Source organism: Mycobacterium sp. 852014-52144_SCH5372336, from assembly GCF_001665615.1.
Taxonomy (GTDB): domain Bacteria; phylum Actinomycetota; class Actinomycetes; order Mycobacteriales; family Mycobacteriaceae; genus Mycobacterium; species Mycobacterium neumannii_A.
In genome coordinates this window covers 115,343-346,028 of sequence record NZ_LZSW01000059.1, presented here as the reverse complement: position 1 = coordinate 346,028, position 230,686 = coordinate 115,343, and the positions used below count along the sequence as shown (strand labels likewise).

The window sequence follows — 230,686 nt, the reverse complement described above, 5'->3', positions numbered from 1 at the left end:
CTACGGCTGCGCGCGAAGGCATTCCGCGCATGTCGACATAACCCATTTCCGAATCCGTCGGCGCCGTGGTGTCCTCGGGCCAGCTCTGCACCATCCAGCCCAGATCCAGCTTCGGGTCCCCGACGGTGCCCATCTCCCAGTCGACGATCGCCGCGAGCCGCGCGGGAGCGCCGTGCCGATACATCACGTTGGCGAACTGGTAGTCGCCGTGCATGAGCCCGGGGACGTAGTCCAGCGGGCGGTGCGTGCGCAGCCAGTCGGTGGCGACGTCGAGGCCGTCGATCTCACGGCCCTTGATGCGCTCGAAGAACGCGGTCCAGCGGTCGACCTGGCGTTCGTGAAAGCCGTCGGGCCGACCCAGATCGTGCAGACCCTTTGCCTTCCAGTCAACTTGGGACAACAGCGCGATGCCCTCGGCGAGTTGATACGCCAGGTCCCCGCGCGCAGACAAGTCGGAGTCGAACGGTTCGGGCCACTTCCGATCGTCGAGATCCATCGGCGACCACCCGTCAACGAAACCCATCAAATAGAACGGGCGGCCGAGCACCGCGGCATCCTCACACACCGCGACGGCCTCGGTATGGGGAACGTCGGTGCCGTCGAGCGCCTCGATGATGCGCCACTCCCGCAGGATTCCCTTGTCGCGGTCGGGCGGGGCACCCGGCGGCGGCATCCTCAGCACACAGCTGTGTTCCCCGCGGCACAACTCGTAGATGACGTTCTGGGTGCCGCCCGACAAGAAGCGGGTCTGCAGTGGCTCACCCTTGCCGGGCAGTTCGGCCGCGTCCATCCAGTCGGTCAGCCGCGCAACGTCGATCGCGGTGTCGCTCACAGGTTCCCCACTTCATGGTCCAGATACTCGGCGAACTTCGCCCTGGCCTTCTCCCGCTTGGCCGGGATCCATTCGCTGGGCCATGTGTCACTGCTCGGCGCATAGTCGCGCAGCACCTGCTTGGCCACCGTCGTCTTGTGCACCTCGGTCGGCCCGTCGGCCAGTCCCATCACCGCGGCGCCGGTGACCATGCCCAGGAACGGCATCTCGTTGGTGACGCCCAGCGCTCCGTGGACCTGCATTGCGCGCCAGGCGATATCGTGCAGCACCGTCGGCATCACGACCTTGACCGCGGCGATGTCCTTGCGGACCTTCTTGTAGTCGTTGTACTTGTCGATCTCCCATGCGGTGTAGAGCACCATCAGCCGGAACTGCAGTAGCTGTGCGTACGAGTCCGCGATGTAGCCCTGCACGAACTGCTTCTCAGACAGCCTGCTGCCCTGAGTCTCCCGGCTCAGAGCGCGTTCGCACATCATGTCCAGCGCTTTGCGGGACAGTCCGATCGTGCGCATCGCGTGGTGGATACGGCCGCCGCCGAGGCGGGTCTGGGCGATGACGAAAGCCTGGCCTTCGCCGCCCAGCAGCGCGTCCGCGGGCACCCGCACGTTGTCGTAGTGGATCAGCGCGTGCGAACCTTCGTCGTCACGCTCGCCGTGCAGTCCGACGTTGCGGACGATGTTCACGCCGGGGGTGTCGGTGGGCACCAGGAACATCGACATGCCCTGGTAAGCGCTCACGTCGGGGTTGGTGACGACCATGACGATCAGGAACGAGGCGGTCCTGGCGTTGGAGGAGAAGAACTTCTGACCGTTGATCACCCAATCGTCGCCGTCACGGACGGCGGTGGTGTTGAACAGCGTCGGATCTGCACCGGCGTGTGGTTCGGTCATCGAGTAACAGGAGAAGATCTCACCCGCCAGCAGCGGATGCAGATAGCGCTCCTTCTGGGCGTCGGTGCCGTAGTGGGCGATGATCTCGGCGTTGCCGGTGTCGGGTGCCTGACAGCCGAACACGATCGGTGCCCACTGGGAACGGCCGAGGATTTCGTTGAGCAGCGCGAGCTTGAGCTGGCCGTGACCCTGTCCGCCGAGTTCGCGGCCGAGGTGGGTGGCCCACAGCCCTCGTCGACGCACTTCGTCCTTGAGTGGGTCGATGACCTTGCGGCGGTTGGCGTCCAAGGGCACGAACTGCTGGTCGGGAAACGCCAGGTCGAGCGGTTCGACCTCCTCCCTGACGAATTCGTCGGCCCAGTCGAGAATCTTCTGGTACTCGGGGTCGGTCTCGAAATCCCACGCCATCGTGGTCTCCTTTCGCGCTGAATCAATCTTGAGCTGAGTGCGGCGTCGGTGTTCTGGTGTTGAACCCGGCGATCAGCGCCGCGATGTCGTCGGTGACGACGTCGGCGAACGAGCGATCGCCGAAAGTGCCGCTCGCCCAATGTCGGACGCCTTCGCTGACGTGCATTCCCGCCACACGGGAGAGGTGCTCGACGTCGACATGCGCGCCGATCTTTCCGTCCCGCTGCGCCCGGGTGAACAGTTCGCCGAACATGTCGGCGTCGGCGGTCCCGTCGACGGCCTCACCCGCGAGGATCCGGTGTTCATGCCGGTAGCCCTCGAGGATCGTCTGGATGATCAGCTCGCGCGGATTGCGCGCCATCGACCGTTCGAGGCTGCGCAGTGCCTCGCCGATGACGGCCTCGACGTCGTAGTCGGCGCGCAACAGCGTGCGCACCTTCTTCTGCGCCGACCGGGTCGACAGCAGACCGACCTCGAAGAGGATGTCCTCTTTGCCCGGAAAGTAGAAGTAGAACAGGCCCCTTGACACGCCCGCGGCCCGGCAGATGTCGGCGACGGTCGTCTTGGCATACCCGTTCGTGCGCCACAACGCCATAGCCGCCTGTACGAGCGCGCGCTTCGTCTCATGCGAACGAGCCCGCTGAAATGACGCGCGCCGTTGACCAGCGTCAGCCATGACTTCGCCGCTGGCCTTGGACACTCCGGCACTGTAACAGGGCAATTGAGGCTTGCAAATAGTTGACGTTTGTCCAACTATCTAGTGATGGTCGCGACACTGGACGGCAGGCGCATCTTGGTGACCGGCGGCGCCACGGGCATCGGCGCGGCCGCGGTGCGCGTGCTGACCGAGGCCGGCGCACGCGTAGTGGCCACCCGCCACACCACGGCGCCACCCGACGTGCCCGGCGTGTCCTGGGTGCACTGCGACGTGCGTGACGCCGAAGCGGTCGACCGGACCGTGCAGGCCGTCGCCGACGAGATGGGTGGACTCGACGTACTGCTCAACGCGGCCGGACTGTGGCAACCGGGCATCCCCGGTCAGATCACCACCGACGACATCGAGATCCTCTTCGACACCAACGTCAAGGCCACGATCCTGACCAATCAGTCGGCGTATGCGGTGATGCGGGAGAACGGCGGCGGGCGCATCATCAACTTCGGATCCGCCGAGGCGGTGATGGGCAGTCCGCTCTCGGCGGTATATGCGGCGACGAAGGGGGCGGTGGCCGCGTGGACACGCTCGGCGGCCAGGGCATGGGCCGCCGAGAAGGTATCGGTGATCGCGCTGGCGCCCGCGGTACAGACACCGGGCGCCGACCGGCTGCGCGAATTCCTCGGACCGGCAGCCGAGTTCATGGATGAGCAGCTGAAGACCTCGATCCCGCTCGGCGGAGCGCTTGGTGACCCCGTTCGTGATCTCGGCCCCGCGCTGGTGTTCTTCTGCAGCGAGGGGTCACATTTCATGACAGGACAACTCGTCGCCGTCGACGGCGGCCTGATCATGCTGGGGTCGTAGACCCACGAAAGGCGAGACATGCCCAACCTGCACCACGTCGTCATGCGCAGCCATTCCGCGCACACCTTCACCGCGTTCCTGACCGAGGTGATGGGGATGGCGGTGCAGTTTCGGATGCACGTCCCCGGTGAGGTGCTGCAGAAGACGCTTGGATGGCCGGCGTCGGACGGTGCGGAGGTCACCATGCTCGGCACCGGCGACACGGGGCTCATCGAGGTGCTCGACGTTCCCGAGCACCTTCGTGAACTCGTGCCCGAGGGGTTGGCAGCACTGTCGTTCATGGCACCCGACTTCGCCGAAACACGCGCGAAGGCCGGCGCCTTCGTTGACGACGTCACGATGCTGGACACCGGTGTGCCTGGCGTGGACCTGTTTTTCTGCACGATGGGCGGGGTGCCCATCGAGTTCATGGGAAGCTATGTCCCTGAGGCGAACTCCGAAGCCAGCGACGCGACGAACTCCTGAGTGCGCCTGCGCGACGCCTGACGCTGGGCGGCATCCTGTCCGAGCGGAACCACGCGCGCTGCCAGATCGGTGACGCCGGCGTCGCGGTAGCTGCGCAGCCGCGCCTCAACGGTCGCCTCGTCGCCCGCCGCCATGGTGTCGCCGACGTCCTCTGCGTCACCCTGTTCGAGCAGGCGGACGTAGTTGGGGGAGAAGTCGGCGTGCCCCAGCACCTCGCTCGCGTACGCCCGGGCATCGTCGACTTCACCGTCGGCGCACAGCGCGACGGGGACACCGGCAACGATGCGGACACCTTCTCGGCCCGCCTCTTTCGCCGCTGCGGTGATGCGCGGCGCCACGTAGTCGCCGATCGCGCGTTCGTCGGCCATCCACAGGATGGTTCCACCGGTGCGTTCGCCGGCGATCCGGAGCATCGTCGGGCCGAGCGCCGCCACCAACACCGGCACGGTGAAGGCATCGGTGACGTCAACGGGGCTGTGTACGTGGTAGGTGTCGTTGTCGACGGCGATCGCGCCAGGTCCACTGAACGCCGCGTCGAGCACCTCGAGGTAGTCGCGCACCAGCCGCGCGGGTTTGTCGTACGGCAGTCCGAGCTGGTCGGCGATGATCCAGTGGTGCGACGGGCCGATCCCCAGTGTGAACCGTCCTTCGCAGGTGATCTGAGTGGTCAGTGCCTGCTGGGCCATGATGAGCGGATGGCGGGTCTGGATCGGCACCACGGCCGTTCCGATCTCGATGCGGTCGGTGGCGTTTCCGAGTAACGCCACGGCCGTCATCGCGTCGAGATAACCGGGCACCTGCGGCATCCAGAAGGTCGCGAAACCCTGCTTCTCGGCGGCTCTTCCGTCGTCGATCAGTCCACTAAGCCGATCGCTGCGCGGGCGCTCCTTATCGGAGCCGACCATCAAACCGATGCGCATTCATACCTCCGCTCACGGCACATAGCGGTCCCATTCGTAGGGGACGACGGTGTGAAACGGTGCGGCGAAAAGCGGTTCGACGCCATCGCCGTCCCATCGGACCTGCAGCACCGGTCGGAGCCGCTCCGCGACCGCCACGGGGCCGTCGTCGAGGAAGCAGTACGTAATCGTCTGCCCGGCAGGGGCACTGGCCAGACGGCCCTCGACGGGCAGCGACGTCGCCGTCCACGCGCCTGCCACCCCGTCGACATCCACCAGTTCGTCCGGAGAAGCTGCGCCTCGTTCCAGCAGTAGATACACGCCTCGACTCGGCCACCACGGCAGCACGTCGGCGCCGGCCTTGATCCGTGGCGCTGCGGCGCGCCGCCGGACGTCGTACACACCGCGTTCGACGGGCGCCAGCAGCGGCAGTTTGCGGCCCGCATCACCGAGCGCCTTGGACAGCGCGAGGAACGGTTCCATGCCCTCGACCCCGGTGAAGAAGTACGTCATCACGTGATCGATCTGGTCGTAGGGAGTTTCACCGGTTGCGCGTGCGGCGCGGCATTGCGACGTGGACACCAGGCGCAGGGATGCGCGCACCGCCGGCATCCGGTGCTGTTCGGGCCGATGGTCCAGGGTGTGCCAGCGCAGATAGTCCGCGTCCGCGCCGTCGGGGTGGCGTCGCGCCATCGAGACGAACACGGTGGTGATGTCCCCGTCTCCGTTGGCGAGCACCTCGGGAACCTCGTCCGACGGTCTGCCCGGCAGTTGCATCGACGTCTCCTCTACACCGAATCCGGCTGTGGCAGCGGGATTTCGGGGTGGCGGGCCTCGATCATCCGGCGGAAACCGTCGCGCCAGCCGACCGTCGTGCGCCCCAGCACCTCGTGCATGCGGTTGACGTCGGGCCACAGCGGCGTGTGGGCCTCGGACGTGTACTCGAAAATCGGATCGACGCCGACCAGTTCTCCCATGTACGCGCAGTACTCCTCGACGCTGACCGTCTCGCTGCCGGCCCAGTTCACCACGACCGGCGGCGTGTCGGCTGCCTCCATCGCTCTGATCCCCAGCGCGACGTAGTCGTCCTCGTAGATCGGGTTGTAGTTGTTCGGCCGGTCCGGGTGCAGTTTTATCGGTCGCCGAGCCAGCATCGCGTCGAGACGGTCGGCGGGGGCGCCGCCTTCGGGCCCGTAGGTGGAACAGATCCTGATGATGGTCAACGGAATCTCGTACTGTCGGGCGACCCACGTGCAGACCGCCTCGGCGGCGACCTTGGAGAAGCTGTAGTTCGCCCGCAACGGCACCCCGGGCGGATCGGATTCGGTCAGCGGCCGCTGACCCTGGTACGCGTAGATCGAGCCGGTCGAACACAGTACGAAGCCTTTTGCGGCGCGGTACCGGTGCAGCAGGTCGCCCGAACGCTGAGCGTTCGTCTCCAGGCAGCGCGTCCAGTCCTCGGCTCCGGGATCGACCGCGGCGTGGAAGACATAGGTGAAATCGTCGGGCAGGGCGGAGAAGTCGCCGTCGCCGATGTCGAGGGCGACCGGAATGACACCGGCGGCGCTCAGCCTGTCGCGGCCGGCCGGCTCGCGCAGACGGGCTGCACCCCATACCTCGTTCTTGCGTGCCAGCTCCCGCGCCAAGGGGAACGCGATCTTGCCGGTGGCACCGGTGATCAGGATCTTCTCGCCGTCGAGCATCCCTTAAGTCTTAGCGCACCGCGCGTCAAATGTTAAGTACTTGATATGTTGGCGGGATGCAGCTCACCTTCGATGCCGAGGTGGAGGCGTTCCGCGCGGAGTTCGTCGCCTTCCTCGACGAGCATCTGCCGCCGCAGGCCGAGGCGGCGGAGCGGTCCCGATCGACGGCCCATGTGCCGCAGTGGGCACGCCGTTGGCAGCGGCTGCTGTTCGATCACGGATGGTTGCTGCCGGGAAACCCGCCGCAATTCGGTGGCCGCAACGCGGGCGTGCTCGAACAGTTCGTCCACCGCGAGGAGCTGGCGCGGCGTCGGATCTACCATGCGTTCAATCCGCAGGGCGTCGGGATCATCGCCGCGTCGCTGCTGTCCTTCGGCACCGAGGAGCAGAAGCAGCGGTGGGCGGTGCCGATTCTGCGTGCCGAGATGACCGCATCGCTGGGCATGAGCGAACCCGGGGCCGGTTCGGACCTGGCGGGCCTAGCGACGCGAGCGGTGCGCGACGGTGAGGATTTCGTCGTCGACGGGCAGAAGGTCTGGACTTCGGGCGCACACGACGCCGATGTCATCCTCGCGTTCGTGCGCACCGACCCGGATGCGCCCAAGCACAAGGGGATCAGCGCGCTGTTGATCCCCACCGACCTACCCGGAGTCGAGCGCAGGCCGTTCGCTTCGGTGTACAGCCGTGAGGACCTGGACTTCAACGAGGTGTTCTTCTCCGGCGTTCGGGTGCCCGCCGAGAATCTCGTCGGTCCTCTGCATGAGGGTTGGCGCGTGGCCAACGGATCGCTGGGCCACGAACGCACCATGATGTGGATGGCGTTCGCCAACCGGCTGGATCAACTACTGCAGGACTTCCGCCCGGCGGGAGCGGTGAACCAGGACCGCTACGCGACCATTGCGATGGACTATCAGGCGCTGCGCCTGCTCGGATCCGTCGCACTGGGACAGGCGGCGCGGGGTGAACGCGACATCCCCGGCGTCTCGGTGTTGAAACTGTTCGGATCGGAGGCCGAGCAGAAGGCGCTCGGGTATGCGCTCGACGCCGCCGGCGCAGAAGGCTTACGCAGTCCGGGGCTCACCGCGCCGTACAACCCCTACAGCCCAGGCCTTTTCACGGCCGACTGGGTCACCCGTTACATCAGCACCTATGCCGGGACCATTTCGGGCGGGGCGTCGGAAATCCAGCGCAACATCATCGCGCAGCGGGTGCTGGGGTTGCCTGCCCGCTGACGTTTCCCGGAGGAAAACCGGCGCTCAGCGCGGTGCGGGGGCCGCCAGCTCCCGCAGTGACGCCATGAACAACTCGTCCATCCGCGGGCTGAGCTCCGCCAACGAGGCGGCACCGGCATGGCCGACGGAACCGAAGACGCGGTCCAGCGCATCGGCACTCGCTGAGGAACCGATCGAAAGGCACAGGCATGCAACGCCGTCGGCGCGCAGTTCCTCGAGGGCCTTGTGCGCGTCGGCCTCCGCATAGCGGCCTTCGTAACCGTCGTCGTAGGGGTGTCCGTCGGACAAGACGAGCAACAGCTTGTTGGGGGTGCCCGCCTCTTCCTTGAGGATCTCGGCCGCGCCGCGGATCGCCGCGCCGAGGCGGGTGTAGCTCGACGGTTGCAGTTGGTTGAGACGAGCGCGTCCGACCGCCCCGAAGCGCTGATCGAACTTCTTGATCGCCGGAAGGTGGACCGCATGGCGGCCCCGGGACCGGAACGCGTAGACCGCGACCCGATCGCCGAGGTCCTCGAGCGTGGCCGCCAGTGTGGCGGCCGCTCGCCGCTGGTGCTCGTGTACGGCCAGGCCGTCCGGGTCGGCGTCGGTTACCGAACCGGACGCGTCGAGCAGGATCAGCACCCCGAGGTTCCTGGCGACCTTGCGGTGCTCGGTGAAGATGTGCTCAGGCGGGGAGAATCCGGAACGCAGGTCGACGGACAGGTCGACGAGGGCTTCGATGTCGAGTTCGTCGCCGTCGGGTCGGCGCCGCAACACCCTGGGGCCCAACCCGATCCGGGAAAGCCGGCGGCGCAGGACGTCGTCGCGGGCGACGGCGGCAGCGGTGACGTCGGCGGGCGTGGTCAGGGGGTAGTCGATCACCCGGCACCAGTCCGGCCGGTACCGGCGGCGGAAGACGTCCCACTCGGGATGCAGCGCTCCGCCCACCCCGACGGCGGCACCTGGGCGTTCGTCGTCGGTGAAGTGGATCCGGTGGGGCAGCGGCCTGGCGTGCGGGCCGCCCGCGCGGACCCGCCGCACGGCTTCGGCCTGCGGATCCCCGCCGGCACTGTTGCCGGACGATCCCGATGTGCCGAGCAGTTTGCGCAGGAAATCCCCGACCGTTTTCGAGTTGAACAGCGGGTTGTCGAACATCTTGAGGATCTTGCTTTCCTCAGACGGTCCCTCGTCGTCGTCATCGTCTCCGTCGTCCACCGGTATGGCGGCCGGATCGGGTGTGAACCGCAGGTCGGCGTCGGAGGCGCGGGCGCCCGGTTCAGCGGCCGTGCTCAGCAGTGCCGACGGTTTGAGGAGGCCGAACCAGTCGGGCGCTTCGCTGACTCGTGTTCGGCTACGCGCGATTTCGAGGGACTCGGCGGCCGATGTGGAGCCATGCGGATCCTCGGGTTCCAGGGCCGCGGCCAGCGGCAGCCGCCGGGCCAGGTCGACGAGCACCCGGCGTCCCTCGACCGCCAGGTAGCGACGCGCGAGGGCCGGACGCGCACGCAACGGACGGACCAACGGCTCCTGCAGGCTGCCCGCCCCGATGAGCGCGCTGTGCAACAGCACTTCCCGCCGAATCTGCTCGTCTGAACCGCTGCCGGTGACGAAGATGGCCGTGCCGTTGGTGTGGGCGGGTTGGCCCTCCGGCGCAGGCGCGATGTCGATCGACCGACCGGCGATGAACGTCGCCAGAAAGCGGAACCGATCGAGTTCGGCTGCGCCCGAGGCACTCACGGGCTCGGTAGCAGCGCATCGACGAGTTCGCCGAGCGCGCGCACGACGTCTCTGTCGTCGGACAGCGCCTCCACGATCGCGGCCTGCACGGCGCGCCGCAGACCGAGCCCCTCGGCAGCCAGGCCGCCGGCCAGGATGAGCATCCGCGTCGAGGACGCCTCGCGTAGCGGTGAGCCGTCGATGCCGCGGATCGCGTTGCCGATCGCCACCAGGGTCTGTGCCGTGTCGGCGTCGATTCCGGCCTCGTGCGCGACGATCTCGGCTTCCACCTCGGGCGGCGGGAAGTCGAGTTCGATCGCGATGAACCGTTGGCGCGTCGACTCCTTGATGTTCTTCAGCACGCTCTGGTAGCCGGGGTTGTACGAGATCACCAGTTGAAACCCGGGCGCCGCCGACAGGGTGGTACCGAGCCGGTCGACCGGCAGTTCGCAGCGGTGGTCGGCCAGTGGGTGGATCACGACGGTGGTGTCCTGGCGTGCCTCGACGATCTCGTCGAGGTAGCAGATCGCCCCTGTCCGAACTGCTCTGGTCAACGGTCCGTCGACCCAGACCGTCTCGCCGCCCTTGAGCAGGAACCGACCCACCAGATCGGCCGACGTCATGTCCTCGTGGCCGGCGACGGTGATCAACTCGCGGCCCAGTTCGTGCGCCATCGCCTCGACGAACCGAGTCTTACCGCATCCGGTGGGACCCTTGAGCAGCACCGGCGAACCTCGCCGCGCCGCGGCACGAAACACCTCGACCTCATCGCCGATGGGCCAGTAAAACGGTGCCCGCGAACGGTCTTCGAGCGTCGGAGCGTGGTTGTTCGCCGACACCTCATTCGCTCCGCTCGTGCGGTATGACGGCGGGCATCTCCACGCCCTCCGGCAGCACGAATTCGCCGTCGGTGTTGATGTAACCCGAGTGTCTGGTCGGGATCGGCAGCGACGGGTCGGGGCACGGCCGGTCAGTACCTTCGCCGCACAAACCTGAGGTGAAATAGGAACGCTTCTGCACATCCTCGGGCCACGGGTCGGCATGGGTCGCCATGAATTGCGCGGGGATGATGTAGAAGACGAAGAACGATGCGCTGATGGCGGCGAAGATCGCGAGGAAACGCACGAACTGCTGTTTGGCGAATCCGCCCCGGACGTTGTCCAGGCCGCGCTCGACGACCGTGCGGCCGCGGTCGTCGGTGAAGAACCGCAGGCAGCACAGCGCGGCCTGCACGCCGCCCCACATCAGGCCCTCATAGATCGGCCACTGGTAGTAGGTGCCCGCGTTGATCGACAGCGCCTGGATGGCACCGGGGAACGTGTACATCCCCAGCGGCATCAGGACCAGGCCCTCCATGACGAAGTCGAACACGAAACCCCACGCGAAGGCGACGCCGATCAGACCCTTGGTGCCGAGATTCGGCCACCGCTGCTGGGCCTTTCGCATGACCCAGCAGCCCAGGATCGTGCACAGCAGTACGCCGTACGCGTATCCGGAGACGTTGATGCCCAACGGTTCTGCCACCTGGGCGCCCGGCCTCTCGGGTGAGAGCCATCCCGGGACGTGCGGAGCCCACGACCCCATGTTGAACGCCCACGCGTTGTAGGTGCACCACGTGTTGATGTAGTTCAGCAGCGGGTCCTGGAAGAAGAACAGGCCCGTGGACACCATGATCATGCCGTCCAACGTGATGCGACGTTCGCGTCGCCAGGGCCGGATGATGAACCACCAGATGGCGACCGGGAAGAGCACCGGTGAACCGATCTGCCACATCATCAGTGCGACCTTCATGAAGGTCGGCGGCTCCGTCGGACCGGGATCGACCGGCGTGAAGTACGGGCCGGTGATCCACCGGATCCAGACGTAGATCTGGAGGACCAGGATCACGCCGCCCAGGGTCGCCCAGATCTTGACCCGGTTCGACGGCCGTGGTGACGCCTCTTCGAGTCGTCCCACTGTGCTGAGCGACTCAGTGGATGGCTTGTTCGACAGTTCGCTCACGACGCCTCCTCGATCGCGCCTCGTCATCGCGATCTCGAGAAATATACCGGTCGGTATCTGGAGAACTCAATGGGATCTTAGATTCTTGTGGCAGAATTCCGGCATGGCGGAGCGGTGGACCCGGGAGCGGCGGCTCGAGCACACCCGGTCCCTGCTGCTGGACGCGGCCGAGAACGTGTTCGCCGAAAAGGGTTTCACGGCAGCCACTGTCGACGACATCGCCTTTGAGGCCGGTTATACGAAGGGCGCCATATACAAGCATTTCGCCACCAAAGAAGAGCTGTTCTTGGCCGTCAGCGACCGCTACTGGCGGCGCTACTTCGACAACTTCGCCGAGGTGATGTCGTCGTCGAAGCAGGTGGGAGCCCGCGAGCGCGACGACATCGCGCAACGGTGGCGTCAGCTGAGCCAGGACCGGGGTGCCGAGCATGCTGCCCTCGGCCACGAGTTCACGTTGTACCTGCTGCGCAATCCGGATGCGCGAGAACGCGTGGTCGGCAAGCGCGCGGAGGTGGTCGAGGCGTTGGCGAAATTCATCGTCGACGGCATCGATCGGCTCGGCGCAACCCTGGTGATCCCGCCGTTGACGTTCGCCCAGGTGCTGATCGCCACCAGTGACGCCATCGTGCTCGGCAGTGAACTCGACGACGTCGACCTGTACCGGCCGATCATCGACATGTACGTCTCGGCGATCAAATTCCCATGACGTGAGCCGCCGAACGGACCGAAACCTAGGCTGTGGCAATCGATATGGATTTGGTGTCGGTGTACCCGTCGATGCCCTCGCGTCCGAGTTCGCGACCGTATCCGCTGTCCTTGACGCCGCCGAACGGGGCGAACGGATCCATCGTGTAACCCTGGTTGACGCCGAACGTCCCGGTGCGGATGCGCTCGGCGACGGCGACTCCGCGCTCGGTGTCGGTCGTCCACACTGATCCGGCCAAGCCGTAGTCGGAGTCGTTGGCCACCGCCACCGCTTCGTCCTCGTCGGCATAGGCGATGACGGTCAGGACGGGCCCGAAGATCTCTTCGCGTGCGATGGTCATGTCGTTGTCGGCGTCGGCGAACAGCGTCGGCTTCACATACCAGCCACGGTCGAGCCCGTCGGGCATGTCGGCGCCCCCGACGACGAGGCGCGCGCCTTCGGACCGGCCGGTCTGGATATAGCCCCGCACGCGCTCCTGCTGACGTTGTGCGACGAGCGGTCCGACCTGTGTGGCCGGATCCGTCGGATCCCCCACGATGAGCGACGTCATCTCGGCGGCCAGGGCATCGGTGAACTCAGCCGAACGTGCCGCAGGCACCAGAATCCTGGTGAGCGCGTTGCAGATCTGACCGCTGTTGGACAGGCTTGCCGAGCGGACGCCTGCGGCGACGGCCGCGGGATCGGCATCGGAGAGCACGACGGCCGCCGACTTGCCGCCGAGTTCGAGGCTGACGCGGCGCAGATCGACGGCGCACGCGGCGGCCACCGCCTTGCCCGCCGCGGTCGACCCGGTGAACGAGACCTTGTCAACCCCGCGATGTTTCACGAGGTACTCGCCCGCGGACCGGTCACCCGGCAGCACGCTGACCACGCCGTCGGGCAGCCCGGTCTCGGCGATCATGTCGGCGAGCAGCAGTGCGTCCAGCGGTGATTCGGCCGCAGGCTTGAGCACGACCGTGCAGCCGGCGAGCAGCGCGGGGATCAGCTTGGTGACGATCAGGAACTGCGGCATGTTCCACGGCACGATGGCGGCGACGACGCCTACGGGCTCGCGGCGGATACGGATATCGGTTCCATACATCCCCGGGCGGGATTCCTCCCACGGGTACGTGTCGGCCAGATCGCAGAACGCCGACATCATCATCGTGGGCAGTCCGACCTGCGCGCGCTGGGCGAAGCTGATGGGCGCCCCGATCTCGGCGGTGATGGTCTCGGCCATCTCGCCGCGCCGTTCGCCGTACCGCTCGGCCAGGCGGCGCACGGCGGCGATGCGTTCGGTAGGGGCCAGGCGCGGCCACGGACCGGAGTCGAACGCGGAGCGTGCGGCGGCGACGGCCCTGTCGATGTCCGCGGGCCCGGCGGCGGCGACACGCGCGACGGGTTCCTCGGTGTGAGGGGAGACGACCTCGATGTGGTCTCCGGCGCTCGCTGGCGACCATTGGCCGCCGATGAACAACTCGTCCGATCGCATTGTCTGCTCACCCTTCCGCGCCGATGTCTGCACCACGGTTGTGGTCCGAATGGGAGCCCGACCGCGGTCCGGAAATCGGTGACGCTGCCCGGCCCAGCCGGTCTGTATCAACTACTTGCGATTGTGACATGGAGCATATACCGTCGGCGCTGCAGCTCCCGGCACGGTCCAGGCCGGGCGGACAGGAGTAGGCAATGGCTCGCTTTCCCAAACCGCCAGAAGGAAGTTGGACGGAGCACTATCCCGAACTGGGCACCGATCCGGTCTCCTACGAGGACTCCATCAGCCCGGAGTTCTACGAGACGGAACGCCACGCGATCTTCAAGCGCGCGTGGCTGAATGTCGGTCGGACCGAACAGGTTCCGCGCAAAGGCAGCTACTTCACCAAGGAGTTGAAGGTCGCAGGCACGTCGATCATCGTGGTGCGGACCACCTCCGGTGAGGTCAAGGCGTATCACAACATCTGTCGGCACCGCGGCAACAAACTGGTGTGGAACGACATGCCGCTCGAAGAGACCAGCGGGGTGTGCAGGCAGTTCACCTGCAAGTACCACGCCTGGCGCTACGACCTCGACGGCAACCTCACCTTCGTGCAGCAGGAGGGGGAGTTCTTCAACCTCGACAAGAGCCGCTACGGGCTGGTGCCGGTGCACTGTGAGGTCTGGGAGGGGTTCATCTTCGTCAACTTCGCCAAGGAACCCGAACAGTCGCTGCGCGAGTTCCTCGGTCCGATGATCACCGACCTGGAGGGCTATCCGTTCGACAAGATGACGTCGCGGTTCCACTACCGGTCCGAGGTCAAGGCGAACTGGAAGCTCTACATGGACGCCTTCCAGGAGTTCTACCACGCACCGGTACTGCACGCGAACCAGTCGCCGACCGCCTACTCGAAGGCCGCCGCCGAGGCCGGCTTCGAGGCGCCGCACTACCGCATCGAGGGCCCGCACCGACTGGTCAGCACCTCGGGTGTGCGCGCCTGGGAGATGGCCGACGAGATGCGCAAGCCGATCGAGGACATCTGCCAGAGTGGATTGTTCGGGCCATGGGACAAGCCGGATCTGGGGGAGATGCCCGCCGGCCTGAACCCGGCGAAATGCGATCCGTGGGGCCTTGATTCGTTCCAGTTGTTCCCGAACTTCGTGATCTTGTTCTGGGGGCAGGGTTGGTACCTGACCTACCACTACTGGCCGACGTCGTACAACACACACCTGTTCGAGGGCACCGTGTATTTCCCGCAGCCGCGCACTCCCCGGGAGCGCATCGCGCAGGAACTGGCCGCGGTGTCGTTCAAGGAATACGGGTTGCAGGACGCCAACACGCTGGAGGCCACCCAGTCGATGATCGAGTCGCGGGTGCTCGACGACTTCCTGCTCTGCGATCAGGAGGTGCTGATCCGCCACCTGCACAAGGAGACCGCGGCGTGGGTGGAGAACTATGAACGCAAGACGGCGGGTGTGTGAGATGACGACCGCGACGGCCAAGTTGCCACCCGAATTCGCCGATCTGGAACAGTTTTCGGACTGGTGCCTGGGGTCGGAGGCCGAACGCTATGCCAAGCGGCTGTCCTCGACGATGACCGAGATGCAGGCCTTCTACGACGCCATTACCGCGCGCGCCGAAGAGGCCATCGCCTACTGCGACAAGTTCTCCCTGGACGATCTGCCCGAAGATGTGCTCAACCTGATGCACCTGCTGTACTCGATGATTCAGGTGTCCTTCCCGGTCGAGTGCTGGAAGCAGCCGAAGGTGCCCGATTCGGGTGCCACGACGCTCGACTGCGTTTCCGAACCGGTTCCGTGACGGATCGAATCGTCCTGCGCGCTGCGCGCTGGGGCGACGTCGAGGCCGGTGAGGTGCGCTCGCCGGCCGTGGTGGTCGTCGAAGGCAACCGCATAGTCGCGGTCAATCCACCGGAAACACAGGACGATTCGGTGACCGAGATCGACCTCGGAGATGTCACGCTGTTGCCGGGCCTGATGGACATGGAGCTCAACCTCCTGATCGGAGGGCCCGGCGGGCCGGAGGGCTTGCCCAGCCCGATGCACGGTGTGCAGGACGATCCCGTCTATCGCACGCTGCGCGGGGCGGTCAACGCGCGCAAGACGCTGGAGGCGGGCTTCACCAGCGTGCGCAACCTCGGCCTCATGGTTAAGACGGGCGGCTACCTGCTCGACGTCGCGTTGCAGCGGGCGATAGACCAGGGGTGGCACGTCGGCCCACGGATCTACCCCGCCGGGCACGCGGTCACCCCGTACGGCGGCCATCTCGATCCGACGGTGTTCCAGCGGCTGGCTCCGGGGATCATGCCGTTGTCGGTGGCCGAGGGCATCGCCAACGGCGTCGACGACGTGCGCGCGTGCGTGCGCTACCAGGTCCGCCACGGCGCCAAGCTGATCAAGGTGTCGGCCTCCGGCGGGGTGATGTCGCACAGCACCGCTCCCGGCGCGCAGCAGTACTCCGACGCGGAACTCGCCGCCATCGCCGACGAGGCACACCGTGCCGGCGTCCGCGTCGCCGCACATGCGATAGGGGACAGCGCGATCCGTGCGTGCATCAAGGCAGGCATCGATTGCATCGAGCACGGATTCCTCGCCAGCGACGACACGATCCAACTGATGGCCGACACCGGAACCTTCCTCGTCTCGACCACCTACTTGACCCAGGCGATGGCCATCGACCGCATCGCGCCCGAGCTGCGCAAGAAGGCCGAGGAGGTGTTCCCCCGGGCACAGGCCATGCTGCCCAAGGCCATTGCGGCCGGTGTGCGCATCGCCTGCGGCACCGATGCCCCGGCGATCCCGCACGGACAGAACGCCAAAGAACTGTGTGCGCTCGTCGAACGGGGCATGACGCCGATTCAGGCGATCCGCGCCGCCACCGTGACCAGCGCCGAGCTGATCGAGGCCGACGACGAGCTGGGCCGCTTGGCGCCCGGCTACCTCGCCGACATCATCGCGGTGCCCGGGGATCTGACCGACATCGCCGCCACCCTCGATGTGTGCTTCGTGATGAAGGACGGTCACGTCTACAAGCACGAAGAGGGGTGACGGCGGTGGCTGGGGAAACAGACGCAGAACTGGGCATGGAACTCGGTGACAACACCCTGTGGCATCTGAAGCAGGCCTGGTACTTCGCGCTGACCGCCGTCAACGACGCGGTCGGCCAGCACGGCGTCAGCACCGCCCAGATCGGTGTGCTGCGTCAACTGGCCAATGAGCCGGGCCTGTCCGGAGCCGAACTCGCGCGTCGCCTGCTGATCACCCCGCAGGGGGTGCAACTGGCGGTCAAGTCTCTGGAGCAGCGGGGGCTGGTCGAACGTAAACCCGATCCCCAACACGCGCGAATCTTGAAGGCGTACCTGACCTCTGAGGGACGCAAGGTCGCGGGCGCGGTCGTCAGCGATGCCATCGCCGCCCACGAAGCCGTCTTCGGCGTCCTTACCGAAGAAGAGCAGCAGACGCTGCGTGACCTGCTGGCCCGGGTGGTCGTGAAGGGTACCGGGCACACGATGGCCGATGACCACATCGGCGACTGATCGACTCAGCCGTTGCCGAAACCGATATGGCTGCGAATCAACGGAAGATCCGCCATCGTCGCGAAGCCCGCGGGCGCGGCGACGATCGCCGGCACCGCGTTGAGCACCTGCATCGCCGTCGCCACATTCGCCGACCGCACGTGCTCGGCCATGCCCGCATCACGGCTGAAGCTGGCGAGGGAGAAGAAGTGGGTGCGCATCGAGGGATCACCCTCGATGGTCAGCGTCCAGCCGTGTTGTGGCTTCGGCCAATGCGTGGGGTATTCGTTGCCGACCGTCCACAGTGTCTCGATCTCGACCAACGTCTCACCGTCGCGTCGGCCCGACCAGGTCCACCGTTGGCCCGCCGTCGTTCCCGCGGCCAGGACGCGGTCGAAGATCTGATGGTCGGACGTGGCGGCGACGGCGTCGACCGAGGCGGTCACCTCGTCGATGCCCGCGTTGAGCGCGTCGGCGATGAGCCAGACCTGCTCGCTGAAGATCGCGCTGTTGAACGCGAGGAAGTCGGTGCCCGTGGGGCTGATGGTCTCGACGGGTTCTCCGAAGCACATGTTGTCGAACGTGATCGCCGTGCTGTCGTAGACCGACCAGTCGGCGCGCTCCTGCAGGGTGATCCTGTCGATGGTGCGGCTCATCCCCGACAACGCCAACGGCAGCACGCCGGACAGGTTGCCCGGATTCAGACCGCTTCCGTGCACGGTGCTGTTGCCGGTCTTGCACGCGTCGAGCAACCGATCGCGGTCCGCAGGCCGGGTGCGACGCGGGTGGAACAAGAATGCGGTCGTGGCCACGTTCTTGCCGCTGGCCAGGATCGCGCACACCTCGTCGACATCGGTGTTGCGGGGCGTGTACAGCACGCAATCGGCGTCGAGGGCGAGGATCCGGTCCACGTCGGTGGTGGCGGCGACGCCGATCGGGTCGCGGCCGGCCAGCGTGCCGACGTCGACACCGTCCTTCGCCGCGGAATACACACGCGCCCCGACCAGATCGAACGCCGACCGGTTGTCCAGCACCGCGGTGATCATCTCGACGCCCACGGCGCCGGTGCCCCATGCGATGACGCGATGCCGTTGCATCCGGTCACGCTACGTCACCCGCACACGGCGCCGCATCAAGCGCTTGAGATCAATCGCAAGTACTTGATACTGTGGTGACGATGTCCGAGGACGAGTTCGCCCCACTGCGCATCAAACGCGTGGTGCACGAAACCAGCGACGCCGTGTCGCTGGTTCTCGATGTTCCGGCGGACTGCTCCGATCGCTTCGTCTATAAGGCGGGTCAGTTCCTGACGCTGCAGGTCAGGGTGGACGGAGACGACCACCGGCGCTGCTACTCGATGTCATCGTGCCCGCACAACGGCAACGACCTGCAGATCACCGTCAAGCGCGACCCGGGTGGGCTGGTCTCGAACTGGCTCAACGACACCGCGCAGGTGGGCGTCGAGATTCACGCTTCGCCACCCGACGGTCGATTCCTGCTCGGCGACACCGAGCGCGACATCGTCGCGTTCGCCGGCGGCAGCGGTATCACCCCGATCTTTTCGCTGATCGGCTCGGCGTTGGTGAGCACCCGCAGGCGGGTTAGGCTGTTCTACGCCAACAGAAGCCGCGATTCGGTGATCTTCGGCGAGCCGCTCACAGCGCTGGCCGCCGCCAACGCCGAGCGCCTGTCGGTGACCAACCACTTCGACGACGAAGCCGGCGTCGTGCAGGCCGCGGCGGTCGAGGCATTCGCATCGGCGAGCGGTGACGTCGACTATTACATCTGTGGTCCTGGGCCGTTCATGGACACCGTGGAGAACACGCTGTTGGGCATGGGCGTGCCGCGCGAGCGGCTTCACCTCGAACGGTTCACGGTGGCACCGGTTTCCGACGAGGTCGCCGCCACCTCGGAGCAGACCGAGGAGGTGGTCATCGAACTCGATCGCAAGACCACCACCGCGCCCTACCGGTCGGGTAACACGCTGCTGCAGACCGCGCGCATGGCGGGGTTGCGTGCGCCCTCGTCCTGTGAGACGGGTTCATGCGGAACGTGTATGGCGCGGATCGTGTCCGGAAGCGCCCGCATGCTGAACAACGATGCGCTCGATGACGACGAAGTGGCCGAAGGTTGGGTGCTGACATGCCAGTCGCTGCCGACGAGCCGAACGGTCCACATGGTCTATGAGTAGAAGACGAGGTCAACTGATGGGACGGACGCGATGACCCGGGTCGCGGTGGTGACCGGGGGCGCCTCGGGCATGGGGGAGGCGACGTGCCACGAGCTCGGCCGTCGTGGGCACAAGGTGGCCGTACTCGACGTCAACGGTGAAGCGGCGCAACGGGTCGCCGAGAAACTGCGGGCGGACGGCGTGACGGCTCTGGGGGTGGCCGCCGACGTGAGCGATCGTTCGGCGGTCGAGGAGGCGTTCGCGAAAGTGCGGAGCGAGCTGGGGCCGGTGCACATCCTGGTCACCAGCGCCGGTGCCGTGGACTGGGCGCCTTTCACCGACATCACGCCGGAGGCGTGGCAGCGGCTCATCGACGTCAACCTCACCGGAACGTTCCACTGCTGTCAGGTGGCCGTGCCCGACATGCTCGACGCGGGCTGGGGTCGCATCGTGATGATCTCGTCGTCCAGTGCGCAGCGCGGCTCTCCCCGGATGGCGCACTATGCCGCGTCCAAGGGCGCACTGCTCTCGCTGACCAAATCGCTTGCGCGCGAGTACGGACCGGCCGGGATCACGGTCAACAACATCCCGCCGTCGGCCATCGAGACACCGATGCAGCATGCCGGTCAGCAGTCCGGACACCTGCCGTCGAACGAGCAGATGGCCGCGACGGTCCCGCTCGGCCACCTCGGCACCGGCGACGACATCGCCGCGGCCGTGGGCTTCCTGTGCTCTGAGGAGGCCGGTTTCATCACCGGTCAGATTCTCGGCGTCAACGGCGGGTCGGTGCTGTGATGGCCGCCCGCTTTCCGCATACCAAACACGACACGGAGGTTTCCATGGCTAAGTGGCCCAAGCCGGCCGAGGGCAGCTGGACTGAGCATTATCCGCAGCTGGGGACCGGACCGATCTCGTTCCGCGACTCGACCTCGCCGGAGTTCTACGAGCTCGAACGCGAAGCGGTCTTCAAACGCGCCTGGCTCAACGTCGCGCGTGTCGAGGAGCTGCCGCGCGTCGGAAGCTACCTGACCAAGGAGATCGACGCCGCCAAGACGTCGGTGATCGTGGTGCGGGGCAAGGATCAGCAGATCCGCGCCTTCTACAACATCTGCCGTCACCGCGGAAACAAGTTGGTGTGGAACGACTTTCCCCACGAAGAGGTCAAGGGCACCTGTCGACAGTTCACCTGCAAGTATCACGGGTGGCGCTATGACCTCAAGGGCGATCTGACCTTCGTGCAGCAGGAGGGCGAGTTCTTCGGCCTGGACCACCAGCGGCACGGGTTGAAGCCGGTGCAGTGCGATGTCTGGAACGGGTTCATCTTCATCAACTTCGATCCCGAACCGCGGTGGACGCTGCGCGAGTTCCTCGGCCCGATGATCACCGCGCTCGACGACTATCCGTTCGAATTGATGACCGAGCGTTACGAATTCGAGGCGCGCAACAACAGCAACTGGAAGATCTTCGCCGACGCGTTCCAGGAGTACTACCACGTGCCCTCGCTGCACTCGCAGCAGGTGCCCAGCGCGGTGCGCCAGCCGAACGCGACGTTCGAATGCGGTCATTTCCAGATCGACGGACCACACCGCCTGGTGTCGACGGCGGGCACCCGGCGCTGGCTGCTCGATCCGGAGTACATGTATCCGGTCGAACGGGTCACGCGCTCTGGGCTTGTCGGGCCGTGGCGCACCCCCGAGACGCATCAGTCGGCCGGCCTGAACCCCGGTGGCATCGAACCCTGGGGTATCACCAACTTCCAGATCTTCCCGAATCTGGAGATTCTCATCTATCACGGCTGGTATCTGCTGTACCGATACTGGCCGACGTCGCACAACACCCATAAGTTCGAGGCGTACAACGCATTCCATCCCGCCCGCACCGTGCGCGAGCGCATCGAACACGAGGTCGCTTCGGTGGTGCTCAAGGAGTTCGCGCTGCAGGACGCCGGAATGCTCGGCGGCACCCAGGCGGCGCTGGAGTACGGCCTGGGGGAGCCGATCGTCGACGACTATCCGCTCAGCGATCAGGAGATCCTGGTGCGCCACCTGCACCACGAGGCCGTCAAGTGGGTCGAGGAGTACAAGGCCGAACGCTCACCGGTGGGGGTGTGACCATGACGCGTCTGCCCAGTGCGTTCGCGGAGTTCGAATCGTTCGCCGAGACGTGGTGCCTGCCAACTGAAGCCGAGAGGTGGGCCACCCGGATGGCCACCCCGATGTCGCAGATCCGGGAGTTCTACGACGCGTTCACGCCGCGCTTCGAGGAAGCGATCGACTACTGCGACAAGTTCCCGCTCGACGACCTGCCCGAAGACGTGCTGAACCTGCTGCATCTCATCTACTCGATGATCATGGTGTCGATGGCCGTCGAGGTGTTCGGTACCCAGAAACCCGCCGACTCCGCCGACGCGGTGATGAACCGCGTCAGCGCGCCGGTGCCATGACGAAGGAGACACCATGAGCCTGCTCACCATCAACAAGCTGACTGCATCGGTCGGCGCGGAGGTGACCGACGTCGACTCCGACGCGCTGGCCCACGACGACGCGCTGGGCGCCACGATTCTGGATGCGTTGGAGGACAACGGTGTGCTGGTGTTCCCCGGGCTCGGGCTGACGCCGGAGGCTCAGGTGGCGTTCTGCCGGCGCCTCGGCGAGATCGACCACTCGTCGGACGGCCACCATCCGGTCGCCGGCATCTACCCCGTGACGCTCGACAAGTCGAAGAACGCCTCGGCGGACTATCTGCGGGCCACGTTCGACTGGCACATCGACGGATGCACGCCCACCAACGACGAGTGCCCGCAGAAGGCGACCGTGCTCTCCGCCAAGCAGGTCGCCGAGACCGGCGGCGAGACCGAGTTCGCGAACTCGTACGCCGCCTACGAGGCGTTCACCGACGAAGAGAAGGAGCGTTTCGGGGCGTTGCGGGTGGTGCATTCCCTCGAGGCCTCCCAACGCCGGGTCACGCCGGACCCGTCGCCCGAGCTGGTGGCCAAGTGGCGGTCGCGACCCACCCATGAGCACCCGTTGGTGTGGACTCACCGCAGCGGTCGCAAGTCGCTGGTGCTGGGTGCGTCGGCGGATTACGTCGTCGGTATGGACGTCGACGAGGGTCGGGCGCTTCTCGCCGAACTCCTCGACCGCGCCACGCAGCCGCAGCTGGTGTACAGCCACCGCTGGTCCGTCGGCGACACGGTGATCTGGGACAACAACGGGGTTCTGCACCGCGCCGCGCCGTACGACCCGAACTCGCCCCGCGAGATGCTGCGCACCACGGTGCTGGGTGACGAGCCCATCCAGTGAATGGCGTCGGGGCATAGCCGCTGGGCGCCCCGGACTCGCACGCCCGCGCGTTGACGCAGGGCGTGCCGCTATGGAAATCTGATACCCAGATATGAGAATCACGTTCTCGTACGTTGAGATCGTCGAAATGGAGGGCGCATGACCGAGGACCTCACCACGGTCGACTTCTTCCGGGACGGGCGCCTGACGGATGACCCGTACCCGTTCTACGAGGCGCTGCGCAACAAGTGCCCGGTCGCCCGTGAGGACCACTACGGCGTGACGATGGTGACCGGCTGGCAAGAGGCCGTGGACGTCTACAACGACGCCGAGACGTTCTCGTCGTGCATCTCCGTGACCGGTCCGTTCCCGGGCTTTCCCGTTCCGCTCGAAGGGGACGACGTCACCGACCTGATCGTCGAACACCGCGACGAGATCCCGTTCAGCGACCAGCTGCCCACGCTCGACCCGCCGACGCACACCAACCACCGCGCCCTGCTGATGCGGCTGATCACGCCGAAGCGCCTCAAGGAGAACGAGGACGCGATGTGGCAGCTCGCCGACGACATCCTCGACGATTTCCTCGCATCCGGTGAGGGCGAATTCATCAGCGGTTTCGCCGCTCCGTTCACCCTGCGGGTGATCGCCGATCTGCTCGGGGTGCCCGACGAGGATCGGCCCGAGTTGCTCGAGCGGTTGGCCCGCGGCACGCACGGCGGCGGGCTGGGCAACGCCGACAAGACCCTGACGAAGACACCGCTGGAGTACCTCTACGAGGTGTTCGCCGAGTACATCGAAGACCGTCGTCGCGAACCGCGCGACGACGTGCTGACGGGGTTGGCGACCGCGGCGTTCCCCGACGGCACGGTGCCGGAGGTGGCCGACGTGGTCCGCGTCGCCACCAACGTGTTCTCCGCCGGCCAGGAGACGACGGTGCGGCTGCTCTCGACCGCGCTGAAGGTGCTCGGCGACCGGCCCGACATTCAGCGCAAGCTGCGCGACGATCGCAGCCTGCTGCCGAACTTCATCGAGGAGTGCCTGCGCATCGAGAGTCCGGTCAAGGGCGACTTCCGGTTGTCGCGGGTGCCGACGACGGTGGGCGACCAGGCCCTCGGCGCCGGATGCACCGTAATGGTGATCAACGGTGCGGCCAACCGCGATCCGCGCCGCTTCGAGGATCCGGACAGCTTCGATCCGGAGCGCAAGAACGCCCGCCAGCACCTGGCGTTCGGCCGCGGCATCCACAGCTGTCCGGGCGCGCCGCTGGCCCGGGCCGAGACCCGGGTGGGGCTCGAGCGACTGTTGGACCGCACCACTGACATTCGGATCAGCGAAGCCCATCACGGACCCGCGGGGGAGCGTCGCTACAACTACATCCCGACCTACATCCTGCGCGGGTTGACCGAACTTCATCTGGAGTTCGACGTGGTCTCGGGTGATGCCGAATGAAGGTCACCGTCGACGAGGATCGCTGCGCAGGACACGGCATGTGCCTGACGCTGTGCCCCGAGGTGTTCGAGCTCAACGACGACGGTTGGGCGGTCGCGAACCCGGAAGAGGTTCCCGCCGAACTGGAATCCGCGGCGCGCGAAGCGATCGACAACTGCCCGGAACGCGCGATCCGCGAGATCGACTGACAAGCGACGTCGGCGCGGTGCCGGCATCCAACACGAAGGAGCTCGAATGGCGAAGGCGTACATCCTCATCACCGAGGACGTCAAGGACCCCGACGGTATGGCGGAGTACGGCAAGGTGGCCAGCCAGACGATGGCCAGCGCAACGCTGCTGGCGTTCGATCAAAAGGCCGAGGTGATCGAGGGCAACTGGCACGGCACGCAGACCGTGCTGCTCGAGTTCGAGTCCGAGGAAGCGGCCAAGGCGTGGTACTACTCCGACGAGTACCAGGCCGCCGCGAAGCTGCGTCAGGCCGCCGCCGACTGCAACGGCGTCATCCTGCACGGGCTGGGCTGATATCGCTGTCGCCCAAACCGACGTCTTGGCGGGAAAATTCGAGCAAAAGCCGCCAAAACGTCGGTCTCGGCGCAACTTCAGGCGGAAACCAGCGGGCCGGCCGGTGTCGTCGTGGTGGCGTGGACCAGTAACTCGGCCAGTTCTCGCGGTCGGCTCAGGAACGGCGAGTGCGAGGCGTCGATGGTCAACTGCTCGACGCCGAGGCGACGGGTCACCGTGTCGGCCAGCCAGCGCGGCATCGACCGGTCCTGCAGACAACGAATGAAGCTGCGGGGAAGATCGGCCTCCCAGAACCGCGGCACGGATACCGGCGTCACCGTCGTGTCGCCGAAGCGTTCGGGACCGAGGCGCTCGAACGCCCAGCGCGCGGTGGCCTCGTCGCAATCGTGGTAAAAGTACCGCCGCGCGCCTTCGAAGTCGGCGAACCTCATCGCGCCATCGTCGTCGAACTTCAGGTAGCCCAACATCTCTCCGACGTCGGCGTCGAAATCCTCGCCAAGTTCGTCGCCGTCGTCGCGCATCGCCATCGCTTCGGGATAGGTGCGACCCTCTCGCGGCAGGGCCGCGGCGAGGTAGGTGATGTGGCTGACCAATTCGGGCGCAGCGTCGGCCGCCAGCGTTGCGTCGAAGCCGCCGCCCGAGTGTCCGACGAGAACGCTGTCAGCCGAACCTGCTGCCCGCAACGCTTCCACGATCGCGTCGCGCCGGTTGGCCAGTGTCGACTCCTCGTCGACGCGTGCACCGTGTCCCGGGAGGTCCACCGCGACCGCGTCGTGGCCCATCGCCGTCAGCTCGTCGATCACGCGCTCCCAGCACCAGGCGGCGTGAAAGCCCCCGTGGACGAAGACGAATCGCATCAACTCAGGGCGCGCACCGGAACGTGTGACCAGCCCGCGACGTTCTGCATCGCCACCCGACGGCAGTCATCCCACAGCACTTCATATCGGGGGATCAGGTCGAGCAGCCGCTCGAGTGCGATCGCCGTCTCCATCCGGGCCAACGCCGCACCGAGGCAGCTGTGAATGCCGTAGCCGAAGCCCAGGTTCTGCGCCTCGGTGCGGTTGCGGTCGATGTCGAAAGTGTCGGCGTCGGTGAATGCCTCGGGATCGCGGTGTGCCGAGGCCTGCAGGAGGAACACCGGCTTGCCCTCGGGGATCGTCACGCCGTGCAGTTCCACATCGCGCATCGAGCGCCGCACGTTGTAGTGCACCGGCGGTTCGTAGCGCAGCAGTTCCTCGACTGCGGCGGGAATCTTGCTGCGGTCATCGAGAAGCTTCTGCCACTGGTCGGGGTGACGGGCGAACGTGACCGCCGCGTTGCCGACCAGCTTGGTGACGGTCTCCGCGCCAGCACCACCGAGAAGCGTTGCGAATCCGGCGATCTCGAAGTCGTCGAGTGATTCCTTCTCACCATCCTCGCGGGTGATCTCGGCGGCCACCAGGCGGCTGAACATGTCGTCCGTCGGGTTAGCGCGCCGCTCCTGGATCAGTTGGAAGTACAGCCCCATGGCTTCGCCGATGGCCTGCATACCCTCTTCGGACATGTCGACCTGGCCGGGCTCGCGATGCAGCGACGCGTCGACCCATTCGCGGACCTGCTGCCGGTGTTCCTCTGGCACGCCCAGCATCTGGGTGATGACTTCGACCGGGAAGAATGCGGAGAAGTCGCTGACGACGTCGAAGTGGGAGGGATCGGCCTTGGCGATGTACCTGTCGATGGTCTCGGTCACCATCGGCCGCATCGCCTCGATCGCCCGGGGGGTGAAGACCTTGTTCACCAGGCTGCGCATGTGGCGATGTTCGGGCGGATCCATCAGGATGATCATCTTGGCCGGCATCGGCTCGTCAGAGCGAATGGTCGCCAGATCCAGACCGTATGCCGACGAGTAGGTGGCGAAGTCCTTGTAAGCCGCGGATACGTCTTCATGCCGCGACAAGGCGTAGAAGTCGAGTTCCTCGTTGTAGTAGACCGGTGCTTCTTCGCGCAGACGCCGGTAGATCTCCCACGGTCCGTCGAAGTACTCCTGCGAGAACGGGTCGAAGACGATTTTCGACGTCGTCATGCGTCTTCGATCGAGATCGCCTGGCGCGGGCACTGTCGCACCGCTTCCCTGACTTGCTCCTCGTTCTCGGGCGTCACTTCTTCCTGAAGCACGTGTAGGTAGTCCTCCTCGTCGAGATCGAACACCTCGGGGATGATGCCCATGCACACTCCGTTGCTCTCACAGAGCCCGAAGTCGACGATGATCTTTTGAGTCACTTCAACACCTTCACCGGGACGTGGTGGTATCCGGCCACATTCTGCATGTGCACGCGTTCGAGGCCGTCGAAGTTCACCTCGTAACGCGGCATGAAATCGAGCAGGTGCTCGAGCGCGATCGTGGTTTCCAGGCGGGCAAGCGCAGCGCCAAGGCAGCTGTGAATGCCGTAGCCCAGTCCGAGGTTCGGCGACTGTGTGCGATCCCGGGTGATGTCGAACGTCTCGGCGTTGTCGAATGCGCGGGAATCGCGGTTGGCCGCCGCCTTCATCAGGAACACCGGCTTGTGCGCGGGAATGGTGCCGCTGGGCACCTCGGCTTCCTTCAGCGTGTAGCGCACGTTGTACTGAACCGGCCCGACGTAGCGCAGCAATTCCTCGACGGCGGCCGGCACCAGGCTCCGGTCGTCGAGCAGCATCTGCCATTGTTCGGGATGGCGGGCGAACTCGACCACCGCGCTGCCGACGAGCTTGGTGACCGTCTCCGCGCCCGCGCCGCCGAGAAGTGCTAGGAATCCGGTGATCTCGAGATCGTCGAGCTGACGCATCTCACCGTTCTCAGCGGGAATCTCCGCGCGGATGAGCCGGCCGATCATGTCGTCCAGTGGGTTCTGCCGCCGCTCCTGAACGAGGCCGTAGTAGTACATGCCCGAGTCGATGTTGGCCTGCATGTTCTCTTCGGACAGCTCGAGCTGGCCGGGCTTGCGTTGGAGGCTGATGTCGATCCAGCGCCGGACCTGTTGACGAAACTCCTCAGGCACCCCCGCCATCCGGGTGATCACTTCCACCGGGAACGGACCCGAGAAATCCTGCACCACATCGAAGTTGTCGGGATCGACCTTCGAGAGGTACTGCTCGACGAGTTCGGTGATGTTCTCGCGCTGCGATTGGATGGCCCGGGGGGTGAAGGCCTTGTTGAGCAGGCTGCGCATGTGCCGGTGCTCGGGCGGGTCCATGAAGATGATCGACTTGTGCGGGCCTTCCTCCGAGCGCACCATCGCCAGGTCGCAACCACGAGATGAGGAGAACGACTCGTGGTCCTTGAGTGCTGCGGCCACGTCGGCGTGCCGCGTCAGCGCGTAGAAGTCCTGCTCCTCGTCGTAGTAGAGGGGCGCTTCGTCGCGCATCCGTTGGTAGATCTCGTACGGGTTGTCGAAGAACTCCTGCGACACCGGGTCGAACACGAGTTTGGGCTTGGTCATGGTCTCCTCTTTCGCGGCGGGCTGTCGACCGCTTCCGTTACGCGAGGCCGCAATAATGTAACGCCTCTAGTATGCCTCACCGGATGCCTCCTGGTAAGGGGAATCGCCGCTGTTTATGGCCAGGATCCCGGCGTCGATGACCTCGTCGAGCAGGCCAAGGTCACTGCCCAGTTCGCCCGCCGTCCGGCGAACCACCGCGACGTCCTTGCCGATGAACTCGCCGACGTCGGTGACGAACCCCTGAACCGAGCCGCGCGCGGCGATGAACTCGCCGACCCGGCTGGTCCCGCTGCCGTGGGTGAGCGAGGTGAGCAGCTCGGCCTCCTGGACGCCGAGGCGGGCGCCGAGGTCGACGGCGGTGCGCAGCAGACCGATCTGGGCGGCGAACAGGCTGTTGTTGACGAGCTTGACGGCCTGGCCCGCTCCGATCTCGCCGACGTGCAGGATCGGGTCGCCGTAGCTGGCCAGCACCGGTCGGACCTTGTCGACCGCGGCGTGCGCGCCGCCGACGAACAGGGTCACCTCGCCGGCCGCGATGTTGTGCGGGCCGCCGCTGACCGGCGCGTCGACGACGTCGATGTCGGTGAACTCGGCCGCCAGCCTTCGCGTGGTGGCCGGGCTGCCCGTCGTGTGAATGATCAGCGCACCGCCCGGTTGCATGGCCGCGGCCAGGCCGTCGTCCAGGCACACCTGGCTGACCTGCTCGTCGGTGAACACGCAGATCGCCACGGCGTCGGCCCCGTCGGCGACGTCGGCCGCACGGGTCACGGGCTGCGCGCCGATATCGCGTAGCGCGGCGCATTTCTCGTCGGTCCTGCCGAGTGCGCGGACCTCGTGACCGGCTTCGATAAGGCGGCGCACCATCGGCGCGCCCATGCGCCCCGCCCCGACGAAACCGACCCGCGTCACCGCGGGTGGTCCATGTTCTGCAGCGCCGTGTCGGCCACGGTGAACACCGATCCCTCCGGTGCCGATGCGGTGGCCGCGATGCTGGCCGCGTGCCGAACGTCCTTCTGCAGCAACGCGCCTGCGATGGGCGCCAGTGCCTCGACCGTGCCGCCGAACATCGCGATGCTGCCCAACGCCTTGCTGGTTGCCGATCCACCGTTGAGCACCTCGGCAAGGCGCACGCGCGGAATACCCAGGGACTCACCGAGATCGAGAGTGCTCAGCGCGCTGCCGAGATTGGCGGTGAACAGCAGGTTGTTCAGGATCTTGGTGACCTGTCCACTGCCCAGCGGGCCGAGATGCACGATTGGGTCGGCATAGGTCGCGAACACCGGGCGGCAGCGTTCGACGACGTCCTCCTCGCCGCCGACCATCACCAGCAGCTTGCCCTCTTCGACGGCGGGCCCACCGCCGCTCACCGGCGCGTCGATGACCGAAACACCCTGTTTGGCAGCGGCTTCGGCGATCTCCCTGCAGGTGTCGGGATGTACGGTGCTGTGGATGGCAATGGTTGCGCCGGAGGCCAGGCCGGCGAGCACACCGCTCTCACCGTTGAGGACTTCGCGCACGTCGTCGTCGCCGACCACGCACAGGCAGACCAGATCGCTGGCCGCGGCCAACTCCGCAGGCGTGCTCGCGGACTTGGCTGCCGTGCCGGCATACGGTTCGAGGCTGGCCGCCCGACGCGCCCACAGCGTCGTCTCGAACCCGCCCTCGACGATCTTGCGGGCCATGGGGCCGCCCTGGCTGCCCAGTCCGATGAATCCGACGCGCATCAATCCGCCTCCACTTTCTGCTCGGCCTTGTCCTCGGCGCCTCTTCGGGCCGCGACGCATTCCTCGACGAACGACAACACTTTGTCGTGGTAGTCCGCGGCCGCGTAGGACAGCGAAATGTTGTGACCTGCGCCGGCCTGTTCGTTGAGGACGAAGCGGGGCGCGGCGGTGAACACCGCGGCGATGTCGGCCAGCGACTCGGGGTCGGTGCGCCACACCCGCTCGTGTTCGGCGACGGTGAACTGCACGGGCACCTCGACCCGCGCAGCCATCGCCGGAAAGTCCCGCCGCGGCCAGTTTTTCGTCATGTCCGCCTCGTACGGCGCGCCCGTCGACGAGTTCGTGATACCCGAGAGCACCTCGGGCGGATACAGGTCGGCGGGTTCCCACAGCAGGTCGCGAAGCCCCACCGGCCGCCGGGTGGCCGTCGTCGTCTTCAGGATCTGGGCCGCGGAGTCCGCATACCGCAACCCGGTACCGGCCAGGCCGAGTCCGAGCACCCCCGCCTGAGCGGCACGGTCGTCGGCGGCCATGCGCACCGCCAGTTCACAGCCTGCCGAGTGGCCGAGCAGGAACAGGCCTTCGCCGCGCGGGTTCTGGCCCAACACCTTGTCGACGGCACCATAGGCGAGCGCGACCCGCTGGTCGGGTTGGTGCATCGCCTCGGGATAGGGCGCCGAGCTGCCGTAGCCGGGTCGGTCCAACGCCACCACCGTGATTCCTCGGGCCGGACCGGCGCGCAGCAGCGACAGCTGAGGATGGCCGGGACAGTCGAAATACGCTGCGGTGCTGGCACCTCCGTGGAGGGCGACGATGACGGCGGCCGGGTTGTCGGCATGTGCGACAAGGCCCGACATGGGAACGCCGTCGACGAGGACGACGCGGGGGCGCGGGCTCACCCGTCGGTCCGCATCAGGATCGCCCCGCTTGGCGTGAGCCCGCCACTGCTGACCACCGCGACCTTGGCGTCCTTCACCTGGCGCTCGCCCGCGTCGCCGCGAAGTTGCGTGACGGCTTCGTGGATCAGGCCCATTCCGTGTGTCCGGCCGTGCGACAGCTGACCGCCGTGGGTGTTCAACGGGATCACCCCGTCGCGGGCGATGGCCTTGCCGCCGTCGAGGAAGTCCTTGGCCTCGCCGATACCGCAGAAGCCGAGAGCCTCCAGCCACGACAGGCAGTTGAACGAGAAGCCGTCATACAGCTCTGCGACGTCGACATCCTTGGGCCGCAACGAGGTTCGAGTCCACAGATGGGCGGCCTGACCGAGTACCTGAGGTTCGTGGGTCAGCGTGCTCTGGTCCCAGTCGGTGCGTTCGACGATCTGCGTGCCGACCGCCTCGAACAACACCGGCTTGTGGGGCATGTCTTCTGCGGTTTCGACGGCCGAGACGATGACCGCGACGGCGCCGTCACAGGGAACGTCGCAGTCGTACAACCCGAACGGGGTCGTGATCATCCGCGCGTTGAGGTAGTCGTCCATCGTCATGGGGTCGCGGTAGATGGCGGTCGGTTTCAGCGCCGCGTTCGCGCGCTGGTTGAGCGCGATCCAACCGAGCGTCTCGCGCGTGGTGCCGTAGCGCTCGAAGTGGCGCTGGGCGTTGAGCGCCAGCGTGTGCGCGGCCGACATCGCACCGAAGGGCATCTGCCAGCTCGAGGTTCGGGCGCCGCCCGGCGGTGACGCCTTGCCCTCCTTCATCAACTGCTGGAACGTCGCCTCCCACAATGTGCGGAAGCACAGCACGTGCCGGGCCATACCCGTGGCCACCGCCATCATCGCCGCGATGACCGAGCCGCCGGGTCCGAAGGTATCCATGCCGCCGTTGATCCACGCCGGGCGTAGACCGAGAGCGCCCTCCAGCGCGGCGACGCCGCCTTCGCCCATGCCCGCGATGTCCAACCCGGGATAGGTCGACAGGCCGTCGATGTCGTCGAACGTCAGACCCGCGTCGGCGACGGCGGCCTCGCACGCTTCGATCGTCAGCGACAGCGGCGGCACCATCAATCGCCGACCGAGCCGCGACGCACCGATTCCGGTGATCGCCGAATGCTCTTCGAACCGTTGGCGAGTCAGCGGCTGGCTCACGTGACGGGCGAAGTCCTGTGGTGCGATCTCGTCCTCGGCGACCGGGCCACTCTGTTCGTCGGCGCCGGGTGTGAAGACGGGCAGCCAGACAGTTCCGGCCCCATCGCCGAGCTGTTGAAACGTCACCTCGACGACTTGACCGAGTTTCAGGTCGTCGGGGTCGCAGTCGACGATGTTGGTGGTCAGTCGAACTCGCGGATCCTCGACGATCGCCACCTGGGCCACCACGTAGGGCGGCGGCAGGTCCGGGAAGCCGAACCGGTGGTTGACGGTGAACGCCGACAGCGTGGCCTTGCCGGAGACGTCGCGAATGCCCATGTTGTGGCTCCGGCAGTACCGGCACACGGGTTGCGGCGGATGGATCAGCGCCGTGCAGTCACGACACTCCTGGATACGCAGGACACCGTCGGCGCCGGCGGTCCAGAAAAACTCGTTGAGTACCGTCAGCTCGGGTAGTGGTCTTGTCACCGCACGAATCCCGAGATCGCCTCGTTGTCATCGGTTTTGGGTTCGGGTTCGGGCACCTCGTGTGCCTCCTGATGCACGGCGGTGTCGTCGGACGGCCGGTGTTCGCCCATGTAGATGATCGCGTGCACCGGGCAGTCCAATAGTGCGCGCATCACCGCGTCCCTGTCCTTCTCCGGCACCGTGCCGTCGCCGATGAGGGAGGCGTACCCCCAGTCGTCCAGGGAGAAGTACCCCGGGGCGTGCTTGGCGCATATCCCGAAGCCGTCGCACAGCGTCCGGTCGAGCCGAATCCGCAAGCCCTCACTCATGATTGAGCCACCGCCTCCACTTCGTAAGGCCGCACGGCGGCGAACGCGTCGGCGCGACAGGCCGTGCAGTCGTCGGTGAGGTGGCGAGCCACCACTTGTGGGAACTGTCGCAGCAGGCTCGCGGCGACGTTGGTGGCGCCGTCGAGAGTGCCACAGGCGCCACGCCCGCGAAGCACCACCGACCAACGCTCCAGGCGGGTGACGTCCTCCTGGGTGGCTACGCCGTCGCGCAGCGCCGACGTGACCGCGGCCATGGCGGCGGTGCCGTTGAAGCAGGATCCGCACTGGCCCGCGTTCTCCCGGTCGAAGTACGACATCACCGCGGCCGCGACGGCGACGGGGCAGTCGTCGGTGAGGATCGAGATGGCCCCGCATCCCAGACCGCTGCCGAGCCGGCGAACCGACTCGTGGTCGAGCGTCGCGTCGAGGATGTCGGTGTTGACCAGGCCGGCGAAGTAGCCGCCCATCAAGACGCCGGTGACCGCGTCGCTGGTGACCCCGTGCAGGTGCAGCAGATCGGAGAACGATGCACCGTGCGGGATTTCGTACAGCGCGGCTGGTCGTCCGCCGCCGGTGATGGTCGCGAGAAACGTCCCGGGAGACATCGGCGTGCCGACCGAACGGAACTTCTCGGCGCCGTGCTCATGGATGTAGGGCAGGTTGGCCAGCGTCTCGACATTGCTGACCATGGTGGGGACGCCGGCCACGCCTTCCTCGAAGGGCCGTGGCGGTTTGTCGGTCGGCTTGGCGGGTCCGCCGTTGATGCGCCGGACCGCGGCGGTCTCTTCTCCGGCCACGTACCCGGGTTCGACTGTGACGACGGTGATCTCGGTCGCGCCGAACGTTTCTGGTGGCACTTCGCTGAGCGCGGCGGTGACGGCGTTCGCGGCGGGGGAGTCGGAGACGTAGACGTATGCCCGGCGGGCGCCTGCGACGGCCGTCGCCAAGCGCAGACCGTCGAGCACGAGATGGGGCCGGTTACGCAGGAGCCAGCGGTCTTTGACCGACGCGGGTTCACCTTCTTCGCCGTTGGCCACGACGACGGTCTCCGAGCCGCGCTGGTGGGCATTGTGCACCGTGCGCAGTTTGGTGCCGATCGGGAACGCGGCGCCGCCGCGGCCCAGCAGCCCCGACAGGTCGACCTGCGTCAGCAGCGCATCGGCATCGATCAGCGGCCGGTATCCGCCCGCCCGGGTGTACTCGGCGTAGTCCTCCGTGCCCGCCTCCGACGGGCGCAACAGCCGCGGCGCGCAATCCGGCCAGGCGGCGACGGCGAGATCGGTGGCAGTAGAGGTCATGGCTGGTCCTTCCGGCCCGCGGATAGGCTGACGGACATGAGGACTGCGGTCGTGCGCGTCGGTGTCGACACGGCGGGCGAACTCGGCCCGGCCCAACTCGACGACGGCCTTGCTCGGCTGAGGGATTCGGCGGCTGCGCACGGTATCGAGGTGGTGGCCAACGATCTGGCCGGGTTGCCGCCGAAACGCCGTGAGGTCGAGTTGTTGATCGCCGGCGACGACCAGGACGAACTCCGTCGGCTCGCGGTCGACCTGTGCGACAAGGCATTCGGCACCACACCGGTGCCCGGCGTGGTGACGTTCATCAGCCGCGGCACCGACGACGATGCGCACGGCGTCCTTGCCGGGCTCGGGCTGTCCGGGGAGATCGAACGGGTACCCGGCGACGACGGCTGGGACGTCATATATGTGACGTTGCGCAGGGCCGACCTCGAACGCGTTCCGGAGAGTCGGGTGCACACCGCGCTGGAGGCCTCACTCAACTGCGAGGTCCACATCCGTACGACGTAGTGCTTCCGGGCGAGCGCGCAGTCTCGAACACGAAGCGCCGTAGCCGGCGTACGAGGATGTGCCCTCACGGTTGTGGTGGATCCGCTCATCAACTGTCCAGGAACTTCAGAATTGCCGGCGCCGCCTGCACCCACGTGTCGAACAGGCAGAAGTCCTTTCCGCCGCTGGCCGCGAACTTCTCACCGGCACGCTCCCAGGCATCCTCGGGCCAGGGCGGGTCGATCAGCGTTGAGCCCTTGATCAGGCAGCTGACCTCGAGCGACGTGCGCTTCGGATGATCCCAGTCGTTCTCGCCGCCGCGGACGATCAATGTCGGCACCGTGATGTTGTCGAACATCTCGTCTTCGACACCGGGGATCGTTTGACCGGGCTTGGGCACGAAGGCGTTGAGCCAACGCAACATCACCTTCAGAAACTCGTCGACGTCGAGGGCTCTGAACCGCTCCTCGTTGCGAGGATTCTCGCCGATGCGCTCCTTCCACTCGGCGACGTGCAGCAGTCCGTCGATGCCCGCACCGCGGGCGGCCAGGATGCTCGGCACCACGTAGTGTCCGCCCAGTACGAAGGACCCGTATACGCCGCCGACGATGTTCCAGACCACCAGCTTTCGGACGATTTCGGGGTAGAGCATCGTCGTCAGCATCGAGTCCCGCGCCCCACCGGAACCGCCCGCGATGATGCACTGCTCGATGCCGAGACCGGTGATCAGCGCGTGCAGCGTTTCGGCGCGCATATGAGATTCGCTCTTACCGTAGAACTGCACGTCCGACTTGCCACAGTTCGGCCGATCCCACAGCAGCACGCGGTAACCGCCCGATGCCAGCGCCTCCGCCAGTGGCCGTAGGCCGGGAATCTCCTTGCTGAATCGGCCGCCCGGCGTCAGTGCGATGAATTCGCCTTCGTTGCCTAGGATTTCGTAGACGACGTGGCCGCCGTTGATCTCGACGGTCTCTTCGCCCGGTTTGAGAGTGGGGCCCGCGGCCTCCGTGGTGGTCATGCTGAGCCTCCGCGAACGTGCGCAAACTGCTGAATTTTCGCGGCGTGTCGTGTGCAAACACGCACGCTCACGCCAACAAGGGGACCTGTGATCATGCCTGGACCAACACCTCGTTGCCGACCACCCGCACGGGGTAGGTCCGGATGCTCCACTCCGGCTTGACCGCCGTGGTGCCGGTGGCCAGTTCGAAACCCCACTGGTGCCACGGGCAGTAGATGTACTCCAGATCGCGCACCATCACCGCATCGCCGGGCACGCTGTCGTCGACCACGGTGCGGCCGCGGGCACGTCCGGAACACAGCGGTCCACCCTCATGCGGGCAGTAGTTGGCGATCGCGTAGAACGTGCCGTTGACGTTGTAGACGCCCACGCCGTGGCGTCCGATCGGCACCAGTTTGTGCTTGCCCGGCGGGATCTCGTCGACCGTGGCGACGACGTGCTCACGCCCCTGGGCCAGCCGGGGCGTCTTCTCTTGTTCGCTCAACTCAGAACACCCGCACCTGGCCCTCGAGGGCCGGAACCGTGTCGGGAAGGTGATACGTCGCGATGCCGTTCTTGAACATCACCGCTTCCCGGGCATGCTCGGGCAGGTGCTTGACCAGCCAGCGTGGGTCGTCGAACGTCCAGTGCGGGTAGTCCGACGAGTAGAGCAGGATCTTCTCGCACTCCATCCACTCGAACGCGCGCGACAGCTCGGTCTTGTCCTCGGGGTAGTCCAGCGGCTGGGTGGTGAACTTGATGTGGTCCTTGACGTATTCGGACGGTTTGCGCTTGATGTCCAACCACGACTTACGGGCCTCGTAGATGGCGTCCATCCGCCACATCAGCGGCAGAATCCAGGTGAAAGCGTGTTCCACCAACACGATTCGCAGCGTCGGGAACCGGTCGAAGAGCCCGTCGAAGACCATGCTCATCACCTGGTTCGCGGCCAGCAGCGAGTAGGTGACCATGAAATCGTGGTTGTAGCTGGGGAATCCGACCGGCGGGATCGGCAGCTCCTCGTGATGGCTGCGGGACAGGTGGCAGCTCACCGTGATGTCGTTGCGGGTCGCGGCCTCCCAGATCGGGTTGTACTTGGGATCACCCCACGCCGGGCGGGGTTCGGCCTTGATCAGGATCTGGCCCATGTACGGGTGGCCGGCCCAGCGCTCGATCTCGCGGGCCGAATCCTCGGGCGCCTCGATCGCCACACAGATCGATCCGCGCCACCGCTCGTGCCAGTTGTTCTTGCTGTCGAGCCAGTGATTGGCCTGCCAGTCGTTGAGCGCGACGCTCATCGCGTGGTTGACCTCGGGGAAGCGCGCCGGGTAGGCGGCGGGTTCCAGGATCGCGATGTCGGCGCCCGCCTCCATGATCAGCTGCTTGAACGCCAGTTCGGGGTCGCTGCCCGCGAAGTTCCCGTCCGAGGGGAAGGTGTCGACCCGCATCGCGTACGCGTGGGCGTAGTCGGGTGCGTCGTAGTAGATCTGGTCGCCGATCCGCCGCGTCAGGAAGTACTTGCTGCGCCACGGCTCCGGGATGTACGGCGTCAGCTCACCCGCCCTCGGCGTGGGGTGAACGTCGGAGTCGACGCAGCGCACCGCGACGCGCTCCGCGGCGGGCTTGCGCTCTGTCACTGTCACCGTCATCGTGGCTCCCTGCCTTTCAACTGCGTCTCACGCCCTATCACTGTGCGCCCACTGCGGCACCGACGTCTATGCCGTAGAGCTCGGCGGCATTGCGCCAGCACAGCTTGTCGCGCTGCTCGTCGGTGTAAGCGGAGGGCACCGTCAGCTCGTTGAGCTGCCAGTGTGGATAGCTCGACCCGTACATCACCATGTCGTCCTTGCCGGTGAAGCTCAACCACTCGCCGGCGTAGTCCACATCGCCGGGCCCGTCCATCGCGCCCTGCACGAAGTAGGTGTGGCCGGGCAGGTAGTCGCTGGGCATCCGCGGCGCCCACGGGGTCTGCTCCAGATGTGGGCGCCCGAAACAGTCCATCCGCCAGATGAACGGCGTCAACAGGTCCGCCGCCCCATCGGCCCAGACGAACTTCAGCGTCGGCATCCTTTCGAATACCCCTTCGACGATGAGATTCATCAGGTGGTACAGGTAGTTCAGCGCCATGAAGCTGACGTAGTTCTCGTAGGTCCTCGGCACGCCCGACGGCGTCGGCGCGTACTGGACACCCGCCCCCACTTCGATGTGCACCGCGACCGGCAGGTTGGCCTCGTTGGCGGCCTCCCACAGCGGCCAGTACTGCGGCTTGCCGTACAACTCGCGGGACTGCAGGGGCACACCGATCTGCACGACCCGGGGATGGTCGGCGTATTTGGCGATCTCTCGCAGCGAACCGGAGATGTCGTCGGGGTTGACCCGGATGGTGCCGCGGAACTTCTCGGCGTACGGGTTGTCCTCGAGCCAGCGGCTGACCAGCATCTCGTTGTGGCCCGCCGCGATCGCGGTGCCCAGATGCCGGTCCGGCATGATGCCGCGGGTCATCGGATGCAGGATTGCGACGTCGACGCCGCGCTCGTCGAACAGATGCCCGCCGACGAACTCGGGGTCCGAGCCGGGGTAGCGGCGGTCATCCTCGGTGCCGGGGGCGTACTCGCCGCCGGGAGCGCCGTACCAGTCCATCTCGTAGTCGGGGAACCCGCGGCTCTTGAAGGGCTCGCGAAGGAAGCTGCGGAAGTCCTTGTTCGACTTGCTGAAGATGTGCACGCTGGCATCGATGACGGGGGTTTCGTAACCAGGCGGGGTCCCGTCCTGAATATGCATCACCAAGGCTGTCCTCCGATGTCATCCGGCCGTCGGCAGGCGCAGAAGAGCGCTGCGCGAGCGCCGAACACCTCCCAGTGTAAAGCGTTGTTCTTCAATCGCAAGAATCTAGTTCTCGACAAAACGCTTACTTTTGCGCAGGTCAGGGTGTCTGCTGGTCAGCTGCATGACACACGTTATGCGAAACGTGGTAGTCACGTCGTGAGAACGGTTACGCCGCGATTGGAGAATGTTATTCTCGCTGCGACGCGTTGCCCATCTTCGAGGCCCCGGGAGGCTTGGTGTTACTGGAGTTCGACGCCGATCAGCGGCTCTGGCAGGGGACCGTGCGCGACGCGGTGAGCAAGCAGTGCCCGGCCTCGCTGATCCGCGGCATCGCCGAGAACGGGGTGGACCCGGCGCCACTCTGGAAGACCTACGTCGACGCCGGGTGGACCGAGTTGGCCGACGCTGAGAACGCGGTCGAACTCGCGATCGTGCTCGAGGAGCTGGGCCGGGCCACCGACCCCACGCCGTTTCTGGCGACGCTGACCCAGTTCGCGCCGTTGGCCGGCGACCGTTTCGATGCGCAACAGGCCGGCACGGCGGTGTACGACGGCGTGTCCGCCCACCGGGTCGCCGACGGGTGGGTACTCGACGGCACCGCTCACCACGTGCTCGACGGTGACCGTGCCGAGCGCTTCGCCGTGGTCACCGATGCCGGCGTCTTCATTGTCGACGCCGACCAGGTCACGTCGCGGCGCAGCCCGGTCTTCGATCCGGTCCTGCACGTCGCCGAGGTGTCGTTCGACGATGTTCGGGTGCCCGACACGGTGCGGGTCCGCGCCGACTCCGAACGCGCCCGCCATGTCGCGCTGACCGGTATGGCCGTCAGCACCGTCGGCGCCTGCCAGCGCATCCTGGATCTGGTGCTCGAGCACGTCAAGCAGCGCCAGCAGTTCGGGGTCGCGATCGGTTCCTTCCAGGCCGTGCAGCACAAGGCCGTCGACATGCATGTCGCCATCGAACGCGCCAGGGCGCTGGCCTATTTCGCCGCGCTGACCATCGCCGAAGACGATCCGCGCCGACGGTTGGCGGCCGCCATGGCCAAGGCGTCGGCGGGGGAGGCGCAGGCGATCGTGTTCCGGCACGGGCTGCAACTGTTCGGCGCCATGGGATTCACGTGGGAGAACGACCTTCAATTCGCGCTGAAGCGGGCGAAGGCCGGCGAGCTGCTCCTCGGTGGCGCCGCCGAGCATCGCGCGATGATCGCGGAGGAATACAGGAGTAACAGTGCAGCTGTCCTTTGACACGGACGTCGAGGAGTTCCGCGCCGAGTTCGCCGCCTTCCTCGACGAGCTTCTGCCCTCGGAGGCGCAGACGCTGGATCGGCCGAAGTCGGTGTCGCACATGCCGCAGTGGGCGCGCGACTGGCAGCGGCTGCTGTTCGACAACGGCTGGCTGCTGCCCGCTCAGCCGCCGGAGTTCGGTGGCCGCAACGCGACCGTGCTGCAACAGTTCGTGCATCTCGACGAGCTGTGCCGGCGACGGATCTACCACAGCTTCAACCCGCAGGGCGTCAACATCATTGCCGCGTCGCTGATTTCGTTCGGGTCCGACGAGCAGAAGCACCGCTGGGCGGTGCCGGTGCTGCGCGCCGAGAAGACGGCGTCGCTGGGGATGAGCGAGCCGAGCGCGGGTTCGGACCTGGCGTCGCTACGGACTCGCGCTGAGTTTGTCGACGGCCCGGACGGGCCCTACTTCGTCGTCAACGGCCAGAAGGTGTGGACCTCGGGTGCGCATGACGCCGACTTCCTGCTGGCCTTCGTGCGCACCGACCCGGATGCGCCCAAGCACAAGGGCATCAGCGCGCTGATCATCCCGACGGACACCCCCGGTGTGGTGTGCCGGCCCTTCGCCGACATGACCGGCCAGGAGAACCTCGACTTCAACGAGGTCTTCTTCACCGACGCCCGCGTCCCGGCCGAGAATCTCGTCGGCCCGCTCAACGGCGGCTGGGGCGTGGCCAACGGCTCACTCGGACACGAGCGCACGATGATGTGGCTAGGCTTCGCCGACCGGATCGACAACATGATCGCCGACTTCCGGCCCCGTACCGCGCTCGAACGCGACCAGTACGCCACGACGATCATGGACTACCAGGCGCTGCGGGCGATGGGTTCGGCGGCGCTGGCCCGCGCATCACGCGGAGAGGCGGACACCGCGTCGGTGTCGGTGCTGAAACTGTTCGGGTCGGAGGCCGAGCGGCAGGCGATGGAGAACGCGCTGACGGCCGCCGGGGCCGACGGGCTCACCCATCCCTCGCTGAGCGGGCCGTATGCCCACATGAACCTCGACCACTACTTCGCCAGCTGGTTCGAGCGCTACGCCCGAAGCTTCGGCGGGACGATCGCCGGGGGCACCTCGGAGATCCAGCGCAACATCATCGCCACCCAGGTGCTCGGCTTGCCGCGGCGCTGACCATCGTGCCCGAGACGCTCGACATCGACCGGGGCCACCCCGGAATCGTTGTGCTGCAATTGAGCCGGCCCCCGCAGCTCAACGCGATCAACGCGGTCATGCGCGACGAGTTGAGGCGGACCTTCGCCGAGATCGCCGCAGACACGACGGTCAACGCCGTCGTGCTCACCGGCGCGGGCCGGGGGTTCTGCTCGGGCATCGACATGCGCAACTTCGGTCCCGACGCCGTGGACGAGTCCGCGCCCGCGATCGAGCGGCTGCGATTCCAAGAGGCCATGGCTGCTCTGCCACAGGCGATCTGGGACCTGCCACAGCCCGTGGTAGCCGCGGTCAACGGGCCGTGCGTGGGTGCGGGACTCGCGCTGCTGTTGGCCTCCGACATCCGGATCTGTTCGGATGTCGCCACATTCGGCAACGCCGCGATCCTGCTGGGACTGTCCGGTGCGGAGATGGGCATGAGCTACCACCTGCCGCGGATCGTCGGAACCAGCGTCGCGGCCGACTGGATGCTGACCGGCCGTACCGTATCGGCCGAGGAGGCCGACCGCCGCGGCCTGGTCAGCGAGATCGTCGAAGCCGACGGCCTGGTCGACCGTGCGGTGCAGATCGCCTCGACCATCGCCGAACACGCACCCCTGGGGGTCCAACTGACCAAGCGGGCGCTGCAGGCCAACACCGATGCGCCCGGACCGGCCGCCGCGATGGAATTGGAAAACCGCAACCAGGTGCTCAGCCATGCCACCGACGACGCGGCGCAGCGCCGCCGCAAGTGGTCCGGCGGCTGAGCCTCACACGGAAGGACGAGCAGTGGCCTGGGATTTCTCGACCGACCCGGACTGGGCCGACCAACTCGAGTGGGTCGAAGATTTCGTGCGCAACGAGTGCGAGCCGATCGACTATATCGTCAAGGAGTCGCACGACCTGCGCGATCCGGTGCGCCAGGCGCTGATCCCGCCATTGCAGGAAATCGTCAAGGAACGCGGACTGTGGGCGACTCACCTCGGCCCCCATCTCGGCGGCCCCGGCTACGGCCAGGTCAAGCTCGCGTTGCTCAACGAGATACTCGGCCGGTCGGAAAGCGCGCCGATCGTCTTCGGTTCGCAGGCACCGGATTCCGGTAACAGCGAGATCCTCGCCCATTACGGCACACCCGAACTCAAGGAGCGCTATCTCGAGCCCTTGCTGGACAACCGGATCGTGTCCTGCTTCTCGATGACCGAACCGCACGGCGGCGCGGACCCGAAGGTGTTCACCACCACCGCGACGCAGGACGGTGACCACTGGGTGATCAACGGCGAGAAGTGGTACTCCTCCTTCGCCTCGATGGCGTCGTTCATCATCGTCATGGCGATGACCGACCCGGATGCCCCGCCCTACCAACGGTATTCGATGTTCGTGGTGCCGGGCGACACGCCGGGCATCAACGTGCTGCGTGACGTCGGGCTGGGATACCAGCCGCTCGGCGGCGGGGGACGTGAGGGCTACGTCCGCTACGAGAACGTCCGGGTGCCCGCCGACCACATGCTCGGCCCCCGGGGCGGGGCGTTCGTGGTGGCTCAGACGCGCCTCGGTGGCGGTCGCATCCACCACGCCATGCGCACCGTCGGCCTGGTCCGGCGGATCTTCGACATGCTCACCGAGCGGGCGGTCTCGCGCTACAGCCAGGGCGAGGTGCTGGCCAACAAGCAGATGGTGCAGGAGATGGTCGCCGACTCGTGGATGGAGATTGAGGCGTTCCGGCTTCTGACACTTCAGACCGCGTGGAAGATCGACAAGTTCAACGACTACAAGGCCGTCCGGGCCGACATCTCAGCGGTCAAGGCGATGATGCAGAAGGTGCTGCACGACGTGTCGGCGCGGGCACTGCAACTCCACGGCTCGCTGGGCACGTCGCACGAGATGCCGTTCGTGCAGTACCTGACCGAGTCCTTCGTCCTGGGTCTGGCCGACGGGCCGACCGAGGTGCACAAGGTAACGCTGGCGCGGCTTCTGCTCAAAAACGTCGAGCCGGCGCCGGACGTGTTCCCATCCGAGCACCTGCTGCGCAAGCGGGCCGCAGCGGAAGCCAAGTTCGCCGACAAACTCGCGGGCATACCGCGCACCTGAGGAGGTCGATCGATGTCGTGTGACGGCAAGGTCGCGTTGGTGACCGGCTGCAGCCGGGGGCTGGGCAAGGCGATCGCGCAGCGCCTGGCGCAGGAGGGGGCGACCGTCGCGCTGACCGCGCGCACCATGGAGCCCGACCCGAAGTACCAAGGCTCGCTGCGTGAGACGCTCAAGGAGATCCAGGCCGGCGGTTGCACGGCGATCGCGGTGCCCGCCGACCTGTCCGACAGCGCAGAGCGGGAGAGTCTCTTCGCCGAGGTCGTCGACCACGTCGGCGCCCCAGACATTCTGGTCAACAACGCGGCCGTCACGTTCCTGCGTCCACTCGACCAGTTTCCCGAGCGTCGGGTGAAGCTGATGATCGAGATGCATGTGATGGCGCCGTTGCATCTGACTCAGTTGGCCATTCCCGCCATGCGCGAGCGTGGTCGCGGGTGGGTGCTCAACGTGACGTCGGTGTGCGGTGACCTGCCGGAGGGGCCGCCGTTCTCCGACTTCGACCGCAGCGCGGGGTTCGGCGTGTACGGGACCGTGAAGGCAGCGCTGAACAGGTTGACGAAAAGCCTTGCGGCCGAATTGTACGACGACGGCATCGCGGTCAACGCCGCGGCGCCGACGAATCCCGTCGCCACGCCCGGCGCGGGGACCCTCGACCTCGCCAAGACCGACACCGAGGACATCTCGCTGATCACCGAGACCGCGTACCTGTTGTGCACAGGCGAGCCGAGAACGTTGACCGGCCACATCGCGCACACGCAGACCTTCCTGCGCGAGGTGGGGAAGCTGCCGTGACGCACCGGACCTGCCCCGCGAGTGTGGGATTGATCGACGCTTTTCGCCAGGAAGCGTGCGTTAAGCCCACACTCGGGCCAGAAAAGTGAAGGTCCAGCCCGCAGCGTATCTGCGCACCACGTTGCCGCTGGATCTGTCGGTGCTCGACACTCTCGACAGCGGTCGCTACCACTCGATCTGGATGCCGGATCACATGGTCAGCTTCTGGCCCGACTCGATCTGGACCCCCGAATTCACCGATCTGGCAACCGTTTCGCCGTCCCCGCACCGCCACCTGGACGCGATGGCGGTCGCGGCGGCCGCCGCAGTGTTGACCGATAGCGTCCCGCTGGTGACCAGCGTGATCGACACCGTGCGCAGGCATCCGGTGATGCTGGCGCAGAGTGCGCTCACCATCGACCACCTCGCCAATGGCCGCTTCATCCTGGGTCTCGGCAGCGGTGAGACCGAGAACACCGTGCCCTACGGGTTCGACTTCGACCGGCCCGTCAGCCGTTTCGAGGAGGCGCTGGAGGTAATCCGGTTGCTGTGGGACAGCGAGGGGCCCGTCGATTACGACGGCCGGTTCTACCGGCTGCACCACGCGCGGCTCGACACCGAGCCATTCGAGGGTTGGCCGCCGCGGATCTGGATCGGCGGCAGCGGCCCGCGGACGCTGGACATCGTCGGTCGCTACGCCGACGGCTGGTGGCCGACGGGCGCGTGGACTCCCGAGGACTATGCCGACAAGCTCACCGCCGTACGGCGTTCGGCCGAACGGGCGGGCCGCGACCCGGCGGCGATCACGCCGTGCTACATCCAGATCTGCGTGATGGGTCGCGACGAGGCCGCAGTCGAGGAGATCCTCGCTGCGCCTCTGGTGAAGTCCTTCCTGCTGCAGGTGTCGGCGGAGTTCTTGCGCGGCTTGGGTTTCGAGCACCCGATGGGCCGGGACTGGCGCGGCTATCAGGACATCGACCCCGCCGTGCTGACGCGCGAGCGGATCGTCGAGTTCCTCGACGCGGTACGGCCGGAGATGATCCTGGCCGTCATCCCGCACGGCACCCCGGCACAGGTCGCCCGCACCATCAAGGACTACGTCGACGCCGGGCTGCGGGTGCCAAAGATCCTCGACTATGGGGGAATGGCCGGCATTCAATACGCCGCCACGTCGGCGCAGAATGTGCGCGACGCGGAGGACGAACTGATGCGCTTGTGTGGAGACGTCGAGTGACCGGCCTGTTGAACGCCGCGGAATTGCTGGCGCATGCCGAGGCCGCGACCGGCCTGCACGATTACGGGGACCCGACGCTGCCGGAGCGGTTCGCTCTGGTGGTGCAGCATCTGAACGAGGTCGGCATGGACGCCGACGGCAGGCGGCGCGCCGCGGAGGTGTGTCACTGGCTGCTGGCGTCGCGGCTGGAGTTCTTCGAGGACCGCCGCCGGTTCCCGGTCGCCGACGAGGTGATCGAGCGGCCGATGTTCGTCACCGGTGAACCCCGGTCGGGCACCACGCTGATGCACGCGCTGATGTCGGTCGACCCGGCCGCGCGCGCACTGCGGTTCTGGGAGGTGATGTATCCGTCGCCGCCGCCGGGCACTGCAGCCGGAGACGATGCCCGCCGCGCACGCGCCGATGCCGACTGGCGGGAGATCAACGCCAAGTTGCCGAAGTGGTTGCACAGCCACCCCTACAACGACATGTTGGGTGACGGCCTGCCCGAGGACGAGCGGACGTGGGCGTTCGACTTCCGGGTGCTGACACCGACGGCGTGGTGGCGGGTGCCGATGCAGACCGTGGTCGGGGGACTGCCCACCGATGCCGCTGCCCAGTACGCGATCCACAAGGCGATGCTGCAGCAGTTCCAGTTCCGGCGGCCCAAAAAACAGTGGGTGCTCAAGGGTTTTCACGGGTTTCGCCTCAAGGAGCTCTTCAACGCCTATCCCGATGCCACGCTGATGTGGCTGCACCGCGATCCGGTACAGGTCGCGGCGTCGCGCACGATGATGATGGCCGACATTCTCGAGGGCATCGTCGGACCGGTCGACCTGCGCGCCGCGGCCAAGATGCATTTGCAGCTGACCCGCGAGAGCATCGCGAACACGATGAGCAACCCGCTGGTGGACGACCCGCGAATCCTGCACGTGCGCTACACCGCCTTCATCGCCGACCAGGTGGGCACCGTGCGCCGGTACTACGAGTTCCGCGGCTCGACGCTCAGCGGGGAGGCCGAGGCCGCGATGCGCGCTTACCTCGCCGACAACCCCGGCGACCGGCACGGCAAGTTCCGCTATTCAACGAGCCTGCTCACCGACATCGGTGAGGACATCGGTGCACTGCACGACGAGTTCCGGCCCTTCCGTGAGCGTTTCGGCGTCCAGATCGAGAATCGGAACTAAAGGTGCGCGAGCGGCTGTCGGTCCACAGTGTGACGTTCTACGGCGCGCCGCTGCCGCAGCTGGACGATCACTGGCAGGCGCTCGGGGTCACCCGGCTCAGCCTGATCGACTCTCAGCTGAGCGAAGACGGCCTTCCTGAACTTATTGAGCGACAGGGGTATTCGGTGGACACCGTCTACCACCTGTTCACCACGCCAGAGGAGTTGTGTCGCGTCATCGACGCCGCGGCCGCGGTCGGCACCCGCGTCGTCTACATGCTGACCGGTGGACGAGGCGCGCTGACGTGGGATCAAGCAGCCGAACGCTTCTGCTCCGCTGTCGCTCCCGGCGTCGAACAGGCCGCCCGGGCCGGGGTCGGGTTGGCCGTCGAGAACGCGTCCGCGCTGTACGCAGACATTCACATCGCACACACGTTGCGCGACACCGTCACGCTGGCGGAGATGGCGGGTCTCGACGTGTGCATCGATCTCTTCCACTGCTGGGCCGAGGCCGGCTTTCCCGAGCTCGTCGAGCGCGCGCTGCCGCGCACCCAACAGATCCAGGTCAGCGATTACGTCTTGGGGGACCGAGCGCTGCCGGCACGCGCCGTCCCCGGCGACGGCGCCATTCCGATCGAGCCGTTCCTCGCGCAGGCTCTCGCGGCGGGCTATCCGCACGGCTTCGACCTCGAACTTATCGGGCCACGCATCCAACAGGAAGGTCCGCTTGCCGCCGCGAACCGGGCCTGCGACGCGATCTCGACGATGCTGGACCGACTCGAGTCCTAGGAGGGGCGATGGCGTTCGGAGATGGCGCGGACGACGCCACGCTGAAGGCGGCGTGGGACGAGTTCTGCGATCGGCTGAAGACGGCCGGCGAGCGCGTCTTCAAGGACCACAACCCCGCGTCGGCGGCACATCGTGTCGACGGGTTCCGGTTCCTCACCCAAAACCTCGGGCAGGCCTTCGATCTCGCGCTGGAAACCCGCGACACGCGTTACCCGCTGCTGCACACCTTCTGTCACCCGACGCGGAAGCTGGGTGGTGACTGCGCGGACTTCACCTATCAGCAAGCCTGGATCGACGGGCAATCGACGTACCGGATCACCGGAGAGCGCGGCACGGCCCGGTTCTTCAACATCACGGTGCAGGGGCCGCGGCCGGACCGTCCTGGGGTGTTACACGAACCCTTCGGTGATGTACCGGAGGTGAATCTGCTTGACCATCAACTGGAGACGGCCTCCGACGGCACCTTCGAAATCCACATCGGCGGCCCGCCACGCGACCGCAACTGGCTGCCCACCACACCCGGTTCGCGCAAACTGTTCATCCGTCAAGGCTTCGACTCGTGGGATGAGAGGCCGGCGCGGATGTGGATCGAACGCGTCGACATGAACGCGCCCAAGCCACTGCCGGGCACTGCGGTGATGACCGCAGCGATCGACTGGGCGGGTCAATTCCTCACCGCGATGATGGACGACTGGCCCGAGTTCCCGTTCGCCCATGGCGGTGTCGATGCCGATCGGTCGAACCGGTTCCCGGACATCGACGCGACGGGCGCCGACGCGAAACGCGGCCGTGCCGCAGTCAACATGCATTGGGAGCTGGCTGCCGACGATGCGCTGATCCTCGAGTTCGACGCGCATGAGGGGCTGTGGATGCTGACCAACATGGGCGCCTTTTTCACCAGCATGGATTTCCTGTACCGGCCGGTGAGCTACACGCCGAGTCGAACGGCCGTCGACGCCGACGGCAAGATCCGCATCGTGCTGTGCCATGACGATCCGGGCTACCACAACTGGATGGACACCCAGGGGTTCGAGCGCGGCAACGTGACGTACCGGCACATGCTAGAGGGTGCACCGGTGCAACTGCACACCCGATTGGTCAAGCGCACCGAGCTCGCGACGGTGCTGCCGCCGGACACCGCGACGGTCACGCCGGCCGAGCGCACCGCGCGGATGTGGGAGCGTTTCCGGGGAGTACGACAGCGCTACGGCTGCTGAAGCCACTACCGTTGGAATACGACGGCTGACGGCGCGCTGTGGCTGGCACATCGGCTGGCGGGGCTATCCGTCGTCGTGACTTCTCCAATCGCGAACTGCTGGACCTGTATCTGGACCGCATCGCGCGGCTGAACCCACCGCTGAAGGCCGTCGTGACGCTCGACGTCGACGGTGCCCGCCACTCGGCCGACGCCGCAGATGCGGCAGTCGCCTGCGACGAGGCGGTCGGGCCGCTGCACGAATCCCTGTGACGGTCAAGGATTCATTCGAGACAGCAGGTATCCACGACCTGCGGCGTGCCGCCCCGCGGGGGTGCAGAACTCGCCGCCGACGCGGTCGGCGGCCTATGCGCCGCGGGCGCAATCATTATTGGTAAGGCATGGCGACCGATTGGCAGATTGACAATCCGATCTTCGGCTCATCAACAACCCGTCGACACTTCGCGGTCGACCGGGGTCGCCGGGTGGGGCGGCCGCTGCCCTGGCTGGCGGCCTCACGGCCTCGAACTCGGTAGCGGTATTGCGGGATGGATTCCTGCCGGATCCTGGGGCTGCGTTAACCGCGAGGCGCCGGGGCGAATCACTCAGTCAGCAGACGCATATGGCCCCGACACGCCTTGAAAGAGGGGCTTTTGCGTCTACTCGCGCAGAAAGTCAGAGTCGCTGCAGCGCGAACGTCCAGAACTGAACGCCCGGCGGGCCGTTGAAACACCCCACGTCGTAGCGTGACTCGATGGTGCCGGCTAGCGACACCTCGTCCCAAGTCCACGTCTCATGCGTCGGCATGGCGTAACCGGGCAGGCACTGCAGTCCGTCTGGAACGTCGACCGTCAACGTATACCGACCGTTGTTGAGGTGTGCATCACCGTCGTAATAGGCATAGAACTTCAGCCGCGGTATGGCGCTGATGTCCAGACAGTTGTCGTCCGGAGGTTGGCAATTCGAAATGAACCACACCCACGAGGCCCGCTCGTACCTGTTAGACAGCACGTCATAGTTCCCGACGAGCATTTTGGCTTGGGCCGGCGGCGGTGCGACGAAACTCGCGACGACCATCAGGCCGGCGGCAGCAATTAGAAGATTGAAGCGCTTCAACGTCGGTCCTCCCAGTACCCCGTACCCGCTGCACATCCAATCACCTCTGCGGTCGTCGGATATGCTAATCAGTCGATGACGGCAGCCTCTTTGCGCTCGGTGATCGGCCTCGCTAGCTCCTGCTCGTCGCAGATTCGCTGCAACTTCTCCAGCGTCTGGTCCAGTCCCGGACCGAGCGGCTTGCTCGGGGTGAAGGTCGCCGGCAGGTGTTTCATGCCCTGGATGACCCCGATGGTCTCGTAGTGTTCGGTGCCTTCGGGATCGCAGACGTAGTCGGGCATCCGGTCGAGAACGGCGGTGACCATCGACTTGAAAACGGTGCGCGCGACGTTTGAACCCACGCAGCGATGCACGCCGATACCGAAGCTGAAGTGCCGGTTGCCTTTTCGATCGAGCACCACCTCGTTGGGCTTCTCGAACACCGACGGGTCGCGGTTGGCCATGGCCCAGGAGATCCAGAGCCGCTCGCCCTCCTTGAACCGGATGCCCTCGACCACTACGTCGTCTGAGAAGGTGCGACCGTCTCCGGGAGCCGGAGTGAAGTAGCGCAGGAACTCTTCGGTGGCGGCATCGAGCAGGGTGGCCCGCTCGCGGCTGAGCAGTTCGCGCTGGTCGGGATGGTCGGAGAGCCACTCGAGCGAGTGCGCGGTCAGCGCCGTCGTGGTGTCGAACCCGCCGCCGATGATCAGCCCGAGGTTGCCCAGGATCTCCAGATCGGGTGCCGGTTCGCCGTCGATGCGAAGTTGCAGCAGCGCGTTCACCAGTCCCGGCCGCGGGCTCTCCCGCACCTCCATCATGGTGTTGATCATGTCGATACCCATCTGCCGGTTCATCTCGGCGACGCGGGCGGCGTCGGGTGAGTGCTCCGGGGTGGACACCGACAGGTGCGCCGGCTCGCTGTAGACCGGCCACTTCTTGAGCTCTATGCCCATCATCGCCAGCGTGAGGACCGCGGGCACGATGTTGGCCAGGTCGTCGACGAAGTCGATGCGGCCCGACTCGATCTTCTCATCGAGCGCCGCGCGTACGATCTCGTCGACGAACGGTTTCCAGCGCTTGACCGCCGCGGGGGAGAGATAGGGGTTCAGCACTCCGCGGTAAATGCTGTGTTCAGGCTCGTCCATCTCCAAGATGCCGCCGCGGACCACCGTGGCCCTTTGCGCCTTCGGGATTGTGATGCCCTGATATGGTGTCTCGCCGGTCAGGTCGTGATGATTGGAGACCGCCGGACAGCGCGCGAGTTCGAACACGTGCTTGCTGTCGGCGGCCACCCAGTGCCCGTTGTAGGTGTCCGTCCACGCTATCGGGCACCGGGACTGCATCTCCTCGGTGATCTTCTCGAACTGCAGCCGGTATTCCGGTGTGTGCCGGTCGAAGTGGTACCTGTTCTTCTTGCGGTCGTCGTCGGTCGCGACACTCTCATCGGCTCTTCGCGCGAGCGGCTCATCGCTTTCGATAGGCAACGCATGTCTCCTATTGCTTCCTTGTCGGCCTGGGTGCCGACGTCATTCGATGACGATGGCCTGTTCCGGACACGAGTGGGCGGCTTCTTTGACCAGCTCCTCCTGGTCGGCCGGCACCTCTTCGGTGACCGGTGAGGCATGGCCGTCGACGTCGTCGAGCACGAACATGTCGGGCGCGATCATCGAGCACAGGGTGTGGCCCTGGCAGCGTGTGCCATCTACTGAAACCCTCACTGGCAAGTCTCCTTTCGGCTCAGTTGTGGTAGTCGTACCACTTGAGGTAGCCGCCGGCGTCGACGCGCAGCTGCGCACCGGTGACGAAGCGCGCCTCGTCGGAGGCCAGCCACAGCACCGCGTTGCTGATGTCCTCGGGTTCGACCCACGGCACCTTCATGGCCTGCTGGACGTAGAACACCGGCTCGGCGTCCTTGAGTTCGGGCTTCTCCAGATCGGGCCGGAACGACTTGTACATCGGCTCGCTCTGCAGCATGTTGGTGTTGCAGTTGGTGGGATGCACCACGTTGGCCCGGATCCCGCGTGGCGCAAGCTCGGTGGCAAGGTCGTGGACGTAGGCCGACAGCGCGCGCTTGGAGTGCACATAGGCCATGCCGCCGGGATCGTTGCCGGGGTCGTTCTTTTGGTGGGTGTCCATCAGCGCCGCGGTGGAGCCCGTCGCGATGATTGAGGCGCCCTCCTTGAGGTGCAGCAGCGAGACCTGGATGGCGTTGATGGTCCCGATCAGGTTGGTGTTGATGACGTCGATCCAGGCCTGCAGCGGCGGCTGGCCTTTCATACCGGCCACCCCCGCCTGCGCAACGACGATGTCCAGTCCGCCGAGCTGGGCGATACCGTCCTCCAACGCGGTCTTGAGCTGGGTCGCTTCCCGCACATCCGCCTTCGCGGTTACGGCCCGCCGACCGGTCTTCTCGATCAGTGCGGCGGTTTCCTCGAGGTCCTCCGGAGTGGCCATCGGGTAGCCGATCGTCGAGATGTCCTCGCAAAAGTCGACGGCGATGACGTCGGCGCCTTCTTCGGCCAGCCGAACCGCGTGGCTGCGACCCTGCCCCCGTGCCGCGCCTGTGACGAATGCGACCTTTCCCTGTACGCGTCCCACTGGAGATCCCTTTCCTCTATACCTGGCTCTGTTACGTGTTCCGGCCGCCGTTGACGCCCAAGATCTGTCCGGTGATGTAACCGGCCTCCTCGGACACCAAGAACGCGCACGCGGCCGCGATGTCCTCGGGCCTGCCGATCCTGCGCACCGGTGTCGAGTCGATGTTCTTCTGCACCACCAGATAGCCGCGCTCCTCGGATTTACGCAGCATCGGGGTGTCGATGAACCCCGGAGGAACGGCGTTGACGGTGATACCGCTCGGGCCGTACTCCAGAGCAAGGGACTTGGTCAGCCCGTTGACAGCCGACTTCGCGGCGACGTACGCCGACATGAACGGCTGGCCGGAATGCGTACTCGACGACGAGATGTTCACGATGCGGCCCCAACCCGCCTCGACCATGTCAGGCAGCACCGCCTGAACGCAGTGGAAGACGCCGTTGAGGTTGACGTCGATGACGCGCTGCCAGTCCTCGAACTTCAAGTCGGTGAACCGCTTGAACTTCTCCAGACCGGCCGCGTTCACCAGAACCGTCACCGGACCGAGTTGAGCGCGGATCGCGTTCAGCGCATCCTCGACCTGAGCCCGGTCGGTCACGTCGGCGGTGAAGGCGAACTCGGCGTCCGACGGGTTGATGTCGAGTGTGGCCACATGAATGCCGTCGGCGCGCAAGCGGTGCGCGACGGCCAATCCGATGCCGGAACCACCCCCGGTCACGACGGCGTTCTTCATGCCCTCGCGTTGGCCTTCGTCATGTCGCTCCTCGCTGGCGCGGCGCTATCAAGAATCGTCCTTCCGATTATGAGAACCGTACTCTCGCGTACTGCACTCTAGCAAGACGCAAAGGCTCCGCTGTTCGCAGTGGTGAGACGTTCGACGGATGAGTGTCGCACCGCAATCCCCAGGCAGTCGAAGTCCTCACCATTTTCTTGAGTTCTCCCTTGGCGAATGTATGATTCGCCGGTGATGAGAATGAAGTTTCCATCACTAGCGACCACGGCAACCATTGCTGAGGAGGATGATGCAGGAAGCGACCACCATCTCGGAGCCAGCCGCAACCGAAACTCCGACACACGGTGTGCAGCGGCGGTTGCTGATCGGCGGCGAGCTGCTCGAGACCTCTCGTTCGTTTCCTTCCGTCAATCCAGCGACCGGCGACGTGCTCGGTTATGCGCCGGATGCCACGGTCGCCGATGCCGAAGCGGCGGTCGCGGCCGCGCGCCGGGCGTTCGACCAGACCACCTGGTCGACCAACACCGAGTTGCGCATCCGCTGCCTCGAACAATTCCACCGCGCACTGGTCGACCACCGCGATGAGCTGGCCGCGCTGACCATCGCCGAGGTCGGCGCCACCGAGGCCTTGTGCCAAGGGGCGCAGCTCGACCAGCCGATCGAGATCGTCCGTTATTACGCCGAGCTGCTGAAGACCTATCCGATGACCGAGGATCTCGGGAACATCGAGGCCCGGGGGAAGCAGCACCACCGCTGGGTGGAGAAGGAGGCCGGCGGGGTGGTCGCGGCCATCATCGCCTACAACTACCCGAACCAGTTGGCGCTGGCGAAGCTCGCGCCGGCGCTGGCCGCCGGGTGCACGGTGGTCCTCAAGTCGGCACCGGACACCCCGCTGGTCACGCTCGCACTCGGTGAGTTGATCGCGCTGCACACCGATATCCCGGCCGGGGTCGTCAACGTGCTCAGCGGAGCCGATCCCGAGGTTGGCGCCGCGATGACCACCAGTTCCGACGTCGACATGGTGACCTTCACCGGTTCGACCCCCACGGGACGGCGGATCATGGCTGCCGCCAGCGACACGTTGAAGAAGGTTTTCCTAGAGTTGGGCGGTAAGTCGGCGGCGATCGTCGTCGACGACGCCGACTTCGGTACCGCGGCACTGTTCAGTGCGTTCAGCATGGTCACGCACGCCGGCCAGGGGTGTGCGCTGACGTCGCGGCTGCTGGTGCCCCGCGCACACCACGACGAGATCGTCGAGATGGTCAAGAACAACTTCGGCCTGGTGCGGTACGGCGACCCCGCCGATCCCGGCACGTACATGGGACCGCTGATCAGCGAGAGGCAGCGCGACAAGGTCGACGGCATGGTGAAGCGCGCCGTTGAGGCCGGCGCCACGCTGGTCACCGGCGGCGAGAAGGTAGACCCCGGCTACTTCTATACGCCGACGCTGTTGACCGGCGTTGACCCAGACAGCGAGATCGCCCAGGAGGAGGTGTTCGGCCCGGTGCTCGTGGTGATCGCCTACGACGACGATGACGATGCGGTGAGGATCGCCAACAACTCCATCTACGGGCTCTCCGGGGCGGTGTTCGGAAGCCAGGAGCGCGCCCTGGCCGTCGCCCGGCGAATCCGCACGGGCACGTTCTCCATCAACGGCGGCAACTACTTCAGCCCGGACAGCCCGTTCGGCGGATACAAGCAGTCGGGCATCGGTCGTGAGATGGGCACCGCCGGTCTCGAGGAGTTCCTCGAGTCGAAGACCTACGCGACGGTTGTCACGGAGGAGTCAGCATGAGCAGGCCGCTGGACGGTATCCGGGTCCTCGAGGTCGCGATGTACGGGTTCGTTCCCTCGGCGGGTGCCGTGCTGCGCGAGTGGGGCGCCGATGTGATCAAGGTCGAGCACGCGGTCACCGGTGATCCGCAGCGTGGGCTGCGTCAAACGGGCTTGTTGCGCGTCGAGGGCGACCCCAACCCGAACATCGAGCACGCGAACCGCGGCAAACGCAGCATCGGCCTGGACATGTCGGTCCCCGAGGGCAAAGAGGTGCTGCTGGAACTGGCCCGCCGCGCCGACGTCTTCCTGACCAGTTTCCTGCCGGGCCACCGCCAGAAATTCGGCATCGATGTCGACGACATCCGTGCGGTGAACCCGAACATCGTCTACGCCCGGGGCAGTGCGTTGGGGCCGCGGGGCGAGGAGTCGGTCAAGGGCGGCTATGACATGACCGCGTTCTGGTGCCGCGCGGGGACCGCAGCCACCATCACCCCGCCCGGTACGCCCGGGATGGTCGGACCGCCCGGGCCGGCCTACGGCGACACCATCTCCGGCACGAACCTGGCAGGCGGGATCGCCGCGGCGCTGCTCAAGCGCGAGCGCACCGGCGAGGCACCGGTGGTCGACGTGTCGCTGCTCGGCAGTGGTCTGTGGTCGTTGGGCCACACCGTCGCGCTGACCAGACACCTCGGCCAGCGGATGGAGGCGTTTCCGCCCGGCGTGCACGGCTCACCGATCAATCCGCTCGTCGGGCTGTATCCGACGGCCGACGATCGCTACATCTCGTTCGTGATGATGCAACCGACCAAGTTCTGGGCGGACGTCTGCAAGCACATGGACCTTGACGACCTCGCCGACGATCCCCGGTTCGCGACCGTGGAGTCGATCGCCGAGAACACCGAGGCCGCCGCGGAAATTCTCAAGGAAGCGATGTCCAAGCGACCGCTCGCCGAATGGAATGAGCGGTTCTCGACGCTGTTGGGTCCATGGGCGCCGGTGCAGGACACCCTTCAGGCCGCTGAGGACGCGCAGATCCGCGCCAACGAGTACATGGTGCAGGCCGGGGAACTCGAGTTGGTCGCGAACCCGGTGCAATTCGATGTCACGGCACCCCAAACCGGTCCCGCTCCGGGCTTCGCTGAGCAAACTGACGAGATATTGCTGGAAATCGGCTTGGATTGGGACCGCATCATCGAGCTCAAGACGGCCGGCGCCGCCACCTAGGTTCGGAAGAGAGTCCCGATGCCCTACGTCGCGTCCATCGGTACGTACCTGCCGTGCTGGGGGGACCCCCAGCACCGCGTGCCCGGCGATGACGAGGACGCCGTCACCCTTGCCGTGGAGGCGGGCCGCGCGGCACTGATCGCCAGCGGCGCGGTGGAACGCGTCGTGCTGGTCAGTCGGGACCTGCCGCTGCTCGACAGTAGTAACGCCGCGGTGCTGCTCGCCGGTCTCGGGCTCGATCCGGAACTCGAGGTCGACGAGCGGCTCGGCGGGGCACCCGCGACACTCGACGCGGTCAGCTCGGCCAGGCCGCGAACGCTGATCATCGGGACCGATCTGGAACCCGCGGGCGCGGCCGCGATCCTGACCGCCGAACGTGGACTGCAGGTCCGGACGGCGGCGCGGGTGGCGCGGAGCCTGCCGGTGCGCACGCGCAAGGCCACCGGCGACGTGCACGACTACGGCGATCCCCGGCTGCTGCACGAGCGAGGACTGATCGCCTCGTTGGAAGCGGCGTGGCTCGATACCCCGGCCGCCGTGGCCGGGGTGGATCACGCTCGCGCAAGCGAACTCACCCTCGGCGACCCGCTCCCGTTGCCGACCATCGGCGCAAGCTCGGGGTTGTTCGCACTGGCCGGGATGGCCGGGCGGGCAACCACCGGACCCCTGGTAGCCGTCGAGCAGGCCAGCCTGTCGGGTATCACGGTCATCGGCGGTGTCGCCGAGCTGCACCGGCGCGAGCCGGCGCCCCGTCCACTACCCGAGGGGACGGTCGTCGGCGATGCCGAGATTCCCATCTCCCTGGCGGCCTACGAACGTGCCTTCGAAGCCAAAGTGCGTTGGGAGGCAGGCCGTTTCACCGATTCCGACGAACTGGACTTCCCGCCCCGATACCGGGTGGCCGAGGACGGCACGCTGTCGACCGGATATGAACTCATTCCGTTGCCGCGCACCGCAACGGTGTACACCGAGACGACGGTGAACATTCCGGTGCCGGGCCTGCGTTCGCCGTACTCGCTGGTGATCGTCGAGCTCGACGGCGTCGGGGTGCGCGCACTGGTGAAGGTCACCGGTGCCGAGCCGGGATCGGTGGACATCGGCACCCGCGGGCGGCTGGCGCTGCGCAGGGTCGCGGTGCGGTCCGGTGTCCCGGACTACGGCTACATGTTCGAGCCGGAAGCGGTGGCGGCATGAGACGTGTGGCCATCGTCGGCGCCGGAATGACCGCGTTCGGCGAACATTTCGCGCTGGGGTTGAAAGACCTGCTGCCGATGGCGTTCTCCGAGTGCGCGGCCAGCGTGGACAAGGGGTTGAAGAAGTCGGATCTGCAGGGTGCCTGGTTCGGCGCGATGGGTACCGCCGACGGGTTCCCGGCGGGCATCCTGGCCGACAGCCTCGGGCTGCCGGACCTGCCCGTCACTCGCATCGAGAACTCCTGTGCCACAGGCAACGATGCGATACGCAACGCGTTGTTTGGCATCGCCTCGGGGGCCTTCGACGTCGCGTTGGTGATGGGCGCCGACAAGCTGCGCGACACCACGTCGCGCGACATGCTGTGGAAATGGGAGGCGATGGCCCGCGACATGGCGTGGGATTACCCGCTCGGGGTGGTCTCGCCCGCCGGGTTCGCGCTGCACGTCCGTCGGTACCTGCACGAGTCGCCCGCGACCCGCGAACACCTGGCGATGGTGGCGGTGAAAAATCACCGCCACGGCGTCAAAAACCCCAAGGCTCGACTGCGGTTCGAGATCACGATGGAGCAGGCACTGGAAGCGCCGATCGTTGTCACGCCATTCGGTGTCTACGACTGTGCGCCGCAGAGTGATGGCGCGGCCGCCCTCGTACTCGCGGCAGAAGACGTCGTCGACCGGTTCACGAACCGTCCGGTCTGGGTCCGCGGCGTCGGCCTCGGCCTCGACTCAGTGATGCACCAACACAAGGGCGACATGACAACATTCCCCGCGACGACGCGTGCCGCCAAACAGGCTTTTGGGATGGCCGGTCTTGTTTCTAGCGATGTGGATGTTGCTGAAGTTCACGATTTCTTCACGGGAATCGAGCTGATCAGCTATGAAGATCTAGGATTCGCCGAACGGCGCGGGGGCCACAAACTCGTCGAAGCGGAGGTTACGACTATCGGCGGAGGTTTGCCGGTGAACCCCAGTGGGGGGCTCAAGGCCAAGGGTCACCCGCCCGGCGCAACGGGTGTGGCACAGTGTGTGGAACTGTTCGACCAGCTTCGCGGTGAAGCCGTCAATCAGGTTGACGGTGCTCGGATCGGACTAGCCCACAATATCGGTGGACCGACGGCGGTTTCCGCCGTCACGATCCTGGAGGGATCAGTCAATGGCGCGCGGTAGCGGAGCGGAACGATGGTCGACCGGCATATCGCTAGGGCGGGGTTCCAAGCCGATGGAGGCCGTCGGCGGATTGTTCGCAATGGCGAAGGACGCGGTACGAAACGTCTTTCGGCGGCCGTTTCAGTGGCGCGAGTTCCTGGAGCAGTCGTGGTTTGTGGTGAAGGTATCGTTGGCACCGACGTTGTTGGTGGCGATACCGTTCACCGTTCTTGTGTCTTTCACCCTCAATATCTTGCTTCGCGAATTGGGTGCAGCCGACTTGAGCGGTGCCGGTGCGGCATTCGGCGCCGTGACCCAGGTCGGTCCGCTGGTGACCGTGCTCATCGTGGCAGGCGCGGGTGCCACGGCCATGTGTGCGGATCTGGGTTCGCGCACAATCCGTGAAGAGATCGATGCCATGGAAGTGCTGGGCATAGACCCAGTGCAACGTCTCGTGACTCCTCGGATGCTCGCCTCGGGACTGGTGGCGCTCCTGCTGAACAGTCTGGTAGTCATCATCGGGATTCTCGGCGGCTATACGTTTTCGGTGTTCATTCAGGACGTGAATCCGGGCGCGTTCGCTGCGGGCATCACCCTGCTGACCGGTGTGCCCGAGGTGATCATCTCCTGTGTGAAGGCCTTGCTGTTCGGGTTGATAGCGGGATTGGTGGCCTGCTACCGCGGACTCAACGTTTCCGGTGGTGGCGCGAAAGCGGTGGGCAACGCCGTCAACGAGACTGTGGTGTATGCGTTCATGGCACTGTTCGTGATCAATGTGGTCGTGACGGCCATTGGTATCCAGATGACGCAGGACTGAGCGATGGGGACACGAACAGCACTTCAGAATAACTTCCCGCGGCTGACCCGGGCGATCCAGAAGCCGATCGACGTGCTGGGCAACATCGGCGATCACTTGTTGTTCTATCTGCGGGCCCTAGCCGGTGTGCCCCATGCGACCGTGCACTTCCGCCGGGAGATCGTCCGGCTGATCGCCGAGATCTCTATGGGCGCAGGGACATTGGCAATGATCGGCGGCACGGTGGCCATCGTCGGATTCTTGACCCTGGCGGCCGGTGGAACGCTCGCTGTTCAGGGGTACAGCTCTCTGGGGGACATCGGCATAGAAGCCCTGACCGGATTTTTGGCGGCGTTCATCAACGTCCGCATCTCTGCCCCGGTGGTGGCCGGCATCGGGTTGGCCGCCACCTTCGGGGCCGGTGTGACAGCGCAGCTGGGCGCGATGCGCATCAACGAGGAAATCGACGCGCTCGAGTCCATGGCGATCCGTCCGGTGGAATACCTAGTTTCCACCCGGATCGTCGCCGGCATGATCGCAATCACCCCGCTGTACTCGATCGCCGTGGTGTTGTCGTTCCTGGCTTCCCAATTCACGACGGTGGTGTTGTTCGGACAGTCGGGCGGCCTATACGACCACTATTTCGACACCTTTCTCAATCCGATAGACCTACTCTGGTCGTTCCTCCAGGCGATCCTGATGGCGATCACGATCTTGTTGGTGCATACGTATTTCGGATACTTCGCATCCGGGGGACCGTCAGGCGTGGGCGTCGCTGTTGGCAACGCGGTGCGCACCTCCTTGGTCGTGGTCGTCTCGGTCACCCTGTTGGTGTCGCTGTCCATTTATGGTTCCAACGGCAACTTCAACTTGTCGGGATAGGTGGCGCTGATGAAGAGTAGTGCGGTTCGCCCGCTTACAGGCCTGGCGCTGATAGTCGCCCTCGGTTTGATCATCGCCCTGGCCATCGGTCTTTTTCAGGGCAGCTTCACCAAGACCGAACCCCTGACGGTCATCTCGAATCGGGCCGGTTTGGTGATGAACAACGATGCCAAGGTCAAGATGCGTGGCGTGCAGGTCGGCAAGGTCGAATCGATCGAGTACCGGTCCGACGGCACGGCAGCGCTCCACCTCGCGATGGATCCGTCGCAGCTGCATCTCATCCCGTCGAACGTAAAGGTCGACATCGCATCGTCAACCGTGTTCGGCGCCAAGTCTGTCGACATGGTTTCCCCGGACAACCCTTCACCGCAGCCGCTGCGTCCGGGACAGGTGATTCAGAGCGAGCACGTCATGGTCGAGATCAACACCGTGTTCCAGCAGTTGGTGCAGGTGCTGGACAAGATTGACCCCGCCAAGCTCAATCAGACCCTGGGAGCGATCGCCAAGGCGTTCAACGGCAGGGGTGATAAATTCGGCAAGACGCTGACCGACTTCAACGCATTTCTCGCCAAGATCGAACCGAGCCTGCCGAATCTCAGCCGAGACCTCGAAGTCGCGGCACCGATGTTCAGTGCGTATGCCGACGCGGCGCCCGACCTCGTCAGCACCGTCCGCAGCGCCACGCAGATCAGCAATACCATCGTCGACCAGCAGCAGGAACTCGACCAGTTCCTGGTCAGCTCCATCGGTCTGGCGGACATCGGAAACGAGGTGATCGGCGGCAACGAACCGGCGCTGGCCGAAACATTGCGTCTGCTCGTGCCCACCACCGACGTGTTGAACCGGTATCACGAGTCGCTGACGTGCTCTATCGGCGGGCTTGCCGTGCAGGCGAATTCGCCGCCACTTCCGGGTAACAACAGCGCCGTGGTGGTATCTGCCGGCCTTACGCTCGGTACCGAACGATACCGTTATCCGCAGGACCTGCCGAAAGTCGCCGCCAAGGGCCGGCCTTACTGCAAGGAATTGGGTCTGCCAAATGTTCCCCCTGAGTTCCGGGTGCCTGCGGTCGTCGCTGATGTCGGCGCTAACCCATTCCAGTACGGCAATCAGGGCATCCTGCTAAACTCCGCGGGACTCAAGGACTGGCTCTTCGGGCCGATTCCTGGCCCACCGCGGAACTCTGCACAGATCGGAATGCCAGGATGACCCGCCCGACAGGCACACTCATCAAATTCACCGCGTTCGCGCTCGTGATGGCCGTCCTGACTGCTTTCCTGTTCCTGATCTTCAGCAATATGAGGACCGGGTCGACGAACGGATACTCGGCGATCTTCACGGACGCTTCGCGACTCAAGACTGGTGACACCGTGCGTGTTGCGGGCATCCGGGTCGGGACGGTGAAAGCGGTGTCGCTGCAGTCGGACCGCAATGTGCTCGTCGAATTCGACGCAGATCGCGACATCGTGCTGACCACGGCGACCAAGGCTCAAATTCGCTACCTCAACCTGACCGGCGATCGCTTCCTCGAACTCGCCGACAGCCCGGGATCGACGAAAATACTGGCTGCCGGCTCGCAGATACCCGCGGATCGCACGGCACCCGCCTTGGACCTCGATCTCCTACTCGGCGGGCTCAAACCTGTGATTCAAGGCCTCAATCCGCAAGACGTGAACGCTCTCACCTCTTCGCTGATCCAGATCCTGCAGGGCCAGGGAGGAACCCTCGAATCGCTGTTCTCGAAGACATCGTCCTTCTCAAACTCGTTGGCCGACAACAGCCAGGTCATCGAGGAGTTGATCGATGACCTGCGTACGCTGCTGGATACGCTGTCCAAAGACGGCGATGAATTCTCCGGTGCGATCGACCGCCTCGAGCGACTTGTCAGTGGCCTGTCGGCCGACCGCGATCCGATCGGGGAGGCCATCACATCCCTCGACAACGGCACCGCCTCGCTGGCCGACTTGCTCGGTCGGGCGCGCCCACCGCTGGCCGGCTCCGTCGACCAGTTGACGAGGCTGGCGCCACTGCTGGACGGCAAGTATAGGGATTATTTCGACGCTACCCTGCAGCGCCTGCCCGAGCTCTACCGAAAACTGGCGCGGATCGGTGCCTACGGTTCGTTCTTCCCCTACTACATCTGCGGTATCACCTTCCGAGCCACCGACCTGACCGGCCGCACCGTGGTGTTCCCCTGGGTCAAGCAAGAGACGGGGAGGTGTGCGGAGAACTAATGGCACTCATGGACAGATACCGCGGTTCGCAACTCATCAAAGCGGGCGTCATCGGCGTCACCCTGATGATTCTGGTCATCGTCGCAGGCCTTCAGCCGGAACGACTGCTGCAGTACGCGACCGCCATCAAGTATCAGGCCCTGTTCCTTGAGGCGGGCGGTCTCGCCGTGGGCAACGACGTCACGGTGTCGGGTATCAAGGTCGGCTCGGTGTCCTCGGTCGAACTCGAAAACGGGGACGCACTCGTCGGTTTCACCATCGCGGGCACGGCGGCGCTCGGCTCGGAAACCACCGCGCACATTCGCACGGGGACGCTGCTCGGCGAGCGTGTGCTGGCCCTGGAGTCTTCGGGAAGTGGCACGCTGGACCATCATCAGGTGATTCCGGTAACGCGCACGTCGTCGCCGTACTCCCTGACCGACGCCGTCAGTGAACTCACCGCGAATACCGCTGCGACCGATACCGACACACTGAACCAGTCACTGGATACTCTGGCGACGACGCTCGACCAGATTTCACCGGAGCTGGGCCCGACATTCGACGGCCTGTCCCGGCTGTCGCGCTCGCTCAATGACCGCAACGAGAGTCTGGCCGAGTTGCTGAGAACCGCCGGCGACGTGACCGGCATCCTGTCCGAACGCAGCCAGCAGGTCAACACGCTCATCCTCAATGCCAACGATCTGCTCGCAGTACTCAACGAGCGGCGACAGGCCATCGTCAGCTTGCTCGCGAACACGTCAGCGGTGTCGCAGCAGCTGACCGGTGTGGTAGCCGACAACGAGCAGGAGCTGGCGCCGACGCTGGAGAAGCTCAACAGGGTCAACGCGATGTTGGTCAAGAACCGGGACAACATTTCGAAGGCTCTGCCCGGCCTGGCCAAGTACGAATTGACGCAGGGCGAACTTGTGGCTAGCGGCGCTTATTACAACGCATTCATACCCAACATCTCACCGGCACAAATCCTGCAGCCGTTCCTGGACTACGCCTTCGGGTTCCGCCGCGGAGTCGATGCGGGCCAGCCGCCAGACAATGCCGGGCCACGCGCCGAGCTGCCTTTCCCGGTGAACGGCATCCCGCAACCAGGAGATCTGCCCAATGATGGCAACCCGTAAGCGACTCGCGGTCACCACCGCTGTGCTGCTGGCCGTCGTGCTGGTTGTCGGCGCGGTAGTGCTGGTCCGTCAGATCTTCTTCGGGCCCAACACGATCACCGCGTACTTCCCGACTGCCACAGCGATCTACCCTGGCGATGAGGTTCGCGTATCGGGTGTCAAGGTTGGCAAGATCGACTCCATCCAGGCCGAAGGCACGCAGACCAAGCTGATCTTGAAGGTCGATCACGACGTGCCCGTTCCAGCCGACGCCAAGGCGGTGATCGTCGCCCAGAATCTGGTCGCGGCGCGTTACGTCCAGCTCACGCCGGCGTACCGGAAGGGCGACGGACCGGTCATGGACGACGGCGCGGTGATCCCCAGCGACCGAACCGCAGTCCCCGTCGAGTGGGATGAGGTGAAAGATCAATTGATGCGCCTGGCGACCGAGTTGGGCCCGCAGACTGGAGTGTCGGGTACGTCCATCTCCAGGGCAATCGACAGCGCCGCCAACGCACTGGACGGCAACGGCGACAAGCTCCGGCAGACGCTAGCTCAATTGTCCGGCGCGGCACGCATTTTCGCCGAAGGTGGCGGCAACATCGTCGATATCATCAAGAACCTGCAGACCTTCGTCACCGCGCTTCGCGACAGCAAAGACCAGATCGTGATGTTCGAGGACCGTCTCGCCAGTCTGACCAGCGTCGTGAACGACAGCCGATCGGATCTCGACGCGGCGTTGTCCGACCTGTCGGTTGCACTCGGCGAGGTGCAGCGCTTCGTCGCGGGCAGCCGCGAGCAGGTGTCGGAACAAGTCAAGAGCTTGGCCGATGTTACCCAGGTCTTGGTCGACAATCACATGTCTATCGAAAACGTCCTCCATATCACGCCGAACGCGATCGCCAATTACGGGAACATCTACTACCCCCCCTCCGGGGGGGTGAGTGGCGCGTTCAATTTGTCCAACTTCGCGAATCCGGTGTACTTCATTTGCGGCCTCATCGGCGCCATCGAGAACACCAGTGCCCCCGAAACAGCGAAACTCTGCGCGCAATATCTTGGGCCGGTTCTGCGATTGCTCAACTTCAACAACCTGCCTTTCCCCATAAACGCCTACCTCAGGCCTGCCCCCAAACCAGAAAACATCATCTACACCGACCCGAAGCTTGCGCCGGGAGGCGCCGGGCCGGGCGACCCGCCCGAGCCCTTCCCATCGGTGTCGGCCTACCTCGGCGCCGGCGATATCCCACCGCCCCCGGGTTGGGGTCAGCCGCCCGGCCCACCGGGGTTGTATTCTCCGGGCGGAGAAGTACCCGCGATTCCGTCCCCGGCGTTGTATCCGGGTGCCCCGATTCCAGGGCCGCCCACCGTTCTTCCGGGACCGCCTCCCACGGTGGATGGGATGCTCCTCCCGCAGTCCCCTGCGGTGCCCGCGGATCAGGCGCCGCCGCCCGTGCCACCTGGTACGCCGCTGCTGCCCGCAGAAGGGGGGACACAACCATGACTGGTATGAGGAAGGTCAAGTCGTTGGCCATCGGCGGCGCATGTCTGGTGGTGGCGATGACGGGCTGCTCCTTTCAGGGGTTGAACTCGCTGCCGTTGCCGGGAGCGGTGGGGCGTGGGCCAAATGCCGTTACCTACCACGTCGAGATTCCCAATGTTTCGACGATGGAGTCGAATTCGCCGGTCATGATCAACGACGTGGTCGTCGGCAGCGTTGGCAAGATGACCGTCGACAACTGGCATGCGAATGTGGAGATCTCGGTCAAAGAGGACGTTGTCGTGCCCGCCAATGCGGTGGCCAGGGTTGGGCAGACCAGCCTGCTGGGGTCGATGCACCTGGCTCTCGACCCGCCGCTGGGCCAAGAGCCGAGCGGCAGACTGCGGCCGGGCGCCACTATCGGCTTGAACCGCTCGTCCACCTATCCGACTACCGAACAGACACTTTCATCGCTGTCCGTGATCGCCAACGGAGGCGGTCTGGGACAAATCGGTGACATCATCCACAACTCCAGAATCGCGCTGTCCGGACGTGAGCCGCAGATTCGCGAGCTACTCACCCGCCTCGACAACGTCGTCGGCGTGCTCGACCAGCAGCGTGACAACATCGTCACCACCATCCAGCAATTGAGGCGAGTTGCCGGCACATTCGCAGCTCAACGCGATGTGATCGACCGCGCGCTAACCGACATTCCGCCGGCGCTGGATGTGCTGGTCAGGGAGCGGCCCCGGCTGACCACCGCCCTGCAGAAGCTGGGGCAGTTGAGCGATACCGCGACCCGTTTGGTCAACGACGCCGGGGACGACCTGGTCACCGATCTCAAGAACCTCGAGCCGACTATCAAGGCGCTCGCCGACGTCGGACCGGACCTCACGATCGGACTTCGGTTTGCCACCTCCTTCCCGTACGGTCCGACCTTCGCCGACCGAGTCGCCAAGGGCGATTACATAAACCTGTTCGCCGTGTTCGACATCACCTATCCGCGGCTGAAGCGGACGTTGTTCCTCGGTACTCGGTGGGGCGACCAGGACGCCAAACTCATTCCAGCGCCCGGAGATCCCTACTATCTGAATTACTCATATAACCCGCTCGGTATCGGTGTCACGCCGCCTCCGCCGGAGGATGAGGCCGTCACGCAGGGGCTGCCGCCAGCACAAGCTGGGCCGAGCGGGCCGATGCCGCCGGTGAGCGGGCCGGTGGTTCCGGTGGTGCCACCGGCGAACACTGCCGAGGTGAGCACGTCCGTGCAAGTATTCGCCGGACCATATGAACCCGCAGGGACGGCGCCCGCTATGCCCGTGCCACCGATGCCGGGAGGCGGCGGCTGATGCTCCTCACGCGGTTCGTCCGAAATCAGTTGATCATCTTCACCATCGCGTCGATCGTCGGTGTGACGGTAATGGTGTTCACCTACATGCAACTGCCGGCCCTGCTCGGAATCGGCCACATCCAGGTGACGCTGGAATTGCCGGCCGCCGGTGGTCTGTACCGCTTCTCCAATGTCACTTACCGGGGTGTGCAGGTCGGTGAGGTGCGGGAGGTGAAGCTCACCGAGAACGGAGCGGAAGCGACGCTGACGCTGGGCACCTCGCCGAAGATTCCCGCAGACCTGCAGGCCGAGGTCCGTAGCGTATCGGCTGTGGGTGAGCAGTACGTCGATCTGCGTCCACGAACCGATTCCGGCCCGTTCCTGGAGGATGGGTCGGTTATCCCGATGGCGAATTCCACTGTGCCGCAGCAGGTGGGTCCGATGTTGGATCAGGTCAGCAAACTGGTAGAGAGCCTTCCCGGAGACAGGCTCAGTGACTTGCTCGATGAGTCGTTCAAGGGGTTGAACGGCGCCGGTGAGGACTTTCAATCGCTGCTCGACTCGTCGTCGAACATCACCGAGTACCTCAATGACGTATCCGACCAGAGTCGAGCGCTTATCGACGACAGTGGGCCACTTCTCGAGTCGCAGGCCGAAAGTGCGGAGGCGATCCGGACGTGGGCGCGCAGTTTAGCGGGTATCACCGAGCAGGTCGAGCAGGATGACCCGAAACTGCGGACCATACTGCAGCGCGGACCGGCCTTCGCGCAGGAAGTGTCACAGCTTCTCGCCCAAGTGAAGCCCACGTTGCCGGTTCTGTTGGCGAACCTGACCACACTGGGTCAGATTCTCGTCACCTACAATCCGTCGCTCGAACAAATTCTCGTGCTTCTGCCGGGAGTAATCGCAGCCCAATCGGAATTCGGGCTACCGAAAAACAACCCGACGGGCCTGCCCCTCAGCGACTTCACGTTGACCATCGCTGATCCGAACTCGTGCACGGTCGGCTACCTGCCACCGTCACAGTGGCGCAACCCCGCAGACCTCACCAGCGTTGACACGCCGAACGGGTTGTACTGCAAACTCCCGCAGGATTCGCCCCTCGCAGTGCGGGGCGCTCGCAATTACCCTTGCATGGGACATCCTGGAAAGCGTGCTCCCACAGTGGAACTCTGCAACGACCCCAAGGGGTTCGTGCCCTTGGCCGTGCGCCAACACACACTTGGGCCGTCTCCGTTCGACCCTAATCTGATCGCCCAAGGTGTGCCGGTCGACGACCGCGTCGACTTCAACGACCGGATCCATGCGCCGCTAGAGGGAACACCCCTGCCGCCAGGGGGGCCACCGGTCGGGACCCAGCCCGGGCCGCCGAACCCTCTGACGGCTCCGCTACCGCCGACGCCCTCGTCACCGCCGCCGCCGGTCGGCAATTCCCTCAACGGTGTGCCGATACCGCCGGAGGCAGCGCCGGTCGCCCCGGCCGCCGGCCAGCTACCGCAGGGGCCGCCGCCAGGACCCGTTCCCGTGGTGCCGCCGGACGGCGGCGCGGTTCCGGCAGCACCAAGTGCGTTCGGCAGCAACGGTTCTGGACGCGCCGGCGGACCGTCGGTCGCCGTCGCGGAGTATGACCCACGCACGGGGCGCTATCTCGCACCCAATGGTCAGGTACAGCGGGTTACGACGGAGGCTGCCGGGCCACACCTCAAGACGTGGAAGGACTTATTACCGATCTGAGCAGCTGACGATCTGATCGGACCTGAGGCGCGACTATGACATCCGTTCCAGCCGCACCGGCAATTGGGTGACAACCGACTTGTTGTAACCGCAGGCGCCGCTCGGACTCTGCGTCCTTTCATAACCCACGATCAGATCGCGGTTTTTATTCTTCTCACTTGTGTCGGGAGTCCACCCCCATAAGGCGAAGTGCTGGTGACCGGGGGCTGCGGTGCCGTCGGGGCACGGCTGCCAGTTCGGGATGTCGCGGTCCATCCTCCAGGAGTCGCCGTTCCAGTTGAGCACGCCGGTCCAGCCGGCGTCGCTTCTGACCTCGCCGTAGCATTCGATCGGACTGACGCAGTCCGAGGTCACAGTCCAGGTCTCCAGCTTCGACGGCTGGTCTATGTAGACCATGGCTCCACCCGCGCCGTGCGGACCCGCGCTGGTTTGCGCCCAGTCGCCGTTCGAAAAAGCTCGATACGTGCCATTGAGTGCAACTCCGTAATCGGTGGCATGCGCCGACGGCGCGGATACCAAACCTCCGATCACGACGATTGACGCTACGGCGCCAGCGGCCAACTCAACTCCGCGCATGCTTCCTAGACTATCGCTGCCGGCAGCCATCCTCTGCGAAAGTGAGAATTTGGTTTCCCCGTGTGCGAAAATGGGGGCGTGCGATCCGTCGTCGCAGTGCTTGCCGCCATCGTGACCGCAGGTTCGGTGGCGGCCGCCCCGCCCGCCGCGGGACAACCCGAGTGCAACTATTCCAGCTGCACCCCAGGCATCGTCCCCAACATCGTGCTGGGTTCCTATTGCAGTAATCCCACCTACTACGCGTTCGGTGTGACGTCGTGGGGCCGACTGGTCTTCTGTGGTTCACCTAGGCGTTACGAACCCCGCTGGTTCCGCTCGCCTGAGATGCACGGCGTCAAGAATGAGGGCGACTTGTGCCCCGCCTTGGACGGCGAGGTGGCTCAGGCGCCGGATGGGCTGTTCTTGACGTGCGTGGGCAACAATGGCGCCAGTCGCTGGGTTCGCGGCGACCTGTAGATCTCAGGGGAAGTGCACCCACCGCGTCGCACCGTTGATGTGCGCGCATTTGAGCGGGACACCGGGGGTACGCGGCTGCAAGTCATTGCCGGCTAGGGGTTCCTGCGCGGTATCACCCGGCCTTTCGCAGGGCAGCGCCAATTCGCGTGTGCCGATCAACGGTCCGACACGGACCCACGCGCCATGCGCGGCGCAGATGAGAGTCCCGCGGTTGGCGTCCAAGCCGAAGACGAAGGAAGGGCGAGGTTGACAGGGCGTGCCCTCGACGACGTTATGAGCGACGTTCGGGACGCAGTCCGCCGAGTCACAAGCTGCCGACACCTCATCGGCGAGAATCGTTGTGGCGGCCATCAATCCACAAGCGATGACCGGTGCCGCGAGGATCTTAAGCACCTTTGGCCCCCTTTGGAAATCGAGTCGCTCCTCGGATGTCCAGCCTAGCGCTGTCACCAAAGCTTCGGGCCATGTTCTGAGTCGATGAACCGTACGACGGCGACCCGCCGGGCTGGCTACCCCGTGGGAGTGAACTCGATGTTGATCTCGGTCAGCCCGCGCAGAATGAACGTCGGCTCGTACACATACCGGCGGGCCTCGATCGGGCCGTGCTTATCCTCGCTGACCCTGATGTCACTCAGTCGGTCCAGTAGGCGCTCGACCGAGACGCGGCCCTCCACCCGCGCCAGGGGGGCGCCAGGGCACGAGTGGATACCCCGGCTGAACGCGATGTGCTCGCGGACGTTCTTGCGGTCGAGCGAGAACTCGTGAGGGTTGTCGAACCGCTTGGGGTCGCGGTTGGCGGCGCCCGGGCTCACCATCACCGTGGTGCCCGCGGGCACCGGGGTCTCACCCAAACTGGTTGTCTTCCGCGCCATCCGGAACACGCTCTTCACCGGACTGTCCATGCGCAAGCACTCCTCGATGAAGACCGGGATGAGGCTGCGGTCGTTGCGGAGCCGCTGTTGGATGTCCGGGCGGTCGCTGAGCACCCGCATCGCCGCGCCGAGCAGTTTGGCCGTCGTCTCCTGACCCGCCGCGAACAGGAACGTCGCGGTGCGGACCACGTCGACCACCTCGGGCGTCGAACCATCCGGGTACTTCGCCGTGGCGATCGAGGTCAGCACATCGTCGCGTGGGTTCTCGCGACGCTCCTCGATGTAGCGGGAGAACTTCTCATCGGCCCACTCCAGCGGGTTGGCGGCGATCACCTCGTGGTCGAGCCCGCCGATGTTGGATCCGGGACGCTGGGCGCCGAACGACTCACGGAACGCCTCGTGGTCCTCCTCGGGAACACCGAGCAGGTCGGCGACGACCAGGAGCGAGAACGGCTTGGCGTACGCGGCGAGGAACTCGCACTTGCCGTCGGCGATGAACTCGTCGATGTGGCGGTCTGCCAGCCGCCACATGAAGTCTTCGTTCTCCTTGAGCCGCTTGGGGGTCAGCAGCCGCGCCAGGATCGAGCGGGCGTCGGTGTGCTGCGGCGGGTCCATGGTGACCATGTGCTCGTACATCGGGATCTCGGTGCGGTGCTCTTCGAGCTGTTTGCAGATGTCGTCGCCTTCAGGTGTGAACGGGATGGGCGTGAACGGGCCCATCACCGCGACGCACGACGAGTAGTTCTCCGAGTCCTTGTAGACGGTGTTGGCCGCCTCCCAGCCCGTCACCGCGAGCACACCGTTGTTGATGGGGCAGCACACGGGGTCCTTGCCGCGGATGTGGTCGTAGTACGGATGCGGGTCGGGGACCAGGGAGGGATCGGTGAAGTAGTCGACCGAATCGAAATCTGTGGTCATGTGCGGGAACCCTCCAAGGTCGACGCTGGCGCGTGCTGATGGTGGTGATGAGCAGACGGTGCCGCTCGCGGAAATCTGTTGATCGAATATGCTGAGCACCTGCTTAGCATGGGGCTAAGGTCAGGGTCAAGGATTCGGGACGGGCCGCCACTACGATCGGCGTGTCGGAACGGTTCATGTCGGGAAAGTGAAGTGATCGCATGACTACGCGCGCCGGCCAGGCGCGGCGCATCGGAGCGCCAGACGCGAAGAACCGCGGGGTGCTGCTCGACGCCGCCGAGAAGCTGCTGCTCGAAGACGGCTACGCCGCGGTGACGTCGCGGCGCGTGGCTGAGGCCGCCGGCCTCAAACCGCAACTTGTGCACTACTACTTCCGCACCATGGAAGACCTGTACCTGGCAGTCTTTCGCCGGATGGCTGAAACCGGATTCGATGTGCTGGCGAAGGCGCTGGCTTCGCAGCAGCCACTGTGGGCCTTGTGGCACTTCAGCACGCAGCCGGAGGCCACCAGGCTGACGATGGAGTTCATGGGGCTGGCTAATCACCGCAAGGCGCTGCGAGCCGAGATCGTCCACATGGCCGAACGGTTCAGAGCTGAACAGAACAAGGCGATCGCCACGGCTCTGCGGCGCTACGGTTTCGAGACGGCCGACGTGCCGCCGGTGGTGTGGACTGTGTTCGCGACGAGCGTTTCTCAAGCGCTGACCGTCGAACGTGCGTTGGGCATGACGACCGGCCACGCGGAGACATTCGCGTTCTGCGAGAGATGGATTCGTCGGCTGGAGGGCGAACCGATTCCAGCCGACGAGGCGATGTCGCCCGACGTTCAGTAACTCCGGATCGAGCAGAGCGCACCCTTCGGACCCTGATGGGTCTTGACGACCACCCCGTCGACGGCGAGCGCGCAATGGATGTTCGGGTTCTGTACGCCCGGTCCGCTGGTCGCCGTGACCATTGCCCAGCTCTCCGGGTTGGCCAACTGCACGTCGAGGTTCCACTGCTGATCCGGCCCGACCTGGGCCTCGACCTTCGGGCTGAACTGGTACGGGTTGTGGCTGTAGGCCGCCCAGTTCGGCGGATCGACGTCCCGGTAGTAAACGTCGACGAAGAACGGTTGTTCGGCCCACACCGTGTACTTGACGTTGTGCAGGGGTGCGGGCGGCGGTGGAGGTGGCTGTGCCGCCACCGGCGCCACCGAGATTAGTACGCCGCCAGCCGTGACGGCCGTTGCCGACGCGAGTGACAGCAACGGCGATTTCAGCGCTCGCCCGCGTGCCCGCGAAAATTTCATTTCCGAATCTTAGAACGATGTTTCACGGCCGGGTCCCGATTCGCCTCAGACCGTCAGAATGGTCGCCGACGCCGTCCCCGGCGCCCCGTAGACCTGGGCCAGCCCGACCTTCGGCTCCCCGGGTACCTGGCGGTCACCGGCCTCGCCGCGCAACTGGCGGACGAGTTCGTGCACCTGGCGCAGGCCCGACGCCCCGATCGGTTCACCGTTGGCGATCAAACCGCCGTCGGTGTTGATCGGCATGGATCCGTGAATCTCGGTGGCTCCGTCAGCGAGCAGCTTCTCCTGCTCCCCGTCGGCGCACAAACCGGTCTCGGCCATGTGGATGACCTCCGCGCCGGCGTCAGTGTCCTGCAGCTGTGCGACGTCGACGTCCTCGGGGCCGATGCCCGCCACCTCGTAGGCGGCCCTCGCCGCGTACACCGTGGGCGAGGCGTCCTCGTCGAGCGGCGCCGACGTGGCGTGCACCTCGTAGGCGCCGAAGGTTCGGGTCCGGATCTCGGTGGCCTTCACGTACACCGGCTTGTCGGTGAAGCGGTGCGCGATGTCACCCCGGCACATGATCACCGCGGCCGCACCTTCGTCGGGTGCACAGAACATGTACTGCGTCAGCGGATAGTTCAGCACGGTCGAGTTGAGGATCTCCTCGACCGGAATCTCCTTGCGGCGGAAGGCGTTCGGGTTCAGCGCGCCGTTGCGGAAGTTCTTGTTGGCCACCCGCGCCAGCGTCTCCTGCGAGATGCCGTGCTTGTGGATGTAGTGGTTGGCCTTCATCCCGAAGAACTTGGTGGTGACGAACTGACCGTTCTCGGCGTACCACTGCGGCAGCGCGAGCTTGGCGGGATCGTCGGTGAACGCCCCGCGCGGGTGCTTGTCCAATCCGATCGCAATGCCGATGTCGTATTTGCCGAGCCGGATGGTGTCGGCGGTCTGCTGGATGGCGCTGGCCGCGGTGGCGCACGCGTTGAAGACGTTGGTGAAGGTGATACCGGTCAGCCCGACCAACCGGGTCACCGCGTCCGGGTTGGACACCTCATAGCTGCCGCCGAACCCGAACTGGATGTCCTTCCAGTCCACCTTCGCATCGGTCAGTGCGGACTGGATGGCTTCGGCGCCCATCTCCATCGCGGTCTTGTCGAACCGGCCGAACGGGTGCAGCCCCACCCCGATGATCGCGACGTCATTAGTCATGGTCGGTTTCTCCTCTAGACCGGCTTGAACGCGAACGTGACGACCTCGTTGCCCTCGTCGTCAGTGGTGAACGGGATCATCGTCAGCTCGACTTCCTGACCGAACTGGAGTTTGGCCGGGTCGTTCTCGGTGAGCCGGCCCTCGACCCGGATGACGTCCTCGAGCTGGACCAGGCCGACGCCGAACGGGACGAAATCCTTACCGGTCGGCCCCTTGTACGGCGGGCCCGGCGGGAACCCCTGCGTCGTCCAGGCCACCAGCGTGCCGCGCCGAGGCAGTTTGACCTCGGACATCGCGTCCGCGCTGCACTTGGGGCACCGTTGCTGGATCGGGAAGGTGGTCGCGCCGCATGCGCCGCACCGGCTCCCGATCAGCTCGGGATTGTCGGCGGGCCAGGTCGAGATTTCAGGCGCGAGGGCAATCTGTTGTGTCGACACGCCGCTGACATTAATCGGAAATAGCGTTCTCGTCTAGAGAGAACAAGAGTGGTCGGATGCTTCCGGGAACGCGTCCGGAGGCCGATCGGCATCAGCTAGCCTCCGGATGTGGACGACGACAAGGCGCAGATTTCCGAGGTACTCATCCGTTACGCCACCGGCATCGACGCCAAGGACTGGGCGTTGTTTCGCACCTGCTGGACCGATGTCGTCGACATCGACTACGGCGACCTCGGCACGTTCACCGATGCCGACGCGTTCACCTCGCTGATGAACCAGATTCACGACTCGATGGGCGACACGTTCCACCGCATCTCCAACGTGGTGATCGACGTGGACGGGGATCGGGCGACGGCGCGGTCGTACGTCCACGCCGTGCTTCTGGCCGTGCCGGGAGACTCCAACAGTTGGATCGACGCCGTCGGCCGCTACGACGACGAACTCGTCCGCACCCCGCAGGGGTGGCGGATCGGCAAGCGGTCGACGCACATCAGCCGCGTGATGAGCGCGTCGGGCGTCGCGCAGTGACCGACGGCCAGGGGTTCGCCGCGCGATACGGACCGTGGGCGGTGATCGCGGGTGCATCCGAGGGAATCGGGGCCGCGCTGGCCGATGAACTGGCCTCGTGCGGAATCGATCTCGTGCTGATCGCACGCAATGGTCCACTGCTCGAGGAGGTCGCCGCCCGTGCACGCGATACGCACGGCGTGCAGGCGCGTGCCGTCGTGCAGGACCTGACCGACCCCGATGTGGTGGTCAAGATCGCCGCGGCCACCGACGGCCTCGAGGTCGGGCTGCTGATCTACAACGCGGGTGCCTCCGACCGCACCTCGACGTTTCTCGACAACGAGTTCGACTATTCGCTCATACAGGTGGCGTTGGACTGCGTCGGGCCGATGGCGTTGACGCACCACTTCGCACCCGCGATGACCGAACGGGTCCGCGGCGGCATCGTGATCGTCGCATCGCTGGCCTGCCTGGCGGGTTCGGCGACACTGGCCGTCTACTCGGCGGTCAAGGCCTTCCAGCACACCTTCGCCGAGGGCCTGTGGGCCGAGCTGCGGCCACACGGCGTGGACGTGTGCTGCACGCCGCGCGGTATGACCTACACACCGGCGTTGGCGCGGATGGGTGTGGCCTACGACCCCAGACTCAGATGCGCTCGGAGGACGTGGCGGCCGAGATCGTCGAAAACATCGGCAACGGGCCTAGTTTCGTCGTCGGCGAGACGGATCGCGCAATGGCATCGCAGGTGTGGACCGTCGACCGGCGCGTGTTGGTCGAGATGATCAGCGCGGCCTCAACCGATTTCGCCGCCAAGAGGGAGCAGTAGATGAGCGTCGTGCCTGGGCCGATTCGTCAGATCGGATACATCGTCACCGACATCGACCGGGCGATGGCGAGTTGGCTCGACCTCGGCGTCGGACCTTGGTTCGTGATGCGCAACCTGCCGCTTCGCGGGGTCTACCGCGGCGCGCCGTGCGAGATCTCGATGACGCTCGGGCTGGCCAACAGCGGTGAGCTGCAGGTCGAGCTGATCCAGCAAGACGACGACACCCCGAGCATCTACACCGAGTTCCTGGCCGCGAAAGGCCCGGGCTATCACCAGTTGGCTTACTGGGCCGAGGATTCGACGCCGCGATGGCGTCGGCACGTGAGGCGGGCTGGCCAGTCGTCTGGTCGGGTGGTGAGGACGTCGGGGCGCGCTTCGCCTACCTCGAGGCGCCGGACAGTCCGGCGACGATCATCGAGGTGATGGAGCTGACCGAAACGACCACCGGGATGGCGCACTACGTCCGCGACAGCGCGGCGAACTGGGACGGCAGCGACCCGATCCGCGTCCTCGGCGGTTAATGGTTTCGCGAAACTGTATTCCAGCAGGCGTCTTCTCGAACTTCCGCTGCTGGAATACAGTTTCGCGGGAGCGTGGGCGACGCACGCGGAAAACTATTTGGCGCGGTTCATGGCCTTGTCGGCGGCGGCCCAGTGCTCGTCGGACACCCATAGCCGCGCGAACGCGGCGACGGCCTCGTCGGTCGAGGCGCCTTTCATCACCCGCTTGATCTCGCCGGCCGCGCGGTGGGCCAGCTTGCGGGCGATCGCGCGCCAATCGTCGTCGAACGACTCGCGCGGCAGCACGCGGTCGACCAGGCCGAGGCGATGGGCCTCGGGGGCCTCGAGGATGGTGCCGGTGCCCGCCAACAAGAGCGCCTGGCTGTAGCCGACGAGCCCCACCAGTCGCTCCGCGCCGCCCCACGCCGGCATGATCTCGAGCGCCACCTGGTTGAAGCCGATCTTGATGTCGGCGGCGGCCAGTCGGATGTCGGCGGCGGTTGCGAACTCGGCACCGCCGCCGAGCGCATGCCCGTTGAGCACCGCGACCGTCGGCGCCGGGAACTGCACGATCCGGTCGCACACCGAGCGCATCTGCCGCGCCATCGCGGCGGCGTCCTCTTCGGTGCGCAACGCGGCGAGTTGTTTGAGGTCACCGCCGGAGACGAAGGCCCGGTCGCCGGCGCCCTTGACGACGAGCGCGGTGGCACCCCGGGCACCGTCGAGCGCGGTGTGCAACTGCTCCATGGTCTCGGGCGCAATCGCATTGCGCGCCTGCGGCCGGTCGATGGTGATGACGGCGAGGCCGTCGTCCCACTCGAGGTCCACCATCAAACATTCTCCGTATGCGATATTGGCATTCTCGGAAACAGAGAATAGCATCGCCTCCGTGTTGGAGCCGTCCCCCGGAGGTGTTGGGAGCCCATGCGAAACATCCCGGTCGAGCTGAGGAAACGCTACGAAGAAGAGGGCTGGTGGACCCGCGACACGCTCGGTGAACTGCTCGCCCGGCACCTGACGGCCAATCCCGACACCGGCTTCTGGGTGCACTCGGATGTGCGCCCGTTCGCGGGCACGTTCGCCGATGTCGAACTGCAGGCCCGTCGCCTCGCGGCGGGGCTGCACCGGCGCGGCGTCGGCCCCGGCGACGTGGTCGCCCTGCAGCTGCCGAACTGGATGGAAGCGGCCGTCGCGTTCTGGGCGGCGGCGTTCCTCGGCGCGGTCGTCGTGCCGATCGTGCACTTCTACGGCCGCAGGGAACTCGGCCACATCCTGTCGACGTCGCGGCCGAAGGTGTTCATCACCGCCGAGGAGTTCGGCCGGATGAAATTCCAGCCCGACCTGGCTGCCGATGTCCCGATCGTCGGCCTGGTCGGTGACAACTTCGCCGAGCTCCTCGACGACGAGCCGCTCGCGGGCACGCTGCCCGCCGATCCGGCCAGCCCGGCGCTGATCGCGTTCACCTCGGGCACCACGAGCAACCCCAAGGGCGTCATCCACAGCCACCAGACGCTGGGTTTCGAGACGCGCCAGTTGCTCGCGAACTATCCCGAGAACCGGGGCCGGCAGCTGACCGCGACGCCGATCGGCCACTTCATCGGCATGCTGGGTGCCTTCCTCATCCCGGTGCTCGAGGGTGCCCCGATCGACCTCTGCGATGTGTGGGATCCGGGCAAGGTCCTCAAACTCATCGAGACCGAGGGGCTGTCGATCGGCGGCGGCCCGCCGTACTTCGTCACCAGCCTGCTCGACCACCCCGACTGCACCGACGCGCACCGGTCAAAGTTCACCACCGTCGGACTCGGCGGTTCGACCGTCCCGGCAGCGGTCACCCGCCGGCTCGCCGACCTGGGCTTCTTCGTATTCCGCTCCTATGGCAGCACCGAGCATCCGTCGATCACCGGATCGCGGCCCACGGCGCCGGAGGACAAGCGGCTCTACACCGACGGGGACCCTCGTCCGGGCGTGGAGATCAAGCTCACCGAGGAAGGCGAAATCCTCTCCCGCGGCCCGGACCTATGCCTGGGCTACACCGACGACGAGCTGACCAGGCGCGCGTTTGACGACGACGGCTGGTATCACACCGGCGACATCGGCGTGCTCGACGAGGACGGTTACCTGACGATCACCGACCGCAAGGCCGACGTCATCATCCGCGGTGGCGAGAACATCTCCGCGCTCGAGGTCGAGGAGGTGCTGCTGAGCATGCCGGCCGTGGCCGAGGCGGTGGTGGTGGCCGCGCCCGACACCCGGCTCGGTGAGCGCACCGCGGCGGTGCTGCGCATCCGTGACGGGCACGCGATACCCACGCTCGACGATGTCCGTGCGCACTTCAAGGCCGCCGGCATCGCGGTCCAGAAGTGGCCCGAAGATTTGCACCAGGTACCGGCCGGGCAGGACTACCCCCGCACGGCCAGCGGCAAGGTCCAGAAGTTCCGCGTGCGGGAAGAGGTCCGAGCGAACAGCGCGGCCGCCCGTACACCAGGGTCGTGATTCGAGGGTGGCCCACAGGCCTGGGGCACCACTTGCGAGCTGGATTGGCGCGCCGTGCGGGCCGAGGGACGTTGCGAACCCGACGTTTGTGAGAATAGGATTCTCCCGAGAGGATAAGGAGCGTTCCATGGGGCAACTTTCACACCGGGTCGACATCCCGTTTCCGCTGTTCGATGCGGACAACCATCTCTACGAGCCGCCCGAGGCGATGACCAAGTACCTCCCGAAGGAGTACGCCGACGTCGTCCAGTACGTCGAGGTCAACGGCCGCACCAAGATCGCGATCAAGGGCCAGATCAGCAACTACATCCCCAATCCGACGTTCTCGGTGGTCGCCAAGCCGGGGGCCTGGGAGGAGTACTTCAAGTTCGGCAACCCCGACGGCAAGAGCAAGCGCGAGCTGTTCGGCGAGCCGATGCGGTCCATCCCGGCGTTCTTCGAGCCCGCCCCCCGCCTCGAGCTGATGGACCAGCTGGGCGTTGACCGCTCGCTGATGTTCCCGACCCTGGCCAGCCTGATCGAGGAGCGACTGCGCGACGACCCGGTCGCCATCCACGTGATCATCCACTCGCTGAACCAATGGCTCGACGAGGTCTGGGGCTTCAACTACCAGAACCGCATCTTCACCACCCCGGTCATCACACTGCCGATTGTCGAGAAGGCAATCGAGGAGTTGGACTGGGCCGTCAAGCGCGGTGCTCGCGCGATCCTGGTCCGCCCCGCTCCGGTGCCCGGATTCCGCGGACCGCGGTCGTTCGCGCTGCCGGAGTTCGACCCGTTCTGGGAGAAGTGCGTCGAGTACGACGTGTTCGTCGGCATGCACTCCTCGGACAGCGGTTACTCGCGCTACACGTCGGAGTGGGACGGCGCCGCGCAGGAGATGCTGCCGTTCCAGACCAACGCGATGTCGATCCTCAACGAGTGGCGCCCGATCCAGGATGCGGTGGCCTCGTGGGTGATTCACGGCGCGTTGTTCCGACACCCGAAGCTCAAGGTCGGCATCGTCGAGGCCGGCTCCAAGTGGATGTTCCCGCTGCTGGACTCGATGGCCGAGGTGTACAAGAAAGCACCCGAGGCGTTCCTCGGTAACCCGATCGAAGAGATCAAGAACCGCATCTTCGTCAGCCCGTTCTACGAGGAGGGCATCGACGATCTGATCAACCTGATCGGCGTCGACCAGGTGCTCTACGGTTCGGACTGGCCGCATCCTGAGGGTCTCGCGGAGCCGACCCACTACGTGACCGCGCTCGAGCATCTGTCTGTCGAGGATCAAGCGAAGATCATGGGCGGCAACCTGGGCCGCCTCGTCACGGTGTGACCTACCGGGAGATCTACCGGACCATCCCCGAGATGGTCTTGAGCGCGGCGGACCGCTTCGGCGACGCGGAAGCGGTCGTCGACGGTCCGCTGCGCCTCACCTTCACCGAACTGGTGCATCGAATCCGATGCGCCGCAGGCGCGTTCAACGAGTTCGGCATCGCCAAGGGCGAGCGCGTCGCCCTCTGGGCACCGAACTCCGCGGACTGGATCGTCGCCGCCTTCGGGCTGCTGACGGCCGGTGGCGTGTTGGTGCCGGTCAACACCCGGTTCAAGTCCGAGGAGGCCGCCGACATCATCGGCCGCAGCGGGGCCAAGGCCGTGCTGGTCCAGAAGAACTTCCTCGGTCTGGACTACTCGCTGCCATTCCCGGAGCCGGCCCGACGCCCGCCCGTCATCGACCTCAAATCCGGCTTCCTGTCCAGCGGCGCACCGTTCGAGCGGGAGGTCGACGGCGCCGACATCGCCGACGTGATCTTCACGTCGGGAACCACGGGAAAACCCAAGGGCGCGATGATGAACCATCGGCAGACCCTGCGCGCGTACGAGGAGTGGGCGACGCTCGCAGACCTGCGCGAGGGCGACCGCTACCTGATGATCAACCCGTACTTCCACACGTTCGGGCTCAAGGCCGGGCTCATCGCGTCGTTCCTGCGCGGCGCGACCATGCTGCCGGTGCCGGCCTTCGACGTCGACCTCGTCGTGGACCTGATCGATCGCGAACGCATCACGGTGCTGCCCGGCCCACCGACGCTCTACCACTCACTGCTCACAGTCGCCGACAAGGACCGGCTCGTGAGCCTGCGGGCGGGCGTGACAGGAGCGGCCGACATCCCGGTCGAGCTGATCCGGCGCATCCACGACGAACTGCCGTTCCAGACGCTGATGACGGGTTACGGGCTCACCGAGGCGGGCAATGTCACGCTGTCACGGCCCGGTGATTCGTTCGCCGACGTCGCGACCACGGCGGGCGTGCCGTGCGAGGACGTGGAGGTCCGCATCGCCGACGACGGCGAGGTGCTGGTGCGCGGATACAACGTCATGCAGGGCTACCTCGACGACCCCGACGCGACGGCCAAGGCGATCGACGCTGACGGGTGGCTGCACACCGGCGATCTCGGTGAATTCACCGACACGGGCCGGCTGCGGATCGTCGGGCGCAAGAAGGACATGTTCATCGTGGGCGGCTTCAACGCTTACCCTGCGGAGATCGAGGGACTCCTCTTGAAGCATCCGGCGGTCGCCCAAGCGGCGGTCATCGGCGTGCCCGACGACCGATTGGGAGAGGTCGGTATGGCGTTCGTCGTCCGCCAGCAGGATCACGACTCTGTCACGGATAACGACCTCATATCGTGGAGCCGCGAGCAAATGGCCGGTTTCAAGGTGCCACGATATGTAGAGTTTCTCGACGAGTTGCCGTTGAACGCCACCGGCAAGGTCATGAAAGACCGCCTTCACCACAATCACGGCTGAGCAAGCGCACAGCGTGTGAATAACATTTCCGCAGGAAAGACGGCTTTGCCGTAGGGGTGCGGCGGCAGGTATCGTCGCCGCCGTAGTCAAAAATTGATAACGGCATTCTCGCAGAGTGGACACGTCATAGACAAGGAGGTTGCTGTGCCGTCATTCAGGCGCCGCGCGTCGGTGATCGACGCGGATCGCGTCACCGAACCGCCTCAGCAAGATCATGAGCGGTCGGCAGGTGCGGACGAGGCGCTCGCTCTCGCGGAGGAGGCGGAGGCCGAAGCGGCCGAGGCGGAGGCGATCGCCGCCGCCGCCCGTGCTCGAGCCAAGGCCATCCGGTTGCGCCGGCAGGCTGCCGAGGCGAAAGGTTCCCCAGCAGCCGAAGAGACTGTTGAGTCGGCCGACTCGAAGACCACGGCCGGGGAGACCCCGGACGTCGCGACGGACACCGAAGCGGAGGCGGCGGGCGATACCGATGCTGCGTCCGACGACGATGCGGCCCGCGACGAAGCGGTCGGCGACGAAGTTGCCGCGACCGAGGCAGCCGAGATGTCGAAGCGCCGCCTGCGGATGCCGCGGATTCGATGGAAGATCGTCGCCGCGGTCGTCGCTGTCCTGCTGATCCTGTGGTTCGGCGCCGCGAGCGGTTACATGGTGTGGCAGCACCGGCAGGCACAACAGGTACAGCAGCGCACCGCCGAGTACGTCGCCGCGGCGCGTCAGAGTGTCGTCACGTTGATGTCATTGGACTTCAACAAGGCGAAGGAAGACGTGCAGCGCATCATCGACAATTCGACCGGGGAATTCAAACAGGACTTCCAGGACCAGGCGGAGGATTTCGCGAAGGTGGCGCAGGAATCCAAGGTCGTCACTGAGGTCACGGTCAATGTGGCGGCGGTGAAGTCGATGACAGACACCGGCGCCACCGCGATCGTGTCGGCCACCTCGCGCGTCACCAATAGCGCGGGGGCCAACCAGGAGCCGCGCGCGTGGCGTTTATTGGTGGATCTGGTCCGCGAGGATGATCAGATCAAGATGTCGAAAGTCGAGTTCGTGCCGTGACCGCCGACGCGAAGACAAATGCCGAAGACACCTTGACCGAGGCCGCGACAAGGGAGAACATGTCGATTTCCGAAGGGGCTGACTCGACCGCTGAAGGGTCGGACTCGGCCGCCGCGGACGAGACGATGACCGGAAGGCCTCCCGGTGCCGGTCGCAGAACGGTGCAGGCGGCGCGCAAACGCGTGGGCGCCATTGTCCTGACCGTCCTGCTGCTGGCGTCAGCCGGTATCGCGGCATGGCTCTACTTCGGCGAATATCGGACCGACCAGCAGACGGACGCCCAGTCGCGGCAAGTGGTGCTGGATGCGGCGACATCGGGGACCAACGCGTTGCTGTCCTACTCGCCGGACACCCTGGAAAAGGACTTCGCGGCAGCCAAGTCGAATCTCACCGGCGACTTCTTGAACTACTACACGCAGTTCACCCAAGAGATCGTCACGCCCGCCGCGAAACAGAAACAGGTCAAGACAAGCGCAGCCGTGGTGCAGGCCGCCGTTTCGAAAATGGAGCCGAGTTCTGCGGAGGTGTTGGTCTTCGTCAACCAGAACACCACTAGCAAAGAGAATCCGGACGGCGCCTTCGCCGCGAGCGCCGTCAAGGTCGGTTTAACGAAGGTCGATGACCGTTGGCTGATCAACGCCTTCGAACCCGTGTAGCGTAGCGCGGTGGTGACGCCGCCCGACCAACAGCCGTCGGCGATTGTGCAGCTGCCGACCAAAGCCGAGGACAGTGCCGCGGCCGGCTTGGAGTCGCTGGCGGGGCAGGCCCCATTGCTGCGCGTCATCGACACGATGCTCGAGCTTGCGGTCGAGCGGATCGTGGTGGTGACCGGTGAAGCCATCGCCGATGCGGTCCGCGGCGTGCTCACAGAACACGACGCGGCGTTGCAACTGGTGGCTGTCCCGGAGCCGGCCACACCGATGCGGTTTCTAGCCGCCGGGCTCGAAAAGGTTGTGCGGGAGCACCCAGCCGGCCGGTGGGTGCTCGTGCACGATCTCCGCCAGCCGCTTGCGTCTGTTCAGGTGGTCGATCGGGTGCTTGCCCGGTTGCGGCAAGGTGATCCCGTCGTGCTGCCCGCCCAGCCGGTGACTGACAGCGTCAAGGCCGTCGACGAACGCGGCATCGTGATTGCGACGCTGGACAGGTCGACGCTGCATGCGGTGCAGTATCCGCGAGGTTTCGCGGTCTCCCGGCTCGCCCAGCTGCTACGCTCGACCGTCGAACCGGAAGTAGAGGACCTCGACGCGACAGTTCTGGCGCGCGGGCCGATCACCCTGGTTGACGGCGACAGCGAGGCGTTTGTCGGCGAACTGCCTCGCGACGCGCCGTTCTTGGAGACGCTCATCGCGACGCACCGCCTCAGTTGAATCTGCATCGAAGTAAGTGCCCGGCAAGGGCGATGTCACGGCGGTACGTCACCTTGATGTTGCGGTGTTCGCCGCGAAAAGTGCGGACCTCGATGTCGGTGAATCTCTCGATGCACGAGGATGTGTCGGTGCCCTCGAACTGTTCCCTCTCCGCTGCTCGATACGCCTCGAGCAGCGGCGCAGCGCGGAACGCTTGTGGCGTCTGGACTCGGACCAGCGCGGGCGCCTCGACCGCCTCGCGCCCGTCGGTGAGCACGTCTGGCAGAGGCAGGGCCGGAACGGCGCCGCCGAACTCGCGGGCCACCTGCAACGCGGAAAGAAACATGTCGGGGCCCGCGACGGGCCGGGCAGCGTCGTGGATCAGGACCACGTCGGTTGAACCCGTTTCGATGTCGTCGGCCAGATAGCTCAGCACATTCAGTTCCGAGCGGTGGCGGGTGTCGCCACCCTCAACCAGTTCGATTACAGCGCCAGCCAACTCCCGCTCGGTCAGGTCCTCGGCGAGGCCTCGCTCCCCTCGCCGGTGAACCAGAACGATTCGCCCGACCTCGGCAAGCTCAGTCAAGGTGTTCAATGACCAGAACACCATGGGGCGGTCGGCGATCGGGAGGTAGGCCTTGTTGCCGTCGGCGCCCACCCGCGTGCCGATTCCCGCGGCCAGCACCACAGCCACGGCGGAGGGATCCGGCGTCGCATTCACCTCTGTATCTTGGCACCGGTCGAAGGGCTGAACCGCTACGGGGCGCACCCGGCGGTCGCCCGCCGCTAGATGATGAACTGGCTCGCGTACTCGGGGCAATAGAACTGCACGGCGTCCGCAATGAAGATCGCGGTCTGCCTCGGCGAGAAGGCCGACCCTTCGTGCTGCAAGGTGCCGTTCAGAATGGCGTCGTGAACCTCCGCAGGCGACATGCCGGCGTCGAAATGCGCGCATGTCTCTTTGGCCCTATTGATCGTACGCTCCTGCCCCCCGAAATTGATCCCGTCGTCGAAGAGCTTGCGACTGAATGCGTCGTCGGTCGCGTCCGCTGCGGCGTGTCCGGGGATAGTGACACCCAGGCTGACAAGCGCTATTGCCGTGCCGACGCATTTGATGATGAGGCGAACGATCATGTTGAAGACTCCTCAGTCGAACCGACACGCGACGCCGATCCCAGCCAGAGTAATGATATCCGAGCGCACTCACTCTGAAACGTGTCAGTCGCCTACGGTGCGCGTCGAGTTGGCGGGACGTCCGCGTTCGAGATCAGTCTTCGGCGTGGCGGTTCTGGTCCCAGCGCTCGAGGCGGGCCTGCAGGTCGTGGATGCACAGCGCCGCAAGCGGTGCCTCCACGGTCATGCAGACGACCACCAGTAGCGCCGTCATCGCTCTCTCGATTCGTCGGCGTCGTGGCGCGATGACACCTGCGCACGCCGGGAGTGCGCGGTCCGTCGCACCGCACACGACGTGTTCGGCGCACGGCTGTCGACTCCGTGACCAAGCATCTCGAAGGCCGACATCCGGATTCCGTGGTAGCGGCCGCGCTCGCCGTTCACCCACGGCTCGGTCCACCTGTCGAGCAGTTCCCCGGCGCGCAGCAACGGCAGCAGGTCGCTGACGAGCCGACGGTTGATCCCTCCCACTAGCAATTTCTCGATCAGGTCGACCGAGTCGTGCCAGTCGACCGAGACGTCGTGGTTCAGCCGGAGGTACTGCGGGTCGACGGTCAGCAGTTCCTCGACGCCCAGTGGGCGCAGCCGCCACATCGCCGAGCGCAGGCTCGCGACCGCCCGTCGCGTCTGCGCGTGGGGCCACAGCGTGGCACACACCCAGAGTCGGTGTACGGGCTTGCGTTTAAGCGCGGCGAGCGCGATCAGCCGCTGACACGCGGGCGGCAGCTCGACGGGCCGGCCATCGCGGTGGACGGCGAATCCACCGAGGAGGTGCAGCGACAACTGGTTCACGATCCGATCGTCGGTCGGCGTACGCGCGCTGACATGCATAGTCCACTACTTCAATTGTCGCGACAGCACACCGAGCTACCCGATACCGACCGGCGGCGCGCGGCGGCGCGGCGCGGGTGGGAATGGAGCGATGAGCGAGACGCACCGCGAACCGATGGCGATGCCCTGCCAAAGGCCGTGCGGTCGGGCCGGACGCCGGAATGAGTTGCTGAGCCGGTTTGGCCAAACGCCGTCCGGGTATCTCACCGTCAGCCGTTCGAGGTGGCAGCGGACGATTCACCGCGCCATCGCCCGCCAAGCCGCGAGCAAACCCGAACCGAGCGGTCAAGAAGCGGCCCCGGTTCGCCCGTTACCCGTCGGCGAACTCGCCGATGTCGCCTCGGCGGATGTTTACGTCTCAGCGGTGCAAACGAGGAGGTCGACGATGCCGAAGACGACCAAGAGCGGAAGCGCACGCAAGAGCGAGTTGCCGAGCACACTGCAGAAATCCTCCGCCAAGGCCCAGCGCACGTTCGCGAAGGCCCACGACGCGGCGGCCAAGGAGGAGTACGGCGAAGGAGAGCGTGCCCACCGCGTGGCCTACAGCGCGCTCAAACACAGCTACGAGAAGGTCGGCGACCACTGGGAAGCCAAGTCCGAGAAGGGCCCGTCCGATCAGCGCGCCCGCAGCGGCGGCCCGAACGCCAAGGGCGAAACCGCCGAGGGTGTCGACGCCAATGCCTCGAAGAAGCATCTGGTCGAGGTGGCCCGGCGCCTGGACATCTCGGGGCGGTCGACGATGAACAAGGATGAGCTGGTTTCCGCGATCAAGAAAGCCAATCGCAGGCAGTCCGCCCGCGACCGCTGACCGACGGCCCCTCAGGCACGGCCCGCGGGCTGGGGCTCCACACCCTCCATGAGCAGGTGCTCGCTGCCACCTCGGGGTTCAGCGCGGCGATCCGCATCAGCCTGCGGGCCTTGCGGCGGGTGATCAGGATGCCGACGACGGCGAGTGTCCAGATCGCGTACTGCACGGTCCAGGCCACCCGGAACGAGTCGAAGGAGAATCCGCCGGCCGCGTCGAGGATGGCGCCCATCGACTGCATCACCAGCAGCGAGGCGATGAAGCCACCCATGTTGACCAGGCCGGATGCGGTGCCCAGCGTGGCACTCGGATTGAAGGTCCTGGCGAAGTCGAAGCCCACCATCGAGCCGGGGCCGCCCACCGAGATCACCACGATCAGCGTCACGAGCAGCCACAGCGGCGCCCTGCCAGGTAGTGCCAGCACCACCGTCCACATCAACGCACTGCTCGCGATGATTCCCAGCACGAGCCGCGAGCGCCGGTGCGGGCGGCGCCCGGTGAAGATACCGATCAACACACCCACCGAGATGGCCGCCAGCACCGACACCGTCAACATCAACCCCGCCACGCCCGCCGAGAGGCCCTGAGCATTGGTCAGGTAGGGCACGCCCCACATCAGCGCAAACGCCGTGACGGAGAACTGGGTGCCCATGTGGGTGAAGAACCCGAGCCTGGTGCCCGGTCTTAACCAGACGGTCTTGACGCTGGCCAGCGTCTCGCGCACCGAGACGGTCTGAACCTCCACCGCGTCGCCGTGCGGGGTGTTCTTCACCAGCGCCGCGGTCAGGACCATCGACAACACACCGATGGCCGCCACGGACACATAGGCCGTCGTCCATCCCATCGCGTCGAGGACGGCGAAGAAAGGAACGGCCGAAAGCACTTGGCCGAGCTGCCCGCAGATGCCGGTCAGCTGGGTGACCAGGGGAACCTGACGCGGGGTGAACCAGTGCGGCACGACCCGCAGCACCGAGATGAAGGTGAAGGCGTCGCCGAGACCCAACACCGCGCGCGCACCGATGGCGATGGGCAGTGACTCTGTGAACGCGAGCGTGAGTTGGCCGCCGGACATGAGCGCGGCGCCGGCGAGGATCAGCGTCTTGGAACCGAAACGGTCGAGCAGGACGCCCGCGGGTACCTGAGCCGCGGCGTAGACGATGACCTGCAGCACGACGAACGTCGAGAGCACGCTCGGGCTGGCTTGGAACCGGTCTGCCGCATCGAGGCCGGAGACCCCCAACGTGGTGCGGTCGAGAACGGCGACGATGTATGCGAACAGTCCGGTGGCCCAGACGATCCAGGGACGCACACCGAGCCTTTCCCGCTGACGAGTAATAAGTCTGACTTTTCCATGGTTCCGCACGCGGGTGCGGCGGCGCCAATCCCACGTCGGTGAGTTCGCTCACCGCGGCGATCCGGCGGGACCGCGGAGTTGGCTGTAATCGACGCGTGGTGCATGGTTGTCCAGGACCTGTTCTTGATTATCCCTGATAAATGCGGGTACTAGCGGCTTGTTAGCCGACTAAAGTCAGTGGGGCAGAAATTCGCTCGCAAGCTTCGCGGCAGTTACAGTGATTGAATGAAGCGTCGCGCTCTGCCCTCGGCCCGTGACGCCGTTGGGGGTCGCGGCGGTGGCTGAGTATCGCCTCGACGAGTTGGCGGAGATCTCCGGTGTCAGCGCCCGCAACATCCGCGCCTACCGGGAGCGCGGGCTGCTGGACCCACCGCGACGGGTCGGCCGCTCGGCGTTCTACGACGACTACCACCTGTCGCAGCTGCGCACCATCAACCAGTTGCATCGCCGCGGCTTCAACACCGTTCATATCGCCGAGTTCTTCACCAGCCTGCGTGAGGGCACCGACCTCGCCGACATCCTCGGCATCCAGCGCGCGGTGCTGAGCCCGAGAACCGAAGCGGTCGCCGGGGCGGAGCCCACGGCCGACGCGTCGGGGATCGGCGCCGACAGTGACGAGACACGGCGGCTGGTCGAGTACGGGCTGGCCGAGGTGGTCGACGCCGGCGTGGTGCTGACCGATCCCGCGGTGCGGCAGGTGGTGGCGCGCGCGTCCGACCACCTCGTCGCCGTCCGCGCGCTGCTGCACATCGTCGAGGGCACCCGCGGCGCGGTCGACGCGCTGGCGGCGCAGTTCGTCCAGAGCCTCGGCGAGTGCATGGCGGCACAATTCGGCGCGGACCACGCGCCGACGCCGGACAACGTCGACGAACTCACGCAAGCGGCACGCGAGCACCGCGACCTGTGGACCAGGGTGGTGTCCGGGCGCCTGGAGGAGGCGCTCCAGCGTCACATGCCTGCGACGGACTCCGAACGGACCCCGCCGCTCACCCGGTGACCTGTCGCCACTTGGCGGCCCACTCGTCGTAATCGGTGCAGTCGTCTCCGCCGCCGTCGACGCACTTCTTCTGCGGCGTGGTCCAGTAGTGGATCTTCGCGGCGAATGTCGCGTCGGTGGCGTGGTAGATGTCGCAGAAATCGCGCTCGCTGGTGTGCTCGCAGGCCTTCACGTTGGCGGGCGCCTCACCGAAGAACTCGGCGGCCTGGGCGTTGACCTCCGGTGAGGAGATCCAGTTCATCCACTTGTACATGCAGTTCGGGTGCGCCGCCTTCGACGAGATCATCCAGGTGTCCGACCAGCCGGTGGAGCCCTCTTTGGGCACCACGGTGTTGACCGGAACCCTGTTGCGCGCGCCGATTGTGTTGGCGATCAACTGCCAGGTGGTGCCGATGACGGAGGCGCCGGACTCGAACGCCTCCACCTCCTTGAGATAGTTCGACCAGTACTGGCCGATGTTCTCGCGTTGCTTGTCGAGAAGTCGCACCACGGCGTCGAGCTGTTCGGTTGTCAGCGAATACGGGTCGTCGATGCCCAGCGCGGGGTCCTTCTTGGACAGATACAGCGCCGCGTCGGCGATGTAGATGGGCGAGTCGTATGCGGTGACCTTGCCGCGGTACTTGGCGGCGTCGTCGAAGACCGCTGCCCAGGAATTGGGCGCGTCGCGCACGACCTCGATGTTGTACATCAGCAGGTTGGCTCCCCATCCGTGCGGGATGCCGTACATCTGGCCGTCGACCGAGTTCCACGGCTGATCCTTGAGGAAGGGTGAGATCGATTCGTAGTTCGGGACCAGTGCGGTGTTCACGGGCGCGACGTCGCCGGCGTAGATGAGCCGAAGCGTCGCGTCGCCGGACGCAGAGACCCCGTCGTACCGACCGCTGCGCATCAACTGGACCATCTCGTCGGAGGTGTTGCCCAGCGTCACCTCGGTCTGGCAACCGGTCTGCCGTTCGAACGGCGTCACCCAGTCGGCTTTGGCGTCATTGGTGCCGTCCTCGGCATAGCCGGCCCAGGCGATCAGGTTGAGTTGCCCCTCACCCTCGCCGACCGCGCCGAGCGGCTCGATCTCCGGCGGATTGCCGTCAGGGGAGCTTCGCTCAGCCGCGCAACCGGAAGTCAGCGATAGGATCAGCACGGCACAGCTGATGACGGCCCAACCGGTTCGCACGACGGTGGACGGCCAGCGCGCCATGGATTCCAACTCCTCGTTCGATCGGCGGATCGTCGAACCGTGCTCCTGCGATGATTCCCCGTTTCGGCTTAGCTCGGCAACGCCGCGCCGGTGCGACGCCGGTGATACGGCCGTGACCAGTGGAATTGAGGGGAATCGTGTGACAGCTGTCGTATCCTGTGCCACGTGTCAATATCTCGGCGCACCGTTCTGAGGGCCGCGTTGGCCGCGCCCGCGGCGCTGACCGTCGGGGCCGGTGTGCAATCGGCCGCCACCGCGCCCGCTGCAGCGGCGCCGCTGGGCATACTTCTCGACTACGCGGCCGGAGTGCTCAAGGCCAGCGACATTCGTGCGGCGGGCGCCCTGGGCGCCATTCGCTACGTCTCCGACCGCCGGCCCGGCGGGGCTTGGATGCTGGGGAAGCCGATCCAGCTGGCCGAGGCGCGCGACCTGTACCAGAGCGGTCTGAAGATCGTGTCCTGCTATCAGTACGGCAAGAAGGACACCGCCGACTGGCTCGGCGGGCAGAACGCCGGGGTCGCGCACGCGAAGCGAGGCTGGGAATTGCATGTCGCCGCCGGCGGGTCGCAGGGCGCGCCGATCTATGCGTCGATCGACGACAACCCGTCCTACGAGCAGTACAAGCAGCTGGTGGCGCCGTATTTGCGCGGCTGGGAGTCGGTGCTGGGCAGGCAGCGCGTCGGCGTCTACGCGAATTCGAAGACGATCGAGTGGGCGATCCAGGACGGCATCGGCACGTACTTCTGGCAGCACAACTGGGGATCGCCGGGGAAGCTCGCGCATCCCGCCGCGCACCTGCACCAGGTCGAGATCGACGAACGGTCGGTGGCCGGGATCGGCGTGGACGTCAACCACATCCTCAAGCCTCAATTTGGGCAGTGGGATTAAACCTTACCGATCAGTAAGTAACCACAGCAAACTTTTTCGGGTGGCCGGGGCCCTCGAGAAGACAAATCACGCGCGTTTGTCTCGTCGGGGCGCGGTGGCATCGCTGGTGAGACGCATCGAAAATTTCTCTATAACGATTTGATAACAAAACTGCCGTGATCAGCGCACTTCTGCCTACTCGACCGTAACCACCTGCATGCAGGACGTTTGTCCCGAAAGCCTTCGGCCCGTGCCGAACTGCGCGTTATGCAACGGGTGGTTACCCGAGCGTAGAACTCTTCAGTAACCATTTCGGGCGCGAAATCGAGGCGTGTTCTTATGACACGCTTAGTGCGGCTGGAGTGCACGGAAGGCGGTTCGCAGGAAGTCGCGGAACGACTCAGAACCGCCCGACCGAACCAGTGGGATTCGACGCCGAATCGCGTGGCGCCGCGGCGGGCAGCCGGGAGCCATCGGAGCTTCTGAGACGACAACCGACGACGAGCATGACGCGGGACAGAGGAGAGAACAAGACGTGACGATCAACGAGCAGCACAGGGTGTCTACCGACCGCACCGCAGGAGCCGCCCCCGCCGGTAATCAGGCCCTCGTCGATCGACTGAACTCCGGTGAGCCCTATGCCGTGGCCTTCGGCGGCCAGGGCGGCTCGTGGTTGGAGAACCTCGAGGAGCTGGTCAGCTCGGCCGGCATCGAGTCGGAGCTCAGCGAGATCGTCGGGGAGGCCGCGCTCCTCCTCGAGCCGGTGGCACGCGAACTGGTCGTGGTGCGCCCGATCGGCTTCGAGCCGCTGCAGTGGGTGCGTGCGCTCGCCGCCGACGAGCCCCTGCCCGCGACGAAACAACTCATCACCGCGGCCATCTCGGGACCTGGCATCCTGCTGGCGCAGATGGCCGCGATCCGCGCCGCCATCCGCCAGGGTCTCGACCTGTACGACGCGCCGCCGGTCGCGATGGCCGGGCACTCTCAGGGCGTCATCGCCTGCGAGTCGCTGCGGTCGCGAGGTGTTAAGGACGCCGAACTTCTGGCGCTGCTGCAGCTGATCGGCGCGGCCGGGTCGTTGGTGTCCCGCCGTCGCGGCATGGTCGGCCGCGGAGACAAGTCCCCGATGGTCTCGGTGACGAACGTCGATCCGGACCGCATCGCCGAACTGCTCGAGGAGTTCTCCTCCGACGTGCGCACCGTGCTGCCGCCGGTGCTCTCGATCCGCAACGGCAGGCGCTCAGTCGTCATCACCGGCACCCCCGAGCAGCTGGGCCGCTTCGAGCTGTACTGCTCCAAGATCACCGAGAAGGAAGAGGCCGAGCGCAAGAACAAGATCCGCGGCGGCGCGATCTTCAGCCCGGTCTTCCACGGCGTGCAGGTCGAGGTCGGATTCCACACGCCGCGGCTGGCCGACGGCGTCGAGGTGGTCGAGCGCTGGGCTGCCAAGTGCGGCATCGACCCCGACCTCGCCCACGAGATGACCGAAGCGATCTTCGTGCGCCCGATCGACTGGGTGGCCGAGGTGGAGCGGCTGCACGAGGCGGGCGCGAAGTGGATCGTCGACCTCGGCCCCAGCGACACCGTGACCCGGCTGACCGCCCCGATCATCCGCGGGCTGGGCGTGGGCATCGTTCCCGCCGCCACCCGGGTGGGGCAGCGCAACCTGTTCACGGTCGGCGCTGAACCCGAGGTTCCGCCGGCGTGGTCGAGCTATGCGCCGTCCACCGTGCAGCTGCCCGACGGTTCGGTGAAACTCTCGACGAAGTTCACCCGCCTCACCGGTCGCTCGCCGATCCTGCTCGCGGGCATGACCCCTACGACCGTCGACGCCAAGATCGTCGCGGCCGCGGCCAATGCCGGGCACTGGGCCGAGCTCGCCGGCGGCGGGCAGGTCACCGAGGAGATCTTCACTGACCGCATCGCCGAGCTGACCACGCTGCTCGAGCCCGGCCGCGCCGTGCAGTTCAACTCGCTGTTCCTCGATCCCTACCTGTGGAAACTGCAGCTGGGGGGCAAGCGCCTGGTGCAGCGGGCCCGTCAGTCGGGCGCGCCCATCGACGGTGTCGTCGTCTCCGCGGGCATCCCCGAGCTCGAGGAAGCCGTCGAGCTGATCGACGAACTGAACACCGTCGGCATCAAGCACGTGGTGTTCAAGCCCGGCACGGTCGACCAGATCAAATCGGTTATCAAGATCGCCGCCGAGGTGCCGAACAAGGACGTCATCGTCCACATCGAGGGTGGCCGCGCCGGTGGGCACCACTCGTGGGAGGACCTCGACGACCTGCTCCTGAGCACCTACGGCGAGCTGCGCAAGCTGTCGAACATCACCGTCTGCGTCGGTGGGGGCATCGGCACCCCCGAGCGCGCGGCCGAGTACCTGTCCGGACGCTGGGCCACCGAGTACGGCTTCCCGGCCATGCCGGTCGACGGCATCCTCGTCGGGACCGCGGCGATGGCGACGCTGGAGGCCACCACGTCTCCGGCCGTCAAGCAGATGCTGGTCGAGACCACCGGAACCGACCACTGGATCAGCGCCGGAAAAGCCCAGGGCGGCATGGCATCCAGCCGCAGCCAGCTCGGTGCGGACATCCACGAGATCGACAACGCCGCATCGCGGTGCGGTCGGCTGCTCGACGAGGTCGCCGGTGACGCCGAGGCCGTGGCCGAGCGGCGCGACGAGATCATCGCGGCGATGGCGACCACCTGCAAGCCGTACTTCGGCGACATCGGGGAGATGACCTACCTGCAGTGGCTGCAGCGCTACGTCGAGTTGGCCATCGGTGACGACGACAGCACCGCCGACACCAAACTGGCCGACAGCCCGTGGCTGGCCGACACCTGGCGCGAGCGGTTCGCCGACATGTTGCACCGTGCCGAAGCTCGACTGCACCCGCAGGACTCCGGCCCCATCCCCACACTGTTCAATGACGCTGCACTGCTGGACGATCCGGCCCGCGCCATGGCGACCCTGGCGGGGCGCTACCCGGAGGCCGAGACGCTGCGCCTGCACCCCGCCGACGTGCCGTGGTTCGTCACGCTGTGCAAGAAGCCGGGTAAGCCGGTCAACTTCGTCCCGGTGATCGACAAGGACGTGCGTCGGTGGTGGCGCAGCGACTCCCTGTGGCAGGCCCACGACGCCCGCTACACCGCCGACCAGGTGTGCATCATCCCCGGGACCCAGGCCGTCGCGGGGATCACCCGCGTCGACGAGCCGGTCGGTGAGCTGCTCGACCGCTTCGAGCAGGCCGCCATCGACGAGGCGGTGGCCGTCAACGGCCAACCCGTGAAGGTGGTGTCGCGCCGGCAGGCGCGCGCCGACGTCACGGGTCCGCTTGCGGTGGTGCTGGATTCGCCCGATGTGTTGTGGGCCGGCCGCGTCGCGATCAACCCCGTGCATCGGATCGGTGCACCCGACGAGTGGCAAGCCAACGAGAACCGCAACGCGACGCATCCGTCCACCGGTGCCCGCCTCGAGCTCAGCGGTGAGCGTGTGACGCTGAGCGTCCCGCTGTCCGACATCTGGATCGACATCCCGTTCACGCTGCCCTCGTGCACCGTCAACGGCGGCATGCCTGTCGTCACCGTCGAAGACGCCTCGGCCGCAATGCGTTCCGTGCTCGCCATCGCCGCCGGTGTGGACGGGCCCGACGCCATGCCGCCGGTGCACGACAACACCGCGACGGTGACCGCGGATTGGGACCCCGAACGGGTCGCCGACCACACCGGGGTGACCGCCGCGTTCGGTGCGCCGCTGGCGCCGGGCCTGACGCTGGTCCCCGACGCGCTCGTCGGCTATTGCTGGCCCGCGGTGTTCGCGGCGATCGGCTCGGCGATCACCGACGACGGTTTCCCCGTCGTCGAAGGGCTGCTGAGCCTGGTCCACCTCGACCACGCTGCGCACCTGCTGACGCAGATGCCGAAGGAGCGGGCCGAATTGACCGTCACCGCAACGGTTTCAGCGGCCAGCGACACCGAATATGGCCGCGTTGTACCCGTGTCGGTGCAGATCCGCGACGCCGAGGGCACGCTGCTGGCCGAGCTCGAGGAACGCTTCGCGATCCGCGGACGCACCGGTGCTGCGGAACTGGGCGACCCGCCGCGCGCGGGCGGTGCGATCACCGACAACGCGACCGATACCCAGCGTCGTCGCCGCCGTGACGTCACAGTCACCGCACCCACCGACATGAGCGCGTTCGCCGTCGTGTCAGGAGACCACAACCCGATTCACACCGATCGCGCCGCCGCGCTGCTCGCGGGGCTGAAATCGCCTATCGTGCACGGCATGTGGCTGTCGGCCGCGGCACAGCACGTCGTGGCCGCCACCGACGGCAGGCCCGCGCCGCCGGCTCGGGTGGTCGGCTGGACGTCGCGGTTCCTCGGCATGGTGCTGCCGGGCGACGACATCGAGTTCCGCGTCGACCGCGTCGGAATCGACCGCGGCGCCGAGATTCTCGAGATCAGCGCCAAGGTCGGCGGTGAGCTCGTGATGTCGGCGACGGCGCAGTTGGCCGCGCCGAAGACCGTGTACGCGTTCCCCGGTCAGGGCATCCAGCACAAGGGCATGGGCATGGAGGTACGGGCCCGGTCCAAGGCGGCCCGCAAGGTGTGGGACACCGCCGACAAGTTCACCCGCGAGACGCTGGGCTTCTCGGTGCTGCACGTGGTGCGGGACAACCCGACCAGCCTGATCGCCAGCGGTGTGCACTACCACCATCCCGACGGTGTGCTGTTTTTGACGCAGTTCACCCAGGTCGCCATGGCGACCGTGGCCGCCGCCCAGGTCGCCGAGATGCGCGAGCAGGGCGCGTTCGTCGAGGGTGCGATCGCCTGCGGTCACTCCGTCGGCGAGTACACCGCGCTCGCGTGCGTCAGCGGCGTCTACGAGCTCGAGGCGCTGCTCGAGGTGGTGTTCCACCGCGGCAGCAAGATGCACGACATCGTGCCGCGTGACCACCTCGGCCGGTCGAACTACCGGCTCGCCGCAATCCGGCCGTCGCAGATCGACCTCGACGATGCCGACGTCAAGGCTTTCGTCGCCGAGATCTCCGAGCGCACTGGTGAGTTTCTGGAAATCGTGAACTTCAACCTGCGCGGCTCGCAGTATGCGATCGCCGGCACGGTGCGCGGCCTCGAGGCCCTGGAGGAGGAGGTCGAGCGGCGCCGCGAGATCAGCGGCGGCAAGCGGTCGTTCATCCTGGTGCCCGGCATCGACGTGCCGTTCCACTCCTCGGTGCTGCGGGTCGGCGTGGCCGACTTCCGCCGCTCCCTGGAACGGGTGATGCCGCGCGATCAGGATCCGGATCTCATTGTCGGCAAGTACATCCCGAACCTGGTGCCGCGGCCGTTCACGCTCGATCGCGACTTCATCGAGGAGATCCGGGATCTGGTGCCTGCCGAGCCGCTCGACGAGATCCTCGCCGACTACGACACCTGGCGTAACGAGAAGCCGCGCGAGCTGTGCCGCAAGATCGTCATCGAGTTGCTGGCGTGGCAGTTCGCCAGCCCGGTGCGGTGGATCGAGACGCAGGACCTGTTGTTCATCGAGGAAGCCGCGGGCGGTCTGGGGATCGAGCGCTTCGTCGAGATCGGTGTGAAGTCCGCGCCGACGGTCGCCGGGCTGGCGGCCAACACGCTCAAGCTTCCCGAGTATTCGCACAGCACAACCGAAGTGCTGAACTCGGAGCGCGACGCTGCGGTGCTGTTCGCCACCGACACCGACCCCGAGCCCGAACTCGAGGACACACCGGTCCCGGCTCCCGCGGCCGAAGCCGCCGCGCCCGTCGAGTCGGCCGCACCGGCCGCCCCCGCGCCGGCTGCACCCGCCGGTGGGCCTTCGCCGTCTGTCGCGCCCGCGGGCGCTCCTTCGCCATCTGTCGCGCCCGCGGGCGCTCCGCGTCCGGACGACCTGACGTTCGACGCCTCCGACGCCACCATGGCGCTGATCGCGCTGTCGGCGAAGATGCGCATCGACCAGATCGAACCGCTGGACTCCATCGAGTCGATCACCGACGGTGCGTCCTCGCGTCGTAACCAGCTGCTGGTCGACCTCGGCTCCGAGCTCAACCTCGGCGCCATCGACGGTGCGGGCGAAGCCGACCTGGCCGCGTTGAAGGGGCAGGTCACCAAGCTGGCCAGGACCTACAAGCCGTTCGGCCCCGTGCTCTCCGACGCGGTCAACGACCAGCTGCGCACCGTCTTCGGGCCGTCCGGTAAGCGCCCGGCCTACATCGGCGAGCGGGTCACCAAGACCTGGGAGCTGGGCCCGGGCTGGATCAAGCACGTCACCGTCGAGGTGGCGCTGGGCACCCGGGAGGGGACCAGCGTGCGCGGTGGTGAGTTGGGTGGCCTGCACGACGGGGCACTGGCCGACGCCGCCACCGTCGACAAGGTCATCGACAGCGCGGTCGCCTCGGTGGCGGCCCGCCGCGGTGTGGCGGTGTCTCTGCCGTCGGCCGCGGGAAGCAGTGGAGGCGTGGTGGATTCCGCCGCGCTGACCGAGTTCGCCGAACGGGTCACCGGTCCGGATGGCGTGCTCGCCTCGGCGGCGCGGATGATCCTGGGCCAGCTCGGCCTGGACACCCCGGTCCCGGTGCCGGAGGCCACCGACGCCGAACTGATCGATCTGGTCACCGCCGAACTGGGTTCGGACTGGCCGCGACTGGTGGCGCCCGTGTTCGACGGTCGCAAGGCGGTGCTCTTCGACGACCGCTGGGCCAGCGCCCGCGAGGATCTGGCTCGGCTGTGGTTGTACGACGAGGACGAGATCGACAAGGACTGGCAGCGACTCTCGGAACGCTTCGAGGGCGCAGGCCACGTGGTCGGGACGCAGGCGACCTGGTGGCAGGGTAAGGCGCTGGCGGCGGGTCGCAACATCCACGCCTCGCTGTACGGCCGCGCGGCCGCGGGTGCCGAGAATCCGGGCACCGGTCGCTACCACCACGAGGTCGCCGTCGTCACCGGCGCGTCCAAGGGCTCGATCGCGGCGTCGGTGGTCGCGCAGTTGCTCGACGGCGGTGCCACCGTCATCGCGACGACGTCCAAGCTCGACGACGACCGGCTGGCGTTCTACCGGACGCTCTACCGCGACCACGCCCGCTGGAACGCGAAGCTGTGGGTGGTGCCCGCCAACATGGCGTCCTATACCGACATCGACGCGCTGGTTCAGTGGGTCGGCACCGAGCAGACCGAAAGCCTTGGGCCGCAGTCGATCCACATCAAGGACGCCCAGACCCCGACGTTGCTGTTCCCGTTCGCCGCTCCACGGGTGGCGGGTGACCTGTCTGATGCCGGGTCGCGCGCCGAGATGGAGATGAAGGTGCTGTTGTGGGCCGTGCAGCGGCTGATCGCCGGTCTGTCCCACATCGGCGCCGAGCGCGATATCGCCGCACGCCTGCACGTCGTGCTGCCCGGTTCGCCGAACCGCGGCATGTTCGGCGGCGACGGTGCCTACGGCGAGGCGAAGTCCTCGCTCGATGCGCTGGTCTCGCGGTGGAAGGCCGAATCGTCGTGGGCGCAGCGGGTTTCGCTTGCGCATGCGCTGATCGGCTGGACCAAGGGCACGGGCCTCATGGGTCACAACGACGCGATCGTCGGTGCGGTCGAAGAGGCCGGAGTGCGCACGTTCACCACCGCCGAGATGGCGGGCATGCTGCTCGGGCTGTGCGACATCGAGGCCAAGGTCGCCGCGGCGCGTGAGCCGCTACAGGCGGACTTCACCGGCGGGCTGGCCGATGTCGACATCGACATGGCCGAGCTGGCCGCCAAGGCCCGCGAAGAGATGGTGTCCGAAAGCCACACCGAGGACACCGATCCCGAGGGCACCGTGCGTGCCCTGCCGTCACCGCCACGCGGTTACAAGTCCGCGCCGGCACCCGAGTGGGCCGACCTCGACGTCGATCCCGCCGACATGGTGGTGATCGTCGGCGGCGCCGAACTCGGACCGTACGGTTCCTCGCGCACCCGCTTCGAGATGGAGGTCGAGAACGAGCTGTCGGCCGCCGGCGTCCTCGAGCTGGCGTGGACGACCGGGCTGGTCAAGTGGGAGGACGATCCCACGCCGGGCTGGTACGACACCGAAACCGGTGACCTGGTCGACGAGGGCGAGCTGGTGGAGCGCTACCACGACGCCGTGGTCGAGCGGGTCGGCATCCGCGAATGGGTGGACGATGGAGCGATCGACCCCGATCACGCGTCGCCGCTTCTGGTTTCGGTCTTCCTCGACAAGGACTTCACATTCGTCGTGTCGTCGGAGGCCGAGGCCCGCGGATTCCTGAAGTTCGATCCGGAGCACACCGTGATCGCGCCCGTACCCGACAGCGGCGACTGGCAGGTGACCCGCAAGGCGGGCACCGAGGTCCGGGTTCCTCGGAAGGTCAAGCTGTCCCGCACAGTGGGCGCGCAGATCCCGACCGGGTTCGACCCGATGGTGTACGGCGTCAGCCAGGAGATGATGAACTCCATTGACCGGTTGGCGATCTGGAACCTCGTCACCACTGTCGACGCGTTCCTGTCGGCGGGCTTCAGCCCGAGCGAACTGATGCGCTGGGTGCACCCGAGCCTGGTGGCCAGCACGCAGGGCACCGGCATGGGCGGTATGACGTCGATGCAGACGATGTACCACGGCAACCTGCTGGGCCGGAACAAGCCGAACGACATCCTGCAGGAGGTCCTGCCGAACGTCATCGCCGGACACGTCGTCCAGAGCTATGTCGGCAGCTACGGGGCGATGATCCACCCGGTCGGGGCCTGCGCGACGGCGGCCATCTCGGTCGAGGAGGGTGTCGACAAGATCAAGCTGGGCAAGGCCGAGTTCGTGGTCGCCGGCGGGTACGACGACACGACTCTCGAGGCGGTCATCGGGTTCGGTGACATGGCCGCGACCGCGGACACCGCGATGATGCGGGCCAGGGGGATCAGCGACTCGAAGTTCTCCCGTGCCAACGATCGTCGCCGGCTCGGGTTCGTCGAGGGCCAAGGCGGCGGGACGATCCTGCTGGCCCGTGGTGATCTCGCGCTCAAGATGGGGCTGCCCGTGCTCGCTGTGGTGGGCTACGTGTCGTCGTTCGGCGACGGTGTGCACACCTCGATCCCGGCGCCCGGTCTGGGTGCGTTGGCCGCAGGCCGCGGCGGTCGCAAATCGCAGCTGGCGAACTCGCTGGCCGAGCTCGGCGTCGGACCCGACGACATCGCGGTGGTGTCCAAGCACGACACGTCGACGTTGGCCAACGATCCCAACGAGACCGAGCTGCACGAGCGGCTCGCCGACGCGCTGGGCCGCTCCGACGGCGCACCGCTGTTCGTGGTGTCGCAGAAGAGCCTGACCGGTCACTCGAAGGGCGGTGCCGCGGCGTTCCAGATGATGGGGCTGTGCCAGATCCTGCGCGACGGCGTCATTCCGCCGAACCGCAGCCTGGACTGCGTCGACGACGAGCTCGCCGGGTCCGCGCACATGGTGTGGCTGCGGGAGACCCTGCACCTCGGCGGCTCGTTCCCGCTGAAGGCGGGGTTGATCACCAGCCTGGGCTTCGGCCACGTGTCCGGCCTGATCGCGCTGGTGCATCCGCAGGCGTTCCTGGCCGCGCTGACCCCCGAGCAGCGCGCGGACTACAAGCAGCGTGCGGATGCCCGGGTGCTGGCAGGCCAGCACCGGCTGGCATCGGCGATCGCCGGCGGCAAGTCGCTGTACGAGAAGCCGGCCGACCGCCGGTTCGGCCACGACGCCCCCGAGAAGCGGCAGGAAGCCGACATGCTTCTCGATCCGGCATCGCGGCTCGGCGACGACGACGTGTATGTCCCCGGCGGAAGCGGGCGATGAGCGCTTGCGCGACGAGCGAAGGGTATGAGATAGCGTTCGGCCCATGGCGATAGTCGGGGTGGGGATCGACCTGGTCTCCATTCCCGAGTTCGCCGAACAGGTCGACCAGCCCGGGACGGTGTTCGCCGAGACGTTCACCCCCGGTGAGCGGCGCGACGCCGCCGACAAGAGTTCGTCGGCGGCCCGCCATCTGGCCGCGCGCTGGGCGGCCAAGGAGGCCGTCATCAAGGCGTGGTCGGGGTCGCGGTTCGCCAAGCGGCCGGTGCTGCCCGAAGGCATCCACCGCGACATCGAGGTCATCACCGACATGTGGGGCAGGCCCAAGGTGCGGCTGTCCGGCGCGATCGCCGAGCACCTGAAGGATGTGACGATCCACCTGTCGTTGACCCACGAGGCGGGTACCGCCGCCGCGGTCGCCATCCTCGAAGAGCGCTAATCCGACCTCCCGCGAGGGCCCACACCCCAGTAGGCGAGCGACCGTGTCTGCACACGACACGCCGCGGATTAGCGGCACTTCGCGGTCGCTCGCGGTGAATGACTGACCCGCTAGTGTCGTCGCCATGAGCGATCTGGTGCGGCGGGTGCGTGAGGTGTTGCCGGAGATTCGGCGCGATCTGGAAGATCTGGTGCGCATCGAATCGGTGTGGGCGGACCCGGTGCGGCGCGGCGAGGTGCAACGCAGCGCCGACGCGGTGGCGAAGCTGTTGACCGACGCCGGTTTCGGTGATGTGCAGATCGTCAGCGAGGGCGGCGCGCCCGCGGTCATCGCGCGCCATCCCGCACCGGCGGGAGCGCCGACGGTGTTGTTGTATGCCCACCACGATGTGCAACCCGAAGGCGATCCGGCGCAGTGGCTTTCGCCGCCGTTCGAACCGACCGAGCGCGACGGACGCCTCTACGGTCGAGGCACTGCCGACGACAAGGCAGGCATCGCAACACATCTGGCGGCTTTCCGCGCGCACGGCGGAAACCCGCCTGTCGGCGTCACCGTGTTCGTCGAAGGGGAGGAGGAGTCGGGGTCCCCGTCACTGTCGCGACTGCTGGCCGCGCACCACGACACCCTGGCCTCCGACGTGATCGTCATCGCCGACTCCGACAACTGGAGCACTGAGGTGCCGTCGCTGACGGTGTCTCTGCGCGGGCTCGTCGACTGTGTCGTCGAGGTGGCCACGCTCGACCACGGCCTTCACTCTGGACTGTGGGGTGGGGTCGTGCCCGACGCGGTCAGCGTGCTGGTGCGGTTGTTGGCCAGCCTGCACGACGACGACGGCAACGTCGCGGTGACCGGCCTGCACGAGGGTGTGGCCGCCGACGTCGACTTCCCACCCGAGCGTGTCCGCGAGGAGACCGGACTTCTGCCGGGCGTGTCCGAGATCGGTTCGGGCTCAGTGCCGCAGCGGTTGTGGGCCAAACCGGCGATCACCATCATCGGGATCGACACGACGCCGATCGACAAGTCGTCCAACACCTTGATCCCGCGAGCACGGGCCAAGGTCAGCATGCGTATCGCGCCGGGTGCAGACGTGGAACAGCACATGCAGGCGTTGACCCGCCATCTCGAGCAGCACGCCCCGTGGGGTGCCCAGGTAACCGTCACCCGGGGTGACCACGGGCAGCCGTACGCCATCGACGCCACCGGCCCGGTCTACGACGCTGCCCGAGCGGCCTTCCGGGAGGCGTGGGGCACCGAGCCCGTCCATACCGGCGTCGGCGGTTCGATCCCGTTCATCGCCGAGTTCGCCGACGCATTCCCGTCGGCGAAGATCTTGGTGACCGGCGTGGAAGACCCTGCGACACAGGCGCACAGCGTCAACGAGAGCCTGCACCTCGGTGTGCTGGAACGCGCCGCCGTGTCCGAGGCCCTGTTGCTGGCGAACCTGGGCTCAGAGGGACGGGTCGCGTCGTAGCTTGGCGACGTGCCCGGTGGCGCGCACCAGGTGGATGCGCACCCGAGCGGACGCCGTGGCCGCTCTATTGCTTGGGCGTGAGTACCACGATGGGGATCGGGCGGGAAGTGCGTTTCTGATACTCGGCGTACGTGCCCTTGTTGACTTCGTTGACGATCCTCCATAGCCGGTCGTATGCAGGATCACTTGGTAGGACCGACCGAGCTGTAGCGCCGAAACGCTTTGGGCCCACGTTGATTTCCACGTCAGGGTGAGCCTTCAAGTTGTAATACCAGCCCGGCGACCGCGGAGCCCCGCCGTTGGACGCCGTCACCAGGTAGTCCTCACCGTCGCGGCCGTATGCCAGCGATGCTGTGCGCGGCTCGCCCGTCTTGGCGCCGACTGTATGCAACAGCAGGCTAGGAATCCACATCATCCGGTGGCCGATCCAGCCGTGGGTCTTCTGGTACACCTTGTCGTGAAACCGCATGTATCCGAAGAGCGCCTTCTCGACGAGGGAATTCATGGTGATGAGTATTGCTGCGCCGATAAGGCTTCTTGACCAGAACAGCTCAAACGGACAGGTCGCGTCGTAGCTTGGCGACGTGCCCGGTGGCGCGCACGTTGTACTGGGCGACCTCGATCTTGCCCTTCTCGTCGACGACGAACGTCGACCGGATCACACCCTGAACGGTCTTGCCGTACATCGTCTTTTCCCCGAACGCGCCCCACGCGGTGAGTACTTCACGATCCGGATCGCACAGCAGCGGGAAGGTCAGCTTCTCCTTGTCGCGGAACTTGGCCAGCTTCTCCGGCTTGTCCGGTGAGATGCCGATGACATCGAGGCCGGCATCGCTGAGTTCGTGGAGGTTGTCGCGGAAATCGCAGGCCTGTTTGGTGCAGCCGGGGGTCGAGGCCGCCGGATAGAAGTACACGATGACCTTGCGGCCCTTGAAGTCGGACAGCTTGACGGTGTTGCCGTCGGCGTCGGGCAGGCTGAATGCAGGGGCTTTGTCGCCGACCTCGAGTCGCGGAGTCTGTGGCATGCGCGGGCATCCCTTCTGTCGACCGGTGCGCTACAGCGAGCGCGGGCTGCTCTAGGGTAGATCGGCAGGCTCCATCTGGGAGCACCGACTTGGACGGCTTGGAGGCGCACGTGGCAGACCGCGATCCCGAGACCATCAAGCAGGACATCGACCAGGCTCGGGAGCAACTCGCGGCGACGGTGGACACCCTCGCCGAGCGTGCCAACCCCAGTCGATTGCTCGATGACGCCAAGTCGGCGGCAATCCGATTTGTGACGAAACCCGCAGTCGCGGTGTCTTTTGCCGGCGTCGGAGTCGTTGCGCTCGTGCTCGTCGTGCGCCGGATTCGGCAGAACTGAGCGAACGCTCGCAGCGCCGTCGCGGCGTGCGGAACAGGTCGGAGAACGAGAAACCAGGGGGATTGGCGACCCGGCCGAGCCGGTTGCAGCTGTACACAGCGACCGGAATCTGGGCAGTTACTTCGGGGGACGCACCCGCGCCCGCTCCGTCTGCCGCAAATGAACCGCCAGGCTGCGCCATCAGCTAAGTCCCTTATTCCTTCCGGCTTTTTGCTGCTTTTGTGCTTCTCGTAGGTCAGCTAACGTGACTGTAGCAGACCGCTCTCTTTTATCGCAGCTTGAACCGTACAAAGTCCAGGGGGACAGCATCTCCGCAACGGTGCAGATGGTGAGATCTTCGTCTCCATAAGCCACGTTATGTAGTCCGCAGCACACATCTCGCACACGACAGCAGATTGATGTCCAAAATTTACGCAACCGTGATCCGGCAACGTCACCGTGGACGTTTGCGCGCGTCACCGCGTGGGAAAGGAGAACGCGACCGTGACGCACTGTCACGGTCGCACTCAATCGAAGCTTGTGCGCCGTCAGGGTTTCGAACCCCGGACCCGCTGATTAAGAGTCAGCTGCTCTACCAACTGAGCTAACGGCGCGCGGGTGCGACAATAACAGGACTTGCTGTGCAGGACGAAATCTCCGGCCCCGACGTCGCCTCGACGATGTCCGCGTCGCAACCCGTGCTCGATTTTGCCCTTAGACTGTTGCCAAGAATCATCGATCCCGTAGTCCCTGGTTGTGAGGTGGAGTAAGCAATGTGGCGAGTCCGTTCAGTGGCCCGTCCGCGTCGACGTGCATGGTTGGTGACCGTTGCACTGATCCCCGCCATGGCGCTCGCATTGTCGGCATGCGGCGGTAACTCGGCGCCGCAGCAGCCCCAGGTGATCGACGACAAGGGAACTCCGTTCGGAGACCTGCTCGTCCCGAAGCTGATCGCATCGGTGACCGACGGTGCCGTGGGCGTCAGTGTGGACTCGCCGGTGACCATCAGCGCGGAGGACGGCGTGCTCGAATCGGTCACCATGGTGAACGAGTCCGGCAAGTCGGTCGCGGGGGTCTTGAGCCCGGACGGGCTGACCTGGTCGACCACCGAACCACTGGGCTACAACAAGCGCTACACGCTCACGGCCGAATCGCTAGGGCTCGGCGGCGCCACCACCCGGCGGATGGCCTTCGAGACCCATTCGCCCGAGAACCTGACCATGCCGTATGTGCTGCCCAACAACGGTGAGGTGGTCGGAGTCGGACAACCGGTCGCCGTTCGGTTCGACGAGAGCATCACCAACCGGGTGGCCGCGCAGAAGGCCATCAAGATCAAGACCGATCCTCCGGTCGAAGGCGCGTTCTACTGGCTGAGCAACCAAGAGGTGCGGTGGCGGCCCGCGAACTACTGGAAGCCCGGCACGAAGGTCGACGTCGCGGTGAACACCTACGGCGTCGACCTCGGAGACGGCCTCTTCGGTCAGGAGAACGTCAGCACGAGCTTCACGATCGGCGATGAGGTCATCACCAGCATCGACGACAGCACGAAGACGCTGACGGTCAAGCGCAACGGCGAGGTGATCAAGACCATGCCGGTGTCGATGGGCAAGAACAGCACGCCCACCAACAACGGCGTCTACATCGTCGGGGACCGGCGCTCACACATGGTGATGGACTCTTCGACTTACGGAGTTCCGGTCAACTCCGCCAACGGGTATCGCACAGAGGTGGATTGGGCCACCCAGATCTCCTACAGCGGCATCTACGTCCACGCCGCGCCGTGGTCGGTGGGCAGTCAGGGCTACAGCAACGTCAGCCATGGGTGCATCAACGTCAGCACGAGCAATGGGCGGTGGTTCCACGACAACTCCAAGCGCGGAGACGTCGTTGAGATCGTCAACACCGTCGGGTCGACGCTGCCGGGCACCGACGGTCTCGGGGACTGGAACATCCCGTGGGATCAGTGGAAGGCCGGCAACGCCAACCTCTGACGTGAGCAGCTGACAGGGCGCAGCGCGTCAGCGCCGAAAGCCCCTCAGCGCCGCCCCGTAAGTGACACCTGAGCCGAAATGCGCCCGGAATTTCGCCATCGGCTCACGGATCGGCGCCATACCCCCTGCCGACGGTCGAAAAAAGAGTCAGGGAGCGAAGATTCGCTCCCTGACTCATTGGGGTGGCTGACGGGACTCGAACCCGCGACATCCAGGATCACAACCTGGTGCTCTACCAACTGAACTACAGCCACCATCGCCGCGAACCCTGGTGGGCACGGCGGCGACGTCGATACTAACCGCTCGAACGCTCGGCGGCCGAATCGATGTCGTCGGCGCTCTCGTTCGGCGGCCCCAATTCTTGGGCCACGGCCGCGATATCGCTGGTCGACGGCCCGGGTGGGGCCACGAACGCGGTGCGGCGGTAGTACTGCAGCTCACGGATCGACTCGTGGATGTCGGCCAGCGCACGGTGCGCGAGGCCCTTCTCGGGCTGCCCGAAGTAGATGCGGGGATACCAGCGCCTGCACAACTCCTTGATCGAGCTCACGTCGATCATCCGGTAGTGCAGGTAGTCGTCGAGCTTGGGCATGTCGCGGGCGATGAAGCCGCGGTCGGTGGCGATCGAGTTGCCCGCCAGCGGCGCCGTCTTGGCCTGTTTGACGTGGGTGCGGATGTAGTCGAGGACCAGCTCCTCGGCTTCGGGCACCGTGACGGTCGACGCCTTGACCTCGTCGATCAACCCCGAGCGGGTGTGCATCTCGGTGACCACCGGGATCATCGACGCCAACGCTTCGTCGTCGGTGTGGATGACGACGTCGATGCCGTCGCCGAGAATGTTGAGGTCAGCGTCTGTCACCAGCACCGCGATTTCGATGAGCCGGTCGGTCTTGAGATCCAGGCCCGTCATCTCGCAGTCGATCCACACCAGTTCGTCACGCACGACGCTCACATTAAGCCTTGCCGCTGCATGCGGCCCGTTGCACCCCGTCCGTCGGGTGCGTCGCGGGCGTTAGGGTGCCAGCCATGGCCAGTGAGTCCACGCCCACCCCCGCACAGAAGATCGCCGCAGGTTACGCCGCCGAAGGGGCCGCGCTGGAGCTTGGCTCCGTCGTCATCGACGGCGCCTGTGATCCGACCGCGCAGGTTCGCATCCCGCTGGCCACCGTCAACCGCCACGGCCTGATCGCCGGCGCCACCGGTACCGGCAAGACGAAATCGCTGCAGGTGCTCGCCGAACAGCTTTCGGCGGCGGGGGTGCCGTGTGTGATGGCCGACGTCAAGGGTGACCTCTCCGGGCTGTCGCGACCCGGCGAGGCCAACGAGAACGTCACCGCGCGGGCCGCCGACACCGGTGACGACTGGGCGCCGACGGCGTATCCCATCGAGTTCCTGTCGCTGGGCACCACCGGTATCGGGGTACCGGTGCGCGCGACGATTTCCAGTTTCGGCCCGATCCTGCTGTCGAAGGTGCTCGGGCTGAACGCGACGCAGGAGTCGACCTTGGGCCTGATCTTTCACTGGGCCGACCAGCAGGGCCTTTCGCTGCTGGACCTCAAGGACCTGCGCGCGGTGATCCAGTACCTCACCAGCGACGAGGGCAAGCCCGAGCTCAAGGCGCTCGGCGCGGTGTCCACCACGACCGCGGGGGTGATCCTGCGGGCGCTGATCAATCTCGAGGCCGACGGCGGTGACACGTTCTTCGGAGAGCCCGAACTCGAGCCCGAGGACCTGCTGCGGGTCGACGAGCAGGGCCGCGGCATCATCACGCTGCTCGAGCTCGGCAGCCAGGCCGCCCGTCCGGTGATGTTCTCCACCTTCCTAATGTGGGTGCTTGCCGACCTGTTCGCGACGCTTCCGGAGGTCGGCGACCTCGACAAGCCGAAACTTGTCTTCTTCTTTGACGAGGCGCACCTGCTGTTCTCCGACGCATCCAAGGCGTTCCTCGAACAGGTCGAGCAGACGGTCAAGCTGATCCGGTCCAAGGGGGTCGGGGTGTTCTTCTGCACGCAGTTGCCCACCGACGTGCCCAACGACGTCCTGTCCCAGTTGGGTGCGCGTATTCAGCACGCGCTGCGCGCATTCACACCCGACGACGAGAAGGCTCTGTCGAAGACCGTGCGCACATATCCCAAAACCGATGTCTACGACCTGAAGTCGGCCTTGACGTCGCTGGGTATCGGCGAGGCGATCGTCACCGTGTTGTCGGAGAAGGGCGCGCCGACACCAGTGGCATGGACCCGGATGCGAGCCCCGCGATCGCTGATGGACACCATCGGTCCAGATGCGATCACCGCCGCCGCGAAAGCCAGTGCGCTGCAGGCTGAATACGGCCAGACCATCGACCGGGAGTCCGCCTACGAGCGGCTCAACGCGCGGTTGGCCCCGCCGGAGGAGCCCCTCGCCGCGCCTGACGCCTTACCGCCGCCGCTGCCTCCGGTGCCGCAGGGCGGTGGGGCCAGCGCCTCGGGTCAGGTCAAGTCTCGCGACACCGCAGAGCCGTCGATGGTGGAGAAGGTCGTCAGCAGTCCGGCTTTCAAGAGCGCGATGCGCTCGGCGGGCACGGTGATCGGCCGCGAGATCACCCGCAGCATCTTCGGCACCGGGCGCAGGCGCAGCCGTCGTCGTCGCTAGTGGCGCCGAAACTGCATTCCCGCAGCGAAAGTGCGAGAAGGGCCCTGCCGGAATGCAGGTTCGCGGCGGCAGGAGAACGCTCAGCTGCCGCCGAGCTTCTTGTAGACGGCGCCGACGATCGGCGTCACGATCGCGCGCGGCGTGTACCCCGCCGCAACCGACATCGCCTTCGACGTCACGCCGGGGACGACGCGCATCTTGTTGCGCTCCAACGCATCCAACGACTGCTTGGCGGTGTACTGCGTGGAGATCCACAGAAAGTCCGGAATCACCTTCTCCACCAGCGACTGCTCGTCGGGGTCCGGCAGCGCCTCGCGCACGGGCCCCGGCGCCAACAACGTCACGTGCACCCCGTCCTTCTTGAGCTCGCCGCGCAGCGACTCGCTGAACGTGTTGACGAACGCCTTGCTCGCGGCATAGGTCGCGTTGTTGGGAATCGGTGAATTGCCCGCCGCGGAGCCGGAGATGAGGATCCCGCCGGCCTTGCGCTGCACCATTCCCGGCAGGACGGCGAGCACGAGGTCGTGCACGCCCAACACGTTGAGTTGGACTTGCGCCTTCTCGTCCGCCGGATCCAGCGACGACACCGGGCCGAACGTCGCGGTGCCCGCGTTTGCGCACAGAATCGAGATGTTGCGAGTCGCCAACTCGTCGCACAGCTTCGTGCGCTCCGTGGGGTCGGCCAGATCGACGGGTCGCACCTCCACCGTCACGCCGTACTGCTGCACCAGGCGGCCGGCAAGCGCCCGCAGCACCTCCTCGCGGCGCGCAGTGATGATCAGGTGATGTCCGCGGGCCGCGAGTTCGGTGGCCAGCGATTCGCCGATGTTCTGGGACGCGCCGGTGACCACGGCGCGGGCGTCGGCGCTGGGTGCGGGTACTGGCATGCGCCGGACTATATCGTGGGCGGACCATGAGCCACCCACCCGATTCCGGCGCCCCTCGGGCGGCTCGCCGCCAGATCATCTCCTGGGCGCTGTGGGATTTCGGCGCGACCGGATTGAACGCGGTGGTCGTGACCTTCGTGTTCTCGATCTACCTGACCAATGCCGTCGGTGACGACCTGCCCGGCGGCACCAGCGCCACCAGCTGGCTGGGCTGGTCGCTGGGCGCGGCCGGCGTGGTCGTCGCGCTGCTGGCTCCGGTGACGGGAGTGTGGGTCGACGCCCCGTGGCGACGGCGCCGCGTGCTAGCCGTGCTCAGCGCGCTGGCGGTCGTCCTGATCGCCTCGATGAGCTCAGTTCGCGACGACTACCGCTACCTGGCGCTGGGTCTGGTGCTCCTGGGTTGCGCGTCGGCGTGCAACGAGCTCGCCACTGTGCCCTACAACGCGATGCTGCGCCAACTGTCGACTCCGCAGACCTCCGGCCAGATCTCCGGATTCGGGCTCGGCCTGGGCTATTTCGGCAGTGTCACCCTGCTGTTGGTCGTGTACTTCGGGTTCATCACCGGCGACGGCGGTTTGTTCGGTCTGCCAGTCGAGGACGGCGGAAACGTCAGGGCCGCCATGGTTTTCACGGCCGTCTGGTTCGGGCTGTTCGCTCTGCCGGTGCTGATCGCCGGACCCAGCGCCGAACCCGACCCGCTGGATCAACGGCAGGCCGTCGGGTTCATCGGCGGGTACCGCAAGTTGTGGGCCGACATCCGCAGCGAATGGCGGCGTGACCACAACGTGGTGTACTACCTGCTGGCCAGCGCGGTGTTCCGCGATGGGCTGACCGGGATATTCGCGTTCGGGGCGGTACTGGGCGTGCGGGTCTACGGCGTGTCCGAGGCCGATGTGCTGCTGTTCGGGGTGTGCGCCAGCACCGTCGCCGCCCTCGGCGCGGTCGGCGGCGGATTTCTCGACGACCGGTTCGGGGCCAAACCCGTCATCGTCGTCGCGCTGAGCGGGATGATCGCGGTCGGCCTCATCTTGATGTCGCTCAACGGGGTCCTGGCGTTCTGGATCTGCGGACTGCTGCTCTGCTTGTTCATCGGGCCGACGCTGTCCGCGGCGCGGACGCTGATGCTGCGCATGTCCGCCGAGGGTAAGGAGGGCGTCGCGTTCGGGCTCTACACCACCACCGGCCGCGCTGTTTCCTACCTTGCGCCCATGCTGTTCTCGGTCTTCATCGCCGTCTTCGGCACCGACCGAGCGGGGATGGGTGGGCTGGTCGTGGTCCTCGCCGCCGGCCTGATCGCGATGCTCGCCGTGCGGGTTCCGCGGCGTGCGCCCGCCTAACCGCTGGCCGTGCAGATGGTCAGGCCGGCCCCCGTGCGCTTCTGCACCACCGAACCGTCGACGGAGATCGAACAGTTCACCTCGCGGCCGACGTTGATGATGCTGATGCTCGCCGTCGCCGCCGCCGACTCGGACAACTCCACTTCCTTGCTCCAGGGCAGCATCACGTTGAACTCGGTCTGCAGCAGACCGCCGGTGTCGACGTAGGTGATGTTGATCGCGCGCCCGGAACCGCTGACGACGTAAACGACGGTCTGGGTGACGCCAGGAGTCGTCGTACCAGGGGCACCGGGTGCGCCGGGCGTGCTGGGCACCGTGGGGACCGTGGGCACCGTGGGCCGCGTCGTGCGCGGAACGGTCGGGCGCGGCGCCGGTGTCGGATTCGGCGTGTTGAAGTCGGGCTCTTGCATCGGGGGCGGCGCGACGACCGTCTGCTGTTGCGAACTGTTGACGACGACCAACGCGATCACCAGGCCGAGCACGGTCAGCACCGCGATACCCGCGGCGACCCACAACCAGCGGGGTGACTTCGGGTCCTCGGGCGGCGGGGGCGGATCGCCCGACGGGTAGGGCGCCCCGTACTGGTTCGAACCGTAGGTCTCGTACCCATACGCGCCGTACGTCGGCAGATGCTGAGTCGGAGCGGGATCGGGCGGTGCCTGATAGGTGGGGCCGTACGCCTGGCTGGCGTATGCCGGATCGCTGTATCCGGAATAGCCGTAGCCCTGCGGTTGCTCCCCGCGGCCGTAACCCGACTGCTCGTCGCGGCCGGGCTGTGGTGTACCGGTCATACCCACCTCATGCGTGCGAGGGTACCTGTGCGACCGCCCAACAGGCGCAGGTCGTCACTGGACTTGCCTGGGTAGGCACAATTGGTCCGGTGGGAGAGCAGGTTCGCAGAGTCTATGGCGCATCCATGTCGCCGGACGCCACCGCGTTCGCACATCTGGTCGATGACGGTGGCTTTCCGCGCGCAGTGCAGCGTTTCCTGCGCGGCTGGCGGGCGAGCTCGTCGCGAGACGTCGAGCTGCCGGTCGAAGGTCCGGTGACGCGCGTACTGCATTCGGCCGACGGCCACTGGCTCGCATGTGAGGTCGCACCCGAGGGCAGCACCCGCACCCAGATCTGGGTCGTGACAACCGATCCCGACGACCGCGACGCCCGCCGCATCGACTCGTGGACGCCAGGAGCGCCCGAGGGCACCGCCGAACTGATCGCCTGGGACGGCACCCTGGTGGCGGCGATCCTCACCGGCGAGGACGGCGTCGGTAGCTCCTGCCTGATCGACCCGGCCACCGGCCGCACCACCGTGCTGGACCGCCGCTCGAGCGGCCGTCTGGTCGACGCCTGGGCGGGCGCCGCACTCGTGCGCGTCGGACCGCGCGGTTACCGGGATCTGATCATGCTGCGCGGACGCACCGAAACCGCGCTGCTGCCATACGATCCAGGGTCGACCACCGACACCGGCATCATCCTCGACGACCACTACGCACGCCGATTGCGCGCCGGCCTGGAGGGCGAGCTCACCAAGCTCTACCAGCCGGCGAGTACCTACGACGCCGACAGCACCGAAGGCTATGTGCGGGCCCTGATCCGCAGCGAGAACGGCACCGAACATGCGCGACTTCTCGAGGTGACGGTCACCGCCGACGGCGTGGCCTACCAGGTCATCGCCGAACGTCCCGGCTATGAACTCGACGAGTTCACCGTGAGTGACGATCTGTCGACCGTGGCCGTTCTCTGGAACATCCACGGTGCCAGCGAGTTACAGATCATGGAACGTACCGACCACACACTGCAGCCGCCGATCCCGTTGCCGGGGATGGTGGCCACCCAGTTGAGCATCAGTGCCGGTGGCTCGATGCTGGCCATGACCGTCGAAGGCCCGTCCACCCCGCCGACCGTCGAACTGGTCGACCCGCGTACGCGGGAGTGGGAGATCGTCGACCGCGAGCCCAGCTCCGGACCGGTGTCACCGGACCCGACCCTGGAACGGGTCACCGCACGCGACGGCATGGAATTCACCGGGTGGCTCTTTCGGCCGCGCGACGGAGTCCCGGTGATCGGCGCGATGCTGTTTCTGCATGGCGGGCCGGAGGGGCAGGGGAGGCCCGGCTACAACGAGTTCTTCCCCGCGTTGCTCGAAGAGGGCATCAGTGTGTTCCTGCCCAACGTCCGTGGCTCGGGCGGGTTCGGCAGAACCTTTATGCACGCCGACGACAAGGAGCGACGGTTCGCCGCGATCGACGACGTCGCCGACGCGGTCGACTACCTGGTCGAGCGTGAGGTCGCTCCGGCCGACCGGATCGCATGTTGCGGATGGTCCTACGGTGGCTACCTGACCCAGGCGGCGCTCACCTTCCACCCCGACCGGTTCGCCGCCGGAATCAGCATCTGCGGAATGAGCGATCTCAACACCTGGTACCGCAACACCGAACCATGGATCGCCGCCGCGGCATATTCGAAGTACGGCCACCCGATCGGCGACCGCGAACTGCTCGATCAGCTATCGCCGTTACAACGTGTCGATGCCATGACCGCGCCGTTGCTGTTGGTGCACGGCGCCAACGACACCAATGTGCCCCCCACCGAATCTCAGCAAATGTTCGAAGCGCTGCAGGCACTTAACCGAAAAGTGGAACTGCTGATGTTCGACGACGACGGACACGAGATCGACCGGCGTGAGAATCGCGCCGTACTGGTCAAAGCCATGCGCGAGTGGCTGATTGCCGCATTCAGCCCGAATCCGAATCCGTAACCGAATCGTTCTCCGTAGCCACGTTTACCGAAATTGTCTGCCGGGTAAACGCTTCGCACGCGTCGATCCGGCGCGACAAAGGAGGCGCAGCATGCGAGGTGGCGGAATTCTCGGCGTTTTGGTGCTCGTCTGGTTGCTGATCGGTGCCTTCGCCGCCTACCAGCGCGGCTATTTCGAAACCAGTGAAACCAATTGCGCGACAGCGGGAAGCATCGCTTTGACAGTGGTGGCCGGTCCGCTGAACTACGCGGGCGTCAACCCCACGGTTGAAGCCTGCAACCTGCCAGAACCCAGCCAGTGACAACTGGCACTTGCCAATTCGAAAGGAATGCTAATGATCATCCTCGGAGCGATTCTCCTCATCCTCGGACTGATCTTCGGAATCAACATCCTCTGGACCATCGGCATCATCCTCATGGTCATCGGAGCGGTGTTCTGGATTCTGGGGTCCATGGGCCGTCCCGTCGGAGGCAGACGCGCCTGGTACTAACGGGCCCGGCACTAACGGGCTAGGCGCTTAAGCGTCCCGCGCGGCCGAGGTCAGCGCCGCGACCGTCATCGCTTTCAAGACGGATCGCGGTCTGGCCTCGGCCGTTTTTGTGGCGCTCGGCTTGAGGGCGTGCGGCGTGGAGTTCAACAGCCCGAACGTCGCGTGGGCCATCAACCGGGCATCGGCCTCCGCCAGCGACTCGTCCAACCGCCGAAGCACATCGACCCAGATCTCAACGTACTGCCGTTGCGCGCGACGCACCTGACGTTTGGCTGTGGGGGGCAGATTCGCGAGATCGCGATCCTGGATGCGGATCAGGTCGGACTCCCCGAGGGCGAAGTCCAGATGGAAGTCGATCAGGCCCTCCAGCGCCGACGCGGGATCGTCGGCGCGCGCGACGACCTCGGTGGCGCCGGCCAGCAGGCGGGTGCTGATCCCGACCAGCAACTCGACCAGCAACGCTTCCTTATTCGGGAAGTGCCGATAGATCGCTGGACCGCTGACACCGGCCGCGGCGCCGATATCCTCCAGTCGCACCGCCAGGTAGCCGCGTTCCGCAACTAGGCGTTCGGCGGCGGCGATCAACTGGGATCGCCGATCCGACTTCGCCTTGCTGCGTCTGGTGGCCGCGGGCACCTCGGGGATCGGAGTTGAAGACACCGCGCCTCCCGCCCGCCTGTAGACATCTGGAGTTAATCGTGACTAACATACCACCAGTTATTCGTCATTAACTCAACGAACGGGTTTTCCGATGGCATCGCGGCCTTCACATCGCGAGGAGCACCTCGCGCTGGTCGACGAATTGCGTTCCAAGCTCGCCGCGGCGGCCCTCGGGGGTTCAGAGCGCGCCCGCGAGCGTCACGTCAGCCGCGGCAAGCTGTTGCCGCGCGACCGCGTCGACGGCCTGCTGGACCCGGGCAGCCCGTTCCTCGAACTGTCGCCGCTTGCCGCCGACGGCATGTACGACGACGAGTGTCCCGGTGCGGGCATGATCACCGGGATCGGTCGCGTGTCGGGGCGCGAATGTGTGATCGTCGCCAACGACGCGACCGTCAAGGGCGGCACCTACTATCCGATCACGGTCAAGAAGCACCTGCGGGCCCAGGAAGTCGCGGGCCAGAACCGGCTGCCGTGCATCTATCTCGTCGACTCCGGCGGCGCGTTCCTGCCGCGACAGGACGAGGTGTTCCCCGATCGCGATCATTTCGGCCGCATCTTCTACAACCAAGCCAACCTGAGCGCCCAGGGGATTGCACAGATCGCCGCGGTGCTCGGATCCTGCACCGCCGGTGGCGCATACGTGCCCGCGATGAGCGACGAAGCCGTGATCGTGCGCAACCAGGGCACGATCTTCCTCGGCGGCCCACCGTTGGTGAAGGCGGCGACGGGCGAGGTGGTCACCGCCGAGGAACTGGGCGGGGGCGACCTGCATTCGAAAACCTCCGGCGTGACAGACCATTTGGCGCACGACGACCGCGACGCCCTGCGCATCGTGCGGCGCATCGTCGCCACGCTCGGCCCCCGTGAGCCGCTGCCCTGGGATGTTCGGCCGACCGTGGACCCGGTGGCCGATCAACACGAACTCTACGACGTGGTGCCGGTGGACTCGCGCGTTCCCTACGACGTACACGAGGTCGTCACCCGCATCGTCGACGGTGGTGAATTCGCCGAGTTCAAGGCCGAATACGGCAGCACCCTGGTCACCGGATTCGCCCGAATCCACGGACATCCGGTCGGCATCATCGCCAACAACGGCGTGCTGTTCGGCGAATCAGCGCTCAAGGGAGCCCATTTCATCGAGCTGTGCGATAAGCGCAACACCCCTCTGGTGTTCCTGCAGAACATCTCCGGGTTCATGGTCGGCCGCGACTACGAGGCAGGCGGTATCGCCAAACACGGCGCGAAGATGGTCACCGCGGTGGCCTGCGCGCGGGTGCCGAAGCTGACCGTGGTCATCGGCGGCTCGTACGGGGCGGGCAACTACTCGATGTGCGGGCGCGCGTATTCGCCGCGGTTCCTGTGGATGTGGCCCAACGCCCGCATCTCGGTGATGGGCGGCGAGCAGGCCGCATCGGTGCTGGCGACCGTGCGCGGCGAGATGACCGCCGAGGAGGAGGAGAACTTCAAGGCGCCGATACGCGCGCAGTACGAGCACCAGGGCAATCCGTACTATTCGACGGCCCGGCTGTGGGATGACGGGGTGATCGACCCCGCCGACACCAGAACGGTTCTCGGACTGGCACTCTCGGCGGTCGGTCAGGCACCGCTCGAGTCCATCTCCTACGGCGTGTTCCGGATGTGAGGACATGAACTTCGATACCGTCCTTGTCGCCAACCGAGGCGAGATCGCCGTCCGGGTCATCCGCACCCTGCGCGCCATGGGCATCCGATCGGTCGCGGTGTTCAGCGACGCCGATGCGGGTGCCCGCCATGTCGCGGAAGCCGACGTCGCAGTCCGCATCGGACCGCCGCCGGCCAGACAGAGCTACCTCGACATCGACGCCGTGGTCTCGGCGGCGCAGCGCACCGGCGCCCAGGCCGTGCATCCGGGTTACGGATTCCTCTCGGAGAACGCGCAATTCGCCGCTGCACTCCAGGACGCGGGAATAGTGTTCATCGGCCCGCCGGTCGGCGCCATCCAGACCATGGGCGACAAGATCGCGGCCAAGGCGGCGGTGTCGGCGTTCGGGGTTCCGGTGGTACCCGGAGTTTCGCGTCCCGGCCTGTCCGACGATGACCTCGTCGCCGGCGCCGCCGAGGTCGGTTTCCCCGTGCTGGTGAAACCCTCGGCCGGGGGTGGCGGCAAGGGTATGCGCGTCGTGCACGAGCCGGCCGAGTTGGCGGGCGCCCTGGCCAGCGCGCGCCGGGAGGCGGCCGCCGCGTTCGGCGACGACACACTGTTTCTCGAGCGGTTCGTGCTGAACCCGCGCCACATCGAGGTGCAGGTCCTCGCCGACGGCTACGGCAACGTCGTCCATCTCGGTGAACGCGAATGCTCCCTGCAGCGCCGGCATCAGAAGGTCATCGAGGAGGCGCCGTCGCCACTGCTGGACGCGGCGACGCGGGCGCGAATCGGTGCGGCGGCGTGCGACACCGCGCGCAGCGTCGACTACACCGGTGCGGGCACCGTCGAGTTCATCGTGTCCGCCGACCGGCCCGACGAGTTCTTCTTCATGGAGATGAACACCCGACTGCAGGTCGAGCATCCGGTCACCGAGATGGTCACCGGGATCGACCTCGTCGAGCAACAGGTGCGGATCGCCGCAGGGGAGAAGCTGGCGATCGCGCAGGACGACATCTCGATGACCGGCCACGCGATCGAGGCGCGGGTTTACGCCGAAGATCCCGGACACGGGTTCCTGCCCACCGGCGGCACCGTGCTGGGCCTCGCCGAGCCAGAAGGCCCCGGCATCCGGGTCGACTCGGGGCTGGCCCCGGGTTCGGTGATCGGCAGCGACTACGACCCGATGCTGTCGAAGGTCATCGCGCATGCCGACGACCGGCCGGCGGCCCTGCGGGCCCTGGACCGGGCGCTGGCGCACACCGCGGTTCTAGGGGTCACCACCAACGTCGAGTTCCTGCGGTTTCTGCTCGCCGATCCCGACGTCGCGGCGGGCCGCCTCGACACCGGCCTGCTGGATCGTCGCAGCCCGGACTTTCACCCGGCGAGTGCCGAGGACGCCGACCTGGTCGCCGCCGCGGCGTATCGGTGGCTGCGCTCGTGGCCGCAACCCGCCGGTGACCTGTGGGCGGTCCCCTCGGGCTGGCGGATGGGCCGCCATGCGCCGACGACGTATCGGCTGCAGTCCGGTGAGCGTGTCGACCACGTCCACCTCACCGGCACACCGTCGGCGGGTGGTGCGGCGATCGAGGATGGCCCATCGCGGTCGCTGGCGGTGTCACTGGCAGGCGACCGGCTGGCGGTCACCTTCGACGGGATCGTCACGGACTACGTAGTGGTCGCCGACGACCACCGGATCTGGCTGGCGGGTGGGGGCCGCACGCTTGCTGTCGACGAGGTGCGCGAAGCGCCGGTGCGACCCGACGACGCGCACAGCGGCGACGCCGAGCTGACCAGCCCGATGCCGGGTTCCGTAGTGGCCGTGGGGGTGGCCGACGGCGATCGGGTGACGACGGGCACCGTGGTGGTGACGGTCGAGGCCATGAAGATGGAACACGCGCTGAGCGCGCCCGTCGACGGTGTGGTGGAACTCCTTGTCGCCGAAGGCGATCAGGTCAAGGTGGGGCAACCGCTGGCGAAGGTCATCGCGGACCCCATCGTCGAGAAGGAAGAAGCATGACTGATTTTCTAGCCACCGGGACACTTCCCGATCATTACGAACAGCTGGCCAAGACGGTCCGCGACTTTGCCCAGAGCGTGGTGGCGCCCGTCTCCGCCAAACACGACGAGGAACATTCGTTCCCGTACGAGGTCGTCGCGGGCATGGCCGACATGGGACTGTTCGGCCTGCCGTTCCCCGAGGAGTACGGCGGCATGGGCGGCGACTACTTCGCGCTGTGCCTGGCGCTGGAGGAACTCGGCAAGGTCGACCAGAGTGTGGCGATCACGCTCGAGGCGGGGGTATCGCTGGGCGCGATGCCGGTGTACCGGTTCGGCAGCGAGAAGCAGAGGCAGGAGTGGCTGCCGCTGTTGGCGAGCGGTAAGGCGCTCGGTGCGTTCGGCCTCACCGAGGCCGGCGGCGGCAGCGATGCCGGCGCCACCAAGACCACCGCCCGTCTCGACGACGGCCACTGGGTCATCAACGGTTCCAAGCAGTTCATCACCAACTCGGGCACCGACATCACGAAGCTGGTCACCGTCACCGCCGTCACGGGCGAGAAACCCGATGGCAGGAAGGAGATCTCGTCGATTCTGGTTCCGGTGCCCATCGACGGGTTCACCGCCGAACCGGCGTACAGCAAGGTGGGTTGGAACGCCAGCGACACCCACCCGTTGAGCTTCGACGACGTGCGCGTGCCGGAGGAGAACCTTCTCGGTGAGCGCGGCCGGGGCTATGCCAACTTCCTTCGCATCCTCGACGAGGGCCGCATCGCGATCGCCGCGCTGTCGGTCGGTGCCGCCCAGGGGTGTGTCGACGAATCGGTCAAGTACGCCAAGGAACGCGAGGCCTTCGGCGCCGCGATCGGCAGCTATCAGGCGATCGCCTTCAAGATCGCGCGCATGGAGGCGCGGGCACACGTCGCCCGCACGGCCTACTACGACGCCGCCGCGCTGATGCTGGCCGGCAAGCCGTTCAAGAAGGCGGCGTCCATCGCCAAGATGGTGGCCAGTGAGGCCGCGATGGACAACGCCCGCGACGCCACCCAGATCTTCGGCGGTTACGGCTTCATGAACGAATACTCCGTCGCCCGGCACTACCGCGACAGCAAAATTCTCGAAATCGGTGAAGGCACAACGGAAGTGCAGTTGATGCTGATCGGGCGGGAGCTGGGCCTGTGAGCGGAGAACAGGGTGAGAAGAGGATCAGCGGGCGGGGCGGCGGGAAAATTATCGTCCAGCGCGGGCTGTGGTACGAGGAGTTCGAGACCGGCGTGCTGTACCAGCACCGGCCGGGACGCACCATCACCGAGGCCGACAACGTCTTGTTCACCACGTTGACGATGAACACTCAGGCACTGCACCTGGACGCCGCGTTCTCGGATGCCCTGCCGCCGTTCAACCAGCGGCTCGTCAACTCGATGTTCACGCTGTCCACGCTGGTGGGTCTGTCGGTCACCCAGCTGACGCAGGGCACCATCGTCGGAAACTTGGGCTTCGGCGAAATCGCCTTCCCGAAGCCGCTTTTCCACGGCGACACGCTGTACGCGGAGTCCGAGGTGCTCGAGAAGCGCGAGTCCAAGAGCCGCCCCGGTGAAGGCATCGTGACGTTCTCGCACGTCGGCCGCAACCAGCACGGCGACATCGTGGCCACCGCGTCGCGAAAGACCATGGTGCGCAAGCGACCGGAGGGTGACGCGTAGTGGCGCTCGCGACGGGACCCGCCTGGCTGTTCTGTCCGGCCGACCGCCCGGAGCGGTTCGAGAAGGCCGCAGCTGCAGCCGATGTCGTGATCCTCGACCTCGAGGACGGCGTCGCCGCCAAGGATCGCGAAGCCGCGCGCGCGGCACTGATCGAGACGCGCCTGGACCCGGACCGGACCGTGGTGCGTGTCAACCCCGCCGGCACGGCCGACCATCCGCTCGACCTCGAGGCGCTCGCGAAGACCGAGTACACCACCGTCATGCTCGCCAAGACCGAGGACCCGCAGCAGGTGCGCGATCTGGCACCGCGCAACGTCGTGGTGCTGATCGAGACACCGCTCGGAGCGCTGGCCGTCACGGAGCTGGCGCGCATAGACAACACGGTCGCGCTGATGTGGGGGGCCGAGGACCTGTTCGCGGTCACCGGCGGCACCGCGAACCGGTATCCCGACGGCAGCTACCGCGAGGTGGCGCGCCACGTGCGATCGCAGACGCTGCTGTCGGCCAAGGCCTACGGTCGGCTCGCGCTGGATTCGGTGTACCTCGATATCCGAGACCTCGACGGTCTGCGCGGTGAGGTCGACGATGCGGTCGCGGTGGGCTTCGACGTGAAGGTCGCGATCCATCCGTCCCAGGTCGCGGTGATCCGCGAGGGCTACACACCGACGGCCGAGCGGGTGCAGTGGGCGCGACACGTGCTGGCGGCTGCCCGTGATGCCCGGGGCGTTTTCCAGTTCGAGGGCATAATGGTGGATGCCCCAGTACTGCGGCGAGCAGAGCGCATCGTCGCGCTAGCGCCCCACCCCGGCGACTAGCCGACAGCCTCCCACCGGAGGACCTGTTCTCCCCGCCTCTGTGCTGAGCACCTCAGTCGCCTGACGGCGCGATCCGCCGCCAGTGACCCTAGGAGGCGGTATGGCAGGGTTGGCTTCGGCACACCTCGAGTCGCTCGACGTCGAGATGGAGCCCATACAACTGGTCGCCCCGGACGGGACGTCGACCACCTCGGACAGGGCCACCCGATACCGCAGAGACCTTCCGCCCGAGACCCTCGCCTGGCTCTACGAGTCGATGGTCGTCACGCGCGACCTCGACGTCGAATTCGTCAACCTGCAGCGTCAAGGTGAGCTGGCGCTGTTCGCGTCCTGTCGCGGCCAGGAGGCCGCGCAGATCGGCGCCGCGGCGTGTCTGCGCAAGACCGACTGGCTGTTCCCGCAGTACCGCGAGATCGGTGCGTTTCTGGTGCGCGGCATCGCCCCGGCGCAGATCGCCGCCGTGTGGCGAGGCAAATGGCACGGCGGACTGGGCTTCACCGACAAGTGCGTCGCCCCGATCGCGATCCCGATCGGCACCCACGGTCTGCACGCGGTCGGCGCGGCGATGGCGGCCGAACGCTTGGGCGAGGACTCGGTGACGCTGGCGTTCGTCGGCGACGGGGCCACCAGCACGGGTGACGTCCACGAGGCGCTGAACTTCGCCGCGGTGTACCGGGCGCCGTGCGTGTTCTTCGTCCAGAACAACCAGTGGGCGATCTCGGTGCCGGTTCACCAGCAGATGGCGGGGCCGTCCATTGCCCATCGCGCAATCGGCTACGGAATGTCGGGGGTCCGCGTCGACGGCAACGACGTGCTCGCGTGCTACGCCGTCACCGCCGAGGCCGCGCAGCGGGCCCGCGAAGGTGGCGGTCCGACGCTCATCGAGGCCGTCACCTATCGGATGGGCCCGCACACGACCTCCGACGACCCGAACCGGTACCGCAGCCCCGAAGAGGTGCAGCAGTGGGCGGCCCGCGACCCGATCGCGCGCTTCCGAACGTATCTGCAGTCGACCGGGGTGTGGACCGAACGGCTCGAGGAGCGGGTCAGGGCCAGATCGAAACGACTGCGCGCCGAACTCCGCGACGCGGTCGTCGGGGCCGAGGACTTCGACGTCACCGCGGTGTTCGACGCGGTGTACCACGACATCACGCCGGACCTCGCCGCCCAACGCGAGCAACTCGCCGCCGAACTCGCGAAGGAGGCGTGACATGACGCAGATCATCGAGCGTCCGTCGATGTTCGGCGAGGACGAACCTCCCGAGCCGCTGATGACCGCGATGCCGGCCGTACCGACGCTGACCATGGCGCAGGCCATCAACCGCGCACTGCACGACGAGATGGCCTCCGACGACCGGGTGCTGGTTTTCGGCGAGGACGTCGCGACCCTCGGCGGTGTCTTCCGGGTCACCGAGGGCCTGGCCGAAACCTTCGGCGCCCAGCGGTGTTTCGACACGCCGCTGGCCGAATCGGCGATCGTCGGGATCGCGATCGGCATGGCCCTTCGCGGCCTGATCCCCGTGCCCGAGATCCAGTTCGACGGGTTCGCCGCCCCGGCCTTCGACCAGATCGTCAGCCACTTGGCGAAATACCGGACGCGCACACGCGGCGACATCGACATGCCGGTCACGATCCGCATCCCCTCGTTCGGTGGAATCGGCGCGGTCGAACACCATTCCGAGTCGACCGAGACCCACTGGCTACACACCGCGGGCCTGAAGGTCGTCGTGCCCTCGACACCATCGGATGCGTATTGGCTGCTGCGGCAGTCGATCACCAGCCGCGACCCGGTCATCTACCTCGAGCCCAAACGCCGGTACTGGGCACGCGAACCCGTCGATACCTCGACCCCCGGTCTTCCTCTGGGTCGGGCGGCGATTCGACGCCCCGGCGCCGACGTCACCGTGCTCACCTACGGTCCGCTGGTAGCCACGGCGCTGAGCGCGGCGGACATCGCCGCCGAGCACCACGGCTGGAGCCTCGAGGTGATCGACCTGCGTACGCTCAATCCACTGGACTTCGAGGCGGTTTCGGAGTCGGTGCGGCGCACCGGCCGGGTCGTCGTGATGCACGAGGGACCCCGCACGCTGGGCTTCGGCGCCGAACTGGCGGCACGCATCGCAGAGGAGCTGTTCTACGACCTGGAGGCCCCGGTGCTGCGGGCGACCGGGTTCGACACCCCCTATCCGCCTGCGCGTCTCGAGAAGTTGTGGCTGCCAGGGGTGGACCGTCTGCTCGACTGCGTCGAACGAACGTTGGAGCAGCCATGACCGTGATGGACTTCTTGGTGCCCGACCTCGGCGAGGGACTCGAGGACGCGACGATCACCGCGTGGAGCGTCGCGGTCGGCGACGAGGTCGAACTCAACCAGACGCTGTGCACCGTCGAGACCAACAAGGCCGAGGTCGAGATCCCCAGCCCGTACGCGGGCCGCGTGGTCGAACTCGGCGGCGGCGAAGGCGAGACGCTGGCGGTCGGCGCGATGCTGGTGCGCATCGCGACCGAGGCCGAACCGCCCGCAGAGAAGCGCAAACCCGTACTCGTCGGCTACGGCGCCGACGCGGCGATGGACCACAGCAGGCGAGCGACGGCGCCGCCGCACCGCGTCCGCGCCAAGCCGCCGGTGCGCAAGCTGGCCGCGGAGCTGAACGTGGATCTGGCCGCGCTGACGGGCTCCGGCCCCGACGGTGTCATCACCCGCGAAGACGTGCTCGCCGCGGCGGGCCGGTCCGCGCCCAGCCCCGACATGGTGACGGTGAGCGGTGTGCAGGCCGAGATGGCTCGGCGGATGACCATGTCGCGCAGGCAGATTCCCGATGCGCACACCGCGGTGCAGGTGGACGGGACCAACCTGCTGCGGCTGCGCGATGGGCTGCGCGACCGTGCCGACGAGGACGCGCCGATCACGCCGTTTGTGCTCACGCTGCGACTGCTGACCATCGCACTGCGACACCACCCCAACCTGAACGCCACGTGGGTCGACACCACCGACGGTGCTCAGATCCACCTGCATTCGGCCGTACACCTCGGGTTCGGTATCGCCGCGCCGCGCGGCCTGTTGGTGCCCGTCGTCAGCGATGCGCACCTCAAGACCACCCGCCAACTCGCGGCCGAGGTGGCCCGGCTCATCCGCAACGCACGCGCGGGCACGCTGAAACCGACCGAGCTGCAGGGCTCGACGTTCACGGTGTCGAACTTCGGCGCGCTCGGCCTCGACGACGGAGTGCCCGTCATCAACTACCCCGAAGCCGCCATCCTCGGCGTCGGCTCGCTCAAACCGCGTGCCGTCGTGGTCGACGACGCCGTCGTCGCGCGCCCGACGATGAACCTCACCTGCGCGTTCGACCATCGCATCGCCGACGGTGCGCAGGTGGCGGCGTTCCTGTGCGAACTGCGCGATCTGATCGAAGCACCGGAGACAGCGCTACTCGATCTGTAGCGGGCATGATCTCTGCCATGGCGCAAGACGATGAGTGTCCGTGCGGCAGCGGGAACGCGTATTCCGCATGCTGCGAAGCGCTGCACGACGGTGCGCGCGTCGCGGCGACGGCCGAGGAGCTGATGCGTTCGCGCTACAGCGCGTTCGCCAAAGGTGTTGCGGACTACCTCTTTACGACGTGGCACCCGCGGACGCGGCCACCCGACGTCACGCTCGACCGCGAGATGGCGTGGACCGGGCTCGAAATCAGCGATGTGGTCGCGGGCAGCGAAGCCGACCAGCACGGCCAGGTCGAGTTCACGGCCCGCTACATCCACTCGGGCCGGCCAGGGTCGATGCGTGAACGCAGCCGGTTCGAGCGCCGCGCGGGCCGCTGGTTCTACGTCGACCGCGTGTGACTCACTTGCGTTGTGCGGCCGCCAGCCGCTGCTGGAACTCGGGGGACAGGATCGAGGTGGCCTGCGGGCCGAGTTCGGTGTCGACCGCGATGCGGTGCTGCTCGACGTCGACGACGCCGGGGTTGGCCGTCGCCCGCATCGACGCCTTGGTCGCGAGCACCACCTCCCGCGGCGCCCCGGCCGGTCCGTTGGCCAGCTCCTTCGCGGCGGTCACGGCGTCGTCGGCGACCTCGAGCGCCAGGCCGTAGCGGACCGCGGCTTCGGCGTCGAACCGCATGCCGAACAGCAGCGACGCGCGGGCGGCCTGCGGACCGACCGCTCGCTGCAGCATCCAGGTCGCGCCGCCGCCGGGATGGATTCCCAACTTCTGAAAGCGCGGGTCGAACAGGGCGGCCGGCCCGGCGATCCGCACGTCGGCCGCAAGGGCCAGGTTCAGCCCGGCGCCGACGGCGGCGCCGTTCACCGCTGCGATGGTGGGCAGCGCGCAGTTGGCGACGGCGAGGAAGCCGTCGTAGATCTTGCGCAGCCCGTCCTCGGTCGCCGAACCGAGCGCGCTGAGGTCCGCGCCCGCGCAGAACGCCTTGCCCGCGCCGGTGACGATGACCGCGTGCACATCCGAGTTGGCCTCGGCCGCGTCCACGGCTTCGCGCAGCGCAGCGGACATCTCGAACGTGACCGCGTTGCGGCGCTCCGGGTCGTTGACGGTGAGGACGGCGACGCGGTCCTCGATGTGGATCAGTACCGGATCAGTCACCGGCTCAGCCTAGTGACCCGCGTGCGCCGTCAGTTGGCGACGGTGAGCGTGACGTTGTGCAGCGCCACCGCGACATCGCTGGGCAGGATGTCGACGAACGTCGGTACGTCGCGGATCGCGCCGCCCGAGGCGATCAGGTTTCCGGGGTAGCTGGGGCTGCAGGGGAAGTTGTGGCACCGATACCAAGAGCCGGGTGCGCTCTGGTAGGGAAACATACTGGGCGCCTGGTCGACCCGGTAGCGGCCGGGTTCGATGGAGGCCGTGGTCCAGCCCGGTCTCGGGTTCGTGGTGACGTTGAAGACGCCGTTGCTGCCGTAACTGGGCGGCGGCGCGGCATGCACGGGCAGGGCGAGCGCAATGGGCATTACGCCGGCCATCGCGCCTGCCGACACGGCGGCGGCGATCCCGCGCCTCGAGTTCACGTCGCCGAGTCTATCGATCCGTTGCGTCGGCGAAGGAGGTATCGGTGCAGGCTGCGATCCGGAAAACTCGTCAGGCCGCTGCGTCTGCCCCCGGGTCCGCGGACTCGGCCGCGTCGTCGGTGTCGGCCCCCACGGGATCCGCCTTGGTCGGCGTCTGCGTCTCGAGCTGTGGACCGTTCACCGTCACGACGGAATCAACTTGCCGCTGATCGTCTTTCGGGTCGGTGTCGCCGTCCTCGCCGACCTTGCCCGGTTCGGCCTTCACGCTGTCGCGCACGATGTTGCGCAGCGGCCCACGCTTGAGTACGGGGTCCGGAGCCGTCTGCTGTGTCTTCACGGGCTCGGTCCGTTGTTCGGTGACGGTCGGCTCGGACTGGACCGACGTCTCCTGCTGCACCGGGGGCCGCGGTGACGTCACCGCCGACAGGCCCTGCACGATCGCGCCGGGGACCTTGGCCGCCGTGGCCAACAACTCGTCAGGCGGAGGAGCCAGCCGGGCCGGGCGGTAGGCGCTGGGGTCCCTGGGGATCGGGTTGCCGTCGTAATACGCCGAGTCGACGGCCAGCTTCAGGAGCGGTCCGGTGAGGTCGGCGATCTGGTCTCCGAAGACGTCACGGGTCAGCCGGGTCAGGGGCAGTTCGTCGGCCGTGTACGTGACGTAGGTGGTGTTGTCCCTGGTGGTGACGTAAGCCGTGACGCGGTCTCCAGGGAAACTGCACCGGGCGTCGGGACAGTCCTTCACCGCGCCGCTCGCCATGATCGCGCAGGTGTTGGCAGTGCAGGCGACGGTCGGTTTGCCCGCCTCGTTGACCGGCAGCACGCGTTCGGACTGGTTCAGCCGGGTGTAGAGGTAGGCGACCAGGGAGTTGACCGCGGCCACCGGGTTCAGCACGTCGGCGGGGGCGTTGGAGTTGTAGTCGTACTCGTAGCCGGTGTTGACGACCTGGGCGGCGGGGACGTCGCTCGGGGTGGGGATCGGGTTGACCCCGATCAGCGCGAACCACGGGTACCTGGTGCCAAAGCCGCCATCGGGGCGCGCGACGTCGTTGTCCAGGATGAAGACGGTGTCGCCGAGATCCGACCGCTTTCGCAGAAGCAGCAAACTGGCATTCGCCGCGCCCCAGCCGGACGCGAGCACCGCGTTCTGTTCGCCACGGTGGTCGTACAGGGCCTGTTCGATGCCGGCGGGACCGGTGCGGAAGTCGACGTAAACGATGTCGTCGCCGCCGTGGTAGTTCGTGTAGGTCGGGGTGTTGAACTTCCCGTGGAAGAAGTCCGCCACACCCGCACCCGTCGGATTCGTCGAGCTGCCGACGACGATGAGCGCGGTCAGATCCACGAGGGAGGCCGATATCGACGCCGGTTGGGTGGCGGCGAGGCCGACGACGCTGGTCGCGACGCCGACGGCCGCCGCGCCTGTCGCGAGCCGCGTCCATCTTTTGCTTGAGCCGACCATCCTGCGCCCTCCCGCCCCGTGCGCAGCAAACACTTGCGCCCTGGGGGCAGATAGTACGCGAAGGGTTACAGCTTGGCGATCAGAGCGGCGGCGCGGACGTCGTCGTCGACGGTCAACGCGATCTGCACGCTGTCGCCGCGCCGCGCCCAGCGAATGGTGACGTCCTCGCCGTAGCGAATCGGCCTGCGGTATTCGACCACCGCTCGGTACGGGGCGCGGCAGACGTCGGGGACGTGCGCCATCACCTCGTGGATGGCATGCCAGTAAGCGGTGTTGGTGACGTGCTCGAAGATGTCGATGTCGGTGCGACGCAGCGGGAACGGCACCACCTCGTCGGCGTCGTCAAGGTTGGTCAGCCAGGGCCGCCACTTCAGCCGGAGCTCGTCGGTGGTGGTGGCGAACCGGGCGATCAGGGTGTCCGAGGCGCGCTGGGGCGTAAGGGTCTTGCTGTTGATGGCGATCCAGAAGCCCTCGGTCTCGATGCGGCCGCCGTCGCTGCCGACCAGGTCGACGCGCATCGTGCACCACCGGGTGGACAGCGCAGAGCACCAGCGGCTGAACGAGATCTCGTTGGGGAACTCGATCGGCTCGATCACATCGATGACCGTGCGTTGGACGAGCCAATGGGGGTGGTCGTCGGCCTCGCCTGCGTCGACGAGGTTCTCCGCCCCGACCTCCTGGATGTAGCGCGCAACGCCGTCGAGGCGCAGGTGCAGGTCGCCGTCGATGTCGCCCGTGGCCACCCGCCACGCTGTGCGATAGACGTATCCCGTATCCGGCAGCGGGCTCAGCCGGTGCTCGAGGTCGTTGGTCGGCATCGGGTCAAGTATGTCCGGACCGAAATCCGGCGATGAGCGCCCCCGGCAGGGATCGAACCTGCGACCAGCCGCTTAGAAGGCGGCTGCTCTATCCGCTGAGCTACGGGGGCAACGCCACGAGAGTCTATCGCCAGGGCCTGCAGGCTCACGGATTAAAGCCGCCTCGCCGCCTCGCACCGCCGACTAGCGTGGTGGCCACACGATCACGAGCAGGAGGACGCGACGGCCCATGAGCGACGTGCCGGAACTCGATGCGGCGGGACTTCCTGAGGAGCTCAGCCCGCTCGACCAGATCCTGCACCGCGGCGAGGCCAATCCGCGTACCCGTTCGGGGATCATGACCATCGAGCTCCTGGACTGCGCGCCGGACTGGGAGGCGTTCCGCGCCAAGTTCGACGCCGCCTCGCGCAAGGTCCTGCGGCTGCGGCAGAAGGTCGTGATGCCGACGCTGCCGACCGTGGCGCCGAGGTGGGTGGTGGACCCCGACTTCAACCTCGACTTCCACCTCCGTCGGGTGCGCGCCCCGCACCCCGGCACGTTCCGTCAGGTGCTCGACCTCGCCGAGGTGGCCGCGCAGTCGCCGCTCGACATCTCCCGGCCGCTGTGGACGGCAACGCTGGTCGAGGGGCTCGCCGACGACCGCGCCGCGATGGTCGTTCACCTCAGCCATGCGGTCACCGACGGGGTCGGCGGAGTCGAGATGTTCGCCAATCTCTATGACCTCGAGCGCGACCCGTCGCCGCAGCCGCTGCCGCCCCTTCCCATCCCGCAGGATTTGTCGCCCAACGACCTGATGCGCCAAGGGCTCGTCCGGCTGCCCGGCACCATCGCGGGTCGCGTGCGCGGAGCGTTGTTCGGCGCCGCGCACGTCGCAGGGGAGGTGATCCGCGACCCGATCTCCCGGCTCGGCGGCGCTGTCGGATACGCCATGTCGGGTGCGCGCGTGATCGGTCCGGTCGCCGATCCGTCGCCGGTGCTGCGGCGACGCAGCCTGTCGTCGCGCAGCGAAGCCATCGACATCGAGTTCGGCATCCTGCACCGGGCCGCCAAGGCGGCCGGCGGTTCGATCAACGACGCGTATTTGGCGGGCTTGTGTGGCGCGCTGCGGCTCTACCACGAAGCCAAGGGCGTACCGCTCGACACGCTGCCGATGGCGGTTCCGGTCAATCTCCGCTCGGATGCGGACCCGGCGGGCGGAAACCGGTTCGCGGGTCTCAACCTCGCCGCGCCGATCGGCCTGACAGACCCCGAGATCCGCATCCGCAACATCCGCTCGCAGATGACCACCAAGCGCGAGGAACGCGCGATCGACATGGTCAGCGCCATCGCTCCGTTGGTCGGCCTGCTACCTGACACCGCCCTCGAGACGATGGCCGGCTCGATCGTGAACTCCGACGTGCAGGCCAGCAATGTCCCGGTGTACGCGGGGGACACCTACATCGCGGGCGCAAAAGTCCTGCGCCAGTACGGACTTGGTCCGCTGCCGGGCGTGGCGATGATGGTGGTGTTGATCTCGCGCTCGGGGTACTGCACGATCACCACCCGCTATGACCGCGCGGCGATCACCGACCAGGAGTTGTGGGCGCGCTGCCTGCTGTCGGGTTTCGACGAGGTCCTCGCCCTGGGCGGCGACGGTCGAGCCGAACCCGCCTCGTTCACCGTCGACCCGGCCCCTTCCACTGTCTCGTCGTCGAATGGGAGTGCAGCGCAATGACTTCGCCAAATGGTCAGACCTCGCGGCGCACCATGCGTCTGCCGGGTTCGGTCGCCGAGATTCAGGCCAGCCCGCAGGGACCCGAAGTCGGTGCGTTCTTCGATCTCGACGGCACCCTGGTCGCCGGCTTCACGGGCGTCGTGATGACGCAGGACCGGTTTCGTCGTCGCCAGATGTCGATGGGCGAGTTCATCGGCATGGTTCAGGCCGGCCTCAACCACCAACTGGGGCGGTCGGAGTTCGAGGACCTGATCGGCAAGGGTGCGCGCATGCTGCGCGGCAATTCGCTCGAGGACGTCGACGAACTCGCCGAGCGGTTGTTCGTCCAGAAGATCGTCGGCCGGATCTATCCCGAGATGCGCGAGTTGGTGCGCGCGCACATGGCCCGCGGCCACACCGTCGTCCTCAGCTCCTCGGCGCTGACGGTGCAGGTCGAGCCCGTCGCCCGCTTCCTCGGCATCTCGAATGTGTTGAGCAACAAGTTCGAGATCGACGAACACGGATTGCTCACCGGCGAGGTGACGCGCCCGATCATCTGGGGGCCGGGCAAGGCCAGGGCGGTGCAGAAGTTCGCCGCCGAGCACGGCGTCGACCTGTCGATGAGCTACTTCTACGCCGACGGCGACGAGGACGTCGCGCTGATGTATCTGGTGGGCAACCCCCGCCCGACGAATCCGGGAGGCAAACTCGCCGCGGTCGCCGCGAAGCGGGGCTGGCCGGTGCTGCGCTTCAGCAGTCGCAGTGGCGCGAGCCCGGTCTCGCAACTGCGCACGGCCGCGGGTATCGCCACCATGGGACCCATCGCGGCCGGAGCGCTCGGCCTGGGGCTGTTGACGCGGAGCAAGCGCAACGGGGTCAACTTCTTCACCGCGGCCTTCGGCCGGGCGCTGATGAGCACCCTTGGCATCAACATCAACGTTTTGGGCAAGGAGAACCTGACCAAGAAGCGTCCCGCGGTGTTCCTGTTCAATCACCGCAACCAGGCCGACCCGTTGATCGCAGGCCACTTGGTGGACACCAACTTCACGTCGGTGGGCAAGAAGGAATTGGAGAAGGATCCGATCGTCGGCACCCTCGGCAAGATCATGGACGCCGCGTTCATCGACCGCGAGGACCCGCAGAAGGCGGTCGAGGGGCTCAAGAAGGTCGAGGAACTCGCGCGCAAGGGGCTGTCGATCCTGATCGCGCCGGAGGGCACCCGGCTGGACACAACCGAGGTGGGGCCATTCAAGAAGGGGCCGTTCCGGATCGCGATGTCGGCCGGTATTCCGGTGGTGCCCATCGTCATTCGCAACGCCGAAGTGATCGCGGCGCGTGATTCGAGCACCTTCAACCCGGGCACGGTCGACGTCGTGGTCTATCCGCCGATCCCGGTCGACGACTGGACGCACGACAATCTCGGGGAGCGCATCGCCGAGGTGCGCCAGCTCTACCTCGACACGTTGGCGAACTGGCCGCACGACGAGTCGTCTCTTCCCGAGCTCTACGACCGCAACGTGCGGCCGAAGAGCACCCCCGCCAAGAAGTCGGCGGCGAAGAAGGCGGCCAAGAAGGCGACCAAGTCCGAGGCCAAGTCCGCGACGAAGTCGGTGCGTAATGCGCCGGCCGCCAAGAAGTCGGCACCGAAATCCGCGGGAAGGGGGCGTCCGTGAAGCCGTCCGCCGACCAGTACACGCCCTTCACGCCCACCGGTGACGCGCTGGTGCTGGCGTCGGCTTCCTCTGCGGCCGAACGTGATCTGCTCGACGACTGGCTCGAGCGGCAACGGCGCGAGAACCCCGAGGCCAAGATCGACGTCCTGCTGTTGCCGTACGAGGACCCGCCTGCCGGTGTGCTGGCTTCGCTCGTGTCCGAACTCGAAGCGGGAGAAGACCGCTCCGTGGTGCCTGTGCGCGTGTTCTGGGTGCCCGGCGGCCTGCCCACCCGATCCAAGGTGGTGGCGCTGCTCTCGGGCCGCGACACCTACCGTCCGCCCGAGATTCTGCAGCGCCGCATCCTGCGCCGCGACCGGACGCGAGCCCGCGTCGTCGCCGGTGAACCGGCGAAGGTCTCCGAACTGCGTCAGCAATGGGCCGACACCACCGTCGCCGAAAACCCCCGGGAATTCGCGCGTTTCGTGATCCGCCGCGCGATCCTGGCGATCGAGCGGGTCGAACTGCGGCTGCTGGGGCCGGAATACAAATCACCACGGCTCATCAAGCCGGAGTTGTTGGCGTCGGCGCGTTTCCGCGAGGGCCTGTCCAAGATTCCGGGTGCGGACCTGGAGACCGCGGGGGAGATGCTCGACGAGCTCTCCACAGGGTGGAGCCGGTTCTCCGTCGATCTGATTCCGTCGTTGGGGCGCGCGATCTTCAGCCGCGGCTTCGATCCCAACATCGACTACGACCGCGACGAAGTCGAGTTGATGCGGCGCAACCTGGAGAACCATCCGGCCGTGCTGTTGTTCTCGCACCGGTCCTACCTCGACGGCGTGATCGTTCCGGTGGCGATGCAGGAGAACCGGTTACCGCCGGTGCACACCTTCGCGGGCATCAACCTCTCGTTCGGCTTCATGGGGCCGTTGATGCGCCATTCGGGTGTCATCTTCCTGCGTCGCAAGCTCGACGACCCGCTCTACAAGTACGTGCTGCGGCAGTTCGTCGGCTACATCGTCGAGAAGCGATTCAACCTCAGCTGGTCGATCGAGGGCACCCGGTCGCGCACCGGAAAGATGTTGCCGCCCAAGCTGGGCCTGCTCGCCTACGTGGCCGACGCCTATCTCGACGGCCGCAGCGAGGACATCCTGCTGCAGCCCGTGTCGATCAGTTTCGACCAGCTGCACGAGACGTCCGAATACGCCGCCTACGCCCGCGGCGGCGAGAAGACGCCCGAAAGCCTGTCGTGGATGTACAACTTCATCAAGGCCCAGGGCGAGCGCAACTACGGCAAGATCTACGTCCGCTTTCCCGAGGCCGTCTCCATGCGCGAGTACCTCGATGCGCCGCACGGGCCGATGACCACCGATGAGAGCGCCAAACGCCTTGCCCTGCAGAAGATGGCGTTCGAAGTGTCGTGGCGGATCCTGCGGGCCACACCGGTCAACGCCTCGGCACTGGTGTCGGCGCTGTTGCTTACCACGCGCGGAATCGCGTTGACGCTGAACCAGATTCATCACACTCTGCAGCCGTCGCTGGACTACCTCGAGCGCAAGCAGACCCCCATGACCAACAGCGCGTTGCGGTTGCGCACCCCAGAAGGGGTGCGGGCCGCGCTCGACGCGCTGTCCAACCGGCACCCCGTCACCTGCGTCGAGGGCGGCCGCGAGCCCGTCTGGCGGATCGCTCCCGAGGACGAACACGAAGCGGCGTTCTACCGCAACACCCTCATCGACGCGTTCCTCGAGACCTCGCTGGTCGAGTTGGCGCTGGTGCACGCCGGCCGCGCGGGCTCCGACCGGCTGGAGGCGTTCTGGTCGCAGGTGATGCGGCTGCGCGATCTGCTCAAGTTCGACTTCTACTTCGCCGATTCGGCGGCGTTCCGTGAGCACGTCGCCGAGGAGCTGTCCTGGCAGAGCGGCTGGGAGGAGCAGGTGACCGGCGGCAGACAGCGGGTCGAGGAATTACTGCGGACCAAGTCGCCGCTGTTGGCGGGCGCGATGCTGCGACCCTTCTTCGAGGCGTACCAGATCGTCGCCGATGCGCTGCTCGACGCCCCTGCCGAGATCGGCGAGAAGGACCTGACGAAGAAGGCGCTCGGACTGGGCAACCAGTACGTCGCGCAGAGCCGGGTGCGCAGCAACGAAGCGGTGTCGGCGTTGCTATTCGCGACCGCCCGCCAGGTCGCCGCCGACCAGGACCTGCTCGAACCCGCCGCCGACCTGCACGAGCGCCGCACCGCGTTCCGGGACGAACTGCGGGCCATCCTGCGCGATATGGACAAGGTCGAGCAGATCGCCCGCGAGCAGTTCATCGCGCGTGAAATCGCGCGCCGTGAGGCGCGCCAAGCCTCCTGAGTCCGCCGAGCGCACGATTGTGTACGTGTTTCGCGAGCAGCGGCGTGGGCAACCGTACGCTCGGCGATTCCCCTAGAGGCTGAGCCGCGCCATACGCTGGTGGGATGACGACGACGGCATCGGGCGTGCGCACCAGCGCGGTATGGCCGGTGCTGGTCGGGGTCGCTGTCCTGGCGGGGACGATCGCCGCGGGCATCGGCGCTCTGTCGCTGGCCGACGCGCTGAGTGCGACCGGACTGCCGGATCCCGGGCCGATCACGACCTACGGCCTGCCGTTCGTTCGGGCCGCAGGTGAGATCGCGGCGGTCATCGCCGTCGGGTCCTTCCTGTTCGCCGCGTTCCTGACGCCGCCTCAAACCAACGGCGTGCTCGACGCCGGCGGGTACCGCGCGCTGCGCCTGGGCACCGGCGCGTCCGCGGCGTGGACGGTGTGCGCGGCGCTGATGGTTCCGTTGACGGTCTCCGACGTCTCCGGTCAGCCACTGAGCCAGACCCTCGACCCGGTGGCCGTCTGGTCGGCGGCCGACCTCGTCGACATGGCCAGCGCGTGGCGGTGGACGGCGTTCCTGGCCGCCGCCGTCACGGTCGCCAGCCTGCCGGTGCTGCGCTGGTCCTGGACGCCGGTCCTGCTGGGCGGGGCGTTGACGACGCTGATCCCGCTCGGGTTGGCCGGGCATTCGTCCACCGGCGGCGCCCACGACATGGCCACCAACAGCCTGTTGCTTCACCTGGGTGCCGCTGCGCTGTGGGCGGGCGGGCTACTCGCCCTGCTGGTACATGCGATGCGGCGCGGTAAGCACGCCGACCTCGCCGCCCGCCGGTTCTCGGCGCTCGCGTTCTGGTGCTTCGTCGTCATGGCCGTCAGCGGCGTGATCAACGCGCTCGTGCGCGTCGAACCGGCCGACCTGGTGCGCACCGAGTACGGCTGGTTGATCGTCGCGAAGATCTGCGCACTGTCCCTGCTCGCGGTGATCGGCTGGTGGCAACGCCGCTCCGCGGTGGCCGCGTTGCAGGACGACCCGGACGCGCGCGGTCCGCTGGTGCGTCTGGCGCTGCTCGAGGCGCTGCTGTTCGGGGCGACGTTCGGCATCGCGGTGGGACTCGGTCGCACTCCTCCACCGCCGCTGGTCGAACAGCCCAGCCCGGTCGAGGTGGCGATCGGATACGACCTCGCAGGCCCGCCCACTTTCGAGCGGATCCTGCTCGACTGGCGTTTCGACCTGATCTTCGGCACCGCCGCGATCGTCTTCGCGGTGGTCTACCTGCTCGGTGTGCGTCGGCTTCGCCGTCGGGGTGACGCGTGGCCGGTCGGACGGACGCTGGGTTGGCTGTGCGGCTGCGCGTCGCTGCTGATCGCGACGTCGTCGGGGCTGGGCCGCTACATACCCGCCATGTTCTCGATGCACATGATCGCCCACATGACGCTGTCGATGCTGGTGCCGATTCTGCTGGTGCTCGGCGCGCCGATGACGCTGGCCCTGCGGGCGCTGCCGACGGCGGGACGCGGTGAGCCGCCGGGTCCGCGGGAGTGGCTGCTGGCCGCGTTGCACTCGCGGGTGTCGCGGTTTTTGACACAGCCGATCATCGCGACGGTCATCTTCGTCGCCGGTTTCTATGGGCTCTACTTCGGCGGGCTGTTCGACGCGGCGGTCGACAAGCACGGCGCACATGTGCTGATGAATCTGCACTTCCTGCTCAGCGGATACCTCTTCTATTGGGTCACGATCGGCATCGATCCGGCGCCGCGCCAGATTCCTCACCTGGGCAAGGTCGCGATGGTGTTCGCCTCGCTGCCGTTGCACGCGTTCTTCGGTGTGGTGCTGATGGGCACCAAGACCGTGCTGGGCGAGCCGTTCTACCGGTCACTGCAGTTGAGCTGGCACACCGACTTGCTCGCCGATCAGCGCACCGGCGGTGGAATCGCCTGGGCCGCTGGTGAGGTCCCGCTCGTGGTGGTGATGCTCGCGCTGCTGATCCAGTGGACGCGCAGCGACCAGCGCACGGCCAAGCGGATCGACCGGGCCGCCGACCGCGACGACGACGCGGAGCTCGCCGCCTACAACGCGATGCTCGCCGAGCTCGCCCGCCGCGACGCCTCGTCGCGCTGAGATCCGGCGAGCTAGGCGCCCAGACCGACGCTTTGGCTGGTTTCCGGCCCGCGAATCGACCATTGCGTCGGTTTCGGGAACGGTGGGAGCCAGACCGACGGCCGTCTGCGTCCCACCAGTGTGGAGATTCCGTTCGTCGGCCGTGACGCCGTGGCCGCCGGCCACCTCACCAGAGCCCGCCTGCGCAGTCACTATCGGCCGCTGTACCGCGGCGTCTACATCCCGCGAGGCCACGAGGTGTCGCTGCGCGAGCGGATCGCCGGCGCATCCCTCGCCTCGCCTTCGGCGGTGATTGCCGGGGTGGCCGCTTCCGCGATGCACGGGGCGAAATGGGTCGTGGACGACGTTCCCATCGAATTGGTCGCGGCGGTCCGGCGGCAGCGCGGGCTGATCGTGCGCGACGAGACCCTCGACGAGGACGAGGTTACCTCGGTCGCGGGCATCCGGGTGACCACGCCGGCCCGGACCGCGTTCGACCTGGGCCGCCATCAGCCTCGTGACCGGGCTGTCGCACGCCTGGACGCGTTGCTGAATGCGTGCCCGTTCGCCACCGAGGACGTCGCGCTACTGGCGAAACGTCATCGCGGTGTGCGTGGTCTGCGCCGGCTACGGGCGGCGCTGCCGCTCGTCGACGGTGGCGCCGAGTCGCCGAGGGAAACATGGCTGCGGCTGCTGTTCATCGATGCCGGCCTACCTCGCCCCGCCACACAATTCGTCGTCCGTGACGAGTGGGACCGCTACGTCCGGCGCATCGACATGTGTTGGGAGGACTTCAAAGTCGGCGCGGAGTACGACGGAGAACAACACCTCACCAGCCGACGACAGTACGTGCTCGATGTTCAGGTCAGTCGCGTACTGCAGCGGCTCGGCTGGCACGTCATCCACGTCATCAAAGAGGACCGAGGGGTCGACATCGTCGAGCAGGCGCGAAACGCCCTGCTGTCGAGGGGCTGGCGCCCGTAGGTTCCGGGGACGCCCGCTCGAAACCGACGCAATGGTCGATCGCGGGTGGGTAAACCAGCCAAAACGTCGGTCTGGCGACAACGAACGCGCCATCCACAACGACGAATTCATCCACAGGGCCGCCCAGGCGGCGGAGCGTGCCGAGTCTCGGTGTCGGCGCCGCGGCGCTCAATAGCGGTGTCACCGAGACGCCACAAGGCGATCGGCAAGCAAACGCAACGAAAGAGGAGATCGTCATGTTCGAGACACCATTCACCATCGTCGGCAACATCGTCACCGACCCGATCCATCGGCGGGTGGGGGATCAGGAGATGGTCCGGTTCCGGGTCGCGAGCAACTCGCGCCGCCGCACGGCCGAGGGAACATGGGAGCCCGGAAACTCGTTGTTCGTGACGGTGAACTGCTGGGGGAGGGTGGTTGCCGGGCCCAGCGCGGCGCTGGTCAAGGGCGACCCCGTCATCGTCGTCGGACACGTTTACACAAGCGAATACGACGACCGGGACGGCAACCGACGCTCGTCAGTCGAAGTGCGCGCCACATCGGTCGGGCCGGATCTGGCCCGGTGCACGGCACGCATCGACCGAGGGCGGCAGCAGTCCGAACAGCGGTTCACCGACCCGGAAAACCACTCCGAAGACACCGGTGATGACGACGACACGGAGCAGCCCGACACGGCGCTGCCCCTGACCGCGTAGCGCGGGGACGCCGCCGGCGCAGGACCTCGAGTAGCTCACTCGGCTGCGCCGGCGGGGCCACGCCTACGATGGTCCGCGAGCATCACCCGAGAGACTCGCAACTTTTGAAAGGCATCCCACGGCATGGCCGAATTCATCTATTCGATGCGGAAGGTCCGCAAGGCGCACGGCGACAAGGTCATCCTCGACGACGTCAGCCTGAACTTCCTTCCGGGCGCGAAGATCGGCGTCGTCGGTCCCAACGGGGCCGGCAAGTCGAGCGTCTTGCGGATCATGGCCGGGCTGGACCAGCCCAACAACGGCGACGCGTTCCTGCAGCCCGGAGCGACTGTGGGCATCCTGCAGCAGGAACCGCCGCTCAACGAGGACAAGACCGTCCGCGAGAACGTCGAAGAAGGCGTGGCGATCAAGGAGAAGCTGAACCGCTACAACGAGGTCGCCGAGCTGATGGCCACCGACTACTCCGATGAGCTGATGGAGGAGATGGGCCGGCTGCAGGAGGAGCTCGACGCCGCCGACGCCTGGGACATCGACTCGCAGCTCGAGCAGGCGATGGACGCGTTGCGCTGCCCGCCGCCCGACGAGCCGGTCACCCATCTGTCCGGAGGCGAGCGCCGCCGGGTCGCGTTGTGCAAGCTTCTGCTGTCCAAGCCCGACCTGCTGCTTCTCGATGAGCCCACCAACCACCTGGACGCCGAGAGCGTGCAGTGGCTCGAACAGCACCTCGCCGAGTACAAGGGCGCGATCCTCGCCGTCACGCACGACCGGTACTTCCTGGACAACGTGGCCGAGTGGATCCTCGAACTCGACCGCGGACGGGCTTATCCGTACGAGGGCAACTACTCGACGTATCTGGAGAAGAAGGCCGAGCGCGTCGCCGTGCAGGGACGCAAGGACGCCAAACTGCAGAAGCGTCTCCAAGACGAGCTCGCCTGGGTTCGGTCGGGCGCCAAGGCGCGGCAGGCCAAGAGCAAGGCCCGCCTGCAGCGCTACGAGGAGATGGCCGCCGAGGCGGAGAAGACTCGCAAGCTCGACTTCGAGGAGATCCAGATTCCGACGCCGCCACGGCTGGGCAACGTCGTCGTCGAGGTCGAGCACCTCGACAAGGGCTTCAACGGCCGCACCCTGATCAAGGACCTGTCGTTCACGCTGCCGCGTAACGGCATCGTCGGGGTCATCGGTCCCAACGGTGTCGGTAAGACGACGCTGTTCAAGACCATCGTGGGCCTCGAGCAGCCCGACAGCGGCACGGTCAAGGTCGGCGAGACGGTCAAGTTGAGCTACGTCGACCAGAGCCGTGCGGGCATCGACCCGAAGAAGACGGTGTGGGAGGTCGTCTCCGACGGGCTGGACTACATCGAGGTCGGCCAGAACGAAATCCCGTCGCGGGCCTACGTCTCCGCGTTCGGCTTCAAGGGCCCGGACCAGCAGAAGCCGGCCGGTGTGCTGTCCGGCGGTGAACGCAACCGGCTCAACCTCGCGTTGACCCTCAAGGAGGGCGGCAACCTGATCCTGCTCGACGAGCCGACCAACGACCTGGACGTCGAAACGCTGTCGTCGCTGGAGAACGCGCTCGAGAGCTTCCCCGGCTGCGCGGTCGTGATCTCCCACGACCGGTGGTTCCTGGACCGCACGTGTACCCACATCCTGGCGTGGGAGGGCGACGAGGACAACGAGGCCAAGTGGTTCTGGTTCGAGGGCAACTTCGGTGCCTACGAGGAGAACAAGGTCGAACGGCTCGGGGCAGAGGCCGCCCGCCCGCACCGCGTGACGCACCGAAAGCTCACCCGCGACTGATCCGGCGGGGTATCCGCAAAGCCCGCGCGCGGGCTACTAGGGTCGACTTCTGCGGACCGCGGAGCCGCTTCGCTCATCGGGGCTGGTGGTGACATCCAACGGCGGAGGTCCGCGCCTACAGTTCAGGAGCGTCGCATGTCGGTGAATCCGGGAGACGTCGGGAGATCAGCGGGCGCCGGGGTCGGCGTCACCGGGGCCAACCACTCTCCTGGACTCGACGACCAGACCATGGGGCGGCTCGCGCGGGCCTATCTGGAGACCTATCGGGGTCCGCACGCCGACGCTCCCGCCGCCGATTCCACGGTCACCATGCCGGTGACGGCGACGGCGCATCAGATCGTCACGCCGAGCCTCATCGCCGCGCATCACCGGCTCGGTCGCTTCCGCCCCTACGGCGATACCCGCGTCGAGGTGTACCGCGCCGACGACCCGGCCGGGTTCGGCCCCGCGCTGCAGATCGTCACCGACAACTCCGCGATGGTGATGGACTCGGTCACGGTGCTGCTGCACCGCTTCGGCGTCGCCTACACCGCGATCATGAACCCGGTGCTGCGGGTACACCGTGCGCGCGCAGGCGAACTGCTCGACATCGCGCCGGCCGCTGAAGCCGGCGGGTCCCGCGACGGGGTGTTCGAGGCCTGGATCCACGTCCAGCTCGCGGCGACCGTCGACCCCAAGGCACTGGCTCAGGTCGCGCAGATGCTGCCGAGCGTGCTCGCCGATGCACGTCACGTCGCGCTCGATTCCGACGAGTTGTCCTCGACGCTGCGCCGGTTGGCGCACGACGTGGCCACCGACACCGGCGGCAGGTTCCGCGGACCCGACCGCGAGGACGTCGCCGCGCTGTTGCGATGGCTGGCCGACGGACATTTCGTGCTGCTGGGCTACCAGCGGTGTTCGATACAGGACGGCCGGTCGTCCGTCGATCCGTCCAGCCGGCTGGGGGCGCTTCGGCTGCGCCACGACGTGCTGCCGCCGCTGACCGACGACGACGACCTTCTCGTGTTGGCGCAGGCCACCATTCCGAGCTATCTGCGTTACGGCGCCTACCCTCACATCGCGGTCGTGCGCGAACAACACGGACCGACCGTCATCGAACACCGCTTCGTCGGCTTGTTCACGGTGGCGGCCATGAACGCCAACGTGCTTGAGATCCCGTTGATCTCGCGCAGGGTGAACGAAGCGCTGTCGCTGTCCCGCAACGACCCCAGCCACCCCGGACAACTGCTGCTCGACATCATCCAGACCATCCCTCGCGCGGAATTATTCGCCCTGTCGGCGCAGGACGTGCTGGACATGGTGAAGGCCGTCGTCGACCTCGGGTCCCGCCGGCGCACGTTGCTGTTCATGCGTGCCGATTCGCTCGCGCAGTTCGTCTCGTGCCTGGTGTACCTGCCGCGCGACCGTTACACCACCGCGGTGCGGTTGGAGATGCAGGACATCCTCGTGCGCGAACTCGGCGGTGTCAGCATCGAGTACACCGCGCGGGTGAGCGAATCGCCATGGGCGGTAGTTCATTTCGCGGTACGAATGCCCGACGGCACCAACGCCCGCGACATCGACACGTCCCCGAACAACGAGTCGCGAATCCAGGATCTGCTCACCGAAGCGGCGCGCACCTGGGGCGACCGGTTGATCGGCGCGGTGAAGACGGGTTCGATCAATCAGCGCACGGCGCAACACTATTCCGCCGCCTTCCCCGAGGCGTACAAGCAGGCGGTCGCGCCGCTCGACGCGATCGATGACATCGCGGTCATCGAAGACCTGCAGGACGGTTCGATCCAACCGGTGCTCACCGATCTCGAGGAGGGCACCGCGCAGCTCACGTTATATCTGGGTGGGCACTCGGCGTCGTTGAGCGATCTGCTGCCGATGCTGCAGTCGATGGGCGTGGTGGTTCTCGAAGAGCGACCGTTCACCGTCGAACGTCCCGACGGGCTCGTAGTGTGGATCTACCAATTCAAAATCTCACCGCACAAGTCGATCCCGCACATCGAGTCCGAATCCGAACGAATCGGAACCGCCACGCGTTTCGCCGACGCGCTGACCGCGATCTGGCAGGGCCGCGCCGAGACCGACCGGTTCAACGAGCTGGTGATGCGGGCCGGCCTGAACTGGCAGCAGGTCTCGGTGCTGCGCAGCTACGCGAAATACCTGCGGCAGGCCGGTTTCCCGTACAGCCAGTCACACATCGAGGCCGTCGTCAACGACCACGCCAAGACTGCCCGTTCGCTGGTCGAACTGTTCGAGGCGCTGTTCTGTCCGTTCGAGGACGAGCAGGAGGACGCACCGAAACGGCGTGACGCCCAGGCGGCCGCGGCGGCGGTGAGCGCCGACATCGACGCACTGGTCAGCCTGGACACCGACCGCGTGCTGCGGGCGTTCGCGTCGATGATCCAGGCGACGCTGCGCACCAACTACTTCGTCAGGCGGCAGGAGTCGGCCCGGTACGAGGACGTGTTGTCGTTCAAACTCGATCCCGGATTGATCGACGAATTACCGCTGCCGCGACCGAAGTTCGAGATCTTCGTGTACTCGCCGCGCGTCGAGGGTGTGCACCTGCGGTTCGGCTACGTCGCGCGCGGCGGCTTGCGCTGGTCGGACCGCCGCGAGGACTTCCGCACCGAAATCCTCGGCTTGGTCAAGGCGCAGGCCGTCAAGAACGCGGTGATCGTGCCTGTCGGCGCCAAGGGCGGTTTCGTCGTCAAGCAGCCGCCGACACCGACCGGAGATGCCGCCGACGACCGCGAAGCGCAACGCGCCGAGGGCGTGTCGTGTTACAAGCTGTTCATCGCCGGTCTGCTCGATGTGACCGACAACGTCGACAAGGGGTCCGGACAGGTCACCCCGCCGCCGGATGTGGTGCGCCGCGACGGCGACGACGCCTATCTCGTCGTCGCCGCCGACAAGGGCACCGCGACGTTCTCCGACATCGCCAACGAGGTCGCCAAGTCCTACGGCTTCTGGCTCGGCGACGCGTTCGCCTCGGGCGGTTCGGTGGGATACGACCACAAAGCCATGGGCATCACCGCCAGAGGCGCCTGGGAGTCGGTCAAGCGGCATTTCCGCGAAATGGGTGTCGACACCCAGTCGGAGGACTTCACCGTCGTCGGGGTCGGCGACATGAGCGGCGACGTGTTCGGCAACGGCATGTTGCTGTCCAAGCACATTCGCCTGTTGGCCGCCTTCGACCACCGCCACATCTTCATCGACCCCGATCCCGACGCGGCGCGCTCGTGGGAAGAGCGCAAGCGTCTGTTCGACCTGCCGCGGTCGAGCTGGGAGGACTACGACTCCTCGCTGATCAGCGAGGGCGGCGGCGTCTACAGCAGGGAGCACAAGTCGATCCAGATCAGCTCGCAGGCCCGCGCCGCGCTGGGCATCGACGACGACGTCGATGAGCTGACCCCGCCCAACCTGATCAAGGCGATCCTGAAGGCGCCCGCCGACCTGTTGTTCAACGGTGGTATCGGCACCTACATCAAGGCCGAGTCCGAATCCGACGCCGACGTCGGCGACCGTGCGAACGACCCGGTCCGGGTGAACGGAAACCAGTTGCGGGCCAAGGTGGTCGGCGAAGGCGGCAACCTGGGTGTGACCGCGCTCGGGCGTATCGAGTTCGACCTCGCCGGTGGCCGCATCAACACCGACGCGCTGGACAACTCGGCTGGGGTCGACTGCTCCGATCATGAGGTCAACATCAAAATCCTGATCGACTCGCTGGTCACCGCGGGCAAGGTCAGCCCCGAAGATCGCACCGAACTGTTGCTGTCGATGACCGACGAGGTCGGCCGGCTGGTGCTCAGGGACAACGAGGACCAGAACGATCTGATGGGCACCAGCCGCGCCAACGCGGCGAGCCTGCTTCCGGTGCACTCGCGCATGATCAAAGCCTTCGTCGCCGACCGCGGCCTCAACCGTGAACTCGAGGCGCTGCCGTCGGAGAAGGAGATCCACCGCCGCACCGACGCCGGAATCGGCTTGACCTCACCGGAACTCGCGACGCTGATGGCTCACGTCAAACTAGCGCTGAAAGCCGATGTGCTGGCCAGCGAGCTGCCCGATCAGGAGGCGTTCGCCTCCCGGCTGCCGTGGTACTTCCCCGAGAAACTGCGTGAGCCGTTCGCCGCGGAGATCCGGTCGCACGAACTGCGCCGCGAGATCGTCACGACCATGCTGGTCAACGACGTCATCGACACCAGCGGAATCACCTACGTGTACCGCATCAGCGAGGACGCCGGGGTGGGCCCGCTGGACGCCGTGCGCAGTTACGCCGCGGCCAACGCGATCTTCCGGATCAACGACATCTGGCGACAGATCCGCGCGGCGGGGGACAACGGTGTTTCGGTTGCGGTGACCGACCGGATGACGCTGGATCTGCGGCGGCTGGTGGACCGGTCCGGACGCTGGCTGCTCAACTACCGTCCTCAGCCGCTGGCCGTGGGCGCCGAGACCAACCGGTTCGCCGCCAAGGTGGCCGCACTGACACCGCGGATGTCCGAGTGGCTGCGCGGCGACGACGAGGCCATCGTGGCCAAGGAGACCGACGACCTCACCTCGCGCGGAGTCCCAAAGGATCTGGCGTACGAGCTGGCCACGGGGCTGTACCAGTTCAGCCTTCTCGACATCATCGACATCGGGGACATCGTGGAGCGCGAACCCGACGAGGTCGCGGACACCTACTTCGCGTTGATGAACTACCTCAACACCGATACTTTGCTCACCGCGGTGTCGCGGCTCGAGCGCGACGACCGCTGGCATTCGTTGGCGCGGCTGGCGATTCGCGACGACATCTACGGGTCGCTGCGGGCTCTGTGCCTGGACGTGCTGGCGGTGGGCGAGCCCGACGAGACGGGTGAGGAGAAGATCGCCGAATGGGAGACCACGAACGGTTCGCGGGTGGACCGCGCCCGTCGCACGCTCGACGAGATTCATGAAAGCGGTCAGCACGACCTCGCGACGCTGTCGGTGGCGGCGCGTCAGATTCGCAGCATGACACGGACCAGTGGAACGGGGACTTCTCGATGACAGGCGCTGATCTCGCGCGCACCACGAGTGGGGCAGGGTTTGTCGCGCCGGTCCATGTGCGGTGGTCGGACATCGACATGTATCAGCACATCAACCACGCCACCATGGTGACCATTCTCGAGGAAGCCCGGATCCCGTTCCTGCGAGAGCCGTTCGGCCCGGAGATCGAGACCATCGGCTTGCTCATCGCCGAGGTCAACATCTCGTATAAGGCCCAGCTGCGGCTGATCGACTCGCCGCTGCAGGTGACCATGTGGTCGAAGCGGGTGCGCTCGGTCGACTTCACCGTCGGCTACGAGGTGCGATCGGTGGGCGCGCCGCCGGGCTCGAAGCCGGCGGTGATCGCGGACACCCAGTTGGCCGCTGTACACATCAAAGAGCAGCGGCTGCACCGGCTTTCGCTGCAGCAAAAAGAGTATCTGCAGCGCTGGACACGATGACACGATCCGAGCGGGGCCTCTGGCTGACCGAGCTACCGCATCGCGGAGACCTCGCGACGTTCGCCGAGCGGGCTTTGCGTCTCGACGAAGCCGCGGTGATCCGGTTGCGTCAACGATCCGAGGATGTGCTGGTCGCCTGGGTCGCAACGGGATTCGATGTCCTGGCCAGCCGGGTGGTCGAGGGCCGGGTCAATCCGCCGGATCTTTCGGCGGGCGCCGACGCGCTGGCCGAGGGTCTGCGGACCATCGACGGAACCGGTTTCGTCGAACCTGGCTTTGCGCTGGATTCCGCCTGGCGTGGAGCACTTCCGCCGGACTCCGGCTTCGTCCACCTCGACGATGTGCCCGCCCGCGTCGTGCTCGACTTGGCGCAGCGCGGTGGGGAGTTGGCCAAAGAGCACTCCAGCAGTCACGGTCCACCGGTGTCCCTGCTGGACCAGGAGGTCGTCGCGGTCAGTTCCGGCGACGACAGCGTCGGTATCCCGATGAGGTGTGTATTCGCTTTGACGGCAATGGGTTTCCTGCCGCAGTCGGGATCGGCGGTGGGAGCCGATGAGATCGTGCGGGTGCGGGTGACGCCGGCGTGGCTGCGCATCGACGCGCGGTTCGGTTCGGTGTACCGCCGCCGCGGCGACCCGGCCGTCGTCCTGCGCTGAACTTTCCCGCCGCGTGGGCCCGCGCGCGAAGCCGGCGAGTGTCCGTGTTTGTGCAGCGGCACGCCGTTAAAGGCGTACATCTTGCCGTCGCTCGCGCCACCGCAAGCGCGCATCGCTCACAGCGCCCTAGCGTGCGATCGCTAGACCAACCACGCCGCGCTGTCGGGCGGCAGGGCGCCGTCGGACACCTCCGCGCTCGCCAGCAGAACCTGAACCTTTGGCAGCGGTATCGGCCGCGAGCCGGCGTTCAGCACACACACCAACCCGCCGGTGCGGTGAAACACCAGGCTGTCGGCGGGCGAGTCCAGCCACTCGACCACCGAACCGTCGAATTCGGCACGCTGTGAACGCAATTCGAAAGCGCGACGGAAGAACGCCAGCGTCGACGACGGATCCGCCAACTGCTTCTCAACCGTCAGCGCCGACCATTCCGGGGGAATCGGCAACCAGGTGTCCGGGTTGTCCGAAAACCCGAACGGAGGGGTGTCGCCCTCCCACGGCATCGGAACCCTGCTGCCGTCGCGCCCGCGGCGGGTGTGCCCGGAGCGCTCCCACACCGGGTCGCGCAGCGCCTCGTCGGGGAGGTCGGCGTTCGGCAGGCCCAGTTCCTCGCCGTTGTAGATGAACACGGTCCCGGGCAGCGCCAGCACGACCAGGGCCATCGCCGTGGCGCGGGCCAAGCCGACGGCACTGCCGCCGTAGCGGGTGGGCACGCGGTCGACGTCGTGGTTGGCCAGCGTCCACGTCGGGATGGCGTCCACCAATTCGGCTGCGGCCATCGAGTTCTCGATCGCGTGACGGATGTCGGCGGCGTCGAACGCCGCGCGCAGGAGCCGGAAGTTGAAGCCCAGATGCAGTTCGTCGGGACGCACGTAGCGTGCGAACTGCTCGTTGTCGTAGACCCAGACCTCGCCGATCGCAACGGATTCCGGGTAGTCGTCGAACACCCGCCGGATCCGGCGATGGATCTCGTGCACGCCGTCGTTGTTGAACCGGGATCGTCGTCCATCTCGGCCAGCAGCATCTCGCGTTCCACGATCGTCATGTCGGGAAGCCCGGGCGGCTTGGCCATCCCGTGCGCGACGTCGATGCGGAAGCCGTCGACGCCGCGGTCGAGCCAGAACCGCAGTGTCCGTTCGAGGTCGTCGAAGACCTCGGGGTTCTCCCAGTTGAGGTCGGGCTGCTCGGCGTCGAACAGATGCAGATACCACTGGCCGGGGTTGCCGTCGGCTTCGGTCACCCGGGTCCACGCAGGCCCACCGAACACCGACAGCCAATTGTTGGGGGGTTTCGAACCGCCGGGCCCGGTGCCATCGCGGAAGATGTAGCGCTCGCGCTGCGCGCTGCCCGGGCTCGCGGCCAGCGCCGCCTGGAACCATGGATGCGCGGAGCTGGTGTGGTTGGGCACCAGGTCCATCGTCACCTTCATGCCCAGGTCATGGGCGGCGGCGGTGAGCCGGTCCAACGCCGCCAGGTCGCCGAACAGAGGGTCGACGTCGCGCGGGTCGGCCACGTCGTAGCCGTTGTCGGCCATCGGCGAGACCATCACGGGGTTGAGCCAGATCGCGCCGACGCCGAGCGCCTTGAGATAGCTCAGGCCGGAGGTCACCCCGTCGAGGTCGCCGACCCCGTCACCGTTGCTGTCGCGGAACGAGCGCGGATAGACCTGATAGAACAGCGCGTCAGACCACCAAGGACTCGTCATCAGAACGGCGCGTTCACCATCGAATGGGCGGCCATCTCCAGGTAGGCGAGCAGCTCTTTGCGGTGCTCGTCGTCGAGCGTGTCCGAGTCGATCTCCGCGACCGCGGTGTGCATGCACCGCAGCCACGCGTCGCGTTCGATGTAGCCGATGCGAAACGGGGCGTGACGCATCCTCAACCGTGGATGCCCACGCTGGTCGGAGTAGGTGCGGGGGCCGCCCCAGTACTGCTCGAGGAACATCCGCAGCCGCACCTCGGCCGGCCCGAGGTCCTCCTCGGGATAGAGCGGACGCAGGATCTCGTCCTCGCGGACCAACTCGTAGAACCGCGCCACGATCACGCGGAACGTCTCGTGGCCACCGACTTCGTCATAGAACGACCTCTGTGGCTGTGTCACGCCGACCATTGTTCCTTGTTGCTGGATTGACCAGGTCAGGCGGGCGCACCACCCGATGTTCACCTGACTGACCTGCGAACACGTCGAGAATTGTCGTGCGATTCACAGGAATCCGTGGTGAACTGTCGGACGGAGGACGTATGGCGCATCGCAAGAAAGGCCCGTCCAAAAGGGCCGGCCAGCGGAGTCACGGTGCCGCGACCGCCCTAGCCGGGTCGGTGGTACCGGGCGCGCAGACACGCGTCCTCCACAGCGTCGACATCCATCCGCCGAGTACCACCGAGGGCTCGATCTGGGGTCGTCGCCGTGTGCTGCTGCTGAACTCCACCTACGAACCGTTGACCGCTCTGCCCATGCGGCGGGCGGTCATCATGTTGATGTGCGGTAAGGCCGACGTCGTGCATGACGATCCCGGCGGGCCGGTGATCCATTCGGCGACCCGATCGATCGTGGTGCCCTCGGTCATCCGGTTGCGCTCCTACGTCCGGGTGCCGTACCGGGCGCGCATCCCGATGACGCGCGCGGCTTTGATGCACCGCGACCGGTTTCGCTGCGCCTACTGCGGGAGTAAGGCCGACACCGTCGACCATGTGGTTCCGCGCAGCCGCGGGGGAGTGCACTCGTGGGAGAACTGCGTAGCGGCCTGTTCGTCGTGCAATCACCGCAAGGCCGACCGGCTGCTCACCGAGCTGGGATGGTCGCTGCGCATAGTGCCCGTTCCGCCGAAGGGCCAGCACTGGCGGCTGTTATCCAGCGTCAAGGAACTCGACCCGTCTTGGGTTCGATATCTGGGCGAGGGCGCGGCGTAAACGCGGCTGGTATACGGTTTGCGTCGTGAGCACCACAACGACAATCGCGCTTCTGACTTTGGTGCCGCTCGGGCTGACGGCCGTCCTTGCCCTGTTGATCTGGCGCAGTAAGGGCCCGCACCCGGCGAGCTACAAGATGTCCGACCCTTGGAAGCACGCCCCGATCCTGTGGGCGTCCGACGAGCCCGCCGATCACGGGCACGCGACCGGGCGCAGTGTGGCCGCCGACTCGGCGGCCCACGGCGGAAACGTGGGTGAACACCAGTCCAACGCGGTGACGATTGGAGGCGGCGCCAGTGGCAAGTGGTGACGTTGCGGTAACCGGCCATCGGGCCGCGCTCGAGCACACCGACCTCCCGATGGGTTGGGTGGTCACCTCCAGCGGCCGGATCTCCGGTGTCACGCAGCCGGGTGAGCTGTCGCTGGACTACCCCTTCCCGACCAAGGACCTGGTGTTCCTCGACGACGCGCTCAAATACGGCTCGCGGGCTTCGAAGGCCCGGTTCGCCGTGTACATCGGCGGTCTCGGTGACGACACGGCGGCCACCGCGCGCGAGATCCTCGCTCAGGTGCCTACCCCGAACAACGCCGTGCTGCTGGCGGTCTCGCCCGAGCAGCACGCGATCGAGGTGGTCTACGGCGCCGACGTCAAGGGACGCGGCATCGAAGAGGCCGCACCGCTGGGCGTCTCCGCGGCGGCCGCGTCGTTCAAAGAGGGCAACCTGATGGACGGGTTGATCAGCGCGGTGCGGGTGATGAGCGCCGGCGTCACCCCGGCCTGACCGCACCTTCCCCTGTTGCGCGAGAGTGCGTGTGTGTACACGACACACCGCGCCAGAGCAGCGTTATGCGCACGTTCGCGGGCGCGTCACGGTGCATCGAGTGTGAGCGCGGCACGAATTTCGACGTAACGCTCGAGGAAGCGCCGCTCGTCGAGACGTCTGCGCCGCAGCCACGCGGTGACCTCGTCGTTGCACTTGCTGGTGTTGCACGAGGCGCATGCCGGTACGACGTTGTCGATGGTGTACCGGCCGCCGCGGGAGATCGCCATGACGCAGTCGCGCTGCAGCGCTCGATCCGTCGCGCCGCAGTAGGCGCAGCCCTTCCACGCGTCTTTCAGCGCTTGCCACTGCTGCGGCGTGAGGTCGTTGTCGACGGCGCCGAGTCGACGCTTACGCTTACGGGCCGCCCTGGCCCGGCGAGTTCTGCTGACCGCCACGCGCTCAGCATGCACCGCGAGCGACCGCTCTTGTACGGCTCGATGCGGCGTGTCGGCGTACTAGCACGGTCGCTCGCGCAGAAAGGTCCCGGCGGTTAGGTGACGTCGAAGGCGCGGGCGCGCAGGGACCGCTCGACACCGGCGCGGCCCTCGATGACCAGACGGCGCAGCGGCGGCGGTACATCGGGGTCGGCGAGGAACTCGTCGGCGGCGGCCAACCCGTCTTCGCTGATGTCCCACGACGGGTACAACCCGATGACGACGGTCTGGGCCACCTCGCTGGACCGCCGCTGCCACACGCCCGCGATCGCGCCGAAGTACCTCTCCCGGAACGGCGACAGCAGTGCCTGCTGACCGGGCTGAACGAAGCCGCCGATGATCGCGCGCGCGGTGATGTTGGCCAGCGTGTCGTCCTCGATCACCTGCTCCCACGCCGCTTCCTTGACCGCCAGTTCGGGGCGCGCGGCCGACGCTGCGGCGGCGTGCCGGCGTCCCGCCGCGGTCGGATCGCGTTGGGCCTCGGCGTCGATGAACGGCGTCTCCATACCCTCGGCGTCGACGGCGCCCGCGGCGGCGAGCGCGGTCACGATGCGCCACCGCAAGTCGGTGTCGACGACCAGACCGGGCAGACCCTTGAGCGCGGGGTCATCGTCCAGCAGCGCCGAAAGCACCTCCACATGGCGCGGATCGAGCACCGATCCACACAGCGCGTTGACGTAGGCCAGTTGGTGATCGGAGCCGCCCTCGGCGCCGCGGGCCAGGTCGAGCAACCGGTCGGCGAACTCGGGCCAGCCCGACGAGCGCGCCCACTCCGGATCGGCGTAGGAGTTCAGCGCCGTCTGGGCCTGCAGCAGAAGCCGTTGCAGCACACCGACTTCGGTTTCGGCGTGCACACCGCCGCATACCAACGACACGAAGTCGCGGGCCTTGAGCTCGGCCTCGCGTGTCATCTCCCACGCCGCCGACCACGCCAGGGTGCGCGGCAGCGGCTCGGCGATGTCGGCGATGCGCGTCAGTACCGTCTGCAGCGAATCCTGGTCCAGCCGCAGCGAGCAGTACGTCAGGTCGTCGTCGTTGACCAGAATCAACTTGCCGCGCGGAACACCGTGCAGCGCAGGCACGTCCGTGCTCGAACCCTCGATATCGAGTTCCTCGCGATGCACCCGCACCAGCTTGCCGGAGCCGTCGTCGTCGTAGATTCCGACCGCGAGGCGGTGCACCCGGGTCTCACCGGCGCCGGGCGCAGCCCCGCTCTGGTCGATGGCGAACCGGGTGAACCGGCCCTCGGCGTCGAGGTCGAAGTCGGGTCGCAGCGTGTTGAGGCCCGTCGTCTTGAGCCACTGCTGTCCCCATCCCGACAGGTCGCGCCCCGAGGCCTTCTCCAGCGCGCCCAGCAGGTCACCGAATGTGGCGTTGCCGAACGCGTGGTCGCGGAAGTAGTCGCGCAGGCCGGAGAGGAACTCCTCCTCGCCGACGTAGGCGACCAGTTGCTTGAGGACGCTGGCGCCCTTGGCGTAGGTGATCCCGTCGAAGTTCACTTCGACGGCCGCCAGATCGGGGATGTCGGCGGCGACGGGATGGGTGGAGGGCAGTTGGTCCTGGCGGTACGCCCACGACTTCTCCACGTTCGCGAAGGTCGTCCACGCCTCGGTGTACTCGGTGGCTTCGGCCTGGCACAGCACCGAGGCGAACGTCGCGAAAGACTCGTTGAGCCACAAGTCATCCCACCACTGCATGGTGACCAGGTCGCCGAACCACATGTGCGCCATCTCGTGCAGAACGGTCTCGGCGCGCCGTTCGTAGGAGGCTCGGGTCACCTTGCTGCGGAAGACGTAGTCCTCGAGGAACGTGACCGCGCCGGCGTTCTCCATCGCGCCGGCGTTGAACTCCGGTACGAACAGCTGGTCGTACTTACCGAACGCATACGGGATGCCGAAGTTGTTGTGGTAGAAGCCGAATCCCTGCTTGGTCTCGGTGAACAGCCGCTCGGCGTCCATGAACTCGGCCAGCGTCTTGCGGCAGAACAACCCGAGCGGAATGTCGCCGTGGTCGTCGCTGTACACGTCGTCCCAGCGTGCGTATGGACCGGCGACGAGCGCCACCAGATACGTGCTCATCCGTGGTGTCGCGGCGAAGGTGTGCCGCTTGGCTGCACCGGCGTCCTCGACGGTGACGGTGGCGCCGTTGGACACGACCTCCCAGTGCGACGGCGCTGTCACCGTGACATCGAAGGCCGCCTTGAGATCCGGTTGGTCGAAGCACGCGAACATCCGCTTGGCGTCGGCGGTTTCGAATTGCGAGTACAGGTACACCTCGTCGTCGACGGGGTCGACGAAGCGGTGCAGACCCTCTCCGGTGTTGGAGTAGCGGCAATCGGCGTCGACGACAAGGACGTTGCGCCCGGCCAGTCCGGTCAGCGCGATGCCGGTCGATTCGTCATAGCCCGACACGTCGATGTCGCGGCCGTTGAGGGTGGCGCTGTGGATCGTGTCGGCCGCGATGTCGATGTAGGTGTCGGCGCCGGGAAGGGCATCGAATTCGACCGTGGTTGTGGACCGGAACGTGCGTTCACCGGGCTTGCCGGCGCCGTCGGTCAGGTCGAGTTCGATGCGGTAACTGTCGACGGTGACCAGGGCGGCGCGTTCGACGGCTTGGTCACGGGTCAGGTTGGGAAGTGCCACCCGACCAACCTAACGCCCGCGCCGTCAAGCGGCGCGTCGCACGTCCCGAGTCAGAAACCCGGTATCGCCCGCGTCGCGGGCAGCCAGTCCATCACGGTGCCGTTGCCCACTGACGCCAACATCTGCGGGCAGTACATCGAGATCGCGATGCCGGTGAAGAAGGCCGCGATGTCCGGCGGGATGCCGTTGTCGGACACCTGCGTGTACACCTTCGCGAGGTTCTTGCCCGGTTCGACGAGCATCGGGCACACGGATTCCCCGATCGCAACCATGTTCACGGGATTGTCGACGGACATGCCTGCGCCGCGAAGGGCGGCCAGGAAGGCCTCGTCGGTCGTGTCGGCTTGGGCCGGTGCGGCGAACGTCGTTGCGACCGCCGCCAGACCGACCCCCAACGCCAGAGCGCGTCCTCGAAGATCAACAGGTTTATTCACTTCGGTAACGATTCTTCACATTGGTCACATCAGGAACACGGTTCGATCACCGTTTGCACTCTTAGGCGTTTCTCATATCGCGGCCTGCGACGTGGGCCGCTATAGCCGCCGCGGCGGGGGAACACTCCAAGCACGACCGCAGTTGTCAGGAATGGACTCTGCCCACCCCGCGCCCGGAAGGATTCGCCCATGTCCGAGAAGTCCGTTGCAGAACTCTGGTTCGACCCGTTGTGTCCGTGGTGCTGGATCACCTCGCGCTGGATCCTCGAGGTCGAGAAGGTCCGCGACATCGACGTGAGCTTCCGGGTGATGAGCCTCGCGGTGCTCAACGAGGGACGCGACCTGCCCGAGGAATACCAGGAGGCGATGAAGAAGGCGTGGGGGCCGGTGCGCGTCGCCATCGCCGCCGAACAGGCCAAGGGTCGCGAGGTCCTCGGCGGGCTGTACACCGCGATGGGAACCCGCATCCACAACCAGGGCATCCAGGACTTCGATGTGGTGATCAAGGAATCGCTCGCCGAGGTCGGCCTACCGGCCGAACTCGCCGAGGCCGCCACCACCGACAAGTACGACGACGCGCTGCGCAAGAGCCACCACGAGGGCATGGACCCCGTCGGCGAGGACGTGGGCACCCCAACCATCCATGTCAACGGTGTCGCATTCTTCGGACCAGTGCTGTCGCGAATCCCGCGCGGCGAAGAGGCGGGCAAGCTCTGGGACGCCTCAGTGACCTTCGCGTCCTACCCGCACTTCTGGGAGCTCAAGCGCACCCGCACGGAGTCGCCGGAATTCGACTGAGCGCGCCCGGGTCGGGCCGACGGCGTCTGCCACAATGACGGCCATGCGCGTCTACCTGGGAGCCGATCACGCCGGCTTCGACCTCAAGCAGGCCATCGTCGAGCACCTGCGCAGTTCCGGGCACGAGCCGATCGACTGCGGGGCATTCGTCAACGACCCCGACGACGACTATCCGGCGTTCTGTATCGCTGCCGCGCAGCGGACCGTCGCCGATCCGGGCAGCCTCGGCATCGTGCTCGGCGGCTCGGGCAACGGCGAGCAGATCGCGGCCAACAAGGTCCCCGGCGCACGCTGCGCGCTGGCGTGGAGCATCGAGACCGCCAAACTCGCCCGCGAGCACAACAACGCCCAGCTGATCGGCATCGGCGGGCGCATGCACACCGTCGAGGAGGCGCTCGCGATCGTCGACGCGTTCGTGAGTACCCCGTGGTCGGAAGCCGAACGGCACCAACGTCGTATCGACATCCTCGCCGAGTACGAACGCACCCACGTCGCGCCCCCGGTACCCGGCGCCTAGGGATGCCGGAAGGCCACACTCTGCACCGGCTCGCCCGGTTGCACCAGCGGCGCTTCGCTCGTGCACCGGTGATGGTGTCCAGCCCGCAGGGCAGGTTCGCCGACGGCGCAGCGGCCGTCGACGGGCGGGTGCTCAAGAAGGCCACCGCCTACGGCAAGCATCTGTTCCACCACTACGAAGGTGGCCGGGTGGTGCATGTGCATCTCGGGTTGTACGGCACGTTCACCGAGTGGCCGTTGCCTGCCGGGACGACACCGCCGCCGCCGGTGGGACAGGTCCGGATGCGGATGATCGGCGCCGAGTACGGCACCGACCTTCGGGGGCCGACGGTGTGTGAAGTGCTCGCAGAACCGGAGATCGCCGACGTCATCGACCGGCTCGGTCCCGATCCGCTTCGCCGCGATGCCGACGGATCGCTGGCGTGGGCCCGAATCCGCAAGTCGCGCAGGCCGATCGGAGCGCTGCTGATGGACCAGACGGTGATCGCCGGGGTAGGCAACGTGTATCGCAACGAGTTGCTCTTCCGGCACGGCATCGACCCGCACCGGCCGGGCACGCGTATCGACGAGGACGAGTTCGACGCGATGTGGACCGACCTCGTCGCGTTGATGCGGATCGGGTTGCGGCGCGGCAAGATCCACACCATCCGCCCCGAGGATGACCACGGGCTGCCCTCGTACGGGCCCGGACGGCCCCGCACCTACGTCTATCGGCGGGCGGGCGAGCCGTGCCGGCGGTGCGGCACCGAGATCCGCACGAAGGTGATGGAAGGCCGCAACCTGTTCTGGTGCCCCACCGACCAGACGTAGGCACCCCGGCTGGGTCAACGTGACGGGCGCTCCTCAGCGACAATCGGCGCGTGGAGTTGATTCTCGTCGTCGTCGGAGCCATCGTCGTCACCGCTGTCGCACACCGGCGCGGCCTCGAACCGGCCCTGGTCATCGTCATCATCGGCGCCGCGGTGTCGTTTCTGCCGGATTTCGAGCCACCCGAGCTGGATTCGCACATCCTCCTGACGGTGGTGCTGCCTCCGCTGTTGTACTCGGCGGCGCTGAACTTCTCGTTCCCGACGTTTCTTCGCAACATCAGGCCGATCCTGGGCCTCGGCGTCGGACTGGTCGTGGTGACGGCGTTCGCGGTGGCGGCCTCGGCGTGGCTGGTGGTGGTGCCCCTGACGTTCGCCACGGCCCTGGTGCTGGGCGCGATCGTGGCGCCGCCGGACGCGGTGACCGCGGTCGCCGTCGGTCGCAAGCTGGGCCTGCCGAGGCGGGTGATGGCGATCCTGACCGGAGAGAGCCTGATCAACGACGCCGCTGCGCTGACCCTGTTCTCGATCGCGGTGGTGCAGGTCACCGGCGGGCACATCTTCATCCACAACCCCTTCCTGCTGTTCGGCTACAGCGCCGTCGTCGGGCCGATCGTGGGCGCGCTGCTCGGTTACGTGACGCTGTGGATCCGCAGGCGACTGGCCAATCCGGGGCTGGAGACGGTGCAGGGCCTCGTGGTGCCGTTCGCGGCGTTCATCGTCGCCGAGGAACTGCACGCATCGGGGGTGTTGGCGGTCGTCGTCGCCGGCTTCGTGGTGGCCAACGGCACGCTGTCGGCCGGGTACCAAACCCGGCTGCAGGAACGTTATGTGTGGAACTCCGTCGACGTGTTGCTCGAGGCGTTCGTGTTCGCCTACATCGGGTTGCATCTGCGCTTCGTGCTCGAGGACCTGCAGGAGGCGCACGAGTCGCTGGCCGAGGTCGCTGTGGCGTCGCTGGTCGTGCTGGTCATCGTCTTGGTGATCCGGCCGCTTTCGGTGTTCGCCATCTTCGGGCGCAACAAGCTGTCCCAGCACGTCGAGACGCGGTTGAGCGTTCCTGTACCGACGGGCGGAGGTCGCGGTGCGCTGGGAACTAGGGGGCGCAAAAACCCGCCGGGTAAGTGGCGGTCACGCGTCGACCGGCGGTCACTGTCCTGGCGGGAGAACGTGGTCGTGTCGTGGACCGGGATGCGCGGGGTGGTGACTTTGGCTGCGGCCGCAGCCATTCCGGCGACGACGGTCACCGGCGAGCCGTTTCCCGAGCGGGCCACCATTCAGGCCATCGCGTTCGTGGTCAGCGTCGGCACGCTGCTGCTTCAAGGCTCGACGCTGCCGATCCTGATCCGGCGGCTGCACATCTCGCGGTTCTCCGACGATCACGCGGTCGATCGCGAGGAGGAACTCAAGGCCGAACGCGTCGTGCACGACGCCGCCGATCGGGTGCTGGCCGACTTTCGGGCCGATCCGCCTGCGGGCCTGAGCTCTCGCGTGGCCGCCGAGATCGAGGCGACCATCGCCCGGCACTCGCAGGACGCCGACGAGATGCCGGACCCCGAGGCGCACACGAAGCGCTCCGAGGTGTTCGCCGCGCTGTACCGCGACGTGCTCACTCACCAGCGCGCCGCGCTGATCGCCGAACGCGATGAGGGCCGCATCGAAGACGAGGCGGTCCGCGCGATGCTCGAACGGCTCGACCTACAGGAGGCCGGGGTATCGGCGCGTCTGGAGAGCCGGCTGTAGCAGAAGGTCAGAAGCCGCCGAAATCGCCGAAGCCGCCGCCGATGTCACCGCCACCGCCCCAGTCGCTGCCGCCGTCACCGCCCCAGTCGCCTCCGGGATCCTGGCCTTGGTCGAACCCCTGGTCGTATCCCTGGGCGAAGCCTTGTTCATAGCCGCTGCCGTGCATGCCGGAGAACAACGCGTCGAACAGCAGCACCGAGCCCAGGCCCCAGGCGCCGGCGACGAGCGCTGGCTTCCACCACGGCTCGGAATACCAACCCGCAGGCACCGGCCGACCCGCGACCCGGCCGCCGGGGTAGTAGTTCGGGGTGCGCTCGGATGGCGTCGGCGAGGCCTCGATCTCGCGGCCCTCGAAGTCGACCTTGCGCTCCTCGGTCACCGTGCCCGCGGACCGCTGGCCGGCGAGCGTTTCGAGTTCGGGGCCGGGATCCATGTCCATCGCGACGCGAGCGGCGCGCACGTAATAGAGGCCCTCGAGCGCGCTCTCCTTGGCGAGCAACGCCTGCTTGGCGGTGTTGGCCTGGTCGATCTGCGACCCGGCAGCGGTGTAGCGCTCGGACGCGTCGGCCAGCGCCTGCTTCGACGCGTCGTCGTTGCCGGTCAGGCCGATCACCTGACCACCGAGACGTTCGATGACGCGGCGGGCGTCGGCTTTGGCGTCCTCGAGCGAGGCGGCCTTGCGCCGATCAGAAGCCCTCATCGCGGCGTAGGCCACGACGCCGAGAGCGACGATGACCAGGACGACGAGAACGAGCAGAACACCGTTCATAGCGCCCAGCGTACCCAGCGTGAACGCGAAAACCGGATCGCGGACGGTGTGGCCGGGCGGTCACGCGCGTTGTCCGTCGGTGCGCTCTACAGTGGCGGTTCGTCGAGGTCTCGGGCAAACCCGGTCAACCGGGCCCCCGATTTTTGTTCGAGCGTCAATTTGCGTACCGTGAATGGGGTGACGCGGTGGGTACGCAGATTCGACGACTTCCTTAACCGCCTGCTCGAAGAGCATGCGCGTGAGGCAGGCGAGAGCGTCGACACTTACGTTGCCCGTGCGGTTGCGGCGCAAATGGCCAGCGATTTGAGGCGCGCCAACGATCCGAACATCGCCGACCTGCAAACTCATCTTGCGGCGGCGGGCGTGCTCGATGAGAAGGCGATGCCAGACGTGTCGGCCGTCATTGCCGACCCTGACCGACTTGCGGCCCTGCGCCACACCGGCTTGCTGGACTCACCGCCGGAGGTGATCTACGACCGGATCACCCGGGCCGCGGCCGAAGCACTCGACACTCCCTTTGCGCTTGTGTCCCTTGTCGACGTCGATCGACAGTTCTTCAAGAGTGCCGTCGGTCAAGCAATCACCTCGCCGGAGGATCGGCAGACACCGCTCGAGCGCTCGGTGTGTCAGTACGCGGTGGCCAATGGCGCGCCGCTGATCCTGGAGGACGCGCGGGCCGATCCGACTTTCAAGCAGCATCCCGCGGTACGGGACGGGACGGTGGTGGCCTACCTCGGCATACCGCTGATGGACGAAGCGGGCAAAGCCGTTGGGACACTGTGCGTGTACGACACCAAGCCACGCCTGTGGAGTACGGGTCATCTTCAGGTGCTCAGTGACCTCGCCGCGCTCGCCACAGAACGCATATTCCACACGGGCCCCTAGCCACAGCGATGAGCGGGCCGTTCGTGCCCGCGAATTGGCTGGAACTTCGGCGTCATGACCTAGACTGGCAACGTTTGCAGATGCAGACACTTCTGTACACGTCGGGTTTCCATCGGGGGGAGAATGCAGCCTGACGCGAAATCGCCCACCCGTGATTCGCAGCCTCGGCTCAGGACTACGGTCCCACAGCTCACCGCCATGCCGTCACCCACTTCTCGCGGTGGGAAGTCCGGCTGGATCGAAACCCTTCGCGCCGAGTCGGGTTATGTGGCGCTCACTGTCGGCTTGGACATCTGGGCCGCGGTGTGGTCAGTCGCGATAGCGCATTGGCTGACGCCGGGCCCGATTCATGAACGGAACATCGCCGCAATCTCGTGGCTCTTCGTGCCGATCCTCCTGGTGATCATGCACACCCGGTCGATGTACAAGCGCAAGCTCGGCCACAGCTTCCTCGACGACTTCGAACCCGTGGAAACCTCGGTAGCGGTATCTGCGCTGGCGACACTCACCGTCATCCTTGTGCTCGTGCCCCCATTACCGACCGGCTCGGTGGTCGTGGAGTACGTCCGCCCAAGCGAATTGGCCATCCGCATCTGGGTCTGTGCGGCCATCCTGCTGCCTGCGAACCGTCTCATCCGATCGTTGGCCGAGCGCTACCTTCGGCGAAGGCACGGCTTCGGATCGTCGGCGCTGATCATCGGTTCCGGTCCATTCGCCCATCAGCTCATCACGCGAATGCGTCAGATCCCCGATTACGGTCTGCACCCCGTCGGAGTGCTCGACGACACTCGTCCGAGCGCCGCGGAATTGGCCGACGTGCCCTACTACGGATCCACCGCCAACCTCGAAGTCGCCGCTCAGGCCACGGGCGCCAAGGAGCTCATCGTGGCGCCGTCGTCGACTCCCGACGACGAGCTGGCCCTCAGCGCCCAGTTGGCGCACAACCTGGGGCTGCGCGTGCGCGTCGTGCCTCGACTGATGGACGTCATCGGCGGCGCGACCTACGTCGAGCACCTCGGTGGCATCCCGCTGCTGGTGCTCTCCCACACCGACCCGAAGGGGTGGCAGTTCGCCGTCAAGCATGCCTTGGGCCGGCTGATCGCCGCGGTCCTGCTGATCGTGATCTCGCCCCTGTATCTCACGCTCGCGATCCTGGTGAAGCTGAGTTCGCCAGGCCCTGTCTATTTTCGTCAGGAACGCGTCGGACGCGACGGCAAGGTCTTCGACTGCCTGAAGTTTCGCAGCATGAAACCCGTCGGCGTGGCCACGAAAGCGTTCGCGTTGAAGGACGGTTCGGCACCCGGGGGAGTGGAAGGCGACGACCGGCGCACCGCGATCGGCAAGTTCATGCGCAAGGCATCCCTCGACGAACTACCCCAACTGGTCAACGTGGTGCGCGGGGACATGACGCTGGTGGGCCCGCGCCCCGAGCGACCGGAGTTCGTCGAACTGTTCGAGATGCAGGTGCGACGCTACGGCGACCGCCACCGAGTGAAGGCGGGCATCACCGGTTGGGCCCAGGTGCACGGACTTCGGGGCCAGACCTCGATCGCCGACCGGGCGGAATTCGACAACTACTACATCGAGAACTGGTCGCTTCTGCTCGATTTCAAGATCCTGGTCCTGACGGTGCTTGCGGTGCTGAAACCCGCCGAATAGGAACAATTCGGCGACCCGGGGCGGGCGGAGTACTAGACCTTCAGCAACCCGGACTCGTGGTAGCGGCGTTCCTTGTTGACCTGCCAGGGGTCGACGCTCTCGCCGAAGTACCGCTTGACGCTGTGCATGGCACTGAGCATCGCGTGGTCCTGGTTGTCGTAGCGGTGCATGCCGTTGCGTCCGATCGGATGCAGGGACGGGTAGTGCTTGCGCAGGTAATCCCGGATCTGGGCGACGCTTGTCTCCATCGCCGGATTGCAGATCGGATAGGCGAACTGCGAACGGACCACCATGACACGCTCGATCGTGGACGCATCGAAACCCAGTGTGCGCAGGTCGCTTTCGACGATCTGTCGCATGTGATCGTCGTCGGCGGCCCACAGCGCCGAGCCGGCGCCGATGAAGTACTCGAACCCCAGGTATGTTCCGTCCCAGTCCGGTGGAGTGAGGTCGTCGGACCATTGGCGGTAGTTCTGGATACGTCCGACCCGCAGGTCCATGCCCGGCGTGTACACCCAGTTGAAAGGGAGCTCGCGGCGCTGTCCCAGAGCGACTGCGACCGTGATCAGACCTCGGTGCTTGAGTTGGGCGGCAGCCTCCCAAATATGCTGTGGTACTGTCGGTTCCAGGGCGTTGACCAACATCTGCAGGGGCATGCTGGAAAAGACTGCATCTCCGGTCGCGATGCCTCCGTCGCGCAGTTCGATCGTCCACCGTCTGCCATCGAAACCCAGCTTGGTCACCGGTGAGTCGAGCGACGGTTCGACACCGAATCCCGCCAGCTCTGCTGCTGCGGCGTCCCAGAGCTGACCGGGCCCGCGGCGGGGATAGAGAAACGCATCGGCGGCCATCGCGTCGCGACCGCCCCACACGATCGGCTTGATGCGCTGCTCGGCCCAATCGCTGGTGAGGTGAGCGGGCTCGGCGAGCCACGTCTTGCGGACGTACCCGTCGAAGAACATGCGGTACCAATAGTCGCCGAACTGATACCGGCCCCAATCGAGGAAGGTCGCAGAGTCGTCGAGCGAACGCCCTCCACGTCGAAGCCTGGACCACAAGAGACTGCCCAAGCCCCGCGCTCCGCGCCCATAACCCAACTGAGTCAGCAGGTTTCGACCGAGAAGCGGGTAAGGCACGTAATGGCCGTCGACGAGCATGGCGGAGCGCCTCGACACCGAGTGCCACTCTTCGGCCGGAAGCAGAGATTTCCAGAGTTCGAGTATCTGCTCGTTCTTGGTGAAGAAGCGGTGGCCACCGGGGTCGACCCGGAACCCGCGCTCACCCGGGGTGCGCGCCAGGCCTCCGACGTTCGACGATGCTTCGAAGACTTGGGCCGGGACACCGTTCTTCGCCAGTTCGAGAGCCGCGGTGAGGCCGGCGGGGCCTGCCCCGATGATCAAGGGGCGCCGGTCGGAGTGCATCGGTGTCTACCGTCCCCGGAGCTGCGGTGTGCGCCGGTAGTCGTCGATGAACTCGTCGATGTGGTGCTCCTCGAGTTCGTTGAGCGGCGTCGTCAAAAACCGCAGTTGGGCGTACTGGGTCTGAAGCGGAAGAAAGCCGCTCAGCAGGGGCTCGGGGGAGGTACGGATGACCAGGTCCACATCGTCGATGTCGAAGGAACCGCGGACTTCGCCGCCGCGTTGCTGCGCTTGCAGAAGAGCCGTTCGTAGCTCGTCGTTCGCGTCGTAGGCGGCGAGGATGTTGATCCGGAATTCTTCGCCGCGCATAACCGATTCGGTGCGCTCGGCTGCCGCGACGTACTCCGCGGGCAGCACCGTGCGGTCACCGTGCAACCGCACACTGCAGGCGTCGGGCTCGAAGCGGGCGGGAACCAAGTGGGTGAGGAAGTGGATCGAGGCGTTGAACACCGGCTCGAGTTCGGCTTGACTGCGGGCGAGATTGGCTCTGCTCAGGTTGTACACCGAGACGGTCCGCACGTTGTGTCGGCGCAGCACCTGAAGGATGTCGGCTACCTTTTCCGCGCCCAGTAGATACGCCTCAGCCAAGGAGATGCCGCGGCTTTTCGCCCATCGACGCATACCGTCTGGTATCAAACCGACATGGGCAGGCTCGAAGCCCGTCAATACGCGCAATCCATCCCCCCGTAAGCACACTTATAACCCTGAGTAAGGGTACTTATTCCATTCCCATAAGTCCACTTATTCAAACATTCCAGCTCGCGGCTCATCGCGACGGCCCTTGGGACCGGCCGGCAGGCGGGGTTAAGCCGGAGGGGGGATCGTCCGTCCTGATCTTGGACGGTAATGGGGGATCCGTACCGGGCGCACTCCCGCCCGCCTCGGGCCACCGCCGGCAAGCGGCGGTTCCCTGGCGCCGGAAGTCGATCGGGCCCATTCAAACCCCTTTTAATTGTTCCTTCTTAGATAGGTATGCCACCGACGATCATGGGTCAAGTCTTTGACAAAAAAAGATGACATTCCGTGGAAACGAGATATGGCCGAAATATGGCATTCGGTGTCAATATGCCGACTTTAAAGTCAGAAAACGTGTCACCAACCTGCAAAGGCAGCAAATTGTCAAGACGTATCATCCGGGGACGCCTCGGTAGCTTGCTTGCCGATGAAACGAGTGCAAGAGGGTGGTGCGCGACCGGAGGCCGCACCGTTTTTGTTCCGGAAGCGTCAATTACAGCGAAGAAGTGGGGTTCGTCGCGGATGGTCCGGTGAGCGGGGTGGCTCCCCGAGGAGTCGCGAGATCGGAACCGATCCACCGCCTTTCGTCAGCGCAATCCTGGTCGGACTGACACCATCGACAGGCCGGTCGACACCGGCAGGAAAGGTGGGTCGGCGGTGGCCGTGGCGCAGAGCCGTTATCGGGTACTGCTGGGGTTCGGCGCCTTCTATTTCATGGGCGCGCAGTTGGGCAGCGTTCTGGCGGTCCTGCCGTTCCTTCTGGTGGCCGAGGACATGGACATGGCGGCCGGGTTGGTGGTCCCGAGCTTCAGTATCGGTTTCGTGCTCGGGAATGCGATGTCGTCGCTGCTGCTCAAACGGTCACGGCACCGCCCGAACGTCGTCATCGCCGCCGCCGCGGGCACCATCGCCGTCCTGACCGCAGTTGTGGCCACGGCCGCGCTGCACAACACGCTGGTGGTGTTCACCTTCCTGTCGTCGGCGGTGCTCATCGGCGGCGCGATGGGAGTGGCGAACAACGCCTTCGCCGAGATCATCTCGCGCATGGTCACCGCGGCCCGGCGCAACGAGCTGGTGCTCAACCAGCAGGCGCTCGGAGCCATCCTGACCGTCGCGGCCACGTTGCTGCTCATCCCGCTGCTGCCCAACCGCGACACCGCAGACGGACATCTTGATGTGCTCTGGTTGGGCGCCGCCGCGATGGGCATCGCATTCGTGGCCGCGCTCATCGTCGGACCGGCGAGGCCGGGCCCGGTGGCTCCACCGCGCCATATCGTCGACGATTTCCGCGAAGGGCTCGCCGTGCTCCGTACCGCCCGCTGGTACCGGGTGTTCCTGACCACGCAGATCGTCTTCGTCCCGATCCTGGTGAACGAGACGTTCTTCGCGCTGCGCACGTCGCTGGCCCATGTCGACACCGCCGGAAGCCTGCACATGATCGTGATCGGTTCGGCGGCCGGGCTCGTCGCCGGTTCGTTCCTGTGGCGCAACGTGTTCGGCCGCGCCGGGGTACGCGGAATGCTCGTGTCGAGCGCGTTCGTGAGCTGTGTAGCGACGGGGATCTGCCTTGCCAACGAACTGATCTTCGACGAGCCACGCTTGTGGGCGTACGGCGTCGTCTTTTTTCTGGTCGTCTTGTCGAATGCCGCGATCGCGGCCGCGATGGTGTCGTGGATCAGTGCGTTCGCCGCCGAAGAACAACGCGCAGTTCTGATCAGCTTCGCCGCTACGCTCACCGCTGTGGTCACCGGGATCCTCGGCGCGGGCTTCGGCCTGCTGGCTCAGGTCGTCGCAATCTGGCCGGTCTTCGTCGTCTTGATGCTGTGTGTACTGGCCGTGGCGGTGGCGACGCGCGCACCTGACCGCGCAGAGGTGGCCGCGTGAGGTCGATGAGCCGGTCCTTCGAGGAACTCGTCGCCGAGGCCGTCGCCGAGCCGATCGACGGGTGGGACTTCTCCTGGCTCGACGGCCGCGCCACCGAGGAACGGCCGTCGTGGGGTTTCCAGCGCCTGCTCAGCCGACGGCTGGGCGAGGTGTCAGCGGCGCTGGACCTCTACACGGGCGGGGGAGAGGTGCTCGCCGGGGTGGAGAAGTTCCCGCCGACGATGGCGGCCACCGAATCGTGGCCACCCAACGCGGCCAAAGCCACCCGTCTGCTCCATCCTCGCGGCGTCGTGGTTCTGCAGACCCGCGGCGAACCGCCGTTGCCGTTCGCCGACAACGCTTTCGACCTGGTGAGCAGTCGCCACCCCATCGCCGTCTGGTGGACCGAGATCGCCCGGGTCCTGCGGCCCGGTGGAACCTATTTGGCCCAGCACCCGGGGCCGGCGACCGCGCTCGAGCTCATCGAAGCCGTCATGGGCCCGATGCCGGAGCTCGGCGCGCACATGGAGCCCTCCGTCCAGGCCGCGCAGGCGGAGGCGGCAGGTTTGACGGTCGTCGACCTGCGCCTCGAGACGCTCACCTCGGAGTATTACGACATCGGCGCGGTCGTCTACTTCCTGCGCAAGCTGATTTGGACGGTGCCGGACTTCACCGCGGAGCCGTACCTGACGCGCCTGCGGGCGGTGCACGAACACATCGAAGCGCACGGCCGGTTCGTCACCCATCCCACTCGGGTTCTCGTGGAGGCCCGAAAGCAGCTGTAGCGTCCTGGGATTCAGCGGGCCGGAAGCGGCTGTTGTTTCGCCCACTCGATGTAGCGATCGATGCCCTCCCAGATCTTCACCTCGGGAGCGAAGCCGATCTGCTGCGCGAATTCGACGGAGGCCGGAAAGCGGGTCACCTCCCCGGGCCGCGCGGGCCCGTTCACCACCCTCGTGCCGAATCTTTCCGCGATGTAGTCGGCGATGTCGCGTACGCGCGTGTTCACACCGCTGGCGACATTGATGGCGCGGCCCGCCAACTCCGGCGTGTCCAACACGAGGCGGTATGCGTTCACCACGTCGCTGACGTGGAGATAATCCCGGGTGGCACTTCCGTCCCCGAAGATCACGAGGTCCTCGCCCGTCAACGCCTTGCGGACGAGGATCGGGATGAGTGCCCCGTACGCGCCGCTTTTCTGGCGTTCACCGAAGATGTTGAACGGTCGGACGATCGTGACGTCCATGCCGTAGGAGCGGTAGTAGGAGTACGCGAGACGATCGGCGGCAGCCTTCGACGCCGCATACGGACTGTTCGGCTTCAGTTCAGCGGTTTCGTCCAGCAGCGAGCCCGGGCCCAAGCGATGTCCGTCGCCGTACACCTCGCAGGTCGACGCGAGGATCACCCGCGCGCCGTATTCGCGGGCAGCCTCCAGAACGTTCTGGGTCCCCACCACATTGGTCTCGATGAAGCTCTTCGGGTCGCTGAGCGACTTGTCGACGTTGACATTTGCCGCCAGGTGAAAGACCACCTCGTGATCGCGCGCCGTCTTGCTGATCAACTCCCAGTCGGTGACCGAACCGAACACCACGTCGGCCCGGTCATCGTTCGCGATGTCGGCCAGGTTCTGCTTGCCGGTCACCGAGAAGGTGTTCAGGACGGTCACGCGGTGTCCGGCGGCGAGGAGGGCTTCGCAGAGGTGGCTCCCTTGGAAGCCGGCGCCGCCGGTAACGAGGATCCTCACCTAAAGTGCTCCCGTCTCAAGACATATGCCGCATTATGATTACCACCCGGCGCCGCTGGCGGTATGCGAAAAGGATGCATCAAATGTGCGACGTCGCCGCGGAATATCGGGGACAGATCCAGGCGTGGTGCACTCACCCCGCCCTGACCGAACTGGTCGAGATGTTCGGCGGAAGCGTTCCGCGGGGCCTGACGTTGAGCGAACGGCTCGCATTCCTGGACGAGTTCAGCGAGGTATGGGACTACCGGGGCAAAGCGCGCCAACAGAGCGCGGTCCGGTTCCACAACCAGGACGCCGGCGGGGCGGTCCGGTGGCTGATCCCTCGTCTCGAGCTGCCTGATGATCACCTCGAGCGGATCGAGAAATTGGCGGACCAGCTGGGACTCATCGCCGAGTTACAGCCCGCCGGAACCGAGTTCGAGCACCTCATCGTCATCGGCGGCGGGCGGTACACGAACCTGCTGCGAACGCGTTACGCGGGGGAGATGGTCGCGGGCCGCCGAGTCGGCAATGTCGTACTCGCCGCGGCGTCCCGACGCCTGCTGGATTCCGAAGCCGATGCCGTCGCCGCGTGTGCGCCTGGTGCACGTACCGAGTTCGACTTGATGGTCGCCGCCGCCCGCGACGTGTTCGGCCTCGACGTCGACGAGGTCTGCGCGCATGTGAGGCGCCGCGTCGATCGAGTGCAGTGCAACGAGACGGTCTGGTACTTTCCGCCTGACAGCAATGAATTCGGTGTGCCCGTCATGCTGCTCGAGACGCCGTCGCCGGATCCCGAACGTCGCCGGGCGAATTCCGCTGACACGTATACGTTCGCGGCGCAGACGGCCGGCATGCGCGGCTCGTCGTGTCTGATGGTGACGGGTCAGCCGTTGGTGCCCTACCTGCACTTCGAAGCCCTGCGGACGTTGGCATTGCGATATGACATCCGTTTGGAGTCAGCGGGTTTCGGGGTGCAGGAGTACAACCGGCTCAGCGCGATGGACCAGCAGCATCCGGCCAAGCTGCTCCAGGAGGTGCGTTCGACCATCCGGTCCGCGCGGGCTCTGGAGGATCAGCTCAGACGATGATCGCGCAGGGCGACGACGGGGGGAAGGTGCCCGACACCGGGCGCGGACGCCCCGACGGTGTCCACGGCTTCAGTCCCATGTTCGCCAGGTGGCGCACGGGGTTGACGTGCTCGCCGTCGACGTGGACCTCGAAATGCAGGAAGCCGTCGGCAGATTCGTCGTGCGCCTGCAGGACGCCGATTTCCGTGCCCGCGTCGATTTGGGCTTCGACGTCGATGCGGCGGTCATCGCCCGGCCGGAAGACGTACACGATCTCACGGTCGGCTCCCGCGATGGTCACCGATTGCAGCCCGTCGTCAAGGTTCACGACGCGGCTGACGGTGCCCGACGTCGCCGCGTGGACCGGTGTTTCCGGCGCCGCCGCGAAGTCGACGCCGGGGTGGAAACCGGTGGCGCGGCGTCCGTAGCCCGACGCGATCGCCAGCCGGTCGCGATCGATGGGCTCGCGGGCGCCGGGTTCGGCGGTGTCGAAGTCACCTGATGCCCGCCGCCGGTAATCGGAGCGCAGCAGGTCGATCTCGTCGTAGGCGTACCCGAACAGCAGGGCGCGGTCGTAGGGCACGCCGTAGTTCAACTCGGAGTGGGGATCGAGCTTGCGGTAGTGCTCGACCTTGGCGATCCGTTCGGCCAGCGTCGACCAGCCGGTGTGCAGCAGGCGCACGTCGTTGGCGACGCCGATGCCACCGTGTTCGGTGATGTTGGCCGGCCAGTGGGGGTTGTGGATCGCGCGCGTTCCGGCGCGCAAACCGGGACGCCAGCGCCAGAACGGTCCGCGCATCGATTCGGCCGTACCCATCAGCGGGATCATGTCCGGATAGTCCGGATCGTCCCAGCTGGGGATCATCGGACACATCAGCGCCGCGACATCGTCGGGAACGCGTGCGAGCATCGCCGGGATGTCGATGTCGGTTTCGACCAGCTGGTCGGAGTCGATCATGAAGATCCAGTCGGGGCGGCAGAAATCGGCCATGCGGTACAGCAATTCGAGCCCGGGCGGTTCGGGGATCAGCCACGGGGTCTGTGGAAGATCCGAGCGGGCGTGTACGACGTTGGTGACCGCGGGATGCTCGTGCAGGATCTGCGCGGTCCCGTCGGTGCTGCGGTCGTCGACCGCGTAGACGTCGTCGCACCAGCCGGCCAGGGAATCGAGCACGCGCGGCAGCACGTCCTCGCCGTTGTGCACGCGGAACATCGCCAGAACGCGCATCATCGCCTACTTCCGCTGACCTGCGGTTGGACGGCGTGGCATACCGGCGCGGTGAGCATCGCCGAGAGCATAGCGATGATCATGTCCGTACCGCGGTCAGTTGCGCGGGTGTCGCGTGAGGGGACCAGCGATGCGCCTATGCGTCGAGCGTCGGCGCATCGATCAGGCTGCCGACCTCCTCGGCCGAGATGACCACAACGCCCCGGGTGGTGGTCACATACAGAAACCCGTCCACCACGTCGATGTCGACGGGCCTGTCGGCGAGTTCGATCTCGCCAATCACACCGCCGAATTCGGTGTTGATGACCGTGACGCTGCTGCCAGTGGTGTTGGCCACGAAGATTGTGGGGTCTCCGGGCATGGCGGCGACGGCCGTCGGGCGATCACCCACGTCGTAGGTGTCGACGATTGCGTTGTTATCGGTGCCGATGACCACCAACTTGTCCTGGACCCCATCCGTGACATAGACGCGGTTGCCGACGACGGTGATGCTCTGGTCCGATAGCGTCGTCCCGTCGTTCGTGCCCGTTGGCAGAACCGTGTAAGTCCCGCTCGCCAGGTTCACCACCCGCACATCGTTGATGATGCTGCCGACGTACAGGGTGGTGCCGTCCTCGCTGACGGCGATCGCACTGCTCTGCAGCCCCGTGTTGATGAGCGTGTATTCACCTGTCTCGGTGTCGATTACCGACACGGTGCCGTCCTGGTAGTTGGTGACGTACAAGGTGCCGCCGTCGTCGCTGATCACCATCGCCGCCGGCTGTCGGACCCCGCCTATCAACGTCACCGTGCCCGTTTCGACGTCGATCCGGGCGATCGGAATGGGATCCGTGCTGACCGAAAAGGAGCCGACGTAGGCGTAGCGCCCGTCCGGACTCATCGTCATGCTCTGCGGCGTGGCGCCGAGGTCGATGGTGTCGAGCCAATCGCCGGTAGCCGTGTCAACGACCCGCAGTTGGCTGCCCGTCCGCACGAGAATGCGGGTCGGGTCATCCGTAGTGAAGACCTCCGACGGTGTGGCGCCGTCGTCGAAGGTGATCACGGGAAGGCCCGTCTCGACCGTCACGGTCACCGTCGCGGTAACGAAGCTGCCGCTGCCGTCGTAGACTCTGTAGGTGAACGAATCATCGCCGGTGAAGCCAGCATTCGGGATGTAGTCGAACGACCCGTCACCGTTCAATGCGACGATCCCATAGGTGGGCATTGAGGTGATAAGCGCGGTCAGCTCATCACCGTCGGCATCGATATCGTTGGCCAACACGCCAGGCGCGGCGATCGTCAGCGGGGTGTTCACCTGGGTTGTGTAGTGATCGTCTGCGGCGATCGGCGCATCGTTGACCGGGTTGACCGTCACGGTTACGGTTGCGGTCGCGGTGCCGCCGTTGCCGTCCGTGACGGTGTAGGTGAACGAGTCCGTACCGTCGAAATCGTCCTCGGGCGTGTAGGTGACGACACCGTCGACCAACGAGACGGTGCCGTTGCTCGCTGCGCCGACGGCAGCCACCGTGAGCTCGTCATCGTCGACGTCTGTGTCGTTGCCCAAGACGTCGATCACAGTGGGCCCGGAATCCTCCCCGACCGCGACGGCGTCGCCGACAGCGATCGGGGCATCGTTGACCGGAGCGACGGTGACCGTCACGGTGACGGTGTTGGTGTGCAAGGCGTCGCCGCCTAACAACGCGCCCAACAGGCCGCGCAGCCCGTGAATATGCAGGGGGCTGTCTTCATCGGAGATGGTGTAGGTAAATGTGTCGGTGCCATGGAAACCGGGGTTGGGCGCGTAGGTCAGGGAGCCGCCGTCAATGCTCACCGTCCCGTTTTGCGGCTGGCTGACCTCGGTCACGGTCACCACATCACCCGCGGGCGCATCCGGGTCGGCGCCGCTGACCACATCGATGGTGACGGTGGCGCCCTCCGACGTGGTGACGGTGTCGACCACCGCATCGGGGGTGCGGTTCAAGAGCATGTGGTGCCACTCGCGGCGTACAAACGCCACCAGCGCCCAGGCCAACGGCGGTTCAGCCGGCGCGACGGGGCTGGGCGCCGACAGTGGTGCGAGCAACGCAGCGACGAATTTACTCGCGATACCGATGAATGTGGCCGGGGCGCTCGTCAACGCCTGAGTCTGCGCGGTGGCGGGCTCATCGACGACCGACGTGGTCGACGTCTGCAGATCCCCACCGTCTGTGGCGCTCTCGACGACCAGCATCACCCGGCTTGTCAACGAGGTGGGTGACTGCTGCGGTTCGGTGAGCTGGTCGGTGTCGCTGTCAACGACCTTCTGGCCGGCCGGCTCCACATCGTCGATGCTGCTCGACACCTGATAAGCATCGTCGAGCATGGTGTCCTGTAGGACGGAATCCTGTTTGGTACGAGCGAATTCCGATTCTGCGGCGGCGGGCACAGCCTCCTGTTCCTGCCCGCCAATCTCGGGTTCACTTTCGTCTACAACCTCGAGTTCAACCTCGATTTCGGTCGCGGTTTCGTCGAGGAGCTCGTTATCTTCGCCGGCCTCGATCTCGTTGAGGAGCCCGCCATGTTCTTCGGCCTGGGTGACTGATACGCCGGTGTCGGTGGCTTGTCCCGCGTCGTTGACGGAGGTATTGACCGAGCCGGAACTGCGGACATTCATCGCCGGCGCGTTGCCGGTGAGGTGACCGCTCGTCGGGTTGCCGCCATCGCTAGCCGATTCGCCCGCATCGGCCGCTGGGGCACCGCCCGCGTCGGTTCCGACGCCCAGGCCGTTGATGCTCGTCGACGGCGCGTCAGCATCCGCGTCCTCACTCGTCGAGGTATTCGGAGCATCGCCCGGTGAGGTGTCGGAGGTCTGCGAATCACCGGCCGAACCCGTATCGGCCCACGCCAGCCCCGAACCGCCCGTCGCGACTGCGACGCCCACGCCCAACGCCACCGCCAACGCGCCGACCCTACCGACATACCGCGCATAGGCCGTGGAACTCGGCCTCAACCATCCACCCGTAGGTGGATTACTGAGGTTGCTGAGATCGAAGCTGTGTTTCGCTGTGGCAGCCATCGAGTGGGTCCCTTCTGCACATTCACATCAAGTGGGAAATCGCCGGACTTTTGGTTGAATGCAATGTGTAGGCACGGTAACAACTTGGATGAGCTGCGGCGTTGTTTTTGAAATCTTTCACTTGGCAATTGCGTGAAATTGCGCGATTCCCTGCCCCGGCATCCACGTTCCGCCGCCAATTTGGCCGCCGAATCGACGTAACCTTGAGCGAACTAAAGTTAGCCAGCGGCGAATGGTCCATATCCACATCGCGAACCGATGGCGAACTCTTTCCACGCTAGCGTCAATTAGCGAACGCGTCCAGACCGCTTGAACCCCAGAACCGCCGTTGAAAAGGAGGTGGGTTGAAGCCGTCTGAGCAGATTTTTCACCGGCATGCATGGGTCGGTACCCGGCAAGCCAGCACCGCAGTCGCCTGCGCGCGCGCCGCGCGCACTCGGTAGGCCCGAAGCGGCAGAGGCCGATCCAAGTTGCCCGAAAATTTGGCCACAGTAGGTACGGCGTAGCCGTCGAACGCGCGTGCTACCGCGCTGCCGCTTGTAGCGAGTGGAGCGGGCGACGGGAATCGAACCCGCGTAGCTAGTTTGGAAGACTAGGGCTCTACCATTGAGCTACGCCCGCATGTACAGCAAGACCAGATCGTACCGGCGGCAGCCAAATCAAATCCAATTGAGGGCTTCGCGTGTGCAGCCCGTAGTATCTCGCGTGGTCGTTCCGTGTTTTGCGGACGGCCCGCGCAGGCGCAGCGCTCAAGCGCCAGCGCGACGTGCAGAGCACGGGGTGTAGCGCAGCTTGGTAGCGCATCCGCTTTGGGAGCGGAAGGCCGCAGGTTCAAATCCTGTCACCCCGACTGCGACACCGACCGAACCAGAATATGAGGAGCAAGATCGTGAAGAGCACCGTCGAGAAGTTGAGCCCCACCCGGGTGCGCATCAACGTGGAGGTGCCCTTCACTGAGCTCGAACCCGACTTCGACCGCGCGTTCGCGCAGTTGGCCAAGCAGGTCCGGCTCCCCGGCTTCCGACCCGGCAAGGCGCCACGCAAGCTGCTCGAGGCCCGCGTCGGCCGCGAAGCAATGCTCGACCAGGTCGTCAGCGAGGCGCTTCCCGGCCGCTACAGCGAGGCGGTCACCAGCTCGGAGGTGCAGCCGCTGGGCCAGCCCGAGATCGAGATCACCAATAAGGAGTACGGCCAGGACCTCACGTTCACGGCCGAGGTCGACGTACGCCCCGAGATCGAGCTTCCCGACCTGTCGGAATTGACGCTGACCGTCGACGCCATCGAGGTGACCGACGAAGAGGTCGACGCCGAACTGCAGACGTTGCGCGCACGCTTCGGAACCCTCACGGGCGTGGAGCGCGCCGCCGAGAACGGCGACTTCGTCTCCATCGACCTGTCGGCCACCGTGGACGGCCAGGAGCTGGCCGAGGCCGCCACCGAGGGGTTGTCGCACGAGGTCGGCTCGGGCCAGCTGATTGACGGTCTCGACGAGGCGATCGTCGGCCTCAAGGAGGGGGAGACCCGCGTCTTCACCACCAAGCTGGCCGCCGGTGAGCACGCCGGCAAGGACGCGCAGGTGACCGTCACCGTCAAGTCGGTCAAGGAGCGCGAGCTGCCTGAGCCTGACGACGAATTCGCCCAGCTGGCAAGCGAATTCGACACCATCGACGAGCTGAAGGAGTCGCTCGTCGAGCAGGTGCGCCGGGTCAAGCGGGTGCAGCAGGCCGAGAAGATCCGCGACAAGGTGCTCGAGACGCTGCTCGAGCAGGTCGAGGTGCCGCTGCCGGAGAACGTGGTGCAGGCCCAGGTCGACGACGCGCTGCACAACGCCATCCACGGGCTCGACCACGACGAGGCGCGTCTGGCCGAGGCACTCGAGGCCCAGGGCAGCAGCCGCGAGCAGTTCGACACCGACAACCGCACCAACGCGGAGAAGGCGGTCAAGACGCAGCTGCTGGTCGATGCGATCGCCGACAAGCTCGACGTCCAGGTCGGCCAGAACGACATCAGCGAGCGCCTGATGCTGATGTCTCAGCAGTACGGCCTGCAGCCGCAGCAGCTGATCCAGTCGCTGCAGCAGAACAACCAGCTTCCCGCGCTGTTCGCCGACGTGCGTCGTGGGCTGGCGCTGGCCGCTGTCGTCGAGGCCGCCACCGTCAAAGACTCCGACGGCAACGTGATCGACACCACCGAGTTCTTCGGCCGGTCCGAAGAGCAGACCGAGGAAGCTGCCGAGGAGGCCTCCGACGCCGCCGAGTCACAAGCGGACGAGGAGTCGGCCGACGCGAAGTGACGCTGAGAGCGAACGCGGCCCGTCTAGGGACTGCACGCCCGCGCGGGTTGGTTAGTGTCGGTGAGTATCAAGCTCTTGAAGAAAGCAGGTATCCAGACGTGACCCACATGCGTGGCGCCTCGCAAGGCCTCAACCTTGTCGACTCGGTCTATGAGCGCTTGCTGGCGGAGCGGATCATCTTCCTGGGCTCGCAGGTCGATGACGACATCGCCAACAAGCTCTGCGCGCAGATTCTGCTGCTGTCGGCCGAGGATCCCACCAAGGACATCCACCTCTACATCAACTCGCCCGGCGGCTCCATCAGCGCCGGCATGGCGGTCTACGACACCATGGTGCTGGCGCCGTGTGACGTCGCCACCTACGCCATGGGTATGGCCGCCTCGATGGGCGAGTTCCTGCTCGCGGCGGGCACGAAGGGTAAGCGCTACGCCCTGCCACACGCCCGGATCCTGATGCACCAGCCGCTCGGCGGCATCACCGGCGGTGCGGCCGACATCGCGATCCAGGCCGAGCAGTTCGCGGTGATCAAGAAGGAGATGTTCCGGTTGAACGCCGAGTTCACCGGGCAGCCCATCGAGCGGATCGAAGCGGACTCCGACCGCGACCGCTGGTTCACCGCGCAGGAGGCCCTCGAATACGGCTTCGTCGACCACATCATCACCAGCGCGAGCGTCAACGGCTCAGGACCCGGAGCAGGACTAGACAAATGACCGATCACTTGCATCCTCAGGTTGACGCCCGCCTGCAGCCCCAGGCCCGTTACATCCTGCCGTCGTTCATCGAGCACTCGAGCTTCGGCGTCAAGGAGTCCAACCCGTACAACAAGCTGTTCGAGGAACGCATCATCTTCCTCGGTGTGCAGGTCGACGACGCGTCGGCGAACGACATCATGGCCCAGTTGCTGGTGCTGGAGTCGCTCGACCCCGACCGCGACATCACCATGTACATCAATTCCCCGGGCGGCTCGTTCACCTCGCTGATGGCGATCTACGACACCATGCAGTACGTCCGGGCCGACATCCAGACGGTGTGCCTGGGCCAGGCCGCTTCGGCCGCCGCGGTGTTGCTGGCCGCGGGCACCCCCGGCAAGCGCATGGCGCTGCCCAACGCTCGCGTGCTGATTCACCAGCCCGCGCTGGCCGGCGTCATTCAGGGCCAGTTCTCCGATCTCGAGATCCAGGCCAAGGAGATCGAGCGGATGCGCACGCTGATGGAAGTCACGCTGGCCAACCACACGGGCAAGACCCCAGAGCAGATCCGCAAGGACACCGACCGCGACAAGATCCTGACCGCCGAAGAGGCTAAGGATTACGGCGTCATCGACACCGTCCTCGAGTACCGCAAGCTGTCGGCCCAGACCGCCTGATCTGTCCCGCAACCGCGCGAAATGCGGTTCGCGTATGCCTTTGGCGTGGCACGCTGTGCGTCTGCACGGGCGGACGGCCAGGGGAGGACCCCGATGACAAATGGGATGCGAGCGGGTTTCGCGATGACCGCGTTGGCGGTGACGGCCGCGGTTTGCGGCCTGGCTCAGATCGCCTCACCGGCGGTGAGCCAGGCTCAGGAACCGCCCTGTCCCGCAGGGACGTATTGGGACGTCTACTCGCTCCAATGCGTGCCCGTCGACGCGACCGTTTATGTCAACCCCCCGAACCCCGTCGTCGGGCCCGCAGGTCCCGTCGGTGTCGGAGGAGTGGTTGGCCCCGCTGGGCCGGGTCCGGTCGGGCCAGGACCGGCTGGGCCGGGTCCCGCAGGCCCCGTACGCCGATAGCGTCACACCGAATCGGCGCCGGCGTGCACCGCGCCGATAACGGGTACTTTGGGTGCCGACGCCCTCTCGGTCCGGTCACGGCCACGACACGCCAACGACACGGCGGCGCGTTCGCCGGGGTCCGAGGGTAATCAGACGATATGTTGGCGCGAACACAGATGAATACCATTGGCGCGATTCGGCTTTATCGGTCGCCTCGCGCGGGAACAAGCGGGTAGCGTCGGGTTCACCACCCGAGGCAACCACAGAAAAGAAGCTTCATCGGCTGCGAGGAAAGTAGGACCCCACCACCATGGCGCGCATTGGAGACGGCGGTGACCTGCTGAAGTGCTCGTTCTGCGGCAAGAGTCAAAAGCAGGTTAAGAAGCTCATTGCGGGTCCGGGCGTCTATATCTGCGACGAGTGCATCGATCTCTGCAACGAGATCATCGAAGAGGAACTCGCCGATGCGGACGACGTAAAGCTCGACGAGTTGCCCAAACCCGCGGAGATCCGCGAGTTCCTCGAGGGTTACGTCATCGGACAAGACACCGCCAAGCGCACGCTCGCGGTCGCCGTCTACAACCACTACAAGCGCATCCAAGCGGGGGAGAAGAGTCGCGATTCGCGCTCCGAACCCGTCGAACTGGCCAAGTCCAACATCTTGATGCTCGGTCCGACCGGCTGCGGTAAGACCTACCTGGCGCAGACGTTGGCCAAGATGCTCAACGTGCCGTTCGCGATCGCCGACGCCACCGCGCTGACCGAAGCCGGATACGTGGGCGAGGACGTCGAGAACATTCTGCTCAAGCTGATCCAGGCCGCCGACTACGACGTCAAGCGCGCCGAGACCGGCATCATCTACATCGACGAGGTCGACAAGATCGCCCGCAAGAGCGAGAACCCGTCGATCACCCGTGACGTCTCCGGTGAGGGTGTCCAGCAGGCTCTGCTGAAGATCCTGGAGGGAACGCAGGCGTCGGTGCCTCCGCAGGGCGGCCGCAAGCATCCGCACCAGGAGTTCATCCAGATCGACACCACCAACGTGTTGTTCATCGTGGCGGGAGCGTTCGCGGGTCTGGAGAAGATCGTGTCCGACCGCGTCGGCAAGCGCGGCCTGGGCTTCGGCGCCGAGGTGCATTCGAAGGCCGACGTCGATACCGCCGACCACTTCGCCGAGGTCATGCCCGAGGATCTGATCAAGTTCGGGTTGATCCCGGAGTTCATCGGCCGCCTGCCGGTGGTGGCGTCGGTGACGAATCTGGACAAGGACTCCCTTGTGCAGATCCTGTCCAAGCCCAAGAACGCATTGGTGAAGCAGTACACGCGCCTGTTCGAGATGGACGGCGTCGAACTCGAGTTCACCGACGAGGCGCTCGAGGCGATCGCCGATCAGGCCATCCACCGCGGCACCGGTGCTCGAGGACTGCGCGCCATCATGGAAGAGGTCCTGCTTCCGGTGATGTACGACATCCCCAGCCGCGACGACGTCGCCAAGGTGGTCGTCACTAAGGAGACTGTGCAGGACAACGTCCTGCCGACGATCGTGCCGCGCAAGCCGTCGCGTCCGGAGCGTCGCGACAAGTCCGCCTGACGACGATCGAGCGGCGAGGAACGAGCCGCGTTGAGGAGTCGGGCAATCAGGTCTCGCCTGACGGCGATCAAGCGGCGAGGAACGAAGCCGCGTCAGTGCACGACGCGGTCGGGGCGGGTGTAGACGTTCATCGACCGGCCCCGCAGGAAGGCGACCAGGGTCAGCCCCGACTGGCTGGCCAAATCGACCGCCAGCGACGACGGCGCGGACACTGCCGCGAGCACCGGAATCCCCGCCATCACGGCCTTCTGCGTCAGCTCGAACGAGGCGCGTCCGCTGACCAGCAGGACGGTCCCCGTCAGCGGAACACGGTCCTGCTCGACCGCCCACCCGATGACCTTGTCGACCGCATTGTGCCGGCCGACATCTTCGCGCACGGCGAGCGTCGTGCCCCCCGAATCGAACAGCGCGGCGCCGTGCAGGCCGCCGGTGCTGGCGAACACCTTCTGGGCTTTGCGCAGCCGCGCAGGCAGCTGCGAGAGCGTCTCCGCGGTGATGGTCGTCGGATCGTCCCCCGGGCCGTGGCGGCTACTCAGCTGTACCGCCTCCAGTGAGGCCTTACCGCAGACCCCGCACGACGACGTGGTGTAGAAGTTGCGCGTGACGTCGACGTCGGGCGGCGCGACGTGCGGGGCCAGCGTCACATCGAGGACGTTGTAGGTGTTCTGCGAAAAGCCCGCGTCGTCGACGCCCGTGCCTCTGCAGTAGCGCGCCGTGAGCACGTCGTCACGTCCGGCGATGACACCCTCGGTGAGCAGAAAACCCTGCGCGAGTTCGACATCGGAGCCCGGAGTGCGCATCGTCACGGTGATGGGTGCGCCGTTGACGCGGATCTCCATCGGCTCCTCGACGACGAGGGTCTCCGGCCGCGCCACCGCGGAATCCATGGTCACATGCTTTACCCGCCGCCTGGCTGTGACCCGACCCATGACTCCACACTAGGGCGGATCGACGTCGATAACGTTTTCCTTGCTGTTCATGCCGGGGCCAGCGCGCGAGGCGGCGTCATCGCCATCCGGACGGCACAATGGATGCGTGCACAACGAACTCGAACCGAACCGCCGCATGCCGGTCTGGCGTGATCCGCTGTCGGCTGGCTTCCGCGCGCACCGCCACCTGCTGTTACTGCGCCTGCGTTGGCACCAACGGCGCGGGGAGTCGGCGTCCACCCGGCACTGACAACGGGACGACCAGCACCGACGATGGGTGCTAGCTACCGGCTACTGGACGGTAACCATTTCCTTAGGATTTTTGTCTCGTAGACGTGACGAACAACACAGTTATGTCTCACGGCAGGCATCCGCACATCGACTGAGCTGTGTGTTCGACCCTCCGCGTGCGGCACGCCGCGGGCGAGTCCGGTGAAGGGCCGCCTAAGAAAAGTGCAATAATCGGTACTGGCAGTGACATCAAAAATTTTGGTGGACGTCCACCGACGGCGCGTCGACTCGACTGTGACTCGGAGGACGTCCCCACGCAGTGTGGAAGGCAGGCCTCGTGGCAGCGAAGGACAACGCGGTCAGTCCGGGGAGTGCGGGTCCTCGACAAAAGCTCGAGAAGGTCGTCATTCGATTCGCCGGCGACTCCGGCGACGGTATGCAGCTCACCGGTGACCGGTTCACCTCCGAAGCCGCCCTGTTCGGCAACGACCTTGCCACCCAACCGAATTACCCCGCCGAGATCCGCGCGCCGCAGGGCACGCTGCCCGGTGTGTCGTCGTTCCAGATCCAGATCGCCGACTACGACATCCTGACCGCGGGCGACCGCCCCGATGTGCTCGTCGCGATGAACCCGGCGGCGCTGAAGGCCAACGTCTCCGACCTGCCCCGCGGCGGTCTGATCATCGCCAACTCCGACGAGTTCACCAAGCGCAACCTCGCCAAGGTCGGCTATGAAGCCAACCCGTTGGAGACCGAGGAACTGTCCGACTACGTCGTGCAGGCCGTGCCGATGACGACCCTGACGCTGGGCGCGGTCGAGCCGATCGGCGCCTCCAAGAAGGACGGCCAGCGGGCGAAGAACATGTTCGCGCTCGGTCTGCTGTCGTGGATGTACGGCCGCGAACTCAAGCACAGCGAGGCGTTCATCCGCGAGAAGTTCGCCCGCAAGCCCGACGTCGCCGAGGCCAACGTGCTCGCGCTCAAGGCCGGCTGGAACTACGGCGAGACCACCGAGGCCTTCGCCAGCACCTACGAGGTCGCACCCGCCAAGCTCAAAACCGGTGAGTACCGCCAGATTTCCGGTAACACCGCGCTGGCCTACGGAATCGTCACCGCCGGCCAACTCGCCGATCTGCAGGTCGTGCTCGGCACCTACCCGATCACCCCGGCGTCGGACATCCTGCACGAGCTGTCCAAGCACAAGAACTTCAACGTGATGACCTTCCAGGCCGAGGACGAGATCGCCGGCATCGGCGCGGCCATCGGCGCGTCCTACGGCGGCGCCCTGGGTGTCACCAGCACCTCGGGCCCGGGCATCTCGCTGAAGTCCGAGGCGATCGGTCTGGCGGTGATGACAGAACTGCCGCTGATCATCATCGACGTGCAGCGCGGCGGGCCGTCCACCGGTCTTCCGACCAAGACCGAGCAGGCCGACCTACTGCAGGTGATGTACGGGCGCAACGGCGAGTCGCCGGTCGCGGTGGTGGCGCCCCGCTCACCGTCGGACTGCTTCGACGTGGCCGTGGAGGCCGCCCGCATCGCGGTCAACTACCACACGCCGGTGGTCATCCTCTCCGACGGTGCGATCGCCAACGGCTCTGAGCCGTGGCGGATTCCGGACGTCAGCAGCTACCCGGCCATCGAGCACACGTTCGCCAAGTCCGGAGAGCCGTTCCAGCCGTACGCCCGCGATCCGGAGACCCTGGCGCGCCAGTTCGCGATCCCCGGTACGCCCGGTCTCGAGCACCGGATCGGTGGCCTCGAGGCGGCCAACGGCTCCGGCAACATCTCTTATGAGCCCAAGAACCACGACCTGATGGTCCGGCTGCGGCAGGCCAAGGTCGACGGCATCGCCGTGTCCGATCTCGAGGTCGACGACCCGACTGGTGACGCCGAACTGCTGATGCTCGGTTGGGGTTCCAGCTTCGGGCCGATCGGTGAGGCGTGCCGGCGGGCGCGCCGCAAGGGCATCAAGGTCGCCCAGGCGCACCTGCGCAACCTCAACCCGTTCCCGGCCAACCTCGGTGAGGTGCTGCGGCGGTATCCGACGGTCGTGTGTCCGGAGATGAACCTCGGCCAACTCGCTCTGCTGCTGCGGGGCAAGTACCTGGTCGACGTCCAGTCGGTCACCAAGGTGGAAGGCATGGCCTTCCTGGCCGACGAGGTCGAGGGCATCATTGATGCGGCGCTGGACGGAACGTTGGGCGAGAAGGAAAGTGACAAAGTGAAGTTCGCACGACTGGCGGCGGCCACCGTCGAAGTCGGCGTGAGCGGTGTGGGAGCGAACGTATGACCGACTTGATCGGAGCAGATCTCGGGTTGACCGCAGGCACCAGTCGGGTGCCGACGACCGATCAGCCGCAGAAGTCCAAGGACTTCACCAGCGACCAGGAGGTTCGCTGGTGCCCCGGTTGCGGTGACTACGTCATCCTCAACACCATCCGCAACTTCCTCCCCGAACTGGGGTTGCGCCGCGAGAACATCGCGTTCGTCAGCGGTATCGGCTGCTCGAGTCGCTTCCCGTACTACCTGGAGACCTACGGGTTCCACTCGATCCACGGCCGCGCCCCGACGATCGCGACCGGCCTGGCCCTGGCCCGCGAGGATCTGTCGGTGTGGGTTGTCACCGGTGACGGTGACGCGCTGTCGATCGGCGGCAATCACCTGATTCACGCGCTGCGCCGCAACATCAACATCACGATCCTGTTGTTCAACAACCGGATCTACGGGTTGACCAAGGGGCAATACTCCCCGACGTCTGAGGTCGGCAAGGTCACCAAGTCGACGCCGATGGGGTCGCTGGACTACCCGTTCAACCCAGTGTCGTTGGCGCTCGGTGCTGACGCGACGTTCGTCGGGCGTGCACTGGACTCCGACCGCAAGGGGTTGTCCGAGGTGCTGCGGGCCGCCGCCGCTCACCGCGGTGCGGCCCTGGTCGAGATCCTGCAGGACTGCCCGATCTTCAACGACGGCTCGTTCGACGCCCTGCGCAAGGAAGGCGCCGAGGAGCGCCTGATCAACCTCACCCACGGTGAGCCGGTCACGTTCGGGGCCGACGGCGAGTACTGCGTGGTCAAGTCCGGCTACGGGCTCGAGATCGCCAAGACCGCCGACGTGTCGGCCGACGAGATCGTCGTGCACGACGCCAACCTCGAGGACCCCGCGTACGCGTTCGCGTTGTCGCGGCTGTCGGATCAGAGCCTCGAGCACATGGTGATGGGTATCTTCCGCCAGGTGAGCAAGCCGACCTACGACGATGCGGCCCGTCAGCAGATCACCGCGGCCCGCACCGAGAGGGCACACGACACGGCGGCGCTTCAGTCACTGCTTCGGGGCAAAGACACCTGGACTGTCGACTAACGTCACGGTCATGACGACCACCGTTCCGCTGGCCGGAATCATCCTGGCGGGCGGGGCTTCCCGCCGCATGGGCCGCGACAAGGCCACGTTGCCGTACGAAGGCTCCACGTTCGTCGAGCGGATGGTGGACATCCTCAAACCGCGTTGCGCGCCGATCTTCGTCATCGCCGCCCCGGGGCAGGCGATGCCCGCGCTTGACGCCGAGGTTCTGCGCGACGAGGTGCTTGGCGTCGGCCCACTGCTGGCGACCGGCCGGGGGCTGCGGGCGGCTGCCGACGCCGGATCGGAACTCGCTTTCGTCTCCGCGGTGGACATGCCGCTGTTGACCGTCGAGTTGATCGACGCACTGGTCGCTCCGGCGGTGCGCGTCGGCGCGGACGTGGTGCTGCCCTGGGACGGGCGTGACCACTACCTGGCGGGCGTATACCGCACCACGCTGGCTGGGCGCGTCGACGAACTGATCGACGCGGGGGAGCGCAGCATGCGCGCGCTGGTCGACCGGGTCGACACACAGCGGATCGTAATGCCTGAACAGCGTGCGCTGACCAACCTCAACACCGCCGCCGATCTCGAGGCGATCCGCAACGTGCAAATCGCGTAGCAAATTCAGTGATTTTAATACCCGCTATTCGTGATTGTGTGAAGTGAATTCCCGCCAGTGAATTAGTTCGCGTTTTACCGTGATAAGCACATCAACGTGCTGATATCGGTTCGGCGCGTGAAAGCGCAATATCGGCATAACAGATGCACGAATACGGCTGGCTCTCAGCGCCTTTCGGCGGCATCACCCGCAGCGGTGGGCGAATTCGAGCTCGCTGGGGACTGATTCGGTGCCCGAGCCCGCCCGAAGGCATGCCGCTGCGGATGGGCCGGTCGCGGCGAAACGAGCGACGCATGGCATGGCCGTGGCATTACGGCGGGTCCACGGGTCCGAAAGTGTGCCGAACGGGTGTCGCATTGACGACGAAAGACGCGCTGGGATAACGGATGCCGTAACGAGCCCGGTGAAGCGTTCGCAGGGGTGAGAAATGGGGCGATGAGCGAACGACCTCGTGAGTTGCTGACGCGCAACGTGTTCCAACTGTCTAATCCGGTCGCAGGGCCAGCGAAGTTGCCACAGTCATGGGGCAACGATCATGCCCGTTGCAGTCATTTTGTCGACGACACTGCGGTTTTCGCCGCACCAACCAGGACGCGACCCCGCAGACGCGTGGTTCAGCTCACAAAATAGCCGTGAGATGGCTCACGAGAACGTGTCCTGACATCAGTTTTGCCGCGTCCGTCAAAGCACGCTGCAACCTGGGAATATGCTGAGAAATCTGCGCCGTAATCGTTTCGTGATCATGCCGCGACACACCTTCGCTCGATATGACGGCGGCCGAACTCTTTTTGTACGGTCCCCAATGGCTCTACCCGGAGCAAACAATTTGAAACCACGAACCTGTGTGTGAGTGGGGCTGTAGGAGGCGAACGGTCTCCGGCAGCCGCCGGCGCTGAGGCCCGGCGAGGCATTCCGGCCTCCCGCTGTCGCACCCGACCGAGACGGTGCGGCCCAACTCCCTGGCCTGGCGGACAGGCATGCCCACCCCGCGCGCTTTGGCGCGGGTGTGTGTTGGCGCGCGCGTGGCGAAAGGATAGAAGTTGAAGAACATCCGCAAGACACTTGGCCTGGCGACCTTTGCCGGAGCGCTCGCGTTGGCGCCCATGGCTCTGGCCACCGGTACTGCCAATGCGGACAGCGGTGTGAACTGGGATGCCGTCGCGGCGTGCGAGTCGGGCGGTAACTGGTCCATCAACACCGGTAACGGCTACTACGGCGGCCTGCAGTTCACCATGGGCACGTGGCAATCGAACGGCGGCAGCGGCTCCCCGCACAACGCCAGCCGCGAGGAGCAGATCCGCGTCGCCGAGAACGTGCTGCAGTCGCAGGGCATCGGCGCATGGCCGACCTGCGGCGGTCGCGGCTAAGCACGAGTTTCGTCTTAAAAAGAGGCGGTGCCGGGTATCCGGCACCGCCTCTTCTTTCTCAGAAGGCTCTTACGCCAATTAAGTAACGAATAAAACTTTTGACCCTTGCGTAACACGTGACGTTCATCACCCGACACACCGGATAACCGCAGCGGAGATCGAGGGGTTCTCGGATGCGGGCCTTGTGAAAACGGTCGGGGAAGGACCGCAGAGATGAACGTTCGTACTGCAGTGAGCAAGGGCCTCTTGGCCGCGGCGATCTCCGGAGCGCTTGCGATGGTGCCGATGGCACTGTCCGAGTCGTCGTTGGCCACAGCCAACGCCGATTCGGTGAACTGGGACGCCATCGCCGAATGCGAGTCCGGTGGCAACTGGGCGATCAACACGGGTAACGGCCACTACGGGGGTCTGCAGTTCAAGCAGGCCACCTGGGCCGCCAACGGCGGTGTCGGCAACCCGGCGACCGCGTCGCGCGCCGAGCAGATCCGCGTTGCCGAGAATGTCCTGCGCACCCAGGGCCTGAAGGCGTGGCCGAAGTGCGGACCTCGCGGCGCGACGCCCGCCGTATGGACCACGCCGTCGGGTCCGTCCGCTCCGACCGCACGGACGATGCCTGCCTCGGCGACCGGTTGCGCTTCGATGCCGTCCAGCGGCCTGTTCGGCTTCGTCAACCCGCGTCAGATGTGCACCGCGCTGCTCAACCCGATCGGGACGATCGCCGGAGCACGCTGAACTGGTTGCCCTGCGGGTCGCTCAGCGCCCCGGAAGCCGAGTCGACGCTCCACTGCCAGCGGTTGGGAACGACACGGTCGTCGTCGACGCGGACGAACTTCCAGATGAGGTTCTCCCAACCGGCCGACCCGTAGAGCCACCGCGGCGTCCCGTCGGGACCGTCCCGCAGTTCGGCTCCCACCCGGGGCGCCCACCAGGCGGCGAGCTCTTCGGGCCGGTCGCTGTCCGTGCAGACGGCGAAGACGCGGGCAGGCGGGCCTCCTCCCGGGTCCTGCGGGAACGCGCAGAATTCGTTGCCCTCGATGTCCGCCAGCATCGTCCACCCGGTGTGCTCGGCGAGGACGCGGGCGCCGAGGTCGAGGAGCGACGCGACATCGCGCACGTAGAGGTCCGCGTGGACGCGGTTCTTCACCGTCTTCGGGCAGTTCTGCGGTCGGAAGATCAACAGCCTGCGCTGGGCCTCGGCGCCGAGGACCGCGGCCCAGAAGGCAGTCATCACCGGCGGGTCGGCCGCGTCGACGACCAGCGGGCCCAGCCGCACGGTCACACTGCGAACAGGTCGCGGTCGGTCGGCAGCTTGAACGCCGACCGCGACGCCACATCGGCCAGGTGGCGGGCCACCAGGGCTTCGGGTCCCAGCACCGTCGCACGGCTCACGAGCGCACTGATCGCCGGCGGCAGATTCATGACGCGCCCGATGAACCGCGATTCGCGGACCAGCGAGCGAACCCGCGGGCGGCGGAACTTCACGAACCGCGCGAAGGCGGTGGCGACATCGTCGTCGCCATCGAGGAACCTCGCGAGGATCGCGGCGTCCTCCAGTCCCTGACAACCGCCCTGTCCGAGGTGCGGGCGCATCGGATGCGCGGCGTCACCGACCGTCACGACCGAACCCCGCGACCACTGGCGGGCCTCGTCGCGGTCATAGAGGTCGTTGCGCAGGACGGCCTCGGGGTTGGTGGCGGCCAGGATCTCGGGGATGGGCGCGGCCCACGACGCGAACCGTTCCTGGAGGTAGGGCAGTTCACCCTGCGGTGCCGTCGTCCCTTCGGGTACACGTTCGGTGGCGAACCAGTAGGTGTGGTCCTCTCCGAGCGGCACGTGGCCGAACTCGACCGCGGGTCCGAGCGTCTCGCCCGCGAGCTCAGGATCGATCGTGCACGCAGCCACTCCGCGCCATGCGGTGTAGCCGACGTATTGGTTGTGCAGCGGTCCGTTGAGATGACGGGCGACCATCGAATGGGTGCCGTCGGCGCCTACGACGGCCTCGGCCTCCAGCACCGCGGAGTCGGCCAGCCTGATTCTCACGCCGTCGGCGGTCATCGCCAGCGCCTCGGCCGCCACTCCGGCTTTCAGGGTGCCGTCGGCGAGCGCACCGGCCAGGATCGACGTCAACGTCGAGCGGCGGATGACCACGAGAGGTTCGCCGAGGGCCTTGATGAGGCGTTGCCGTTCGGGTCGCCGCAGCCAGCTGCCGTCACGCCAACGGGCCGCGCCTGCGGTGACCCGGCCGCCGGCCTGGCGCACCGGGTCGCCGAGGCCGATGTCGTCGAGTGCGGCCAATGCGTTGGGCCAGATGCTGATTCCGGCGCCGGACGACGTGTCGGCGCGCTCCTCGACGAGCCTGACGTCGTGTCCGCGCTGTTGCAGCGCGACGGCGCTCGCCAGTCCGGCGATGCCTGCCCCGACAACTACGATCCGCTTCGGCATCTGTCGAACGTAGCGCGCCGAGCGCGTCGCGTTACAGGTCGAAGATCAGCAACGTGCTGCTCGCGGTGGCCACGACCGCGCCCGAGCCGTCAGTCACTACACCTTCGGCGAAGCTGATCCGGGAGCCGGACTTGACTACGGTTCCCGTCGCGACGAGTGCGCCGCTGTCCAGTCGCACCGCCTTGAGGTAGTTCACCTTGATCTCCACCGATGTGTAGCCCTTGCCCACCGGCAGGGTGCTGTGCACGGCACAGCCGGTGACCGAATCGAGCAGGGTGCAGAGCAACCCACCGTGAATCGCGCCGATCGGGTTGTACGCGGATTCGTCCGGCACGCAGGTGAATCCGATGCGGCCCGGCTCGACCTCCGCGATCCCGAACTGCATCAACCCTCCGATCGGCGCGGGCGGAAGCCGGCCCTCGGCGATCGCGCGCAGGTAGTCGATGCCCGCCATGGTCAGGCCCTTGGCCGTACTGGGACCAGGCGAGTGCCAGGTCACCGTGCGTGAACGCTGCGGACCCCAGTCCTCGCGGCCGGGTGTGGTCTCCAGTTCGAGAGTCATCGCGTTTCCTTCAGTCGGCTCAGGTGGCTGAGCGGCGGGTACCGGTGCGGCCGGTCTGGGTCAGACACAGAGACGGCGTACGTCTGTCCCCACACCAGCAGAGCGTCGAGAACGGGCAACAGCGCCCGGCCCGAATCGGTCAGCCGGTATTCGTGGCGCGGCGGGGCGTCCTGGTAGCGCAACCGGTCGACGACACCGACTTTCTCCAGCACCTTCAGCCTGGCCGCGATGCGGTCGCGCGGCGCGCCCGTACCGCGAACTATTCCGTCGAAGCGCGTTGCGCCCAGGGCGATTTCGCGTATGACCAACAGTGCCCACCGCTCGCCGACGAGCTCGAGCGCGGCAGCGATGGGACATGGCCGGCCCGGCAACTCGGCCAACGACACGGTGGCGATCGGTGACATGTGCACCATCATGCCGCTTGTAAGTTTGAAAATCAAACCTATGTTTCGGCGCTTAGCCGGTCGTCGGGCTTGTGCTACGAACGGGGCATGACCGCGACGGCCCCCGACGCCCCGTCCACCTCGTCTCACGCCCCTTTCCACGACCTCGACGAGTACGTCGCGTTGCCCCGAGTCTCTGGGATGGCGTTGTCGCCGGACGGAACACGGTTGGTGACCACCGTCGCGCAACTCAACGACAAGAGAACCGAATACGTCAGCGCGGTCTGGGAGATCGACCCCGCCGGTGCCCAACCCGCACGCCGACTGACGCGAGGGACCAAGGGGGAGTCGGCGCCCGCGTTCGCGGCCAACGGCGATCTGCTGTTCATCGCCGTCCGCCCGACCCCCGATGACGACGAGCCGCCCGCCGCGCTGTGGCGGCTCCCGTCGACCGGCGGTGAGGCGGCGCAGGTGTTGGCGCTTCCCGGCGGCGTCGAGGCGGTGCGCCCCGCCCGCGAGGAGGACGTCGTTGTGGTGCGCTCACCGCTGATGCCGTCGGCTCGGACCATCGACGACGACCGTCGGCTCCGGTCCCTGCGCAAGGACAACAAGATCACCGCGATCCTGCACACCGGTTATCCGATCCGCCACTGGGACTCCGATCTCGGGCCGGGCGAGCCGCACCTGCTCGGCGTCGCGTTGACCGACGATTCCGCCCGCGGTGAGGATGTCCGCGACCTGACCGCCGCGCCGGGCGCTGCCTTGCGCGACTCCGACTTCGACGTCAGTTCCGACGGGCGCTTCCTGGTCACCACGTGGCAGCGGCCCGCCCCCGGCGCGTCTCGGCATTCGGTGTTGATGCGCATCGACCTCGACGGCGGCGAACGCACGGTGGTGGTGGAGGAGCCCGCCGCCGACGTGTGGAGTCCGTCCATCTCTCCCGACGGTGCGACTGTCGTCTACCTTCGCGAGACGTTCTCGACCCCCGACACCCCACCGCGAATCACGTTGGGCTGCATCCGGTTTGGTGGGACCGCAACCGTGCTCACCGACGATTGGGACCGGTGGCCGGCATCGGTGACATGGCTGCGGGACGGCTCGGCGGTGATCGTCACCGCCGATCAGGACGGCAGGGCACCGGTTTTTCGTGTCGACCTCGCCGACGGCGCGGTGACCCAGCTGACCTTCGACGATTACTGCTACTCCGACGTGGTGGCCGCTGCGGGCGGTGTGCTGTTCGCGTTGCGCAGTTCCTACGCCGCGCCACCCCACCCCGTGCGCATCGACCCCGACGGCGCGATCACCGAACTCCCGTGTGTGAGGTTGTCGCCGCTGCCGGGAACGCTGACCGAACTCGAGACGACCTCCGCCGACGGCACGCGGGTGCGTTCGTGGCTGGCGCTCCCGGCGGGAGACGGCGAGGCGCCGCTGCTGCTGTGGATCCACGGCGGCCCGCTGGCCAGCTGGAACGTGTGGTCGTGGCGGTGGAATCCGTGGTTACTGGCGGCTCGGGGGTATGCGGTGCTGCTGCCCGATCCCGGGATGTCCACCGGTTACGGGCAGGACTTCATCGCACGTGGTTGGGGCGCATGGGGCGGTGCCCCGTTCGAGGATCTGATGGCCATCACCGACGCCGCGTGCGCGCATCCGCGCATCGACGGGTCTCGCACCGCGGCGATGGGTGGATCGTTCGGCGGTTACATGGCCAACTGGGTCGCCGGGCAGACCGACAGGTTCGACGCGATCGTCACCCACGCCAGCCTCTGGGCGCTCGACCAGTTCGGCGCCACCACCGACTCCTCGTACTACTGGCTGCGCGAGATGACGCGCGAAATGGCGCAGGCCAACTCGCCGCACCACCACGTGGGCGACATTCGCACGCCCATGCTGGTCATCCACGGCGACAAGGACTACCGGGTGCCGATCGGCCAGGCACTGCGGCTCTGGTACGAGTTGCTGACCCACTCCGCGCTGCCCGCCGACGCCGACGGTGACAGCCCGCACCGGTTCCTGTACTTCCCGTCGGAGAACCACTGGGTGCTCACACCGCAACACGCCAAGATCTGGTACCAGGTGGTCATCGGGTTCTTGGCCCGGCACGTGCTCGGTGAGGACATCGAGGTGCCCGAGACGCTCGGGTAGCGTCGCGACCATGAGCGCACCGGAGCGGGAATTCGACATCGTCTTGTACGGAGCAACCGGGTTCGTCGGGAAACTCACCGCCGAATACCTGGCCAGGACGGCGCCGGACGCCCGGATCGCGCTCGCAGGTCGATCGCACGACAAGCTGATCGCGGTCCGAGACTCCCTGGGTGGCAAGGCCGCCTCCTGGGCGCTGATCACCGCGGACGCGTCGCAGCCGTCGACCCTGAACGCGATGGCCGCACAAACGCGCGTGGTGGTAACCACGGTGGGGCCCTACGCGAAGTACGGTCTGCCGTTGGTCGCGGCGTGCGCGGCCGCCGGCACCGACTATGCGGACCTGACCGGTGAGTCGTTGTTCATCCGCGAGAGCATCGACCAGTACCACAAGCAGGCCGCCGACACCGGTGCGCGCATCGTGCACTCGTGCGGATTCGATTCCGTCCCATCGGATCTCACGGTGTTCGCGTTGTACCGGCGCGCGCAGCAGGACGGTGCGGGCGAACTCACCGACACCAACCTGGTGGTGCGGTCCTTCAAGGGCGGGGTCTCCGGCGGCACGGCCGCGTCGATGATCGAGGTCATGCGGGCGGCGTCGTCGGACGAAGAGGCGCGACGGGTGATGAACGACCCGTACACGCTCACCCCCGACCGCGCCGCCGAACCCGAACTGGGCGGCCAACCCGATCTGCGGTGGCGGCGGGGCGCGGAGATCGCACCGGAACTCGACGGGTATTGGGTTGCGCCTTTCGTGATGGCCGCGGTGAACACCCGTATCGTGCGGCGCAGCAACGCATTACTCGACTACGCCTATGGTCGGCGCCTGGAGTACGGCGAACAGATGAGCATGGGCAAGTCGGTGCTCGCGCCGGTGGCATCGGCGCTGGCCGCCGCCGGCAACGTCGCGACGATGGCGCTGGGCAGCCGCTACTTCGACCGCGTGCCCAGCAAGCTGGTCGACCGAGTGCTGCCCAAACCCGGCACCGGTCCCAGCGAGAAGGTCCGCGAGAGCGGCCACTACACCGTCGAAACGTACGCGACGACCACCACGGGCACCCGGTATCGGGCCGTCATGTCGCAGAAGGGCGATCCGGGCTACAAGGCGACGGCGGTGCTGCTGGGGGAGTGTGGGCTCGCGCTGGCGCTGGATCGGGACAAGCTCTCCGACCTTCGCGGCGTGCTCACCCCCGCCGCGGCGATGGGCGACGCATTGCTCACCCGACTACCCGCCGCCGGGGTGACGCTGGAGACGACGCGCCTGCACAGGTAGCGCACGTCACATCGCATCAGGAGCGAAAAGCCGCTCCGTTCGGGGCAGTTAGCGACACCGCGCACTGCATTCCTAGAATTGCGGGGTGACCGCCAGCCCCCGATCCTCTGCCGAAGCCCTGCCCAAGTCCTGGGACCCGGCCGCAGTGGAGAGTGACCTCTACGAGGGCTGGGTCACGGCCGGCTACTTCACCGCCGACGCGACCAGCAGCAACCCCGCTTATTCGATCGTGCTGCCCCCGCCGAATGTCACCGGCAACCTGCACATGGGCCATGCGCTGGACCACACGCTGATGGATGCGCTGACCCGCCGCAAGCGGATGCAGGGCTACGAGGTGTTGTGGCTACCGGGCATGGATCACGCCGGCATCGCCACCCAGTCGGTCGTCGAGAAGCAACTCGCGGTCGACGGCAAGACCAAAGAGGATTTCGGCCGCGACCTGTTCGTCGACAAGGTCTGGGACTGGAAGCGGGAATCCGGCGGCACGATCGGCGCGCAGATGCGCCGCCTCGGCGACGGCGTCGACTGGAGCCGCGACCGGTTCACCATGGACGAGGGCCTGTCGCGCGCGGTGCGCACGATCTTCAAGCGACTCTTCGACGCGGGCCTGATCTACCAGGCCGAGCGACTGGTCAACTGGTCGCCGGTGCTCGAGACCGCCATCTCCGACCTCGAGGTCAAATACGAAGACATCGAGGGTGAGCTGGTGTCGTTCCGGTACGGCTCGCTCAACGACGACGAACCGCACATCGTCGTCGCCACCACCCGCGTCGAGACGATGCTGGGCGACACGGCGATCGCGGTGCACCCCGACGACGAGCGATACCGCGACCTGGTCGGAACGTCGCTGCCGCACCCGTTCATCGACCGCGACATCGTGATCGTCGCCGACGAGCACGTCGACCCCGAATTCGGCACGGGCGCCGTGAAGGTGACTCCCGCCCATGACCCCAATGACTTCGAGATCGGTCTGCGCCACCAGCTCCCGATGCCGTCCATCATGGACACCCAGGGCCGAATCGTCGGAACCGGAACGGAATTCGACGGCCAGGACCGCTTCGAGGCGCGGGTCAAGGTGCGCGAGGCACTGGCCTCGCAAGGCCGCATCGTCGCGGAGAAGCGGCCGTACATGCACAGCGTCGGCCACTCCGAACGCAGCGGCGAGCCGATCGAGCCGCGGCTGTCGCTGCAATGGTGGGTCAAGGTCGAGGCGCTGGCCAAGGCCGCCGGTGACGCAGTTCGCAACGGCGACACCGTGATTCACCCTCCCAGCCTCGAGCCCAGGTGGTTCGCGTGGGTGGACAACATGCACGACTGGTGCATCTCGCGCCAGCTGTGGTGGGGCCACCGCATCCCGATCTGGCACGGCCCCGACGGCCAGACCGTCTGCGTCGGGCCCGACGAGACGCCGCCCGAGGGGTGGGAGCAGGACCCCGACGTGCTCGACACCTGGTTCAGTTCGGCGCTGTGGCCGTTCTCCACCATGGGCTGGCCGGACCACACCCCCGACCTCGCCAAGTTCTATCCAACGACCGTGCTGGTCACCGGCTATGACATCCTGTTCTTCTGGGTGGCGCGGATGATGATGTTCGGCACCTTCGTCGCCGACGACCCGGCGATCACCCTCGACGGTCAGCGCGGACCCCAGGTGCCGTTCCAGAACGTCTTCCTGCACGGGCTGATTCGCGACGAGCACGGCCGCAAGATGAGCAAGTCGCGCGGTAACGGGATCGACCCGCTGGACTGGGTGGAGATCTTCGGGGCCGATGCGCTGCGATTCACGCTGGCCCGCGGGGCGAGCCCGGGCGGTGACCTGTCCATCGGCGAGGACCACGCCCGAGCGTCACGCAACTTCGCCACCAAGCTGTTCAACGCCACCCGGTTCGCGTTGATGAACGGTGCGGCACCGGCTGCACTGCCGGACGCCGCCGAGCTGACCGACGCCGACCGGTGGATCCTGGGCCGGATGGAACAGGTTCGCGCGGAGGTGGATTCGGCTTTCGATGCCTACGAGTTCAACCGCGCGTGCGAATCGCTCTACCACTTCGCCTGGGACGAGTTCTGCGACTGGTACGTCGAACTGGCCAAGGTGCAGCTCGCCGAGGACATTACGCACACCACGGCCGTGCTCGCCGCGGTGCTGGACACGCTGCTGAAGCTGCTGCATCCGGTGATGCCGTTCGTCACCGAGGTGTTGTGGAAGACACTGACCGGTGGCGAGTCGCTGGTGATCGCCGACTGGCCGACGCCATCGGGTTTCGAATCCGATCCGGTTGCCGCGCAACGGGTCGCGGACATGCAGAAGCTGATCACCGAGGTGCGTCGCTTCCGCAGCGATCAGGGACTCAACGACCGGCAGAAGGTTCCTGCGCGGTTGTCGGACATCGCCGGCGCGGACCTGCAGGCGCAGGTGCCCGCCGTGCGTTCGTTGGCCTGGCTGACCACCGACGGTGACGGCTTCGCCCCGACCGCGGCCATCGAGGTGCGGCTGTCGCGCGGCACCGTGACCGTCGAGGTCGACACCTCGGGCACCGTGGACGTGGCCGCCGAGCGGCGCCGGCTGGAAAAGGATCTCGCCGCGGCGCAGAAGGAACTGGCCAGTACCACAGGCAAACTCGGGAACGAGGCGTTCCTGGCGAAGGCTCCCGCAGAAGTCGTCGACAAGATCCGCGGACGCCAACAGATCGCCCAGGAGGAAGTCGACCGCATCGCCGCGAGGTTGGCCGCGCTGCGATGACCGACCCGGAGCCGGACGACCGGCCAGAGCCGGACGTGGAGCCGCTGGGGCCTCCGGATCCCGAGCCTTCACCGGACGAGATCGCGGCGCTCCTGCAAGTCGAGCACCTGCTCGACCAGCGTTGGCCCGAAACGAAACTCGAACCCAGCACGACGCGCATCTCGGCGCTGCTCGAACTGCTCGGCTCACCGCAGCGCGGTTACCCGTCGATCCACATCGCGGGCACCAACGGCAAGACGTCGGTCGCGCGGATGGTCGATGCGCTGCTGACGGCGCTGCATCGTCGCACCGGACGCACCACCAGCCCGCACCTGCAATCGGCGGTCGAACGCATCTCGATCGACGGCAAGCCGATCAGCCCCGCGGCCTACGTCGACACCTACCGCGAGATCGAGCCGTTCGTGCACCTGGTCGATCAGCAGTCCGAGGCCGGCGTCCTGGGAGAGGCTGGCCCCGCCATGAGCAAGTTCGAGGTGGTGACCGCGATGGCGTTCGCCGCCTTCGCCGATGCGCCGATCGACGTCGCCGTCGTCGAGGTCGGCCTCGGCGGTCGCTGGGACGCCACCAACGTCGTGAACGCGCCCGTCACGGTGATCACTCCGATCGGTGTCGACCACGCCGAGTACCTGGGCGACACCCTCGCCGAGATCGCCGCCGAGAAGGCCGGGATCATCGGCAAACAGGAAGAAGAGATAGTGCCCTCGGGAACAGATCTCAGTACGGTCGCGATCATCGGCAGGCAGGCACCCGAGGCGATGGAAGCGCTGCTGGCCCAGACGGTGCGCGCCGACGCGGCGGTCGCGCGCGAGGACTCGGAGTTCGCGGTGCTCGGCAGGCAGGTCGCCGTCGGCGGGCAGCTGCTCGAACTGCAGGGCCTCGGCGGCCTGTACTCCGAAATCTTCCTGCCGCTGCACGGAGAACACCAGGCGCACAACGCCGCGCTCGCGCTTGCGGCCGTCGAGGCGTTCTTCGGCGCCGGGGCACAGCGCCAGCTGGACATCGACGCGGTGCGGGCGGGTTTCGCCGCGGTGACAAGCCCCGGCCGCCTGGAGAGGATGCGCAGCGCGCCAACGGTTTTCATCGATGCCGCGCACAATCCGGCCGGGGCCGCGGCGTTGGCGCAGGCACTGCAGGAGGAGTTCGACTTCCGCTTTCTGGTCGGCGTCGTGTCGGTGATGGGCGACAAGGATGTCGACGGCATCCTGACCGCCCTGGAACCGGTGTTCGACCAGGTCGTCGTCACGCACAACGGATCACCGCGCGCGCTCGACGTGGAGGCATTGGCGCTGGTGGCCGAGCAGAGGTTCGGTCCCGAGCGGGTGGTCACCGCCGCGACGCTGCCCGACGCGATCGAGATCGCCACCGCGATCGTCGAGGAGTCGGCGATCGAGGGTGAACTGCTGGGTGGCGCGGGGATCGTGATCACCGGGTCGGTCGTCACCGCGGGAGCGGCACGCACGCTGTTCGGAAAGGATCCGCAATGACCGAACCGGCGCCGCAGCAGCCGGATCCCTGGAAGAGCTTCCGCGGGGTGATGGCGGGCACGCTGATCCTGGAAGCCATCGTCGTGCTGCTGGCGCTGCCGGTGGTGGCCAACATCGGCGGTGGGCTCACCGCGGCCACCGGCGGCTTCCTCATCGGGATGGCGGTGATCCTGGTACTGCTGGCCGGTGTGCAGGGCAAGCCGTGGGCCATCTGGGTGAATGTGGGCCTTCAGGTCGTGCTGATCGCGGGTGTGGTCCTCGACGGGGCGATCGCCTTCGTCGGGGTGATCTTCCTGGTGGTATGGCTGATGATCGCCTATCTGCGCGCCGAGGTCCTTCGCCGACAGAAGAGGGGACTTCTGCCTGGTCAGCAGCGTCCGCCGGAGTAGTCGATTTCGGCGGCTATTCTGTCGGCCGTGACTGAGCCGATTGAACGGACCCTCGTGTTGGTCAAGCCCGACGGCGTCAAGCGGCGTCTTGTCGGTGACATTCTTTCCCGGATCGAACGCAAAGGGCTGGCGATCGCCGAGCTGAAGCTGGTGACCGTCAGCGACGAGCTGGCCCGCAGGCATTACGCCGAGCACGAGGGCAAGCCGTTCTTCGATTCGCTGCTCGCGTTCATCACATCGGGCCCGGTCGTGGCGGCGGTCGTCGAGGGTCCACGCGCCATCGCGGCGTTCCGCCAGATCGCAGGCGGAACCGACCCCGTGGAGAAGGCGGCACCTGGCACCATCCGCGGTGACCTGGCCCTGATCACCCAGGACAACCTCGTTCACGGCTCGGATTCCCCGGAGTCCGCCGCGCGCGAGATCGATCTCTGGTTCACCGGCAAGTAGGGGTTTCGCGACCTGTCTCGCCCAGCCTGGTCAGGCGGGGCGTCGTGATGTGGGATACTCGACTCGGGTGACCGGCCGCCAACGGGGACCGGACACCCGAATGAAGACTTAGACGTGCGCGACCATCGCCACGCGTGATGCGGCGCCGACCGTCCAGCCATCATTCAGACCGGCACCGGGATGGTCCCCCAGTGGGCCGCTCGGAGCGAGACCACAACAAGCTCGGGCGAAGTCACCCGGGTCCATAGCGGAAGCCCTCGCGTGGCCGCGTCAAACACGACGCGCCCGGGGGCTTAAGGAGACTACGTGGCCGAAGATGCCCCCACCGAAGACCTATCTGAAGACACGCGAGAAGCACAGGACTCTCAGCCGGAGTCGTTGAGAGTCGATTCGCTGGCCCAGGTGCTGGGCACCACTAGCGAGCGGGTTCTCGAGGCGCTGACCGCGCTGGACGGCCGCCCTCGCACCGCCGAATCCCCCCTCGGGGAGGACGAGGCTCAACGCGTGCGCGAAGCGCTCGCTGACGCTGCCGACGCGCCGCAGACGCCCGAACCGGCGGATGCCTCCGAACCGACCAACGGAGACGAGCCGGAGTCCCGGACGATTCTGGAGACCCCCGCCGAAGAGGCGCCGCAGCGCGCTGAATACATGCCGCTGTTTGTCGCGCCGCAGCCCGTCCGCTTCGAATACGACGCCGACGCCGACGACGATGACGACGACACCGACGACGACGATGACGACGGCCAGGACAGCGAGGACGACCAGTCCGAGCGGCCCTCCGGTCGCCGTCGCCGCCGCGGTCGGCGCGGACGGGGCCGCGGTCGCGGTGAGCAGAACGGCGACGACGCCGACGGCGACGGGGACGCCGATCAGGGCGGTTCTCAGGGGTCGGACTCCGACGGCGACGACTCGGACGACTCCGACGAGGACAACGGCGACGACGAGAACACCGGCACCGATGGCGCCACCCGCCGTCGCCGCCGCCGCCGTCGTCGCAAATCGGGATCGGCGGACGACAGCGAAGCGACCTCGCCCGACGATCCGCCCAACACCGTCGTGCACGAGCGCGAGCCGCGGAAGTCGACCAGAAACGACAAGTCCGGCAGCGGCGACGGCGAGATCCAGGGCATCAGCGGATCGACCCGGCTGGAGGCCAAACGGCAACGCAGGCGCGACGGCCGCGACGCAGGCAGGCGCCGTCCGCCCATCTTGAGCGAGGCCGAATTCCTGGCCAGGCGCGAGGCCGTCGAACGGATGATGGTCGTGCGCGACAAGGTCCGCACCGAACCTCCGCACGAGGGCGCCCGCTACACGCAGATCGCCGTGCTCGAGGACGGCGTCGTCGTCGAGCACTTCGTGACCTCGGCGGCGTCGGCCTCCCTGGTCGGCAACATCTACCTCGGCATCGTGCAGAACGTGCTGCCCTCGATGGAGGCGGCCTTCGTCGACATCGGCCGCGGGCGCAACGGTGTCCTCTACGCCGGAGAGGTCAACTGGGAAGCCGCCGGACTCGGCGGCGCGGCCCGCAAGATCGAACAGGCGCTCAAGCCGGGCGACTACGTCGTCGTCCAGGTCAGCAAGGACCCCGTCGGCCACAAGGGCGCCCGGTTGACGACGCAGGTGTCGTTGGCGGGTCGGTACCTGGTCTACGTGCCCGGCGCCTCGTCGACCGGCATCAGCCGCAAACTGCCCGACACGGAACGCCAGCGTCTCAAGGAGATCCTGCGTGAGGTGGTGCCGCCCGACGCCGGGGTGATCATCCGCACCGCGTCCGAGGGCGTCAAAGAAGAGGACATCCGCACCGACGTCGAACGCCTCGCCAAGCGCTGGTCCGAGATCGAGGCCAAGGCCGCCGACATCACCGCCAAGAAGGCCGGTGCGGCCGTCGCGCTCTACGAAGAGCCCGATGTGCTGGTCAAGGTGATCCGCGACCTGTTCAACGAAGACTTCACGGGCCTGACGGTCTCCGGCGACGATGCGTGGAAAACCATCAACGACTATGTGAATTCGGTTGCGCCCGAACTTCTTCCGCGGCTGACGAAATACGAGCCCGCTTCCCCCGACGGCCCCGACGTGTTCGCGGTGCACCGCATCGACGAGCAACTGACCAAGGCGATGGACCGCAAGGTGTGGCTGCCCTCGGGCGGCACGCTCGTCATCGACCGCACCGAGGCCATGACCGTCATCGACGTCAACACCGGCAAGTTCACCGGGTCGGGCGGCAACCTCGAGCAGACCGTCACCCGCAACAACCTCGAAGCGGCCGAAGAGATCGTGCGCCAGCTGAGGCTGCGCGACATCGGCGGCATCGTGGTGATCGACTTCATCGACATGGTGCTCGAGAACAACCGCGACCTGGTGCTGCGGCGGCTGACCGAGGCGCTGGCCCGGGACCGGACCCGCCATCAGGTCTCCGAGGTGACGTCGCTGGGCCTGGTCCAGTTGACGCGCAAGCGGCTCGGCACCGGTCTGGTGGAGGCGTTCTCGACCCCGTGCACACACTGCAGCGGGCGCGGAATCGTGCTGCACGGCGACCCGGTCGACTCGACGTCGAGCAGCGGACGCAAGTCCGACACCGGCGGTCGGCGCGGCAAGCGCGGAAAACGCGGCGCCAAGTCCGACGACGTCGCCGTGGCCAAGGTCCCGCCGCATCCCGCGGGCGAGCACCCGATGTTCAAGGCGATGGCGGCGGCCAACGGTCGCCATGACGCAGACGACGATGCCGCCGACGAAGACACCACCGACGATGAGCGCCGCGATCAGAAGCCCGAGGAGGTCGCCGAGACCGATTCCGAAGCCATCCGCACCGCGGTGATCGAGTCGGGCGAGGACGATATCGAGGACCTCGAGGACGAGGACTTCGACGAGACCGACTCCGATGAGGACGACGAGGACGACGAGTCCGACGACGATTCCGACGAGGACGAGGACGAGATCGACCTGGACTCCGATGACGACGAAGACGATATCGACGACGACATCGAGGTCATCGGCGCCGACGACTCCGACGACGACTCTGATGAGGACGACGACGAGGACACCGACGACGAGGATTCGGACGAGGACGAGGACTCCGGCGACTACGACACCAGGGGGGCCGCATCTGCGGCTGTCTCGCGAGGGCGGCACCGGCGTCGCGCGGCCGCCCGGCCTGCGGGCCCGCCAACCAACGAGCGCTGATCTGGTGGCCCGGGGCCGACGAGCCGTGACCTGCGGTGATTTGACCCTCATGCGGCGGCTCAAGTAGCCTTGAGCAGTTGTCGCCAGGCTGGACCATGCGAGTCGGCGGCAGTCGCAAACCCAGACCAGCGCAGCGGCAAATCGCGCGCGCCCAGTGAACGACGTAGGAGTAGTAAGACGATGGCAGCCGAGAAGGTCACGTACGCAATCGTCAAGACGGGCGGTAAGCAGTACAAGGTTGCCGTCGGCGATGTGGTGAAGGTCGAGAAGCTCGACTCCGAGCCCGGCGCCAGCGTCTCGTTGCCCGTGGCCCTCGTCGTCGACGGGTCGAAGGTGACCTCCGACGCGAAGTCGCTGGAGAAGGTCGCGGTCACGGGTGAGATCCTCGAGCACACCAAGGGCCCGAAGATCCGCATCCACAAGTTCAAGAACAAGACCGGCTACCACAAGCGGCAGGGACACCGCCAGCAGCTGACCGTCCTCAAGGTCACCGGCATCAAGTGATGAGCCGTCAGGCGACGGACAGAAAGCACTGAGGGGAACCACAGACATGGCACACAAAAAGGGCGCTTCCAGCTCGCGGAACGGTCGCGACTCCGCCGCACAGCGGCTCGGCGTCAAGCGGTTCGGCGGCCAGATCGTCAAGGCCGGCGAAATCCTGGTGCGGCAGCGGGGTACTCACTTCCATCCCGGCACCAACGTCGGCCGCGGAGGTGACGACACCCTGTTCGCCACCGCTCCCGGCGCCGTCGAGTTCGGTTCCAAGCGCGGCCGCAAGATCGTCAGCGTCGTTCGACCGGCACCGCAGGAGGCCTGACTTCCTGCCGCGAATGTGATGCTGCTGCGACTTCCCGGCTGAAGCTGGCAGTAGCCCACACTCGTCACGGAAAGGAAGACCGATGCCTCGCTTCGTCGACCGCGTCGTGATCCACGCGCGAGCCGGCAACGGCGGCAACGGCTGCGCCTCGGTCCACCGTGAGAAGTTCAAACCACTCGGCGGCCCCGACGGCGGCAACGGCGGCCGCGGGGGCAGCGTGATCCTGGTCGTCGACCCCCAAGTGCACACGCTGCTCGACTTCCACTTCCATCCGCACGTCGTCGCACCGTCCGGCAAGCAGGGCGCAGGCGGCAACCGGGACGGGGCCGCGGGCGCCGACCTCGAGGTGAAGGTTCCTGACGGCACGGTCGTGCTCGACGAGGACGGCCGGCTGCTCGCCGACCTCGTGGGCGCCGGCACCCGCTTCGAAGCGGCCGCCGGTGGCCGCGGCGGCCTGGGCAATGCCGCGCTGGCATCGCGCGCACGTAAGGCTCCCGGCTTCGCGCTGCTGGGGGAGAAGGGTCAGGTCCGCGACCTGACGCTGGAGCTCAAGACCGTCGCCGACGTCGGGCTCGTCGGTTTCCCGTCCGCAGGCAAGTCCTCCCTGGTGTCGGTGATCTCGGCGGCCAAACCGAAGATCGCCGACTATCCGTTCACGACGCTGGCGCCCAACCTCGGCGTGGTGTCCGCGGGCGGCAACACCTTCACCGTCGCCGACGTGCCCGGCCTCATCCCCGGCGCCTCGCAGGGGCGCGGACTGGGACTGGACTTCCTGCGGCACATCGAACGTTGCGCGGTGCTGGTGCACGTCGTCGACTGCGCGACGATGGAGCCTGGCCGCGACCCGGTATCCGATATCGACGCGCTGGAGGCCGAACTCGCCGCGTACACGCCGACACTGCAAGGCGATTCGACGCTGGGCGACCTCGCCGAGCGTCCGCGTGCGGTGGTGCTGAACAAGATCGACGTGCCCGATGCCCGCGAGCTGGCCGAATTTGTGCGCGAGGAGATCGTGCGCCGCTACGGCTGGCCGGTGTTCGAAGTGTCCACCGTGACCCGGGAAGGGTTGCGGCAGTTGACCTTCGCGTTGTGGGAGATGGTCTCGGCGTACCGCGAAGCGCAACCGCCGGTCGTGCCGCGCCGACCCGTCATCCGTCCCGTCCCCGTGGACGAGAGCGGTTTCACCGTCGAGCCGGATGGGCACGGCGGCTTCGTCGTGCATGGTGTCCGGCCCGAACGGTGGGTCGCCCAAACCGATTTCGACAACGACGAGGCCGTCGGCTACCTCGGTGACCGGCTGGCCCGCCTGGGTGTCGAGGATGAGCTGTTGAAGCTGGGCGCGCGGCCCGGATGCGCGGTGACCATCGGTGAGGTCACCTTCGATTGGGAGCCTCAGACACCCGCCGGCGTCGACGTGCCGATGTCGGGCCGCGGCACGGATCAGCGGCTCGAGCAGACCGATCGCGTCGGGGCCGCCGAGCGTAAGGCCGCGCGGCGGGAACGGCGGCGCCCCGGCGGCGAGTCATGACCGCCTCCGCGCGCCCCGACGAGTCGGCGCACCGGGCGGCGGTGCGCACCGCGCGCAGCGTCGTCGTCAAGATCGGCACCACCGCGCTGACCACGCCGACCGGAGTGTTTGACGCCAGTAGGCTCGCGGTGCTGGTCGAGGCCATCGAGAACCGGATGCGGGCAGGCTCGGATGTGGTGATCGTGTCGTCGGGGGCCATCGCGGCGGGCATCGAACCGCTGCGGCTGTCGAGACGGCCCGCCGACCTGGCCACCAAACAGGCCGCCGCCAGCGTCGGCCAGGTGGCTCTGGTCAACGCGTGGAGCGCGGCCTTCGCGCGTTATGAGCGCACCGTCGGACAGGTCCTGCTGACCGCGCACGACATCTCGATGCGAGTCCAGCACACCAACGCCCAGCGCACGCTCGACCGTTTGCGAGCGCTGCACGCGGTGGCGATCGTCAACGAAAACGACACCGTGGCCACCAACGAGATCAGGTTCGGCGACAACGACCGACTCTCGGCGCTGGTCGCGCATCTGGTCGGCGCCGACGCGCTGATTCTGCTATCCGACATCGACGGGCTCTACGATTCGGATCCGCGAAGGGGTAACGCGCGCTTCATCGCCGAAGTGGCGCAGCCGGAGGACCTCGACGGCGTGGTGGCCGGCAGAGGCAGCCAACTGGGCACCGGGGGGATGGCGTCGAAGCTGTCGTCGGCGTTACTGGCCGCCGACGCCGGGGTGCCGGTGTTGTTGGCCGCAGCCTCGAATGCGGCGACCGCGTTGGCCGACGCGTCCGTCGGAACGGTGTTCGCGCCGCGGCCCGAACGGATGTCGGCGCGCCGGTTCTGGGTGCGCTACGCCGCCGAGGCCGCGGGCGCGCTGACGCTCGACGATGGTGCGGTGCGCGCGGTGGTCACACAGCGGCGCTCGCTGCTGCCCGCCGGTATCACCGCGGTGTCGGGGCGCTTCTACGGCGGCGACGTCGTCGAGTTGCGGGCGCAGGACGGGACGATGGTCGCGCGCGGCGTCGTCGCCTACGACCGCGGTGAGTTGGCCACGATGCTGGGCCGGTCGACGTCGGATCTGTCTCCGGAGCTGCGCCGGCCCGCCGTACACGCCGACGACCTGGTGGCCGTCTAAGCCGGTGCGCTAGTGATCGCCCAGCGATCGGATGCGCGCCGAGATTCCCTCGAGCATCGCCTTGATCTGGTCGGCGCGCTCGTCGGCGCTTTCCATCACGTCGTCGTCGGCCGGTTGCACCGTCACGCCGTTGGCCTTCGCGGTCGCCTCGAAGCATTCGCGGACCACCGGATCGGCGAGGATCACCGCCGCCAGCATTCCCGGTGTGAGCTCGCGGGTGCGCAACAGGCCGTCGTAGCGCACCTCCGCCGGGATCCGGATCTCCAGCGCGCCGCCTTCGAGTTGCTGCTTGGCCGCGGCCAGCAGAAGCGTCAGCGCAGCGCGCGAGACCACTCCGAGCACCTTGTGCCGGAACGGAAACCACGGCAGCGGCAGCTTATCGATCTGCTTGTCCACTCCGCCGGTGAACAGGTACTCGATCAGGCTGCGGGTGCGGACCTCTTCGACCTCCGCCCATTCCACGGTGTCCCCGTCGAATTCGACCGCGTCCTCGCTGATGGCCACGCCGCCGAAGTGGTTGAGCTTGCGCACCAGCCACCGGAGTTTGTCGGGTGTGAGCGAGTGCTCGGCGATCACGTCGCCGACGCCCAGTGCCCATCGGCCGGTGACCGGCCCGGGATCAGGGCGATGCCGGTCGATCAGCTCACGGAGCCACGAGGCGTCCTCGGAGGTCTGCGTCACGCCGTCATTCCCGTCGACGTCACGAAGGCGGGCAGCTCGTCGGCCAGCAGCGCCAGCATGGGCGAGCACCCGTTGTCGATCTTGACCGTCGCCAGCGCATCGCCGCGGGTGGGTCCGCGGTTGATGATCGCGATCGGCATACCCGCCGCCGCGGCGTGGCGCACGAACCGGTAACCCGAGTACACCGTCAGCGACGACCCCGCAACGAGTAGCGCATCTGCCGCATCGACCATCGAATAGGCTTGAGCCACCCGCTCTTTGGGGACGCTCTCGCCGAAGTAGACGATGTCGGGTTTGAGCATCCCACCGCAATGCGGGCAGTCGACGACGTGGAACGACGTGGTGTCGCCGACGACGGCATCGGCGTCCGGGGCGACCGCGATGCCGCCCACCGACTCGGCGACCCGCTGGGCGAAGCCCGGATTGGCCGCCTCCAGCAGATCGGCCAGGGTGGCGCGGCTCATCGTGTGCGCACAGTCGAGGCAGATCACCTGCGCGTAGGTGCCGTGGAGGTTGACGACGTTGTGGCTGCCCGCCTTGCTGTGCAGCAGGTCGACGTTCTGGGTGATCAGCGCCGACACCGCACCCGCGGCCTCGAGCGCGGCGAGGGCCCGATGGCCGGCGTTGGGCAGCGTGGCATCCATGTGACGCCAGCCGAGGTGGTTGCGCGCCCAGTACCGCTGCCGGAACACGGGGTCGGAGGTGAACTTGCGGATCGTCATGGGGTTGCTCGGCGGCGAGTCCGGGCCACGGTAGTCGGGGATTCCCGAGTCGGTGGACATCCCCGCGCCGGTGAGCACCGCGATCCGCCGGTCGCGCAGCAGGGCGACGAGTTCGGGTGCGTCCACCTGGTCGAGGGTAGTCAGTTCGGCAGCGCTTCGGCCTCGCCGCGTGCTAACGGGTTGATTGCACGCAGCGGGTGCGTGCGATCAACCCCTTAGTGCAGTGCGATCGTGCCTGCCGTTGCTCATCGCTGGGTCGGGCAGGCTTCGACGGGGACGGGCATGGTCAGCTCGCCGAACTTCTGAAAACGGAAGGTCACGTCGACGTTGGAGGCGGGCCGAACGGTTTGGGTGATGCCGTCAAGGGTGACGGTGAGCGGCCGGCGCGGTTCGACTGGTTGACCGGTGGCAACCGCGGTACCCGCGTGGATCTCGATCGGAGGGCTCGGTTCGATGCGGGTGGCCTCGGCGGCCGTCGTCGTGATCGCCTCCAGCCGTTCGGTGTCCGCCGGTCGATTGTTGGTGATGGTGAACCGCAACTGTGCGGTGTCGCCGACCTGGATCTCGCACGATCCGGGTAAGTAGCGCGGTACGACGAAAGCGTTCTCGACGGTGGTCTCCGACGTCTGCGAACCGGACCCACGATTGCTGGATTCGCCAGTGGTGAAGCTGCCGCAGCCGGCCAGCAGGAACGTCACGAGCATGGCCGTCGTAACGGGAGCGGGCTTGGACCGTTTAACTTTCATCATCGAAGCGGGTGCTACCCGCTGCCCGCGGCGCCAAACGTCGACCGATACCCGGTTTGCGTCGGTGCCGCCGGCGTGCGGCGTGGTCGCGCTGGTCAACACCGCCCGCGAGCCGACCGGCGTCAGGACCGACACATCGGCGCGCGGCTTCGAGCATGACCTCGCGTCCGACTGATCACTGCAAACACTCTGCCGCTGGCGTGATTTCGGCGCTCATATTGCTTTTCATCATGGTCAGTGCCGCGTCGCTGAGCTCGGGGTCGATGTGGGCTACGGCGTCCGGTGGCACCACGACGGGGAAGTGCCGGACATAGGCGTCCAGCGCGGTGTAGAGGATGCATTGCTCGGTGACCTGGCCGGTGAGGATGACCCGCTCAGGTTTCAACTGCCCCAGCAGGTATGCCAGCGCCGTGGCGTAGAAGGCGCTGTGACGCACCTTCGTCATCAGGCGGCAGCCCTTCTGCGGGACGATCGGCTCGACCAGGTCCGGGCGCTCACCCTGCAGCGCCGACTGCACGATGTCGCTGAACTCCGCGGTGAAATCGCCGTAGTTGTCGTTGACGTAGATGAGGTTGACATCGTCGCGGTCACGGGCCTCGGCCACGAGCGCCGCAAGGGGGTCGATGATCTCGGCGACGTGTGGGATCAGCTTCTCGGCGTCGGGATGGCGGTAGGTGTTCATCATGTCGATGACCAGCACTGCGGTGTCACTCATGGGGACTTGCATACCCCGTTCCGTTTTCGGGCAACAATGAGGCATGGATTTCTACTCGGCGTACCGGCACGGCTTCGTCCGCGTCGCAGCATGCACGCACCACACGACGCTCGCCGATCCGCGGGCCAATGCCGAGTCGGTGCTGCGGATGGCGCGTGCCTGCCACGACGACAACGTCGCGCTCGCGGTCTTCCCGGAGCTGACGCTGTCGGGATATTCCATCGAGGACATCGTGATGCAGGACGCCCTGCTGGATGCGGTCGAGGACGCGGTGCTCGACATCGTCGTCGCCTCCGCCGACCTGATGCCGGTCCTGGTGATCGGCGCTCCGCTGCGCTATCGGCACAGGATCTACAACACGGCCATCGTGATCCACCGCGGCCGCGTGCTCGGCGTGGCGCCCAAGTCCTACCTGCCGACGTATCGCGAGTTCTACGAGCGCAGGCAGATGGCCCCCGGCGACGACGTGCGTGGCGCAATCCGGATGGGCCGCGGAGGTGAGTGGGCCGACGTGCCGTTCGGGCCCGACTTGTTGTTCACCGCGACCGACGTCCCCGGGTTCGTGTTGCACGTCGAGATCTGCGAGGACATGTTCGTGCCGATCCCGCCGAGCGCGTCGGCGGCACTGGCCGGCGCGACGGTGCTGGCGAACCTGTCCGGAAGCCCGATAACGATCGGACGCTCCGAAGACCGCTGCCTGCTGGCCCGCTCGGCGTCGGCGCGCTGCCTGGCCGCCTATGTGTACGCCGCGGCGGGAGAGGGCGAGTCGACGACCGACCTGGCCTGGGACGGTCAGACGATGATTTGGGAGAACGGCGAATGCCTTGCGCAGTCTGAGCGCTTCCCGAAGGGTGAACGCCGATCCGTCGCCGACGTCGATCTGGAATTGCTGCGAGCCGAACGCATCCGGATGGGCACCTTCGACGACAACCGCAGGCACCACGCGGCGTCGACGGACACCTACCGGCGGGTGGAGTTCCAGCTCGATCCGCCGACCGGCGACGTCGGGTTGCTCCGCCACATCGAGCGTTTCCCGTTCGTGCCGTCGGATCCCGAACGGCTGGAACAGGATTGCTATGAGGCCTACAGCATCCAGGTGGCCGGGCTCGAACAGCGCCTACGCGCGCTGGATTTCCCCAAGATCGTGCTCGGTGTGTCCGGAGGTCTGGACTCGACGCATGCTTTGATCGTCGCCGCCCGGGCGATGGATCGCGAACAGCGCCCCCGCAGCGACATTCTCGCGTTCACCATGCCCGGATTCGCGACCGGTGAGCGGACCAAGGGCAACGCTGAGCGGTTGGCCGAGGCGCTGGGGGTGACGTTCACCGAACTCGACATCAGCTCCACGGCGGAGTTGATGCTCACCAACATCGACCACCCGTTCGGCCGCGGGGAGAAGGTCTACGACGTCACGTTCGAGAACGTGCAGGCCGGGCTGCGCACCGATTACCTGTTCCGCCTTGCCAACCAGCGCGGAGGAATCGTGTTGGGCACCGGCGACCTGTCGGAACTCGCGCTGGGGTGGTCGACGTACGGCGTGGGCGACCAGATGTCGCACTACAACGTCAATGGCGGTGTTCCGAAGACGTTGATCCAGCACCTGATTCGCTGGGTGATCGCCTCCAAGGAGTTCGACGACAGGGTCAACGAGGTGTTGCAGTCGGTGCTCGACACCGAGATCTCGCCCGAACTGGTGCCCGCGGGGGAGGACGAGGAGATCCAGAGCAGCGAGTCCAAGGTAGGACCCTATGTGCTGCAGGACTTTTCGCTGTTCCAGGTGCTGCGCTTCGGGTTCCGGCCCTCAAAGGTCGCGTTCCTGGCCTGGCACGCATGGAGCGATCCGCAGCGCGGCGAGTGGCCGACCGGATACCCCGAGTCGAAGCGGCCGTCGTACTCGCTCAAGGAGATCCGGCACTGGCTGCAGGTGTTCGCCCAGCGCTACTACTCGTTCGCCCAGTTCAAGCGGTCGGCTCTGCCGAACGGACCCAAGGTGTCACACGGCGGATCGCTCTCGCCGCGGGGCGACTGGCGGGCGCCGTCGGACATGTCCGCACGCACCTGGCTCGACGAGATCGAGCGCGAAATCCCTGAGGAGTGACTTCGGGTTTGGCGCCTCAGCTGCTCAGCGGCATCCAGCGCCAGCCCGCTTCCTGCTTGCTGTTCGTCTGATTGCGTGCCATGGCCCCACGCTAACGGCCGAAGACCCGCCCGCTCGGACACCCCGCTACCGGTGTCCCACTCCGGGAAGGAATCGACCGACGGTTGCGAGGTAGCCGCGGTAATCGTCACCGTGCACGGTGAGCAGGTACGGTTCTTCGACGACTCGAACCTGTGTCTCGATCGTCGCGATCAGCAGTACGAATCCGAGCACCGCGACGGGATTCGGTGTGATCAGGGCGATTCCGAAGCCGAACACCATCATCGCGGTGAAGATCGGATTGCGCACCCATCCGAACACGCCGCGACGCACCAACGTCGTCTTCTCACTGGCGTCGACCCCGATGCGCCACGAGTCGCCCATGTCGACCTGCGCGTAGAGCGTTGCGGCGATGCCCGCCACCGCGATCGCGATGCCGACGATGTTCACCCACGTCCGATCCAGCGGCGCCAGCGGAGCGACGACGTCGGCCAGTTGCAGGATCGGCGCGAACACCGCGGCACCCATCGAAACGACGAACCCCACGCCGGCGAACCATTCGAGCGACAACGGCCGGCCGCTGATACCACGAAAACCGGTCGACCCGGTGCGGCGTTTCTGTTGCCAACTGCGCCAACCGAATCCGAGCAAGGCGAACACCACGAACAGCGCGATGGCGACGATCGGCATGCCCACCCCTTTCTCGACGCTCACCCGCAGCACGGGTCCCCGCGCCACGCCTCGACCCCTTCGCGGACCGCGATCACCGCGACCCCGAGCGCGGCGACGGGGTCGGCCCACGACCAGCCGAACAAGCCGTTGAGAACCAGGCCCGCCAACACGATCGCCGACAGGTAGGCGCAGAGCAGGGTCTGTTTGGAATCGGCGACCGCCGACGTCGACCCGAATTCGCGGCCGGCCCGTCGCTGCGCCAACGACAGCACCGGCATGATCACCAGGCTCAGTGCGGCCAGCACGATGCCGATTACGGAGGGTGCGGCCTCACCTCGGCCGGTCAGCGTCAGCACCGCGTCGGCGGCGACGTACGCGGCGAGTGCGAAGAACGAGCACGCGATGAATCGCAGCGCGGTGTTCTCCCGCGTTTCGGGATCGCGTGCAGAGAACTGCCATGCGACGGCCGCTGCGGAGGAGACCTCGACGACCGAATCCAGGCCGAACCCGACCAGGGCCGACGACGACACTCGGGCGCCCTCGGCCAGCGCGATGATCGCCTCGATGACGTTGTAGGTGATCGTGGCCGCCACCAACCAGCGAATCCGGCGCGCCAGGACCGTACGCCGGGTTTCGCTCGGTGTGGCCATCAGCAGCAGGCGTCGTCGGCGGCGGCGGGGCAGCAGGCCGGATCGACCTCGAGCACCAGACCGACCAGGTCGTCGAGCGCGTGTGCGATGCGCCCATCGGCGAGTTCGTAGCGGTTGCGCCGGCCCTCGGGCTGCGCGGTCACCAGACCGCAGCCCCGCAGACACGCCAGGTGGTTGGACAGGATCTGGCGGGAGACGCCGATCTTGTCGGCCAGCTCCGACGGATATCCGGGCCCGTCGCGCAGGATCAGCAGAATCTCGGCGCGGGTCGGATCCGACAGGGCGCAACCGAACCGCGACAGCGCATCGCTGCGAGTGACCGTCTGCATGCCGCAAACAGTACATCACGAGCTGAACTATCTCCTTGCGATTTCGGTGTAGTTGGTTGCGGTCAGCGACACCAACTACACCCAAATCGCGGGCCCTAGAGGCGGCCGTCGATGCGCAGGTTCGGGTGCACCCACTTGGGCGACCGACGCTCCTTGAAGGCCATGAAGCCCTCAATGGACTCGGGCGCGCCCAGACTGGCCTGCATACCGATGCGGTCGTAGAGGCCGATGTAGTTGTCCAGGCTGGACTTGACGACGGTTCGAGCCGCGGGCGCGGTGCGACAGCACTGGGCGAGGACCTCGCGAGCCGCCTCGGCCAGCTCATCGTGGGGCACCACGCGCGCCACCATGCCCCAGTCGTGTGCCTCGGCGGCGGTCAACGTGCGCCCGGTGAACATCAGGTCGCGGGTGCGCACGGGCCCGATCAGTCGGGCCAACATGTGGCTGTAGTACGTGTCGGCGATCCCGCGGTACAACTCGGGCACCCGGAATGTGGCCCGCTCGCTGACCACGGCGATGTCGGCGCACAGCGCGATCTGCAGCCCACCGCCCTGGCACAACCCGTTCACCGCGGCGACCACGGGTTTGGCGGACTGGCGCAGCGTGTCGAACGGCAACGCGTCCATCCCCAGCGCAGGCCCGAACGTCATCCAGTTGTCGGAACCGCCCCCACCCATGTCCCCGCCGGGTGCGAAGACGTCGCCGGTGCCCGTGATCAGCAATCCGGCGAGATCAGGGTCGCTCTCGACATGCTTGACGGCGTACTTGATGCCGAAGTACATCGCGGGGGTCATCGCGTTGCGCGCCTCCGGCCGGTCGAGCCGGCACACCCCGAACGCACCCTCGCGGGTGAACTTCAGGAACGGGGTGCCGAGCCAGTCGCCGTCGGGAGGCCGGGGGGCGTCGGTGGTGCTCGGCTGGGTGGTCGTCATAACTGCCTTTCTGTTGCTCTGTTGGACACAGCGTCGTCGATGGCTTCGGCATAGGGCGCGCAGTCACCCGCCCCCGGTACGAGTGTCGACAGGGCCGCCGCGGCGCAGGCTCGGCGCAGCGCGACTTCGTGGCCGTCGAGCCAGTGCGTGGCGAGCACACCGGCGAACACGTCACCCGCGCCGGTGGTGTCGACCGCGCGCACCGCGGGGGAAGGGACGCTGAAGCGTTCGCCGTCGCCGAGGTAGCTCGCGCCGCGCGCCCCGCGGGTGATCACGAGGTGGGGGACCGGCCAGTGCCACGCGCCCGCTTCGGTTTCGTTGACCACGACCACATCGGCCAGCTCGGACAAGGCGAGCAGATCGTGCGGCGGGGCCCCGGCCGGCGAGGCGTTGACGATGACGGCCGCGCCTGCGGAGGACGCCACCTGCGCGGCGGCGAGCGCGGTCGCGATCGGGATCTCCAGCTGCAGCAACACGACGTCGCTGTCGGAGATGGCGGCGCGGACCTCGGCGGAGTCCACGCTCAGTGCCCCGTTGGCACCCGGGGCGACCACGATCGTGTTCTCCGCAGACGAGTCCACGGTGATCACGGCCGACCCGCTCGGTCCCGGCACCGTGACGACGCCGTCGAGTGCGACGCCGTTGGCGGCCAGGTGGTGGCGCAACATCTCCGCCGACCCGTCGTCTCCGAGCGCGGCGACCAGTCGCACCGTCGCGCCTGCCCTGGCCGCGGCGACCGCTTGGTTGCCGCCCTTGCCGCCCGGAGCCATCGACAGACCCGACGCCAGCACGGTCTGGCCCGGGCGGGGCAGGGTGCGCACGGTGAAAGTCAGATCAGCGTTGACACTGCCGACCACGCATACCCGGCTGCAGTCCCGCGGCGCCATGGCTCCCAACGCTAATGCAGGGCCCCCGCCTGACACGTGTCGAACGTCCGAACCTCGTTCGATACCCTGGATAAATGAGTGTGGAGGCACCCGTCGGCGCTGTCGGCGCCGATCTGCGCCAGCAGGTGCACGACGCCGCCCGCCGGGCTCGCCTGGCGGCGCGCGCGCTGGCCACCCTGAGTTCGGAAACCAAGAACCGTGCGCTGAACACCGCCGCCGACCATGTGCTGATGTCGGCGGGCCAGATCCTCGAGGCCAACGAGCGCGACCTCGACGTCGCCCGTGCCGCAGGCACCCCCGAGGCAATGCTCGATCGGCTCGCGCTGAACCCGAAACGGATCGACGGCATCGCCGACGGGTTGCGTCAGGTGTCTCGGTTGCCCGATCCGCTCGGTGAGGTGTTGCAGGGCCGCACGCTGCCCAACGGCTTGCGGCTGCGCCAGGTGCGCGTGCCGCTCGGCGTCGTCGGAATCGTCTACGAAGGCCGGCCCAACGTGACGGTCGACGCGTTCGGGTTGACACTCAAATCCGGCAACGCGGTGCTGCTGCGCGGTAGCTCGTCGGCGGCCAACTCCAACGCCGCACTGGTCAACGCGCTGCGGGCCGCACTGGCCACCGAACTGCTCGAGGTGGACGCCGTGCAGTTGCTGCCCAGCGCCGACCGCGCGAGCGTGACGCATCTGATCCAGGCCCGCGGGCTCGTCGACGTCGTCATCCCCCGCGGCGGCGCGGGTCTCATCGACGCAGTCGTCCGTGACGCGACCGTGCCGACGATCGAAACCGGTGTCGGCAATTGCCATGTGTACGTGCATGAATCGGCCGACCTCGACGTCGCCGAACGAATCCTGCTCAACGCCAAGACCCGTCGACCCAGTGTCTGCAACGCCGCCGAGTCGGTTCTGATCGACGCCGCCATCGTCGACCGTGCGTTGCCGCGGCTGACCGAGGCGCTGCGACACGCCGGTGTGACGGTGCACGACGACCCGTCAGATGACGAGTTGCGCGCCGAGTTCCTGTCGATGGACATCGCGGTGGCGGTGGTCGACGGTGTCGATGCCGCGATCGCCCACATCAACGAATACGGCACCGGACACACCGAAGCCATCGTCGCCACCGATCTGGCTGCCGCGCAACGCTTCACCGAACGCGTCGATGCCGCCGCGGTGATGGTGAACGCATCGACGGCGTTCACCGATGGCGAGCAGTTCGGGTTCGGCGCCGAGATCGGCATCTCCACCCAGAAGCTGCACGCCCGCGGACCCATGGGTCTGCCCGAACTGACCTCGACCAAATGGATTGTGTGGGGCGACGGTCACACTCGCCCCGCCTGAACAGGAGACTTATCCGTGAGCGTCCCCGCGCGCCCAGCGCCGCTCTTCGCTGACATCGAAGATGTCGGCAGGCGACTCGCCGAAACCGGCTATCTTCCCGACACCGCAACCGCCACAGCGGTTTTCCTGGCCGATCGGTTGGGCAAGCCATTGTTGGTGGAAGGGCCCGCCGGGGTCGGCAAGACCGAGCTGGCCCGCGCCGTCGCGCAGTCGACGGGTTCGGGTCTGGTGCGGCTGCAGTGCTATGAGGGCGTCGACGAGGCCCGCGCCCTCTACGAGTGGAACCACGCCAAGCAGATCCTGCGGATCCAGGCGGGGTCCGGCGACTGGGACGCCACGCGCGACGACGTGTTCTCCGAGGAGTTCCTGCTCTCGCGCCCGCTGCTCACCGCGATCCGGCGCACCGAGCCGACGGTGCTGCTGATCGACGAGACCGACAAGGCCGACATCGAGATCGAAGGCCTGTTGCTGGAGGTGCTCTCGGACTTCGCGGTGACCGTGCCGGAGTTGGGCACCATCACCGCCGAGCGGCCGCCGTTCGTCGTGCTCACCTCCAACGCCACGCGAGAGCTGTCCGAGGCGCTCAAACGTCGCTGCCTGTTCCTGCACATCGACTTCCCCGATCCGGACCTGGAACGGCGGATCCTGCTGTCGCGGGTGCCCGAGTTGCCCGAGCGCCTCGCCGACGAACTGGTCAAGGTCATCGGTGTGCTGCGGGGGATGCAGCTCAAGAAACTCCCCTCGGTGGCCGAGACGATCGACTGGGGCCGCACGATCTTGGCCCTGGGCCTGGACACCATCGACGATGCGACGATCGCGGCCACTCTCGGGGTGGTGCTCAAACATCAGTCGGACCAGATCAAGGCGTCCGGCGAGCTGAGGCTCAACTGACATGGCCGTCCGCCGGACCCGACCGCCGCAGCCGCTGGCACCGCACGGCCTGCCCGGTCATCTCGTCGGGTTCGTCGAAGCGCTACGAGCACAAGGCATTTCGGTTGGACCGTCGGAGACCGTAGACGCCGGACGGGTGGTCTCGGTGCTGGGACTGGGCGACCGCGACGCGTTGCGCGAAGGCATCGCGTGCGCGGTGCTGCGCCGCCCCGACCACCGCGACACCTACGACGCGATGTTCGACCTGTGGTTCCCCGCCGCGCTGGGCGCCAGGACGATCCTGGTCGAGGACGACGACGACACCGACGCCGACGAGCCGGGTCTGCCGCCCGAAGACGTCGAGGCGATGCGCGCGGCGCTGCTCGACATGCTGGCCGAAAACCAGGACCTGGCCAACCTCGACGAGCGGATGGCCGCGATGATCGCCCAGATCGTCGAGGCCTACGGCCGGTACAACTCCAGTCGGGGCCCGTCGTACTCGTCGTACCAGGCGCTCAAGGCCATGAATCTGGACGACCTCGAGGGCCGGCTACTGGCCGGCCTGCTGGCGCCCTACGGCGACGAGCCGACACCGACGCAGGAGCAGATCGCCAAAGCGCTTGCCGCGCAACGCATCAACCAGCTGCGCAAGATGGTGGAGGGCGAGACCAAACGGCGCACCGCCGAGCAGCTCGGCCGCGACCACGTGCAGATGTACGGGGTGCCGCAGCTCGCCGAGAACGTCGAGTTTCTGCGCGCCTCCGGCGACCAGCTGCGCCAGATGCGCCGGGTGGTCCAACCGCTGGCCCGCACGCTGGCGACCCGCCTGGCCGCGCGGCGACGACGGTCGCGCGCCGGCGAGATCGACCTGCGCAAGACGCTGCGCAAATCGATGTCGACCGGCGGGGTGCCGATCGACGTCGTGCTCAAGAAACCCCATCCGGCGCGGCCCGAGCTGGTCGTGCTGTGCGACGTGTCCGGTTCGGTCGCCGGCTTCAGCCACTTCACGCTGCTGCTGGTGCACGCGCTGCGCCAGCAGTTCAGTCGGGTTCGCGTCTTCGCCTTTATCGACACCACCGACGAGGTCACCGAACTGTTCGGGCCCGACGCCGACCTGGCGGTCGCCGTGCAGCGCATAACCCGCGAGGCCGGGGTGTACACCCGCGACGGGCATTCTGACTACGGGCATGCGTTCGTGTCGTTCATGGACCACTGGCCCAACGCGCTGTCGCCGCGCAGTGCGCTGCTGATCCTGGGCGACGGCCGCAATAACTACCGCAACCCCGAGATCGAGCTGCTCGCCCACATGGTCAACTCGAGCAGGCACGCCCACTGGCTGAACCCCGAGCCACGACACCTGTGGGGCAGCGGCGACTCGGCGGTGCCGCGCTACCAAGACGTCATCACCATGCACGAATGCCGCTCGGCCAAGCAGCTCGCCACCGTGATCGACCAGCTGCTACCGGTCTGACTTGTTCCGCGAAATTGCGTTCCAGCAGAGAAAGTGCGAGTAGAGCCCTGCTGGAATGCCATTTCGCGGCAGCCCCGTAAGCTGGCTATTCGTGGCTCCGCGACGCAGGCTCGGCGTGATGGGTGGGACGTTCGATCCCATCCACAACGGCCACCTGGTGGCCGCTTCCGAGGTGGCCGACCGGTTCGGGCTCGACGAGGTCGTGTTCGTCCCGACCGGACAGCCCTGGCAGAAGGACCGCGACGTCACCGCCGCCGAGGACCGCTACCTGATGACGGTCATCGCCACCGCCTCCAATCCGCGGTTCAGCGTGAGCCGCGTCGACATCGACCGGGGCGGACCCACCTACACCAAAGACACGCTGCGCGATCTGCATGCTCTCAACCCCGACGCCGATCTGTACTTCATCACCGGGGCCGACGCACTCGCGTCGATCCTGACGTGGCAGAACTGGGAGGACATGTTCGCGATCGCGAACTTCGTGGGCGTCAGCAGGCCCGGCTACGAGCTGGACGGCAAGCACATCGCCGCGGCGGTCAAGGAGTTGCCCGACGATGCGCTGCGGCTGGTCGAGGTGCCCGCGCTGGCCATCTCCTCGACCGACTGCCGGAATCGCGCCCAGGAGAACCGGCCGATCTGGTACCTGGTGCCGGACGGCGTCGTGCAGTACGTGGCGAAGCGCAAACTCTATGCGCAACCGCTGACAACCCAAGGAAAGCATCAATGAGCGCCTCCGACGAAGCCGTTCGCATGGCGACCGTGGCCGCGAAGGCGGCCGCGTCCAAAGTGGCCGACGACGTGGTCGTGATCGACGTGTCCGGTCAACTCGTCATCACCGACTGCTTCGTCATCGCGTCGGCCTCCAACGAGCGTCAGGTCAATGCGATCGTCGACGAGGTCGAGGAGAAGATGCGCCTGGCCGGCTACAAACCGGCCCGCCGCGAAGGCGCCCGCGAAGGCCGCTGGACGCTACTGGACTACGTCGACATCGTGGTGCACATCCAGCATCAGGACGAGCGCAACTTCTATGCGCTGGACCGCTTGTGGAAAGACTGCCCGACCATCCCCGTCGATATCGGTGAGCCGTCGGTGCAGGCAGCCGCGGACGAGGACGGCGGGCCGTGAGGAGGATCCGGCGCCTGGTCATGCTCCGGCACGGGCAGACCGAGTACAACGCGGGCAGCCGAATGCAGGGCCAGCTGGACACCGACCTGAGCGATCTGGGACGTCATCAAGCCGTCGCCGCCGCCGAGGTGTTGGCCAAACGCCGACCGCTGGCGATCGTGTCGTCGGATCTGCGCCGCGCCCTCGACACCGCGGTCGCGCTGGGCGAACACGCCGGAATGCCGGTGAGCGTCGACACCCGCCTGCGGGAGACCCACCTCGGCCAGTGGCAGGGGATGACGCACCTGGAGGTCGACGCCGTCGCGCCGGGAGCCAGGCTGGCATGGCGCGACGACTCGCGGTGGGCGCCGCCGGGCGGTGAGAGCCGCGTCGACGTCGCCGCGCGCAGCAGGCCGCTGGTCGACGAGCTCGTCGACGAACACGCCGAGTGGGGGCTGGACCAGTCCGGCGACGGACCGGACCGGCCGGTGGTGCTGGTCGCCCACGGCGGATTGATCGCCGCGCTGACCGCCTCGCTGCTCGACCTGCCGGTGGACAACTGGCCGATCCTGGGCGGGATGGGCAACGCCAGCTGGGTGCAGCTGTCCGGCCACAGCGCCGTCGACGCGGCAGTCGACGATGTCCGCTGGCGGCTCGACGTGTGGAACGCCTCAGCGCAGGTTGCCGGCGATGTCCTCTGAGCGTCAGACCCTGCTGGTCTTCTGCGATTCGTTGTCCTACTACGGGCCGACCGGCGGGCTGCCCTCCGACGATCCGCGTATCTGGCCCAACATCGTTGCCGCACAACTAGATTGGGACGTCGAGCTGATCGGGCGGATCGGTTGGACGTGTCGCGACGTGTGGTGGGCGGCCACACAGGATCCGCGGGCCTGGGCGGCGTTGCCGCGGGCCGGTGCGGTCGTGTTCGCCACGGGCGGGATGGACTCGCTGCCGTCGCCGCTGCCGACCGCGCTGCGCGAACTCATCCGCTACGTGCGCCCGCCGTTGCTGCGGCGCTGGGTGCGTGACGGGTACTGCTGGGTGCAGCCGCGCCTGTCGCCGGTGGCGCGAGCGGCGCTGCCCCCGCACCTGTCCGCCGAGTACCTCGAGATGACGCGTGGCGCGATCGACTTCAACCGCCCCGGGATTCCCGTCGTCGCGTGCCTGCCCTCGGTGCACATCGCCGATACGTACGGCAGGGCGCACCACGGCCGCGCGGGCACGGTCAAGGCGCTCACCGAATGGGCTGGGCAGCACGACGTTCCGCTCGTCGACCTCAAGGCGGCGGTCGGTGAGTACGTCATGAGCGGACAGGGCAACCCCGACGGGATCCACTGGAACTTCGAAGCCCATCAAGCCGTCGCGGACTCGATGCTCAAGGCGCTCGCCGAAGCCGGCGTGCCATGTCGGTGATCGTGGTGACCGACTCGTCGTCGCGGTTGGCGCCCGACGAGTTGAAACAGTGGGACATCCGGCAGGTGCCGTTGCATGTGCTGGTCGATGTGATCGATCTGCGGGACGGGATCGACGAGGTGCCCTACGACATCCACGACGTACCGCGCGCCAGCACCGCCGGAGCGGCGCCCGCCGACCTCGCGGACACCTACCGGCAAGCGCTGCGGGACAGTGGCGGCGACGGCGTGGTCGCGGTCCACCTGTCGTCGGCGCTGTCGAGCAGTTACAGTTCGGCGGTTCAGGCGGCCCGCGAGTTCGGATCGTCGGTGCGGGTGGTGAACTCGCGATCGGCGGCGATGGGGGTCGGCTTCACGGCCGTGGCGGCGGCCAAGGCCGCCGCGTCCGGCTCGGACTTGGATTCGGTTGAGGCCGTTGCTCGTTCGGCGGCTCAGCGCACCCATGCCTTCATCGTGGTGCATCGGCTGGACAACCTGCGGCGAAGCGGGCGGATCGGGACCGCGGCGTCGTGGTTGGGGACCGCGCTGTCGCTCAAACCGCTGCTGCGCCTCGATGTCGACGGCCGGCTCGTACTCGATCAGCGGATTCGGACGATCACCAAGGCGCACGCCGCGATGGTGGACCGCATCGCCGACCTCGTTGGTGAGCGTCAGGCGTCGATCGCCGTGCACCATGTCGACAACCACGACGGCGCCGACCAGCTCGGCGCCGCGCTGACTGATCGGCTTCCTCAACTCGAATCGCTTACCGTCACCGATATGGGGCCGGTGCTGGCGATTCATCTTGGCGCCGGTGCGATCGGCGTCGTCGTCCAACTCGCCGAATAACGTCCGCCGAAACACTTCTTCCGGCTCTCACCTGCGGTTCGCGTACACAACAGGACGCTCAATGGGGCCTTGTGACAGATATTGGTAAGTGATAACTTACGGTTCGTGCTGACTTACCAAGAGGGCGACGCCTGGGTGGCGATGGCCGACCGCACCCGGCGGTCGATCGTCGAACGCCTCGCGCACCGGCCGATGGCGGTGGGTGAGCTGGCGCGCGAACTTCCGGTCAGCAGGCCGGCGGTGTCACAGCACCTCAAGGTGCTCAAGCTCGCGGGCTTGGTGTGCGACCGCGCCGACGGCACCCGCCGCGTCTATCAACTGGAGCCGGGAGGCTTGGCCGCGATGCGGGCCGAACTCGATCGGTTCTGGATGCAGGCGCTGGCCGGTTTCAAAGAGATAGTCGAGAGCGAAGGAGATCCACCATGACCTCAGCCCAGTCCGCGGTCATCCGCCACGACATCATGGTCAAAGCTCCTCTGGCGCGGGCGTTTCAGGTGTTCACCGAGAGATTCGGCGACTTCAAGCCCCGCGAGCACAACCTGCTCGGCGTGCCGATCGCGGAGACGGTGCTGGAACCCCGCGCCGGCGGTCGCATCTACGACCGCGGTGTCGACGACAGCGTGTGCGTATGGGCGCGGGTTCTCGTCTTCGACTCTCCGCGTCGCCTCGTCTTCTCGTGGGACATCGGCACGACGTGGCAGGTCGAATCGGATCCGGCGCGGTGCAGCGAGGTGGAGGTGCTGTTCACCGCCGAGGCGGACGGCCGCACGCGCGTCACCCTCGAGCATCGCCACATCGAACGACACGGCGACGGTTGGGATTCCGTGGCTTCCGGTGTCGGCGGAGATGCGGGTTGGCCGTTGTACCTGCGCCGGTTCGGTGAGCTGCTGGAGCTGGAGGCGCAGTGACAGCGCCGATGCAGATGGCACGCGAGGAGCGCGAGGATTTCGCCGCGCTGCTCGACCAGTTGACCCCAGAGCAATGGGATCAGCCGAGTTTGTGCACGGACTGGCGGGTCCGCGATGTGGTCGCCCACGTCATCAGTTACGAGGAACTGAGCCGGCCCCGCGCAGTGGCCCGCATGGCATTGGGCATGCTGCGCCACAGGAATCCGAACGCGATCGGGGTCGCGTTGAACGCGGACAAGTCGCCGTCCGAACTCACCGCGCTCATGCGCAAGTACGCCCGGCCGCGCGGCAGCACGGCCGGATTCGACGGACGGATCGCGCTCACCGACGGGATGGTCCATCAACAAGACATCCGCCGACCGCTCGACATGCCGCGCGTGATCAAACCCGAAAGACTGGTCGTTGCATTGGAATTCACCAAGTACGCGCCCTTCTTGAGGGGAGCGTGGCGGGCGCGCGGGCTACGACTCGTCGCGACGGATCTCGACTGGACTCATGGCAGCGGCCCGGAGGTGCGGGGTAGCGGCGAGGCGCTGCTGATGGCGATGGCTGGGCGAGGCGCTGCGCTCAGCGATCTCGACGGGCCCGGGAAAGCGAAACTGGCGCAGCGGCTCTGAGGGTGTGGCGCCGTGGGGTTCACACCGCCGCGCGCCCGGTGATCGGCGGAAGGTCCTTGAGCGTCACGATGCCCGCCGGCGCCGCCACCACTGCGGGTACGGCGTTGGTCACCGGCAGCGCGGTGTAGATCATGCCCAGGCCCATGAAGCCGGGTTCGGTCCAGTCCCTCGGCGGCAGGCAATGCAGCACCGTGCGCATGTTGGGCAGCCCGAACACCTGGATCACATGGCCGTGTTCGAGCGGCTTCGGCGGGGTGACGTGTTCGCCCATGATCCAGTTGAATCCGACGCTGACGACGTTCTTTTCACCCACCCAACCGCGGTGGTAGCCGTGGACCCCGGCGACCGTGCCCTCCGGAATCCGCATGAACCCGAGGTCGGAATCGCCGGTGGCCGCGGTGAATGTGACGTCGAAGGTCATCCGGTCGAGCGTGGCGCCGATCGCGTCGGCCATCATCGCCGCCGACTCGGCGAACACCTCGCTTTCGCGCCGCACACTTTCGGCCAGGCCGGGGGTGTCCGGATCCTGCGAAAAGCCCATCGCGGTCTGCGTTCCCGCCGACTCATAGGTCGAACAATCCACCGACTCGGTGATACGGATCTCGTCGACGCGTTCGCAGGCGCCCGAGAGCACCATCCCCACCATGTTGCTCATACCGGGATGCGCACCGCTGCCGAAGATCGTCGAATTGCCCTTCTCGCAGGCCTTTCGGATCCGATCGAGGTCCTCGGGGGACTGCTTGCCGCCGGTGATCCACGCCGCGCTCGAGCAGACGTTGACACCTGCCTCGAGAAGCCGAGCCAACTCGTCGATGTCGGGCCACAACGGGTTGTAGCAGCAGGCGTCGGGTCGTTGGGCCAGAAGCGCATCGATGTCGTTGGTGGCCGTCACTCCGGTGGGTTCGGACCAGCCGGCCAGTTCCGCCGCGTCGACGCCGACCTTGTCGGCGCCGTGGGCGTAGACACCGACGAGCTCCATATCGCCGCGCCTGATGATCGCGTGCAGCGACCGGCGGCCGATGTTGCCGGTCGTCCACTGAATGACCCGCAGCGGCCGGTCGGGTGTCGTCACGAAAACTCCTTGGTGTCGGCGATTCACATATGGGTGCCGCCGTCGACGCGGACCTCGGTACCGGTGACGAAGTAGGCCTCCGGCGCAGCGAGCATGGCGACGACGGCCGCGACGGCGTCGGGTTTGGCGAACATCCCGTCACCGTCGACGGGCAGTGTCGGCATGATCTTGCCGAACAGTGTGTAGTCGGCGTCCTCCGGCAGGCCGGGTCCGACGCTCTGGCCGGATCGCCCTGTGCCGTCGGTCATTCCCGATGAGATCGACCCAGGCTGGACGCAGTTGAACCTGATGCCCTGCTTGCTGAACTCCAGTGCCAACGTGTGCGTCATCGCCTGGATGCCGCCCTTGGACGCCGCGTAGGCCGACATGTAGGGATGCGCGAAGCTCGCCGACGTCGAGCTGAAGTTCACCACCGCCGGGGCAGTGCCGATGCGCAGCGCGGGCAGGGCTTCGCGGGTGACCAGAAACGTCCCGATGAGGTTGATGCGTAAAACCTGTTCGAAGTCGGCAAGCGTGGTGTCGGCAAAGTGCGACGACCGGAGGATGCCCGCGGCGTTGACGAGCGCATCCAGACCGCCCATCGTGGCGACGGCGCGTGCGACCCCGGCTTGCACCGAATCCTCGCTGCCGACGTCCATCACCGCGGTGGTCAGTCCTGCGGTCGTCTCACCGGCCTTGGCCTCGGTGTCGGCCAGCCCGGCCTCGCTGACGTCGGCGGCGACCACGGTGCCACCCTCGTCGAGGATCCGCAGGACCGTCGCCTGACCGATACCGGATCCGCCTCCGGTGATCAGCACCCGACGGTCGGTGAACCGCTGCAACGTCGCCACCAGGGGAATGCTAGTGCGTTCGCGCGGCGCGGCTGGGCTATTCCGGGTCTCGCTCGGCGGGGTCTTCGGAGGCGGACGCTTCGGAGGCGGATGCGTCCGCCGGGCGGGAGTCGCCGCCGGCGGTACCGGGGCCGGCAGGCAACGCCGGCGTTTCGGATCCGTCGGGCAACGACAGCGCCACCCCGAGCGCGAGGAAGAACAGGATGAACAACGGCCCGCCGAGGTACGTGTTCATCGGCCCACCCGGGGAGATGAAGCTTCCCGGCGGCCCGATGATCGTGATGGTCTCGATCAGCTGCTCGACGGCGAAGACCGCGGCGACGATGCCGAGCCAGCGGGGGAAGCGTCCCTCGTTGGCCGCCAACAGGATCGGTGCGGCGACCATGATGTTCGCCACGGTCAGCAGGGGTCCGAACATCGTGACCACGTCGGCGAGCGCCCGCGCGGTTCCGGAGCCGAGATCGCCGGGATGCAGCGATAACCCTGCGGTGAACCAGGTCGCGATGCTGATCTGGACGAGGACGACGGCCGACCCGATGGTGAACACGAATGCGTACGGTCCCGCGAGTCGGTCGCGGGCATGGCCGAGCACCACCACCAGAGCCAGCGCACCGAACGCCAGCAACAGTGCCTGGGTCCGCATCGCGCCGGAGTGTTCGTTGAGATGGGTGACGATGTCGAGGCCCGGGTGGTCGATGCCGGGCAACGCCGGAACCATCAGCAGCGCAACGGCGTACAGCACCGCGAACGCGACGGCCGCGACCATCGGCACTCGACGATCCACAGCAACACTGTAAACATCGGCCCTATCCCCAACGCTCATTTCATCCACAGGGCGAGTCGCCGACCGCCGCCGGCGAGCCCCGCGGTCGGTTCCCGCGCCTAACTTCACAGGCATGCGGACTGAATTGCCTGCCGAGCGCGTGCAGCGCAGGCTGGGTGGGGAAGTGGAGCCCGAACCGGACGATGAGGATCGGCCACCGGACACGTCGTTGACGCGCTGGTTGCCCGAATCCGCAGGCAGCGGCGCGGCCGGTTGGCTCGCGGCGGTCCGCGCAGATCCCGGTCGCGCCGGGGTCGTGGCGCTCGGTGGCGTCGGTCTCATTGCCGTGCTGGTGACGGTGTTCGTGCTGCTGCGGGACGACACCCCAGCGGTAGCGGCGGCCAAACTGCCGCCGGTGCAGATGGTTTCGTCGGCCAGCCCGACACCCGGTGGCGCGCCGCCGGGGCCGGGAGCCCCCGTTGTCGTCAGCGTCGTCGGCCTGGTCCACAAGCCGGGACTGGTCACGCTGGCTCAGGGTGCTCGGATCGCCGACGCGCTCACCGCGGCCGGCGGGCCGCTGGACGGCGCCGACCTGGTGGGGCTCAACATGGCCAGACGGATCGCCGACGGTGAACAGATCGTCGTGGGCATCGCGCCTGCGGCGGGTGATCCAGCCGCCATGGGGAGCTCGGTCAGCACGGGCGTCGCGGCGCCGGCGACGACGAACACGCCGTCGACGGGGGACGGCGGCGCACCGGCTGGCGGCACGGTGGACCTGAACACCGCGACCGTCGAGCAGCTCGACACGCTGCCCGGCATCGGGCCGGTGACCGCCGCGGCGATCGTGGCCTGGCGCGACGCCAACGGCCGGTTCACCAGCGTCGACCAGCTCGGCGACGTCGACGGCATCGGACCGGCGCGGCTGGAGAAGCTGCGCGACCTCGTGCATGTGTGACTCCGGTGGCGGACGCCGACGCGGCCCCACTGGATCTGCGCCTGGTCCCGGCGGCGCTGACCGGTTGGGCGGTGACCGGCGCCGGAATCCTGTGGCCCGTCGGGGGATCAGCGGTCGCCGCCGTCGGCGCGGTGGGGGCCACCGCGGCGCTGGGGTGGTGGGGTAGTGGACGGCGAGCGGCGACCGACGGCAAGGGTGTCGGCGCGAGCGTGCTGGCGGTCGGGCTGGTGGCGGCGGGCTTCGCGATCGCGATCGGTTTGCGGGTCGACGAGGTGCGCGAGCATCCGGTCACCCAGCGCTACGGCACGGCCGCCACCGTCGTGGTCACCCCGACGGAAAGCCCCCGTGCGCTCGGCGGCAACCGGACGATGTTCCGTGGCGCCCTCGTGGTGCTGGACGGACACGAGATGTCGGGCCGCGTCGTGGTTTTCGCGTCGACCAGTCGCATCGGCGAGCTGACCGCAGGCACACCGGTGGCGTTTCGGGCTCGCATCGGGCCGCCCACGCGACGCGATCTCAGCGTGGCGGTGCTGTCGGCGATCGGCGATCCCACCTACGGCGAGGCGTCCGCCGTCCAACGTGCGGCCGCTGAGGTCCGCGCCGGATTCGCCGAGGCCGCGCGGCGGTCGCTGCCCGCCGATCAGGCGGCGATGCTGCCCGCGCTCGTGCTCGGCGACACCTCGAGTGTGCCGCGTCAGACGACGGCCGACTTCCGTGCGGCGGGTTTGACCCATCTCACCGCGGTGTCCGGGGCGAACGTGACGATCGTGTGCGGCGCAGTGCTGTTGACCGCGGGTGTCGTCGGGCCACGGGCGGCCGTCGGCCTGGCGGCGGTCGCACTGCTGGCGTTCGTGGTGGTGGTGCAGCCGACGGCGAGTGTGCTGCGCGCCGCGGTGATGGGGGCGATCACGTTGTTGGCGGTGTTGTCGCACCGGCGCCGCCAGGCCATTCCCGCGTTGTCGGCCAGCGTGCTGGCGTTGATGATCGGATCGCCAGAGTTGGCCGTCGATGTCGGGTTCGCGCTGTCGGTGTCGGCGACGGCGGCCCTGGTCGTACTCGCGCCGGTGTGGTCGCGGCGCCTCGTCGACCGGGGCTGGCCCAAGCCCGCCGCCGACGCGCTCAGCGTGGCCGCCGCCGCGCAACTGGTCACCGCACCGCTCGTGGCCGGGATGGCCGGGACGTTCAGCGTCGTATCGGTGGCCGCCAATGTCGCGGTGGCCCCGGTGATTCCGCCGATCACCGTGCTCGGCACCGCCGCGGCCGGGCTGGGTGGAATCTGGCCCGCAGGCGCCGACCTGCTGATCCGGTTCACCGGCCCGGAGGTGTGGTGGCTGCTGCACGTGGCTCGCTGGGCGGCGGGTGTGCCGGGGTCGACGGTTTCGGTGCCGTCCGGACTGCCGGGCGTGATGCTGACCGCGGGCGTAGGAGTCGCGGTTGTCCTCGCGTGGCGCTTCCGCTTCGTGCGGATCGCGGCGGGCGCAGCCACGATGTGCCTGCTGGCGTGGACGGTGTCGGGGCTGTCGGCTGGCCGTGACACGATCGTGGGGTGAGCGAAGCGTCGCAGTTGCATCTGGTGCTCGGGGACGAGGAGTTGCTGGTCGAACGCGCGGTGGCGGCGGTCCTTCGGGATGTGCGCAAACAGGCGGGCGTCCATGACATTCCGATCGATCGCCTGCGCGCCGGTGAGGTCAGCACCAGCGAACTCGCCGAATTGTTGAGCCCGTCGCTGTTCGCCGAGGAGCGGGTGGTGGTGTTGGAGTCGGCGGCCGAGGCGGGCAAGGACGCGGCCGCGCTCATCGCCGAGTCTGCGGCGGACCTGCCGCCAGGCACCATGCTCGTCGTCGTGCATTCGGGGGGTGGGCGCGCCAAGGGACTGGCCGATCAGCTCAAGAAGCTCGGCGCGCGGGTGCATCCGTGCGCGCGTATCACCAAGGCGGCCGACCGTGCCGACTTCGTCCGCCGCGAGTTCCGCGCGTTGAAGGTGAAGGTCGGCGAGGACACCGTCACCGCGGTGCTGGACGCGATCGGCTCCGACATCCGCGAGCTGGCGGCTGCCTGTTCACAGTTGGTCACCGACACCGGCGGGGCGCTCGACGCGGAGGCGGTGCGCCGCTACCACTCGGGCAAGGCCGAGGTGAAGGGGTTCGACGTCGCCGACAAGGCGGTCGTCGGCGATGTGGCTGGGGCGGCCGAGGCGCTGCGGTGGGCGATGATGCGCGGCGAACCACACGTCGTGCTGGCCGACGCCCTCGCCGAAGCGGTGCACACCATCGCGCGGGTGCGGCCGCTGTCGGGCGACCCCTACCGGCTGGCGTCAGAGCTGGGCATGCCGCCGTGGCGGGTGCAGAAGGCGCAGAAGCAGGCGCGACGGTGGTCGCACACCACCGTCGCCGAGGCGATGCGGTTGGTGGCCGCCCTCAATGCGGATGTCAAAGGGGCCGCAGCGGACGCGGACTACGCCTTGGAGGCGACGGTGCGGCGCGTCGCCGAGCTCATAGAAGACTGAGCGAACTCGAACGACTCAGAGCTTGTTGAATGCGGAAGCCAGCCCCGACTTGCGGTTGGCGGCCTGGTTCTTGTGGATGACGCCCTTGCTGGCGGCCTTGTCCAGCTGACGGCTGGTCGACGCCAGCAGCTCCTGGGCCTTTTCCTTATCACCGGCCTCGACGGCCGCCCGGAAGCCGCGCACCGCCGTGTGAAGCGACGACTTGACCGACTTGTTGCGCAACCTGCGGCGCTCGTTGGTCCGGTTGCGCTTCTCCTGCGACTTGATGTTGGCCACGCGTGTAGTCCTTCGTAAATCCTGTAGGGGTTTCTCAAAGTCTGATAGGCGCCCGGCACGCGGGCAGTGAGGGTTCAGGTTACCAGCGGAGTGGGTAAATGCCCAAAGTGAGTCCTCTGGCCTGCCGAAACGTCCGAAGTGTTGCAGCATGGCAGGGATGAGCCTGCGTACCCTGCCGACCGAGTCCACGCGACAATCGCGGAGCCCACGTAGGCAGGACAAGCGATACCAGGGCGTCTTCGCCGGATACAGCGATCTCGGTAGCTACGCCGAGGCCTTCGACGAGATGTTCGACGCCCAGGGCAACGTGCGGGGCCCCTACAAGGGCATCTACACCGAGCTCGCCCCGTCGGATGCCTCCGAGCTCGAAGCTCGCGCCGAGGCCCTCGGCCGCGCGTTCATCGACCAGGGCATCACGTTCTCGCTGTCCGGCCAGGAACGTCCCTTTCCGCTCGACCTGGTTCCGCGAGTCATCTCCGCGGCGGAGTGGACGCGCCTGGAACGCGGCATCATCCAGCGGGTCAAGGCGCTCGAGCTCTACCTCGACGACATCTACGGCGAGCAGGAGATCCTGCGCGACGGCGTCATCCCGCGCCGGCTGATCACCTCCTGCGAGCACTTCCACCGCGAGGCCGCGGGCATCGTTCCGCCCAACGGCGTGCGCATCCACGTCGCGGGCATCGACCTCATCCGCGACGCCAAGGGCGACTTCCGCGTGCTTGAGGACAACCTGCGCTCGCCGTCCGGGGTGTCGTACGTGATGGAGAACCGCCGCACCATGGCGCGGGTGTTTCCGAACCTGTTCGCCACCCATCGGGTGCGCGCCGTCGGCGACTACTCGTCGCATCTGCTGCGGTCGCTGCGCAACGCGGCGGCCAACAACGTTGCCGACCCGACCGTCGTCGTGCTCACGCCCGGCGTCTACAACTCGGCGTACTTCGAGCATTCGCTGCTGGCCCGGCAGATGGGCGTCGAGCTGGTGGAGGGCCGCGACCTGTTCTGTCGCGACAACGCCGTCTACATGCGCACCACCGAGGGGGAGCGGCAGGTCGACGTCATCTACCGCCGCATCGACGACGCGTTCCTCGACCCGATGCAGTTCCGGCCGGACTCCGTGCTCGGCGTCGCCGGGCTGCTCAATGCGGCCAGGGCCGGCAACGTCGTGATCTCCAGTGCCGTCGGCAACGGCATCGGCGACGACAAACTCGTCTACACCTACGTGCCAACGATCATCGAGTACTACCTCGGCGAGAAACCGCTGCTGGGCAACGTCGACACGTTTCGGTGCTGGCTCGACGACGAACGCGAGGAAGTGCTCGACCGCATCGACGAACTCGTCATCAAACCGGTCGAGGGCTCCGGCGGCTACGGCATCGTGTTCGGTCCGGACGCCTCGGAAAAGGAGCTCGCCGCCGTCGCCAAGAAGATTCGCAACGACCCGCGCGGCTGGATCGCCCAGCCCGTCATGCAGCTGTCGACCGTGCCCACCCAGATCGGCGACCAGCTGGTGCCGCGGCACGTCGACCTGCGCCCGTTCGCGGTAAACGACGGCGACGACGTGTGGGTGCTGCCCGGCGGACTCACCCGCGTCGCGCTGCCCGAGGGCTCGCTGGTGGTCAACTCGAGCCAGGGTGGCGGGTCGAAGGACACCTGGGTGCTGGCGTCGCGCACCTCGGTCGCCGACCGGGAGCTCGGCGCCGCCGAAGTGGTGCGCAAGCTGCCCAAGTCCGCGCGTGGGCCCAAGGCCGAAAGCAGCGACGGGCAGACCCAAGACCAACAGCAACAGCAACAGCAGCAGTAGAGGGGTGGTGCGCTGATGTTGGCCCGCAACGCCGAATCCTTGTACTGGATCGGACGGTACGTCGAACGCGCCGACGACACCGCCCGCATCCTCGACGTGACCGTGCATCAACTGCTCGAGGACTCCAGCGTCGACCCCGACCAGGCCTCGCGGACGCTGCTGCGGGTGCTGGGGATGGAGGCTCCCGACGCGCCGCTGGATGTGTGGTCGCTGACCGACATCGTCGCCTTCAGCCGAGGCACCCAGGGGTCGATCGTCGACGCCATCTCGGCGGCTCGCGAAAATGCCCGCGGCGCACGCGAAGTCACGTCCACCGAGATCTGGGAGTGCCTCAACACCACATACAACGCGCTGGCCGAGCGGGAACGAGCCGCCAAGCGTCTCGGACCGCACGAGTTTCTCTCGTTCGTCGAGGGCCGCGCCGCGATGTTCGCCGGGTTGGCCGACTCGACGCTGTCGCGCGATGACGGCTACCGCTTCATGGTGCTCGGCCGGGCCATCGAACGGGTGGACATGACTGTGCGACTGCTGCTTTCGCGGGTCGGGGACAGCGCGTCGTCACCCGCGTGGGTGACGTTGCTGCGGTCGGCAGGCGCACACGACACCTATCTGCGCACCTACCGCGGCGTGCTCGACGCCGGTCGCGTGGTCGAATTCATGCTGCTGGACCGGCTTTTCCCACGTTCGATCTTCTATTCTCTGCGGCTTGCCGAACACAGCCTCGACGAGTTGATGAACCGACCCCACAGCCGCCTCGGCGCCACGGCCGAGGCGCAGCGGCTACTCGGCAGGGCCCGCAGCGAGCTGGAGTTCCTGCGCCCCGGTGTGCTGCTCGAGTCGCTGGAACAACGGCTGGCCGGCCTGCAGAAGACCTGCTTCGATGTCGGTGAAGCGTTGGCGCTGCAGTACTTTCACTCCGCACCGTGGGTGGCGTGGCACGACGCGGGTCACAACGGCACGCTCGTCATCGAAGAGGGAGAGCTCTGATGTGGCGGATGCGGGTCGTGCATTCGACCGGATACGCATACAAGTCGCCGGTGACGGCGTCGTTCAACGAGGCGCGGCTGACGCCGCGATCGGACTCGCGGCAGAACGTGATCCTCAACCGCGTGGAGACCGTCCCGGCCACCCGCAACTACCGCTACGTCGACTACTGGGGAACGGCGGTCACGGCGTTCGACCTGCACGCACCGCACACCGAGTTGGAGGTGACGTCGTCGTCCGTCGTGGAGACCGACGTCGACCAAATGTCCGAACGCGAAGTGACATGGGAGGACCTGCAATCCGAGGCCGTCGTCGACAGGTTCGACGAGGTCCTTGCGCCCACCCACTACACGCCCGCGAGCAAGCGCATTCGCCGGGTCGGTCAGCGCATCATCAAGGACCACGCGCCGCACGAGGCCGTCACCGCCGCCGCGTCGTGGGTGAGCAGCGAGTTGGCGTACGTCGCGGGCACCACCGGAGTGCACTCCTCAGGGCTGGACGCGTTGCGCGAGGGCAAGGGCGTCTGCCAGGACTTCGCCCACCTGACGCTGATCCTGTTGCGCTCCATGGGCATTCCCGCCCGCTACGTGTCGGGGTATCTGCATCCCAACCATAAAGCGGTGATCGGCGACACCATCGACGGGCAGAGCCACGCCTGGGTGCAGGCCTGGACCGGTGGCTGGTGGAATTACGACCCCACCAACGACGTCCCGATCAACGAGCAGTACATCAGCGTGGGTGTGGGCCGGGACTACTCCGATGTCACCCCGCTGAAGGGGATCTACTCCGGAGAGGGCTCGACCGACCTCGACGTCGTCGTCGAGATCACCCGGTTGGCCTGACCGGTCAGCCGGCCGGCTTCGCCGAGATGCCGGGATGCACCTCGACGCGCAGCAGATCGTCACCGAGTTCGATCTGCCGGTCGAAGACCGACGCTGCGAGTGCGCGCCAGTCCTCCTCCTGTCCGGGTTCGATTGCGGGCACGTAGTGGGTGAGGATCAAGATTCCCACGCCCGCGCGCGCCGCGGTCTCCGCCGCTTCCTCGACCGAGGAGTGGTAGTCGCAGATGTCGCGGATGCGCTGCATGGGCATCCTGTCGACCAGATCCTTGCGGATCACGGTGTGCACCAACGCCCCTGCGCCTGCCGCCAGTTCGTCGAGGCTCTCGCACGGGACGGTGTCGCCGGCCAGCACCACCGAGGCGTCGGCGTGCTCGACGCGGAAGCCGATCGTCGGGGCGACCGGGCGGTGGTCGGTGGGCGCGACCCGGATCGTCACGCCGTCGCGGTTCCACACTTCTCCGTCGGTGTACTCGTGCACCTCCACTGGGGGCGGGGCCGTCAGGTCGGCGTGGTGGGCGATGCGGTATCCGATGTCGAAACCGAACGCTTTGAGGGTGTGCTCGACCACCTCGGCGGTGCCCGGCGGTCCGATGATCTGCAGCGGCGTCTGCTCGGGCGTGAACGTCGACACCCAACGGCTGATGATCACGTCGCCCAGATCCGCGATGTGGTCGCTGTGCAGATGCGTCAACAGCAGCGCGGACAATCCGTTCGCCGGCGCTCCCGCGGCCGTCAGACGTTGCTGTACACCTCGACCGCAGTCGATCAGAAACGTCTGCCCGCCAGCGCGCACGAGCGTCGACGGGCCCGCCCGGCGGGCGTCGGGGATGGGACTTCCAGTGCCAAGCAGTGTGACCTCGATCATGGCCCCACATATACCCGAGGGCCTCGTCGAATTGGCGCCAATAGGCGCCGAAACGGTATTCCGGCAGCCATGTACTCGACTTTGTGCTGTTGGAATGCCGTTTCGCGACTTGCGCACCCGAGTGTGACCGGGTTGCAACCTCGCAAAGCCTTCCGCGCCGACTCAGTCCAACCTAGCCTGTGAGGAAGATCACGAGCGGAGGCAAGGATGCGGATCGCGGACGTGTTGCGGAGCAAGGGCGCCGCGGTGGCCACGATAACTCCGGAGACGTCGGTCTCGGGATTGCTCACCGAACTGGCGGTGCACAACATCGGCGCCATGATCGTGGTGTCGCCCGACGGTCTGATGGGGATCGTCTCCGAGCGCGACGTCGTGCGCGCGCTGCACCGACGAGGCGGCGAACTACTCACCAAGCCGGTGTCGGAGATCATGACCACGCTGGTGGCGACCTGCGCTCCCGACGATTCGGTCGACAGCCTGAGCGCCCTGATGACGACGAACCGGGTCCGGCACGTACCGGTGATGGAAAACGGCAGGCTGGTCGGCATCGTCAGCATCGGCGACGTCGTCAAGACCCGGATGGAAGAGCTCGAAACGCAGCACGAGCAGCTGCAGGCCTACATCACCCGTGGCTGACGTCGAGGTCGCTCCGGCGGCGCGGCAGCACGTGCGCCAGATGTCGGGGGTGCTGGCGCGCGCGTTCTACGACGACCCGGTGATGAAGTGGATGCTGCCGAACGACGCCGCGCGGGAGCGAGCCCTGTCACGGGTGTTCGCCACGATGATTCGCCACCACTTCCTGCGCACCGAAGGAGTCGAGGTCGCGGGCGGCCGGCGCATCGGCGCCGCCGCGCTGTGGGACCCGCCCGGCGAGTGGCGGCAGACCGGGCTCCAAGAGCTGCGGATGATGCCGGCATTCATCCGGTCGATGGGAGCCAATGTGCGGCGCGGCCAGGCGATGGCCGAGCTGATGAAGCAGCACCACCCCGAGGAGCCGCACTGGTATCTGGGGGTGATCGGCAGCGATCCGACGGTGCGCGGCACCGGATACGGGCAGGCGCTGATGCGCTCGCGCCTGGACCGCTGCGACGCCGAGCACGCGCCCGCGTATCTCGAGTCCAGCAACCCCGACAACATCGCCTACTACCGGCGCTTCGGGTTTGACGTCACCGGCAAGATCGCGTTGCCCGACGGCGGCCCGCCGATGTGGCCGATGTGGCGCCAACCGCGTTGATCCGGTGTGCGTGGGCCGCGCGAAGCTGACGAGTGACCGCGTAATGCCAGGAATTGACGGCGTGTCGCGGACGAACACGGTCGCTCGCGGTGACGAGGGCTCAGCTCCAGGAGTATTCGGCACGTAGCCGCGCGGCCACGACCTCGAACTTCTCGCGGGCCAGGATCGCGCCTTCGCGACGGATGCCGTCTTCGGGCACGTCGAGCACCCGGTCCAGGCGCACCCAACTCGCTCGCCCCTCGTAATCCCAGGTGCCCGAGCCGATGGCCACCCAGTCCGGGTCGTCTCGATGGTGATCCTGGCTGGACAGCATCAGGCCGAGCAGCGTGGACCGGTCGCGGCCCACCACCAGCACCGGCCGGTCCTTGCCCTGCGTCGGGTCGTCCTCGTAGACCACCCACGTCCACACGATCTCGCCCGGGTCGGCGCGCCCGTCGAGGTCGGGGGCGTACACCACCTTGCGGGCGCGGTGGGCGGTGGGCACGAAGTGCCGGCTGACCGGTCGCCCGGCGGTGATCGCGGGCGCCTCGTCTCTGGATGCGCCGGCGATCGCGTCCAGACCGATCCGGATGCCCTGCTGGATGCCGCGCTGCACGGTCTCGGACTGACCGATCTGACGGATGATCTTCGGCGCCTCATTGAACACCAGATTCTCGGCAAACCTTTGGAATGTCTGCAGTGGTTTCCAGGGCGCAGGCATATTTCCGAGCATAAGCGAGCGCCGCCCAGCGCGATTGTGTGCTTCCGGCGCCGCCTGGATACGCTGGTGGCACCCGAAGTCCGCGTTCACCAGGAGATTCCCATCAGCACTTTCGCCGATCAGACCTTCACGGCGCCGGCGCAGATCCGGAACTTCTGCATCATCGCCCATATCGATCACGGCAAGTCGACGCTGGCCGACCGGATGCTGCAACTCACCGGTGTGGTCGCCGATCGCGATATGC

At 66.8% G+C, this 230,686-nt stretch carries 214 protein-coding genes, 5 tRNA genes and 4 pseudogenes (2 of these 223 cut by a window edge); 137 read left to right on the top strand and 86 right to left on the bottom strand.

Translation table 11 applies throughout. The features are described from left to right. The 3 genes in view from A5759_RS21445 to A5759_RS21435 are tightly spaced (at most 38 nt apart) and all read right to left on the bottom strand, a layout consistent with a single transcriptional unit that may run on beyond the window. Window positions 1-790 carry the 5' portion of a phosphotransferase family protein gene (locus tag A5759_RS21445; protein ID WP_197506155.1) on the bottom strand. The gene continues 203 nt to the left of window position 1, outside the view, so 790 of the gene's 993 nt are visible here — the first part of the coding sequence; its start codon is at window positions 788-790; the stop codon falls past the left edge of the window. Window positions 791-828: 38 nt separating this feature from the next. Further along, window positions 829-2,130 (bottom strand): acyl-CoA dehydrogenase family protein, encoded by a 1,302-nt coding sequence (locus A5759_RS21440; RefSeq protein ID WP_068201000.1) that lies wholly within the window; start codon window positions 2,128-2,130, stop codon window positions 829-831. A gap of 22 nt (window positions 2,131-2,152) precedes the next feature. Further along, the gene (locus tag A5759_RS21435; protein WP_082962241.1) at window positions 2,153-2,806 is read right to left on the bottom strand and encodes a TetR/AcrR family transcriptional regulator; all 654 of its coding nucleotides are present in this window, start codon (window positions 2,804-2,806) and stop codon (window positions 2,153-2,155) included. Window positions 2,807-2,893: 87 nt separating this feature from the next. Here A5759_RS21435 and A5759_RS21430 point away from each other — a divergent pair, with 87 nt between their 5' ends. Next, window positions 2,894-3,646: an SDR family NAD(P)-dependent oxidoreductase gene (locus A5759_RS21430; protein WP_068200996.1), complete on the top strand. Its 753-nt coding sequence runs from the start codon at window positions 2,894-2,896 to the stop codon at window positions 3,644-3,646. A gap of 18 nt (window positions 3,647-3,664) precedes the next feature. After that, window positions 3,665-4,111, top strand: coding sequence for a VOC family protein (locus tag A5759_RS21425; RefSeq protein WP_068200994.1), 447 nt, complete (start codon window positions 3,665-3,667; stop codon window positions 4,109-4,111). Here the strand turns inward: A5759_RS21425 and A5759_RS21420 are convergent. Genes A5759_RS21420 through A5759_RS21410 form a run of 3 tightly spaced genes read right to left on the bottom strand, consistent with a single transcriptional unit; the run spans window position 4,063 to window position 6,713 of the window. Further along, the gene (locus tag A5759_RS21420) at window positions 4,063-5,031 is read right to left on the bottom strand and encodes an LLM class F420-dependent oxidoreductase (protein WP_068200992.1); all 969 of its coding nucleotides are present in this window, start codon (window positions 5,029-5,031) and stop codon (window positions 4,063-4,065) included. The genes A5759_RS21425 and A5759_RS21420 overlap by 49 nt on opposite strands. A 12-nt stretch (window positions 5,032-5,043) precedes the next feature. Continuing rightward, window positions 5,044-5,787 (bottom strand): hypothetical protein, encoded by a 744-nt coding sequence (locus A5759_RS21415; RefSeq protein WP_068200990.1) that lies wholly within the window; start codon window positions 5,785-5,787, stop codon window positions 5,044-5,046. Between the two features lie 11 nt (window positions 5,788-5,798). Next, the gene (locus A5759_RS21410) at window positions 5,799-6,713 is read right to left on the bottom strand and encodes an NAD(P)-dependent oxidoreductase (RefSeq protein WP_068200989.1); all 915 of its coding nucleotides are present in this window, start codon (window positions 6,711-6,713) and stop codon (window positions 5,799-5,801) included. 56 nt (window positions 6,714-6,769) lie between these two features. Here A5759_RS21410 and A5759_RS21405 point away from each other — a divergent pair, with 56 nt between their 5' ends. Beyond that, a complete protein-coding gene (locus tag A5759_RS21405; protein WP_068200987.1) occupies window positions 6,770-7,945 on the top strand; it encodes an acyl-CoA dehydrogenase family protein in 1,176 nt (391 codons plus the stop codon). A 24-nt stretch (window positions 7,946-7,969) separates the two neighbouring features. Here A5759_RS21405 and A5759_RS21400 read toward each other — a convergent pair whose 3' ends face one another. From A5759_RS21400 to A5759_RS21390, 3 genes are read right to left on the bottom strand one after another with little or no spacing between them, the layout of a single operon-like run. Further along, window positions 7,970-9,661: a nitric oxide reductase activation protein NorD gene (locus A5759_RS21400; RefSeq protein WP_068200985.1), complete on the bottom strand. Its 1,692-nt coding sequence runs from the start codon at window positions 9,659-9,661 to the stop codon at window positions 7,970-7,972. Further along, window positions 9,658-10,479, bottom strand: coding sequence for an AAA family ATPase (locus tag A5759_RS21395; RefSeq protein WP_068200981.1), 822 nt, complete (start codon window positions 10,477-10,479; stop codon window positions 9,658-9,660). Before A5759_RS21395 ends, A5759_RS21400 begins: the two co-directional genes overlap by 4 nt. Window position 10,480: 1 nt before the next feature. Beyond that, window positions 10,481-11,641 carry a spirocyclase AveC family protein gene (locus A5759_RS21390; protein ID WP_068200979.1) on the bottom strand — a complete coding sequence of 387 codons (1,161 nt, stop codon included), beginning with the start codon at window positions 11,639-11,641 and terminating at the stop codon, window positions 10,481-10,483. A gap of 103 nt (window positions 11,642-11,744) precedes the next feature. Between A5759_RS21390 and A5759_RS21385 the strand changes: the two genes are divergently transcribed. Continuing rightward, window positions 11,745-12,347: a TetR/AcrR family transcriptional regulator gene (locus A5759_RS21385; protein ID WP_068200977.1), complete on the top strand. Its 603-nt coding sequence runs from the start codon at window positions 11,745-11,747 to the stop codon at window positions 12,345-12,347. A gap of 25 nt (window positions 12,348-12,372) precedes the next feature. Here A5759_RS21385 and A5759_RS21380 read toward each other — a convergent pair whose 3' ends face one another. After that, window positions 12,373-13,818: an aldehyde dehydrogenase gene (locus tag A5759_RS21380; protein ID WP_068200975.1), complete on the bottom strand. Its 1,446-nt coding sequence runs from the start codon at window positions 13,816-13,818 to the stop codon at window positions 12,373-12,375. A gap of 194 nt (window positions 13,819-14,012) precedes the next feature. Here A5759_RS21380 and A5759_RS21375 point away from each other — a divergent pair, with 194 nt between their 5' ends. From A5759_RS21375 to A5759_RS21360, 4 genes are read left to right on the top strand one after another with little or no spacing between them, the layout of a single operon-like run. Beyond that, window positions 14,013-15,278, top strand: coding sequence for an aromatic ring-hydroxylating dioxygenase subunit alpha (locus tag A5759_RS21375; RefSeq protein ID WP_068200973.1), 1,266 nt, complete (start codon window positions 14,013-14,015; stop codon window positions 15,276-15,278). A 1-nt stretch (window position 15,279) separates the two neighbouring features. Beyond that, window positions 15,280-15,618, top strand: coding sequence for a hypothetical protein (locus A5759_RS21370; RefSeq protein WP_066845339.1), 339 nt, complete (start codon window positions 15,280-15,282; stop codon window positions 15,616-15,618). Then, window positions 15,615-16,865 carry an amidohydrolase family protein gene (locus tag A5759_RS21365; RefSeq protein ID WP_068200970.1) on the top strand — a complete coding sequence of 417 codons (1,251 nt, stop codon included), beginning with the start codon at window positions 15,615-15,617 and terminating at the stop codon, window positions 16,863-16,865. Before A5759_RS21370 ends, A5759_RS21365 begins: the two co-directional genes overlap by 4 nt. A 35-nt stretch (window positions 16,866-16,900) precedes the next feature. Further along, window positions 16,901-17,353, top strand: coding sequence for a MarR family winged helix-turn-helix transcriptional regulator (locus A5759_RS21360; protein WP_066845347.1), 453 nt, complete (start codon window positions 16,901-16,903; stop codon window positions 17,351-17,353). Between the two features lie 5 nt (window positions 17,354-17,358). Here A5759_RS21360 and A5759_RS21355 read toward each other — a convergent pair whose 3' ends face one another. Further along, a complete protein-coding gene (locus tag A5759_RS21355; RefSeq protein ID WP_068200968.1) occupies window positions 17,359-18,429 on the bottom strand; it encodes a dihydrodipicolinate reductase in 1,071 nt (356 codons plus the stop codon). Window positions 18,430-18,509: 80 nt separating this feature from the next. Between A5759_RS21355 and A5759_RS21350 the strand changes: the two genes are divergently transcribed. The 8 genes from A5759_RS21350 (at window position 18,510) to A5759_RS21315 (ending at window position 24,754) form a co-directional block, all read left to right on the top strand. Beyond that, window positions 18,510-19,523, top strand: a complete 1,014-nt coding sequence (locus tag A5759_RS21350) for a ferredoxin--NADP reductase (RefSeq protein ID WP_068201257.1) — start codon at window positions 18,510-18,512, stop codon at window positions 19,521-19,523. Between the two features lie 30 nt (window positions 19,524-19,553). Next, the gene (locus tag A5759_RS21345) at window positions 19,554-20,297 is read left to right on the top strand and encodes an SDR family NAD(P)-dependent oxidoreductase (protein ID WP_068200966.1); all 744 of its coding nucleotides are present in this window, start codon (window positions 19,554-19,556) and stop codon (window positions 20,295-20,297) included. Between the two features lie 44 nt (window positions 20,298-20,341). Then, window positions 20,342-21,613 (top strand): aromatic ring-hydroxylating dioxygenase subunit alpha, encoded by a 1,272-nt coding sequence (locus A5759_RS21340; protein ID WP_068201255.1) that lies wholly within the window; start codon window positions 20,342-20,344, stop codon window positions 21,611-21,613. Between the two features lie 2 nt (window positions 21,614-21,615). Next, on the top strand, window positions 21,616-21,945 hold the full coding sequence (locus A5759_RS21335; RefSeq protein WP_066845356.1) for a hypothetical protein: 330 nt from the start codon (window positions 21,616-21,618) through the stop codon (window positions 21,943-21,945). Between the two features lie 13 nt (window positions 21,946-21,958). After that, window positions 21,959-22,804: a TauD/TfdA family dioxygenase gene (locus tag A5759_RS21330; protein ID WP_064397085.1), complete on the top strand. Its 846-nt coding sequence runs from the start codon at window positions 21,959-21,961 to the stop codon at window positions 22,802-22,804. Window positions 22,805-22,942: 138 nt separating this feature from the next. Beyond that, the gene (locus A5759_RS21325) at window positions 22,943-24,232 is read left to right on the top strand and encodes a cytochrome P450 (RefSeq protein ID WP_068200965.1); all 1,290 of its coding nucleotides are present in this window, start codon (window positions 22,943-22,945) and stop codon (window positions 24,230-24,232) included. Further along, on the top strand, window positions 24,229-24,420 hold the full coding sequence (locus A5759_RS21320) for a ferredoxin (RefSeq protein ID WP_064397080.1): 192 nt from the start codon (window positions 24,229-24,231) through the stop codon (window positions 24,418-24,420). The genes A5759_RS21325 and A5759_RS21320 overlap by 4 nt, the downstream gene beginning before the upstream one ends. 46 nt (window positions 24,421-24,466) lie before the next feature. Next, window positions 24,467-24,754: a DUF1330 domain-containing protein gene (locus A5759_RS21315; RefSeq protein WP_068200963.1), complete on the top strand. Its 288-nt coding sequence runs from the start codon at window positions 24,467-24,469 to the stop codon at window positions 24,752-24,754. A 77-nt stretch (window positions 24,755-24,831) separates the two neighbouring features. Here A5759_RS21315 and A5759_RS21310 read toward each other — a convergent pair whose 3' ends face one another. From A5759_RS21310 to A5759_RS21265, 10 genes are all read right to left on the bottom strand, one after another. Beyond that, a complete protein-coding gene (locus A5759_RS21310) occupies window positions 24,832-25,611 on the bottom strand; it encodes an alpha/beta fold hydrolase (RefSeq protein ID WP_068200962.1) in 780 nt (259 codons plus the stop codon). Then, window positions 25,611-26,816: a cytochrome P450 gene (locus A5759_RS21305; RefSeq protein ID WP_068200960.1), complete on the bottom strand. Its 1,206-nt coding sequence runs from the start codon at window positions 26,814-26,816 to the stop codon at window positions 25,611-25,613. The genes A5759_RS21310 and A5759_RS21305 overlap by 1 nt, the downstream gene beginning before the upstream one ends. Beyond that, on the bottom strand, window positions 26,813-27,013 hold the full coding sequence (locus A5759_RS21300; RefSeq protein ID WP_064397072.1) for a ferredoxin: 201 nt from the start codon (window positions 27,011-27,013) through the stop codon (window positions 26,813-26,815). The genes A5759_RS21305 and A5759_RS21300 overlap by 4 nt, the downstream gene beginning before the upstream one ends. Further along, window positions 27,010-28,212 (bottom strand): cytochrome P450, encoded by a 1,203-nt coding sequence (locus tag A5759_RS21295; RefSeq protein ID WP_068200959.1) that lies wholly within the window; start codon window positions 28,210-28,212, stop codon window positions 27,010-27,012. The genes A5759_RS21300 and A5759_RS21295 overlap by 4 nt, the downstream gene beginning before the upstream one ends. Window positions 28,213-28,278: 66 nt before the next feature. Further along, the gene (locus A5759_RS21290) at window positions 28,279-29,121 is read right to left on the bottom strand and encodes an NAD(P)-dependent oxidoreductase (RefSeq protein ID WP_068200957.1); all 843 of its coding nucleotides are present in this window, start codon (window positions 29,119-29,121) and stop codon (window positions 28,279-28,281) included. Then, window positions 29,118-29,936 (bottom strand): NAD(P)-dependent oxidoreductase, encoded by an 819-nt coding sequence (locus tag A5759_RS21285; protein WP_064426254.1) that lies wholly within the window; start codon window positions 29,934-29,936, stop codon window positions 29,118-29,120. The genes A5759_RS21290 and A5759_RS21285 overlap by 4 nt, the downstream gene beginning before the upstream one ends. Beyond that, complete coding sequence (locus A5759_RS21280) at window positions 29,936-30,793, bottom strand: alpha/beta hydrolase (RefSeq protein ID WP_064426333.1); 858 nt, start codon at window positions 30,791-30,793, stop codon at window positions 29,936-29,938. The genes A5759_RS21285 and A5759_RS21280 overlap by 1 nt, the downstream gene beginning before the upstream one ends. 38 nt (window positions 30,794-30,831) lie before the next feature. Then, window positions 30,832-32,487, bottom strand: coding sequence for an OB-fold domain-containing protein (locus tag A5759_RS21275; protein ID WP_064426253.1), 1,656 nt, complete (start codon window positions 32,485-32,487; stop codon window positions 30,832-30,834). After that, window positions 32,484-32,783, bottom strand: coding sequence for a ferredoxin (locus A5759_RS21270; RefSeq protein WP_231984718.1), 300 nt, complete (start codon window positions 32,781-32,783; stop codon window positions 32,484-32,486). Before A5759_RS21270 ends, A5759_RS21275 begins: the two co-directional genes overlap by 4 nt. Before the next feature lie 8 nt (window positions 32,784-32,791). Beyond that, the gene (locus A5759_RS21265; protein WP_064397061.1) at window positions 32,792-34,093 is read right to left on the bottom strand and encodes an NADH-ubiquinone oxidoreductase-F iron-sulfur binding region domain-containing protein; all 1,302 of its coding nucleotides are present in this window, start codon (window positions 34,091-34,093) and stop codon (window positions 32,792-32,794) included. Between the two features lie 36 nt (window positions 34,094-34,129). Here A5759_RS21265 and A5759_RS21260 point away from each other — a divergent pair, with 36 nt between their 5' ends. Further along, complete coding sequence (locus tag A5759_RS21260; protein WP_064426252.1) at window positions 34,130-34,603, top strand: hypothetical protein; 474 nt, start codon at window positions 34,130-34,132, stop codon at window positions 34,601-34,603. 88 nt (window positions 34,604-34,691) lie between these two features. On the opposite strand, the gene A5759_RS21255 is transcribed toward A5759_RS21260, so the two are convergent. The 4 genes from A5759_RS21255 to A5759_RS21240 all read right to left on the bottom strand — a co-directional run bounded on the left by A5759_RS21255 (window position 34,692) and on the right by A5759_RS21240 (window position 38,360). Further along, on the bottom strand, window positions 34,692-35,600 hold the full coding sequence (locus A5759_RS21255; protein WP_064426251.1) for an alpha/beta fold hydrolase: 909 nt from the start codon (window positions 35,598-35,600) through the stop codon (window positions 34,692-34,694). Window positions 35,601-35,691: 91 nt separating this feature from the next. Next, on the bottom strand, window positions 35,692-36,084 hold the full coding sequence (locus A5759_RS21250; RefSeq protein ID WP_064397055.1) for a Rieske 2Fe-2S domain-containing protein: 393 nt from the start codon (window positions 36,082-36,084) through the stop codon (window positions 35,692-35,694). 1 nt (window position 36,085) lies between these two features. Further along, the gene (locus A5759_RS21245) at window positions 36,086-37,228 is read right to left on the bottom strand and encodes an amidohydrolase family protein (protein ID WP_064426250.1); all 1,143 of its coding nucleotides are present in this window, start codon (window positions 37,226-37,228) and stop codon (window positions 36,086-36,088) included. Window positions 37,229-37,265: 37 nt separating this feature from the next. Then, window positions 37,266-38,360: an amidohydrolase family protein gene (locus A5759_RS21240; RefSeq protein ID WP_064426249.1), complete on the bottom strand. Its 1,095-nt coding sequence runs from the start codon at window positions 38,358-38,360 to the stop codon at window positions 37,266-37,268. 281 nt (window positions 38,361-38,641) lie between these two features. Here A5759_RS21240 and A5759_RS21235 point away from each other — a divergent pair, with 281 nt between their 5' ends. From A5759_RS21235 to A5759_RS21190, 10 genes are all read left to right on the top strand, one after another. Next, on the top strand, window positions 38,642-39,649 hold the full coding sequence (locus tag A5759_RS21235; protein ID WP_064426248.1) for an acyl-CoA dehydrogenase family protein: 1,008 nt from the start codon (window positions 38,642-38,644) through the stop codon (window positions 39,647-39,649). Then, a complete protein-coding gene (locus A5759_RS21230) occupies window positions 39,633-40,820 on the top strand; it encodes an acyl-CoA dehydrogenase family protein (protein ID WP_067386590.1) in 1,188 nt (395 codons plus the stop codon). Before A5759_RS21235 ends, A5759_RS21230 begins: the two co-directional genes overlap by 17 nt. Before the next feature lie 5 nt (window positions 40,821-40,825). Continuing rightward, the gene (locus A5759_RS21225) at window positions 40,826-41,605 is read left to right on the top strand and encodes an enoyl-CoA hydratase/isomerase family protein (protein WP_067386592.1); all 780 of its coding nucleotides are present in this window, start codon (window positions 40,826-40,828) and stop codon (window positions 41,603-41,605) included. Window positions 41,606-41,627: 22 nt separating this feature from the next. Further along, entirely contained in the window at window positions 41,628-42,926 is a 1,299-nt protein-coding gene (locus A5759_RS21220) for an acyl-CoA dehydrogenase family protein (RefSeq protein WP_067386595.1), read from the top strand. A gap of 12 nt (window positions 42,927-42,938) precedes the next feature. Then, window positions 42,939-43,718, top strand: coding sequence for an SDR family NAD(P)-dependent oxidoreductase (locus A5759_RS21215; RefSeq protein WP_067386597.1), 780 nt, complete (start codon window positions 42,939-42,941; stop codon window positions 43,716-43,718). 85 nt (window positions 43,719-43,803) lie between these two features. Continuing rightward, window positions 43,804-44,931: an LLM class flavin-dependent oxidoreductase gene (locus A5759_RS21210; RefSeq protein WP_067386600.1), complete on the top strand. Its 1,128-nt coding sequence runs from the start codon at window positions 43,804-43,806 to the stop codon at window positions 44,929-44,931. Continuing rightward, on the top strand, window positions 44,928-46,097 hold the full coding sequence (locus A5759_RS21205; protein WP_067386602.1) for a sulfotransferase: 1,170 nt from the start codon (window positions 44,928-44,930) through the stop codon (window positions 46,095-46,097). Before A5759_RS21210 ends, A5759_RS21205 begins: the two co-directional genes overlap by 4 nt. Before the next feature lie 2 nt (window positions 46,098-46,099). Beyond that, complete coding sequence (locus tag A5759_RS21200) at window positions 46,100-46,864, top strand: sugar phosphate isomerase/epimerase (RefSeq protein WP_067386604.1); 765 nt, start codon at window positions 46,100-46,102, stop codon at window positions 46,862-46,864. Between the two features lie 8 nt (window positions 46,865-46,872). Next, entirely contained in the window at window positions 46,873-48,081 is a 1,209-nt protein-coding gene (locus A5759_RS21195; protein WP_067386605.1) for a DUF1214 domain-containing protein, read from the top strand. Window positions 48,082-48,119: 38 nt separating this feature from the next. After that, window positions 48,120-48,332, top strand: a complete 213-nt coding sequence (locus tag A5759_RS21190) for an amidase family protein (protein ID WP_067386607.1) — start codon at window positions 48,120-48,122, stop codon at window positions 48,330-48,332. Window positions 48,333-48,734: 402 nt separating this feature from the next. Here the strand turns inward: A5759_RS21190 and A5759_RS21185 are convergent, their stop codons facing one another. From A5759_RS21185 to A5759_RS21165, 5 genes are read right to left on the bottom strand one after another with little or no spacing between them, the layout of a single operon-like run. Continuing rightward, a complete protein-coding gene (locus A5759_RS21185) occupies window positions 48,735-49,211 on the bottom strand; it encodes a hypothetical protein (protein ID WP_369816248.1) in 477 nt (158 codons plus the stop codon). Window positions 49,212-49,243: 32 nt separating this feature from the next. Continuing rightward, window positions 49,244-50,632 (bottom strand): cytochrome P450, encoded by a 1,389-nt coding sequence (locus tag A5759_RS21180; RefSeq protein ID WP_067386889.1) that lies wholly within the window; start codon window positions 50,630-50,632, stop codon window positions 49,244-49,246. A 48-nt stretch (window positions 50,633-50,680) separates the two neighbouring features. Then, a complete protein-coding gene (locus A5759_RS21175; protein ID WP_067386609.1) occupies window positions 50,681-50,872 on the bottom strand; it encodes a ferredoxin in 192 nt (63 codons plus the stop codon). 19 nt (window positions 50,873-50,891) lie between these two features. Continuing rightward, window positions 50,892-51,752, bottom strand: coding sequence for a mycofactocin-coupled SDR family oxidoreductase (locus A5759_RS21170; protein ID WP_067386612.1), 861 nt, complete (start codon window positions 51,750-51,752; stop codon window positions 50,892-50,894). A 31-nt stretch (window positions 51,753-51,783) separates the two neighbouring features. After that, window positions 51,784-52,482, bottom strand: coding sequence for an SDR family NAD(P)-dependent oxidoreductase (locus A5759_RS21165; protein WP_067386614.1), 699 nt, complete (start codon window positions 52,480-52,482; stop codon window positions 51,784-51,786). Between the two features lie 289 nt (window positions 52,483-52,771). Here A5759_RS21165 and A5759_RS21160 point away from each other — a divergent pair, with 289 nt between their 5' ends. The 12 genes from A5759_RS21160 to A5759_RS21105 are packed head-to-tail and all read left to right on the top strand — an operon-like array spanning window position 52,772 to window position 67,368. After that, the gene (locus A5759_RS21160) at window positions 52,772-54,277 is read left to right on the top strand and encodes an aldehyde dehydrogenase family protein (RefSeq protein ID WP_067386891.1); all 1,506 of its coding nucleotides are present in this window, start codon (window positions 52,772-52,774) and stop codon (window positions 54,275-54,277) included. Beyond that, window positions 54,274-55,482 carry a CaiB/BaiF CoA-transferase family protein gene (locus A5759_RS21155; protein ID WP_067386616.1) on the top strand — a complete coding sequence of 403 codons (1,209 nt, stop codon included), beginning with the start codon at window positions 54,274-54,276 and terminating at the stop codon, window positions 55,480-55,482. The genes A5759_RS21160 and A5759_RS21155 overlap by 4 nt, the downstream gene beginning before the upstream one ends. Window positions 55,483-55,500: 18 nt before the next feature. Continuing rightward, complete coding sequence (locus A5759_RS21150) at window positions 55,501-56,676, top strand: OB-fold domain-containing protein (protein WP_067386618.1); 1,176 nt, start codon at window positions 55,501-55,503, stop codon at window positions 56,674-56,676. After that, window positions 56,673-57,842 (top strand): thiolase, encoded by a 1,170-nt coding sequence (locus A5759_RS21145; protein WP_067386620.1) that lies wholly within the window; start codon window positions 56,673-56,675, stop codon window positions 57,840-57,842. The genes A5759_RS21150 and A5759_RS21145 overlap by 4 nt, the downstream gene beginning before the upstream one ends. Beyond that, entirely contained in the window at window positions 57,829-58,638 is an 810-nt protein-coding gene (locus tag A5759_RS21140; protein WP_067386623.1) for an ABC transporter permease, read from the top strand. Before A5759_RS21145 ends, A5759_RS21140 begins: the two co-directional genes overlap by 14 nt. Window positions 58,639-58,641: 3 nt before the next feature. Continuing rightward, on the top strand, window positions 58,642-59,499 hold the full coding sequence (locus A5759_RS21135; protein WP_067386625.1) for an ABC transporter permease: 858 nt from the start codon (window positions 58,642-58,644) through the stop codon (window positions 59,497-59,499). Between the two features lie 9 nt (window positions 59,500-59,508). Then, window positions 59,509-60,708 (top strand): MCE family protein, encoded by a 1,200-nt coding sequence (locus tag A5759_RS21130; RefSeq protein WP_067386893.1) that lies wholly within the window; start codon window positions 59,509-59,511, stop codon window positions 60,706-60,708. Continuing rightward, a complete protein-coding gene (locus A5759_RS21125) occupies window positions 60,705-61,733 on the top strand; it encodes an MCE family protein (protein WP_067386627.1) in 1,029 nt (342 codons plus the stop codon). Before A5759_RS21130 ends, A5759_RS21125 begins: the two co-directional genes overlap by 4 nt. An 8-nt stretch (window positions 61,734-61,741) precedes the next feature. Further along, on the top strand, window positions 61,742-62,845 hold the full coding sequence (locus A5759_RS21120; protein ID WP_067386894.1) for an MCE family protein: 1,104 nt from the start codon (window positions 61,742-61,744) through the stop codon (window positions 62,843-62,845). Next, the gene (locus tag A5759_RS21115) at window positions 62,829-64,328 is read left to right on the top strand and encodes an MCE family protein (RefSeq protein ID WP_067386629.1); all 1,500 of its coding nucleotides are present in this window, start codon (window positions 62,829-62,831) and stop codon (window positions 64,326-64,328) included. Before A5759_RS21120 ends, A5759_RS21115 begins: the two co-directional genes overlap by 17 nt. Before the next feature lie 5 nt (window positions 64,329-64,333). Then, window positions 64,334-65,653, top strand: coding sequence for an MCE family protein (locus A5759_RS21110; protein ID WP_067386631.1), 1,320 nt, complete (start codon window positions 64,334-64,336; stop codon window positions 65,651-65,653). Further along, entirely contained in the window at window positions 65,653-67,368 is a 1,716-nt protein-coding gene (locus A5759_RS21105) for an MCE family protein (protein ID WP_067386633.1), read from the top strand. Before A5759_RS21110 ends, A5759_RS21105 begins: the two co-directional genes overlap by 1 nt. 33 nt (window positions 67,369-67,401) lie before the next feature. Here the strand turns inward: A5759_RS21105 and A5759_RS21100 are convergent, their stop codons facing one another. Beyond that, on the bottom strand, window positions 67,402-67,944 hold the full coding sequence (locus A5759_RS21100; protein WP_067386635.1) for a hypothetical protein: 543 nt from the start codon (window positions 67,942-67,944) through the stop codon (window positions 67,402-67,404). Between the two features lie 78 nt (window positions 67,945-68,022). Here A5759_RS21100 and A5759_RS21095 point away from each other — a divergent pair, with 78 nt between their 5' ends. After that, window positions 68,023-68,400: a hypothetical protein gene (locus A5759_RS21095; protein WP_067386637.1), complete on the top strand. Its 378-nt coding sequence runs from the start codon at window positions 68,023-68,025 to the stop codon at window positions 68,398-68,400. A 509-nt stretch (window positions 68,401-68,909) separates the two neighbouring features. On the opposite strand, the gene A5759_RS21085 is transcribed toward A5759_RS21095, so the two are convergent. Further along, window positions 68,910-70,190, bottom strand: coding sequence for a cytochrome P450 (locus A5759_RS21085; RefSeq protein ID WP_067386642.1), 1,281 nt, complete (start codon window positions 70,188-70,190; stop codon window positions 68,910-68,912). Between the two features lie 200 nt (window positions 70,191-70,390). Here A5759_RS21085 and A5759_RS21080 point away from each other — a divergent pair, with 200 nt between their 5' ends. Then, the gene (locus A5759_RS21080; RefSeq protein WP_067386644.1) at window positions 70,391-71,023 is read left to right on the top strand and encodes a TetR/AcrR family transcriptional regulator; all 633 of its coding nucleotides are present in this window, start codon (window positions 70,391-70,393) and stop codon (window positions 71,021-71,023) included. Here the strand turns inward: A5759_RS21080 and A5759_RS21075 are convergent. From A5759_RS21075 to A5759_RS21065, 3 genes are read right to left on the bottom strand one after another with little or no spacing between them, the layout of a single operon-like run. After that, window positions 71,017-71,481, bottom strand: a complete 465-nt coding sequence (locus A5759_RS21075; RefSeq protein WP_067386646.1) for a hypothetical protein — start codon at window positions 71,479-71,481, stop codon at window positions 71,017-71,019. The two genes, A5759_RS21080 and A5759_RS21075, sit on opposite strands and share 7 nt — an antisense overlap. Window positions 71,482-71,526: 45 nt before the next feature. After that, window positions 71,527-72,672, bottom strand: coding sequence for a thiolase family protein (locus A5759_RS21070; protein ID WP_067386648.1), 1,146 nt, complete (start codon window positions 72,670-72,672; stop codon window positions 71,527-71,529). A 14-nt stretch (window positions 72,673-72,686) separates the two neighbouring features. Beyond that, window positions 72,687-73,109, bottom strand: coding sequence for a Zn-ribbon domain-containing OB-fold protein (locus A5759_RS21065; protein ID WP_197506140.1), 423 nt, complete (start codon window positions 73,107-73,109; stop codon window positions 72,687-72,689). 108 nt (window positions 73,110-73,217) lie between these two features. Between A5759_RS21065 and A5759_RS21060 the strand changes: the two genes are divergently transcribed. The 3 genes and pseudogenes from A5759_RS21060 (at window position 73,218) to A5759_RS21050 (ending at window position 74,963) form a co-directional block, all read left to right on the top strand. Then, the gene (locus A5759_RS21060) at window positions 73,218-73,637 is read left to right on the top strand and encodes a nuclear transport factor 2 family protein (protein ID WP_067386652.1); all 420 of its coding nucleotides are present in this window, start codon (window positions 73,218-73,220) and stop codon (window positions 73,635-73,637) included. Continuing rightward, complete coding sequence (locus tag A5759_RS21055; RefSeq protein ID WP_067386654.1) at window positions 73,634-74,398, top strand: SDR family oxidoreductase; 765 nt, start codon at window positions 73,634-73,636, stop codon at window positions 74,396-74,398. The genes A5759_RS21060 and A5759_RS21055 overlap by 4 nt, the downstream gene beginning before the upstream one ends. 44 nt (window positions 74,399-74,442) lie before the next feature. Further along, a pseudogene (locus tag A5759_RS21050) lies at window positions 74,443-74,963 on the top strand (VOC family protein). Between the two features lie 93 nt (window positions 74,964-75,056). On the opposite strand, the gene A5759_RS21045 reads toward A5759_RS21050, so the two are convergent. Beyond that, window positions 75,057-75,773: an enoyl-CoA hydratase/isomerase family protein gene (locus A5759_RS21045; protein ID WP_067386656.1), complete on the bottom strand. Its 717-nt coding sequence runs from the start codon at window positions 75,771-75,773 to the stop codon at window positions 75,057-75,059. A gap of 93 nt (window positions 75,774-75,866) precedes the next feature. Between A5759_RS21045 and A5759_RS21040 the strand changes: the two genes are divergently transcribed. The 6 genes from A5759_RS21040 to A5759_RS21015 all read left to right on the top strand — a co-directional run bounded on the left by A5759_RS21040 (window position 75,867) and on the right by A5759_RS21015 (window position 82,645). Then, window positions 75,867-77,435 (top strand): AMP-binding protein, encoded by a 1,569-nt coding sequence (locus A5759_RS21040; RefSeq protein ID WP_067386658.1) that lies wholly within the window; start codon window positions 75,867-75,869, stop codon window positions 77,433-77,435. A gap of 127 nt (window positions 77,436-77,562) precedes the next feature. Further along, window positions 77,563-78,753 (top strand): amidohydrolase family protein, encoded by a 1,191-nt coding sequence (locus A5759_RS21035; protein ID WP_067386660.1) that lies wholly within the window; start codon window positions 77,563-77,565, stop codon window positions 78,751-78,753. Then, complete coding sequence (locus A5759_RS21030) at window positions 78,750-80,225, top strand: FadD3 family acyl-CoA ligase (RefSeq protein WP_082962224.1); 1,476 nt, start codon at window positions 78,750-78,752, stop codon at window positions 80,223-80,225. The genes A5759_RS21035 and A5759_RS21030 overlap by 4 nt, the downstream gene beginning before the upstream one ends. Before the next feature lie 144 nt (window positions 80,226-80,369). After that, on the top strand, window positions 80,370-81,278 hold the full coding sequence (locus A5759_RS21025) for a hypothetical protein (RefSeq protein ID WP_067386662.1): 909 nt from the start codon (window positions 80,370-80,372) through the stop codon (window positions 81,276-81,278). 59 nt (window positions 81,279-81,337) lie between these two features. Then, window positions 81,338-81,934, top strand: a complete 597-nt coding sequence (locus A5759_RS21020; RefSeq protein ID WP_067386898.1) for a hypothetical protein — start codon at window positions 81,338-81,340, stop codon at window positions 81,932-81,934. 9 nt (window positions 81,935-81,943) lie between these two features. Next, complete coding sequence (locus A5759_RS21015) at window positions 81,944-82,645, top strand: 2-C-methyl-D-erythritol 4-phosphate cytidylyltransferase (RefSeq protein ID WP_082962223.1); 702 nt, start codon at window positions 81,944-81,946, stop codon at window positions 82,643-82,645. Here A5759_RS21015 and A5759_RS21010 read toward each other — a convergent pair. The 3 genes from A5759_RS21010 to A5759_RS21000 all read right to left on the bottom strand — a co-directional run bounded on the left by A5759_RS21010 (window position 82,638) and on the right by A5759_RS21000 (window position 84,589). Next, window positions 82,638-83,345, bottom strand: coding sequence for a 2-C-methyl-D-erythritol 4-phosphate cytidylyltransferase (locus tag A5759_RS21010; RefSeq protein WP_231984708.1), 708 nt, complete (start codon window positions 83,343-83,345; stop codon window positions 82,638-82,640). The genes A5759_RS21015 and A5759_RS21010 overlap by 8 nt on opposite strands. A 65-nt stretch (window positions 83,346-83,410) precedes the next feature. Further along, the gene (locus A5759_RS21005) at window positions 83,411-83,758 is read right to left on the bottom strand and encodes a DUF732 domain-containing protein (RefSeq protein WP_067386664.1); all 348 of its coding nucleotides are present in this window, start codon (window positions 83,756-83,758) and stop codon (window positions 83,411-83,413) included. 249 nt (window positions 83,759-84,007) lie between these two features. Then, a complete protein-coding gene (locus A5759_RS21000) occupies window positions 84,008-84,589 on the bottom strand; it encodes a transcriptional regulator (RefSeq protein ID WP_067386667.1) in 582 nt (193 codons plus the stop codon). A 424-nt stretch (window positions 84,590-85,013) separates the two neighbouring features. Between A5759_RS21000 and A5759_RS20995 the strand changes: the two genes are divergently transcribed. Next, window positions 85,014-85,436 carry a ChaB family protein gene (locus A5759_RS20995; RefSeq protein WP_067386669.1) on the top strand — a complete coding sequence of 141 codons (423 nt, stop codon included), beginning with the start codon at window positions 85,014-85,016 and terminating at the stop codon, window positions 85,434-85,436. Here the strand turns inward: A5759_RS20995 and A5759_RS20990 are convergent. Continuing rightward, on the bottom strand, window positions 85,396-86,742 hold the full coding sequence (locus A5759_RS20990) for a nitrate/nitrite transporter (RefSeq protein WP_082962222.1): 1,347 nt from the start codon (window positions 86,740-86,742) through the stop codon (window positions 85,396-85,398). The two genes, A5759_RS20995 and A5759_RS20990, sit on opposite strands and share 41 nt — an antisense overlap. 298 nt (window positions 86,743-87,040) lie before the next feature. Between A5759_RS20990 and A5759_RS20985 the strand changes: the two genes are divergently transcribed. Beyond that, on the top strand, window positions 87,041-87,784 hold the full coding sequence (locus A5759_RS20985; RefSeq protein WP_308206427.1) for a MerR family transcriptional regulator: 744 nt from the start codon (window positions 87,041-87,043) through the stop codon (window positions 87,782-87,784). On the opposite strand, the gene A5759_RS20980 is transcribed toward A5759_RS20985, so the two are convergent. After that, on the bottom strand, window positions 87,774-88,979 hold the full coding sequence (locus A5759_RS20980; protein WP_067386671.1) for an ABC transporter substrate-binding protein: 1,206 nt from the start codon (window positions 88,977-88,979) through the stop codon (window positions 87,774-87,776). The two genes, A5759_RS20985 and A5759_RS20980, sit on opposite strands and share 11 nt — an antisense overlap. Window positions 88,980-89,144: 165 nt before the next feature. Here A5759_RS20980 and A5759_RS20975 point away from each other — a divergent pair, with 165 nt between their 5' ends. The 4 genes from A5759_RS20975 (at window position 89,145) to A5759_RS20960 (ending at window position 101,570) form a co-directional block, all read left to right on the top strand. After that, window positions 89,145-89,867 carry a DUF1906 domain-containing protein gene (locus A5759_RS20975; RefSeq protein WP_197506138.1) on the top strand — a complete coding sequence of 241 codons (723 nt, stop codon included), beginning with the start codon at window positions 89,145-89,147 and terminating at the stop codon, window positions 89,865-89,867. Between the two features lie 514 nt (window positions 89,868-90,381). After that, a complete protein-coding gene (locus A5759_RS20970; RefSeq protein ID WP_068200954.1) occupies window positions 90,382-99,663 on the top strand; it encodes a type I polyketide synthase in 9,282 nt (3,093 codons plus the stop codon). Between the two features lie 43 nt (window positions 99,664-99,706). Continuing rightward, the gene (locus A5759_RS20965; RefSeq protein WP_068200951.1) at window positions 99,707-100,099 is read left to right on the top strand and encodes a holo-ACP synthase; all 393 of its coding nucleotides are present in this window, start codon (window positions 99,707-99,709) and stop codon (window positions 100,097-100,099) included. A gap of 124 nt (window positions 100,100-100,223) precedes the next feature. After that, the gene (locus A5759_RS20960) at window positions 100,224-101,570 is read left to right on the top strand and encodes a dipeptidase (RefSeq protein WP_068200948.1); all 1,347 of its coding nucleotides are present in this window, start codon (window positions 100,224-100,226) and stop codon (window positions 101,568-101,570) included. Between the two features lie 64 nt (window positions 101,571-101,634). On the opposite strand, the gene A5759_RS20955 is transcribed toward A5759_RS20960, so the two are convergent. Together A5759_RS20955 and bcp are read right to left on the bottom strand one after the other, a co-directional pair. Then, window positions 101,635-102,075, bottom strand: coding sequence for a nitroreductase family deazaflavin-dependent oxidoreductase (locus A5759_RS20955; protein ID WP_068200945.1), 441 nt, complete (start codon window positions 102,073-102,075; stop codon window positions 101,635-101,637). Window positions 102,076-102,121: 46 nt separating this feature from the next. Continuing rightward, complete coding sequence (gene bcp / locus A5759_RS20950; RefSeq protein ID WP_068200943.1) at window positions 102,122-102,595, bottom strand: thioredoxin-dependent thiol peroxidase; 474 nt, start codon at window positions 102,593-102,595, stop codon at window positions 102,122-102,124. A gap of 110 nt (window positions 102,596-102,705) precedes the next feature. On the opposite strand from bcp, the gene A5759_RS20945 reads away from it, so the two are divergent. Next, a complete protein-coding gene (locus A5759_RS20945; protein WP_068201253.1) occupies window positions 102,706-102,933 on the top strand; it encodes a DUF3618 domain-containing protein in 228 nt (75 codons plus the stop codon). Window positions 102,934-103,453: 520 nt separating this feature from the next. Here the strand turns inward: A5759_RS20945 and A5759_RS20940 are convergent. Continuing rightward, window positions 103,454-103,526: transfer RNA gene (locus tag A5759_RS20940), tRNA-Lys, on the bottom strand. 159 nt (window positions 103,527-103,685) lie between these two features. On the opposite strand from A5759_RS20940, the gene A5759_RS20935 reads away from it, so the two are divergent. Then, the gene (locus A5759_RS20935; protein ID WP_068200941.1) at window positions 103,686-104,903 is read left to right on the top strand and encodes an Ig-like domain-containing protein; all 1,218 of its coding nucleotides are present in this window, start codon (window positions 103,686-103,688) and stop codon (window positions 104,901-104,903) included. Window positions 104,904-105,081: 178 nt separating this feature from the next. On the opposite strand, the gene A5759_RS20930 is transcribed toward A5759_RS20935, so the two are convergent. Together A5759_RS20930 and orn are read right to left on the bottom strand one after the other, a co-directional pair. After that, window positions 105,082-105,157 (bottom strand) — tRNA-His (locus tag A5759_RS20930). A 41-nt stretch (window positions 105,158-105,198) separates the two neighbouring features. Next, the gene (gene orn / locus A5759_RS20925) at window positions 105,199-105,846 is read right to left on the bottom strand and encodes an oligoribonuclease (protein WP_066840825.1); all 648 of its coding nucleotides are present in this window, start codon (window positions 105,844-105,846) and stop codon (window positions 105,199-105,201) included. Window positions 105,847-105,929: 83 nt separating this feature from the next. Here orn and A5759_RS20920 point away from each other — a divergent pair, with 83 nt between their 5' ends. Continuing rightward, window positions 105,930-107,537 carry a helicase HerA-like domain-containing protein gene (locus A5759_RS20920; protein WP_068200939.1) on the top strand — a complete coding sequence of 536 codons (1,608 nt, stop codon included), beginning with the start codon at window positions 105,930-105,932 and terminating at the stop codon, window positions 107,535-107,537. An 80-nt stretch (window positions 107,538-107,617) separates the two neighbouring features. On the opposite strand, the gene cmrA is transcribed toward A5759_RS20920, so the two are convergent. Continuing rightward, window positions 107,618-108,424, bottom strand: a complete 807-nt coding sequence (cmrA, locus tag A5759_RS20915) for a mycolate reductase (RefSeq protein ID WP_068200938.1) — start codon at window positions 108,422-108,424, stop codon at window positions 107,618-107,620. A gap of 26 nt (window positions 108,425-108,450) precedes the next feature. Between cmrA and A5759_RS20910 the strand changes: the two genes are divergently transcribed. Further along, window positions 108,451-109,761, top strand: a complete 1,311-nt coding sequence (locus A5759_RS20910) for an MFS transporter (RefSeq protein ID WP_068200937.1) — start codon at window positions 108,451-108,453, stop codon at window positions 109,759-109,761. Here A5759_RS20910 and A5759_RS20905 read toward each other — a convergent pair. Further along, entirely contained in the window at window positions 109,758-110,552 is a 795-nt protein-coding gene (locus tag A5759_RS20905) for an MmpS family transport accessory protein (protein ID WP_068200935.1), read from the bottom strand. The two genes, A5759_RS20910 and A5759_RS20905, sit on opposite strands and share 4 nt — an antisense overlap. Window positions 110,553-110,677: 125 nt before the next feature. On the opposite strand from A5759_RS20905, the gene A5759_RS20900 reads away from it, so the two are divergent. The 3 genes from A5759_RS20900 (at window position 110,678) to A5759_RS26165 (ending at window position 113,009) form a co-directional block, all read left to right on the top strand. Next, window positions 110,678-112,519: a S9 family peptidase gene (locus tag A5759_RS20900; RefSeq protein ID WP_068200933.1), complete on the top strand. Its 1,842-nt coding sequence runs from the start codon at window positions 110,678-110,680 to the stop codon at window positions 112,517-112,519. 91 nt (window positions 112,520-112,610) lie between these two features. Next, window positions 112,611-112,820 carry a hypothetical protein gene (locus tag A5759_RS20895; RefSeq protein WP_064396951.1) on the top strand — a complete coding sequence of 70 codons (210 nt, stop codon included), beginning with the start codon at window positions 112,611-112,613 and terminating at the stop codon, window positions 112,818-112,820. 33 nt (window positions 112,821-112,853) lie between these two features. Beyond that, entirely contained in the window at window positions 112,854-113,009 is a 156-nt protein-coding gene (locus tag A5759_RS26165; RefSeq protein WP_094286318.1) for a DUF6131 family protein, read from the top strand. Between the two features lie 27 nt (window positions 113,010-113,036). Here the strand turns inward: A5759_RS26165 and A5759_RS20890 are convergent, their stop codons facing one another. Then, window positions 113,037-113,669 carry a TetR/AcrR family transcriptional regulator gene (locus A5759_RS20890; RefSeq protein WP_066840729.1) on the bottom strand — a complete coding sequence of 211 codons (633 nt, stop codon included), beginning with the start codon at window positions 113,667-113,669 and terminating at the stop codon, window positions 113,037-113,039. Window positions 113,670-113,760: 91 nt separating this feature from the next. Between A5759_RS20890 and A5759_RS20885 the strand changes: the two genes are divergently transcribed. From A5759_RS20885 to A5759_RS20845, 9 genes are all read left to right on the top strand, one after another. Continuing rightward, window positions 113,761-115,311, top strand: coding sequence for a carboxyl transferase domain-containing protein (locus A5759_RS20885; RefSeq protein WP_066840727.1), 1,551 nt, complete (start codon window positions 113,761-113,763; stop codon window positions 115,309-115,311). 4 nt (window positions 115,312-115,315) lie between these two features. Further along, a complete protein-coding gene (locus A5759_RS20880) occupies window positions 115,316-117,310 on the top strand; it encodes an acetyl/propionyl/methylcrotonyl-CoA carboxylase subunit alpha (protein ID WP_068200932.1) in 1,995 nt (664 codons plus the stop codon). Beyond that, a complete protein-coding gene (locus tag A5759_RS20875; RefSeq protein WP_068200930.1) occupies window positions 117,307-118,470 on the top strand; it encodes an acyl-CoA dehydrogenase family protein in 1,164 nt (387 codons plus the stop codon). Before A5759_RS20880 ends, A5759_RS20875 begins: the two co-directional genes overlap by 4 nt. Beyond that, entirely contained in the window at window positions 118,467-118,991 is a 525-nt protein-coding gene (locus A5759_RS20870) for a MaoC family dehydratase (RefSeq protein ID WP_369816246.1), read from the top strand. Before A5759_RS20875 ends, A5759_RS20870 begins: the two co-directional genes overlap by 4 nt. Further along, complete coding sequence (locus tag A5759_RS20865; protein ID WP_068200928.1) at window positions 118,991-119,806, top strand: CoA ester lyase; 816 nt, start codon at window positions 118,991-118,993, stop codon at window positions 119,804-119,806. Before A5759_RS20870 ends, A5759_RS20865 begins: the two co-directional genes overlap by 1 nt. 100 nt (window positions 119,807-119,906) lie before the next feature. After that, window positions 119,907-121,016: a pyruvate dehydrogenase (acetyl-transferring) E1 component subunit alpha gene (gene pdhA / locus A5759_RS20860; protein WP_068200924.1), complete on the top strand. Its 1,110-nt coding sequence runs from the start codon at window positions 119,907-119,909 to the stop codon at window positions 121,014-121,016. A gap of 28 nt (window positions 121,017-121,044) precedes the next feature. Then, on the top strand, window positions 121,045-122,076 hold the full coding sequence (locus A5759_RS20855) for an alpha-ketoacid dehydrogenase subunit beta (protein WP_369816253.1): 1,032 nt from the start codon (window positions 121,045-121,047) through the stop codon (window positions 122,074-122,076). Further along, complete coding sequence (locus tag A5759_RS20850) at window positions 122,073-123,245, top strand: dihydrolipoamide acetyltransferase family protein (RefSeq protein WP_068200919.1); 1,173 nt, start codon at window positions 122,073-122,075, stop codon at window positions 123,243-123,245. Before A5759_RS20855 ends, A5759_RS20850 begins: the two co-directional genes overlap by 4 nt. A 17-nt stretch (window positions 123,246-123,262) precedes the next feature. Then, window positions 123,263-123,643 carry a YchJ family protein gene (locus A5759_RS20845; protein ID WP_068201249.1) on the top strand — a complete coding sequence of 127 codons (381 nt, stop codon included), beginning with the start codon at window positions 123,263-123,265 and terminating at the stop codon, window positions 123,641-123,643. Between the two features lies 1 nt (window position 123,644). Here the strand turns inward: A5759_RS20845 and A5759_RS20840 are convergent, their stop codons facing one another. From A5759_RS20840 to A5759_RS20820, 5 genes are all read right to left on the bottom strand, one after another. After that, window positions 123,645-124,397: an enoyl-CoA hydratase gene (locus tag A5759_RS20840; protein WP_068200917.1), complete on the bottom strand. Its 753-nt coding sequence runs from the start codon at window positions 124,395-124,397 to the stop codon at window positions 123,645-123,647. A 29-nt stretch (window positions 124,398-124,426) separates the two neighbouring features. Then, window positions 124,427-124,774 carry a hypothetical protein gene (locus A5759_RS20835; protein ID WP_068201247.1) on the bottom strand — a complete coding sequence of 116 codons (348 nt, stop codon included), beginning with the start codon at window positions 124,772-124,774 and terminating at the stop codon, window positions 124,427-124,429. A gap of 115 nt (window positions 124,775-124,889) precedes the next feature. Continuing rightward, window positions 124,890-126,275 (bottom strand): PE-PPE domain-containing protein, encoded by a 1,386-nt coding sequence (locus A5759_RS20830; protein WP_068200915.1) that lies wholly within the window; start codon window positions 126,273-126,275, stop codon window positions 124,890-124,892. Window positions 126,276-126,340: 65 nt separating this feature from the next. Continuing rightward, complete coding sequence (locus tag A5759_RS20825; RefSeq protein ID WP_066840708.1) at window positions 126,341-127,093, bottom strand: acyl-[acyl-carrier-protein] thioesterase; 753 nt, start codon at window positions 127,091-127,093, stop codon at window positions 126,341-126,343. A 37-nt stretch (window positions 127,094-127,130) separates the two neighbouring features. Next, window positions 127,131-127,203 (bottom strand) — tRNA-Arg (locus tag A5759_RS20820). 119 nt (window positions 127,204-127,322) lie between these two features. Here A5759_RS20820 and A5759_RS20815 point away from each other — a divergent pair. From A5759_RS20815 to A5759_RS20770, 10 genes are all read left to right on the top strand, one after another. Further along, window positions 127,323-128,807 carry a wax ester/triacylglycerol synthase family O-acyltransferase gene (locus A5759_RS20815; RefSeq protein ID WP_068200913.1) on the top strand — a complete coding sequence of 495 codons (1,485 nt, stop codon included), beginning with the start codon at window positions 127,323-127,325 and terminating at the stop codon, window positions 128,805-128,807. Further along, complete coding sequence (locus A5759_RS20810) at window positions 128,804-130,459, top strand: HAD-IB family hydrolase/lysophospholipid acyltransferase family protein (RefSeq protein ID WP_068200911.1); 1,656 nt, start codon at window positions 128,804-128,806, stop codon at window positions 130,457-130,459. The genes A5759_RS20815 and A5759_RS20810 overlap by 4 nt, the downstream gene beginning before the upstream one ends. Next, entirely contained in the window at window positions 130,456-132,798 is a 2,343-nt protein-coding gene (locus A5759_RS20805) for a glycerol-3-phosphate 1-O-acyltransferase (RefSeq protein WP_068200909.1), read from the top strand. The genes A5759_RS20810 and A5759_RS20805 overlap by 4 nt, the downstream gene beginning before the upstream one ends. A 104-nt stretch (window positions 132,799-132,902) precedes the next feature. Beyond that, a complete protein-coding gene (locus tag A5759_RS20800) occupies window positions 132,903-134,906 on the top strand; it encodes a cytochrome c oxidase assembly protein (RefSeq protein WP_068200907.1) in 2,004 nt (667 codons plus the stop codon). Window positions 134,907-135,026: 120 nt separating this feature from the next. Continuing rightward, window positions 135,027-135,869 carry a hypothetical protein gene (locus tag A5759_RS20795; RefSeq protein ID WP_068200905.1) on the top strand — a complete coding sequence of 281 codons (843 nt, stop codon included), beginning with the start codon at window positions 135,027-135,029 and terminating at the stop codon, window positions 135,867-135,869. 236 nt (window positions 135,870-136,105) lie between these two features. Further along, window positions 136,106-136,564 (top strand): single-stranded DNA-binding protein, encoded by a 459-nt coding sequence (locus A5759_RS20790; RefSeq protein WP_066840819.1) that lies wholly within the window; start codon window positions 136,106-136,108, stop codon window positions 136,562-136,564. Between the two features lie 123 nt (window positions 136,565-136,687). Continuing rightward, window positions 136,688-138,361 (top strand): energy-dependent translational throttle protein EttA, encoded by a 1,674-nt coding sequence (ettA, locus tag A5759_RS20785; protein ID WP_068200903.1) that lies wholly within the window; start codon window positions 136,688-136,690, stop codon window positions 138,359-138,361. Between the two features lie 135 nt (window positions 138,362-138,496). Further along, window positions 138,497-143,389: an NAD-glutamate dehydrogenase gene (locus A5759_RS20780; protein ID WP_068200902.1), complete on the top strand. Its 4,893-nt coding sequence runs from the start codon at window positions 138,497-138,499 to the stop codon at window positions 143,387-143,389. Further along, window positions 143,386-143,829 (top strand): thioesterase family protein, encoded by a 444-nt coding sequence (locus tag A5759_RS20775; RefSeq protein ID WP_068200900.1) that lies wholly within the window; start codon window positions 143,386-143,388, stop codon window positions 143,827-143,829. The genes A5759_RS20780 and A5759_RS20775 overlap by 4 nt, the downstream gene beginning before the upstream one ends. Further along, a complete protein-coding gene (locus tag A5759_RS20770) occupies window positions 143,826-144,485 on the top strand; it encodes a hypothetical protein (protein ID WP_369816245.1) in 660 nt (219 codons plus the stop codon). Before A5759_RS20775 ends, A5759_RS20770 begins: the two co-directional genes overlap by 4 nt. Window positions 144,486-144,625: 140 nt before the next feature. On the opposite strand, the pseudogene A5759_RS20765 reads toward A5759_RS20770, so the two are convergent. Continuing rightward, a pseudogene (locus A5759_RS20765) lies at window positions 144,626-146,190 on the bottom strand (glycoside hydrolase family 13 protein). Then, window positions 146,190-146,594, bottom strand: coding sequence for a globin (locus tag A5759_RS20760; RefSeq protein ID WP_165593302.1), 405 nt, complete (start codon window positions 146,592-146,594; stop codon window positions 146,190-146,192). The pseudogene A5759_RS20765 and the gene A5759_RS20760 overlap by 1 nt, the downstream one beginning before the upstream one ends. A 131-nt stretch (window positions 146,595-146,725) precedes the next feature. On the opposite strand from A5759_RS20760, the gene A5759_RS20755 reads away from it, so the two are divergent. From A5759_RS20755 to A5759_RS20745, 3 genes are read left to right on the top strand one after another with little or no spacing between them, the layout of a single operon-like run. Beyond that, a complete protein-coding gene (locus A5759_RS20755) occupies window positions 146,726-147,394 on the top strand; it encodes an HNH endonuclease (RefSeq protein ID WP_066840693.1) in 669 nt (222 codons plus the stop codon). A 25-nt stretch (window positions 147,395-147,419) separates the two neighbouring features. After that, window positions 147,420-147,704: a hypothetical protein gene (locus tag A5759_RS20750; protein ID WP_197506136.1), complete on the top strand. Its 285-nt coding sequence runs from the start codon at window positions 147,420-147,422 to the stop codon at window positions 147,702-147,704. Next, entirely contained in the window at window positions 147,691-148,176 is a 486-nt protein-coding gene (locus tag A5759_RS20745) for a DUF5130 domain-containing protein (RefSeq protein ID WP_068200898.1), read from the top strand. Before A5759_RS20750 ends, A5759_RS20745 begins: the two co-directional genes overlap by 14 nt. Before the next feature lie 86 nt (window positions 148,177-148,262). Here the strand turns inward: A5759_RS20745 and A5759_RS20740 are convergent, their stop codons facing one another. The 3 genes from A5759_RS20740 to A5759_RS20730 form a co-directional block, all read right to left on the bottom strand. Continuing rightward, a complete protein-coding gene (locus A5759_RS20740; RefSeq protein WP_068200895.1) occupies window positions 148,263-148,613 on the bottom strand; it encodes an HNH endonuclease in 351 nt (116 codons plus the stop codon). A 95-nt stretch (window positions 148,614-148,708) separates the two neighbouring features. After that, entirely contained in the window at window positions 148,709-151,294 is a 2,586-nt protein-coding gene (gene pepN / locus A5759_RS20735) for an aminopeptidase N (protein WP_068200893.1), read from the bottom strand. A gap of 50 nt (window positions 151,295-151,344) precedes the next feature. Continuing rightward, window positions 151,345-151,728: a DUF732 domain-containing protein gene (locus A5759_RS20730; protein WP_068200892.1), complete on the bottom strand. Its 384-nt coding sequence runs from the start codon at window positions 151,726-151,728 to the stop codon at window positions 151,345-151,347. A gap of 189 nt (window positions 151,729-151,917) precedes the next feature. On the opposite strand from A5759_RS20730, the gene A5759_RS20725 reads away from it, so the two are divergent. From A5759_RS20725 to A5759_RS20710, 4 genes are read left to right on the top strand one after another with little or no spacing between them, the layout of a single operon-like run. Continuing rightward, window positions 151,918-152,526 carry a DsbA family protein gene (locus A5759_RS20725; RefSeq protein ID WP_068200891.1) on the top strand — a complete coding sequence of 203 codons (609 nt, stop codon included), beginning with the start codon at window positions 151,918-151,920 and terminating at the stop codon, window positions 152,524-152,526. Window positions 152,527-152,569: 43 nt separating this feature from the next. Then, a complete protein-coding gene (locus A5759_RS20720) occupies window positions 152,570-153,043 on the top strand; it encodes a ribose-5-phosphate isomerase (protein ID WP_068201243.1) in 474 nt (157 codons plus the stop codon). Window positions 153,044-153,045: 2 nt separating this feature from the next. Further along, window positions 153,046-153,852 carry an Fpg/Nei family DNA glycosylase gene (locus A5759_RS20715; protein ID WP_068200889.1) on the top strand — a complete coding sequence of 269 codons (807 nt, stop codon included), beginning with the start codon at window positions 153,046-153,048 and terminating at the stop codon, window positions 153,850-153,852. Between the two features lie 50 nt (window positions 153,853-153,902). Continuing rightward, window positions 153,903-155,591, top strand: coding sequence for a sodium:proton antiporter (locus A5759_RS20710; protein WP_068200887.1), 1,689 nt, complete (start codon window positions 153,903-153,905; stop codon window positions 155,589-155,591). A 7-nt stretch (window positions 155,592-155,598) separates the two neighbouring features. On the opposite strand, the gene A5759_RS20705 is transcribed toward A5759_RS20710, so the two are convergent. Continuing rightward, complete coding sequence (locus A5759_RS20705) at window positions 155,599-156,360, bottom strand: hypothetical protein (protein ID WP_068200884.1); 762 nt, start codon at window positions 156,358-156,360, stop codon at window positions 155,599-155,601. Between the two features lie 177 nt (window positions 156,361-156,537). On the opposite strand from A5759_RS20705, the gene A5759_RS20700 reads away from it, so the two are divergent. After that, a complete protein-coding gene (locus A5759_RS20700) occupies window positions 156,538-157,245 on the top strand; it encodes a GAF domain-containing protein (RefSeq protein WP_068200882.1) in 708 nt (235 codons plus the stop codon). Between the two features lie 198 nt (window positions 157,246-157,443). Beyond that, entirely contained in the window at window positions 157,444-158,904 is a 1,461-nt protein-coding gene (locus tag A5759_RS20695; RefSeq protein ID WP_068200880.1) for a sugar transferase, read from the top strand. Window positions 158,905-158,936: 32 nt separating this feature from the next. Here A5759_RS20695 and A5759_RS20690 read toward each other — a convergent pair whose 3' ends face one another. Beyond that, window positions 158,937-160,325, bottom strand: coding sequence for an FAD-dependent oxidoreductase (locus A5759_RS20690; protein ID WP_068200878.1), 1,389 nt, complete (start codon window positions 160,323-160,325; stop codon window positions 158,937-158,939). A gap of 6 nt (window positions 160,326-160,331) precedes the next feature. After that, window positions 160,332-160,943, bottom strand: a complete 612-nt coding sequence (locus tag A5759_RS20685) for an undecaprenyl diphosphate synthase family protein (protein ID WP_068200876.1) — start codon at window positions 160,941-160,943, stop codon at window positions 160,332-160,334. A gap of 771 nt (window positions 160,944-161,714) precedes the next feature. Between A5759_RS20685 and A5759_RS20680 the strand changes: the two genes are divergently transcribed. Together A5759_RS20680 and A5759_RS20675 are read left to right on the top strand one after the other, a co-directional pair. Continuing rightward, on the top strand, window positions 161,715-162,941 hold the full coding sequence (locus tag A5759_RS20680; RefSeq protein ID WP_068200874.1) for a hypothetical protein: 1,227 nt from the start codon (window positions 161,715-161,717) through the stop codon (window positions 162,939-162,941). A gap of 5 nt (window positions 162,942-162,946) precedes the next feature. Further along, on the top strand, window positions 162,947-163,705 hold the full coding sequence (locus A5759_RS20675; RefSeq protein ID WP_068201241.1) for a class I SAM-dependent methyltransferase: 759 nt from the start codon (window positions 162,947-162,949) through the stop codon (window positions 163,703-163,705). Between the two features lie 11 nt (window positions 163,706-163,716). Here A5759_RS20675 and A5759_RS20670 read toward each other — a convergent pair whose 3' ends face one another. Beyond that, window positions 163,717-164,664, bottom strand: a complete 948-nt coding sequence (locus A5759_RS20670; RefSeq protein ID WP_068200871.1) for a dTDP-glucose 4,6-dehydratase — start codon at window positions 164,662-164,664, stop codon at window positions 163,717-163,719. Between the two features lie 83 nt (window positions 164,665-164,747). Here A5759_RS20670 and A5759_RS20665 point away from each other — a divergent pair, with 83 nt between their 5' ends. Beyond that, complete coding sequence (locus tag A5759_RS20665) at window positions 164,748-165,734, top strand: hypothetical protein (protein ID WP_231984707.1); 987 nt, start codon at window positions 164,748-164,750, stop codon at window positions 165,732-165,734. On the opposite strand, the gene A5759_RS20660 is transcribed toward A5759_RS20665, so the two are convergent. From A5759_RS20660 to A5759_RS20650, 3 genes are all read right to left on the bottom strand, one after another. Then, the gene (locus A5759_RS20660) at window positions 165,724-166,941 is read right to left on the bottom strand and encodes a peptidoglycan DD-metalloendopeptidase family protein (RefSeq protein WP_068201239.1); all 1,218 of its coding nucleotides are present in this window, start codon (window positions 166,939-166,941) and stop codon (window positions 165,724-165,726) included. The genes A5759_RS20665 and A5759_RS20660 overlap by 11 nt on opposite strands. 136 nt (window positions 166,942-167,077) lie before the next feature. Next, window positions 167,078-169,852, bottom strand: a complete 2,775-nt coding sequence (locus A5759_RS20655) for an Ig-like domain-containing protein (protein WP_068200868.1) — start codon at window positions 169,850-169,852, stop codon at window positions 167,078-167,080. Between the two features lie 670 nt (window positions 169,853-170,522). Then, window positions 170,523-170,596, bottom strand: a tRNA-Gly gene (locus tag A5759_RS20650). A 155-nt stretch (window positions 170,597-170,751) separates the two neighbouring features. Here A5759_RS20650 and A5759_RS20645 point away from each other — a divergent pair. The 5 genes from A5759_RS20645 to clpX all read left to right on the top strand — a co-directional run bounded on the left by A5759_RS20645 (window position 170,752) and on the right by clpX (window position 175,612). Further along, window positions 170,752-170,825 (top strand) — tRNA-Pro (locus A5759_RS20645). Window positions 170,826-170,864: 39 nt separating this feature from the next. Continuing rightward, the gene (gene tig / locus A5759_RS20640) at window positions 170,865-172,268 is read left to right on the top strand and encodes a trigger factor (protein WP_068201237.1); all 1,404 of its coding nucleotides are present in this window, start codon (window positions 170,865-170,867) and stop codon (window positions 172,266-172,268) included. Window positions 172,269-172,375: 107 nt separating this feature from the next. Then, entirely contained in the window at window positions 172,376-172,978 is a 603-nt protein-coding gene (locus A5759_RS20635) for an ATP-dependent Clp protease proteolytic subunit (RefSeq protein ID WP_064396872.1), read from the top strand. Continuing rightward, on the top strand, window positions 172,975-173,634 hold the full coding sequence (locus A5759_RS20630) for an ATP-dependent Clp protease proteolytic subunit (protein WP_068200866.1): 660 nt from the start codon (window positions 172,975-172,977) through the stop codon (window positions 173,632-173,634). The genes A5759_RS20635 and A5759_RS20630 overlap by 4 nt, the downstream gene beginning before the upstream one ends. A gap of 697 nt (window positions 173,635-174,331) precedes the next feature. Further along, entirely contained in the window at window positions 174,332-175,612 is a 1,281-nt protein-coding gene (gene clpX, locus A5759_RS20625; protein WP_064396868.1) for an ATP-dependent Clp protease ATP-binding subunit ClpX, read from the top strand. Between the two features lie 92 nt (window positions 175,613-175,704). Here the strand turns inward: clpX and fdhD are convergent, their stop codons facing one another. Then, the gene (fdhD, locus tag A5759_RS20620; RefSeq protein ID WP_068200864.1) at window positions 175,705-176,541 is read right to left on the bottom strand and encodes a formate dehydrogenase accessory sulfurtransferase FdhD; all 837 of its coding nucleotides are present in this window, start codon (window positions 176,539-176,541) and stop codon (window positions 175,705-175,707) included. Window positions 176,542-177,109: 568 nt separating this feature from the next. Here fdhD and A5759_RS20615 point away from each other — a divergent pair. The 5 genes and pseudogenes from A5759_RS20615 to A5759_RS26395 all read left to right on the top strand — a co-directional run. After that, a complete protein-coding gene (locus tag A5759_RS20615) occupies window positions 177,110-179,065 on the top strand; it encodes a 2-oxoacid:acceptor oxidoreductase subunit alpha (RefSeq protein WP_064397394.1) in 1,956 nt (651 codons plus the stop codon). Beyond that, window positions 179,062-180,132 (top strand): 2-oxoacid:ferredoxin oxidoreductase subunit beta, encoded by a 1,071-nt coding sequence (locus A5759_RS20610; RefSeq protein WP_068200861.1) that lies wholly within the window; start codon window positions 179,062-179,064, stop codon window positions 180,130-180,132. Before A5759_RS20615 ends, A5759_RS20610 begins: the two co-directional genes overlap by 4 nt. A 10-nt stretch (window positions 180,133-180,142) precedes the next feature. Next, window positions 180,143-180,733, top strand: coding sequence for a molybdenum cofactor guanylyltransferase (gene mobA, locus A5759_RS20605; RefSeq protein ID WP_068200859.1), 591 nt, complete (start codon window positions 180,143-180,145; stop codon window positions 180,731-180,733). Window positions 180,734-181,872: 1,139 nt separating this feature from the next. Then, a pseudogene (locus A5759_RS20600) lies at window positions 181,873-182,100 on the top strand (transglycosylase family protein); the annotation flags it as partial. 321 nt (window positions 182,101-182,421) lie between these two features. Further along, window positions 182,422-182,652, top strand: a pseudogene (locus A5759_RS26395) (transglycosylase family protein); the annotation flags it as partial. A 145-nt stretch (window positions 182,653-182,797) separates the two neighbouring features. On the opposite strand, the gene A5759_RS20590 reads toward A5759_RS26395, so the two are convergent. From A5759_RS20590 to A5759_RS20575, 4 genes are read right to left on the bottom strand one after another with little or no spacing between them, the layout of a single operon-like run. Continuing rightward, window positions 182,798-183,379 (bottom strand): VOC family protein, encoded by a 582-nt coding sequence (locus A5759_RS20590; RefSeq protein WP_068200855.1) that lies wholly within the window; start codon window positions 183,377-183,379, stop codon window positions 182,798-182,800. After that, on the bottom strand, window positions 183,376-184,542 hold the full coding sequence (locus tag A5759_RS20585; protein WP_068200853.1) for an FAD-dependent oxidoreductase: 1,167 nt from the start codon (window positions 184,540-184,542) through the stop codon (window positions 183,376-183,378). The genes A5759_RS20590 and A5759_RS20585 overlap by 4 nt, the downstream gene beginning before the upstream one ends. A 31-nt stretch (window positions 184,543-184,573) precedes the next feature. After that, a complete protein-coding gene (locus A5759_RS20580) occupies window positions 184,574-185,104 on the bottom strand; it encodes a PaaI family thioesterase (RefSeq protein WP_068200850.1) in 531 nt (176 codons plus the stop codon). After that, the gene (locus A5759_RS20575) at window positions 185,101-185,508 is read right to left on the bottom strand and encodes a helix-turn-helix domain-containing protein (RefSeq protein WP_082962239.1); all 408 of its coding nucleotides are present in this window, start codon (window positions 185,506-185,508) and stop codon (window positions 185,101-185,103) included. The genes A5759_RS20580 and A5759_RS20575 overlap by 4 nt, the downstream gene beginning before the upstream one ends. An 87-nt stretch (window positions 185,509-185,595) precedes the next feature. Between A5759_RS20575 and A5759_RS20570 the strand changes: the two genes are divergently transcribed. The 11 genes from A5759_RS20570 to proB all read left to right on the top strand — a co-directional run bounded on the left by A5759_RS20570 (window position 185,596) and on the right by proB (window position 200,602). Further along, window positions 185,596-187,629 (top strand): S9 family peptidase, encoded by a 2,034-nt coding sequence (locus tag A5759_RS20570; RefSeq protein WP_068200847.1) that lies wholly within the window; start codon window positions 185,596-185,598, stop codon window positions 187,627-187,629. Window positions 187,630-187,639: 10 nt separating this feature from the next. Further along, the gene (locus tag A5759_RS20565; protein ID WP_064396853.1) at window positions 187,640-188,899 is read left to right on the top strand and encodes a trans-acting enoyl reductase family protein; all 1,260 of its coding nucleotides are present in this window, start codon (window positions 187,640-187,642) and stop codon (window positions 188,897-188,899) included. Window positions 188,900-188,984: 85 nt separating this feature from the next. Continuing rightward, the gene (locus A5759_RS20560) at window positions 188,985-191,636 is read left to right on the top strand and encodes a valine--tRNA ligase (protein WP_068200845.1); all 2,652 of its coding nucleotides are present in this window, start codon (window positions 188,985-188,987) and stop codon (window positions 191,634-191,636) included. Beyond that, window positions 191,633-193,120, top strand: coding sequence for a folylpolyglutamate synthase/dihydrofolate synthase family protein (locus A5759_RS20555; protein ID WP_082962219.1), 1,488 nt, complete (start codon window positions 191,633-191,635; stop codon window positions 193,118-193,120). Before A5759_RS20560 ends, A5759_RS20555 begins: the two co-directional genes overlap by 4 nt. Continuing rightward, complete coding sequence (locus A5759_RS20550) at window positions 193,117-193,509, top strand: DUF4233 domain-containing protein (protein ID WP_066841642.1); 393 nt, start codon at window positions 193,117-193,119, stop codon at window positions 193,507-193,509. The genes A5759_RS20555 and A5759_RS20550 overlap by 4 nt, the downstream gene beginning before the upstream one ends. Before the next feature lie 39 nt (window positions 193,510-193,548). Continuing rightward, a complete protein-coding gene (gene ndk, locus A5759_RS20545; RefSeq protein ID WP_068201233.1) occupies window positions 193,549-193,956 on the top strand; it encodes a nucleoside-diphosphate kinase in 408 nt (135 codons plus the stop codon). Window positions 193,957-194,262: 306 nt separating this feature from the next. Continuing rightward, complete coding sequence (locus A5759_RS20540) at window positions 194,263-197,136, top strand: Rne/Rng family ribonuclease (protein WP_068200844.1); 2,874 nt, start codon at window positions 194,263-194,265, stop codon at window positions 197,134-197,136. A gap of 180 nt (window positions 197,137-197,316) precedes the next feature. After that, window positions 197,317-197,640: a 50S ribosomal protein L21 gene (rplU, locus tag A5759_RS20535; RefSeq protein WP_066841644.1), complete on the top strand. Its 324-nt coding sequence runs from the start codon at window positions 197,317-197,319 to the stop codon at window positions 197,638-197,640. Between the two features lie 46 nt (window positions 197,641-197,686). After that, window positions 197,687-197,953 (top strand): 50S ribosomal protein L27, encoded by a 267-nt coding sequence (gene rpmA / locus A5759_RS20530; protein WP_064396842.1) that lies wholly within the window; start codon window positions 197,687-197,689, stop codon window positions 197,951-197,953. Window positions 197,954-198,035: 82 nt separating this feature from the next. Beyond that, window positions 198,036-199,481, top strand: a complete 1,446-nt coding sequence (gene obgE, locus A5759_RS20525) for a GTPase ObgE (RefSeq protein WP_064396840.1) — start codon at window positions 198,036-198,038, stop codon at window positions 199,479-199,481. Further along, window positions 199,478-200,602, top strand: a complete 1,125-nt coding sequence (proB, locus tag A5759_RS20520) for a glutamate 5-kinase (protein ID WP_068200842.1) — start codon at window positions 199,478-199,480, stop codon at window positions 200,600-200,602. The genes obgE and proB overlap by 4 nt, the downstream gene beginning before the upstream one ends. 9 nt (window positions 200,603-200,611) lie before the next feature. Here proB and A5759_RS20515 read toward each other — a convergent pair whose 3' ends face one another. The 3 genes from A5759_RS20515 to A5759_RS20505 all read right to left on the bottom strand — a co-directional run bounded on the left by A5759_RS20515 (window position 200,612) and on the right by A5759_RS20505 (window position 202,709). Next, complete coding sequence (locus A5759_RS20515; RefSeq protein WP_156616985.1) at window positions 200,612-201,283, bottom strand: hypothetical protein; 672 nt, start codon at window positions 201,281-201,283, stop codon at window positions 200,612-200,614. Continuing rightward, window positions 201,280-202,131 carry an NAD-dependent protein deacetylase gene (locus A5759_RS20510; protein WP_068200840.1) on the bottom strand — a complete coding sequence of 284 codons (852 nt, stop codon included), beginning with the start codon at window positions 202,129-202,131 and terminating at the stop codon, window positions 201,280-201,282. Before A5759_RS20510 ends, A5759_RS20515 begins: the two co-directional genes overlap by 4 nt. A 119-nt stretch (window positions 202,132-202,250) precedes the next feature. After that, window positions 202,251-202,709: a hypothetical protein gene (locus A5759_RS20505; protein ID WP_082961580.1), complete on the bottom strand. Its 459-nt coding sequence runs from the start codon at window positions 202,707-202,709 to the stop codon at window positions 202,251-202,253. On the opposite strand from A5759_RS20505, the gene A5759_RS26005 reads away from it, so the two are divergent. Further along, window positions 202,708-202,926: a hypothetical protein gene (locus tag A5759_RS26005; protein WP_156616984.1), complete on the top strand. Its 219-nt coding sequence runs from the start codon at window positions 202,708-202,710 to the stop codon at window positions 202,924-202,926. The two genes, A5759_RS20505 and A5759_RS26005, sit on opposite strands and share 2 nt — an antisense overlap. Here A5759_RS26005 and A5759_RS20500 read toward each other — a convergent pair whose 3' ends face one another. Beyond that, window positions 202,927-203,466: a cysteine hydrolase family protein gene (locus tag A5759_RS20500; protein ID WP_068200836.1), complete on the bottom strand. Its 540-nt coding sequence runs from the start codon at window positions 203,464-203,466 to the stop codon at window positions 202,927-202,929. 43 nt (window positions 203,467-203,509) lie between these two features. On the opposite strand from A5759_RS20500, the gene A5759_RS20495 reads away from it, so the two are divergent. Then, a complete protein-coding gene (locus tag A5759_RS20495) occupies window positions 203,510-205,564 on the top strand; it encodes an NAD(+) synthase (protein WP_068200834.1) in 2,055 nt (684 codons plus the stop codon). A 126-nt stretch (window positions 205,565-205,690) separates the two neighbouring features. Here A5759_RS20495 and A5759_RS20490 read toward each other — a convergent pair whose 3' ends face one another. From A5759_RS20490 to A5759_RS20470, 5 genes are all read right to left on the bottom strand, one after another. Continuing rightward, window positions 205,691-206,293, bottom strand: coding sequence for an isoprenylcysteine carboxylmethyltransferase family protein (locus A5759_RS20490; RefSeq protein ID WP_068201229.1), 603 nt, complete (start codon window positions 206,291-206,293; stop codon window positions 205,691-205,693). A gap of 20 nt (window positions 206,294-206,313) precedes the next feature. Beyond that, on the bottom strand, window positions 206,314-206,925 hold the full coding sequence (locus A5759_RS20485) for a cation transporter (RefSeq protein WP_066841649.1): 612 nt from the start codon (window positions 206,923-206,925) through the stop codon (window positions 206,314-206,316). Then, window positions 206,925-207,254 carry a helix-turn-helix transcriptional regulator gene (locus A5759_RS20480; protein WP_066841650.1) on the bottom strand — a complete coding sequence of 110 codons (330 nt, stop codon included), beginning with the start codon at window positions 207,252-207,254 and terminating at the stop codon, window positions 206,925-206,927. Before A5759_RS20480 ends, A5759_RS20485 begins: the two co-directional genes overlap by 1 nt. Window positions 207,255-207,349: 95 nt before the next feature. Next, entirely contained in the window at window positions 207,350-208,186 is an 837-nt protein-coding gene (locus A5759_RS20475; RefSeq protein WP_068200832.1) for an enoyl-CoA hydratase/isomerase family protein, read from the bottom strand. Next, on the bottom strand, window positions 208,183-209,073 hold the full coding sequence (locus A5759_RS20470; protein WP_066841652.1) for a ribokinase: 891 nt from the start codon (window positions 209,071-209,073) through the stop codon (window positions 208,183-208,185). Before A5759_RS20470 ends, A5759_RS20475 begins: the two co-directional genes overlap by 4 nt. A gap of 74 nt (window positions 209,074-209,147) precedes the next feature. Here A5759_RS20470 and A5759_RS20465 point away from each other — a divergent pair, with 74 nt between their 5' ends. The 11 genes from A5759_RS20465 (at window position 209,148) to A5759_RS20415 (ending at window position 217,614) form a co-directional block, all read left to right on the top strand. Then, window positions 209,148-210,404: a glutamate-5-semialdehyde dehydrogenase gene (locus A5759_RS20465; protein ID WP_064396812.1), complete on the top strand. Its 1,257-nt coding sequence runs from the start codon at window positions 209,148-209,150 to the stop codon at window positions 210,402-210,404. Between the two features lie 15 nt (window positions 210,405-210,419). Further along, window positions 210,420-211,295 (top strand): MoxR family ATPase, encoded by an 876-nt coding sequence (locus tag A5759_RS20460; protein WP_068200830.1) that lies wholly within the window; start codon window positions 210,420-210,422, stop codon window positions 211,293-211,295. Between the two features lies 1 nt (window position 211,296). Next, entirely contained in the window at window positions 211,297-212,745 is a 1,449-nt protein-coding gene (locus tag A5759_RS20455) for a VWA domain-containing protein (RefSeq protein WP_068200828.1), read from the top strand. Between the two features lie 91 nt (window positions 212,746-212,836). Then, window positions 212,837-213,472, top strand: coding sequence for a nicotinate-nucleotide adenylyltransferase (gene nadD / locus A5759_RS20450; RefSeq protein WP_156616983.1), 636 nt, complete (start codon window positions 212,837-212,839; stop codon window positions 213,470-213,472). Beyond that, window positions 213,469-213,870, top strand: coding sequence for a ribosome silencing factor (gene rsfS, locus A5759_RS20445; protein WP_066841656.1), 402 nt, complete (start codon window positions 213,469-213,471; stop codon window positions 213,868-213,870). The genes nadD and rsfS overlap by 4 nt, the downstream gene beginning before the upstream one ends. A 20-nt stretch (window positions 213,871-213,890) precedes the next feature. Further along, entirely contained in the window at window positions 213,891-214,550 is a 660-nt protein-coding gene (gpgP, locus tag A5759_RS20440; protein ID WP_068201227.1) for a glucosyl-3-phosphoglycerate phosphatase, read from the top strand. Then, window positions 214,540-215,262: a diglucosylglycerate octanoyltransferase gene (gene octT / locus A5759_RS20435; protein WP_068200824.1), complete on the top strand. Its 723-nt coding sequence runs from the start codon at window positions 214,540-214,542 to the stop codon at window positions 215,260-215,262. The genes gpgP and octT overlap by 11 nt, the downstream gene beginning before the upstream one ends. Continuing rightward, the gene (locus A5759_RS20430; protein WP_068200822.1) at window positions 215,253-216,089 is read left to right on the top strand and encodes a DegV family protein; all 837 of its coding nucleotides are present in this window, start codon (window positions 215,253-215,255) and stop codon (window positions 216,087-216,089) included. Before octT ends, A5759_RS20430 begins: the two co-directional genes overlap by 10 nt. A gap of 141 nt (window positions 216,090-216,230) precedes the next feature. After that, entirely contained in the window at window positions 216,231-216,515 is a 285-nt protein-coding gene (locus tag A5759_RS20425; RefSeq protein ID WP_369816252.1) for an ArsR/SmtB family transcription factor, read from the top strand. Then, window positions 216,512-216,997: an SRPBCC family protein gene (locus tag A5759_RS20420; RefSeq protein ID WP_068200818.1), complete on the top strand. Its 486-nt coding sequence runs from the start codon at window positions 216,512-216,514 to the stop codon at window positions 216,995-216,997. Before A5759_RS20425 ends, A5759_RS20420 begins: the two co-directional genes overlap by 4 nt. 8 nt (window positions 216,998-217,005) lie before the next feature. Continuing rightward, entirely contained in the window at window positions 217,006-217,614 is a 609-nt protein-coding gene (locus tag A5759_RS20415) for a maleylpyruvate isomerase family mycothiol-dependent enzyme (RefSeq protein WP_068201225.1), read from the top strand. Between the two features lie 19 nt (window positions 217,615-217,633). Here the strand turns inward: A5759_RS20415 and A5759_RS20410 are convergent, their stop codons facing one another. From A5759_RS20410 to A5759_RS20400, 3 genes are read right to left on the bottom strand one after another with little or no spacing between them, the layout of a single operon-like run. Continuing rightward, the gene (locus A5759_RS20410; RefSeq protein ID WP_068200816.1) at window positions 217,634-218,686 is read right to left on the bottom strand and encodes a dihydrodipicolinate reductase; all 1,053 of its coding nucleotides are present in this window, start codon (window positions 218,684-218,686) and stop codon (window positions 217,634-217,636) included. A 23-nt stretch (window positions 218,687-218,709) separates the two neighbouring features. Beyond that, window positions 218,710-219,516, bottom strand: a complete 807-nt coding sequence (locus A5759_RS20405; protein ID WP_082962217.1) for an SDR family NAD(P)-dependent oxidoreductase — start codon at window positions 219,514-219,516, stop codon at window positions 218,710-218,712. A gap of 37 nt (window positions 219,517-219,553) precedes the next feature. Then, window positions 219,554-220,300 (bottom strand): hypothetical protein, encoded by a 747-nt coding sequence (locus A5759_RS20400; protein ID WP_231984706.1) that lies wholly within the window; start codon window positions 220,298-220,300, stop codon window positions 219,554-219,556. A gap of 112 nt (window positions 220,301-220,412) precedes the next feature. On the opposite strand from A5759_RS20400, the gene A5759_RS20395 reads away from it, so the two are divergent. From A5759_RS20395 to holA, 3 genes are read left to right on the top strand one after another with little or no spacing between them, the layout of a single operon-like run. Further along, a complete protein-coding gene (locus tag A5759_RS20395) occupies window positions 220,413-221,234 on the top strand; it encodes a ComEA family DNA-binding protein (RefSeq protein ID WP_068200814.1) in 822 nt (273 codons plus the stop codon). Window positions 221,235-221,239: 5 nt separating this feature from the next. Then, window positions 221,240-222,784, top strand: coding sequence for a ComEC/Rec2 family competence protein (locus A5759_RS20390; RefSeq protein WP_068201221.1), 1,545 nt, complete (start codon window positions 221,240-221,242; stop codon window positions 222,782-222,784). 14 nt (window positions 222,785-222,798) lie between these two features. Next, window positions 222,799-223,740, top strand: coding sequence for a DNA polymerase III subunit delta (gene holA, locus A5759_RS20385; protein ID WP_197506146.1), 942 nt, complete (start codon window positions 222,799-222,801; stop codon window positions 223,738-223,740). Between the two features lie 15 nt (window positions 223,741-223,755). Here holA and rpsT read toward each other — a convergent pair whose 3' ends face one another. Further along, window positions 223,756-224,016 carry a 30S ribosomal protein S20 gene (rpsT, locus tag A5759_RS20380; protein ID WP_068200808.1) on the bottom strand — a complete coding sequence of 87 codons (261 nt, stop codon included), beginning with the start codon at window positions 224,014-224,016 and terminating at the stop codon, window positions 223,756-223,758. Between the two features lie 157 nt (window positions 224,017-224,173). On the opposite strand from rpsT, the gene A5759_RS20375 reads away from it, so the two are divergent. The 3 genes from A5759_RS20375 to A5759_RS20365 are packed head-to-tail and all read left to right on the top strand — an operon-like array spanning window position 224,174 to window position 227,643. Beyond that, on the top strand, window positions 224,174-225,817 hold the full coding sequence (locus A5759_RS20375; protein WP_369816244.1) for a circularly permuted type 2 ATP-grasp protein: 1,644 nt from the start codon (window positions 224,174-224,176) through the stop codon (window positions 225,815-225,817). A 15-nt stretch (window positions 225,818-225,832) separates the two neighbouring features. Further along, a complete protein-coding gene (locus A5759_RS20370; protein ID WP_064405768.1) occupies window positions 225,833-226,804 on the top strand; it encodes an alpha-E domain-containing protein in 972 nt (323 codons plus the stop codon). Then, window positions 226,804-227,643, top strand: a complete 840-nt coding sequence (locus A5759_RS20365; RefSeq protein ID WP_068200806.1) for a transglutaminase family protein — start codon at window positions 226,804-226,806, stop codon at window positions 227,641-227,643. Before A5759_RS20370 ends, A5759_RS20365 begins: the two co-directional genes overlap by 1 nt. Window positions 227,644-227,647: 4 nt before the next feature. Here the strand turns inward: A5759_RS20365 and A5759_RS20360 are convergent, their stop codons facing one another. After that, entirely contained in the window at window positions 227,648-228,508 is an 861-nt protein-coding gene (locus tag A5759_RS20360) for a ribonuclease Z (RefSeq protein WP_068200804.1), read from the bottom strand. Between the two features lie 207 nt (window positions 228,509-228,715). Between A5759_RS20360 and A5759_RS20355 the strand changes: the two genes are divergently transcribed. Continuing rightward, entirely contained in the window at window positions 228,716-229,144 is a 429-nt protein-coding gene (locus A5759_RS20355; protein WP_068200802.1) for a CBS domain-containing protein, read from the top strand. After that, window positions 229,137-229,742: a GNAT family N-acetyltransferase gene (locus A5759_RS20350; protein WP_068200799.1), complete on the top strand. Its 606-nt coding sequence runs from the start codon at window positions 229,137-229,139 to the stop codon at window positions 229,740-229,742. The genes A5759_RS20355 and A5759_RS20350 overlap by 8 nt, the downstream gene beginning before the upstream one ends. A 100-nt stretch (window positions 229,743-229,842) precedes the next feature. On the opposite strand, the gene A5759_RS20345 is transcribed toward A5759_RS20350, so the two are convergent. Beyond that, on the bottom strand, window positions 229,843-230,454 hold the full coding sequence (locus A5759_RS20345) for a type II toxin-antitoxin system PemK/MazF family toxin (protein WP_068200797.1): 612 nt from the start codon (window positions 230,452-230,454) through the stop codon (window positions 229,843-229,845). Between the two features lie 21 nt (window positions 230,455-230,475). Between A5759_RS20345 and lepA the strand changes: the two genes are divergently transcribed. Further along, a protein-coding gene (lepA, locus tag A5759_RS20340; RefSeq protein ID WP_231984716.1) for a translation elongation factor 4 crosses the window boundary here: on the top strand, window positions 230,476-230,686 show its start. The gene runs 1,703 nt beyond the window's last position; 211 of the gene's 1,914 nt are visible here — the first part of the coding sequence; the start codon lies at window positions 230,476-230,478; its stop codon lies beyond the right edge, outside the window.

Bases quoted from the DNA above. Each gene is read 5' to 3' on its own strand.
- fdhD (WP_068200864.1), bottom strand. From the start codon at position 176,541: ATGGGTCGGGTCACAGCCAGGCGGCGGGTAAAGCATGTGACCATGGAT.
- cmrA (WP_068200938.1), bottom strand. From the start codon at position 108,424: ATGCCAGTACCCGCACCCAGCGCCGACGCCCGCGCCGTGGTCACCGGC.
- A5759_RS20425 (WP_369816252.1), top strand. From the start codon at position 216,231: ATGGCCGACCGCACCCGGCGGTCGATCGTCGAACGCCTCGCGCACCGG.
- A5759_RS21160 (WP_067386891.1), top strand. From the start codon at position 52,772: ATGCAGGAAGCGACCACCATCTCGGAGCCAGCCGCAACCGAAACTCCG.
- A5759_RS20885 (WP_066840727.1), top strand. From the start codon at position 113,761: ATGGCATCGCGGCCTTCACATCGCGAGGAGCACCTCGCGCTGGTCGAC.
- A5759_RS20375 (WP_369816244.1), top strand. From the start codon at position 224,174: ATGAGCCTGCGTACCCTGCCGACCGAGTCCACGCGACAATCGCGGAGC.
- A5759_RS20575 (WP_082962239.1), bottom strand. From the start codon at position 185,508: ATGTCACCGATCGCCACCGTGTCGTTGGCCGAGTTGCCGGGCCGGCCA.
- A5759_RS21345 (WP_068200966.1), top strand. From the start codon at position 19,554: ATGACCCGGGTCGCGGTGGTGACCGGGGGCGCCTCGGGCATGGGGGAG.
- A5759_RS20565 (WP_064396853.1), top strand. From the start codon at position 187,640: ATGAGCGCACCGGAGCGGGAATTCGACATCGTCTTGTACGGAGCAACC.
- A5759_RS20935 (WP_068200941.1), top strand. From the start codon at position 103,686: ATGTGGCGAGTCCGTTCAGTGGCCCGTCCGCGTCGACGTGCATGGTTG.
- A5759_RS20780 (WP_068200902.1), top strand. From the start codon at position 138,497: ATGTCGGTGAATCCGGGAGACGTCGGGAGATCAGCGGGCGCCGGGGTC.
- A5759_RS20955 (WP_068200945.1), bottom strand. From the start codon at position 102,075: ATGAATTCCCTCGTCGAGAAGGCGCTCTTCGGATACATGCGGTTTCAC.
- rplU (WP_066841644.1), top strand. From the start codon at position 197,317: ATGGCAGCCGAGAAGGTCACGTACGCAATCGTCAAGACGGGCGGTAAG.
- A5759_RS20470 (WP_066841652.1), bottom strand. From the start codon at position 209,073: ATGGCGCCGCGGGACTGCAGCCGGGTATGCGTGGTCGGCAGTGTCAAC.
- A5759_RS20365 (WP_068200806.1), top strand. From the start codon at position 226,804: ATGTGGCGGATGCGGGTCGTGCATTCGACCGGATACGCATACAAGTCG.
- A5759_RS26005 (WP_156616984.1), top strand. From the start codon at position 202,708: ATGGCCGTCGTAACGGGAGCGGGCTTGGACCGTTTAACTTTCATCATC.
- A5759_RS20880 (WP_068200932.1), top strand. From the start codon at position 115,316: ATGAACTTCGATACCGTCCTTGTCGCCAACCGAGGCGAGATCGCCGTC.
- A5759_RS20475 (WP_068200832.1), bottom strand. From the start codon at position 208,186: ATGACGACCACCCAGCCGAGCACCACCGACGCCCCCCGGCCTCCCGAC.
- A5759_RS21255 (WP_064426251.1), bottom strand. From the start codon at position 35,600: ATGACCACCACGGAGGCCGCGGGCCCCACTCTCAAACCGGGCGAAGAG.
- A5759_RS20960 (WP_068200948.1), top strand. From the start codon at position 100,224: ATGAGCGATCTGGTGCGGCGGGTGCGTGAGGTGTTGCCGGAGATTCGG.
- A5759_RS20980 (WP_067386671.1), bottom strand. From the start codon at position 88,979: ATGGCGCGCTGGCCGTCCACCGTCGTGCGAACCGGTTGGGCCGTCATC.
- mobA (WP_068200859.1), top strand. From the start codon at position 180,143: ATGACGACCACCGTTCCGCTGGCCGGAATCATCCTGGCGGGCGGGGCT.
- A5759_RS21280 (WP_064426333.1), bottom strand. From the start codon at position 30,793: ATGTCGGGCCTTGTCGCACATGCCGACAACCCGGCCGCCGTCATCGTC.
- A5759_RS20690 (WP_068200878.1), bottom strand. From the start codon at position 160,325: ATGCACTCCGACCGGCGCCCCTTGATCATCGGGGCAGGCCCCGCCGGC.
- A5759_RS20580 (WP_068200850.1), bottom strand. From the start codon at position 185,104: ATGACTCTCGAACTGGAGACCACACCCGGCCGCGAGGACTGGGGTCCG.
- rpmA (WP_064396842.1), top strand. From the start codon at position 197,687: ATGGCACACAAAAAGGGCGCTTCCAGCTCGCGGAACGGTCGCGACTCC.
- A5759_RS21165 (WP_067386614.1), bottom strand. From the start codon at position 52,482: ATGAAGAACGCCGTCGTGACCGGGGGTGGTTCCGGCATCGGATTGGCC.
- A5759_RS26165 (WP_094286318.1), top strand. From the start codon at position 112,854: ATGATCATCCTCGGAGCGATTCTCCTCATCCTCGGACTGATCTTCGGA.
- A5759_RS20800 (WP_068200907.1), top strand. From the start codon at position 132,903: ATGACGACGACGGCATCGGGCGTGCGCACCAGCGCGGTATGGCCGGTG.
- A5759_RS21005 (WP_067386664.1), bottom strand. From the start codon at position 83,758: ATGATCGTTCGCCTCATCATCAAATGCGTCGGCACGGCAATAGCGCTT.
- pdhA (WP_068200924.1), top strand. From the start codon at position 119,907: ATGGCAGGGTTGGCTTCGGCACACCTCGAGTCGCTCGACGTCGAGATG.
- A5759_RS20465 (WP_064396812.1), top strand. From the start codon at position 209,148: ATGAGTGTGGAGGCACCCGTCGGCGCTGTCGGCGCCGATCTGCGCCAG.
- A5759_RS20550 (WP_066841642.1), top strand. From the start codon at position 193,117: ATGACCGAACCGGCGCCGCAGCAGCCGGATCCCTGGAAGAGCTTCCGC.
- A5759_RS20830 (WP_068200915.1), bottom strand. From the start codon at position 126,275: ATGGTCGGCTCAAGCAAAAGATGGACGCGGCTCGCGACAGGCGCGGCG.
- A5759_RS20420 (WP_068200818.1), top strand. From the start codon at position 216,512: ATGACCTCAGCCCAGTCCGCGGTCATCCGCCACGACATCATGGTCAAA.
- A5759_RS21080 (WP_067386644.1), top strand. From the start codon at position 70,391: ATGACTACGCGCGCCGGCCAGGCGCGGCGCATCGGAGCGCCAGACGCG.
- A5759_RS21295 (WP_068200959.1), bottom strand. From the start codon at position 28,212: ATGACCAAGCCCAAACTCGTGTTCGACCCGGTGTCGCAGGAGTTCTTC.
- A5759_RS20345 (WP_068200797.1), bottom strand. From the start codon at position 230,454: ATGCTCGGAAATATGCCTGCGCCCTGGAAACCACTGCAGACATTCCAA.
- A5759_RS20715 (WP_068200889.1), top strand. From the start codon at position 153,046: ATGCCGGAAGGCCACACTCTGCACCGGCTCGCCCGGTTGCACCAGCGG.
- A5759_RS21240 (WP_064426249.1), bottom strand. From the start codon at position 38,360: ATGCATATTCAGGACGGGACCCCGCCTGGTTACGAAACCCCCGTCATC.
- A5759_RS21430 (WP_068200996.1), top strand. From the start codon at position 2,894: ATGGTCGCGACACTGGACGGCAGGCGCATCTTGGTGACCGGCGGCGCC.
- A5759_RS21335 (WP_066845356.1), top strand. From the start codon at position 21,616: ATGACGCGTCTGCCCAGTGCGTTCGCGGAGTTCGAATCGTTCGCCGAG.
- A5759_RS21385 (WP_068200977.1), top strand. From the start codon at position 11,745: ATGGCGGAGCGGTGGACCCGGGAGCGGCGGCTCGAGCACACCCGGTCC.
- A5759_RS21150 (WP_067386618.1), top strand. From the start codon at position 55,501: ATGCCCTACGTCGCGTCCATCGGTACGTACCTGCCGTGCTGGGGGGAC.
- A5759_RS20370 (WP_064405768.1), top strand. From the start codon at position 225,833: ATGTTGGCCCGCAACGCCGAATCCTTGTACTGGATCGGACGGTACGTC.
- A5759_RS20875 (WP_068200930.1), top strand. From the start codon at position 117,307: ATGACTGATTTTCTAGCCACCGGGACACTTCCCGATCATTACGAACAG.
- A5759_RS21285 (WP_064426254.1), bottom strand. From the start codon at position 29,936: ATGCGCGTCGGATTCATCGGACTGGGCAGCCAGGGCGGCCCCATGGCC.
- A5759_RS21185 (WP_369816248.1), bottom strand. From the start codon at position 49,211: ATGTGCAGCGGGTACGGGGTACTGGGAGGACCGACGTTGAAGCGCTTC.
- A5759_RS21105 (WP_067386633.1), top strand. From the start codon at position 65,653: ATGCTCCTCACGCGGTTCGTCCGAAATCAGTTGATCATCTTCACCATC.
- A5759_RS21130 (WP_067386893.1), top strand. From the start codon at position 59,509: ATGAAGAGTAGTGCGGTTCGCCCGCTTACAGGCCTGGCGCTGATAGTC.
- A5759_RS21315 (WP_068200963.1), top strand. From the start codon at position 24,467: ATGGCGAAGGCGTACATCCTCATCACCGAGGACGTCAAGGACCCCGAC.
- A5759_RS20815 (WP_068200913.1), top strand. From the start codon at position 127,323: ATGAGCGACGTGCCGGAACTCGATGCGGCGGGACTTCCTGAGGAGCTC.
- A5759_RS20355 (WP_068200802.1), top strand. From the start codon at position 228,716: ATGCGGATCGCGGACGTGTTGCGGAGCAAGGGCGCCGCGGTGGCCACG.
- A5759_RS21020 (WP_067386898.1), top strand. From the start codon at position 81,338: ATGTCGATTTCCGAAGGGGCTGACTCGACCGCTGAAGGGTCGGACTCG.
- A5759_RS20505 (WP_082961580.1), bottom strand. From the start codon at position 202,709: ATGCTCGTGACGTTCCTGCTGGCCGGCTGCGGCAGCTTCACCACTGGC.
- A5759_RS20500 (WP_068200836.1), bottom strand. From the start codon at position 203,466: ATGAGTGACACCGCAGTGCTGGTCATCGACATGATGAACACCTACCGC.
- A5759_RS21320 (WP_064397080.1), top strand. From the start codon at position 24,229: ATGAAGGTCACCGTCGACGAGGATCGCTGCGCAGGACACGGCATGTGC.
- A5759_RS20455 (WP_068200828.1), top strand. From the start codon at position 211,297: ATGGCCGTCCGCCGGACCCGACCGCCGCAGCCGCTGGCACCGCACGGC.
- A5759_RS21405 (WP_068200987.1), top strand. From the start codon at position 6,770: ATGCAGCTCACCTTCGATGCCGAGGTGGAGGCGTTCCGCGCGGAGTTC.
- A5759_RS21420 (WP_068200992.1), bottom strand. From the start codon at position 5,031: ATGCGCATCGGTTTGATGGTCGGCTCCGATAAGGAGCGCCCGCGCAGC.
- ettA (WP_068200903.1), top strand. From the start codon at position 136,688: ATGGCCGAATTCATCTATTCGATGCGGAAGGTCCGCAAGGCGCACGGC.
- A5759_RS21085 (WP_067386642.1), bottom strand. From the start codon at position 70,190: ATGACCACAGATTTCGATTCGGTCGACTACTTCACCGATCCCTCCCTG.
- proB (WP_068200842.1), top strand. From the start codon at position 199,478: ATGACCGCCTCCGCGCGCCCCGACGAGTCGGCGCACCGGGCGGCGGTG.
- A5759_RS21075 (WP_067386646.1), bottom strand. From the start codon at position 71,481: ATGAAATTTTCGCGGGCACGCGGGCGAGCGCTGAAATCGCCGTTGCTG.
- rsfS (WP_066841656.1), top strand. From the start codon at position 213,469: ATGAGCGCCTCCGACGAAGCCGTTCGCATGGCGACCGTGGCCGCGAAG.
- A5759_RS20995 (WP_067386669.1), top strand. From the start codon at position 85,014: ATGCCGAAGACGACCAAGAGCGGAAGCGCACGCAAGAGCGAGTTGCCG.
- A5759_RS20685 (WP_068200876.1), bottom strand. From the start codon at position 160,943: ATGCGTCGATGGGCGAAAAGCCGCGGCATCTCCTTGGCTGAGGCGTAT.
- A5759_RS20555 (WP_082962219.1), top strand. From the start codon at position 191,633: ATGACCGACCCGGAGCCGGACGACCGGCCAGAGCCGGACGTGGAGCCG.
- A5759_RS21070 (WP_067386648.1), bottom strand. From the start codon at position 72,672: ATGACTAATGACGTCGCGATCATCGGGGTGGGGCTGCACCCGTTCGGC.
- A5759_RS21305 (WP_068200960.1), bottom strand. From the start codon at position 26,816: ATGACGACGTCGAAAATCGTCTTCGACCCGTTCTCGCAGGAGTACTTC.
- A5759_RS20845 (WP_068201249.1), top strand. From the start codon at position 123,263: ATGGCGCAAGACGATGAGTGTCCGTGCGGCAGCGGGAACGCGTATTCC.
- A5759_RS20910 (WP_068200937.1), top strand. From the start codon at position 108,451: ATGAGCCACCCACCCGATTCCGGCGCCCCTCGGGCGGCTCGCCGCCAG.
- A5759_RS21245 (WP_064426250.1), bottom strand. From the start codon at position 37,228: ATGACGGTGACAGTGACAGAGCGCAAGCCCGCCGCGGAGCGCGTCGCG.
- A5759_RS21380 (WP_068200975.1), bottom strand. From the start codon at position 13,818: ATGCGATCGGACGAGTTGTTCATCGGCGGCCAATGGTCGCCAGCGAGC.
- A5759_RS20585 (WP_068200853.1), bottom strand. From the start codon at position 184,542: ATGCCGAAGCGGATCGTAGTTGTCGGGGCAGGCATCGCCGGACTGGCG.
- A5759_RS21145 (WP_067386620.1), top strand. From the start codon at position 56,673: ATGAGACGTGTGGCCATCGTCGGCGCCGGAATGACCGCGTTCGGCGAA.
- A5759_RS21215 (WP_067386597.1), top strand. From the start codon at position 42,939: ATGTCGTGTGACGGCAAGGTCGCGTTGGTGACCGGCTGCAGCCGGGGG.
- A5759_RS20900 (WP_068200933.1), top strand. From the start codon at position 110,678: ATGTCGCCGGACGCCACCGCGTTCGCACATCTGGTCGATGACGGTGGC.
- A5759_RS21035 (WP_067386660.1), top strand. From the start codon at position 77,563: ATGGGGCAACTTTCACACCGGGTCGACATCCCGTTTCCGCTGTTCGAT.
- A5759_RS20725 (WP_068200891.1), top strand. From the start codon at position 151,918: ATGTCCGAGAAGTCCGTTGCAGAACTCTGGTTCGACCCGTTGTGTCCG.
- clpX (WP_064396868.1), top strand. From the start codon at position 174,332: ATGGCGCGCATTGGAGACGGCGGTGACCTGCTGAAGTGCTCGTTCTGC.
- A5759_RS21135 (WP_067386625.1), top strand. From the start codon at position 58,642: ATGGGGACACGAACAGCACTTCAGAATAACTTCCCGCGGCTGACCCGG.
- A5759_RS20360 (WP_068200804.1), bottom strand. From the start codon at position 228,508: ATGATCGAGGTCACACTGCTTGGCACTGGAAGTCCCATCCCCGACGCC.
- A5759_RS20790 (WP_066840819.1), top strand. From the start codon at position 136,106: ATGTTCGAGACACCATTCACCATCGTCGGCAACATCGTCACCGACCCG.
- A5759_RS21410 (WP_068200989.1), bottom strand. From the start codon at position 6,713: ATGCTCGACGGCGAGAAGATCCTGATCACCGGTGCCACCGGCAAGATC.
- A5759_RS20485 (WP_066841649.1), bottom strand. From the start codon at position 206,925: ATGGCCACACCGAGCGAAACCCGGCGTACGGTCCTGGCGCGCCGGATT.
- A5759_RS21100 (WP_067386635.1), bottom strand. From the start codon at position 67,944: ATGCGCGGAGTTGAGTTGGCCGCTGGCGCCGTAGCGTCAATCGTCGTG.
- bcp (WP_068200943.1), bottom strand. From the start codon at position 102,595: ATGCCACAGACTCCGCGACTCGAGGTCGGCGACAAAGCCCCTGCATTC.
- A5759_RS21425 (WP_068200994.1), top strand. From the start codon at position 3,665: ATGCCCAACCTGCACCACGTCGTCATGCGCAGCCATTCCGCGCACACC.
- A5759_RS20630 (WP_068200866.1), top strand. From the start codon at position 172,975: ATGACCGATCACTTGCATCCTCAGGTTGACGCCCGCCTGCAGCCCCAG.
- A5759_RS21140 (WP_067386623.1), top strand. From the start codon at position 57,829: ATGGCGCGCGGTAGCGGAGCGGAACGATGGTCGACCGGCATATCGCTA.
- A5759_RS20855 (WP_369816253.1), top strand. From the start codon at position 121,045: ATGTTCGGCGAGGACGAACCTCCCGAGCCGCTGATGACCGCGATGCCG.
- A5759_RS21440 (WP_068201000.1), bottom strand. From the start codon at position 2,130: ATGGCGTGGGATTTCGAGACCGACCCCGAGTACCAGAAGATTCTCGAC.
- A5759_RS20905 (WP_068200935.1), bottom strand. From the start codon at position 110,552: ATGACCGGTACACCACAGCCCGGCCGCGACGAGCAGTCGGGTTACGGC.
- A5759_RS21195 (WP_067386605.1), top strand. From the start codon at position 46,873: ATGGCGTTCGGAGATGGCGCGGACGACGCCACGCTGAAGGCGGCGTGG.
- A5759_RS20965 (WP_068200951.1), top strand. From the start codon at position 99,707: ATGGCGATAGTCGGGGTGGGGATCGACCTGGTCTCCATTCCCGAGTTC.
- A5759_RS21435 (WP_082962241.1), bottom strand. From the start codon at position 2,806: ATGGCTGACGCTGGTCAACGGCGCGCGTCATTTCAGCGGGCTCGTTCG.
- A5759_RS20495 (WP_068200834.1), top strand. From the start codon at position 203,510: ATGGATTTCTACTCGGCGTACCGGCACGGCTTCGTCCGCGTCGCAGCA.
- A5759_RS21340 (WP_068201255.1), top strand. From the start codon at position 20,342: ATGGCTAAGTGGCCCAAGCCGGCCGAGGGCAGCTGGACTGAGCATTAT.
- A5759_RS20850 (WP_068200919.1), top strand. From the start codon at position 122,073: ATGACCGTGATGGACTTCTTGGTGCCCGACCTCGGCGAGGGACTCGAG.
- A5759_RS20760 (WP_165593302.1), bottom strand. From the start codon at position 146,594: ATGGTCGGCGTGACACAGCCACAGAGGTCGTTCTATGACGAAGTCGGT.
- A5759_RS20895 (WP_064396951.1), top strand. From the start codon at position 112,611: ATGCGAGGTGGCGGAATTCTCGGCGTTTTGGTGCTCGTCTGGTTGCTG.
- A5759_RS20395 (WP_068200814.1), top strand. From the start codon at position 220,413: ATGCGGACTGAATTGCCTGCCGAGCGCGTGCAGCGCAGGCTGGGTGGG.
- gpgP (WP_068201227.1), top strand. From the start codon at position 213,891: ATGCTCCGGCACGGGCAGACCGAGTACAACGCGGGCAGCCGAATGCAG.
- A5759_RS21325 (WP_068200965.1), top strand. From the start codon at position 22,943: ATGACCGAGGACCTCACCACGGTCGACTTCTTCCGGGACGGGCGCCTG.
- A5759_RS20660 (WP_068201239.1), bottom strand. From the start codon at position 166,941: ATGCGCGTTCTGGCGATGTTCCGCGTGCACAACGGCGAGGACGTGCTG.
- A5759_RS20720 (WP_068201243.1), top strand. From the start codon at position 152,570: ATGCGCGTCTACCTGGGAGCCGATCACGCCGGCTTCGACCTCAAGCAG.
- A5759_RS20920 (WP_068200939.1), top strand. From the start codon at position 105,930: ATGGCCAGTGAGTCCACGCCCACCCCCGCACAGAAGATCGCCGCAGGT.
- A5759_RS21350 (WP_068201257.1), top strand. From the start codon at position 18,510: ATGTCCGAGGACGAGTTCGCCCCACTGCGCATCAAACGCGTGGTGCAC.
- A5759_RS20415 (WP_068201225.1), top strand. From the start codon at position 217,006: ATGCAGATGGCACGCGAGGAGCGCGAGGATTTCGCCGCGCTGCTCGAC.
- A5759_RS21370 (WP_066845339.1), top strand. From the start codon at position 15,280: ATGACGACCGCGACGGCCAAGTTGCCACCCGAATTCGCCGATCTGGAA.
- A5759_RS20570 (WP_068200847.1), top strand. From the start codon at position 185,596: ATGACCGCGACGGCCCCCGACGCCCCGTCCACCTCGTCTCACGCCCCT.
- A5759_RS21355 (WP_068200968.1), bottom strand. From the start codon at position 18,429: ATGCAACGGCATCGCGTCATCGCATGGGGCACCGGCGCCGTGGGCGTC.
- A5759_RS21265 (WP_064397061.1), bottom strand. From the start codon at position 34,093: ATGACCTCTACTGCCACCGATCTCGCCGTCGCCGCCTGGCCGGATTGC.
- A5759_RS20755 (WP_066840693.1), top strand. From the start codon at position 146,726: ATGGCGCATCGCAAGAAAGGCCCGTCCAAAAGGGCCGGCCAGCGGAGT.
- A5759_RS20610 (WP_068200861.1), top strand. From the start codon at position 179,062: ATGACCGACTTGATCGGAGCAGATCTCGGGTTGACCGCAGGCACCAGT.
- A5759_RS20490 (WP_068201229.1), bottom strand. From the start codon at position 206,293: ATGCCGATCGTCGCCATCGCGCTGTTCGTGGTGTTCGCCTTGCTCGGA.
- A5759_RS21120 (WP_067386894.1), top strand. From the start codon at position 61,742: ATGGACAGATACCGCGGTTCGCAACTCATCAAAGCGGGCGTCATCGGC.
- A5759_RS20665 (WP_231984707.1), top strand. From the start codon at position 164,748: ATGTGCGACGTCGCCGCGGAATATCGGGGACAGATCCAGGCGTGGTGC.
- A5759_RS20480 (WP_066841650.1), bottom strand. From the start codon at position 207,254: ATGCAGACGGTCACTCGCAGCGATGCGCTGTCGCGGTTCGGTTGCGCC.
- A5759_RS20430 (WP_068200822.1), top strand. From the start codon at position 215,253: ATGTCGGTGATCGTGGTGACCGACTCGTCGTCGCGGTTGGCGCCCGAC.
- A5759_RS20635 (WP_064396872.1), top strand. From the start codon at position 172,376: ATGCGTGGCGCCTCGCAAGGCCTCAACCTTGTCGACTCGGTCTATGAG.
- A5759_RS21155 (WP_067386616.1), top strand. From the start codon at position 54,274: ATGAGCAGGCCGCTGGACGGTATCCGGGTCCTCGAGGTCGCGATGTAC.
- A5759_RS20675 (WP_068201241.1), top strand. From the start codon at position 162,947: ATGAGCCGGTCCTTCGAGGAACTCGTCGCCGAGGCCGTCGCCGAGCCG.
- A5759_RS21415 (WP_068200990.1), bottom strand. From the start codon at position 5,787: ATGCAACTGCCGGGCAGACCGTCGGACGAGGTTCCCGAGGTGCTCGCC.
- A5759_RS21330 (WP_064397085.1), top strand. From the start codon at position 21,959: ATGAGCCTGCTCACCATCAACAAGCTGACTGCATCGGTCGGCGCGGAG.
- A5759_RS21260 (WP_064426252.1), top strand. From the start codon at position 34,130: ATGAGGACTGCGGTCGTGCGCGTCGGTGTCGACACGGCGGGCGAACTC.
- A5759_RS21110 (WP_067386631.1), top strand. From the start codon at position 64,334: ATGAGGAAGGTCAAGTCGTTGGCCATCGGCGGCGCATGTCTGGTGGTG.
- A5759_RS20775 (WP_068200900.1), top strand. From the start codon at position 143,386: ATGACAGGCGCTGATCTCGCGCGCACCACGAGTGGGGCAGGGTTTGTC.
- A5759_RS20835 (WP_068201247.1), bottom strand. From the start codon at position 124,774: ATGGCCGGCGTAATGCCCATTGCGCTCGCCCTGCCCGTGCATGCCGCG.
- A5759_RS20770 (WP_369816245.1), top strand. From the start codon at position 143,826: ATGACACGATCCGAGCGGGGCCTCTGGCTGACCGAGCTACCGCATCGC.
- A5759_RS21115 (WP_067386629.1), top strand. From the start codon at position 62,829: ATGATGGCAACCCGTAAGCGACTCGCGGTCACCACCGCTGTGCTGCTG.
- A5759_RS21045 (WP_067386656.1), bottom strand. From the start codon at position 75,773: ATGGTGGACCTCGAGTGGGACGACGGCCTCGCCGTCATCACCATCGAC.
- A5759_RS21040 (WP_067386658.1), top strand. From the start codon at position 75,867: ATGCGAAACATCCCGGTCGAGCTGAGGAAACGCTACGAAGAAGAGGGC.
- A5759_RS21375 (WP_068200973.1), top strand. From the start codon at position 14,013: ATGGCTCGCTTTCCCAAACCGCCAGAAGGAAGTTGGACGGAGCACTAT.
- A5759_RS20825 (WP_066840708.1), bottom strand. From the start codon at position 127,093: ATGCCGACCAACGACCTCGAGCACCGGCTGAGCCCGCTGCCGGATACG.
- A5759_RS21125 (WP_067386627.1), top strand. From the start codon at position 60,705: ATGACCCGCCCGACAGGCACACTCATCAAATTCACCGCGTTCGCGCTC.
- A5759_RS21360 (WP_066845347.1), top strand. From the start codon at position 16,901: ATGGAACTCGGTGACAACACCCTGTGGCATCTGAAGCAGGCCTGGTAC.
- obgE (WP_064396840.1), top strand. From the start codon at position 198,036: ATGCCTCGCTTCGTCGACCGCGTCGTGATCCACGCGCGAGCCGGCAAC.
- A5759_RS21310 (WP_068200962.1), bottom strand. From the start codon at position 25,611: ATGCGATTCGTCTTCGTCCACGGGGGCTTTCACGCCGCCTGGTGCTGG.
- A5759_RS20705 (WP_068200884.1), bottom strand. From the start codon at position 156,360: ATGAACGGTGTTCTGCTCGTTCTCGTCGTCCTGGTCATCGTCGCTCTC.
- A5759_RS20810 (WP_068200911.1), top strand. From the start codon at position 128,804: ATGACTTCGCCAAATGGTCAGACCTCGCGGCGCACCATGCGTCTGCCG.
- A5759_RS20695 (WP_068200880.1), top strand. From the start codon at position 157,444: ATGCCGTCACCCACTTCTCGCGGTGGGAAGTCCGGCTGGATCGAAACC.
- octT (WP_068200824.1), top strand. From the start codon at position 214,540: ATGTCCTCTGAGCGTCAGACCCTGCTGGTCTTCTGCGATTCGTTGTCC.